General features: G+C 66.0%; 205 protein-coding genes, 3 tRNA genes, 2 pseudogenes and 1 riboswitch (2 of these 211 cut by a window edge). Of the genes and pseudogenes, 121 read left to right on the forward strand and 89 right to left on the reverse strand.

Translation table 11 applies throughout. The features are described from left to right. The 4 genes from V5G24_RS11180 to V5G24_RS11195 all read left to right on the forward strand — a co-directional run. On the forward strand, positions 1–372 hold the 3' end of the coding sequence (locus tag V5G24_RS11180; RefSeq protein ID WP_394082686.1) for an amino acid ABC transporter permease. The gene continues 1,020 nt to the left of window position 1, outside the view; 372 of the gene's 1,392 nt are visible here — the last part of the coding sequence; the start codon falls outside the window, past its left edge; it ends in the stop codon at positions 370–372. Positions 373–383: 11 nt separating this feature from the next. Next, on the forward strand, positions 384–1,175 hold the full coding sequence (locus V5G24_RS11185) for an amino acid ABC transporter ATP-binding protein (RefSeq protein ID WP_394082684.1): 792 nt from the start codon (positions 384–386) through the stop codon (positions 1,173–1,175). Between the two features lie 70 nt (positions 1,176–1,245). Further along, positions 1,246–1,440 carry a hypothetical protein gene (locus tag V5G24_RS11190; protein ID WP_394082682.1) on the forward strand — a complete coding sequence of 65 codons (195 nt, stop codon included), beginning with the start codon at positions 1,246–1,248 and terminating at the stop codon, positions 1,438–1,440. A 58-nt stretch (positions 1,441–1,498) separates the two neighbouring features. After that, positions 1,499–2,092 (forward strand): nucleoside 2-deoxyribosyltransferase, encoded by a 594-nt coding sequence (locus V5G24_RS11195; RefSeq protein WP_394082680.1) that lies wholly within the window; start codon positions 1,499–1,501, stop codon positions 2,090–2,092. A 37-nt stretch (positions 2,093–2,129) separates the two neighbouring features. Here V5G24_RS11195 and V5G24_RS11200 read toward each other — a convergent pair whose 3' ends face one another. Continuing rightward, complete coding sequence (locus tag V5G24_RS11200) at positions 2,130–2,906, reverse strand: VOC family protein (protein WP_394082678.1); 777 nt, start codon at positions 2,904–2,906, stop codon at positions 2,130–2,132. A 97-nt stretch (positions 2,907–3,003) separates the two neighbouring features. Next, the gene (locus V5G24_RS11205) at positions 3,004–3,669 is read right to left on the reverse strand and encodes a class I SAM-dependent methyltransferase (protein WP_394082676.1); all 666 of its coding nucleotides are present in this window, start codon (positions 3,667–3,669) and stop codon (positions 3,004–3,006) included. 153 nt (positions 3,670–3,822) lie between these two features. On the opposite strand from V5G24_RS11205, the gene V5G24_RS11210 reads away from it, so the two are divergent. From V5G24_RS11210 to V5G24_RS11225, 4 genes are all read left to right on the forward strand, one after another. After that, positions 3,823–3,912, forward strand: a tRNA-Ser gene (locus V5G24_RS11210). A gap of 120 nt (positions 3,913–4,032) precedes the next feature. After that, entirely contained in the window at positions 4,033–4,374 is a 342-nt protein-coding gene (locus V5G24_RS11215) for an ArsR/SmtB family transcription factor (protein WP_394082674.1), read from the forward strand. Then, complete coding sequence (locus V5G24_RS11220; protein ID WP_394082672.1) at positions 4,371–5,294, forward strand: SRPBCC family protein; 924 nt, start codon at positions 4,371–4,373, stop codon at positions 5,292–5,294. Before V5G24_RS11215 ends, V5G24_RS11220 begins: the two co-directional genes overlap by 4 nt. Positions 5,295–5,646: 352 nt before the next feature. Continuing rightward, a complete protein-coding gene (locus tag V5G24_RS11225; protein WP_394082670.1) occupies positions 5,647–7,182 on the forward strand; it encodes a helicase HerA domain-containing protein in 1,536 nt (511 codons plus the stop codon). A gap of 46 nt (positions 7,183–7,228) precedes the next feature. Here the strand turns inward: V5G24_RS11225 and V5G24_RS11230 are convergent, their stop codons facing one another. Together V5G24_RS11230 and V5G24_RS11235 are read right to left on the reverse strand one after the other, a co-directional pair. Continuing rightward, complete coding sequence (locus V5G24_RS11230) at positions 7,229–7,456, reverse strand: FmdB family zinc ribbon protein (RefSeq protein WP_394082668.1); 228 nt, start codon at positions 7,454–7,456, stop codon at positions 7,229–7,231. A gap of 288 nt (positions 7,457–7,744) precedes the next feature. Then, positions 7,745–14,782 carry a tandem-95 repeat protein gene (locus V5G24_RS11235; protein ID WP_394082666.1) on the reverse strand — a complete coding sequence of 2,346 codons (7,038 nt, stop codon included), beginning with the start codon at positions 14,780–14,782 and terminating at the stop codon, positions 7,745–7,747. Positions 14,783–15,047: 265 nt separating this feature from the next. On the opposite strand from V5G24_RS11235, the gene V5G24_RS11240 reads away from it, so the two are divergent. The 8 genes from V5G24_RS11240 to V5G24_RS11275 all read left to right on the forward strand — a co-directional run bounded on the left by V5G24_RS11240 (position 15,048) and on the right by V5G24_RS11275 (position 25,311). Continuing rightward, a complete protein-coding gene (locus V5G24_RS11240; protein ID WP_394082664.1) occupies positions 15,048–15,218 on the forward strand; it encodes a hypothetical protein in 171 nt (56 codons plus the stop codon). A 254-nt stretch (positions 15,219–15,472) separates the two neighbouring features. Then, positions 15,473–17,569: a methyl-accepting chemotaxis protein gene (locus tag V5G24_RS11245; RefSeq protein ID WP_394082662.1), complete on the forward strand. Its 2,097-nt coding sequence runs from the start codon at positions 15,473–15,475 to the stop codon at positions 17,567–17,569. A 329-nt stretch (positions 17,570–17,898) separates the two neighbouring features. Continuing rightward, the gene (locus V5G24_RS11250) at positions 17,899–18,915 is read left to right on the forward strand and encodes a septal ring lytic transglycosylase RlpA family protein (RefSeq protein WP_394082660.1); all 1,017 of its coding nucleotides are present in this window, start codon (positions 17,899–17,901) and stop codon (positions 18,913–18,915) included. Continuing rightward, complete coding sequence (locus tag V5G24_RS11255) at positions 18,899–20,194, forward strand: D-alanyl-D-alanine carboxypeptidase family protein (protein WP_394082658.1); 1,296 nt, start codon at positions 18,899–18,901, stop codon at positions 20,192–20,194. Before V5G24_RS11250 ends, V5G24_RS11255 begins: the two co-directional genes overlap by 17 nt. Further along, the gene (gene tmk, locus V5G24_RS11260; RefSeq protein WP_394082656.1) at positions 20,191–20,859 is read left to right on the forward strand and encodes a dTMP kinase; all 669 of its coding nucleotides are present in this window, start codon (positions 20,191–20,193) and stop codon (positions 20,857–20,859) included. Before V5G24_RS11255 ends, tmk begins: the two co-directional genes overlap by 4 nt. Beyond that, positions 20,856–21,893 (forward strand): DNA polymerase III subunit delta', encoded by a 1,038-nt coding sequence (locus V5G24_RS11265; RefSeq protein WP_394082654.1) that lies wholly within the window; start codon positions 20,856–20,858, stop codon positions 21,891–21,893. Before tmk ends, V5G24_RS11265 begins: the two co-directional genes overlap by 4 nt. A 44-nt stretch (positions 21,894–21,937) precedes the next feature. After that, positions 21,938–23,506 (forward strand): methionine--tRNA ligase, encoded by a 1,569-nt coding sequence (gene metG, locus V5G24_RS11270; protein ID WP_394082652.1) that lies wholly within the window; start codon positions 21,938–21,940, stop codon positions 23,504–23,506. 143 nt (positions 23,507–23,649) lie between these two features. Beyond that, a complete protein-coding gene (locus V5G24_RS11275; RefSeq protein ID WP_394082650.1) occupies positions 23,650–25,311 on the forward strand; it encodes a Na/Pi cotransporter family protein in 1,662 nt (553 codons plus the stop codon). A 7-nt stretch (positions 25,312–25,318) separates the two neighbouring features. On the opposite strand, the gene V5G24_RS11280 is transcribed toward V5G24_RS11275, so the two are convergent. Then, on the reverse strand, positions 25,319–26,710 hold the full coding sequence (locus V5G24_RS11280) for a GntP family permease (RefSeq protein ID WP_394082648.1): 1,392 nt from the start codon (positions 26,708–26,710) through the stop codon (positions 25,319–25,321). 270 nt (positions 26,711–26,980) lie between these two features. Further along, positions 26,981–28,789 carry a class I poly(R)-hydroxyalkanoic acid synthase gene (gene phaC, locus V5G24_RS11285; RefSeq protein WP_394082646.1) on the reverse strand — a complete coding sequence of 603 codons (1,809 nt, stop codon included), beginning with the start codon at positions 28,787–28,789 and terminating at the stop codon, positions 26,981–26,983. A 167-nt stretch (positions 28,790–28,956) separates the two neighbouring features. Between phaC and V5G24_RS11290 the strand changes: the two genes are divergently transcribed. From V5G24_RS11290 to recJ, 7 genes are all read left to right on the forward strand, one after another. After that, a complete protein-coding gene (locus V5G24_RS11290; protein ID WP_509292310.1) occupies positions 28,957–29,292 on the forward strand; it encodes a hypothetical protein in 336 nt (111 codons plus the stop codon). Then, positions 29,289–30,377: a lipopolysaccharide heptosyltransferase II gene (gene waaF / locus V5G24_RS11295; RefSeq protein ID WP_394082642.1), complete on the forward strand. Its 1,089-nt coding sequence runs from the start codon at positions 29,289–29,291 to the stop codon at positions 30,375–30,377. The genes V5G24_RS11290 and waaF (V5G24_RS11295) overlap by 4 nt, the downstream gene beginning before the upstream one ends. A 56-nt stretch (positions 30,378–30,433) precedes the next feature. Beyond that, positions 30,434–31,651, forward strand: coding sequence for an LL-diaminopimelate aminotransferase (locus V5G24_RS11300; protein WP_394082640.1), 1,218 nt, complete (start codon positions 30,434–30,436; stop codon positions 31,649–31,651). 23 nt (positions 31,652–31,674) lie between these two features. After that, positions 31,675–32,970 carry a homoserine dehydrogenase gene (locus tag V5G24_RS11305; RefSeq protein ID WP_394082638.1) on the forward strand — a complete coding sequence of 432 codons (1,296 nt, stop codon included), beginning with the start codon at positions 31,675–31,677 and terminating at the stop codon, positions 32,968–32,970. Between the two features lie 3 nt (positions 32,971–32,973). After that, on the forward strand, positions 32,974–33,957 hold the full coding sequence (glpX, locus tag V5G24_RS11310; protein WP_394082636.1) for a class II fructose-bisphosphatase: 984 nt from the start codon (positions 32,974–32,976) through the stop codon (positions 33,955–33,957). 154 nt (positions 33,958–34,111) lie between these two features. Next, positions 34,112–35,356 (forward strand): MgtC/SapB family protein, encoded by a 1,245-nt coding sequence (locus tag V5G24_RS11315; RefSeq protein ID WP_394082634.1) that lies wholly within the window; start codon positions 34,112–34,114, stop codon positions 35,354–35,356. Positions 35,357–35,375: 19 nt separating this feature from the next. Beyond that, complete coding sequence (recJ, locus tag V5G24_RS11320; protein WP_394082632.1) at positions 35,376–37,208, forward strand: single-stranded-DNA-specific exonuclease RecJ; 1,833 nt, start codon at positions 35,376–35,378, stop codon at positions 37,206–37,208. A gap of 148 nt (positions 37,209–37,356) precedes the next feature. On the opposite strand, the gene V5G24_RS11325 is transcribed toward recJ, so the two are convergent. From V5G24_RS11325 to V5G24_RS11335, 3 genes are read right to left on the reverse strand one after another with little or no spacing between them, the layout of a single operon-like run. Continuing rightward, entirely contained in the window at positions 37,357–37,908 is a 552-nt protein-coding gene (locus V5G24_RS11325; RefSeq protein ID WP_394082630.1) for a hypothetical protein, read from the reverse strand. Beyond that, positions 37,892–38,797, reverse strand: a complete 906-nt coding sequence (locus V5G24_RS11330) for a ParA family protein (RefSeq protein ID WP_394082628.1) — start codon at positions 38,795–38,797, stop codon at positions 37,892–37,894. Before V5G24_RS11330 ends, V5G24_RS11325 begins: the two co-directional genes overlap by 17 nt. Next, entirely contained in the window at positions 38,797–39,609 is an 813-nt protein-coding gene (locus V5G24_RS11335) for a hypothetical protein (RefSeq protein WP_394082626.1), read from the reverse strand. Before V5G24_RS11335 ends, V5G24_RS11330 begins: the two co-directional genes overlap by 1 nt. Positions 39,610–39,965: 356 nt before the next feature. Here V5G24_RS11335 and V5G24_RS11340 point away from each other — a divergent pair, with 356 nt between their 5' ends. After that, a complete protein-coding gene (locus tag V5G24_RS11340; RefSeq protein WP_394082624.1) occupies positions 39,966–40,904 on the forward strand; it encodes an AEC family transporter in 939 nt (312 codons plus the stop codon). A 108-nt stretch (positions 40,905–41,012) separates the two neighbouring features. Here V5G24_RS11340 and V5G24_RS11345 read toward each other — a convergent pair whose 3' ends face one another. Beyond that, positions 41,013–41,453, reverse strand: coding sequence for a hypothetical protein (locus V5G24_RS11345; protein WP_394012302.1), 441 nt, complete (start codon positions 41,451–41,453; stop codon positions 41,013–41,015). A gap of 295 nt (positions 41,454–41,748) precedes the next feature. On the opposite strand from V5G24_RS11345, the gene V5G24_RS11350 reads away from it, so the two are divergent. The 4 genes from V5G24_RS11350 to dprA are packed head-to-tail and all read left to right on the forward strand — an operon-like array spanning position 41,749 to position 45,761. Beyond that, positions 41,749–42,696, forward strand: a complete 948-nt coding sequence (locus V5G24_RS11350) for an aspartate carbamoyltransferase catalytic subunit (RefSeq protein ID WP_394082622.1) — start codon at positions 41,749–41,751, stop codon at positions 42,694–42,696. After that, a complete protein-coding gene (locus V5G24_RS11355; RefSeq protein ID WP_394082620.1) occupies positions 42,689–44,002 on the forward strand; it encodes a dihydroorotase in 1,314 nt (437 codons plus the stop codon). Before V5G24_RS11350 ends, V5G24_RS11355 begins: the two co-directional genes overlap by 8 nt. Positions 44,003–44,035: 33 nt before the next feature. After that, entirely contained in the window at positions 44,036–44,647 is a 612-nt protein-coding gene (gene plsY, locus V5G24_RS11360; RefSeq protein WP_394082618.1) for a glycerol-3-phosphate 1-O-acyltransferase PlsY, read from the forward strand. Positions 44,648–44,651: 4 nt separating this feature from the next. Continuing rightward, positions 44,652–45,761 (forward strand): DNA-processing protein DprA, encoded by a 1,110-nt coding sequence (gene dprA, locus V5G24_RS11365; protein ID WP_394082616.1) that lies wholly within the window; start codon positions 44,652–44,654, stop codon positions 45,759–45,761. Here the strand turns inward: dprA and V5G24_RS11370 are convergent, their stop codons facing one another. Continuing rightward, positions 45,762–45,965, reverse strand: a complete 204-nt coding sequence (locus tag V5G24_RS11370; RefSeq protein ID WP_394082614.1) for a hypothetical protein — start codon at positions 45,963–45,965, stop codon at positions 45,762–45,764. 196 nt (positions 45,966–46,161) lie between these two features. Between V5G24_RS11370 and topA the strand changes: the two genes are divergently transcribed. Further along, positions 46,162–48,852 carry a type I DNA topoisomerase gene (gene topA, locus V5G24_RS11375; RefSeq protein WP_394082612.1) on the forward strand — a complete coding sequence of 897 codons (2,691 nt, stop codon included), beginning with the start codon at positions 46,162–46,164 and terminating at the stop codon, positions 48,850–48,852. A gap of 68 nt (positions 48,853–48,920) precedes the next feature. On the opposite strand, the gene V5G24_RS11380 is transcribed toward topA, so the two are convergent. Then, the gene (locus tag V5G24_RS11380; RefSeq protein WP_394082610.1) at positions 48,921–50,426 is read right to left on the reverse strand and encodes an MDR family MFS transporter; all 1,506 of its coding nucleotides are present in this window, start codon (positions 50,424–50,426) and stop codon (positions 48,921–48,923) included. 409 nt (positions 50,427–50,835) lie between these two features. Here V5G24_RS11380 and rnr point away from each other — a divergent pair, with 409 nt between their 5' ends. The 5 genes from rnr (at position 50,836) to rpmG (ending at position 55,938) form a co-directional block, all read left to right on the forward strand. After that, entirely contained in the window at positions 50,836–53,229 is a 2,394-nt protein-coding gene (gene rnr, locus V5G24_RS11385) for a ribonuclease R (RefSeq protein ID WP_394083088.1), read from the forward strand. Then, positions 53,226–53,699 (forward strand): DUF983 domain-containing protein, encoded by a 474-nt coding sequence (locus V5G24_RS11390; protein WP_394082608.1) that lies wholly within the window; start codon positions 53,226–53,228, stop codon positions 53,697–53,699. Before rnr ends, V5G24_RS11390 begins: the two co-directional genes overlap by 4 nt. Beyond that, on the forward strand, positions 53,696–54,430 hold the full coding sequence (locus tag V5G24_RS11395; protein ID WP_394082606.1) for an NUDIX hydrolase: 735 nt from the start codon (positions 53,696–53,698) through the stop codon (positions 54,428–54,430). Before V5G24_RS11390 ends, V5G24_RS11395 begins: the two co-directional genes overlap by 4 nt. 75 nt (positions 54,431–54,505) lie before the next feature. Then, positions 54,506–55,651 (forward strand): MFS transporter, encoded by a 1,146-nt coding sequence (locus tag V5G24_RS11400; RefSeq protein WP_394082604.1) that lies wholly within the window; start codon positions 54,506–54,508, stop codon positions 55,649–55,651. Positions 55,652–55,770: 119 nt separating this feature from the next. After that, positions 55,771–55,938, forward strand: coding sequence for a 50S ribosomal protein L33 (gene rpmG / locus V5G24_RS11405; RefSeq protein WP_132033308.1), 168 nt, complete (start codon positions 55,771–55,773; stop codon positions 55,936–55,938). A 176-nt stretch (positions 55,939–56,114) separates the two neighbouring features. On the opposite strand, the gene V5G24_RS11410 is transcribed toward rpmG, so the two are convergent. Beyond that, positions 56,115–56,867, reverse strand: a complete 753-nt coding sequence (locus V5G24_RS11410; protein WP_509292311.1) for a DUF6925 family protein — start codon at positions 56,865–56,867, stop codon at positions 56,115–56,117. A gap of 625 nt (positions 56,868–57,492) precedes the next feature. Here V5G24_RS11410 and V5G24_RS11415 point away from each other — a divergent pair. Together V5G24_RS11415 and V5G24_RS11420 are read left to right on the forward strand one after the other, a co-directional pair. Beyond that, positions 57,493–60,372 carry a fibronectin type III domain-containing protein gene (locus V5G24_RS11415; protein WP_394082600.1) on the forward strand — a complete coding sequence of 960 codons (2,880 nt, stop codon included), beginning with the start codon at positions 57,493–57,495 and terminating at the stop codon, positions 60,370–60,372. A gap of 96 nt (positions 60,373–60,468) precedes the next feature. After that, a complete protein-coding gene (locus tag V5G24_RS11420) occupies positions 60,469–61,302 on the forward strand; it encodes an aldo/keto reductase (RefSeq protein WP_394082598.1) in 834 nt (277 codons plus the stop codon). 10 nt (positions 61,303–61,312) lie between these two features. On the opposite strand, the gene V5G24_RS11425 is transcribed toward V5G24_RS11420, so the two are convergent. From V5G24_RS11425 to cobS, 4 genes are read right to left on the reverse strand one after another with little or no spacing between them, the layout of a single operon-like run. After that, positions 61,313–62,224 (reverse strand): cation diffusion facilitator family transporter, encoded by a 912-nt coding sequence (locus V5G24_RS11425; protein ID WP_394082596.1) that lies wholly within the window; start codon positions 62,222–62,224, stop codon positions 61,313–61,315. Further along, entirely contained in the window at positions 62,224–62,946 is a 723-nt protein-coding gene (locus tag V5G24_RS11430) for a TIGR02281 family clan AA aspartic protease (RefSeq protein ID WP_394082594.1), read from the reverse strand. Before V5G24_RS11430 ends, V5G24_RS11425 begins: the two co-directional genes overlap by 1 nt. A 3-nt stretch (positions 62,947–62,949) precedes the next feature. Then, a complete protein-coding gene (locus V5G24_RS11435) occupies positions 62,950–63,207 on the reverse strand; it encodes a DUF1289 domain-containing protein (RefSeq protein ID WP_394082592.1) in 258 nt (85 codons plus the stop codon). Positions 63,208–63,256: 49 nt separating this feature from the next. After that, complete coding sequence (gene cobS / locus V5G24_RS11440; RefSeq protein ID WP_394082590.1) at positions 63,257–64,057, reverse strand: adenosylcobinamide-GDP ribazoletransferase; 801 nt, start codon at positions 64,055–64,057, stop codon at positions 63,257–63,259. A 198-nt stretch (positions 64,058–64,255) separates the two neighbouring features. On the opposite strand from cobS, the gene yajC reads away from it, so the two are divergent. Genes yajC through V5G24_RS11465 form a run of 5 tightly spaced genes read left to right on the forward strand, consistent with a single transcriptional unit; the run spans position 64,256 to position 68,639 of the window. Continuing rightward, complete coding sequence (gene yajC / locus V5G24_RS11445; protein WP_394043474.1) at positions 64,256–64,600, forward strand: preprotein translocase subunit YajC; 345 nt, start codon at positions 64,256–64,258, stop codon at positions 64,598–64,600. Positions 64,601–64,620: 20 nt separating this feature from the next. Continuing rightward, complete coding sequence (gene secD / locus V5G24_RS11450; RefSeq protein WP_394082588.1) at positions 64,621–66,228, forward strand: protein translocase subunit SecD; 1,608 nt, start codon at positions 64,621–64,623, stop codon at positions 66,226–66,228. Between the two features lie 13 nt (positions 66,229–66,241). Then, positions 66,242–67,303 (forward strand): protein translocase subunit SecF, encoded by a 1,062-nt coding sequence (gene secF / locus V5G24_RS11455; protein ID WP_394082586.1) that lies wholly within the window; start codon positions 66,242–66,244, stop codon positions 67,301–67,303. Positions 67,304–67,321: 18 nt separating this feature from the next. Continuing rightward, positions 67,322–67,702, forward strand: a complete 381-nt coding sequence (locus tag V5G24_RS11460; RefSeq protein ID WP_394082584.1) for an Mth938-like domain-containing protein — start codon at positions 67,322–67,324, stop codon at positions 67,700–67,702. 16 nt (positions 67,703–67,718) lie between these two features. After that, positions 67,719–68,639 (forward strand): phytoene/squalene synthase family protein, encoded by a 921-nt coding sequence (locus tag V5G24_RS11465; RefSeq protein WP_394082582.1) that lies wholly within the window; start codon positions 67,719–67,721, stop codon positions 68,637–68,639. Here the strand turns inward: V5G24_RS11465 and V5G24_RS11470 are convergent. The 4 genes from V5G24_RS11470 to uvrA form a co-directional block, all read right to left on the reverse strand. After that, on the reverse strand, positions 68,608–69,711 hold the full coding sequence (locus V5G24_RS11470) for a serine/threonine protein kinase (protein WP_394082580.1): 1,104 nt from the start codon (positions 69,709–69,711) through the stop codon (positions 68,608–68,610). The two genes, V5G24_RS11465 and V5G24_RS11470, sit on opposite strands and share 32 nt — an antisense overlap. Positions 69,712–69,720: 9 nt before the next feature. Continuing rightward, entirely contained in the window at positions 69,721–71,130 is a 1,410-nt protein-coding gene (gene trmFO, locus V5G24_RS11475; RefSeq protein ID WP_394082578.1) for a methylenetetrahydrofolate--tRNA-(uracil(54)-C(5))-methyltransferase (FADH(2)-oxidizing) TrmFO, read from the reverse strand. Between the two features lie 213 nt (positions 71,131–71,343). After that, the gene (locus V5G24_RS11480) at positions 71,344–71,505 is read right to left on the reverse strand and encodes a DUF1127 domain-containing protein (RefSeq protein ID WP_394071474.1); all 162 of its coding nucleotides are present in this window, start codon (positions 71,503–71,505) and stop codon (positions 71,344–71,346) included. Positions 71,506–71,839: 334 nt separating this feature from the next. After that, positions 71,840–74,782, reverse strand: a complete 2,943-nt coding sequence (gene uvrA, locus V5G24_RS11485; protein WP_394083086.1) for an excinuclease ABC subunit UvrA — start codon at positions 74,780–74,782, stop codon at positions 71,840–71,842. Between the two features lie 382 nt (positions 74,783–75,164). Between uvrA and ssb the strand changes: the two genes are divergently transcribed. From ssb to V5G24_RS11500, 3 genes are all read left to right on the forward strand, one after another. Next, on the forward strand, positions 75,165–75,734 hold the full coding sequence (gene ssb, locus V5G24_RS11490; RefSeq protein WP_394082576.1) for a single-stranded DNA-binding protein: 570 nt from the start codon (positions 75,165–75,167) through the stop codon (positions 75,732–75,734). 282 nt (positions 75,735–76,016) lie between these two features. After that, complete coding sequence (gene gyrA, locus V5G24_RS11495; protein WP_394082574.1) at positions 76,017–78,836, forward strand: DNA gyrase subunit A; 2,820 nt, start codon at positions 76,017–76,019, stop codon at positions 78,834–78,836. Continuing rightward, positions 78,836–79,462: a LysE family translocator gene (locus tag V5G24_RS11500; RefSeq protein ID WP_394082572.1), complete on the forward strand. Its 627-nt coding sequence runs from the start codon at positions 78,836–78,838 to the stop codon at positions 79,460–79,462. Before gyrA ends, V5G24_RS11500 begins: the two co-directional genes overlap by 1 nt. Here the strand turns inward: V5G24_RS11500 and V5G24_RS11505 are convergent. Further along, positions 79,371–80,336, reverse strand: coding sequence for an AraC family transcriptional regulator (locus V5G24_RS11505; protein WP_394082570.1), 966 nt, complete (start codon positions 80,334–80,336; stop codon positions 79,371–79,373). The genes V5G24_RS11500 and V5G24_RS11505 overlap by 92 nt on opposite strands. A 199-nt stretch (positions 80,337–80,535) precedes the next feature. Here V5G24_RS11505 and V5G24_RS11510 point away from each other — a divergent pair, with 199 nt between their 5' ends. From V5G24_RS11510 to V5G24_RS11525, 4 genes are all read left to right on the forward strand, one after another. Further along, positions 80,536–81,312, forward strand: coding sequence for an SDR family NAD(P)-dependent oxidoreductase (locus tag V5G24_RS11510; protein WP_394082569.1), 777 nt, complete (start codon positions 80,536–80,538; stop codon positions 81,310–81,312). Between the two features lie 87 nt (positions 81,313–81,399). Further along, a complete protein-coding gene (gene coaD, locus V5G24_RS11515; RefSeq protein WP_394082567.1) occupies positions 81,400–81,921 on the forward strand; it encodes a pantetheine-phosphate adenylyltransferase in 522 nt (173 codons plus the stop codon). A gap of 34 nt (positions 81,922–81,955) precedes the next feature. Then, positions 81,956–82,519 carry a peptidylprolyl isomerase gene (locus tag V5G24_RS11520; protein ID WP_394082565.1) on the forward strand — a complete coding sequence of 188 codons (564 nt, stop codon included), beginning with the start codon at positions 81,956–81,958 and terminating at the stop codon, positions 82,517–82,519. Between the two features lie 80 nt (positions 82,520–82,599). Next, complete coding sequence (locus tag V5G24_RS11525) at positions 82,600–83,058, forward strand: peptidylprolyl isomerase (RefSeq protein WP_394082563.1); 459 nt, start codon at positions 82,600–82,602, stop codon at positions 83,056–83,058. Positions 83,059–83,156: 98 nt separating this feature from the next. Here the strand turns inward: V5G24_RS11525 and V5G24_RS11530 are convergent, their stop codons facing one another. From V5G24_RS11530 to V5G24_RS11550, 5 genes are all read right to left on the reverse strand, one after another. Continuing rightward, positions 83,157–83,927: a proteasome-type protease gene (locus V5G24_RS11530; protein ID WP_394082561.1), complete on the reverse strand. Its 771-nt coding sequence runs from the start codon at positions 83,925–83,927 to the stop codon at positions 83,157–83,159. Between the two features lie 118 nt (positions 83,928–84,045). Then, positions 84,046–85,221: a GNAT family N-acetyltransferase gene (locus V5G24_RS11535; RefSeq protein WP_394082559.1), complete on the reverse strand. Its 1,176-nt coding sequence runs from the start codon at positions 85,219–85,221 to the stop codon at positions 84,046–84,048. A gap of 45 nt (positions 85,222–85,266) precedes the next feature. Next, complete coding sequence (locus V5G24_RS11540) at positions 85,267–86,301, reverse strand: DUF4424 domain-containing protein (RefSeq protein WP_394082557.1); 1,035 nt, start codon at positions 86,299–86,301, stop codon at positions 85,267–85,269. Between the two features lie 128 nt (positions 86,302–86,429). Beyond that, a complete protein-coding gene (locus V5G24_RS11545) occupies positions 86,430–87,173 on the reverse strand; it encodes a glycerophosphodiester phosphodiesterase family protein (RefSeq protein ID WP_394082555.1) in 744 nt (247 codons plus the stop codon). A 13-nt stretch (positions 87,174–87,186) separates the two neighbouring features. Next, complete coding sequence (locus V5G24_RS11550; RefSeq protein WP_394082553.1) at positions 87,187–87,651, reverse strand: RidA family protein; 465 nt, start codon at positions 87,649–87,651, stop codon at positions 87,187–87,189. Positions 87,652–87,747: 96 nt separating this feature from the next. On the opposite strand from V5G24_RS11550, the gene V5G24_RS11555 reads away from it, so the two are divergent. The 3 genes from V5G24_RS11555 to V5G24_RS11565 all read left to right on the forward strand — a co-directional run bounded on the left by V5G24_RS11555 (position 87,748) and on the right by V5G24_RS11565 (position 90,576). After that, positions 87,748–88,575: a cell envelope integrity EipB family protein gene (locus V5G24_RS11555; RefSeq protein WP_394082551.1), complete on the forward strand. Its 828-nt coding sequence runs from the start codon at positions 87,748–87,750 to the stop codon at positions 88,573–88,575. Positions 88,576–88,609: 34 nt separating this feature from the next. After that, positions 88,610–88,906 carry an acylphosphatase gene (locus V5G24_RS11560; protein WP_394082549.1) on the forward strand — a complete coding sequence of 99 codons (297 nt, stop codon included), beginning with the start codon at positions 88,610–88,612 and terminating at the stop codon, positions 88,904–88,906. Between the two features lie 110 nt (positions 88,907–89,016). Next, positions 89,017–90,576 (forward strand): ArnT family glycosyltransferase, encoded by a 1,560-nt coding sequence (locus V5G24_RS11565; RefSeq protein ID WP_394082547.1) that lies wholly within the window; start codon positions 89,017–89,019, stop codon positions 90,574–90,576. Between the two features lie 182 nt (positions 90,577–90,758). Here the strand turns inward: V5G24_RS11565 and V5G24_RS11570 are convergent, their stop codons facing one another. Beyond that, a complete protein-coding gene (locus tag V5G24_RS11570; RefSeq protein ID WP_394082545.1) occupies positions 90,759–91,529 on the reverse strand; it encodes an MBL fold metallo-hydrolase in 771 nt (256 codons plus the stop codon). 119 nt (positions 91,530–91,648) lie between these two features. Here V5G24_RS11570 and V5G24_RS11575 point away from each other — a divergent pair, with 119 nt between their 5' ends. The 4 genes from V5G24_RS11575 (at position 91,649) to V5G24_RS11590 (ending at position 95,646) form a co-directional block, all read left to right on the forward strand. After that, on the forward strand, positions 91,649–92,542 hold the full coding sequence (locus V5G24_RS11575; RefSeq protein ID WP_394082543.1) for a LysR family transcriptional regulator: 894 nt from the start codon (positions 91,649–91,651) through the stop codon (positions 92,540–92,542). 326 nt (positions 92,543–92,868) lie between these two features. Further along, complete coding sequence (locus V5G24_RS11580; protein WP_394082541.1) at positions 92,869–93,648, forward strand: TatD family hydrolase; 780 nt, start codon at positions 92,869–92,871, stop codon at positions 93,646–93,648. Between the two features lie 52 nt (positions 93,649–93,700). Continuing rightward, the gene (locus V5G24_RS11585) at positions 93,701–94,249 is read left to right on the forward strand and encodes a CoA-binding protein (RefSeq protein WP_394082539.1); all 549 of its coding nucleotides are present in this window, start codon (positions 93,701–93,703) and stop codon (positions 94,247–94,249) included. A gap of 113 nt (positions 94,250–94,362) precedes the next feature. Then, positions 94,363–95,646 (forward strand): O-acetylhomoserine aminocarboxypropyltransferase, encoded by a 1,284-nt coding sequence (locus tag V5G24_RS11590; protein ID WP_394082537.1) that lies wholly within the window; start codon positions 94,363–94,365, stop codon positions 95,644–95,646. Here the strand turns inward: V5G24_RS11590 and V5G24_RS11595 are convergent. Further along, entirely contained in the window at positions 95,609–96,541 is a 933-nt protein-coding gene (locus tag V5G24_RS11595; protein ID WP_394082535.1) for a LysR family transcriptional regulator, read from the reverse strand. The two genes, V5G24_RS11590 and V5G24_RS11595, sit on opposite strands and share 38 nt — an antisense overlap. A 113-nt stretch (positions 96,542–96,654) precedes the next feature. On the opposite strand from V5G24_RS11595, the gene V5G24_RS11600 reads away from it, so the two are divergent. Continuing rightward, positions 96,655–97,080: a CidA/LrgA family protein gene (locus V5G24_RS11600; protein ID WP_394082533.1), complete on the forward strand. Its 426-nt coding sequence runs from the start codon at positions 96,655–96,657 to the stop codon at positions 97,078–97,080. Continuing rightward, the gene (locus V5G24_RS11605) at positions 97,073–97,771 is read left to right on the forward strand and encodes an LrgB family protein (protein ID WP_394082531.1); all 699 of its coding nucleotides are present in this window, start codon (positions 97,073–97,075) and stop codon (positions 97,769–97,771) included. The genes V5G24_RS11600 and V5G24_RS11605 overlap by 8 nt, the downstream gene beginning before the upstream one ends. 97 nt (positions 97,772–97,868) lie before the next feature. Here the strand turns inward: V5G24_RS11605 and V5G24_RS11610 are convergent, their stop codons facing one another. Continuing rightward, the gene (locus tag V5G24_RS11610; RefSeq protein ID WP_394082529.1) at positions 97,869–98,981 is read right to left on the reverse strand and encodes a COX15/CtaA family protein; all 1,113 of its coding nucleotides are present in this window, start codon (positions 98,979–98,981) and stop codon (positions 97,869–97,871) included. Positions 98,982–99,129: 148 nt separating this feature from the next. On the opposite strand from V5G24_RS11610, the gene V5G24_RS11615 reads away from it, so the two are divergent. Continuing rightward, positions 99,130–99,342: a DUF2842 domain-containing protein gene (locus tag V5G24_RS11615; RefSeq protein WP_394082527.1), complete on the forward strand. Its 213-nt coding sequence runs from the start codon at positions 99,130–99,132 to the stop codon at positions 99,340–99,342. A gap of 111 nt (positions 99,343–99,453) precedes the next feature. Here V5G24_RS11615 and V5G24_RS11620 read toward each other — a convergent pair whose 3' ends face one another. Together V5G24_RS11620 and V5G24_RS11625 are read right to left on the reverse strand one after the other, a co-directional pair. Continuing rightward, complete coding sequence (locus V5G24_RS11620; RefSeq protein ID WP_394082525.1) at positions 99,454–100,914, reverse strand: hypothetical protein; 1,461 nt, start codon at positions 100,912–100,914, stop codon at positions 99,454–99,456. 93 nt (positions 100,915–101,007) lie between these two features. After that, positions 101,008–101,844 carry an enoyl-CoA hydratase gene (locus tag V5G24_RS11625; RefSeq protein ID WP_394082523.1) on the reverse strand — a complete coding sequence of 279 codons (837 nt, stop codon included), beginning with the start codon at positions 101,842–101,844 and terminating at the stop codon, positions 101,008–101,010. 92 nt (positions 101,845–101,936) lie between these two features. Here V5G24_RS11625 and V5G24_RS11630 point away from each other — a divergent pair, with 92 nt between their 5' ends. From V5G24_RS11630 to rpsI, 4 genes are all read left to right on the forward strand, one after another. Beyond that, complete coding sequence (locus V5G24_RS11630) at positions 101,937–102,371, forward strand: PaaI family thioesterase (protein WP_394082521.1); 435 nt, start codon at positions 101,937–101,939, stop codon at positions 102,369–102,371. Positions 102,372–102,482: 111 nt separating this feature from the next. Next, the gene (locus tag V5G24_RS11635) at positions 102,483–103,067 is read left to right on the forward strand and encodes an NAD(P)H-dependent oxidoreductase (protein ID WP_394082519.1); all 585 of its coding nucleotides are present in this window, start codon (positions 102,483–102,485) and stop codon (positions 103,065–103,067) included. A gap of 205 nt (positions 103,068–103,272) precedes the next feature. Next, positions 103,273–103,734, forward strand: a complete 462-nt coding sequence (rplM, locus tag V5G24_RS11640) for a 50S ribosomal protein L13 (protein ID WP_394082517.1) — start codon at positions 103,273–103,275, stop codon at positions 103,732–103,734. 2 nt (positions 103,735–103,736) lie between these two features. After that, positions 103,737–104,213: a 30S ribosomal protein S9 gene (rpsI, locus tag V5G24_RS11645; protein ID WP_394082515.1), complete on the forward strand. Its 477-nt coding sequence runs from the start codon at positions 103,737–103,739 to the stop codon at positions 104,211–104,213. Between the two features lie 126 nt (positions 104,214–104,339). Here the strand turns inward: rpsI and V5G24_RS11650 are convergent, their stop codons facing one another. Next, entirely contained in the window at positions 104,340–104,690 is a 351-nt protein-coding gene (locus V5G24_RS11650; protein ID WP_394082513.1) for a hypothetical protein, read from the reverse strand. Between the two features lie 127 nt (positions 104,691–104,817). Between V5G24_RS11650 and V5G24_RS11655 the strand changes: the two genes are divergently transcribed. Next, positions 104,818–105,687 (forward strand): histidine phosphatase family protein, encoded by an 870-nt coding sequence (locus tag V5G24_RS11655; RefSeq protein WP_394082511.1) that lies wholly within the window; start codon positions 104,818–104,820, stop codon positions 105,685–105,687. Between the two features lie 12 nt (positions 105,688–105,699). On the opposite strand, the gene V5G24_RS11660 is transcribed toward V5G24_RS11655, so the two are convergent. Next, on the reverse strand, positions 105,700–106,128 hold the full coding sequence (locus V5G24_RS11660) for a cupin domain-containing protein (RefSeq protein ID WP_394082509.1): 429 nt from the start codon (positions 106,126–106,128) through the stop codon (positions 105,700–105,702). A gap of 69 nt (positions 106,129–106,197) precedes the next feature. Between V5G24_RS11660 and V5G24_RS11665 the strand changes: the two genes are divergently transcribed. Both V5G24_RS11665 and V5G24_RS11670 read left to right on the forward strand, forming a co-directional pair. Beyond that, positions 106,198–107,898: a methyl-accepting chemotaxis protein gene (locus V5G24_RS11665; protein WP_394082507.1), complete on the forward strand. Its 1,701-nt coding sequence runs from the start codon at positions 106,198–106,200 to the stop codon at positions 107,896–107,898. A gap of 254 nt (positions 107,899–108,152) precedes the next feature. Beyond that, on the forward strand, positions 108,153–109,424 hold the full coding sequence (locus V5G24_RS11670; RefSeq protein WP_394082505.1) for a sensor domain-containing diguanylate cyclase: 1,272 nt from the start codon (positions 108,153–108,155) through the stop codon (positions 109,422–109,424). A gap of 83 nt (positions 109,425–109,507) precedes the next feature. On the opposite strand, the gene V5G24_RS11675 is transcribed toward V5G24_RS11670, so the two are convergent. Beyond that, positions 109,508–109,583: transfer RNA gene (locus tag V5G24_RS11675), tRNA-Lys, on the reverse strand. A gap of 156 nt (positions 109,584–109,739) precedes the next feature. On the opposite strand from V5G24_RS11675, the gene V5G24_RS11680 reads away from it, so the two are divergent. Next, entirely contained in the window at positions 109,740–110,906 is a 1,167-nt protein-coding gene (locus V5G24_RS11680; protein ID WP_394082503.1) for a M20 aminoacylase family protein, read from the forward strand. A 72-nt stretch (positions 110,907–110,978) separates the two neighbouring features. On the opposite strand, the gene V5G24_RS11685 is transcribed toward V5G24_RS11680, so the two are convergent. Together V5G24_RS11685 and gltX are read right to left on the reverse strand one after the other, a co-directional pair. After that, entirely contained in the window at positions 110,979–111,257 is a 279-nt protein-coding gene (locus V5G24_RS11685; protein ID WP_394082501.1) for a sulfurtransferase TusA family protein, read from the reverse strand. Beyond that, complete coding sequence (gene gltX / locus V5G24_RS11690; RefSeq protein WP_394082499.1) at positions 111,254–112,669, reverse strand: glutamate--tRNA ligase; 1,416 nt, start codon at positions 112,667–112,669, stop codon at positions 111,254–111,256. The genes V5G24_RS11685 and gltX overlap by 4 nt, the downstream gene beginning before the upstream one ends. 127 nt (positions 112,670–112,796) lie before the next feature. Between gltX and V5G24_RS11695 the strand changes: the two genes are divergently transcribed. Further along, positions 112,797–115,079 (forward strand): ComEC/Rec2 family competence protein, encoded by a 2,283-nt coding sequence (locus tag V5G24_RS11695; RefSeq protein WP_394082497.1) that lies wholly within the window; start codon positions 112,797–112,799, stop codon positions 115,077–115,079. 42 nt (positions 115,080–115,121) lie between these two features. Here V5G24_RS11695 and lexA read toward each other — a convergent pair whose 3' ends face one another. The 9 genes from lexA to V5G24_RS11740 form a co-directional block, all read right to left on the reverse strand. Next, the gene (lexA, locus tag V5G24_RS11700; protein ID WP_394083084.1) at positions 115,122–115,841 is read right to left on the reverse strand and encodes a transcriptional repressor LexA; all 720 of its coding nucleotides are present in this window, start codon (positions 115,839–115,841) and stop codon (positions 115,122–115,124) included. Between the two features lie 137 nt (positions 115,842–115,978). After that, positions 115,979–117,193, reverse strand: coding sequence for a molybdopterin molybdotransferase MoeA (locus tag V5G24_RS11705; protein ID WP_394082495.1), 1,215 nt, complete (start codon positions 117,191–117,193; stop codon positions 115,979–115,981). Between the two features lie 38 nt (positions 117,194–117,231). Beyond that, entirely contained in the window at positions 117,232–117,714 is a 483-nt protein-coding gene (gene moaC / locus V5G24_RS11710) for a cyclic pyranopterin monophosphate synthase MoaC (RefSeq protein ID WP_394082493.1), read from the reverse strand. A 4-nt stretch (positions 117,715–117,718) separates the two neighbouring features. Further along, complete coding sequence (locus V5G24_RS11715; RefSeq protein WP_394082491.1) at positions 117,719–118,132, reverse strand: DUF2147 domain-containing protein; 414 nt, start codon at positions 118,130–118,132, stop codon at positions 117,719–117,721. 90 nt (positions 118,133–118,222) lie between these two features. After that, positions 118,223–119,014 (reverse strand): indole-3-glycerol phosphate synthase TrpC, encoded by a 792-nt coding sequence (trpC, locus tag V5G24_RS11720; RefSeq protein ID WP_394082489.1) that lies wholly within the window; start codon positions 119,012–119,014, stop codon positions 118,223–118,225. Beyond that, the gene (trpD, locus tag V5G24_RS11725) at positions 119,011–120,045 is read right to left on the reverse strand and encodes an anthranilate phosphoribosyltransferase (protein WP_394082487.1); all 1,035 of its coding nucleotides are present in this window, start codon (positions 120,043–120,045) and stop codon (positions 119,011–119,013) included. The genes trpC and trpD overlap by 4 nt, the downstream gene beginning before the upstream one ends. Positions 120,046–120,049: 4 nt before the next feature. Then, positions 120,050–120,655 carry an anthranilate synthase component II gene (locus V5G24_RS11730; RefSeq protein ID WP_394082485.1) on the reverse strand — a complete coding sequence of 202 codons (606 nt, stop codon included), beginning with the start codon at positions 120,653–120,655 and terminating at the stop codon, positions 120,050–120,052. A 140-nt stretch (positions 120,656–120,795) separates the two neighbouring features. Continuing rightward, complete coding sequence (trpE, locus tag V5G24_RS11735) at positions 120,796–122,307, reverse strand: anthranilate synthase component I (RefSeq protein ID WP_394083082.1); 1,512 nt, start codon at positions 122,305–122,307, stop codon at positions 120,796–120,798. An 11-nt stretch (positions 122,308–122,318) separates the two neighbouring features. Further along, positions 122,319–124,214, reverse strand: coding sequence for a peptidylprolyl isomerase (locus tag V5G24_RS11740; protein WP_394082483.1), 1,896 nt, complete (start codon positions 124,212–124,214; stop codon positions 122,319–122,321). Between the two features lie 169 nt (positions 124,215–124,383). On the opposite strand from V5G24_RS11740, the gene tpiA reads away from it, so the two are divergent. Then, the gene (gene tpiA / locus V5G24_RS11745; protein WP_394082481.1) at positions 124,384–125,142 is read left to right on the forward strand and encodes a triose-phosphate isomerase; all 759 of its coding nucleotides are present in this window, start codon (positions 124,384–124,386) and stop codon (positions 125,140–125,142) included. A 75-nt stretch (positions 125,143–125,217) separates the two neighbouring features. Here the strand turns inward: tpiA and V5G24_RS11750 are convergent, their stop codons facing one another. Next, positions 125,218–125,712 (reverse strand): outer membrane protein assembly factor BamE, encoded by a 495-nt coding sequence (locus V5G24_RS11750; RefSeq protein WP_394082479.1) that lies wholly within the window; start codon positions 125,710–125,712, stop codon positions 125,218–125,220. 173 nt (positions 125,713–125,885) lie between these two features. Between V5G24_RS11750 and V5G24_RS11755 the strand changes: the two genes are divergently transcribed. The 7 genes and pseudogenes from V5G24_RS11755 (at position 125,886) to V5G24_RS11785 (ending at position 131,303) form a co-directional block, all read left to right on the forward strand. Then, positions 125,886–126,446 (forward strand): ubiquinol-cytochrome C chaperone family protein, encoded by a 561-nt coding sequence (locus tag V5G24_RS11755; RefSeq protein WP_394082477.1) that lies wholly within the window; start codon positions 125,886–125,888, stop codon positions 126,444–126,446. Further along, a complete protein-coding gene (locus V5G24_RS11760; RefSeq protein ID WP_394082475.1) occupies positions 126,439–126,954 on the forward strand; it encodes a YceD family protein in 516 nt (171 codons plus the stop codon). Before V5G24_RS11755 ends, V5G24_RS11760 begins: the two co-directional genes overlap by 8 nt. Before the next feature lie 100 nt (positions 126,955–127,054). Next, the gene (plsX, locus tag V5G24_RS11765) at positions 127,055–128,128 is read left to right on the forward strand and encodes a phosphate acyltransferase PlsX (protein ID WP_394082473.1); all 1,074 of its coding nucleotides are present in this window, start codon (positions 127,055–127,057) and stop codon (positions 128,126–128,128) included. Beyond that, on the forward strand, positions 128,125–129,099 hold the full coding sequence (locus tag V5G24_RS11770; protein ID WP_394082471.1) for a beta-ketoacyl-ACP synthase III: 975 nt from the start codon (positions 128,125–128,127) through the stop codon (positions 129,097–129,099). The genes plsX and V5G24_RS11770 overlap by 4 nt, the downstream gene beginning before the upstream one ends. Positions 129,100–129,185: 86 nt before the next feature. Further along, the gene (locus tag V5G24_RS11775; RefSeq protein ID WP_348845236.1) at positions 129,186–129,503 is read left to right on the forward strand and encodes an integration host factor subunit alpha; all 318 of its coding nucleotides are present in this window, start codon (positions 129,186–129,188) and stop codon (positions 129,501–129,503) included. A 48-nt stretch (positions 129,504–129,551) separates the two neighbouring features. After that, positions 129,552–129,831 (forward strand): annotated as a pseudogene (locus tag V5G24_RS11780) (MerR family transcriptional regulator); the annotation flags it as partial. Between the two features lie 473 nt (positions 129,832–130,304). Beyond that, complete coding sequence (locus V5G24_RS11785) at positions 130,305–131,303, forward strand: hypothetical protein (protein WP_394083098.1); 999 nt, start codon at positions 130,305–130,307, stop codon at positions 131,301–131,303. Between the two features lie 199 nt (positions 131,304–131,502). On the opposite strand, the pseudogene V5G24_RS11790 reads toward V5G24_RS11785, so the two are convergent. Beyond that, positions 131,503–131,856 (reverse strand): annotated as a pseudogene (locus V5G24_RS11790) (septal ring lytic transglycosylase RlpA family protein); the annotation flags it as partial. A gap of 444 nt (positions 131,857–132,300) precedes the next feature. Between V5G24_RS11790 and V5G24_RS11795 the strand changes: the two are divergent. Beyond that, positions 132,301–132,378, forward strand: a tRNA-Pro gene (locus tag V5G24_RS11795). Positions 132,379–132,578: 200 nt separating this feature from the next. After that, positions 132,579–133,307, forward strand: a complete 729-nt coding sequence (locus tag V5G24_RS11800) for a ZIP family metal transporter (protein ID WP_394082467.1) — start codon at positions 132,579–132,581, stop codon at positions 133,305–133,307. Between the two features lie 9 nt (positions 133,308–133,316). Here V5G24_RS11800 and V5G24_RS11805 read toward each other — a convergent pair whose 3' ends face one another. Together V5G24_RS11805 and glgX are read right to left on the reverse strand one after the other, a co-directional pair. Next, entirely contained in the window at positions 133,317–135,350 is a 2,034-nt protein-coding gene (locus tag V5G24_RS11805) for an AI-2E family transporter (RefSeq protein WP_394082465.1), read from the reverse strand. Continuing rightward, positions 135,347–137,497, reverse strand: a complete 2,151-nt coding sequence (gene glgX, locus V5G24_RS11810; protein ID WP_394082463.1) for a glycogen debranching protein GlgX — start codon at positions 137,495–137,497, stop codon at positions 135,347–135,349. The genes V5G24_RS11805 and glgX overlap by 4 nt, the downstream gene beginning before the upstream one ends. A 203-nt stretch (positions 137,498–137,700) precedes the next feature. Between glgX and V5G24_RS11815 the strand changes: the two genes are divergently transcribed. From V5G24_RS11815 to V5G24_RS11915, 21 genes are all read left to right on the forward strand, one after another. Continuing rightward, on the forward strand, positions 137,701–138,495 hold the full coding sequence (locus V5G24_RS11815; RefSeq protein WP_394082461.1) for an MBL fold metallo-hydrolase: 795 nt from the start codon (positions 137,701–137,703) through the stop codon (positions 138,493–138,495). Positions 138,496–138,639: 144 nt separating this feature from the next. Beyond that, positions 138,640–140,049: a sensor histidine kinase gene (locus tag V5G24_RS11820; RefSeq protein ID WP_394082459.1), complete on the forward strand. Its 1,410-nt coding sequence runs from the start codon at positions 138,640–138,642 to the stop codon at positions 140,047–140,049. After that, on the forward strand, positions 140,046–141,053 hold the full coding sequence (locus tag V5G24_RS11825; protein ID WP_394082457.1) for an NADH-quinone oxidoreductase subunit B family protein: 1,008 nt from the start codon (positions 140,046–140,048) through the stop codon (positions 141,051–141,053). Before V5G24_RS11820 ends, V5G24_RS11825 begins: the two co-directional genes overlap by 4 nt. After that, a complete protein-coding gene (locus V5G24_RS11830) occupies positions 141,050–142,528 on the forward strand; it encodes a nickel-dependent hydrogenase large subunit (RefSeq protein WP_394082455.1) in 1,479 nt (492 codons plus the stop codon). Before V5G24_RS11825 ends, V5G24_RS11830 begins: the two co-directional genes overlap by 4 nt. Before the next feature lie 7 nt (positions 142,529–142,535). Continuing rightward, positions 142,536–144,899, forward strand: a complete 2,364-nt coding sequence (hypF, locus tag V5G24_RS11835) for a carbamoyltransferase HypF (RefSeq protein ID WP_394082453.1) — start codon at positions 142,536–142,538, stop codon at positions 144,897–144,899. 146 nt (positions 144,900–145,045) lie between these two features. Then, on the forward strand, positions 145,046–146,128 hold the full coding sequence (locus V5G24_RS11840; protein ID WP_394082451.1) for a hydrogenase small subunit: 1,083 nt from the start codon (positions 145,046–145,048) through the stop codon (positions 146,126–146,128). After that, entirely contained in the window at positions 146,125–147,939 is a 1,815-nt protein-coding gene (locus V5G24_RS11845) for a nickel-dependent hydrogenase large subunit (protein WP_394082449.1), read from the forward strand. Before V5G24_RS11840 ends, V5G24_RS11845 begins: the two co-directional genes overlap by 4 nt. Before the next feature lie 11 nt (positions 147,940–147,950). Further along, positions 147,951–148,718 carry a Ni/Fe-hydrogenase, b-type cytochrome subunit gene (gene cybH, locus V5G24_RS11850; protein WP_394082447.1) on the forward strand — a complete coding sequence of 256 codons (768 nt, stop codon included), beginning with the start codon at positions 147,951–147,953 and terminating at the stop codon, positions 148,716–148,718. A gap of 259 nt (positions 148,719–148,977) precedes the next feature. Continuing rightward, complete coding sequence (locus tag V5G24_RS11855) at positions 148,978–149,601, forward strand: HyaD/HybD family hydrogenase maturation endopeptidase (RefSeq protein ID WP_394082445.1); 624 nt, start codon at positions 148,978–148,980, stop codon at positions 149,599–149,601. 2 nt (positions 149,602–149,603) lie between these two features. After that, entirely contained in the window at positions 149,604–149,933 is a 330-nt protein-coding gene (locus V5G24_RS11860; RefSeq protein ID WP_394082443.1) for a HypC/HybG/HupF family hydrogenase formation chaperone, read from the forward strand. Next, the gene (locus V5G24_RS11865) at positions 149,933–150,352 is read left to right on the forward strand and encodes a thioredoxin domain-containing protein (RefSeq protein ID WP_394082441.1); all 420 of its coding nucleotides are present in this window, start codon (positions 149,933–149,935) and stop codon (positions 150,350–150,352) included. The genes V5G24_RS11860 and V5G24_RS11865 overlap by 1 nt, the downstream gene beginning before the upstream one ends. A gap of 10 nt (positions 150,353–150,362) precedes the next feature. Next, positions 150,363–151,208 (forward strand): hydrogenase expression/formation protein, encoded by an 846-nt coding sequence (locus V5G24_RS11870; RefSeq protein WP_394082439.1) that lies wholly within the window; start codon positions 150,363–150,365, stop codon positions 151,206–151,208. Positions 151,209–151,217: 9 nt separating this feature from the next. Continuing rightward, on the forward strand, positions 151,218–152,087 hold the full coding sequence (gene hybE, locus V5G24_RS11875) for a [NiFe]-hydrogenase assembly chaperone HybE (protein ID WP_394082437.1): 870 nt from the start codon (positions 151,218–151,220) through the stop codon (positions 152,085–152,087). After that, a complete protein-coding gene (locus V5G24_RS11880) occupies positions 152,084–153,034 on the forward strand; it encodes a nickel-dependent hydrogenase large subunit (RefSeq protein ID WP_394082435.1) in 951 nt (316 codons plus the stop codon). Before hybE ends, V5G24_RS11880 begins: the two co-directional genes overlap by 4 nt. A gap of 1 nt (position 153,035) precedes the next feature. Further along, the gene (gene hypA, locus V5G24_RS11885; protein ID WP_394082433.1) at positions 153,036–153,377 is read left to right on the forward strand and encodes a hydrogenase maturation nickel metallochaperone HypA; all 342 of its coding nucleotides are present in this window, start codon (positions 153,036–153,038) and stop codon (positions 153,375–153,377) included. Further along, positions 153,377–154,312 (forward strand): hydrogenase nickel incorporation protein HypB, encoded by a 936-nt coding sequence (gene hypB, locus V5G24_RS11890; RefSeq protein WP_394082431.1) that lies wholly within the window; start codon positions 153,377–153,379, stop codon positions 154,310–154,312. The genes hypA and hypB overlap by 1 nt, the downstream gene beginning before the upstream one ends. 4 nt (positions 154,313–154,316) lie before the next feature. After that, positions 154,317–155,777: a sigma-54-dependent transcriptional regulator gene (locus V5G24_RS11895; protein WP_394082429.1), complete on the forward strand. Its 1,461-nt coding sequence runs from the start codon at positions 154,317–154,319 to the stop codon at positions 155,775–155,777. Positions 155,778–155,789: 12 nt separating this feature from the next. Beyond that, entirely contained in the window at positions 155,790–156,116 is a 327-nt protein-coding gene (locus V5G24_RS11900; RefSeq protein ID WP_394082427.1) for a HypC/HybG/HupF family hydrogenase formation chaperone, read from the forward strand. Continuing rightward, positions 156,100–157,221, forward strand: a complete 1,122-nt coding sequence (gene hypD / locus V5G24_RS11905; protein ID WP_394082425.1) for a hydrogenase formation protein HypD — start codon at positions 156,100–156,102, stop codon at positions 157,219–157,221. Before V5G24_RS11900 ends, hypD begins: the two co-directional genes overlap by 17 nt. Next, positions 157,218–158,285, forward strand: a complete 1,068-nt coding sequence (hypE, locus tag V5G24_RS11910; protein WP_394082423.1) for a hydrogenase expression/formation protein HypE — start codon at positions 157,218–157,220, stop codon at positions 158,283–158,285. The genes hypD and hypE overlap by 4 nt, the downstream gene beginning before the upstream one ends. 66 nt (positions 158,286–158,351) lie before the next feature. After that, positions 158,352–158,954, forward strand: a complete 603-nt coding sequence (locus V5G24_RS11915) for a HupE/UreJ family protein (RefSeq protein WP_394082422.1) — start codon at positions 158,352–158,354, stop codon at positions 158,952–158,954. Positions 158,955–159,323: 369 nt separating this feature from the next. On the opposite strand, the gene V5G24_RS11920 is transcribed toward V5G24_RS11915, so the two are convergent. Further along, positions 159,324–160,670, reverse strand: a complete 1,347-nt coding sequence (locus V5G24_RS11920) for a UDP-glucose dehydrogenase family protein (RefSeq protein WP_394082420.1) — start codon at positions 160,668–160,670, stop codon at positions 159,324–159,326. A gap of 165 nt (positions 160,671–160,835) precedes the next feature. Next, positions 160,836–161,684 (reverse strand): 3-deoxy-8-phosphooctulonate synthase, encoded by an 849-nt coding sequence (gene kdsA / locus V5G24_RS11925; protein WP_394083080.1) that lies wholly within the window; start codon positions 161,682–161,684, stop codon positions 160,836–160,838. Between the two features lie 261 nt (positions 161,685–161,945). Between kdsA and cysQ the strand changes: the two genes are divergently transcribed. Genes cysQ through cysN form a run of 3 tightly spaced genes read left to right on the forward strand, consistent with a single transcriptional unit; the run spans position 161,946 to position 165,649 of the window. Next, positions 161,946–162,782, forward strand: coding sequence for a 3'(2'),5'-bisphosphate nucleotidase CysQ (cysQ, locus tag V5G24_RS11930; protein ID WP_394082418.1), 837 nt, complete (start codon positions 161,946–161,948; stop codon positions 162,780–162,782). Positions 162,783–162,821: 39 nt separating this feature from the next. Continuing rightward, entirely contained in the window at positions 162,822–163,739 is a 918-nt protein-coding gene (cysD, locus tag V5G24_RS11935; protein ID WP_394082416.1) for a sulfate adenylyltransferase subunit CysD, read from the forward strand. Beyond that, positions 163,739–165,649: a sulfate adenylyltransferase subunit CysN gene (gene cysN, locus V5G24_RS11940; RefSeq protein WP_394082414.1), complete on the forward strand. Its 1,911-nt coding sequence runs from the start codon at positions 163,739–163,741 to the stop codon at positions 165,647–165,649. The genes cysD and cysN overlap by 1 nt, the downstream gene beginning before the upstream one ends. A gap of 6 nt (positions 165,650–165,655) precedes the next feature. Here the strand turns inward: cysN and V5G24_RS11945 are convergent, their stop codons facing one another. Next, a complete protein-coding gene (locus tag V5G24_RS11945) occupies positions 165,656–165,850 on the reverse strand; it encodes a hypothetical protein (protein WP_394082412.1) in 195 nt (64 codons plus the stop codon). A gap of 114 nt (positions 165,851–165,964) precedes the next feature. Here V5G24_RS11945 and cbiB point away from each other — a divergent pair, with 114 nt between their 5' ends. After that, positions 165,965–166,936 carry an adenosylcobinamide-phosphate synthase CbiB gene (gene cbiB, locus V5G24_RS11950; protein ID WP_394083078.1) on the forward strand — a complete coding sequence of 324 codons (972 nt, stop codon included), beginning with the start codon at positions 165,965–165,967 and terminating at the stop codon, positions 166,934–166,936. Here cbiB and V5G24_RS11955 read toward each other — a convergent pair. The 9 genes from V5G24_RS11955 to V5G24_RS11995 form a co-directional block, all read right to left on the reverse strand. Then, the gene (locus V5G24_RS11955; protein WP_394082410.1) at positions 166,920–168,380 is read right to left on the reverse strand and encodes a cobyric acid synthase; all 1,461 of its coding nucleotides are present in this window, start codon (positions 168,378–168,380) and stop codon (positions 166,920–166,922) included. The two genes, cbiB and V5G24_RS11955, sit on opposite strands and share 17 nt — an antisense overlap. Beyond that, the gene (cobO, locus tag V5G24_RS11960) at positions 168,380–169,006 is read right to left on the reverse strand and encodes a cob(I)yrinic acid a,c-diamide adenosyltransferase (protein ID WP_394082408.1); all 627 of its coding nucleotides are present in this window, start codon (positions 169,004–169,006) and stop codon (positions 168,380–168,382) included. Before cobO ends, V5G24_RS11955 begins: the two co-directional genes overlap by 1 nt. Beyond that, positions 169,003–169,545 (reverse strand): bifunctional adenosylcobinamide kinase/adenosylcobinamide-phosphate guanylyltransferase, encoded by a 543-nt coding sequence (gene cobU / locus V5G24_RS11965; protein WP_394082406.1) that lies wholly within the window; start codon positions 169,543–169,545, stop codon positions 169,003–169,005. The genes cobO and cobU overlap by 4 nt, the downstream gene beginning before the upstream one ends. 120 nt (positions 169,546–169,665) lie before the next feature. Further along, a riboswitch (cobalamin riboswitch) is annotated at positions 169,666–169,896 on the reverse strand. Positions 169,897–169,940: 44 nt separating this feature from the next. Further along, a complete protein-coding gene (rfaE1, locus tag V5G24_RS11970) occupies positions 169,941–171,380 on the reverse strand; it encodes a D-glycero-beta-D-manno-heptose-7-phosphate kinase (protein ID WP_394082404.1) in 1,440 nt (479 codons plus the stop codon). A 51-nt stretch (positions 171,381–171,431) separates the two neighbouring features. Then, entirely contained in the window at positions 171,432–172,445 is a 1,014-nt protein-coding gene (gene rfaD / locus V5G24_RS11975) for an ADP-glyceromanno-heptose 6-epimerase (RefSeq protein ID WP_394082402.1), read from the reverse strand. Between the two features lie 12 nt (positions 172,446–172,457). Then, on the reverse strand, positions 172,458–173,537 hold the full coding sequence (gene waaC / locus V5G24_RS11980; protein WP_394082400.1) for a lipopolysaccharide heptosyltransferase I: 1,080 nt from the start codon (positions 173,535–173,537) through the stop codon (positions 172,458–172,460). An 8-nt stretch (positions 173,538–173,545) separates the two neighbouring features. Next, positions 173,546–174,568, reverse strand: coding sequence for a lipopolysaccharide heptosyltransferase II (gene waaF, locus V5G24_RS11985; RefSeq protein ID WP_394082398.1), 1,023 nt, complete (start codon positions 174,566–174,568; stop codon positions 173,546–173,548). A gap of 250 nt (positions 174,569–174,818) precedes the next feature. Beyond that, the gene (locus V5G24_RS11990; protein ID WP_394082396.1) at positions 174,819–175,277 is read right to left on the reverse strand and encodes a phasin; all 459 of its coding nucleotides are present in this window, start codon (positions 175,275–175,277) and stop codon (positions 174,819–174,821) included. A 176-nt stretch (positions 175,278–175,453) separates the two neighbouring features. Next, positions 175,454–176,017, reverse strand: coding sequence for a phasin family protein (locus V5G24_RS11995; RefSeq protein WP_394082394.1), 564 nt, complete (start codon positions 176,015–176,017; stop codon positions 175,454–175,456). 219 nt (positions 176,018–176,236) lie between these two features. On the opposite strand from V5G24_RS11995, the gene V5G24_RS12000 reads away from it, so the two are divergent. The 5 genes from V5G24_RS12000 (at position 176,237) to V5G24_RS12020 (ending at position 182,880) form a co-directional block, all read left to right on the forward strand. Beyond that, positions 176,237–178,843 (forward strand): hypothetical protein, encoded by a 2,607-nt coding sequence (locus V5G24_RS12000; protein ID WP_394082392.1) that lies wholly within the window; start codon positions 176,237–176,239, stop codon positions 178,841–178,843. 206 nt (positions 178,844–179,049) lie between these two features. After that, on the forward strand, positions 179,050–179,286 hold the full coding sequence (locus V5G24_RS12005; RefSeq protein WP_348848116.1) for a (2Fe-2S)-binding protein: 237 nt from the start codon (positions 179,050–179,052) through the stop codon (positions 179,284–179,286). 104 nt (positions 179,287–179,390) lie between these two features. After that, positions 179,391–179,873 carry a bacterioferritin gene (bfr, locus tag V5G24_RS12010; RefSeq protein ID WP_348848115.1) on the forward strand — a complete coding sequence of 161 codons (483 nt, stop codon included), beginning with the start codon at positions 179,391–179,393 and terminating at the stop codon, positions 179,871–179,873. A 201-nt stretch (positions 179,874–180,074) separates the two neighbouring features. Beyond that, on the forward strand, positions 180,075–181,118 hold the full coding sequence (locus V5G24_RS12015) for an extracellular solute-binding protein (protein WP_394082390.1): 1,044 nt from the start codon (positions 180,075–180,077) through the stop codon (positions 181,116–181,118). A 91-nt stretch (positions 181,119–181,209) separates the two neighbouring features. Then, positions 181,210–182,880: an ABC transporter permease gene (locus V5G24_RS12020; RefSeq protein WP_394083076.1), complete on the forward strand. Its 1,671-nt coding sequence runs from the start codon at positions 181,210–181,212 to the stop codon at positions 182,878–182,880. A gap of 104 nt (positions 182,881–182,984) precedes the next feature. Here the strand turns inward: V5G24_RS12020 and V5G24_RS12025 are convergent, their stop codons facing one another. Continuing rightward, a complete protein-coding gene (locus tag V5G24_RS12025) occupies positions 182,985–184,946 on the reverse strand; it encodes an acetoacetate--CoA ligase (protein WP_394082388.1) in 1,962 nt (653 codons plus the stop codon). A gap of 221 nt (positions 184,947–185,167) precedes the next feature. Between V5G24_RS12025 and V5G24_RS12030 the strand changes: the two genes are divergently transcribed. Beyond that, positions 185,168–187,087: an AsmA family protein gene (locus V5G24_RS12030; protein WP_394082386.1), complete on the forward strand. Its 1,920-nt coding sequence runs from the start codon at positions 185,168–185,170 to the stop codon at positions 187,085–187,087. Between the two features lie 2 nt (positions 187,088–187,089). Here V5G24_RS12030 and V5G24_RS12035 read toward each other — a convergent pair whose 3' ends face one another. The 3 genes from V5G24_RS12035 to thrC are packed head-to-tail and all read right to left on the reverse strand — an operon-like array spanning position 187,090 to position 190,481. Then, positions 187,090–187,773, reverse strand: coding sequence for a GNAT family N-acetyltransferase (locus tag V5G24_RS12035; RefSeq protein ID WP_394082384.1), 684 nt, complete (start codon positions 187,771–187,773; stop codon positions 187,090–187,092). Positions 187,774–187,806: 33 nt separating this feature from the next. Next, positions 187,807–189,072: a M16 family metallopeptidase gene (locus tag V5G24_RS12040; protein ID WP_394082382.1), complete on the reverse strand. Its 1,266-nt coding sequence runs from the start codon at positions 189,070–189,072 to the stop codon at positions 187,807–187,809. Then, positions 189,069–190,481 (reverse strand): threonine synthase, encoded by a 1,413-nt coding sequence (thrC, locus tag V5G24_RS12045; RefSeq protein WP_394082380.1) that lies wholly within the window; start codon positions 190,479–190,481, stop codon positions 189,069–189,071. The genes V5G24_RS12040 and thrC overlap by 4 nt, the downstream gene beginning before the upstream one ends. 247 nt (positions 190,482–190,728) lie before the next feature. On the opposite strand from thrC, the gene purB reads away from it, so the two are divergent. After that, positions 190,729–192,036: an adenylosuccinate lyase gene (gene purB / locus V5G24_RS12050; protein WP_394082378.1), complete on the forward strand. Its 1,308-nt coding sequence runs from the start codon at positions 190,729–190,731 to the stop codon at positions 192,034–192,036. Between the two features lie 96 nt (positions 192,037–192,132). Here purB and grxD read toward each other — a convergent pair whose 3' ends face one another. The 6 genes from grxD to purC form a co-directional block, all read right to left on the reverse strand. Beyond that, positions 192,133–192,471 carry a Grx4 family monothiol glutaredoxin gene (gene grxD, locus V5G24_RS12055; protein ID WP_394082376.1) on the reverse strand — a complete coding sequence of 113 codons (339 nt, stop codon included), beginning with the start codon at positions 192,469–192,471 and terminating at the stop codon, positions 192,133–192,135. Positions 192,472–192,591: 120 nt separating this feature from the next. Beyond that, on the reverse strand, positions 192,592–192,831 hold the full coding sequence (locus V5G24_RS12060) for a BolA family protein (RefSeq protein ID WP_394043363.1): 240 nt from the start codon (positions 192,829–192,831) through the stop codon (positions 192,592–192,594). Positions 192,832–192,877: 46 nt separating this feature from the next. Next, entirely contained in the window at positions 192,878–195,085 is a 2,208-nt protein-coding gene (gene purL, locus V5G24_RS12065; RefSeq protein ID WP_394083074.1) for a phosphoribosylformylglycinamidine synthase subunit PurL, read from the reverse strand. A 37-nt stretch (positions 195,086–195,122) separates the two neighbouring features. Further along, complete coding sequence (gene purQ / locus V5G24_RS12070) at positions 195,123–195,824, reverse strand: phosphoribosylformylglycinamidine synthase subunit PurQ (RefSeq protein WP_394082374.1); 702 nt, start codon at positions 195,822–195,824, stop codon at positions 195,123–195,125. Positions 195,825–196,080: 256 nt separating this feature from the next. Beyond that, entirely contained in the window at positions 196,081–196,323 is a 243-nt protein-coding gene (purS, locus tag V5G24_RS12075; RefSeq protein ID WP_394043361.1) for a phosphoribosylformylglycinamidine synthase subunit PurS, read from the reverse strand. A 71-nt stretch (positions 196,324–196,394) separates the two neighbouring features. Then, on the reverse strand, positions 196,395–197,189 hold the full coding sequence (gene purC, locus V5G24_RS12080; RefSeq protein WP_348848140.1) for a phosphoribosylaminoimidazolesuccinocarboxamide synthase: 795 nt from the start codon (positions 197,187–197,189) through the stop codon (positions 196,395–196,397). Between the two features lie 260 nt (positions 197,190–197,449). On the opposite strand from purC, the gene V5G24_RS12085 reads away from it, so the two are divergent. The 3 genes from V5G24_RS12085 to V5G24_RS12095 all read left to right on the forward strand — a co-directional run bounded on the left by V5G24_RS12085 (position 197,450) and on the right by V5G24_RS12095 (position 199,145). Next, positions 197,450–197,773 (forward strand): DUF1476 domain-containing protein, encoded by a 324-nt coding sequence (locus tag V5G24_RS12085; RefSeq protein ID WP_348848101.1) that lies wholly within the window; start codon positions 197,450–197,452, stop codon positions 197,771–197,773. Positions 197,774–197,936: 163 nt separating this feature from the next. Next, entirely contained in the window at positions 197,937–198,395 is a 459-nt protein-coding gene (locus tag V5G24_RS12090; protein WP_394082372.1) for an SH3 domain-containing protein, read from the forward strand. A gap of 57 nt (positions 198,396–198,452) precedes the next feature. After that, a complete protein-coding gene (locus tag V5G24_RS12095; RefSeq protein WP_394082370.1) occupies positions 198,453–199,145 on the forward strand; it encodes an MgtC/SapB family protein in 693 nt (230 codons plus the stop codon). A 117-nt stretch (positions 199,146–199,262) separates the two neighbouring features. Here V5G24_RS12095 and rpsD read toward each other — a convergent pair whose 3' ends face one another. Further along, positions 199,263–199,880: a 30S ribosomal protein S4 gene (rpsD, locus tag V5G24_RS12100; RefSeq protein WP_394012340.1), complete on the reverse strand. Its 618-nt coding sequence runs from the start codon at positions 199,878–199,880 to the stop codon at positions 199,263–199,265. 281 nt (positions 199,881–200,161) lie between these two features. Between rpsD and V5G24_RS12105 the strand changes: the two genes are divergently transcribed. Continuing rightward, positions 200,162–200,917, forward strand: coding sequence for a type 1 glutamine amidotransferase (locus V5G24_RS12105; RefSeq protein ID WP_394082368.1), 756 nt, complete (start codon positions 200,162–200,164; stop codon positions 200,915–200,917). On the opposite strand, the gene V5G24_RS12110 is transcribed toward V5G24_RS12105, so the two are convergent. The 3 genes from V5G24_RS12110 to V5G24_RS12120 form a co-directional block, all read right to left on the reverse strand. Continuing rightward, positions 200,872–202,116: a lytic murein transglycosylase gene (locus tag V5G24_RS12110; protein ID WP_394082366.1), complete on the reverse strand. Its 1,245-nt coding sequence runs from the start codon at positions 202,114–202,116 to the stop codon at positions 200,872–200,874. The genes V5G24_RS12105 and V5G24_RS12110 overlap by 46 nt on opposite strands. 21 nt (positions 202,117–202,137) lie before the next feature. Next, positions 202,138–203,007, reverse strand: a complete 870-nt coding sequence (gene murI / locus V5G24_RS12115; RefSeq protein WP_394082364.1) for a glutamate racemase — start codon at positions 203,005–203,007, stop codon at positions 202,138–202,140. 121 nt (positions 203,008–203,128) lie between these two features. Beyond that, on the reverse strand, positions 203,129–203,449 hold the full coding sequence (locus V5G24_RS12120) for a 2Fe-2S iron-sulfur cluster-binding protein (RefSeq protein ID WP_394071801.1): 321 nt from the start codon (positions 203,447–203,449) through the stop codon (positions 203,129–203,131). A 294-nt stretch (positions 203,450–203,743) separates the two neighbouring features. Between V5G24_RS12120 and V5G24_RS12125 the strand changes: the two genes are divergently transcribed. Then, complete coding sequence (locus V5G24_RS12125; protein WP_394082362.1) at positions 203,744–209,065, forward strand: apolipoprotein A-IV repeat region-like domain-containing protein; 5,322 nt, start codon at positions 203,744–203,746, stop codon at positions 209,063–209,065. Between the two features lie 191 nt (positions 209,066–209,256). Here the strand turns inward: V5G24_RS12125 and V5G24_RS12130 are convergent, their stop codons facing one another. Genes V5G24_RS12130 through V5G24_RS12145 form a run of 4 tightly spaced genes read right to left on the reverse strand, consistent with a single transcriptional unit; the run spans position 209,257 to position 212,727 of the window. Next, positions 209,257–209,862: an ABC-type transport auxiliary lipoprotein family protein gene (locus V5G24_RS12130; protein WP_394082360.1), complete on the reverse strand. Its 606-nt coding sequence runs from the start codon at positions 209,860–209,862 to the stop codon at positions 209,257–209,259. Positions 209,863–209,886: 24 nt separating this feature from the next. Further along, a complete protein-coding gene (locus V5G24_RS12135; protein WP_394082358.1) occupies positions 209,887–210,807 on the reverse strand; it encodes an MlaD family protein in 921 nt (306 codons plus the stop codon). Positions 210,808–210,822: 15 nt separating this feature from the next. After that, positions 210,823–211,641, reverse strand: a complete 819-nt coding sequence (locus V5G24_RS12140) for an ABC transporter ATP-binding protein (protein ID WP_394082356.1) — start codon at positions 211,639–211,641, stop codon at positions 210,823–210,825. 6 nt (positions 211,642–211,647) lie between these two features. Continuing rightward, entirely contained in the window at positions 211,648–212,727 is a 1,080-nt protein-coding gene (locus tag V5G24_RS12145; protein WP_394083072.1) for an ABC transporter permease, read from the reverse strand. A gap of 195 nt (positions 212,728–212,922) precedes the next feature. Between V5G24_RS12145 and dgcA the strand changes: the two genes are divergently transcribed. Next, positions 212,923–213,900, forward strand: a complete 978-nt coding sequence (dgcA, locus tag V5G24_RS12150) for an N-acetyl-D-Glu racemase DgcA (RefSeq protein WP_394082354.1) — start codon at positions 212,923–212,925, stop codon at positions 213,898–213,900. Here dgcA and V5G24_RS12155 read toward each other — a convergent pair. The 4 genes from V5G24_RS12155 to V5G24_RS12170 form a co-directional block, all read right to left on the reverse strand. Beyond that, complete coding sequence (locus V5G24_RS12155; protein WP_394082352.1) at positions 213,852–215,039, reverse strand: MFS transporter; 1,188 nt, start codon at positions 215,037–215,039, stop codon at positions 213,852–213,854. The genes dgcA and V5G24_RS12155 overlap by 49 nt on opposite strands. Positions 215,040–215,125: 86 nt before the next feature. Next, complete coding sequence (locus V5G24_RS12160) at positions 215,126–216,112, reverse strand: threonine ammonia-lyase (RefSeq protein ID WP_394082350.1); 987 nt, start codon at positions 216,110–216,112, stop codon at positions 215,126–215,128. Next, positions 216,109–217,176: a glycosyltransferase family 4 protein gene (locus V5G24_RS12165; protein WP_394082348.1), complete on the reverse strand. Its 1,068-nt coding sequence runs from the start codon at positions 217,174–217,176 to the stop codon at positions 216,109–216,111. The genes V5G24_RS12160 and V5G24_RS12165 overlap by 4 nt, the downstream gene beginning before the upstream one ends. Next, positions 217,176–217,976, reverse strand: coding sequence for a UDP-2,3-diacylglucosamine diphosphatase (locus V5G24_RS12170; protein WP_394071792.1), 801 nt, complete (start codon positions 217,974–217,976; stop codon positions 217,176–217,178). Before V5G24_RS12170 ends, V5G24_RS12165 begins: the two co-directional genes overlap by 1 nt. A gap of 284 nt (positions 217,977–218,260) precedes the next feature. On the opposite strand from V5G24_RS12170, the gene V5G24_RS12175 reads away from it, so the two are divergent. Then, positions 218,261–219,109 (forward strand): fumarylacetoacetate hydrolase family protein, encoded by an 849-nt coding sequence (locus V5G24_RS12175; protein ID WP_394082346.1) that lies wholly within the window; start codon positions 218,261–218,263, stop codon positions 219,107–219,109. Positions 219,110–219,152: 43 nt separating this feature from the next. On the opposite strand, the gene V5G24_RS12180 is transcribed toward V5G24_RS12175, so the two are convergent. From V5G24_RS12180 to V5G24_RS12190, 3 genes are all read right to left on the reverse strand, one after another. Beyond that, positions 219,153–220,274 carry a carboxylate-amine ligase gene (locus V5G24_RS12180; protein WP_394082344.1) on the reverse strand — a complete coding sequence of 374 codons (1,122 nt, stop codon included), beginning with the start codon at positions 220,272–220,274 and terminating at the stop codon, positions 219,153–219,155. A gap of 276 nt (positions 220,275–220,550) precedes the next feature. Continuing rightward, complete coding sequence (locus V5G24_RS12185; protein WP_394082343.1) at positions 220,551–221,306, reverse strand: 16S rRNA (uracil(1498)-N(3))-methyltransferase; 756 nt, start codon at positions 221,304–221,306, stop codon at positions 220,551–220,553. Positions 221,307–221,373: 67 nt separating this feature from the next. Further along, the gene (locus V5G24_RS12190) at positions 221,374–221,772 is read right to left on the reverse strand and encodes a c-type cytochrome (protein WP_394082341.1); all 399 of its coding nucleotides are present in this window, start codon (positions 221,770–221,772) and stop codon (positions 221,374–221,376) included. 224 nt (positions 221,773–221,996) lie between these two features. Between V5G24_RS12190 and V5G24_RS12195 the strand changes: the two genes are divergently transcribed. Genes V5G24_RS12195 through V5G24_RS12215 form a run of 5 tightly spaced genes read left to right on the forward strand, consistent with a single transcriptional unit; the run spans position 221,997 to position 225,955 of the window. Then, positions 221,997–222,605 carry an aspartate kinase gene (locus tag V5G24_RS12195; RefSeq protein WP_394082339.1) on the forward strand — a complete coding sequence of 203 codons (609 nt, stop codon included), beginning with the start codon at positions 221,997–221,999 and terminating at the stop codon, positions 222,603–222,605. Next, positions 222,602–223,171, forward strand: a complete 570-nt coding sequence (locus tag V5G24_RS12200; protein ID WP_394082337.1) for a flavoprotein — start codon at positions 222,602–222,604, stop codon at positions 223,169–223,171. Before V5G24_RS12195 ends, V5G24_RS12200 begins: the two co-directional genes overlap by 4 nt. 2 nt (positions 223,172–223,173) lie before the next feature. Then, complete coding sequence (locus tag V5G24_RS12205; protein ID WP_394082336.1) at positions 223,174–224,598, forward strand: DUF6513 domain-containing protein; 1,425 nt, start codon at positions 223,174–223,176, stop codon at positions 224,596–224,598. Then, on the forward strand, positions 224,595–225,176 hold the full coding sequence (locus V5G24_RS12210; protein ID WP_394082335.1) for a DUF447 domain-containing protein: 582 nt from the start codon (positions 224,595–224,597) through the stop codon (positions 225,174–225,176). The genes V5G24_RS12205 and V5G24_RS12210 overlap by 4 nt, the downstream gene beginning before the upstream one ends. Continuing rightward, positions 225,173–225,955 carry a (5-formylfuran-3-yl)methyl phosphate synthase gene (locus tag V5G24_RS12215; RefSeq protein ID WP_394082333.1) on the forward strand — a complete coding sequence of 261 codons (783 nt, stop codon included), beginning with the start codon at positions 225,173–225,175 and terminating at the stop codon, positions 225,953–225,955. The genes V5G24_RS12210 and V5G24_RS12215 overlap by 4 nt, the downstream gene beginning before the upstream one ends. Before the next feature lie 99 nt (positions 225,956–226,054). On the opposite strand, the gene tgt is transcribed toward V5G24_RS12215, so the two are convergent. Together tgt and queA are read right to left on the reverse strand one after the other, a co-directional pair. Further along, a complete protein-coding gene (tgt, locus tag V5G24_RS12220; protein WP_394082331.1) occupies positions 226,055–227,191 on the reverse strand; it encodes a tRNA guanosine(34) transglycosylase Tgt in 1,137 nt (378 codons plus the stop codon). Next, a protein-coding gene (gene queA, locus V5G24_RS12225) for a tRNA preQ1(34) S-adenosylmethionine ribosyltransferase-isomerase QueA (RefSeq protein WP_394082329.1) crosses the window boundary here: on the reverse strand, positions 227,188–227,392 show its 3' end. The gene runs 887 nt beyond the window's last position; only the last 205 of its 1,092 coding nucleotides appear in the window; its start codon lies beyond the right edge, outside the window; it ends in the stop codon at positions 227,188–227,190. The genes tgt and queA overlap by 4 nt, the downstream gene beginning before the upstream one ends.

The following is a 227,392-nucleotide window of genomic DNA, read 5'->3' on the forward strand; positions in this document are numbered from 1 at the left end:
ATGGCCGAGGTGGTGCGCGGCGGGCTCCAGGCTATACCCAAGGGCCAATATGAGGGCGCGCAGGCGATGGGCCTGCGGTCCGGGCTGATGATGCGGCTCGTCATTCTGCCCCAGGCGCTGAAACTAGTGATTCCTGGAATCGTCAATAATTTCATCGGCCTGTTCAAGGATACGACCCTGGTTCTGATCGTCTCCATCTTCGATCTGCTGGGCATTCTGCGCGCCTCCTTCACCGATCCGTCCTGGGCGACGCCGACCACGCTGTTCACCGGCTTCGGCTTCGCCGGGCTCGTCTATTTCGTCTTCTGCTACGGCATGTCCCGGTATTCGATGGCGCTGGAAAAGCGGCTCGACCGGTCCAACCGTCATTGAGGGAGCGTGCCATGTCTTCAGTCTCTCATACCCAAGATCCGCTCATCGCCGAAGTCGAGGCGAATGCGCCCACCATCGCGGTGGAACTGGTCGCCGTCAACAAATGGTACGGCGATTTCCATGTGCTGCGGGATATCAACCTCACGGTGAAGCGCGGCGAGCGCATCGTCATCTGCGGACCCTCCGGCTCCGGCAAATCGACCATGATCCGCTGCATCAACCGCCTGGAAGAGCACCAGAAGGGCAGCATCGTCGTCGACGGGATCGAACTCACCAATGATCTCAAGCGCATCGACGAGGTGCGCCGCGAAGTTGGCATGGTGTTCCAGCATTTCAACCTGTTTCCGCACCTCACCATATTGGAGAATTGCACGCTCGCCCCCATGTGGGTGCGCAAAATGCCCAAGAAAGAGGCGGATGAGGTGGCGATGCACTTCCTCACCAAGGTGAAGATCCCCGAGCAGGCGAACAAATATCCCGGCCAGCTTTCCGGCGGTCAGCAGCAGCGCGTCGCCATCGCGCGGGCGCTGTGCATGCGCCCCCGCATCATGCTCTTCGACGAGCCCACCTCCGCCCTCGACCCGGAAATGGTGAAGGAGGTTCTCGACACCATGGTGAGCCTCGCCGAGGAAGGCATGACCATGCTGTGCGTGACCCACGAAATGGGGTTTGCCCGGCAGGTGGCGGACCGGGTGATCTTCATGGACGCCGGCCAGATCATCGAGATGAACGAGCCCAACGCCTTCTTCTCCAATCCCCAGCATGAGCGCACCAAGCTCTTCCTCTCGCAGATCCTGCACTGAGGGATGCCGGGCGCGGCGAACCGAAACCCGCGTCCGGCGTTACATCTCCAAGACGAATGGGAGGTGTGACATGGAAGACCAGACCGAACGCCGCGAGGAAGCCGCCTTCCGCGTGGCCGACCAGCGCGGGGCCGAGGGGGAAGTGGTGAAGCCGGCCCCGAAGGCCAGGCAAGGCCTCACCTCGGGGCGCATCGTCACCATTCTCGCGGTGGGGTTGGTGCTCGTGATCATCGGCTTTGCCGCGAGCTATATGACGTCTGTATAAGGGAGCTGGCACGCCCCGCCCCCGGCGCGCCATCAGCAGGCAAGGCACGCAAACGACCATGGTACGCGTCTATCTCGCAGGACCGGACGTGTTCCGGGCCGATGCTGCCCAGCATTATGACGCGCTGGTCGCCCTGTGCGCCCGGCACGGCTTGAAGGCGCTCCATCCGTTCGAAGGCGGCGACCAGGACAATGCCGTGACGTCCGCCGAGATCCGCGCGCGCTGCATTTCCCAGCTGGATCGCGCCGATGGCATCATCGCCAACATCACGCCCTTCCGTGGCGCCCATATGGACCCGGGCACGGCGTGGGAATTGGGGTATGGCGAGGCGCGCGGCCTGCCGGTGTTCCTCTGGACGAACGATCCCCGCCCCATGGTGGCGCGGATCGACGCGCTGGCTGGCGAATCTGGTCTGCGTGATTCAGGCGGGCACCTGGTGGAAGATTTCGGCCATGTGGAAAACCTGATGATCGCCCATCCCGGCGCACCCGTCGCGACCACCGCCGAGGAAGCGGTCGCGGCGGCGGCCGATCATCTTCACCGCATCGCGCGGGCGGGCGCGCTGAATCTCGGCCTCGTGCCGAAGATCGCCATCGCGCTCGTTGCGTCCTTCGTCCTCAGCTTCATCGTCAACCGCATCGTCGGGTGGTAGGCCTCCGCCGCCGATTGGGCCGCGGAGGCGATTTTCTTCAGCCTTCGCGCGAGCCCACCAGGGCGAACATGGTGCCCTGCGGGTCCAGCGCCTGGAGGATGAACGCGCCACCGGGAACAGGCATGGGCCCGTTGATCACCTGTCCGCCGCCCGCCGTCACGCGTCCGCCGGCGGCATCGATATCGCCAACGACGAAATAATACAGCCAGAACGGCATCGGAACCGCCTCGGGCTTCGTGAACATGCCGCCGAACGCATTGCCGCCCAGGCCGAACAATTGATAGGTGCCCATGGGCCCCATATCCACGGCCTGATCCTTCTTCCAGCCGAACAGCTCGGCATAGAAGGGCAGGGCGGCCTCCCAATCGACGGCCATCAGCTCGTGCCAGCCGATATTGCCCTTGGCCATCTGGTCGGGGAGCGGATGGGCGCTTTCGTCTTCCCACTTGAACAGGGAGATCACCGCGCCCTGCGGGTCGCCGATCACCGCGAAGCGGCCGACACCGGGGATATCCCGCGGTTCGATATGAAGCGCGCCGCCAAGCGCCTTTGCCTTGGCGACGGTCGCGTCAACGTCGTCCACATGCACATACCCGGTCCAATGGGGCGGCACACCCTGGTCGCGCAGGTCCTGCGGCAGCGTCATGAGCCCGGCGATGGGACCCGCGTCGGTGGTGAAAAGCGTATAGGGCATTTCCGGCATGTCGAGCTTCTGCGCGCCCCAGCCCACGACATCGCCATAGAAGGCGACGGCGGCGTCCATGTCGGGGATCATCAGTTCATACCAGACAAAGCGGCCGTGAGACGAAGCCATGGGGTTCCTCCTGTTGGGCATTTCGGCGCGGCGGCGCCGCATTCATCTTCATACGCCCACGGAGCGGTGCCTTTGTGACCATCCTTCGGGCCAAGGGTCACGGTTTGCGGATGCGGCACTTGGTGGGCGAATGCTCCAGCTCCAGGCGGGTAACCGCCGCCAGTTCATCGAACGCGCGCCGCACACCGGGAAAATGGCCGTCCACGCGATAATCATCGCCGACGAGGATGCCCCCGGAGTCCAGCAGCGGCCACCATTGCAAGATATCGGTGGCGACCGATCGGTAATCATGGCCGCCGTCGATATGTATCATTTGCGGGCGGATCTTGTGGGCGCGCATCAGGATGCTGGCGTTCACGCTGTCCAGCGGCAGCGGCAGCACCAGGTCCTGCAAGCCGTCCTGAACGATATTGGCCATGAATGTGTGATAGAGGCTCGGATATCCCTGTTTCAGATGCAAATCGGCGAACATGTGCGGAATGGCCCAGTGTTCGGAGCTTCCAAGCCAGGTGTCCACCGCCAGCACCAGGCCGGGAATGCCGAGCGCGCGCAGCGCCTTCGCCATGGTGATGACGGATCTACCCTTCCACACGCCGATCTCGACGATGAGAATGGGGCGTATCTCATATATGCTTGTGACAAGGTAGGGATGGGTGGAGCCCCAGCCCTGCTTGTCCACCTTGATTCCCGTGGGATCGAAGCCATCAAACGGGTCGTTGCCGTGCCATAGCTTGCGCACCAGCTCGGCTCGCATTTCGGTCATTGTGGCTCAGATCTCCCTGGTGAGGAGCCAACCTATCGCCGATCGGGGCGGTGGGAAATCGGGGATGGCACATGAGCACCGTGCGGCCGCCCTCGACGCCGGCTGCCGGCTTGAGGTATGAGGCTGAATGGCACTGCGCGAAACAACGCGTCGGGAAGGGTGGCCGAGTGGTTTAAGGCAGCGGTCTTGAAAACCGCCGTGGGTGCAAGCCCACCGTGGGTTCGAATCCCACCCCTTCCGCCAACCGAATCCCGTCTTGCGCCCCGCCGGAGCGGTCTCGCGTGCGGGGTGGCGGCGCTGAAAACTTAGCTGGTTGACGAAGTTTTTCTTGCATGGATCGCACTTGAGATATTAGTTAGCAACATGACTAAGCATCATCCCGAGCTCTCGCTGCTGTTCCATGCGCTGGCGGATCCGACCCGTCGATCGATCCTGACGCGGCTGGCGGAAGGGCCCATGCGGGTCACGGACCTGTCGGACCCCACAGGCCTGCGCTTGCCCACGGTAATGCGGCATATTTCGGTCCTGGTGGAGGCGGGGCTGATTGCCACCTCCAAGGATGGGCGGGTCCGCACCTGCGCCATCGTACCCGAGGCCCTGGAGCCGGTACGGACATGGCTCGATGAACAGCGCGCCAGATGGGAATCCCGCCTCGACCGGCTGGAGGCATTCGCGTTGAAGGCGATGAAGGAGCGCACGGAATGACATCGAACTCCAATCCCGACGGGACGCCTGTGGCGCGCGATCACGCGAAGAGCCGGTTTGCGACGCTGACGTTCGAGAGGGACGTGGGCGTGCCGTTGTCGGTGCTGTGGCAAGTATGGACAGATCCGGCTGCACGGGCGGTCTGGGCAGCGCCCACGCCGTCGGTCACGGTGGAGTTTCTGGAGGCCGACACCCGGGTGGGCGGACGCGAAGTCTCGCTCTGCAAGGTCGAGGGGCAGCCGAATATCCGCTGCGAGTGTGGCTGGCTCGAGGTGCAGCCGGCGCTGCGCAGCGTGAATTACGAAGTGGTCTCGGCCGGGGGCGTGATTCAATCGGCCGCGCTGGTGACGGCTGATTTCTCCGGCACGGACGAGCGCGGCCGGCTGGTCGTGACGGTGCAGCTTTCCTCGCTGGCCGAGGATATGGCGGCCGGCTACCGACAGGGCTTCGGCGCTGGACTGGACAATCTCGCCGGAGCAGCCAAGCGAACCATGGTGCTGCAACGCCTGATACAGGCACCGCGCAGCCTCGTCTGGGGTACCTGGATGAACCCCGAGACGCTGCCGCAATGGTGGGGGCCGGACGGGTTTTCCTGTCGCACGGCGAGGATAGACCTGCGAAGCGGCGGGGAATGGGTTTTCGACATGATCGCGCCGGACGGAACCGTGTTCCCGAACCATCATGTCTATACCGAGGTCCGGCCCGAGGAGCGGATCGCCTATACGCTGCTCTGGGGCGAAAACGGACCGAAGCACGCCGATGCCTGGGCTTCATTCGAGGATCAGGACGGAGCAACGAAAGTGACGCTTGGCATGGTGTTCAGCGCCGAGGCCGAATTCCAAGAGGCGAAAGGTTTCGGCGCCGAGGAACTGGGGCAGCAAACGCTGGGCAAACTGGAACGTTTCGTCAAATCCCGTTGAGATACTGCCGCTTGGCAAGGGATCGGACGCTTCCTTGCTGCTTCAGGAGGGAAGGGCTTTCAGCCCGCCGACCTGGGCGGCGAAACGGGTGATGTGAAATCGACCGTTCGGGAGATCAAGGACCAAGAACAACGCCAGCACGCGATCGCAGATCCTTGAGCGAGACAACGGCGCATTCCCATGCTGAGGTCCGCGTTTACATCTCGGCCTCAACGCTCACCCGGTGCATGAAGCGGCGGGGCATTTCGAGGAGATTGCCTGTTCGGTCCTGCGGCGCGGTTGAATACGCCGCGGGAATCGATAGGAGTCGCGCCATGAAATTTTCCCCGCTCACAGCCGGGCGGTCGCCACGATGACGGCGCCCGCCAAGGTGGCCATCGACCTCGGCACCCGCGCAGGCGGGGGCACGGCCGTGCTCGACCTCGAGGAATTGCTTGCGACACGCCTTCTGGTGCAGGGGAATTCCGGCTCCGGAAAATCTCACCTTCTGCGCCGGCTTCTGGAGCAGAGCGCGCCCTGGGTGCAGCAGGCGGTGATAGATCCCGAAGGCGAGTTTACCGCGCTGGCGGAGCGTTTCGGCCACGTGGTGGTGGATGCCCAGCGCGGCGAGGCGGATCTCCAGCGCATCGCGGCGCGGGTGCGCCAGCATCGCGTTTCCGTGGTGCTCAATCTGGAGGGGCTGGACAGCGACCAGCAGATGCGCGCCGCCGCCGCATTCCTCGGCGGGTTGTTCGATGCCGATCGGGACGTGTGGTATCCCATGCTGGTGGTGGTGGATGAGGCGCAGGTGTTCGCGCCTGCCGCTGCGGGCGAGGTCTCGGACGAGGCGCGCAGGGTGTCGCTCGCCGCCATGACCAATCTCATGTGCCGCGGGCGCAAGCGCGGGCTCGCCGGCGTCATCGCCACCCAGCGCCTCGCCAAGCTGGCCAAGAACGTCGCCGCCGAGGCCTCCAATTTTCTCATGGGCCGCACCTTTCTGGATATCGACATGGCCCGCGCGGCGGATCTGCTGGGCATGGAGCGGCGGCAGGCTGAGACGTTCCGCGACCTGGAAAGCGGCAATTTCATCGCCCTCGGCCCGGCCTTGGCGCGCCGGCCCCTGCCGGTGCGGATTGGTTCCGTGGAGACGGCGGCGCATACCACCAGCCCCAAGCTTGTGCCGTTGCCGGACCCCGCCGCGGCCGAGGATGCCCATGATTTGATCTTCACCCCCGGAGCCGACGAAGCGCGGCCGCTGGTGCCGCGCCGGCCGCCGGCGGTGGCGCCCACGGCCGATGTGCTGGCGCAGCTTTCCCGAAGCGTGCCCGCATCCGCCCCTGCGGCCACCGAGCCGGCGCCGAGCATCTCACCCGAGCAGCGCCAGGCGGCCATCGACATGGCGTTGCGGGAAATCCTCGGCGAAAGCGATGCCGGCTTTCGCACGATCGCCGTGCTGTATCAGGATTTCCTCGTGCGGTGCCGGATTCGACGGGTGGGCGGCGAGCCGCTCAGTCTCTCGGCTTTTCGCCGCCGGCTCGCCGTGGCCCATGCCGGCATCGACATGGCCGAGGCGGAAGCTGAAGATTCGCCCTGGGCGGAAGTCCTCACCATGGCCGGGGCTCTGCCGGAGGATATGCAGGGGGTCTTCCTCTCCTTGGCGCGCGCGGCCTTCGATCGGCGTCCATGCCCGTCTGATGCCGATGTCGCCCACGCCTATGGCAGCCGCTCGCCCGGCCGCGCCCGGCGCCTTCTGGCCTATATGGAGGAGCAGCGGGTGATCGTGTGCCGTCTCGATGGTCGCGGACGGCGCATCGTGGCCATTCCCGGCCTTGCCTGGGAAACCGCGCCCGGCGATCCGAATGCGGCCGCCGGATCGACCACGCTGCGGGAGGCGACCTCCGCGGACTGAGCCGCGCGCCCGCGCTGATCCTTGCCGGCGCGCGCCGCGCGCAAGTTCAGCCGCGCCGTTCCGAGCGGCTGAAATTGCTCAGGTGCCCCTCGCGCGCCGCTTGCGCCCGCGCCGACTTGACGATGCCGGCACTCTTGCCGTCCGGCGCCACGCGCGACATCAGCCGCTGCATGTCGGCCGCGCCGCATGCGGGGCAAGTCGGCTTCTCCGAGTAGCCGATCAGCAATTCGACATCCTTGTCGCATTGCGCACAATGGAAGCTGTAAAGCGGCATATCCGCGCCTCTGCGTGTCGGTCGGCGACAGGGCGCCGCCGATGATCCCTTGCGCGGACAGGCGTCGTCGCGGACAGATCCGCTCAAGGCGCATGGCCGCGGGCCCGGACCATTCCGGGCCACAGCCACGTTGCAGAAAGTGCGCCAAGTGACGTGCCAAGTGTCGTGCCAAGTCCGGGGCGCCAAAGCCTGCCTTGGAAGCAACAGAGGCAGGCACCGTCAGCGGGCAGGCGGTTCACACCCGTTCCGGGCGTTCGGAGAAGCTCTCCGAACGCCCGGACATCGGCATCACAGGATCTGGTCCTGGCTCGTCTTAACGGCGAGGAAATCCAGTTGAACGACCATATCGTTGAAGTCGGAGTCGCCGCCGCCGTAGAGATCCTCCCACCCCCATGTGTTGAGACCATAGCTCCACAGATGGGCGACATGCTGCCCGCCCACGATCTCATTGGCATCGGCGAACGCGTAGAAAGTCGATCCGCCTGAGGACAACTTCATGGCGATGAGATCATTGGCATTGATGTGGGTGAGGGTGGCTTCGGAATATTTGCCATAGCCGCTGCCGGATACCCAGGTACTTCCGGTGTCGGTCTGGTAGGCGTGAGCGTTGGTGGCGGCGTCATAGCCGGCGTCTCCCGGCTTCAGGCCGTTCACCGTCCCGGCAAAATCATCGACCTTGTAGAACATCACGGAGGAGTCGTTGGCGCCAACCTGGCGCATCCGAACCACCGCATTCTGGTCGTCGGCCGCGCCCGCCGTTTCCGCCACCGCCACCGGGCGGGCGATTTCCACGGCGCTGGCGCCGTCGTCGGAAACGAACTCCGCCGCCTTCGAATCAATGGCGGCCTTGGAGGCAATGGTCGCGACGCCATCCAGCTTAACGGTGAGCGCGGCGTCCCTTTCCACTATTGTCTGATGCAGTTTTGCCTGGGATTGATGATCGTACTTCGTCACCTGGTCGGCGGCGAAGCCAGCGCTCAAGACCGATTGGGCGAAGGCCTTCGACCAGGCATGTTCGGCCGAGGCGATTGCTGCGAAATTCTGTACGCCGCTCCCATCATCGACCTGCACCTCGGCGCTGCTTTTCAGATAGCTTTGGAACAGCAGGCTTTGATCGACCGCGCTTGTCACGGCGCCTTTCTCGTCCATCTTCGCGACCGAAGGCGTGTTGAAATAAGTCTGCCCGTTGATCAGCGCCGCCAAGGCCTTGGACAAGGCGCCCGCGTCCGGAGTCGCGGTATTGAGGTCGAGATCATATCCGGCCGCAGCATGATAACCGCCCATGGGGACCTGGCCGGCGCCCGCACCGGCGGTGGCGAAAGCGGCCGGAGCCAGATAGGTCGCCTTTGCGAGAAGATCGTTCAAATTGCTGGGTTTCGAAAGGCCAAGGTCGCCGAGCACGAGATCCAGCTGGGTGCCGAAGCTGGCCCAGCTTTCAACCGCCTGTACCTCTCCGGTGACCTGCGCACTGTGCGTGCCGCCCTGGTTGTCGGTAAGCGTATAAGCGAAGCTGGCGGTGCCGGAGAATGTGGCCAGCGGGCTGAAGATCAGATTGCCGTCCGCCGCAAGCGATACCATGCCGCTGGCGAGCGCGACCGGAGCGCTGGCGGTGATCACCTTGCCGTCCACCGCGAGGACGCGAACCAGATCGCCATCGATATCCTTGGTGCCGGCGCCGACGTCGATGCGCTGGGATTTGATGCCGGTGGCAACCGCAAACGACACGTCGGAGGCAGTGGGAGCATCGTTCACCGGCGTGACGGTGCCCGAAACGCGCCCGGTGGCGCGCGTGCCGTGGCTGTCGACGATCCCATAGGTGAAGGCGACGTCGCCGGAGAAGTTCGCGGTAGCCTGGAATTGCAAGGCACCGTTGGTGCTGCGGCTCACGATGCCACCGGCAAGCGCCGCCTGCGCCCCCTCCTTCCAGGCGATGCCATTGATCTCCACGAGGGAGAGCGCTCCATCGCCCGTGTCGTTGGAGAGAAGATCAAGGACCACTACGCCATCCTCGGCGACGGTGAAGGTGTCAACGGTCGCGACCGGGGTAGCGATGGCGGGAGCGACATCTATCACGGCGGTGGCGGTGGACGTGCCGTTGTGGCCGTCCGACACCGTGTAGGTGAAGCTGGTTTTGCCGCTGAAATGGGCGTTTGGCGTGAACAGAACCGTGCCATCGGCATTGAGGACGAGCGTGCCGTCGGCGATTTTGATGGTGGTCGCCTGCGTTGAACTGACCGGCGTCGTCGTGGTCGGCGTCGAAGCCGAGCCGGTGGAGGCGGTGTCGTCAGCCGATGTGGACGTGGAGGCCACCGCTTCCCTCGACTTGGCTTTTACCGCGGCCTCGCCCTGATCGGGATTGATCTGGACGCCGTTGATGGCGACGATCCGAAGCGTGTCGCCGTCAATATCGCTGTCGTTGGCGAGAAGGTTCAGCGTGGTGCCCACATCCGCGGCCACGGTGAAGCTGTCGTTCGCCGCGGCTGGGGCATCGTTCATTGGTATGACGTTCAGATTGACCGTGGCGGTATCGGTGCCGCCCTGGCCGTCCGAGACCGTATAGGTGAAGCTGGTCGCGCCATTGAAATTGGGCTTTGGCGTAAAGACCACAGAGCCGTTACCGTTCACCACCACGGAACCATTGGCCACATTGACCGGGGTCGTTGACACGATCCCGTTGCTTCCCACTGTGGTCGTGAGTGGCTGGCCATCGATGGCCACCACCCGCAGCACGTCGCCGTCGACGTCCTTGTCGTTCGAAAGGACCGGGAGGGTGGAGATACCATCCTCGGCGACGCTGAAGGTGTCGTTGCCGGCGTCCGGCGCCTCATTGACCGAAACCACAGTGCCGGTGACGGTGCCGGTGCTCGTGCCACGACCGTCCGAGACGGTGTAAGTGAACGCTACGTTACCACCGTAATTGGCGGCGGCGGTGAAGGTGAGTTTGCCGTCGTTTCCGAGGCTGATCGAGCCGCCGACTACCGCCATATTGAAGCTCGCGGTTGTCCCGGCCGCCGCCACCGGCTTTCCGTTGATGCTCGTGATCTTCAGGGCGTCATTTTCCGGGTCGCTGTCATTTGCGAGCAGGTTGAGGACGACCGTTTCGCGTTCGGTTACGGTGAACTTGTCGGCACCGATGATGGGGAGATCGTTGACCGGCTGCACGGTGATGTCGACCCGGCCGTCGCCGAGGCCGCCATTTCCGTCGCTGAGGGTGTAGGTGAAGTTGACTGGACCGTTATAATTCGCGGTCGGCGTGAAGAGCAGGGCACCCTGGTCGTTTAGTGTCACGAGCCCGCCGGTCACCTGGACGCCATCCGCCGTCAGGATCTTGCCGTCCACCGCGGAGATCTGGAGCGCGTCGCCATCCGCATCCGTGCTCTGCGCGACCACATCGAGGACCAGCGCCTCGTCTTCCTGTGCCGCATATTCATAGTTTCCCGCTACCGGGGCGTCATTGACGGGAAGGACGTTCACCGTGACAGTTGCGGTCTGTGCGCCGCCACGTTCATCGGACACCGTATAGGTGAACGACGTGGTTCCGGTGAAATCGGAATCTGGCGTGAATTTCAGTCCGCCATCAGAGTTAATTTGAACGGTCCCATGATCGACAGAGAATATCTGAGCCGCGCTTGCGGAGGTGCTTGCCTCGGCAACTGCTTCAGCGAATCTCTTTTCTTCCTTGGCCTCTGCCTTGACGGCCACGCCGTTGATGGCGCGAATGGTCAAGCGGGTTCCATCCACGTCGCTGTCGTTAACGAGGACATCGAACGTCGTGGCTGTGTCCTCATCGATTGAGAAGCTGTCGTTTCCGGCCACCGGGAGATCGTTGACGGCGTGGACATCGATTTGGCGAACGAGGGCGCTGCTCTCGTGGGTCCCGTCGCTCACAACCAGGGAAAGCGTTCGCTGCGTGACGTCGGGGTTATCCGAGCTGTTCTCGAACGCGATGGAGCGAAGCGCCGTCTGCCATTCGGCCAGTGAGGCGCTGGATCCCTCCGATGTGAGCGTGAGCTTGCCCGTGGCGGCATCGAAGCTGCTTGCGATATTGCCGATGCCGCTACTGGCTGCCAACGCGAGGGTGTCCTCGCCGACCTGGAAATTGGCGAAGAGGATGGTCGCGGAAGCGAGCGAAGTACCATCCCCATCGCTCAGATCGAGGCCTCCGAACACCGAAACGGCATCGGCTTGTTCATCATAGTCGATGGCGCCGGCGCTGGCGTCGGGCAGTGTGACGACCGGCACAGGATCGGGGCCGAGAGCAATATCGCTGCTCGCCGAGAGAGACCCGGTTGCGCCGGGAACAGGAAGCACGACTGTGACGTCAGTGCCGGTGGTCACGCTGACGATGCGCGCACCATTCAGGTCCAGAGCATTCGGTCCCGCATAGCTCAGATCCGCGGAAACGTCGCCTGAGACGACCGTATAAGTAAAAATCAGGCTCGCAGTGCCAGAGCCCGAGGTATAAGTGGCGTAATGGTCACTTTCTCCCGTTTCCAACAGTATGCGGGGGCCGCCGGTGGCGTTGATATGTATTATATCCACCGGATTCGCGAATGTGACGATAATCGAGATGGTGGCGCCGACGTCATAGCGGCCGTTGGCGGCGGTTGAGGAGACGGATACGATGTCCGGGCTGCCGCTGGTGGCGCCGCCATAGACGACATAGGCCGCGCCCGTGTCGGTTTTGCCCGCGGTGTCCGCGCCATAGGCGCCGACGATCACGTCTGCGAAGCCGTCGCCGTTCACATCCCCGGCGGCGCTGACGGCATATCCACTCTGATCGCCCGGCTGAGCACCATTGATCTTGAAGCCCTGGGAGCGATTCAAGGCAGCAAGATCGATATTGCCTGGACCGTCCGCCTTGCCAAAGACGACATAGCTCGCGCCCGCCTGAGTACCGCCAGTGCCTTCATAGAAGGCGCCGACGATGACGTCGTCGTAGCCATCTCCGTTCACATCCCCCGCATCACTGACGGAGACACCGGTAAAAGCCTGCGCTGCTGCGCCTGAGATGGTGAAGCCCTGATTGAGAGAGAGGCCACTAAGGTCAATGTTTCCGACCCCGCCGACTTTGCCGTAGATCACATAGGCTGTGCCAGATTGAGCGCGCCCAAGTGCACTCGCCCAGTTTGATCCCACGATCAGGTCGGCGACGCCGTCACCATTCACATCGCCGGCGCCGCTGACGCTGTAACCAGAAAAGCTAAAGGCCTCGCCGCCGGAGATCTTGAATCCAGGATCATTGGTGAGGTCATCGTCGTCGAACGCCGAGAGTTCGATGCTGGCGAGGCCGCCATCCGCCACCTTCTTCCCGTAGATCAGATAGCTCGCGCCGGCGTAGCCGTTCGTACCGATGGTCGCTTGTGGCGCGCCGAGAATCAGGTCGTCGACACCGTCGCCGTTCACATCGCCCGCTGCGCTCACGGTATAGCCGCTGAAATTGTCAGCACCCGCACCGGAGATTTTGATCCCGGGATCGTTTGAGGAATCCTCGTCTTCGAACATCGCGAGGTCGATGTTGCCGAGGCCGCCGGCCTCCTGCGTGGTGCCGAAAATTACGTAGGTGTTTCCGGCATTACTATTGTCGTTCGGATCGGAATTGTTGGCGCCCACGAGGAGGTCGTCGACTCCGTCGCCATTGACATCACCGGCATTGCTAACGGACACGCCGGCGAGGCTGCCGGAAACACCGGAGATCTTGATTCCAGTAGAGTTTACTGGCGTATCGCCGTCGAACACCGACAGATCAATCGGGCCGAGGCCGCCGGCTGCATCGGTCTTGCCGAAGATCACATAGGCATTCCCACCATTGTCGTCGGCCGCCGTTCCGACATCGGAATAGGGAACACCGACGATAAAGTCCGCGACACCGTCGCCATTGACGTCACCCGCCTTGCTGACCGACCAGCCGGCGAAGTCGGCGTTGTGGGCGCCGGTGATCTTGATGCCGGGATCGTTCGAGGCGTCGTCATCGTCAAACGCCGCGAGATCAATCGTTCCGAGCCCGCCTTCGCGACCGAAGATGACGTAGGCATTCCCGGGGTCGCTCGAACCGTTCTCGCTGGCGTGATTGTTGGGCGCACCCACCAGGATGTCATCGATGCCGTCGCCATTCACATCTCCGGCGCTGCTCACCGAATAACCGGCATAATCGCCAGCCGCCGCGCCAGTTATCGTCGCGCCTTCCTCTGGCGCGAGGGTGCCGAGGTCGATCGTCCGCGTCGGGATCACCGCCAGCGTCGTGGTCGCCACATTCCCATGGATGGTGCCATCGGAAAGCGAGATGTCGATCAGGCGCGGTTCGGTATTGGGTTCATCTGCGCTATTGGCGAAGGTGATGCCGAGGAGCAGCGAACGATAGGTTTCCGCACTGCCGGTTCCCGAAAGGGTCAAGACGATCTTGTCAGAACTGCTGGTGTCCGTGGTCGCTGAGAAGCCTGCCGGCAAAGTCGGAAGGTTCAGTCTGTCGCCAGGCATGCGATTAGTTAACGTGATGCTTGCCGAAGTGAAGGAGGAAGGGCCGGCGAGGCTTGCGTCGGCGTCTAGAATGGCTACTCCTGCACTCCCTTGCGCATAATGCGTCGCAAAGGCGTTTTCGGTCGCTCCGCTCGAATTGTCAGCATCCAGGTCGATGCGCGGCGTATAAGTGGTCTTCGGATCACTAATGGTGATATCGAAATCGCCGTCGTGAGAAAAAAGAGCTTGGGAAGTAAAGGAATTCGCCGCGAGGCTGTAAGTCAGAACAAATGAGTTTGCGCTCGAAAAATTAAACCCGACATACGAGCTGGCGGGGGCGGTGGGCTCATTATTATCCTGAGTACCCGATGCATCCACACTATTGTTCGACGTATCTATCTGAATCGACGTAGTATTATTGGTGACGAAGGATGTCAAAGAGTCCTGAGATGCGGACACGGTTTCGCGTGTGTGCGCCTGTCCGTCTAAACCGTCGATGTCGCCGATCTGAAGGCCGACGTCCCCGGAAATGACCTTCTGTGTCGCGGTATCAATAATTTCCCATTTTATCGTAGCACTTGAATTTTGATTGGAAGCGAGAGACTGTGACTTTATCAAAATATTAAAATCATCTCCGCTCGTACCAAATGTGACAATATCGTTCGGTTCGCCAATCGAAAGAACAGTTGCTCGAAGGCTTATTTGTTTTCCTTCGTAGACTCCCGCATTCTCCCAGAGGGCGGTAATTCCAATATTGTTGTTAGACGTCCCAAAGTATTGGACATTATTTGACGTTGAATGGAGGCCGACTATAACGCCATCTGAGGTCCGGACGACCGGGGAGCCGGATACGGAGAGGTTAATGGACATGGGTGCCCCCTGATGACTCAATTGAGATTGAGTGGATCCGTCCGCCCCGCTGGCGGATGCAAACTGGCCGGGGTGCATGCCGAACAGCGTACGCTCACGCTCTTCGATCCATCATCAACGCACGTTATGCGTGTCATGGAGTGCCCCCTTACGCTGCGTACTGATTGCAGTGCAGCAGGGAGGTAAGCAAGTCCTGAAAAAGAGGTAGAAACACGAATCTGCAATCGTAGAACGCAAATTTTTCTCGGAAAAAGGGTATTCTAATATGTCGTATTCACGTGTTGCCGATGTATTCTGCAATCTGCTTTTGCTGCACTGCGCCTGCGGCGTGCATATGGCACCGGCTCAAGGAATTGTCTTTAAATTGTCGCGGGAAGTGAAAGTCGATGGGGCAGCGTGGGAAATTGCGCCAGTCGACATCGCAATGACAGGATGATGATAAAGAATGCAATTATTGAGAGTATTTTATTCATAATCCCGTTTTGATTGCGGAGCTCATGAGAGCTGACTCGACGCCGGCTCCCTCTGCGGGAAATATATTTCCAAAATTTGCAATTTACGCCCGGCACGGACTGCCAACACGCCCTCGCGCGGGCAGAGGGGCGACCGTCTGGGACCTTCTGCCTCAAGGTCCAGGCAAGCTTGCGGACCCAATCTGCCTCAGAGCTCATACATCAGGCAGGAAGACCCATGCGCATCTCCATCAAGACCACCTTGGTCTCCCTTTTCTGCCTGATGAGCCTGATGGTGGCCGTGCTGTGCAGCGGTGCCTTGATCAACGCCTATCGCAGCTTTACGGCCGCTCAGAGTGTTTCGCTGTATGCGAGCATCGAGCGAAATCTCTTCCAGGCATTGTCGGTGTTTCGGTACGAGCGCGGTGGGAGCGTGAGCGCCTTGTCGCTGCCCAACGGCGACAATCCCGCGGGCCTGAAGCAGTTGGCCGAGCGGCGGGAGCGGGTTACCCTGGCGCTGAACGCCGCCCTGGCCGGGGCCGACGCCGACATCGACCCCGCGCTGAAGCCGTTGTTCGAACAGCTCAGGCGCGGCTACGAGCAGCTCAAGATCCTTCGCCAGCAGATCGACGAACAGCTTGCCCGTCCGCGGGAGCAGCGCGACACGCGCATCGCCCAGCGCATGCTGACCGAAGGCGCCGGGCTGCTCGCGACCCTCGAGGAAGCATCCACCGCCGTGGAAGCGCAGATCCGCAGCATCGATCCGGCGCTGTCGCAGCTCATTCTTGCCCGTGCGATGGCATGGGCGACGCGCGCCGAGGTCGGCTCGGGAAACCTGATGCTGAACGAGGTGGTCGGTGAAGGACGCCCCTTGAATGAGCAGGAATGGAAGACGCTTCTCATCAATAATGGGCGGTTCACCTTCTCCTGGGCGACGGTCCGCGAGATCGGCCTTGCCCCGAACGCTCCGCCGGCCTTGAAGGCCGCGGTCGACGCGGCGCAGAATGCCTTCTTCTCGGGTCCCTACAAGACCTTGCGCGATGAGGTCATCGCCAATGTCAGCAATGGCCGGCCGGCGGGCATCGCGCTCCAGGCGTGGCGGGATCGCTCGGAGCCGGGGCAGACGGCAATCGCGAATGTCGCGGCAGCTGCCGTTGACGCGATCGCGGTCCGGGCGACGCTCGCGGAAGCCGAGGCAGAGCGCCAATTGGCGGGCTATGGCCTCGTTCTTCTCGCCGCAGTTGCGCTGGCCGTTGCCGGCCTCGTGGTGGTGGTCCGTCGCGTCACCGGGCCGCTCAGCCGGTTGACCGGCGTAATGACCCAGGTTTCCGGTGGGGACTTGACCATCAATGTCCCGTATATCGCGCGGACCGACGAGGTCGGCGCCATCGCGAAAGCCTTGATGGTCTTCAGGGAAAGCCTCACCCGCACCCGTGCACTGGAAGAAGCCGCCGAGCACAATCGCCAGGTGGCAGATGAGGAGCGGCGGCGTGCCATGAACGATCTGGCAGCGCGGTTCGAAAATGCGGTCGGCGGCATTATCGGCAATGTGTCCTCGGCGTCGGCCGAATTGCATCAGACCGCACAGCAGATGACGGTTGCGGCCGACAAGACCTCCTCGCGCTCCACCGCGGTTGCAGCCGCCGCGGAAGAAGCCTCGACGAATGTCGTGATGGTAGCCTCTTCCGCTGAAGAGCTCGGCTCCTCCGTGGACGAGATCGCCCGACGGGTGGAATATTCCGCCCAGATGTCGGCCTCCGCCGTCGACGAGGCCGCCAAGACCGGCGATGTCATCCGCGAGCTGTCGCAGGCGGCATCCCGCATCGGCGATTTCATCGTGCTGATTTCCAATATCGCCTCGCAGACCAATCTTCTGGCCCTGAACGCCACCATCGAAGCGGCGCGCGCCGGCGATGCGGGCAAGGGGTTTGCGGTCGTCGCCTCGGAGGTGAAGGCCCTGGCGACCCAGACCGCGAAAGCCACGGAGGAGATCGAAGCCCAGATCACCGCGATCCAGGACAGTACCCAGGAGGCGGTCAAGGTGATCGAGCGCGTGGGGACTCAGATCCGCAAGATGAGCGATGTCGCCAATGAGATTTCCGCGGCCGTGGAGGAGCAGGGCATGGCGACGAAGGAGATCGTGCGCAATGTGGATCAGGCGGCGACCGGCACCAATTCGGTGACCTCCCACATTTCCGACGTCGCCAAGACGGCGGATGAGACCGGATCCGCCGCCGTGCTCGTGCTCAGTGCTTCCGCTGCATTGACCGATCAGGCCGCGCGCCTTGAAGGGGAGATGCAACGCTTCCTAGGTACCATTCGCGCCGCGGCGTGAGGCAGGGCCGATCCGGAGGCCGGCAGGGATCAAGGGCGGCCGGCGTGTGCCGCCCTTCTTGCGTCCCGATGTGTGGCGGCGCATGCCGTAAGGGGATCGGCGAAAAATGGCGACGTCTTCGCCGTTTGCCGCTAAGGAAGCTTGTGCTTTCAAACCCTTGGCAGATAACGTTTCATTACAGAACATTAACCATAGCCGTAGCTGCGCCGCATTTTCGCCGTGTTCTCCAGTCCAATTCTGTCTTATCGAAGCCTGCCGTGACATAGTGACGGCGATCCATGGGGCGGACGACGAGTCGGGTTTCGGCACGTCGGTGAGACAGGGCGCACATGACGACAGAGCAGACGATCGCATCGCGGCTCCGCATCTGGCGCGGCACTTTGAGCCTTGGCGCGGTCTGCCTTGTTCTTGCCGGTTGCAGCAGTGCAAACAAGCTCGGCTCCACGGTCGATCCGAAATACGGTGTTTCGGCCAGCCCGCGCGTGGTGGCGGATGGCCAGTCCGTGCCCAAGGGTGGCGGCGCCTATCGTATCGGCAAGCCCTATGTGATTGCCGGGCGCACCTATGTGCCGGCGGAAAACCCTCATTATAAGGCCGAGGGCATCGCCTCTTGGTATGGCGACGATTTCCACGGGCGCCTCACCGCCAATGGCGAAGTGTTCGACCGCGAATCCATTTCCGCCGCCCATCCCACGCTGCCCATGCCGTGCTATGTGCGCGTCACCAATCTTAACAACAATCATTCGATCATCGTGCGCGTGAATGACCGCGGGCCGTTCCATCGTGACCGGGTGATCGACGTTTCACATCGCACCGCCGATCTGCTGGGCTTCAGCAGCAAGGGCGTCGCGAAGGTGAAGGTGGAATATGTGGCGCGTGCGCCGATCGATGGCTCCGATGACCGGCGCCTGTCGGCCTCGCTCAGCATCAACGAGCCGGCGCAGGTGCCGAGCGGATCGGCTGTCATGGTGGCGTCCGCGACCCCGTTCGTGCCCGCCCTGCCGCGCGCCGTGCCGGAAACAACCAGTTCCGGCGCCATTCCCGAGCCGCTCCAGCGCCCGTTCGATCTTGGGCACGAGGATGGCGAGGAGACCGCCGCACCCGTCGTGCGCCAGGCCGAAGCCGCGCCGGCGCCCGCTCCGGTCCGCACCGCATCCGCCACGGTTCCGGCTCGTGCGGCTTTCCCCGCTCCGGCGCCCGCACCCGTGGCCGCTCAGCAACGTGTTGCCTTCCAGGCGCAGCCTGTGGCACGCAATACAGCTCCTTCTTCCGGCTGGAGCGTGGGCGCGGCGCCCGTGAGCGGCCTCAGCTACGCAGGTGTGGCAACCGATGGCTCTGGGCGATAATTTCGGCGGGCGCGACCGTCGCATCCTCACACGCGCAATCGGCACCCTCGCTCGTCTGAGCCGTTCCCTGACATCCATTGCTTCCAAGCCTGCCGCCCTGGCGGCAGGTTTTGCGATTCTGGGCGCGGCGACGAGTGTCGGCCCTGTCCACGCGCAATCCACGTTCCAGACCGTGGTGCCGAGCGCGATCCTGGTGGATTTCTCCACCGGCGCCATCTTGTTCGACAAGGACTCGGAAAAGCGCGTCGCGCCCGGCGGCATAGTCAAGATCATGACGGGCGCGATCGTATTCGATGAAATCCGCTCCGGCCGGATCACGCAGGACACGCTGTTCACAGTAAGTGAGAATGCTTGGCGGCGCGGTGGCGGTCCCTCGGGCGGCGCGGCCATGTTCGCGGCGGTGAAGAGCAATGTGCGCGTCGGCGATCTGCTGATCGGCGCGCTCGCCATCTCGGGCAATGACGCGGCCATCGCGCTGGCCGAGGGCGTGGCGGGAACCGAAGGCGAATTCACCGTGAAGATGAACGCCAAGGCCGAGGAACTCGGCCTTACGGGCACATCCTTCCGCAATTCCACGGGCTTTTCCGATCCCGGGCAAGTGACCACCGCGCGCGACATGGCGCAGCTCTCGCGTTATATCATCCGCACCTTCCCGAACCTCTATCCGATTTTCGCGGTGCCCGGCATCGAGTGGAGCAAGATCAAGCAGCGCAACCGCAATCCCTTGCTAGATGCGGGCGTCGGCGCCGATGGGCTGCATGCGTCCTGGGTGAAGGACGTGGGCTATCATCTCGTGGGCTCGGCGGTGCAGAACAACCAGCGCCTGATCGCCGTGGTGATGGGGGCGTCCTCGGAGAAGGTGCGCCTGGAAGAGATGCGCCGCCTGCTGGACTGGGGGTTCCATTCGTTCGAGCATCGCGCCTTGTTCGCGGCCGATGCGGAACTTGCCCGCGCGGCGGTGTTCGGCGGCGAGACCGGTTCCGTCGGCCTTGCGGCGCGCGAACCCATCTCCCTGCTCATGCCGCGCAACAGCCAGGACAAGTTGGTGGCGCGCATCACCTATCACGGGCCGCTGCGGGCGCCGGTCGCGAAGGGCACCGAGGTGGCGCAGATGGAGATCACGCGCGGCCAGCTCAAGGTGCTGGACGTGCCGCTGGTTACGACGGCGGACGTACCCGTCGGCACCATGTGGCAGCGTGCCTTTGATGGTGCCGGCGTGCTGGTCGGCGACACGGCCCGCGACCTGGGCGCCAAGCTGCTGGCCAAGATCCAGAAATGACCGCCGCGCGCGGCCGTTTCATCTCGCTGGAAGGCGGCGAGGGCACGGGAAAGTCCACCCAAGCTCGCATCCTCGCCGCGGCGCTCGAAACGCGCGGGGTCTCTGTCCGCGTGACGCGTGAGCCCGGCGGCTCGCCCTTTGCGGAGAAAGTGCGCGAGGTCCTGCTGTCCGGCCTCGCCCAGCCCCTCGGCCCGCAAGGCGAGGCGGCCTTGTTTGCGGCCGCCCGCGCCGACCATGTGCGCGAGACCATCGCTCCGGCGCTGGAGGCGGGCACATGGGTGATCTGCGATCGCTTCACGGATTCCACCCGGGTCTATCAAGGCGCCGTCGGCAAGGCGGATCCGCGCCTGCTGCGCGCCCTTGACCGCGTCAGCGTGGGGGCGCGCGTGCCGGACCTGACCCTGGTACTCGATGTGCCGCCGGAGATCGGCCTTGCCCGCGCCGTCGCACGCGGAAAAGGCGCGGCGGTGGACCGTTTCGAGCGCGAGGGCGCGGATTATCATGCCGCCATTCGCGCCGCTTTCCTGGCGCTTTCCGGCGCCGAGCCGGAGCGATGCGTGGTGATCGACGCCCGGGGCGACGTGGAAAGCGTCGCCGCGCAGATTCTGTCGGCCGTGAGCGCGCGCCTCGCCTTGCCCGCCGTCGCCGAAAGTGCGCCGGCATGACCGCCCCGGTGGAGGGTGATCGCTTGGCGGGTGCGCTGCATCCGCGCGAACAATCGCTCCTGTTCGGCCATGAGGCGGTGGAGGCGGACCTTCTCGGCGATTGGCGCTCCGGGCGGTTTCCCCATGCCCTGCTGATCGGCGGCGCCGAAGGCATCGGCAAAGCGACGCTCGCCTATCGCATCGCCCGCTTCGTGCTGTCCGGGGCGCAGGCGGGACCGGACCGGCACGATTTCGCCGTCGATCCGCACCATCCGGTGGCCCGGCAAGTGGCGGCCTTGACCCATCCGGATCTGCTCGCCATCCGCCGCGTGCCGGAAGCGGGCGAAGACAAGATCCCCACCATGATTCCCGCGGAGATGGTGCGGCGGGTGCGCACTTTTTTCGGCGCCACGGCGTCATCCGGTGGCTGGCGGGTGTGCATCGTGGATGCGGTGGACGACCTCAATGCCGCCGGCGCCAACGCCTTGCTGAAGACGCTGGAGGAGCCGCCGCCACGCTCGCTGTTCCTGCTGGTGTCGCATGCGCCGGGGCGGGTGCTGCCGACGATCCGTTCGCGCACGCGGCTGGTGCGGCTGCGGGCGCTCGGGCCGCAGGATGTGCTGGTCGCGCTCGATCATCTCAAGGATGAGATTCCCGAGCTTGAGGCCGCGCGCCTGCCGCAGGCGGCGGAAGCGAGCGGCGGCAGCGTGCGGCGTGCTTTGATCCTGGCGCGCGGGGAGGGCATGGAGGTGCGCGCCGCCACCTTGCGGCTGCTGGACCAATTGCCGAAAGCCCGGCCCGAGGAAATGCACGCGCTCGGCGCCCGGCTCCAGGGAGACCGGGGTGACGGCTTCGACCTGTTCGTCGAGGCGGTCAGCGACTGGATCGCGCAAACCGCGACCGGCGGGCAATGGGAGCGCGGGCGCCTTGTCCGCTTGGGTGAGGTGTGGGAGAAGGTTCGGCGCGCGGCGGGCGAGGCGGACACGTTCAATCTCGACCGCAAGGCGTTGGTCTTTCGCATTTTCACCGAGCTGGCCGAGGCCGCGCGCGCCTGAGCGCGAACCAAGGCGAGCCTCCTCGCGCATCCAAGCGGGCCGCCATGTCGTCGAAGCCGAAGTTCTACATCACCACCGCCATCGCCTATCCCAACGGCGTGCCCCATATGGGCCATGCCTATGAGGCGATCGCCACTGATTGCATCGCCCGCTTCAAGCGGCTCGATGGCTACGACGTGCGCTTTCTCACCGGCACCGACGAGCATGGCATCAAGATGTTGCAGACCGCCCAGAAGGCGGGTTTGACGCCGCGCGAGCTGCTCGCGCGCAACGTGCCGCGCTTCGAGGCCATGGTAGCGGCGTTCGGCCTCTCCATCGACGATTTCATCCACACCACGGAAGAGCGCCACAAGAAATCCTGCCAGGCGATCTGGGAGAAAATGGCGGCGAACGGGGACATCTATAAGTCCACCTATGCCGGCTGGTATTCGGTGCGCGACGAGGCCTATTACGCCGAGGATGAGACCCAGCTGAATGCCGATGGCGTGCGCCTCGGCCCGCAGGGCACGCCGGTGGAATGGGTGGAGGAGGAGAGCTATTTCTTCCGTCTCTCGGCCTATCAGCAGAAACTTTTGGACCATTACGCCGCGAATCCCGACTTCATCGCCCCGGATGCGCGCCGCAACGAAGTGGTGAGCTTCGTGTCGGGCGGGCTTCAGGATCTTTCCATCTCGCGCACCACGTTCGACTGGGGCATTCCCGTGCCCAGCGATCCCAAGCACATCATGTATGTGTGGGTGGACGCGCTGACGAACTACATCACCGCGCTCGGATACCCCGACGTCCAGGGCGAGTTGTTCGCGAAATACTGGCCGGCGGACGTGCATGTGATCGGCAAGGACATCACGCGCTTCCATGCGGTCTATTGGCCGGCTTTCCTGTGGTCGGCGGGGCTCGCCGCGCCGCAGCGCGTGTTCGGCCACGGCTTCCTGTTCAATCGCGGGGAGAAAATGTCCAAGTCGGTGGGCAATGTGGTCGATCCGTTTGACCTCGTGAAAGCCTATGGCGTGGACGCGGTGCGCTATTTCTTCCTGCGCGAGGTCTCGTTCGGCCAGGACGGCTCCTACAGCCATGAGTCCATCGTCACCCGCATGAATGCCGATCTTGCCAACGATCTCGGCAACCTTGCCCAGCGCTCCCTGTCCATGATCTCGAAGAATCTGGACGGCGTGGTGCCCGCGCCCGGTCCGCTCTCGCCGGAAGACGAGGCCATCCTCGCGGCGGCCGACGACATGCTCGCCAAGGCGCGCGAGGCGATGGATGTGCAGGCGATCCATCATTATCTGGCGGCGGTGTGGGCGGTTGTGGCCGACGCCAATCGCTATTTCGCCGCCGCCGCCCCCTGGGCGCTGCGAAAGACCGATCCCGAGCGCATGAAGACCGTGCTCTGGACCACCGCCGAGGTGATCCGGCAAGTGGCGATCCTCGCTCAACCCGTGATGCCGGAGAGTGCCGGCCGGATGCTGGACCTGCTGGTGCTGCCGCCGGACGAGCGCGATTTCTCCCGCCTCGGCGGCGCGCACCGCCTTGCCGGCGGTATCGTCATTCCCCCGCCCGTCGGCATTTTTCCGCGCTATGTGGAGCCGGAGGGCGAGGCCGCTCCGTCCGCCTGAGGCGCGCCTATCGAAATGGTACGGTCGCCGCTTGATCGCGGCGGCTGCGGGTGAAACGCTCCGGACGCGGGCGGCATGTCGTGGAGACAGCTGGTGCCGGGCCGGCGCGGGTGCCTGTGAACCGAACAAGGCGACCATCCAGGATGAACATTTCGGTCACCCTTCTGAACCTCGCCGGCGCCATCGCATTGCTCCTGTGGGGCACGCACATGGTGCAATCGGGCATCCAGCGCACCTTCGGTCCGAAGCTGCGCAGCGTGCTGGGCAATGCGCTGAAGAGCCAGCCGCGTGCCTTTCTCGCCGGCCTCGGCGTGACCGCCGTGCTCCAATCCAGCACCGCTACCGGCCTGATGGTCTCGGGCTTTGCCGCCGCCGGCCTTGTGGACCTCGTGCCGGCGCTCGCGGTGATGCTGGGCGCGAACGTGGGCACGACGCTGATCGTCCAGGTGCTCTCCTTCGACGGCGCGGCCTTTTCCCCGGCCCTGATCCTGGTGGGCGTCATGATGTTCCGGCGCGGCAGCGTCGAGCGCACGCGGGACATCGGCCGGGTGTTCATCGGCCTTGGCCTGATGCTCCTGGCGCTGCATCAATTGCTGGAACTGATGACGCCGTACGAGGATGCGCCGAGCCTGCGCATGTTCCTCGGCGCGGTCGCCACCATACCGCTGATCGATGTGCTGCTCGCGGCCGTGGTGACCTGGGCCGCCCATTCCAGCGTCGCGGTGATCCTGCTCATCATGTCGTTCGCCAGCAAGGGCGTGGTACCGCCAGAAGCGGCCTTCGCCTTGGTGCTCGGGGCAAACATCGGCTCGGCCATTAATCCGGTTCTGGAAGGTGCGTCCGGAGGCGGGGCGGCGGCGCGCCGCCTTCCAGTGGGCAATTTGCTCAACCGCATCTTCGGCACGGTCATCGCCTTGGCCTTTCTCGGCCCGATCGGCGAACTGATGGTCGTGCTTCAGCCGGATAACGGCCGGGCCGTCGCGGATTTCCACACCTTGTTCAACCTGGCGCTGGCGCTGCTGTTCTTCCCGGTCCTGGGCCCATTCGCCAAGCTGCTGGAAAAGCTGATGCCGGCCCATGTGGATCTGGCCGATCCCGCGCGCCCGCTCTATCTCGATCCGGCCGCCCGGGAGGTGCCGGTGGTGGCGCTGGGCGCCGCCGCGCGCGAAGCCATGCGCCTCGCCGACCTGCTGGACGCCATGCTGAAGGATGCGCAGGCGGCCGTGGTCAACGGCGATCTGAGCCATGTGGCGCAGGTGAAGCGCAACGAAGACATCATCGACAGCCTGAACTCGGCGATCCGCAGCTATCTCACCGGGCTCGATCCGCACGATTTGTCCGAGGCCGATCAGGCCCGGCTTCAGCGGGTGCTCACCTTCTCCACCCAGATGGAGCAGGCCGGCGACATGGTGGAGAGCAATCTTCTGATCCATGCCGACAAACGGGTGAAGCGCGGGCTCGCCTTCTCACCCCAGAGCGAGGCGGACGTGCGCGCGCTCATGGAGCGGCTGAGCACCAATCTGCGCCTGGCCTCCTCCTTGTTCATGACCGAGGACCCGCGCGCCGCGCGCATGCTGGCCGAGGAAAAATCGGTATTCCGCAATGCCGAGGCGGAGGGCACGAAATCCCATCTGGAGCGCATGCGGGACGGCCAGACGGATTCCATCGAGACTTCCTCGCTGCATCTCGACCTGCTGAGCGACATGAAGCAGATCAACAGCCACATCGTGGCGGCCGCCGCCTATCCCGTGCTGGAACAGAGCGGCGACCTGCTGCCGAGCCGGATCGCGTCCGACTCGGCCTGACCGAGCCTCAGTACAGGCCGGTCAGGTAGTAGAAGCCGATCACGAAGAACACCGCGGCGGTCTTCACCAGGGTAATGGCGAAGATGTCGCCATAGGACTGGCGATGCGTGAGGCCGCACACCGCGAGCAGGGTGATCACCGCGCCGTTGTGGGGCAGGGTGTCCATGCCGCCGGACGCCATGGCGGCAACGCGGTGCATCACTTCCATGGGAATGCCGGCGGCATTGGCTGCGGCGATGAACTGCTCCGACATGGCCGCCAGCGCGATGGAGAGGCCGCCGGATGCGGAGCCGGTAATGCCCGCCAGCGCCGTGATCGAGATTGCCTCGTTGACCAGCGGGTTCGGGATCGCGGTGAGCGCGCTCTTGATCACGAGGAAGCCGGGCAGGGCGGCGATCACCGCGCCGAAGCCGTATTCCGACGCCGTATTGAGGCCGGCGAGAAGCGCGCCGGCGACCGCCGCCTTCGAACCGTCCGCAAACTGCGCCGCCACGCGGCGGAACGAGAAGACGAATACGGTGAGAATGCCCAGCAGCAGCGCGCCGGCCACCGACCAGATCGCCACGACGGAATTCACCGCAAGGCTGATTTCCGGGGTGCCCGGCGTCAGCGCCGCGCGGGCCGTGTCGCCATAGGCCAGCGGGATCGCCCAGCCGATCAACAGGTTGGAGACGCCAACCACCACCAGCGGCGAGATGGCGATGAAGGGGTTCACCAGAGGCTCGTCGGCGCGCACCGTGGGTTCGTTGGAATGATTGTCGCCATAGGTCTCGCCCGCCTTCGCCGCCTGCCGGCGCCGGAAATCGAGATAGGCAAGGCCCACCACCAGCATGAACACCGCGCCCACGAGGCCGAGGATCGGCGCCGCATAGGCCGTGGTGTGGAAGAAGGTGGTCGGGATGATGTTCTGGATTTGCGGCGTGCCCGGCAGCGTATCCATGGTGAAGCCGAAGGCGCCGAGCGCGATGGCCGCGGGCAGCAGCCGCTTCGGGATCCCCACCTGGCGGAACAGTTCCGCGCCGAACGGATAGACCGCGAATACCACCACGAACAGCGAGACGCCGCCATAGGTGAGCACCGCGCCGACCAGCACGATGGCGAGCATGGCCTGGCCCGCGCCGAGAATGCCGATGATGGCCGAGACGATGGCGCGGGAGAAGCCGGACAGCTCGATCACCTTGCCGAACACGGCGCCGAGCAGGAACAGGGGGAAGTAGAGCTTTATGAAGCCCACCATCTTATCCATGAACAGGCCGGAATAGATGATGGGGACGGCGGCGGGATCGGTGAGCAGCACCGCGCCGAGCGCGGCGACGGGCGCAAACAGGATCACGCTGAAGCCGCGATACGCGACGAACATCAAAAACGCGAGCGCGCCCAGGCAGATGAGGAAACTCATCGTCTATCCCTTAAGCCCTGAGGACAATGGCCGGCCGCCAGCCCCCCGGCGCGCCGTCGACGGTGTGCAGATGCGAACGTTCGCACCTGCACACCCGTCACTAGCGGGCTAACCTGACCGGCGTGCGACATATGTGCAAGCCGATCTACAGGATGCCGAACGACGCCATCCCGGTTGACGCAAGGATAGACGCCAAGGAGGGCCACGCATTTTGCCGCTTGCTGTCAAGCTTCAGCGTTGCGGCGGTTTTATTACGTTAGGATAAGAAGTTCAGGAGCGCGCGCGCACGTATCGGCCCGGAGCGTCCTCGATGGGTTGTAGAAGGCCGCCGCCCGGTTCGCGGGCCGGAACCTCTTCATTGTGCATGGCGCTGAACCATTGCACCCAGTCCGGCCACCAGGACCCGGGATGCTCCTGCGCTGCGCCGAGCCACTCTTCATAAGCGCCGCCTACCGCGCCGCCGGTCCAGTGCTGGTACTTCACCTTGGCCGGCGGATTTACAACCCCGGCGATGTGCCCCGAGCCCGCCAGCACGAAACGCACCGGGCCGCTCAGCAGTCCCGCGCCGATGAAGGCGGATTTCGGCGGGGCGATGTGATCCTCGCGGGTGGCGAGCGCATAGACCGGAATATTCACCTTGTGCATGTCGATGGGCACGCCGGCGATCCGCGCGAGGCCCTTGGCGATGTTGTTTTCAAGGTAGCAATTGCGCAGGTAATAGGAATGATTGGCCGCCGGCATGCGGGTGGAATCCGCGTTCCAATAAAGCAGGTCGAACGGGAAGGGCTGCTGGCCCTTCATGTAATTGTTCACCACATAGGGCCAGATCAGATCGTTTGAGCGCAGCATGTTGAAGGCGGACGCCATCTTGCGGCCTTCAAGATAGCCGGTCTCCTGCATCTTGCGCTCGATCACCGCAAGCTGCTCTTCATCCACGAATACCTTCAGATCGCCGGCATGGGTAAAGTCGATCTGGGTGGTGAGGAAGGTCGCGCTCGGAATGCGGGTATCGCCGGCGGCGGCCATATAGGCCAGAGTCACCGCGAGCAGCGTGCCGCCGACACAATAGCCGATCGTGTGCGCCTGCTTCTCGCCGGTCGCCTTCTCGATCGCATCGAGGGCGGCCAGGATGCCCTCGCGCATATAATCGTCGAACCCCTTTGCGGCGAGGCGCGCGTCGGGATTGACCCAGGAGACGACGAACACCGTCAAGCCCTGGTCCACCAGCCATTTGATGAAGGATTTTTCCGGGTTCAGGTCGAGGATGTAGAATTTATTGATCCACGGCGGCACCAGCAGCACCGGCAGCTTTTTGACGCTCGGCGTGGTGGGTGCATATTGGATGAGCTGCATCAGCTCGGTTTCGAATACGACCTTGCCGGGCGTGGTGGCAAGGTTGCGGCCAACCTCGAAGGCGGAGAGGTCGGTCTGGCGGATGCGCAGGTCGCCCTTCCCCTCGATCAAATCCTCGGTGAAGTGCTTCATGCCCCGCACCAGATTTTCGCCGTTGGAGTTCAGCGTCTCGCGCAGCAGCTCTGGATTGGTCAGGATGAAATTGGATGGGGAAATGGCGTTCGTGAGTTGGCGGACCAGGAATTCAGCCTTGTGCTTCACATGGGGGTCGAGGCCGTCCGCCTCTTTCACCATGGCGTCGGCCCAGTGGGTGGTGACCAGATAGGTCTGCTTCAGCGCGTCGAAGAACGGATTGGAATTCCATTCCGGATCCTTGAAGCGCGCGTCCTTGGGGTCGGGGGTGGTCACCGTCTCGGCGGGTTCGCCGGACATTTTCTTGAGCGCCGCCGACCAGACGGAAATGTAATTGGTCATCAGGCGGGATTGCGCCTCGGCCGTGCGCTGGGGGTCGGCCATCCAATATTCCGCAACCTGGCCGAATGTCTTGAAGGCGTCGGCGATGTCGTCCGCCATGTCGTCCTTCTTGGTGCCGGCCTCGCGCGGTCGGATATAAGCCGCCATCGCCTTGCCGCCTTCCTCGATCAATTGAGCAAGGTTGCGCGCGAAGGCGTCCATATCGAGCCGGCCGGCGCGGGGTGCGGGTGTGAGGTCCTTTGGCGCGGACATGGTCAATCCTTGGGCGGCGCCCCGCCAAATGTCGGATCTTTTTCAGAGATCGTGACGGGGCCTGTTTCGCGTTTCCTGCTTCGGGCATATTAGCGGGCCGCATGGCGAGGGGCGAGGTGCTTCGTCTGCGGCGGATGAGCGGTATGGAAGATTTATGCGGGGAAAAGATGAATAGCGCCGGGCGCCAGACATTTTCGGCCATGCGGGCACGCGCGGCCTCCTCCCTGCGCGTCTGCGCGGCCATGTCCGGCCTGCTCCTGGGGCTTGCCCTCGCGGGGTGCGCCGGCGAATCGGGCATTCCGTTCCTGGAACCCAAGGTGCCGGATGTGCCGAAGGTGGAAGCCGGGAATTTCCCCAATTTCAGCGTTCCGCCCACCCCCCGCCCGCCGGCCATGTCGCCGGAAGAACTGGCGAAGGTTCAGGCCGAACTGGAGAATGCCGCGAATGACGCCCAGCGCCGGCTTCAGCAGGCCGATGCGGACGCCCAGAAAGATCAGCCGTGAGCCTTGCCGCCCGCACGTCCCCGGCTGAAGGCGAAGGTGGCGGCGCGCCGGGATCCGAGATCGCCGCAAGGGCACGGGGGAGTGGCGAGGCGTTCCTGATCGCGGGCTTCGGCGGGATCGGCGATCATGTCCGCTGTTTCGCGCTGGCCCGTCATGTGGCGCGCCGGTTTCCCGGGGTGGCGATCGATTTCCTGTGCCGCAGCCCCACGGACCGGCTGGTGCGCTTCGTTCCGGAACTGCGCAAGGCGTGGGTCGACAACACGCCCCATCGCGCGCTCGGCCTGCGGCAGAAGCTCGATCTCGCCCAAAGGCTGCGCAGCGAACGCTATCGCCGGGTCTATGTGGTGAGCCGCACCTATAAGGCCGCCATCGTGCCTTTCCTCGCCGGCATTCCCGAGCGGGTCGGCTGGTTCGGCGAGGGGCGCTTGTTCCTCATCAATCAGGTGCGCTGGGGCGAGGGGCAGATCCATGGCGAAACCGAGAAGGTCTGCGCCCTGGCGCGCGAGCCCGGCGAGGTGATGGAAGCCATTCTTCCGCCACGCCTCAAGGTCGAGCCGACCGATCTTTATGCTTGGCAGAAAAGCGCCCAGGCCGTCCCCGACGGCCGGCCGGTGATCGCTCTTGCGCCCGGCGCCTATAATGTGAAGCGGCTTTGGCCGGCGCAGCGCTTTGCCGAGATCGCCGCGGCCTTCGCCGCGCGGGGCTTCGCGGTGTGGGTGCTGGGCGGGCCGGCGGAGGCGGAGGCCGCCCGCATCATCGCCGCCGCGGCCCCGGTGCGTGATTTTACCGCGACGCCCCTGGAGGAGGCGGTGTTTCAGGCTGCGAGCGCAAACGTGCTGCTGGGAAACGATTCGGGCATATTGCACATGACGGCGGCGCTGGATGTACCCTGCGTCGGCCTGTTCGGCCCAACCGTCTGCGCCATCACAGGCCCGAGCAACGCTTGCGTGCGAGAGGTGCGTCCACCGCAGGGCAGCCTTGACCTCTCGCAAATCTCAATGCGGACGGTGGAAGATGCGCTTTTGATGCAAATCTCGCACTTGCAGCATTCGATGAGCACTTTTTCCTTCACCGAACAGTGGTAGAACGCTCGTTCGCCGCGCCGGGAGAGAAGGGCGCGCGGCTTGGGAGCTTGACTGAGATGACCGATTTCCACCGCATTCGCCGGCTGCCGCCTTACGTGTTCGAGCAGGTGAATCGTGTGAAGGCCGCCGCCCGCAACAATGGCGCCGATATCGTCGACCTCGGCATGGGAAATCCGGATCTCGACGCGCCGGCCCATGTGATCGAGAAGCTGAAGGAAACCATCGGCAAGCCGCGCACCGATCGTTACTCCGCTTCCAAGGGCATTCCCGGTCTGCGCCGCGCCCAGGCCGCCTATTATGCCCGCAGGTTCGGCGTGAAGCTTGACCCGGACCGTCAGGTGGTCGCCACCCTCGGCTCGAAGGAAGGCTTCGCCAATATGGCGCAGGCCATCACCGCGCCGGGCGATGTGATCCTGACGCCAAATCCGAGCTATCCGATCCACGCCTTCGGCTTCCTCATGGCGGGCGGCGTGATCCGCTCGGTGCCGGTGGAGCCGGACGCCGGCTTTTTTCATGCCATGGAACGGGCGGTGCAGCATTCCATCCCGAAGCCGATTGCGGTGGTTCTGTGTTACCCTTCCAACCCCACCGCGACGGTGGCGAGCCTCGATTTCTACAAGGACGTGGTCGCCTTCGCGAAGAAGAACGACCTCATCATCCTGTCCGACCTCGCCTATGCGGAGCTCTATTACGGCGATAATCCGCCGCCGTCCGTGTTGCAGGTGCCGGGCGCCATGGATGTGACGGTGGAATTCACCTCCATGTCCAAGACCTATTCCATGGCCGGCTGGCGCATGGGCTTCGCGGTGGGCAACGAGCGGCTGATCGCCGCGCTTTCGCGCGTGAAATCCTATCTCGACTACGGCGCCTATACCCCGATCCAGGTCGCGGCAACGGCTGCGCTGAACGGTCCGCAGGATTGTGTCGCGGAGATGCGCGAGACCTATAAGCGCCGCCGCGACGCTTTGGTGGAGAGCTTCGGCCGCTCCGGCTGGACCATACCGGTACCGGAGGCCTCCATGTTCGCCTGGGCCCCGATCCCCGAGCCGTTCCGGGCCATGGGCAGCGTGGAGTTCGCCAAGCTCCTAATCGAAAAGGCAGAGGTCGCGGTCGCGCCGGGCGTGGGCTTCGGCGAACACGGCGATGATTTCGTCCGCATCGCGGTGGTGGAGAATGAGCAGCGCATCCGCCAGGCGGCCCGCAATGTGCGCCGCTTCTTTGAGACTGCCGGCACCACATTGCATAATGTCGTGCCGTTGAGCGCCGCCCGCTGATCAAACAGGAAGCCCGATTTCCCATGAGTGACTTGAACGTGGGGCTGGCTGGCCTCGGCACCGTCGGCGTCGGCGTCGTGAAGATGCTGGAGCGTCAGTCGGCAGAGATAGCGGCCCGCACCGGCCGTACCGTGAAAGTGGTGGCGGTGGCCGCGCGCGACCGGGCCAAGGATCGCGGCATCGATCTGTCGGCCGTGCGCTGGCACGACGATCCGGTTTCGCTCGCGAACGATTCCGGCATCGACGTGTTCGTGGAACTCATGGGCGGCGAAGGCGATCCGGCCAAGGCGGCGGTCGCCGCCGCTTTGGCGGCCGGCAAGCCGGTGGTGACGGCCAACAAGGCGCTGCTCGCGAAGCACGGCATGGCGCTCGCCGCTGGCGCCGAGGCCTCCGGCGTGGCGCTCAATTTCGAAGCGGCGGTGGCCGGCGGCATTCCCATCGTGAAGACCCTGCGCGAGGCGCTGGTGGGCAATCGCATCGCCCGCGTCTCCGGCATTCTCAATGGCACCTGCAATTACATCCTCACCCGCATGGCGGACGAGGGGCTGTCGTTTGAAACCTGCCTCGCGGAGGCCCAGCGCCTCGGCTATGCGGAAGCGGACCCGACCTTCGACATCGACGGCTATGACACGGCCCACAAGCTGGCCCTTCTCACCTCGCTGGCGTTCGGCACGCAGGTGGATGCGGACGCGATCTATGTGGAAGGCATTCGTTCGCTGACCCTGGCCGATCTCCAGGCGGCGGATGAACTCGGCTACAAGGTGAAGCTGCTGGGTGTCGCCGTGCGCACCGACGATGGAATCGAGCAGCGCGTTCATCCCACCATGGTGCCGAAGCACTGGCCCATCGCCCAGGTTTCCGGCGTTACCAATGCCGTGGCCGTGGACGGCGATGCGGTTGCGCTCACCCTGGTCGGCCCCGGCGCGGGCGGCGCTGCGACGGCGTCCGCCGTGGTGGCGGACCTGGTCGATCTGGCGCGGGGCACGCAGGGCTATCCGTTCGGCCTGCCGACCGCGGCGCTCCAGGTACCGCGCCGCGCGCCGATGCAATTGCACGAGGGCGGCTATTACATCCGCCTTGCTGCGGTCAATAAGCCGGGCACCGCCGCCACGATCGCCGGCCGCATGGCGGACGAGGGCATCTCGCTGGAATCCATCGTGCAACACCGCCCCACCCGCAAGGGCGATGGCGAGCAGGCGACGGTTATCCTCATCACCTATGCCACGACGGAAGAGGCCGTGCGGCGCGCCGTGGCGGCCATCGAGGCGGAAGGCGTCATCGCCAATCCGCCCCAGGTGATCCGCATCGAGAAGGACTGATCCATGCCCGAAACGCGCGCGGCCCAGGTGCTGGATCGCCGTTTTGCCCTGGAGCTCGCACGTGTGACCGAACGCGCCGCGGTGGCGGCGGCGCGGCTGCGGGGGCGCGGCGACGAGCAGGCCGCCGATGAAGCGGCGAGCGCCGCCGCCTATCGCGAGCTGTCGAAAATGCCGCTGAGCGGCCGGGTGGTGATCGGCGAGGGATTGGAAGGCGAAGTGCCCCATCTGTTCCTCGGCGAGGAGGTGGGCGAGGGCGGGGATGCAGTGGACATCGCCGTCGATCCGCTCGAAGGTACCACTTTGTGCGCCAAGAACATGCCCGGCTCTATTTCGGTGATCGTCATCGCCGAGACCGGCTCGCTCCTCGCCGCGCCGCCGGTCTATATGGAAAAGATCGCCATTGGCCCGGGGTATCCCGAGGGCATCGTCTCGCTGGCCGCGACGCCGCAGGAAAACATTCAGGCACTCGCCAAGGCGCGCGGCATCTCGCCCTCCGAAATCACTGCCCTGGTGCTCGACCGTCCGCGCCATGCCGGGCTGATCGAGGCCGTGCACGCGGTCGGGGCCTCGGTGAAACTGATCACCGATGGCGATGTGGCGGGCATCATCCACACCACCAATCCGCAGGACAGCGGCGTGGATATCTATCTCGGCAGCGGTGGCGCCGCCGAAGGTGTTCTGGCGGCGGCCGCGCTCAGCTGCATCGGCGGCCAGATGGAAGGTCGCCTGGTGCTCGACACCGAGGCCAAGCGCACCAAGGCCAAGCAGATGGGCATTCGCGATTTTTCCCGCATCTACAAGCTCTCGGACCTGGTGCGCGGGGATTGCCTGGTGTCGGCCACCGGCGTGACCAACGGCGCGCTGCTTCAGGGGGTGCGGTTCGGCCGCGAGGTGATCGAGACCGACACGGTGCTCATGCGCTCCTCAACCGGAACCGTGCGGCGCGTGAAGACCGAGCACCGGGATTTTTCCAAGTTCGTATTCTAGAGCATTTCATCGTTTCACGGGAAACGACGAAATGCTCTAACTCATTGCGGTGTCGCTTTTTCTTCACGCGAACCGGTGTCCACTTCGCTCGAAAATGCTCTAAAGGCGCGTTCCGGTCCCAAGGCGGGCGGTTCCGCGACAGGGAGAGGGCGCGATGCAGGATCTGCTGTTGCGGCTTGCCACGGCGCTCGCCATCGGCCTCATCGTCGGTATCGAGCGCGGCTGGCAGGCCCGCGAGCGGCCGGCCGGCAGCCGCACCGCCGGCGTGCGCACCTTTTCCCTCGCCGGGCTGCTGGGCGGCGTGTTCGCGGTGCTTGCGCAGGCCCTGGAAAGCCCGCTGATTCTGGCCACCGGCTTTTTCGTGTTCGCCCTCGCGTTCGGCGCTTTCACCTGGCGGGAGCTGGAGCGTCAGCGCACGTTCTCGATGACCGGGCTGGTGGCCGGCCTGCTGGTGTTCGCGCTCGGCGCATTCGCCGTGGTGGGCGATCCGCGGCTCGCCGGAGGGGCGGCCATCGCCAGCGCCGGCCTGCTTGCGGGCCGAGGCATGCTGCACGGCATGGTGCAGCGGCTGACCTGGGTGGAATTGCGCTCGGCACTCGTGCTGCTGGCCATGACGGTGATCGTGCTGCCGCTGCTGCCCGACCGCACCATCGACCCGTTCCACAGCCTCAATCCGCGCGAAATCTGGCTGTTCACCGTCCTCACCGCCGCCATCTCCTATGCTGGCTATCTCGCGGTGAAGGTGGCGGGGCCGCAGCGGGGCATCCTGTTCAGCGCACTTGCCGGGGCGTTGGTCTCGTCCACCGCCGTCACCGTGGTGTTCGCGCGGCGCGCGGCGGGCGGCGAGCCGCCGGCGCTGCTGGCCGGCGGGGCATGCCTTGCCGGCATGGTCTCCATTCTGCGGGTGCTGACCTTGCTTGCCCTTCTCGCCCCAGCCGTCCTGGCGCAGATGGCCGCATCCGCCGGCGCCGCGGCCCTGGTCCTCGCGCTCTCCGGCTTCTGGCTGATGCGGCAGGCGGGAGGGAGGATGCAGAAGGGCACACGGCTGGGCAATCCGTTCGATCTCAAGCCGCTTCTGATCTTCGCGGCAGGGTTTGCGGGAGTGGCCGTGCTCAGCGCATGGCTGTTGCAGGCGAGCGGCGCCGGCAGCCTGCTGCTGGTCAGCGCCTTTGCCGGCCTTGCCGATGTGGATGTTGCGACGCTGAATGCCGCGCGTCTCGCCGGCCACGGCATTTCGGTGAGCGAAGCCGCGCACGCCGTGCTCGCGGCGCTGGGCGTGAACGCATTGGCCCGCGCGGCCTATGGTGCCGGCGCCGGCCCGCCCGCCTTCGCGCTGCGCCTCGCCGTGCCCACCGGCATCGCGGTGGCGATAGGCGGCGCGCTGGCGCTGCTGGCATGAGCGCTCTCGACGCCGGGGCATGGCTCTGGCTTCATGGGGCGTGAGCGTGCATCCAACGAATCGCCCCTTTCTCGGCGTCACCACCTCCGCCACCGGGCGGACGTGGCGCGACCGGCTGGACCTGCGCGCCGCCCAGAGCGCGCTCGCCATCACCCAGCGCTATGATCTGCCGGAGCTTTTGGCGCGTATCCTGGCCGGGCGTGGCGTCGCCATCGAGGAGGTGCCGGCCTATCTCGACCCCGCCATTCGTACGCTGCTTCCCGATCCCAACACGCTGACCGACATGGAAGGGGCGGTGGAGCGTCTTGCCGCCGCCGTCTGCACCGGGGAGACGGTGGCGGTGTTCGGCGATTATGATGTGGACGGCGCCACCTCCACCGCCTTGCTGGTGAGCGTGCTGCGCGCCGGCGGGCTGGATCCGCTGTTTCATATTCCCGACCGTATCTTCGAAGGCTATGGCCCGAACGTCGGCGCCATCGAGCAATTGGCGGCGCGCGGCGTCACGCTGCTGGTGACGGTGGATTGCGGCACCACGAGCCTCGAACCGCTTGCCGCCGCGCGGCGCCTTGGGCTCGATGTGGTGGTGATCGACCATCACCAGGCTGGCGAAACGCTTCCCGAGGCGGATGCCATCGTGAACCCGAACCGGGAGGACGATCTGTCCGGCCTCGGTCATTTGTGCGCGGTGGGCCTGGTGTTCATCACCATGGTGGGTCTCGTGCGCCGGCTGCGCGAGGAAGGCCACTGGACCGCGGAGCAGCCGGCGCCCGATCTGCTGGCCGCGCTCGACCTCGTGGCGCTCGGCACGGTGGCGGACGTGGTGCCGCTCATCGGCCTCAACCGCGCCTATGTGACAAAAGGGCTGATCGCCCTGCGCCGACGCCAGCGGCCGGGCCTGACCGCGCTGATGGACGTGGCGCGGCTCGACGGACCGCCGCGTCCCTGGCATCTCGGCTTCCTGCTCGGCCCGCGCATCAATGCCGGCGGACGGATCGGCGATGCCACGCTCGGCACGCGCCTGCTGCTGGAGCAGGATCCCATGGAAGCCAAGATCATGGCGGCCGAACTCGACCGCCTCAATACCGAGCGGCAGGAGGTGGAGCGCGCCATCCTCGCCAGCGCTGAGGCCGAGGCTTTCGCGGCCCATGGCGACGAGGCGGGGGCCGCCGTGGTGGTGAGCGGCGACGGCTGGCATCCCGGCGTGGTGGGGCTGGTGGCCTCGCGCCTGAAGGAGCGGTTCAACCGCCCGGCGCTGGCGATCGCGTTCCTCGGCGACACCGGCACCGGCTCGGCCCGCTCGATTCCCGGCGTCGATCTCGGCCGCGCGGTGCGGGGCGCGGTGGAGGCCGGATTGCTGGTGAAAGGCGGCGGCCATGCCATGGCGGCGGGCCTCACGGTGGAGCGCAAGCAGCTCGGCGATCTGCGCGCCTATCTGGAGCGCGAGCTTGGCGAAGCGGTGGAGCGTGCGCGCTCGGAAGGCGCGCTGACCATCGATGCCGCTTTGACGGCGTCCGGCGCAACGCCGGCTCTGGTGGATCTGGTGGCCAAGGCGGGACCCTACGGCGCCGGCAATCCCGAGCCGGTGTTCGCCTTTCCCTCCCATCGCCTTTCCTATGTGGAGACGTTCGGCGCCGGCCACATGCGCGCCCGCCTCACCGCGCGCGACGGCACGACCTTGCGCGCCGTCGCCTTCCGCTGCGCGGAGGAGCCCCTCGGCCGGGCGCTGACGGAGCTGCGTGGACGCACGGTGCACGTGGCCGGATCCTTGGATCTCGACCATTGGCAAGGCGAAGCCCGCGTGACCCTGCGCCTGCGCGATATCGCGCAGGCCGGGCCGGACGGGCAGGGGTGAGCGGGCGGGGGCGCTGCAATTTCCGTCAAGCGCCGTTTCCGCTTTCCCTCACGCCGTCGCCCCGCTGCCCCTCATTTTTCGCCAAAGCGGCAGGCGACAAGGCCCAAGGTCTCGGTGCCTGAATCCACCGGCTTGCAAAATCCCCGGGCTACGCCTTCTTCGCCCGCCCCCCCCGGCCGCTCGGCTTTGGTGCCGGCGTCTGCGCCGGCGTCTCGGCCGGTACCTCGGCCTGCGGCTTGGCGGAACTCTTCGGTAGGGGCGATCGCTCTCTCAAATGTGCCACTTCAAAGGCATCTGTGATCTTCATAAGACCTTCTAGTGCCGGCTTTTTCTTTGCCGGGGCCTTCGTCTTCGCCTTGCTCTTGGGTGCGTCCGCTTCTGGCTCCTTTATGCCAAAGCCAAGCTCATAGAGGAGAACTCGAGCTGGTGATGCTTCCAAGCCAGCGCGGTTTTTATCCAGCTTTTTCACCAGAGCCGCAACTTCAGTATCCTTCAGCGTATCGAGAAGCACGGTCGCGAGATCGCTGCCGATGGCCTTGAACAGCGCGCGCAGGCCGTCGAGCGTCAGCCCCTTGGCCTTGATTTGTTTAACCAGCAGCTTCTCGGCAGCGACCGCGACATCGGTTGAGAGGTCCGGGAAAGCTGCCGGATGGGCGCCGATCGCCGCGAAGACGGCATGCCCGTCAAGATGGATGGCCATCGAGAATGTCCTTCATTTCGCCGAGAAGTTGGTTAAGCGCTGTGGTGATCACCGGTCCATATTTGGCCTGAAAGGTCCGTCCCGGCTGGTCGGTGCAGACGTCGGCCAGGATTGCAGCCTGAGGAATAACTGTTTTGAAAAGATAATATGGTGGATCCATCGATGCCGCTTCCAAGCGCATTCGCTCGCGTGTGAGATTGTGGATGCGAATGTTCTGGCACCGCGAAAAAAGGACATACGGCAACCGTCGGGGCATCGGGAGCGAGGTGCTTTGGGCAAGTGGCCCGCGCCAAAAACTATTGGAGAACGCCGATAAGCCGAGCGTTGACATTGAATCGGGAATGGTCGGAAGCAGAACCATGTCGGCACCGCGGATGGCGACCTCGGTTAAAAGAGAGATGCCCGGTGCGCAGTCGAAGAAAATATAATCATACTCTTGTTGCAGTGGCGGAATTTCCCGTTCCATTCGGGTCCAAATACGTTTTGACAGAGCGTCGATGTCAAACCCTTTTTTAATCAGAGCACTTAATAGATATCGCTCAACATATCTAAGCGTTGGATCGGCAGCAATTAAAGAGACACTTAACAAATTAGCCTTATATGTAGTTGTTGTTACCTGATTTCTAATAAACTGAGTGATTTTTCTTTGTTTTCCATCAACAAATACATCCTCTAAAAAGTAGCTAATTGTACGTTCTTCTAAAAATAATTGGCGTAGAAGGGCGTTTCCCCCCAAAGAATACGAAACGCTCGCCTGTGCATCGAGGTCGATGACGAGCACCCGATTTCCGTCCGCCGCCAAGGCTTCCGCTAGCATCACCACCGTGGTGGTCTTGCCGACGCCGCCTTTCATGTTGGCGACGGCGATCACGCGTCCAGGCCGGGGCATCAGGCGTCCTCCTTCAGGGCTTTCTTGAGCGCGGCGCGGTTGTGCGGGTTCAGGCGGCTTTCCAGAAACCCGTCCACCGTCTTCGGCGGCGTCGCCTTGCGCTTGGGGTCGAGCAGGATTTCATAGCTTTCGAGGTCCTGCGGGCGCACCGAGAGGATCAGGCCGATGCCGTGCTCCTCGCATTGCTTCTGCACGTCCGGCAGGCGCGCCCGCGCCCGGGACTCCTCCGGCAAGTGCCAGATGAGATGGCCGAAATGGGTAAAGTGTGTCTGCGCCAGCGCCTCATGCACGGCCTGAATCGAGCCGCCAGCTTCGGTCTTCAGCTCGAAGGCGTGCACATCGAGCTGCGATCCGGGCATGAAGGTGAAGCGCATCAGACTCACCAGCATGAAATCCGGCTGCGCCCATTGGCCGGAGCTAGGGCCGATGGCGGAAATGTCTTGCATGAGGGCGAGCGCGCCCTTCGGCAGATCGAGATTGCGCACGAAGATGGTGGAGAGATAGCGCGCCACGGGCGCCATCAATTCCGCTTCCAGCGGCGCCGTCGGCGACGCCAGAGCCACTGCGGGAGCCACCGGCACGGCGGGCGGAGTCTTCAGAAGGAAGATCTTGCCGCCCTGGCCCCGCTCGCGGCCCACTCGGCCGCGTTTCAGCAGCAGGTCGCGGGCGAAGAAGAAATCCTCGGTGGAGACCGGCTGGGCGAGGTGCTGGGACAGCATGGCCCGCAGCACCCGGTTCAGCACGGGCGCGCCATCCGGAGGCAAAAGATCAAGCATCTGCTCGGCGATGCCGGCAGCCGTACGATCTGACATGCGGCCCCGTTCCCCGAACCCGGTGCACCCATAAGTTTCAGGAGTTCAACAATATACCGTCGTCAAATGCAAGCATCCTCGCGCGTCTGCGAGAGTTGAAAAGGCTTGCCGGCGAAAATGTCTCAGGGGCCATGGCTCCGCTTTCCGGACCCGGCGCAACGATACGCCAATGGCATGCGCAGATTGCATGTTGAATTGCATGCGCGCCGCCACGAACCGTCGCGCGGGCCGGCTTGAGTCCGAAGGCCGGCGGGCGCATGGATGGGGCGCCGCGCGACGCAAGTGCTTCGAGATTCGCCTCGCGCGCCTCCCAGCCGCGCCGACCGGCGCACTCCTCCTTGCCTCACCGGTCGCCCATGGAAACGATTCTCTCAGCGCTGCTTCCCGTCTTCTGCGTGGTCGCCCTCGGGACGGGCCTGCGGCGCTGGGTTCTGCCGGATCCCGCCCATTGGGTCGGCCTGGAGCAGATCACGTACTATGTGCTGTTTCCCGCCCTGTTGCTGGTTTCGGCGATCCGGGTGGACATGTCGCGCGTGAGCGTGATCGGCACGGTTGGAGCCATGGGCCTCTCGCTCGCTGTGCTGTGCGCCGGATTGCTGGTGGCCCGCGCCCGTTTGATGCGGCTGCACGGCATCGATGGACCGGCGTTCACTTCCGTGTTCCAGGGCACGGTGCGCTGGAACACCTATGTGGCGCTGGCGCTTGCGGATGGGCTCTATGGCACGCCGGGGGTGGCCGTCGCGGCGGTGATGCTGGTGTGCCTGATCCCTGCGATCAATGTCGTGGTGGTGGCGGTCCTGGCCCGCTACGCCGGTGCCGAGGCGCCCACCGCCGGGCGCATCGTCCGCCAGCTCATCCGCAATCCGCTGATCGTGTCCTGCCTCGCGGGCGCGGCGATCAACATCTCCCATGTGCCGGTGCCGCATATGGCGCTGGAGGTTGCCGACATCCTCGGCCGCGCATCGCTGGCCGTGGGATTAGTGGTGGTGGGGGCGGGTGTCAGCGTGCGGCATCTGGTGCGGCCGGCTGCCGGCGCGCTTTATTCCATTGGGCTGTGTCTGCTTGTGAAGCCGGCGCTGGCGCTGGCCTTCGGTCTGGCGCTGGGGCTCAAGGGCATGGAGCTGGTGGTGGTCACGGTCATCTGTGCCGTGCCCTCGGCGCCGGCCGGCTACGTCCTGGCCCGCCAGATGGGCGGCGATGCCCCTCTCCTGGCGCAGATCCTGACGCTGCAACTGGTGGTCGCCGCGCTGACATTGCCGCTCGTAGTCGCCGCGGCACTCGTCATTGGCGGATGAAACATGCCGCGCCCGATGTTCGGGCGAAATCGCGGTTTCATGCGGAGAGAACAACGGAAAAGGGCGGCCGAAGCCGCCCTGATTGCATGTTCGTCCGTGTCGCAAGCCTCAGCAGGCGCCCCAATAGCCGTTGCCGTGGGTGTCGGTCGGGAACCAGCATCCGCCACGGGCCTGCGGGGCATAAACCACGGGCGGGGCGGGGGCATAGAGGGCCGGCGGGGGCGGAGCGTAATAGACCGGCGGTGGCGGAGGCGGAGCGCTGGCCGCGCCGGCGATCGCCGCCGCGCCGAGAATGCCGAGCGCAATGCCCGCCCCGACCGCCGCGCCATTGTTGTTATTGTTGTAATAGCGGCCGCAATTCCAGCAGCCGCCACGACCATAGCCGTAGCGCGGACCCCAATATTGAACCTGGGTCACGCCATTCGGTACGGCTGCGGAGAGGCTCGCCGCGCCGGTGCCGATCGCCCCGGCCATGGCCGGTGTCAGCGAGATCACGCCAAGGGCCGCCACCAGCCCCAGTGCCGCGACCTGCTTGGTGAGAATGGACATGGTGAACATCTCCTGAACGTTGCGACGTCCCGCGCTCGAAACTTGAGGCGCGAGAACCGTTTCGATTGGTATCGGCCACGATCTAAGCCGAATTGTGTCTGCGCTTTCGAGCCTCAATACTGCGCCGCACGCTGTGAATGCGTTGTGAATGAACAATGGCACGGAAACGTCAAATTTCTGTTCTCCCGGCGAACATGGGACCGCCCACGGTCACGGGCATCGCCGAATGGCCTGTGGCCCGCGCACGTTCTACCCTTGCGGCTGGGGCCGAGTGTGGTTAAGCCTGCCGCCTGCCATGCAATCTTCTCCCGCCTTCACCCTTGATCGCCGCGACCTAATCGGCATCGAAGGTCTTTCAGCCGGCGAGATCGTCGGCCTGCTGGATCTTGCCGAGGAATTCGTCGATCTCAACCGGCAGATCGAGAAGAAGCGCACCACTTTGCGCGGGCGCACGCAGATCAATCTGTTCTTCGAGGCTTCCACCCGCACGCAATCTTCTTTCGAGATCGCCGGCAAGCGCCTGGGTGCCGACGTGATGAACATGTCGGTGGGAACTTCGTCGGTGAAGAAGGGCGAAAGCCTCATCGACACCGCGATGACGCTGAATGCCATGCATCCCGATATATTGGTGGTCCGCCACCATGCCTCCGGTGCCGTGGCGCTGCTGGCGCGCAAGGTGGATTGCTGCGTTGTGAATGCCGGCGACGGCGCCCATGAGCACCCCACCCAGGCGCTGCTGGATGCGCTGACCATCCGCCGCAACAAGGGGCGCATCCAGGGGCTGACCGTTGCGATCTGCGGCGATGTGCTGCATTCGCGAGTGGCGCGCTCAAACATTCATTTGCTGTCCGCGCTTGGCGCGAAAGTGCGGGTGATCGCGCCCTCCACCCTGCTGCCGAGCGGCATTGAGCAGTTCGGCATCGAGGTCCACCGCTCCATGGACAGCGGACTGGAGGGGGCGGACATCGTGATGATGCTGCGCCTGCAACGCGAGCGCATGGCCGGCTCGTTCATTCCTTCGGTGAAGGAATATTTCCATTATTTCGGCCTCGACCAAGCCAAGCTCCGGTGCGCCAAGCCCGATGCCCTGGTGATGCATCCCGGTCCCATGAATCGGGGCGTCGAGATCGATTCCAGCGTCGCCGACGGGCCGCAATCCCTGATCCGGGAACAGGTGGAAATGGGCGTCGCGGTCCGCATGGCGGTGCTCGATGCCCTGGCGCGGAAACTGCCCAATGCGTGAGACCGTCCGCCCGTCCGATATCCGCCCGGTGGTTCTCGCGAACGCGCGGGTCATCGACCCCTCGCGAGGTTCGGATTTCCACGGCGACGTCCTGATCATCGAGGGGCGCATCGAGGACAGCGCCTTTGGTATCGCCGCCGCCGGCGTTCCGGATGGGGCGGAAGTGGTGGATTGCCGGGGCGCCATCGTCGCGCCGGGCCTCGTCGACATGCGCGCCTTTGTCGGCGAGCCGGGCGCGGAACATCGTGAGACCCTGGCCACGGCGAGCCGTGCGGCGGCGGCGGGCGGCGTCACCACCATCGTCTGCCAGCCGGAGACCGACCCGGTGGTGGATGATCCCGCGATCGTCGACTTCATCCTGCGCCGGGCCCGCGATACAGCAATCGTGCGCGTGCACCCCATGGCCGCCCTCACCAAAGGGCTCAAGGGTGAGGAAATGACCGAAATCGGCCTGCTTCAGGCGGCCGGCGCGGTGGCCTTTACCGATGGGCCGCATTCGCTGAAGAGCGCGCAGGTGCTGCGCCGCTGCCTGACTTACGCCCGTGATTTCGATGCCCTGATCGTCCATCACACCGAAGATGCCTCGATGTCGCAGGGCACGATGAACGAAGGGGCCTTCGCCACCCGCCTCGGCCTGCCGGGCAATCCGAAATCCGCCGAAGCCATCGTGCTGGAACGCGACCTGCGACTCGTGGATGGGGCGCGCGGGCGATATCACGCCGCGGCTCTCACATGCGCCGAATCGCTGGAAGTGCTGGCGCGGGCAAAGCATGCCGGGCTGCCAGTCACCGCCTCGGCGAGCATCAACCATCTCAGCTTCAACGAGTTGGATATCGGCCAGTACCGCACCTATTTCAAATTGAACCCGCCGCTGCGGAGTGAGGAGGATCGGCAGGCGCTGATCCATGCGCTCGCGTCCGGCCTCATTGACGTCGTGGTGTCTGACCACATCCCGCAGGACGTGGAGATGAAGCGTCTCCCCTTCTCGGAGGCGGAGCCCGGCGCCATCGGCATGGAAACCCTGCTTTCGGCGGCATTGCGGCTGGTGCATTCCGACCAGGTCGACATCGTGAACGTGCTGCGCGCGCTGTCCACCCGGCCGGCGGAATTGCTCGGCCTGCCCACGGGAACCCTGCGCCCCGGTGCGCCGGCGGATCTCGTGGTGTTCGATCCGGACATGCCGTGGCTGGTGGATCCCGCCCAGCTGAACTCACGCTCGCGCAACACGCCGTTCGATGAAGCCCGCATGAGCGGGCGCGTGCTGCGAACACTTGTTGCCGGGCGCACGGTATACGAATACGTTTGATTGGCCGGCCGGGCCGGCACGTGGGGCTTGTGCATGCAGCTTTCCTGGACTCTCGCCTTGCCCTGGACCCTGGCGGCGCTGGCCCTCGGCTATGTCCTGGGCTCGATCCCCTTCGGCATCATCATCACGCGCCTTGCCGGCACCCGCGACATCCGCACCATTGGTTCGGGAAATATCGGCGCAACCAATGTCTTGCGCACCGGCCGCAAGGATCTTGCCGCGCTTACTTTGCTGGGCGACGCGCTGAAGGGCACGGCGGCGGTGCTCGTCGCGCGTGCGTGGCTGGGGCAGGACGCCGCGCTCGTCGCAGGCCTCGGGGCATTTCTCGGCCACCTGTTCCCGGTGTGGCTCGGATTCAAAGGAGGAAAGGGAGTTGCGACCTTCCTCGGCGTGGCGCTCGGGCTCGCCTGGGCATCTGCCCTGGTGTTCGCGCTGGCATGGCTCGGCATTGCTGCGCTGACGCGCTATTCCTCACTCTCCGCGCTGATCGCCTCGGCGGCGACTGCGCTATCCGCCTATTTCGTGGGCGGGCTCGAGATGGGCCTGCTGATGGCGGGCCTCGCCGTGCTGCTCTGGGCCAAGCATCACGCCAATATCGCCCGCCTGCTGTCCGGCACCGAAGGCCGTATCGGCCAGAAGGATTAAGGGAATGGCACGACGGGGCGTCACCCTTTCGCCCCGGCAGCGCGCCGACTGGCTTCGGCTGATTCGCACCGAACAGGTGGGGCCACGCACGTTCCGAGCCCTCATCAACCAATTCGGCGGGGCCGCCGCCGCGCTTGAGGCCCTGCCGACCCTTGCGCGCAAAGGCGGACGACTCATTCCTCCCCGCGTTCCGACGCTGGCTGAGGCCGAGGACGAAATCGCGGCCCTTGCGCGCATCGGCGGCCGGCTGGTCGCCATGGGCGAGGCGGATTATCCCCATCCCCTCCAGGAAATCGACGATGCGCCGCCGCTCCTGTGTGTGCGCGGCACGGGCGATACATTGCGGTTGCCGAAGATCGCCATCGTCGGCGCCCGCAATGCCTCGGCCGCCGGGCGAACGCTGGCCGGCCGCTTTGCCCGCGATCTCGGGGCGGCGGGCTATGCGATCGTGTCGGGCCTCGCGCGCGGCATAGACGCGGCCGCCCATGAAGCCAGTCTCGCAAGCGGTACCATCGGCGTGTTTGCCGGCGGGTTGGCGCGGCCCTATCCGCCGGAAAACCTCAAATTAATTGAGGCGGTCGCCGAGCAGGGCGCGCTGGTGTCAGAAATGCCACTCAACTGGGAGCCGCGCGCACGGGACTTTCCGCGCCGCAACCGCCTCGTCTCCGGCATGGCGCTGGGGGTCGTGGTGGTGGAGGCAGCGGAACGCTCCGGCTCGCTCATCACCGCGCGCCTTGCCGCCGAACAGGGGCGAGAGGTGTTCGCGATTCCCGGTTCTCCCCTGGATCCGCGCGCCGGCGGCACCAATGCACTGCTGAAGCGGGGGGCAACCCTCGTGACGTGCGCCGGCGACGTGGTGGAAGCGCTGACTCCCCTGTTCGCGCATCTGCCCGCACAGGATCTCGAAGCGCCCACCGCTCCAACCGAGCCTTCCCCTCCCGACGACTCGGTGCGCGCACGTATCGCAGAACTGCTCGGGCCGGTGCCGACTCCCATGGACGATCTGGTACGGTTCTCCGGTGCGAGCGTCAGCGATGTGCAATGGGTGCTTCTGGAACTGGATCTGGCGGGACGGCTTGAGCGGCATGGCGGGGGATTGGTGAGCCTGCGTTAGCTATTCGCTCGCCTCCTGGGTCTTGCCCAACGGCCGTGGCTGGGCGATGCCGCGCGCTTCCATTCTAGACATTTCCAGCAGATAGGCGAGAGTGGACAGCCGGTGCAGGCGTGCCAGGCGCGATAATTCGGCTGTCAACGACGCCACATAGGCCGCGAACTCGGCAGCCTGATCCTCGTTAAAGTCTTCACGCGCCCCAGACATCCCGACATCCTCTTGCCCCGTCCACAGTCGCGCATCCTGCGAGTTGGGAGTGGTTAAACAAGCTACTCAGGGTTGTATTCACGAAAGGATGGCTTGGAAGGCAGGTCGCGGTCTGCGGATTTGACAGGCCGTGCGCCGCACCCCATGTTGCCGCCGCCGCCAGGGGCCGCGGCGATTTCAAGAGACAGCAGCCGTCATGCAGGTCGTCATCGTCGAATCGCCCGCAAAGGCGAAGACGATCAACAAATATCTTGGTCCGGATTATGAGGTCATCGCCTCCTACGGACATGTCCGCGATCTCCCATCGAAGGACGGCTCGGTTGATCCCGAGGCCGACTTCCGCATGCTTTGGGAGGTCGACCCGAAATCGCAGAAGCGCCTGAGCGACATCGCCAAGGCGGTGAAGGCGGCCGATGGGCTGATCCTCGCCACCGATCCGGATCGTGAAGGCGAGGCGATTTCCTGGCACGTGCTCGAGGTGCTGCGCGAGAAGAAGGCGCTCAAGGGCCAGAAGGTCGAGCGCGTGGTGTTCAACGCCATCACCAAGCAGGCGGTGCTGGAAGCGATGAAGCAGCCGCGCGCGGTCGATATCGCGCTTGTGGACGCCTATCTCGCGCGACGCGCCCTGGATTACTTGGTGGGCTTCACCCTTTCGCCGGTGCTGTGGCGCAAGCTTCCGGGCGCCCGCTCGGCGGGCCGCGTCCAGTCCGTGGCTCTGCGTCTGGTCTGCGACCGCGAGCGCGAGATCGAGACCTTCGTCGCTCGCGAATATTGGTCGATCGCCGCCCAGCTCGCGACCCCGCGCGGCGAAACGTTCGAAGCGCGCCTCTCGGGCGCCGACGGCAAGAAAATCACGCGCCTGTCGGTCGGCACCGCCGAGGAGGCCGCCGCCTTCCGCGCGGCGCTGGAGAGCGCCGCCTTCTCGGTGCGCAATGTTGAGGCGAAGCCGCTCAAGCGGCATCCCCAGCCACCCTTCACCACGTCGACGCTCCAGCAGGAAGCGAGCCGCAAGCTCGGCCTCGCGCCGGCCCGCACCATGCAGATCGCCCAGCGCCTGTATGAGGGCGTGGACATCGGCGGCGAGACCGTGGGTCTCATCACTTATATGCGAACCGATGGTGTGGACATGGCGCCGGAAGCCGTGGCGGCGACACGCAGTGCCATCGGCAAGCAGTTCGGCGACCGCTATCTGCCGGCCGTTCCGCGCAAATACACCACCAAGGCCAAGAATGCCCAGGAGGCCCACGAGGCCATCCGCCCCACCGATTCCCATCGCAGCCCGCGCGAGGTGGCGCGCCATCTCGATGCCGACCAGGCTCGGCTCTATGAGTTGATCTGGACCCGCACGGTAGCGAGCCAGATGGAATCTGCGGCGCTGGAGCGCACCACGGCCGACATCATCGCCCAGGCCGGCGCGCGTACGCTGGATCTCACCGCCACCGGAACCGTGGTCAAGTTCGACGGGTTCCTCGCGCTTTATCGCGAAGGCAAGGACGACGACGACGAGGACGAGGAGAGCCGCCGGCTCCCCGCCATGTCGGCTGGGGAAAAGCTGGACAAGCGCGAGATCGTGACCGCCCAGCATTTCACCGAGCCGCCGCCGCGCTTCTCTGAAGCTTCGCTGGTGAAGCGCATGGAGGAGCTCGGCATCGGCCGTCCCTCCACCTATGCGGCGGTGCTCGCGGTCTTGCAGGACCGCGAATATGTGAAGCTTGAGAAGAAGCGCCTCGTCGCCGAGGACAAGGGGCGGCTCGTGACAGCCTTCCTGGAGAGCTTCTTCAAAAAGTACGTGGAATACGACTTCACCGCCGACCTGGAAGAGAAGCTGGATCGCGTCTCCGCCGACGAGGTGGACTGGAAGCAGGTGTTGCGCGAATTCTGGGCGGACTTTTCGCTGGCGGTCGATGCCACCAAGGACCTGCGCGTCTCGCAGGTGCTCGATGCGCTCGACGAGATGCTCACCGCGCACATCTTCCCGCCGAAGGCGGACGGCACGGATCCGCGCCTGTGTCCCACCTGTGGCAGTGGCCGGCTCTCGCTGAAGATGGGCAAGTTCGGCGCCTTCATCGGCTGCTCCAATTATCCCGAATGCCGCCATACCCAGCCCCTCAGCGGGGAAGCGCCGCAGGAAGGCGAGGGCACCCGCAAGCTCGGCGCCGATCCCGAGACTGGGCTCGAAGTCACGATCCGCGACGGGCGCTTCGGCACCTATCTGCAATTGGGGGAGGGCGTGGACGGCGCCAAGCCCAAGCGCTCCAGCCTGCCCAAGGGCCTGAAGCCTGCCGATGTGGACCTTGAGACAGCGCTTGCGCTGCTCGCGCTGCCGCGCCCCATCGGGGTGCATCCGGAGGATGGCGAACCCATTCTCGCCGGCATCGGCCGGTTCGGGCCCTATATCCAGCACGGCAAGGTGTATGCGAACATTGAGGACGGCGACGATATTCTCGCCATCGGACTCAATCGCGCGATCACCCTCCTGGCCGAGAAACAATCGAAGGGCAGGGGCGCGCGCGGTGGCGCCACGGCCGGCCGCAATCTCGGCGATCATCCGAGCGGTGGGGCGATTACCGTTCGGCCGGGCCGGTTCGGGCCTTATGTCAATCACGGCAAGATCAACGCCACCTTGCCCAAGGCGCTCGATCCCGACCAGCTCACGCTGGCGGAGGCGATCGCGCTGATCGATGCAAAGGCCGCGACCGCGCCCGCCGGCAAGATGGCGCGCAAGGCTCCGGCAAAGAAGGCGGCGGCACCCAAGGCCAAGGCAGCGACTGTCAAGGATGGGGACGAGTCGGCTGCGGCAAAGCCCAAGGCTGCGGCGAAAAAGCCCGCGGCCAAAAAGGCCACGAGCCCCAAGACCACCGCGAAGGCCAAGTCGAAAGCCTCCTGACCGGTAGTCTCCTGACCGCCCAGTCAGGAGCCTCGTTCTTCTGAAGATGCCGGCTCAGCGCCGGCGCCTCACTCGGCGAGGGCGGGCACCTCTTCTGCGTCGCGGACGGTGCGGCGCAGCGGTCGTTCTTCCATGGCGATCAGGAAGCCGAGGCCGCACAGCATCGCCACCGCCGCCGCTCCGAACACCAAATGGAAGGCGTGGCTCAGCACGGCCGGATCGGAATCGTGCACCAGCATCGCGATATCGCCCTGCTGGGACACGCCCAGCGCCCCGAGTAGAACCGCGCCAAGCATTGCCACGAAGATGGCCGCGCCGAGGGCGCGGAAGAAATTCGACGTGCCGGTGGCGGTGCCCAATTGGTGCGGCAAAACGGCGTTCTGGATCGCGACCGTGGACACCGGCAGCACGGTCCCGATGCCGATGCCCATGAGCCCGAGCATCACCAGCAGCAGCGCCGTGGGCACGTGGTCCGGCAGCAGGGCGAACGCCACCAGGCACGCGCACGAGATGGACAGCCCGATCATCGCCGGCAGTTTGTAATGGGTCAGCCGTGCCATCGCCCGGCCGGAGATGGTCGCGCCCAGCACCACGCCCGCCGATTGCGGAATGAGGGCGAGGCCCGACTGGCTGGGCGTGAACAGGCGCACGGTTTCGAAATAAAGCGGCACATTGATCGACAGCGCGATCATGATGCCGGCCACGAAGAACACCGAGCTGACGCTCATGCTGACCACGCGGTTGGCGAGGATCGAGAGCGGCAGAAACGGTTCCGGCGCGGTCCTCATGCGCCATACGAAGGCGATGGAAAGCACCAGCGCGGCCGCGAACAGGCCGAGGATGGGCGCGGAGTCCCAGGGATAGTGCACGCCGCCCCAGGTGAGGGCGAGCAGCAAGGTGGTGGCCGCGGCGATCATGAGCGCGCCGCCCAGCACGTCGACCTTGTGGCGCCGTTCGTGGCGCGGCAGGCGGCGCAGGGTCCGTTCGGTCATCAGGAAAGCGGCAAGGCCGAGCGGCAGGTTGATCCAGAAGATCAGCGACCAGTGGAGGTGATCGGCGATCACGCCGCCCAGCACCGGACCGGCGATGCTGCTGGCCGCGAACACGCTGGCGATATAGCCCTGATACCGTCCCCGCTCGCGGGGCGAGACGACGTCGGCGATGATGGTCTGCGCCAGCGAAATCAAGCCGCCGCCGCCCAATCCCTGAAGGCCGCGCGCCAGAATCAGCGCGAGCATGCTCGGCGCCAGGGCGCAGGCCAGCGAGCCCAGCATGAACACGCCGATGGCGAACAGCAGCACCACGCGCCGCCCGAACACGTCGCTCAGCTTGCCATAGAGCGGCGTCACTGCGGTTGAGCTCAGCAGATAGGCCGTGACGACCCAGGACAGATTGGCGAAATCGTTCAGGTCCGAGCCGATGGTGGGAAGGGCGGTCGCAACGATGGTCTGGTCCAGCGCGGCCAGCAGCATCGCCAGCGTAATGCCGATGATGATGGTCAGGATCTCCGCATGGCTCAGGGACGCGGCGGAGGGGGACGGGGCGGGACTGGACGGTTCGGTCGGTGCGCTCATGAAACACTCATCGCAAAGCGGCTGAGCCGCGAGCCCGGATAATGCAGGCGGGCGGGAAAGCGCCGCACTCTCGGCCTGCTGCGCCTTTCGTTCAACGCCCGAAGCGGCTTTTAGGTACGAAAGTTTTCGAACTCGCCGTTTCGTGACAGCTTTCGGCGCCTACGGAATGTGGGTTGATGGCGTTGTGTCCGAAAAATCGGCTGGGCGTGCAGGGCCGCGCGGCACGCATGGGCAAACGCTGGCAGAAGGCGGTCCGCTCAGGTAGGTTCGGCCCGATCATTGGACCCTTGCCTTGCCGAAATCCTCAACTCCCGCCGGCCGTTCCCCCCGTCCCCGCCCAAAGGCCGGGGGCAAGACGCGCGCCGGCCGCCGACTCGCGGCGGTCGAGGCGGAGGCGCGCGCGGCCTTCGTGCCGCCGGCCCGTCAGGGCGAGGTACCCACCAAAGCGGAGCTGACGGCCTTCATCGCGGCGCGCGGCGGCGAAGTGGACAAGCGGGAGATTGCCCGCGCCTATGGGCTCGATTCCGCGCAGAAGATCGAACTGAAGGCGCTGCTGCGCGATCTCGCCGAAGATGGAGCGGTGGAGCGCCGCCGCCGCAAGGTTCATGTGCCCGGTGCACTTGGGGGCGTGCTGCTGGCGGATATCGCAAGCCGCGACGCCGACGGCGATCTGATTGCCGTTCCGGTGGAATGGGACGAGGAGCAGCACGGCGAGCCGCCGCGCATCCGCGTCGTCATGGCCCGGCGCGGGCAGGGGCCGGCGCCCGGCCTCTCCGATCGCGTGCTGCTGCGCATTTTCGATGACCGCGCGCAGGAAGGTCTGCCCACCGGCCGGGTCATCAAGGTGCTGGAGAAGGCGCGAAAGCAGACCATCGGCATCTTCCGCGCCGCACCGCACGGCGGCGGCGGGCGCATCATCCCGGTGGACAAGAAAAATCTCGGCCGTGAATTGCAGGTGCCGCCCGGCGCCGAGCAGGAGGCGCAGGACGGCGATTTGGTCTCGGTCGAACTCATGCGCCAGCGTGTGTTCGGCCTGCCCACGGCGCGGGTGAAGGAGCGGCTCGGCTCGCTGGCGACCGAAAAGGCGATCTCGCTGGTCGCCATCCACGCCCACGGCATTCCCCATGTCTTCCCGCCAGCGGTGCTTGAGGAAGCCGCCGCCGCCAAGCCGGTAAAGCTTGCCGGACGGGAGGACTGGCGCAAGCTGCCCCTCCTCACCATCGACCCGCCGGACGCCAAGGACCATGACGACGCGGTCCATGCCGAGGCGGACGAAGACCCCGCCAATAAGGGCGGCTTTATTCTCACGGTCGCCATTGCCGACGTGGCGGCCTATATCCCGCCCGGCTCCGCGCTGGACCGCGAGGCGCTGCTGCGGGGCAACTCGGTCTATTTCCCCGACCGGGTCGTGCCCATGCTGCCGGAGCGCATTTCCAACGATCTGTGCTCGCTGCGCCCGCACGAGGACCGTCCGGCACTGGCGGTCCGCATGGTCATCGGCGCCGACGGGCGCAAGCGCGGCCACACCTTCCATCGCGTCCTGATGCGCTCGGCGGCGAAACTGGCTTATGCGCAGGCCCAGGCGGCCATCGACGGGCAGGCGGACGATGTCACCGCCCCGCTGCTGGAAGGCGTCCTGCGGCCACTTTATGCCGCCTATGCCTGCCTGAAGATCGCCCGCGAGGCCCGTCAGCCGCTCGATCTGGATCTGCCCGAGCGCAAGATCGTGCTGAAGGAAGACGGCACCGTAGACCGGGTGATCGTGCCGCAGCGCCTGGACGCCCATCGCCTGATCGAGGAGTTCATGATCCTCGCCAATGTGGCGGCGGCGGAGACGCTGGAGGAGAAGCGCACGCCGCTGGTCTATCGCGTGCACGACGGCCCGACACTGGAGAAACTCTCGATCCTGCGGGAGTTCTTGGCGACGCTGGACATCAAGCTGCCCAAGAGCGACCAGGTCCGGCCCTCCAATTTCAACCATATCCTGGCGCAGGTGGTGGGCAGCGATATCGCGCCCATGGTCAATCAGGTGGTGCTGCGCAGCCAGTCCCAGGCGGAATATTCGCCCGAGAATTACGGGCATTTCGGCCTCAACCTGCGGCGCTACGCGCATTTCACCTCGCCGATCCGCCGCTATTCGGACCTGATTGTTCATCGCGGTCTGGTGCGTGCGCACCATTTCGGCAAGGACGGCCTTCCGGAAGGCACCACGCCCGAGCAATTGGCCGAGGTGGCCACCGCCATTTCCGGCACCGAGCGCCGCGCCATGGCGGCGGAGCGCGAGACGGTGGATCGCCTGATCGCCCATCATCTCGCCGACCAGATCGGCGCGACTTTTTCCGCCCGCGTCACCGGGGCCACCAAAGCGGGACTGTTCGTCGCACTCGATGAGACCGGAGCGGACGGATTCATCCCCGCTTCAACGCTGGGCGCCGATTATTATCGGTTCGACGAGACGCGGCAGGCGCTGGTGGGCGATCGCACGGGGGAAATGCACCGCATTGGCGACCGGGTCGAGGTCAAGCTGGTGGAAGCGGCTCCCGTCGCTGGCGCGTTGCGATTTGAGCTTCTGTCGGAGGGCGCCTATGTAAGAGGCGCGCGCGCCGGGGTTCGTTCCGGCCGGCGGCCTGGTCCGGGCAAGGCGCGCAGCTTGAAGCCGGCGGGCGACGCCACCGGCCCGGCGCGCAGAGGCGAGGGGACGCCAGGGCGGGGCAAGCCAGGAACGGGTAAAACCGGATCTGGTAAGCTTGGACCATCCAAGTCGGGCCCGTCGGGGGCGGGCGGGGGACGCAAACGACCATGAGTGCCATTGATCCGACCGGCCCATCCTATGCTTATGGGAAGGTGGCTCCAGTGCCCGGCGGCGAGCGTCCGCTCGGCCGTGCCCTGGCGCGCGGCGCGCTCGGCCGCTGTCCCCAATGCGGCACCGGCCGCATGTTCAGCTCGTATCTCAAAGTGCACGAGGCGTGCCCGGTCTGCGATGAGGAGTTCCACCATCACCGCGCCGACGACGCGCCACCCTATGCTGTGATTTTCGTGGTGGGGCATATCGTCGTACCATTGCTGGTCCTGGTCGAGGAAGTGTTCCGCCCGGAGGTCTGGGTCCACCTCGTCACCTTTCTTCCCCTCACTCTGGTCTTGAGCTTGCTGCTGCTCCCGGTATTGAAGGGGGCTCTCATAGCGTTGCAATGGTCGCGGCGCATGCATGGCTTCGACCCGAACAGTCCCGAACGCGAACCGCGTCCCTCCGCTCTTCCAACGGCCACACAATGACTGATCTTGCTGCACGCCTTTCCGCTGTCGAACGCCAGCAGACCAGCCCGAACGTGCGGCCGCGCGACGCGGCCTCGCTGATCCTGCTCGATCGCAGCCGCAAGGAACCGCGCGTGCTGATGGGGCTGCGCCATCCCGGCCACCGCTTCATGCCCAATGTGTTCGTGTTTCCCGGCGGCAGCCTTGAGGCGAGCGATCGCGCCATGCCGGTGTTTGGCATGCTGGATAATGAAAGCGAGCGCCGCCTTCAGGACCAGACGCCTCGCGCGAGCGCCCAGCGCAGCCGGGCGCTCGCCGCCGCCGCCATCCGAGAGATGTATGAGGAAACCGGCATTCTCGTCGGCACCACCGAGGCCGGCGCGCCGGAAAGCCCGGCCGAGGGTTGGGACGCCTTCCGCGAGCACGGCGTGTTCCCCAATCTGGAATCGCTGACCTTCGTGCTACGCGCCATCACCCCGCCGCGCCGCCCCAAGCGCTTCGACACGCGCTTCTTCGCGGCCGATGTCAGCGCCATCGCGAAGAAGGTGGACGGCATGGTGGGACCGGATTCCGAACTCATCGAAACCCGCTGGCTGACCTTCAAGGAAACCGAGAAGGCGGAACTTCCCGCCATCACCCGCGTCATCCTGGAAGAGGTGCAGGCACGGCTGGACGCCGGCTTCCGGCGCGAAACACCGGTGCCGTTCTACAGCGTGCGCTACGGCAAATTCGTACGCACCCTGCTCGATTAAGCCGCCGGCGGCGGGACACTCTTCAGGAACGTCTCAGGAATTCTCATGCATGCCCCCCAGCAGTCCGGCGCTCCCATGAGCCGGTCTGCCTCAATTACCGCAGCGATCTCCGCCATATCGGTGGTCGGCATCGGTATCAGCCTGTCGATTCCGCTCCTGGCGCTCGAATTGGAATCGCGTGGCATCTCGAACACCTGGATCGGCATCAACACGGCGGTCGCCGGGGTGGCGACGGTCGCCACTGCGCCGTTCGTGCCGCTGATGGTGCGCAAGCTCGGCGTTCGGGCGCTGCTGACGCTTGCGATCGCGGTGACCGCCGTGAGCCTGCTGGCGTTCAAGCTCGTGCCGTCGTTCGTGCTATGGTTTCCGCTGCGCTTCGCCTTCGGTGCCGCGCTCTGCATCCTGTTCGCGGTGAGTGAATATTGGATCAATGCGGTGGCCCCGCCGCACCGGCGCGGGCTGATCATGGGGATTTATGCCACCGGTCTTTCCGTGGGTGCGGCCATCGGGCCGGCGATTCTCGGCCTGCTCGGCACGCGCGGCTGGCCGCCTTATGTGGCGGGGGCGATCATGCTCGCGGCGGGTGCGATCCCCATTCTCATGGCGCGCGGCATGACGCCCAAGATTGCAGACGGCGACCATCATGGCGTGCTGATGTTCATCCGCCTGTCGCCCGTGGCGACGCTCGCGGCCCTGGTGTTTGGCGCCATCGAAACCGCGGTCATGAGCTTTCTGCCGCTCTATGGCGTGCGACTCGGCCTACCGGAGAGCGGTGCCTCGCTGCTGCTGACCATTGCGGTCCTGGGCAATGTGTTATTCCAGATCCCGCTAGGCCTCGTCAGCGACCGAATCGACCGCCGCATCCTGCTGCTCGGCTGCGCACTGTTCGGCACCATCGGGGCGCTGGTGATGGTGCAGATCGCGGTGGATACGCTGGCCTTCAAGATTGCAGTGTTTCTGGCCACAGGGGTCGTGGGCAGCCTCTATACGGTAGGGCTTGCCCATCTCGGGGCGCGATTCCATGGCGCCGATCTTGCCGCCGCCAATGCTGCGTTCGTGATGCTCTATTCGCTCGGGCTCATCATCGGCCCTCCACTGGTCGGGCTCGGCATGGACATCTACAATCCGTATGGTTTTGCTTATGTGATGGCCGGCATGCTGGGCATGTATGTGCTGGTGGTGGCAAGCCACCTGATGGTGGAAAAGCGTGCCCACGCTTGACATTTGGGGCGGGATGAGTGAATTTCCGCGCCCACGTGCCGCCAAAGCGGTGGCGCGAGCGTATTTCTTTTCCGCGACCGCTTTCGGTTCGCGCGCCGTAGCGGCATCAAGGATAGACCATGGCCAAGGCTGCAACCATTAAGATCAAGCTTCTGTCCAGCGCGGACACGGGCGTGTTCTATGTCACCAAGAAGAACTCCCGCACCAAGACCGACAAGCTGGTGCTGAAGAAGTATGACCCGGTGGCGAAGAAGCACGTCGAGTTCCGCGAGACGAAGATCAAGTGATCTGACCTGTTCATCGTGACTGACCAGGGCGCCTCTCGGGGCGCCCTTTTCTTTTGAAGAATCTCATGACGAACAGCAGCGGCCCCGCGTGCCGCCGCGGGATCGCCGAAGCCGCTCATCCGCTCCCAGGCACAACGCGGGAGCCAATGCCCGCGTCCGCCTCTGCCGGAGCGCCCTTAATGATCCGGCGTCTCTGCGTGCGGGTGGATCGATAGGCAAACCGCGAGTCCGTCCGGAATCGGCAGGTTGGCGGCATGGCCGAGCTTGTGGGCCAGGAGCTTCGGCAACAGGTGGGTATGCGGGCCTTTGGGACTGGTGCCATCGGGCGGCGGGATCGGCTGGAACACCTCGATGCGGCCGAGGGCCGATAGGAAGACACGATGTGACTCACTGGCGGCGATTTGCCCCAGCAGGTCAGGGCGCGCGAACAACGTCGCGCCTTCGGCCGCGCGCAAGGCGGCGATGAGATCGGCGTCCGTGATGCGGATCAGGGCATCCAGCGTTGGCGTGCCGAGTCCGAGATCGAACAATTCGCCGGCGCGCTCTTCCGGGCGGATCGCCTGCGCGTCCGGACCGAGCGCGGTGAGGACTGCACGGGTGGCAAGTTGCGCTCGATCTTGGGGCAGGCAGAGCGCAACGCCCGGCCGGCGCCGCTCCGCGTGCCTGGAGGGCGTCTCATAGGTGATCACCTGCATGGCGGGATGGGCATCAAGGCGCAGGGCGCCGCGCGCGGTGGAGAGTTCAAGCCGACTCGGCTGGCGATCAATGGCGGTGGCTTCATCCGCGTCGCGCATGAACTCGGCCACGGCACCGAATACGCCGAGGCTCCAGCCGCAGGTCGCGTCGCGCGCGTGCCGCTCCGCAAGGTCAAGCGCTTCAATCGTCACGGGCAGGGCTCCCTTTGTCGGTCCGGAATGGATCAAGGCCACGCCGCCGCCCTTGCCGCCGCCCTCGACGACGCCTGAGACTTCAGCGCGGCGGGAGGTCCGACGGCGAGAGATGCCACTTGAAGACCATTGCGATGCGGGTCAAGGGGCATGCTTAAGGGCCCGGCCGAGAGCCTGCGGCAGCGATACCGTTCTGCGCCCCGCGTTCAAATTGTGCCGGCCTATTCCGGGATCGGCAGCCCGCGGGCAATGGGGAACGATCGCTCTGGGCTTTCGCCAGGTCGCAGCGTGATAGGGATGCCGAAGATAATATGCCGGCAAACCAATAGAAGTACATCGACCTTGTACTTTGCGCCTCAACTGGTGCATTCATGTGCGATACCGACGGTATATTTATGTATTTACAAAAAAAGGATGAAATGATTCGGTCACTACTTCATATATTATCATGGTAAAATGTCGCAAATGGCCGACAAATCGCGATCCTTAAAGGGCGTTTTCTCCACATGAGCGTGCCGATTGAGGGATCTATCGAGGACCATCATAAATTCGGCCATTGTGAACTAAGTTCAGCTTGAACATGACAGGCAGATGAGAAAGCCTGACCTGCGAAATACCCTGGGTCTCGCGGGGCGCGAGGGACCGTGGGCGTGAAGAAGGATGTGTGATGACAACGGGAACGACGACCGCGATCAATTGGGCCTGGGGCACGAACACCGTTCTGGCCTTCAATCCCGCCACCGACGTGCTGGATTTCGGCTGGTTTCAGGCCGATCAGTTCACGGTGACGGAGGTGAACGGTTCCGTCGTCATTTCCATTCCTTCGAATAACGAGACCTACACGCTGGAAGGCGTTCAGCTGTCTCAGCTGACGATGGCGAACATCACCGCCAAGGATTCCACCGCGCTCGCGGAATGGACCACGGCCCTCGCGACCACGGGCACCGGCGGTGGTACCGAGACGGGCGGTGGAACGGGCGAGGGTGGTGGCACCGGAACCGGAGGAGGTACTGGCGGGAGCGCGGAAGGCACCGTGTACGCCGTCTCGCTCGGCGGGGCGGACATCACTGGCTTCGACATCACCAAGGACAAGATCGACACGGGTGCGAAAACGATCCACGCCTTCATCATCGTGGACACGCCTGATGGCGTCGGGTTCATGAACCCCTGGAACGGCGATATGCAGATCATCAAGGGCGTCGCCCTCGCCGATCTGACCATCGACAATTTCAGCTATATCGAGAACGCCCATCTGCGCGAGGCGGTGAGCGGCGCGCTGGCCTGGGAACAGGGGATCACGCCGGAGCCGCATACGGTCTATGCGCGCTCCCATGAAGTCGGGCAGGTGGACAAGGTCGCCTTCGATCCCGCGACCGACGTGGTGAGCTTCAAATATTTCGCGAGCCGCGAGCGGCTCTCCATGACCGACAGCAGCGAAGGCGTGGTGATCGCCGATGGCGCGACCGGCGAAAAGCTTGTGCTCCTCGGCGTGACCATCGCCGAACTCTCGTCCAAGAATTTTGAATTCACCTTCACCGAGGTCCGCGAGGACCATCTGGACAATCAACTCGGCATCACTGTGCCGGATTCCCAGATCATCGATTTCGACATCGCGATCGCCGGTGGCGGTACGGTCACGGGCGGAAGTGGCTCCACAGCAGGTGGCGGCACCGGCGGCACGGGTGGGGACTCGGGTGGCGGCACCGGCACCGGCGGCGAAACTGGCACGGGCGGGGAGACCGGCTCCGGCCATGTTGGCGACGGCGCGGCCACGGTCACCACCATCACCTGGGCCTGGGGCACCAACACGGTGCTGAATTTCGACACGGCCTTGGACAAGCTGGATTTCGGCTGGTTCTCCGCCGACAATTTCACCGTCGCCGAAGTCGCGGGGTCGGTGGTCATCTCCATTCCGAGCAATAACCAGACCTATACCCTCACGGGCGTTACGCTCGCCGACCTGAGCCTGGCCAACATCGTCGCCAAGGACGCTTCGGCCGTCAGCGAGTGGACCGATGCGCTGTCCGGCACCACCGGATCCGGCGGCACCGGAACGGGTGGAACAGGTGGAACAGGGACCGGCGGCACCGGTTCTGGAGGCACGGGAAATTCCGGCACCGGCGATTCTGGCACCGGCGGCACGGGTTCGGGCGATACCGGATCTGGCGGCACCGGTACCGGCGGCGACACCACCATCTATGCCGACCCCTGGTCCGCCACCAAGGTCTATAATGGCGGCGATCTCGCGAGCGAGAACGGCATCGTCTACAAGGCCAGCTGGTGGACACAGGGCAGCGATCCCGCCACCAACCACGGCACCGAAGGCAGCGGCGAAGTGTGGACCTTCGTCGGCTATCTGGACAGCACACCCGTGGTTCCGAACGCACCCGAGGACCTGTTCGCGGCAAGCACCACCGACACCTCGACCGTGCTGGTTTGGGACGCGGCAACTGTCTCCGGCGTCGGAACGGTGACGGGCTACAGCATCTACATGAACGGGGTGCTCATCGCGACCACCGCGGACACCCATTACAAGGTCGCCGACCTGGACGCCTCCACCAGCTATGACTTCACCGTGGTGGCGATCGACGAGGCTGGAACCTCGTCCGCGACAAGCCCGCTCCATGTGACGACCGGGCTGGCCGGCAGCTCCGACGCTCTCGACCAGGATTTCTCGCCCTATGTGGACATGTCCCTGAGCACCAGCCAGGATCTGCTCGCCATTGCCAAGAATTCCGGCGTGCTCGATTTCACGCTGGCCTTCATGCTCAGCTCCGGCACCGACCAGATCGGCTGGCAGGGCACTGGGACCATTGAGAACGATACGCTCTGGAATGGCTCCACCATGCTCGCGCAGATCGAGTCGATCCAGGCGGCCGGCGGGAACATCACCGTCTCGTTCGGCGGCGCCAACGGCCAGGAAGCTGCGCTCACCGCCACCAGCGCGGCCAAGCTGACGGCGGAATATCAGTCCGTCATCGACCGCTATCATGTGAACTCCCTCGATTTCGATATCGAGGGCGCGGCTGTCACCAATACGGCCGCCAATCATCTGCGCGACCAGGCGCTGGTGGCGCTCGACCAGGCGAACCCGGATCTCACGATCTCCTTCACCTTGCCGGTGCTGCCCACCGGCCTCACGCAGGATGGAATCAACCTGCTGAAGCAGGCCGCCGCCGACGGTGTGCACATCGACGTGGTGAACATCATGGCGATGGATTACGGCGCTTCGGTCGACAGCGGGGACATGGGCAAGGATGCGATTTCCGCCGCGATTGCCACGCTCGCCCAGTTGAAGGAAATCGGCATCGACGCCAAGCTCGGCATCACGCCGATGATCGGCATCAATGACGTGAGCAGCGAGGTGTTCACGCTCCAGGATGCGCAGGAATTGCTGGATTATGCGGACGGCAATCCGGATATCGCCCGCCTCGCCATGTGGTCGCTCGGCCGCGACAATGGCAGCACGGTCGGCGTGGTCTCTCCGCTCGGCAGCGGCGTGGAGCAGACCGCTTATGAATTCAGCCACATCTTCGGCAATTTCTGAGCCGGTATAGTGCCCCGCACCCGCTGCCATGCCGCAGCGGGTGCCTTTTCACCCCGTGGCATGTCGGCTAGATTTCGGCCCAAACGGGGATACAAAATGCCGAAAACTGTAAAGCTTCCGGGTGGTGAGACCGTCCCGGCCATCGGACAGGGCACCTGGTTCATGGGCGAGCAGGCAGCCCGGCGCGCGCAGGAGATCGAATCCCTGCGCCTTGGCGTCGACCTCGGCGCAACTCTCATCGACACCGCGGAAATGTATGGCGACGGCCGCACCGAGGACATGCTCGGCGAGGCGCTTCAAGGCTACCGGGACAAGGTGTTCCTGGTGTCCAAGGTCTATCCCCACAATGCCAGCCGGCGCGGCGCGGTCGAGGCGTGCGAACGCAGCCTCAAGCGCATGCGCACGGATCGCATCGATCTCTATCTGTTGCACTGGCGCGGCAGCCATCCCTTTGAGGACACTGTCGCCGCGTTCGAGGCGCTCCAGGCGGCGGGCAAAGTCCGCCATTGGGGGGTGAGCAATCTCGATACCGACGACATGGAGGAGTTGCTCGAACAGGGCGGCGGTGCCTGCGCGGTGGATCAGGTGCTCTACAACCCCACGCGCCGTGGTGCGGAATATGATCTGTTTCCATATCTGGCAGAGCACAAAATCCCGATCATGGCCTATAGCCCCATCGAGCAGGCGCGGCTGCCTCGCTCGGGCGCGCTCGGTGTGGTGGCGCGCAAGCATGGGGTCGATCCCTACCAGATCGCGCTCGCCTGGGTGATCCGCCGCCCGGATGTAATCGCCATTCCCAAGGCCGGAACGCCGGATCATGTGCGGGCCAATATCGCTTCCGCCGACATCGTGCTGGATGCCGAGGATCTGGCCGCCATCGACGCGGAATTCCGCCCGCCCACCCGCAAGCGCGGCCTGGAAATGCTCTGAGGCGCGGGCGTTACGGCAGAGCGCGGGCGATCAGGACCGCGTCGATGTCGGGAATATCGCGCTTGAGCTGGCCTTCCATCCGGGCCAGCACCTGGGAGACTTCGCCCATGCTCCGCTCTGGCGCGAACCCGACGGTGATCTCCACATGAGCGATGCGCCCGGAGCGGCGCGTTCGAACACCCAGCAGGGCATCGTAATCGTCGAAGAAAAGCGCGAGTGCCCGGTTCACCTTGTGCTGGATCGGCTCGGCGAGTGAACGGTCCAGCAGATCGGGCAGGGCGTCGCGCACCATGGACGCCCCCACCACAGCCATGAAGCCGGCACCGATCAGCCCGCCGATAAGATCCGCCGTGCGCGCGATGGCGGGATCGGATGAGAGCGCGTCGATGACGACGCACACCACCACCGGGGAAGAGGCCACGGCCTTGGCGACATGGGCGCGCAACTGGGCCTGCACGATCATCGACCCGCCAGCCCGGCTGGCCTTCCACAAAGGCACGATGGGTCCCGCGTTCACCAGAAAATTATAGCCTACGAGCACGATGGCGGCGCCCGCCCAAAAATCGTCCTTGGGCTCTCCGCCGCCTTCACCGAAGGCCCGGCTGACGATGAAGCCGGCTGCCAGCACCAGCAGGACGCCGATCAAGAAGCCGAGGCCGCGCTCCACTTTTCCGATGCCGTATTCATAGCTTGAAACCCGGCCGCGATGCAGGTTGCGCAGGGTCTGGAGCGAGGCCGTGGCGACTACCAGCAGCAGCGTGCCGCGCAGCATCTCCGACAGCATGGACAGCGAGCCGATGACCAGCGCGGCGATTCCATAGGGAACCGCAAGGCTCAGATCGAGCAGGATGGCGATGAGGATCGCGCGCTCGGCGTCGCGCTCGTTCGCGCTGGGCAGGCGAAGGAGGGAGAGCGTTTCCATCAGCGAACCGCCAGCGGCCCGCGCATCACGAGCTTCTCGCCGCGAATCTCGAAACTGTCGAGCCGTTGGAGAAAGCTCATGCCCAGCAGGCTGGTGCGCAGGACCCCGGCGGGCGAGACGAGGGCCGGCACCCGCCGTTCCACGATGGTGCCGATGGTGATCTTGTCGAGAACCACCGAGGCTGCCTTGGTGCGCCCGTTCGCGGTGTCCACCGGCACGTCATATTTCAGGAAATCCACCGGAAGGCCGGCGGAACGCGCCGCTTCCAGCGTGAGCACCACGGAGGAGGCTCCGGTATCCACCAGCATATGCACCGGCGAATCGTTGATCGCGGCCCGGACAGCGAAATCCCCGTCGGCGCCGCGCGCGATCTCCACTGTCGCGGTCGGGCCGTTGCCAGCGCCCACATAGCCCGGAATGAGCTGCACCAGCACTTTGTCGGCCACCTGCCGCAGCGGGTCGCGATAGGTGTAGCCCATGGCCAGAACCACAGCGACGATCACCCAGAACAGAGCCGCCATCAGCGCTTCGCCGATGCGGCCGCGGAACATCGACCACGCGACCGCGCCGACGAAGATGAGAATCGCGAATTTCGAAATCAGGCTCGCGAACTGGCTCAGGTCGAGCCCCGCCACCTCGCCCTGCTCATGATGGACGGCAAGCACGATCACGCCGCCGAACAGGCCCAGCAGCAGAATCCACAGAAGACGGTCGCCGCGCATGTCTCAATCCGCAAAGGCTTCGGGGCGTTGCTGGCGCAGGCGTTCAAGCCGGGCCGGCAATTGATCCATCACGGCGGCGCGCCGTTCGGCCGACATGGAGATCCAGGCGCCGATCTCCTGCGTCGTCCGCCCGCATCCCAGGCACAGGCTGGACAAGGGATCGACTTGGCAGATTTTCACGCACGGCGTCGCGATGGCCTGCGATGCGGCGGCAGGTCCGCCAGGGAAGGGGGAGGGGAAAACGGATTTGGCGTCGCTCATCTGCGCTCTTCGGGCCGTCGCGGGCCGCTCAACCGGGGTGGCGGATGCCTCAAACGGCCTTCGCGAACATAAGCACCGCCAGCAGGAAGGCAATCTCCGCCACTTGCTGCGTGGCACCCGCGACATCGCCCGTCTGGCCGCCGATCAGGCGCGCTGAAAGCCGTGCCATCGCAAATCCGGCCAGGGCCGGGGCGATCAGACCCGCAAAGGTGGCGCTCACGCCGAAGCTCGGCACCAGCAGGACGGCCACGACGAGCGCGGCCATGAGCGCACAAGCCATTGCGGCATCGGCGCCGGGCTGTCCCGCACCCGCAGAAGCGCCATCCACACGCGCGGGCGGCAAAACCTGAAGCAGAACAATTCCCGCCGCCCGCGAGGCCGCGCCGGCCGCGACCAGCGCAAGCACAGCGCGCACCGGCCCGCCGAGCACCAGCAGCGCCTCGAGACTTGCAACCCTGATCAAAAGTGAGAGAGCAAGCGCACACGCGCCATAGGTGCCGATGCGGCTGTCGCGCATGATCTCAAGCCGCCGGTCCCTGTCACGGCCTCCGCCGAAGCCGTCCGCCGTATCGGCGAGACCATCCTCATGGAAGGCACCGGTGGCCAGCACCAACGTGGCGATGGAGAGGCATGCGGCGAGAAAGGGCGGGAAGCCGAGGGCCGACGCCAGAAGCAGCACCGCGGCGCCAAACAGGCTGATGGCGGCACCGGCCAAGGGAATCGCATAGGCGATGCGCGCGAGAGGCGGCGCGCCGAAAGGCATGTCCTCCCCGTTCCGGGCCGGCACAGGCAGCCGCGAGAAGAAGCGCAGAGCGACGAACAGGTCCTCGACGAGGCGATTGCGGGTCATGCGCCGGATCCGGTACGGCCGCGCAGTTCGGCGGCGGCTCTTTGGGACCCTTATTTGCGCCTTGGGTCAAGCAGGTGCGCACAAGCTGGCGCGTCGCGTTTGCATTCGGCTGCTCGGCCGGTATAGTCCCGCCGCTTCGCCCGGCCTTGTGCCACCTGCGCGCGGCCTGGCCTTTCTTCAGATAGAACGAGGATGCACATGTTCATTACGCCCGCTTTCGCCCAGGGCGCCACGGCCGCCGGCGGCGGGACCGACATGCTCATTCAGCTTGCCCCGTTCCTCTTGATCTTCGTGGTCATGTATTTCCTGATCCTGCGTCCCCAGCAGAAGCGCGCCAAGGCGCATCAGGAAATGGTGAACTCCCTGCGCCGCGGCGACGTGGTGGTCACGGCAGGTGGTTTGGTTGGCAAGGTTGCGCGTGTGGTCGACGAGGCCGAGGTCGAGTTGCAGATCGCCGACAATGTGAAGGTGCGCCAGCTGCGCTCGCAGATCACAGTCGTACGGTCCAAGGCCGAACCCGCTAAGGATGAGGCGGCCTCCTGAGGCCGTAGAATCGCAAGACGATGCTGCACTTTTCCCGGCTAAAGACGACGGCGATTCTCGTCATCACGGCGATCGGTATTCTGTTCGCCCTTCCCAATCTGCTTCCGCCAGCCGCCTTGGCGGTGCTGCCGTCGTGGCTCGCGTCAAGCCGCGTGACGCTCGGCCTTGACCTTCAGGGCGGCTCGCACATCCTCCTGGAGGTGGACGGCGCGGCCCTGCGCAAGGAGCGGGCCGAGCAGATCCGGGACGAGGTTCGCAATGTGCTGCGCGAGCAGCGCATCGGCTATAGCGGGCTGACGATTCGCGACACCGCGATCCAGCTTCGTCTGCGCGATCCAAACGACACGACCAAGGCGGTGGCGGAGCTGCGCAAGCTCGCGGCGCCCATCACCAATACCCTGCTCGGCGGTAGCACCGGCGAAATGGACCTCACGGTCTCCAGCGCGAGCGAGGGGGCAGTTACCGTCACCCTGACGGATGCGGGGCTCACCGCCCGCATCCGCTCGGCGGTCGATCAGTCGATCGAGATCATCCGCCGCCGTATCGACCAACTCGGCACTGTGGAACCAAACATCCAGCGCCAGGGCGCGGACCGCATTCTGGTGCAGGTCCCCGGCCTTCAGGACCCGCAACGCCTGAAGGCCCTGCTGGGCCAGACCGCCAAGCTGTCGTTCCGCATGGTGGACCAATCCATGTCGCCCCAGCAGGCGCTGGAAGGCCGCGCGCCGCCGGATTCCGAAGTGCTCCAGGGCCAGGACGGCATTCCTTACCTGGTGGAGAAGCAGGTTCGCGTTTCGGGTGAGGATCTGGTGGATGCCCAGCCCGGCTTCGACCAGAACACGCGTCAGCCCATCGTCACCTTCCGCTTCAATTCCAACGGCGCCCGCCGCTTCGCCGCGACCACGCAGGCGGCGGTCGGCCAGCCATTCGCGATCGTGCTCGACAATCAGGTGATCTCAGCGCCGCGTATCAACGAGCCGATTCTTGGTGGATCGGGCCAGATCTCCGGTTCCTTCACCGTGCAGCAGGCCAACGACCTCGCCATCCTGCTGCGGGCCGGCGCGCTGCCGGCACCGCTGAAGGTGGTGGAGGAGCGCACCGTCGGCCCCAGCCTCGGGCAGGATTCCATCGAGGCCGGAAAGCTTGCCGCGTTTGTGGCCGCCGGGCTGGTCGCGGTATTCATGGTTGCCGTCTACGGCCTGTTCGGCCTTTTCGCGCTGGTCGCCCTGGCGGTGCACGTCACCTTGATGTTCGCCCTGCAATCGGTACTCGGCGCGACGTTGACGCTTCCCGGCATCGCCGGCGTGGTGCTCACCATCGGCATGGCGGTGGATTCCAACGTCGTGATCTTCGAGCGTATCCGCGACGAGGCCCGCGAGGGCCGCTCCGCCATCGCCGCCATCGACAAGGGCTTCACCCACGCGCTCGGCACCATCATGGACGCCAACGTGACCTCCCTTGCCACGGGCTCCATTCTGTTCCTGCTGGGCGGCTCGGGCCCGGTGCGCGGCTTCGCCGTCACCTATATCCTTGGCCTTCTGACCACCGTGTTCACTGCTTACACCCTCACCCGGCTCATGATCGCATGGTGGGTGAAATGGCAGCGCCCGGCGAAGCTGCCCATCTGAAGGTGCGCCGTAAATGCCTTTGATCGATTATATCCCGGCGCAGACCCACTTCGGTTTCATGCGCCTGCGCCATGTCACCTTTCCGCTTTCGGCGGCGGCGATGGTGCTGGCTCTCGTGTGCTTCGCCACCTTCGGCTTCAACCTCGGCATTGATTTCCGGGGCGGCACGCTGGTGGAGGCGCAGACCAGCCAGGCGGCGGCCGACATTTCCGGCCTGCGCGAACATCTCGGCGACCTCGAGCTGGGCGATGTCCAGATCCAGGAATTCGGTTCCCCCCGCGACGTGCTGATCCGCGTCGGCGAGGCCGGCACCTCTGATGCCGCCCAGCAGGCGATCGTCGGCAAGATCTCCTCCGCCCTGGGCACGGACTACACCATCCGCCGGGTGGAGACGGTGGGCCCGAGCGTGTCGGCGGAGCTGGTGCGCCAGTCCATCATCGCCCTGCTGCTGGGCGCGGTGGCGGTGCTGGTCTATCTGTGGTTCCGCTTCGAATGGCAGTTCGCGGTGGGCGCTATTGCCACCACGGCGCACGATATCTTCGTGACGCTGGCGATCTATTCGATTCTCGGGATCGATTTCGATCTGACCTCGATCGCCGCCATCCTCACCATCATGGGCTATTCGCTCAACGATACGGTCGTGGTGTATGATCGTATCCGCGAGATGCTGCGCCGCTATAAGCGCATCCCCCTGCCGGAGATGCTCGACCTCTCGGTGAACGCGACCTTCTCGCGGACTATCATCGTCTCCCTCACCACCTTCCTGGCGACGCTGGCGCTTTATTTCTTCGGCGGGGAAGTGCTGCGCGGCTTCTCCCTCGCCATGGCAGTGGGCATCATCGTTGGCACCTATTCCACCATCTTCGTCGCGGCGCCGATGCTGATTCACCTTGGCCTACGCCCCAGCGCGGTGGAGGGCGAGAAGAAGCCGCAGGGCATCGCCGCGCGGGTCGATGAAGTGATGGCGCCCTTGACGGAGGAGGCGGAAATCCTGCCAGCCACCCCCGATGCGCCGAAGCCCGCACCCGTTCCCTCGGCGAGTCGCGCACGCTCGCGCGGCAAGCCGCGCAAATAGCAGGCGAGGCGGCCCAAGATGGCGGAGCAGAAAACCGAGGCGTTCCTGCCCCGCCAGGTTCCCATCGACGGCTATGGGGACCGTTTCTTTCATTTTTCCGGCATGTCCCATTCAGGGTCGATCCTGGCACTGCCGTCCGGGATCCGGCCCTGGGCGGTCGAGACCTTCTCCTCCCTCGATGCGGCGGCACTCGCGCCGATCATCGCGGAAGCCAAGGCGTTCGAGCTGCTGTTCCTGGGCACGGGCCGCGATCCGGCGCATCTGCCGGAGCGGCTGAAGGAGCGGTTGCGCGCAGCGCACCTGCGCTTTGAACTTATGCCGACGCCGGCCGCCGCCTCCACCTATAATGTGCTGCTGGCCGAAGGCCGGCGCGTGGGCGCGGCGTTGATCGCATTCTGAGACCTTGAGGCGCGTCATGAGCGAAGATTCCGGCGCATTCGCTGCGCCTGATCTGGAAACCGCCTATTCCCATTGCGCCGATCTCATTCGCGCTCACGACCGCGACCGATTTCTCGCCGCTTTGTTCGCCGCCTCGGCGCCCCGCCGCCACCTTATGGCGCTCTATGCCTTCAACCTGGAAGTGGCGCGGGTCCGCGAGGTGGTGCGCGAGGCGCTGCCCGGTGAAATGCGCCTGCAATGGTGGCGCGAAATCATCGAGGGGCTGGGACGTGGCGATGTTTCCGGCCATCCGGTCGCGGCAGCCATGCTCGACACCATCGCCGTCTGCGACCTGCCGCGCGGCGCTCTGCTGAACCTGATCGATGCCCGCACCTTCGATCTTTATGACGATGCCATGCCCACGCTCCACGACCTGGAGGGCTATGCGGGTGAAACCTCGTCGGTGCTGATCCAGCTCGGCGCGACGATCCTTCTGGGCCGCGCCGATCCCGCCCTCGCCGATGCGGCCGGCCATGCGGGGGTGGCGATCGCGCTCACCGGCCTGATGCGGGCGCTGCCGCTGCATGCGGCGCGCGGCCAGTGCTTTCTGCCGCTCGACGTGCTCCAGCGCCATGGCCTCACACGCGAGGATGTGGTGAGGCGAAAAGCGGGTCCCGGCATTGCCGCTGTGCTCGCCGAATTGCGCGCGCGGGTGGCCCATCACTTGAAGGCGGCGCACGCCGCTTTGCCGCGCGTGCCAGCGCAGGCGGTACCCGCCTTTTTGCCGCTGGCGTTGGTCGCCGGTGACATGAAGGCGCTGGCGCGGGCCGGCGATCCGTTCACCCGCATCGTCGGTCTTCCGCCCTTTGTGCGGGCCTGGACGCTGTGGCGCGCGGCCGCGAAGGCGCGCGCCGGCCGCGACTGGATCAAGCCGCCGGCCGCGTTATCCGGTCGGTAAGGTTGAGCCTGCCGCGCGCGATCTGATCCACCAGCTCGCGGGTGACCTGCGAGCCGGAGAGGCTTTCCAGCATCTCGATCTGGTTACGCGCCACCAGCAGCAGCAAATCGTCCCGCACCACGCCATTATTATCGCGCGGCAGCAACGGCACGAGTTGCAAATGGTCGAGATGCGAGCGGTCGGGCAAGGCCGTGGCCAAATGGGCGCGCAGCGCCTCGGCGGTCAGATCGCCGCTCGCCTCGACGAAGGCATAGAGGCCGACCTTGCCGCCAAGCGTCTGGAAATCCGCCATGTGCACGTCGCTCACCGCCGGATGGGCCAGCAGCGCCTCCGCGATGCGCGGCCCCACCTGCGTCACGCGCGGCCCGCGTCCTTCGGTATCCGAATAGGACATGAGCCGGCGGGTCACGAAGCGGTAGACCCGCTTGCCGGTGGCCATCCACACGCGGGCAAAGCCGCTCTTCGTCGCCAGCATCTTGCGTTCGCGCGCGGTCAGCGCGTTGGGGCAATAGGTGCGCTTGTGCTTGAGCAGATGGCGCACGTCCTCATAGGCGAGGATGCGGCCCAGCCGCGAGCGGCGCGATATCGGCAGCGCCAGCTGGAAATCCATCAGCCAAGCCTCGCCATCCGCGCCGCGCAGCCAATTCTGCTGCTTGGCGAGGTCGTTATGGGCGAAACCCGCAGCATGCAGCGTGCGCAGCGCCGCCTTGGCGGACCGGAAGAATCCGAGATCGCCATAGGGCCGCGCGATTTGCAGCGGCGCCCCCTCGATCCACCCGCGCACCAGGAAGCGACGCCCCACCGCCAGAAGGGGCGTGGTGACGCCCGTGGCGCTGACGCGTTCCAGGGCCTTCACCTCGCCGGCGGCGAGACGCGCGGCGATCGGAAAGAACCAGGGCGAGACTGCATTCCACCGACGCAGAACGGCGGGATGTTCCGCGCCTGACTGGTCGATCCAGGTGCCGCGCTCGACGGTCGAGAATACGTCGCGCTTGAGCACGGTATCCACGGTGAAGCGGGCGAGGTCGGCCTTGTGCTCGACCGGGGTGAAAGGGCGCAGGTGCCTGGGCATGTGCGCCTCTTAAGCCGCCTCGGCCGGGCTGTCGAGCCAGGCATCCAGGTCCGCGAGCGCGCGCGCGGCGATGGCGTGCTTTTTCGCCAGGGTCTTTTCCGTGCCGCGCAGACGCTTTCCGTCCTCCCCCTTGGGATTGATTTCAAGCGGAGGGAACAGGCCGAAATTGATGTTCATGGGCTGGAACGAGCGTGGGCCGGAGTCGATGGTCTCGATATGGCCGCCGGTAATATGGGCGAGCAGCGCCCCATGGGCCGTGGTCAGTGGCGGCAGGCTCAGTTCCTCCCCCCGCCGCTCAGCTGCGGCAAAGCGTCCAGCCAGCAGGCCGACGGCCGCGCTTTCCACATAGCCTTCGCAGCCGGTGATCTGGCCGGCGAAGCGCAAGCGCGGATCGGCCTTCAGGCGCAGCGTGCCGTCCAGCAGGCGCGGCGAATTGAGATAAGTGTTGCGGTGCAGGCCGCCGAGGCGGGCGAACTCGGCATTCTCCAGTCCGGGAATGGTGCGGAACACCCGCACCTGCTCGCCGTACTTCAGCTTGGTCTGGAAGCCCACCATATTATAGAGCGTGCCGAGCTTGTTATCCTGGCGCAGTTGGATGATGGCGTGGGCCTTCACGTCCGGCGCATTGGGATTGGTCAGGCCGACCGGCTTCATCGGGCCGAAGCGTAGGGTCTCGCGCCCGCGTTCTGCCATCACCTCGATGGGCAAGCAGCCGTCGAAATAGGGCGTCTTGGCTTCGAAATCGCGGAGCGGTGCCTTCTCTCCGGCCAGCAGGGCGTCGATGAAGGCCTCGTACTGGTCCTTGTCGAGCGGGCAATTGATATAGTCGGCGCCCGTGCCGCCGGGGCCAACCTTGTCGTATCGCGACTGGAACCAGGCCTTGCTCATGTCGATGCTGTCGAAATGAACGATCGGCGCGATGGCGTCGAAGAAGGCGAGGGCGGTCTCGCCCGTCAGCTCCAGCACCGATTGCGCCAGAGCCGGCGAGGTGAGGGGGCCGGTGGCGATGATCACCTTGTCCCACTCCGAGGGCGGCAGGCCGGCGATTTCCTCGCGGCGGATTTCCACCAGCGGATGGGATTCGAGCGCCGCCGTCACCGCTTCCGCAAAACCCACACGGTCCACGGCGAGCGCGCCGCCCGCCGGCACCTGATTGGCGTCCGCGCATTTCAGGATCAGCGAGCCGGCGCGGCGCATCTCCGCATGGAGGACGCCCACGGCATTGCCCTTGGGATCGTCCGAGCGAAAGGAATTGGAGCACACCAATTCCGCCAAGGCCTGCGTGTGATGCGCTTCCGTGGTGCGCACCGGGCGCATTTCGTGCAGCACCACCGGCACCCCGCGCGTCGCCAGTTGCCACGCCGCTTCCGAGCCGGCGAGGCCGCCACCGATCACATGCACCACGCGTTGTTCCGTCATGAGCCGTCCTGAAACCGGGCAAAGCATCCCGGTGCGGGGCCGCCTGAAGCGCGCCCGAAAAGCCGATCTGGCTCAATGCCCGAACATGGCGGCAGCTTCAAGATGCGCGCACGCGTCATCCCTCCGCGACATCGCCGGAATGGGGGAAAAACGCCCCTCAAACGAAAAAGGCCCCCGAATCGGGGGCCCTTGTCGTCCGTCTAGGCGGACGGATCAGGCGGCGAGGGACGCCTGACGCGCGATAGAACGGATTTCCGAGCGGCTGACATTTATATCGCCAAGCGCGCGGTCATCGAGCTGGGACAGTTCGGCAACCGTACGATTATAAGCCTGCCAACGGCGAACCTGGCGGGCAAGAAGACCCCAAAGCAACATGATTTCTCTCCTTTGTGCGGCCGGCACTTTCGTGCTCCGCATCGTTGGGGAAGAGATAAGCCTGTTCGGAGCCATAGCCAATGCATGTTGCCGCAACGCAGCATTGCGGCAATCGCATATAATTTATACCAGCTGATAACTTTTGTGGCAGGCGCATGGCTAGAAATGCCCAACTCCAAGGCTTTTCGCGGGGGCCGCCAATCGACGATCGCGTGCACCCGCCGGTTCGCCCGGAGGGTAAAGCGCGCCCAACCGCCCACCGCCGTTGCACTGCATCATTGTGCCGGCGGGATGAAGCCCGACCTTGATCTTAGCTGGGAAAACCGGTGGCGGCTTACTCCGCCGCCGCCTGCCGCCGGCCGCGCCTGACCTTCGGCGGCAGCGCCGGAACCTTGGATTTCATGGGGCGCCGCGCCAGAACCTCCGCCAGGAAGGCGCCCGTGTGGGACCGTTTCGAGCGGGCGATTTCCTCGGGCGGACCCACCGCCACGATTTCACCGCCGCCGTCTCCGCCCTCCGGGCCGATGTCGATCACCCAGTCGGCGGTCTTGATGACCTCGAGATTGTGCTCGATCACTGCCACGGTGTTGCCCTGCTCCACCAGTTCGTGGAGCACCTCCAGCAACTTCGCCACATCATGGAAATGCAGGCCGGTGGTGGGCTCGTCCAGGATATAGAGAGTGCGCCCCGTGGCGCGCTTGGACAATTCCTTGGCCAGCTTCACCCGCTGCGCCTCGCCGCCCGAAAGCGTATTGGCCTGCTGGCCGACCTTGATATAGCCGAGCCCGACCCGCGAGAGCGTCTCCAGCTTCTCGCGCACGCTCGGCACCGCCTTGAAGAAATCGGCGCCCTCGTCCACCGTCATATCGAGCACGTCGGCGATGGATTTGTCCTTGAAGGTGACTTCCAGCGTCTCGCGATTGTAGCGCTTGCCCTTGCAGACGTCGCAGGTCACGTACACGTCGGGCAGAAAATGCATCTCGATCTTGATGACGCCGTCGCCCTGGCAGGCCTCGCAGCGCCCGCCCTTGACGTTGAAGGAGAAGCGGCCCGGTCCATAGCCGCGCGCCTTGGCCTCCGGCAGGCCGGAAAACCATTCGCGCATGGGCGTGAAGGCGCCGGTATAGGTGGCCGGATTGGATCGCGGCGTGCGGCCGATGGGCGACTGATCGATGTCGATGACCTTGTCGAGATGCTCCAGCCCCTCCAGCTTGTCGAACGGGGCCGGCGCTTCGCTCGCATTGTTCAGCCGCCGCGCCACGGCCTTGTATAAGGTGTCAATGAGCAGCGTGGATTTGCCCCCGCCCGAAACACCGGTCACGCACGTGAACAGGCCGAGCGGGATCTCCGCCCGCACATTCTTCAGATTGTTGCCGCGCGCGCCGACCACCGCGAGCATCTTGCGCGGGTTCGGCTGGCGGCGCGTCGGGACGCCCACGGACAGGGCGCCGGTGAGATATTGTCCGGTCAGCGAATTGGGGTCAGCCATGACCTGCGCCGGCGTGCCCTGGGAGACGATGCGCCCGCCATGCACCCCAGCGCCGGGGCCGACGTCCACCACATAATCGGCGGCAAGGATGGCGTCCTCGTCATGCTCGACCACGATCACGGTATTGCCCAGCTCCCGCAGGCGCTTCAGCGTCTCGAGCAGGCGCGCGTTGTCGCGCTGGTGCAGGCCGATGGACGGCTCGTCCAGCACATAGAGCACGCCGGAGAGGCCGGAACCGATCTGGGACGCAAGGCGGATGCGCTGGCTCTCACCGCCGGACAGCGTGCCGGAGGAGCGGGCGAGGGTGAGATATTCCAGCCCCACGTCCATCAGGAAGCGCAGCCGGTCGCGGATCTCCTTGAGGATACGCACCGCGATCTCGTTCTGCTTCGCGCTCAGCAACGCGGGCAGCGCCTCGAACCATGCGCTCGCGGCGCGCACGGACAGCGCGCCAGCCTCGCCGGCATGCATGCCGCCGACCTTCACCGCCAAAGCCTCCGGCTTCAGGCGATAGCCGTGGCAGACCGCGCAGGGCACGGTGGAGAAATATTTCGAAATCTCCTCGCGCGCCCAGTCGCTTTCGGTTTCCTTCCAGCGCCGGTCGAGATTGCGCACGATGCCTTCGAAGGTCTTGTGGGTCTCGTAGGCGCGCAGGCCGTCGTCATAGGCGAAGGCGATCTGCTCCTCGCCGGAGCCGTAGAGAATCACGTCCCGCGCCTTTTCCGGCAGGTCGGCGAACGGCACCGTGAGCTTGAATTTGTAATGCTTGGCGAGCGCGTCCAGCGTCTGCCCATAATAAGGCGAGGTGGATTTCGCCCAAGGGGCGATGGCGCCCTGCTTCAGGGTGCGGGATTTGTCCGGCACCACGAGATCGGGATCAATGGTCTGCTCGACGCCGAGCCCGTCGCAGGCCGGGCAGGCGCCGAACGGATTGTTAAACGAGAACAGCCGCGGCTCGATTTCCGAAATGGTGAAGCCGGAGACCGGGCAGGCGAACTTTTCCGAGAACATGATGCGCTTGGGCGCGCCGTCCTCGTCCTTCTCGTCGGCGAATTCGACCACGGCGATGCCGTCGGCGAGCCCAAGCGCGGTTTCGAAACTGTCGGCGAGGCGGGTCGCGATATCGCCCCGCACCACTAGGCGATCTACCACCACATCGATGTCGTGCTTGAACTTCTTGTCCAGCGCGGGCGCCTCGGCGATCTCGTGGAACGTGCCATCGAGCTTCACGCGCTGGAAGCCCTTCTTCAGGAACTCCGCCAGTTCCTTGCGATATTCGCCCTTGCGCCCGCGCACCACCGGCGCCAGCAGATAAAGCCGGGAGCCTTCGGGCAGGGCCAGCACACGATCCACCATCTGGGATACGGTCTGGCTCTCGATGGGCAGGCCGGTGGCGGGCGAATAGGGGATGCCGACCCGCGCCCAGAGCAGGCGCATATAGTCGTAGATCTCGGTCACCGTGCCCACGGTGGAGCGCGGGTTCTTCGAGGTGGTCTTCTGCTCGATGGAAATTGCGGGCGAGAGGCCGTCGATCTGGTCGACGTCCGGCTTCTGCATCATCTCCAAGAACTGGCGGGCATAGGCCGAGAGGCTTTCCACATAGCGCCGCTGGCCCTCAGCATAGATCGTGTCGAAGGCAAGCGAGGATTTTCCAGAGCCGGACAGGCCCGTGAAAACGACGAGGCTATCGCGGGGGATATCCAGGTCGACGTTCTTCAAATTGTGCTCGCGCGCGCCGCGTACGGAAAGCAGACGGGCATCTCGGCGCTCGGACGGCGAAGAGGGCATGCGGGGAGGGGGCGCGCGATCAGTCATGAGGCTCGGGCTTAGGGTAAGCGGGGCAGTGAGGGCGAAAGCGTCCGGCAAGCGGAGCGCGGCGTCTTCCGGCCCGCCACCTTGGTTAATTTAGGACACGGTGTGCGCTGCGGTAGGGAACGTAAGCCGAACATAGGTATCAAAACCGAAAAAAGGAATGCACAGGCTTCAGACTCATCTTGCGGCCAGTGTGCGCGATTGCTAGAACAGATCAAGAACATTTGCATTCAGGCTTCGGCCTTAGGGACCTTTTGGTGGAAAAGGCACGGGCGCCCCTCGCTTCGCACAAGGGGGGCGCTAGGGTGCAGCTTCGGTTCAGCCGGCATCGCCCGGCACGCAAGACAGGGAGCGGGCGATGGCCGGCAGCGTCAATAAGGTGATCCTGATCGGCAATCTGGGCCGCGACCCGGAAATCCGTTCCTTCCAGAACGGCGGGCGGGTGGCGAGCTTCTCCATCGCCACGTCCGAGACTTGGCGCGACAAGGCCTCGGGCGAGCGCAAGGAGCGCACCGAATGGCACCGCATTTCAGTGCTTAACGAAAATCTGGTTGGCGTGGTGGAGCGCTTCGTGAAGAAGGGCTCCAAGGTCTATATCGAGGGCCAGCTCGAGACCCGCAAATATGAGAAGGATGGCCGCGAGCAATATACCACCGAAGTGGTGCTGCGCCCCTATCGCGGCGAGCTCACCCTTCTGGATGGGCGTAGCGGCGGCGGTTCGAGCGAGGGCGGCGGCGACGAATATGCCGGCGGCTCCGATTTCGGCTCATCAAGCCCGATGGGTGCAGGCGGCGGTTCGTTCGGAGGTGGCGGCGGCAGCTATGGGGGCGGTTCCGGGGGGCGCCGGTCCGGTGGTGGTGCAGGCTCGAGTTCGGGTTCGGGCGGCAGCCGCCCCTCCGACGACATGGATGACGAAATCCCATTCTGACCGGGATCTGTGGCTTCCCGGGTTTTTAATTCTCCGGATTTCCAAGAGGTTCCGAACTGGCGGGGAGGCGATGGCGCGCCCGCCAGCTCGGGCATTTCCCCCCGTTTGGAGGTGCTGTGGCGGTACAAGAGGGGGCACGGCGGTGCAGAACTTGAGACCACCGCTATAAGGCATTGTAAAATCGAGGATATTTATACCCGCGCCGACGGTCTTTCGCTGGCGTGACAGCTGTGAATCGGCTAAAAGACAGGGCTTACAAGCTCATTATGAGAGACCCGTCTTTTGGCTGACAACGAGACGCCGCGACAGGGAGGCGACCTGCCTTCCGACATCCGGCCCGTATCCATCACCGAAGAATTGTCCCGCTCCTATCTCGACTACGCCATGAGCGTGATCGTCGCGCGGGCGCTGCCGGACGTGCGCGACGGGCTCAAGCCGGTGCATCGGCGCATTTTGTTCTCCATGCACGAGAACGGCTACGAGTGGAACAAATCCTATCGCAAGTCGGCTCGCGTGGTTGGCGACGTGATCGGTAAGTACCATCCCCATGGCGACCAGTCGGTCTATGACGCCCTGGTGCGCATGGCCCAGCGCTTCTCCATGCGGCTTCCCCTGGTGGACGGCCAGGGCAATTTCGGCTCCGTGGACGGCGATCCGCCAGCCGCTATGCGTTACACCGAGGTGCGGCTGGAGAAGGTCGCCAACGCGCTGCTGGACGATCTCGACAAGGACACTGTCGACTATCAGGAAAACTACGACAACAGCGAGCGCGAACCCTCGGTCCTTCCGGCCAAGTTCCCGAACCTGCTGGTCAACGGCGCCGGCGGCATCGCGGTCGGCATGGCGACCAATATCCCGCCGCATAATCTTGGCGAAATCATCGACGCCGCGCTGGCTCTGATCGACGATCCTTTGCTGGATCCCGAGGCTTTGCTGGATGTCGTGCCCGGTCCGGATTTCCCCACCGGCGCCCTCATTCTCGGCCGTTCCGGAATCCGTCAGGCCTATTTGACGGGGCGCGGCTCGATCATGATGCGGGCCAAGGTCTCCATCGAGACCGTCCGCAAGGACCGCGAAGCGATCATCATCACCGAGATCCCCTATCAGGTGAACAAGGCGACGATGATCGAAAAGATCGCGGAGTTGGTGCGCGAGAAGCGCCTCGAAGGCATCGCCGAAATCCGCGACGAATCCGATCGCGAGGGAATGCGCGTCTACATTGAAATCAAACGCGATTCCCAAGCCGATGTGGTATTGAACAACCTTTACCGCATGACGCCGCTGCAAACCTCGTTCGGCGTCAACATGGTGGCGCTGTCCGGCGGTCGCCCCTCCGTCATGACGCTTCATGACATGCTCACAGCCTTCATTTCCTTCCGGGAAGAGGTGGTGAGCCGGCGTACGAAATTCCTGCTCCGCAAGGCGCGCGATCGCGCCCATGTGTTGGTGGGCCTGGCCATCGCCGTCGCCAATATCGATGAAGTTATTCGCTTAATTCGGGCCGCGCCCGATCCTGCAAGTGCGCGCGAAGCCCTCATGGGGCGCGATTGGCCGGCTAAGGATATGGCCCCACTGATCGAGCTGATCGCCGATCCGCGCCACACGCTCGCTGCCGACGGCACCTATCGGCTTTCGTTCGAACAGGCGCGCGCCATCCTCGATCTGCGCTTGCAGCGCCTGACCGCCCTAGGGCGTGACGAGGTCGCGGACGAACTCAACAAACTTGCCGTCGAAATTGCCGATTACCTCGAAATTCTGGCTAGTAGAGCGCGAATTCAGCAGATTGTTCGCGACGAGCTGAATGCCATCAAGGCCGAATTCGGCACGCCGCGCCGCACCGAGATCGTCGAGGGTTTCGGCGACCTTGACGACGAGGATTTGATCCAGCGCGAGGAGATGGTCGTCACCGTCTCACACGCTGGCTATGTGAAGCGCGTGCCGCTTTCCACCTATCGCGCCCAGCGGCGCGGCGGGAAGGGGCGGTCGGCCATGCAGACGCGGGACGAGGATTTCGTCACCCGCCTGTTCGTCGCCTCCACCCATGCCCCGGTGCTGTTCTTCTCCTCCAAGGGGCAGGTCTACAAGCTCAAGGTGTGGCGCCTGCCGGCAGCTGCACCCCAGGCGCGCGGCAAGGCCCTCATCAACATCTTGCCGCTGGATCCCGACGAGCGGATCACCTCCATCGTGCCGCTGCCGGAGGAGAGCGAGGAGCATGGCCGCTGGCAGATCATGTTCGCCACCACCGGCGGTACGGTGCGGCGCAATGAGCTGGCGGATTTCAGCCAGGTCAACCGCAACGGCAAGATCGCGATGAAGCTGGAGGAAGGCGAGTCCATCGCCTCGGTCCAGCTTTGCACGGAGCAGGACGATGTGCTCCTCACCACCGCGAACGGCGCCTGCATCCGCTTCCCGGTCACCGATGTGCGGGTGTTCAAGGGGCGTGATTCGGTGGGCGTGCGCGGTATCCGGCTGGAGGGAGAGGATCGGATCATCTCCATGGCGATCATCTTCCATTCGGATGCGACGCCGGAGCAACGGGCCACCTATCTGCGCATGGCCAATGCCGAACGGCGCGCGCTGGGTGGCGCCGCCGGCACCGCAGCCGAGGAGCCGGCAGCGATCGAGGCCGATGCCGAAGAGGGGGTGACCGAGGGCGCGCAGAGCGAAGGCGCGCTGGACGAAGCCAAGCGCATCCAGATGGCGGCGCTGGAGCAGTTCATCCTGACCCTGTCCGAGAACGGCTACGGCAAGCGGACCTCGTCCTACGAGTATCGCGTGACCGGCCGCGGCGGCAAAGGCATCGTCGCCATGGCGGTGAACGAACGCAACGGCAAGCTCGTCGCCTCCTTCCCGGTGAAGGATCCAGACCAGATCATGTTGGTGACCAATGGCGGCCAGCTGATCCGCTGCCCGGTGGAAGGCATCCGCATCGTCGGCCGTTCCAGCCAGGGCGTCATCGTGTTCAACACGGCGGACGACGAGCACGTCGTTTCGGTCGAGCACATCAGCGAGGACGAGGAGGCAACCGGCCTCTCCGCCGAGCCGGGTGAAGACAACGGCCCGTCCGACGACGCCGGCCCGGCGGAGGGCGGTGAAGCCTGATGTCGGGCGGGGGCCTCATCTCGGCTGAAAACCTGGCCCTGTTCGCGCTCGCCTGCGTGGCGCTCGCCGCGACGCCCGGGCCCAACGTGGCCCTGATTGTCGCCACGGCGCTCAAGCACGGGCGCCGCGCCGGCATGCTCTCCGCCGCCGGGGTCAATGTGGGGCTGGTGCTTCAGCTCACGGTCGTCGCGGCGGGGCTCGCCTGGCTGGTGGAGATTTTCGCCCGTCATTTCGATCTCGTGCGCTATGTCGGTGCCGCCTATCTCGTGTGGCTCGCGGTGCGCCAATGGCGGCAGGCTGGCGCGGGAACGCAGGAAGCCGCGCCCTCCGGCCGGGCCGCCTTCGCGCGCGGCTTGGCTGTGGCCTTCGCCAATCCCAAGACCTTGCTGTTCCACGCGGCTTTCCTGCCGCAGTTCGTGACCGACCCGGCCCATCCGGTGCCGCAGATCGCGCTGCTGGCGGGGATTTTCGCAATGATCGCGCTGGTCGGCGACATGCTCTGGGCAATCGCCGCCGATCACGCGCGCACCGCGCTCAAGGGCCGGTTCGCGCGTGTGGCGGATCGAGTGTCCGCCGTGATCCTGGCGGGGGGCGCCGCGATCCTCTTGGCGGCGGGCCGTCGCTGAGGGAGAGGGCCTCCAGGTCCCGGCGGGGCGGGGCGCCGAACAGGCGGGCATAGTCGCGGGTGAAGTGGGACACGCTCTCATAGCCCACGTCGAACGCCGCCTCGGAAATGGCCACCCTTTCCCCATGCAGCCGCCGCCGCGCCTCTACAAGGCGTAGCCGCTTCTGGAACTGGAGCGGTGAGAGGGACGTCACCGCCTTGAAATGCGCGTGGAAGGACGAGACGCTCATGCCCGCCGCCTCGGCGAGCCGCCCCACCGGGAGCGGGCGGGCATAGTCCGCGCGCAGCAGCGCCACGGCCCGGGAAATCCGTGCCGCATGGCTGTCCGGCAGGCTGAGTTGCCGCAGCATGGGGCCGTGGGGGCCGCGCAGTAGCCAGTAATGCATTTCGCGCAGGATGGAGGGGCGCAGCACCGCGAGTGCGTCGGGCGTGTCCACGAGCCGCACCAGCCGGGCGACGCAGTCCTGCACCGCGACCTGCGTCTCAGCAACGGCAACCCGGGCCACCGGCTGAGGCGGGGACCTCGCAGCGATCTCGCTCATCAACTCCCGCAGCAGTTGCAGGTCGATGTCGAGGGCCACCGCCAGATAGGGTGCCGTGGGGCTCGCCTGCCGCACCCGGCCGGACACGGCGAGGTCCGTGCCCACGATCAGCGTCTCCCCCGCCTTGAACGACCAGGTTTGCATTCCGGAGGTCACGTCCTTCGCCCCTTGGAGAACCAGGCAAAGCAGGGGTCGGTAGAGGGCATGCACATAAGGCGTGGGCGCGCGGGCGCAGGCAAAGCCGATGCCTCCGGCCTCCGCCAGAAGCAGGCCCTCGGGCGCTTGCAGTCCCGCCGTGTGGCGTGTGGCGGCGGCGCGCAGATCCTCGGTCATGGCGGGTTCTTCCCTGGCCCGTGGGGCGGCATGGCGCGGCGCCGCGCCGCGTCACGCGAAGCCGGGCAGGGGGAAGCATAGTCTATTGGCGGCAGGGGAGAAGCGGGTTTGGAGAAATTGGCAAGCCTTCGGCAGCATCCGGCAAGAGGTGCGGAAGGCCGGGCTCTACAAGTCTCCCATCGCTGATGGAGATCGTGTCATGACCCATACCCCCGCTTCTTTCCCTTCCATCGCTCTCGTCACCGGCGGCAGCCGGGGCCTCGGGCGCAGCACCGTGCTGGCCCTGGCGCGCCGAGGCATGGATGTAATCTTCACCTATCATTCCCGCGCCGAGGAGGCCGAGGCGGTGCGCGCCGAGATCGCGGCGCTGGGCCGTACCGGCCTTGCCCTCCAGCTCGATACGGCGCGCTCGGCCACCTTCCCGGCCTTCGCCCAGACCGTGCAGTCGGCGCTCAAGGAGACGTTCGGCGGCGAACGGTTCGACGTCCTCGTCAACAATGCGGGCATCGGGATCCATGCCGCTTTCATGGAGACCACGGAAGAGATGTTCGACCAGCTGGCGAACATCCACCTGAAGGGCACCTTCTTCCTCTCCCAGGCCCTGCTGCCGTTGATGGCCGACGGTGGGCGCATCATTAATTTGTCCAGCGGACTTGCCCGCTTCACCATGCCGGGCTTTGCCGCCTATGCGGCCATGAAGGGCGGCATCGAGGTGCTCACCCGCTACATGGCCGAGGAACTGGGTCCGCGCGGCATCCGCGTCAACACCATCGCTCCCGGTGCCATCGAGACCGATTTCGGCGGTGGACTGGTGCGCGATAATGCGCAGGTCAACGCGATCATCGCCGGCGAGACGGCGCTCGGCCGTGTCGGCGTGGCCGAGGATATCGGCCCCATGATCGCGACCTTCCTGGCGGAAGAGAATCGCTGGGTGAACGGCCAGCGCATCGAGGTGTCGGGTGGCATCCATCTGTGAGGATGCCTGCGCTGTGACCCTAAGGGCGGTGCCGTGTGGCGCCGCCCCATTGCGCGTGGGCGCGGGGCGCGATAACGCTTGCGCCCTATGAGCGCCCAGCAAGCCCACACCACCCGCGCCGCCATTTATGCCGGCTCGTTCGATCCGCCCACCAACGGGCATCTGGACGTGGTGCGCTCCGCGTGCCGCCTGGCCGATCGGCTGGTGCTCGCGGTCGGCATCCATCCCGGCAAGACGCCGCTGTTCACGGCGGCCGAGCGGCTCGACATGCTGCGCGAGGTCTGCGGGCCGGTGGCGGCCGAGGAGGGGGCGGTTCTCGAAGTGGTCACCTTCGACAAGCTGGTGGTGAGCGTGGCGCAGGAGACCGGAGCCGGCCTGCTGATCCGCGGCCTGCGCGACGGCACGGACCTCGACTATGAAATGCAGATGGCGGGCATGAACGGCACGCTCGCGCCGGACATCCAGACCGTGTTCCTGCCGGCGTCCCCGCGGGTGCGCCCCATCACCGCCACCTTGGTGCGGCAGATCGCGTCCATGGGCGGGGACGTGTCCGCCTTCGTGCCGCCGGTCGTGCTTGCGCGGCTGCACGCGAAGTTTCCCAAACGCTGATGTCCAACAGCTGATCGGTTCCAAGGAGAAACCCATGCCCCGCATTCTCGGCCGCGTCCTGGCCGGCCTTGCCGTCGCGCTGATGTTCGTGCTGCCCGCCGCCGCGCAGAGCAAGATCGACCCCCAGAACACCCTTTATCTCGACACGACCTATGGCCGTGTGGTGATCGCGCTGCGCCCGGACATCGCGCCCAAGCATGCGGAGCGGCTGAAGCTGCTCGCCCGCGAAGGCTTCTATAACGGCGTTCCCTTCCACCGCGTCATCGACGGCTTCATGGCGCAGACCGGCGACGGCCAGTATGGCAACGGCACCGGCGGCTCCAAATATCCCAACCTGCCGGCGGAGTTCTCCAAGGTCCCGTTCGAGCGCGGCACCGTGGGCATGGCCCGCTCGTCCTCGCCGGACAGCGCCAATTCGCAATTCTTCATCAATTTCGACGCCACCCCCTCCCTGAACGGCCAATATACCGTGGTCGGCAAGGTGGTGTCGGGCATGGAGTTCGTGGACAAGATCAAGAAGGGTCCCGCGAGCCAGAATGGCGCCGTCGCGAACCCCGACAAGATCATCAAGATGCAAGTGGCTGCGGACGCCAAGTAAGGGCGCCCTCTCACGCAACCGCTCTGTAGAGCGCGGCACCAAAACGCCGCGACACCATCGACCAACCAAGGAGACTGGCCATGGCCGACGAGGTTATCGTTCTCGAAACCACCAAGGGCGAGGTGGTCATTGCCCTGCGTCCCGATCTGGCCCCCGGCCATGTTGCGCGCATCAAGGAACTGGTGGCGGAAGGCTTTTATAACGGTACGCCGTTCCACCGCGTCATCGACGGCTTCATGGCGCAGACCGGCGATCCCACCGGCACCGGCATGGGCGGCTCCGGCAAGAAGCTGAAGGCCGAGTTCAACGCCGAGCCGCACAAGCGCGGCACGGTTTCCATGGCCCGCGCGCAGAGCCCGGATTCGGGTGACAGCCAGTTCTTCATCTGCTTCGGCGATGCCGGCTTCCTCGACCGCCAGTATACGGTGTGGGGCCAGGTGATCTCCGGCATGGAGAATGTGGACAAGATCAAGCGCGGCGAGCCCGTGAAGGATCCCGACAAGATTGTCTCCGCCAAGCTCCAGCCCGCGGCGGCCTGAGCTTCACGCCCAGATGCGGAAACGCCGGCAGCGATGCCGGCGTTTTTGTTTCTGGTCCCCTTGCGGGGAGGGAGATACATCGCAGGCCGATGCAGGCGTCAGCCCTGGCCGTTTTCGCCGCGCCGGCCGTGCTTGAGATAAGGCGGGCGCGGGATCGAGGTGTGCGCCGAGCGCAGCGCCGCCGACCAGCGCTCCCGCAGGTCGTGGAAATAGGGCTCGCCTGGCTCAATGCGATAGCTCAGCTCGGATTCCAGCGTATCGGGGCACAGCACCAGCACATCGATCGGCAGGCCGACGCCGAGATTCGAGCGCATGGTGGAATCCATGGAAATCAGGCTGGTTTTCAGCGCGTCGGCGATTTCCATGTCGAAGGTCACGGCGCGGTCGAGCACCGGCTTGCCATATTTGTGTTCGCCGATCTGAAGGAACGGCGTGTCGGTGGTGCATTCGATGAAATTTCCAGCCGAATAGATCATGAACAGGCGCAGCGGCCCGCCGATGATCTGGCCGCCCAGCAGGAACGACACGTCGAAGCTGACATTGCTCTGTTCCAGCGCATTGCCGTCCACCGTGTGGACCTGCCGGATCGCGCGGCCGACCAATTGGGCGGCCTGGAACATGGTGCGAGCGTCGCGCAATTGCTGACGCTCGCCGGCCTCATGGTCCTCAACACCCTCGTGCAGAAGGCTCAGCACCGACTGGGAAACAGACAGGTTTCCGGCCGAAGCGATGGCGATAACATGGTGGCCGGGCTCCTCGAACACATGGAGCTTTCGGAAGGTGGAGATGTTGTCGAGGCCGGCGTTGGTGCGCGTGTCCGCGATCATCACCAGACCGTCCCGCACCAGCACGCCGCAACAATACGTCATCACCTTCCCCCACCGCAGGCCGGGAGTTATAGCGAGCCTACCCCGCGTGCCGCAATCAGCGTTATGCCCCCCTGGGCAATTCTGTCCGCCTTTTGGCGCAGGCGCGGCAGGAATGCCGCTAATCGCCTTCCGGGACACCGCCGCGACGGAACGGGCCGAGCTCCATCAGTTCCTCCCCCATCTCCGCCACATGGGCGCGTTCGCGCTCCAGATAATGCGCGACGCCGCGCCGCAGACCAGAATCGGCGATCCAATGGGCGGAATAGGTCGGGGTCGGGAGATAGCCGCGCGCCAGCTTGTGTTCCCCTTGCGCGCCTGCCTCCACCACCTTGAGCTTATGGGCGATGGCATAGTCCACCGCCTGATGATAGCAGACCTCGAAATGCAGGAACGGATGTTCCTCGATCGCGCCCCAATAGCGGCCATAGAGGGTTTCGGCGCCAATCATGTTGAGGGCGCCGGCGATGTAGCGCCCCTCCCGCTTCGCCATCACCAGCAGCACCTGATCGGATAGCCGCTCGCCGAGCAGCGAGAAGAATTGGCGATTGAGATAGGGCCGGCCCCATTTGCGCGAGCCGGTATCCATGTAGAAGGCGAAGAAGGCATCCCACGCCGCTTCGGTGAGGTCACTGCCGGTCAGCCATTCGATCTCGATGCCGCCTGAGAGCGCCTCGCGCCGCTCGCGCCGCAGCGCCTTGCGTTTGCGGGAGGCCAACGCCTCCAGGAAATCCTCATAGTTAGCATAGCCCGCATTGCGCCAATGGAACTGCTGGTCCGTGCGCTGGAGAAAGCCGAGCGCGGCCAGCCGTTCCCATTCCGCCTCGGAGGAAAAGGTAACATGGATCGAGGAGGTCTTATGCAGGCGCGCGAGTTGCACCAGCCCGGCGCCCAGGAGATCCGCATGGCCGGCCGCGTCCGGGCCCGGCCGGGTCAGCAGGCGGCGGCCGGTGACGGGCGAGAACGGCACGCTGACCTGGAGCTTGGGATAATAGCGCCCGCCGGCCTGCTCATAGGCATCAGCCCAGCCCTGGTCGAAAACATATTCGCCACGCGAATGGGACTTGAGATAGGCGGGCACGACGCCAGCCGCCGAGCCATCCGGCCCCTCAAGCAGGAGGTGTTGCGGCAGCCAGCCGGTGCGTGCGCCGACGCAGCCGGATTCCTCCAGCGCCTGGAGGAAGGCGTGGGAGACGAAGGGTTCCGGCCGCGCCGCCTCACCGGCCGCGCAGGCATCCCATTCGCTGGCGGTGATCTCCGTCAAGGCGGAGAGGACGCGGACGCAGGCCTCGGTCATGCAATATCGCCCATGCCCTCAACTTGGCGGCATGGTGCGGTGCAATCAAGGGGTGGGACTGGGCTTCAGGATCAAAATCGAGAGGTCTTCCGTAGGGTAAAAGTCGGTCGCGTTCATCTCGAACGTGGTGGGGCCGGTCTTCTTGACCCCGGTGCCGCAGAAACTGACGAGATTGTTCGGCGCGCCCTTGTCCACGGTGAGCTTGAACTTGCCGATGGGGCCGGACCAATTGGCCCCGGTGGTGAGGACGTAGCCGATGCGCTCCTCGGAAAAGGCGATGCCGTCTTTCCGCTTCTTCACACCGGCCTGGACGGTGGAGAGGAAGGCACGATCCATGCAGAATTTCTGCTCATAGCTGCGCTGCTCGCGCTGGAGAAAAGCGTTGTCGCCCGTCGCCATCCCGATCGCCGTGCCCACCGAGGCGCCGACGCTCGGCTTATAGGCATGCTCGATGATGGTGTCGGCCTTCGGCGGGAAGGTCTGCATCCAGTAGAAGGTGGTCTTGAGTGTCCATTGCGGCTCCAGATGTTCCTTCATGCCTTGGCCGACATCATATTCGTCCACGCGGGCAAGGCCGATCTTCGCCCACTCGTCCCAGAGCGGACGCGGCAGGGCGTCCAGCACCTTGCGGGTGGATTGCAGGTGCGGGGCGAGCGGCACCTTCTGATCCAGAAGCATGGCGGTGCGGTCGATGCCGAGCACGAACACCTTCTGCTCCACATCGGTGCGCACCGGCGTGCCGTTCACGCGGGTCTTGAAATCGAGAATATTGACCGGGTCTTCGGTCGGGATCGAAATATTCGCTTCGCTTGCCGTGATGTCCGGCATGGGGAAGGCGATGAGGCCGGTCACCGGCTTGTCGCTGGCGTTGTGAAACACATAGCGCACCCGCACTTCGCCGGTGGAGATGAACAGATCCTCCGAGCGCATCTCAACATCGAGATTGCGGATAAGAACCAGACCACCGGCCGAGAGCTCCGCGGAAGAATCATTGGCGCGCGCGGGCCCGGCGCAGAAGAACGCGGACGCGCAGGCGAAGGTCAGAGAAGCGATGGACAGGGCTGAGCGAAGCGTCGGCACGGTGCGATCCTCCGGGGCGAAGCTCTGTCGGCCGTCAGAAGCCGGCCGGCGCCCGTTCCTCCGAGCTCTTAGCCCATCCCCTTGGGGGACGCATCAGCGAATGCACCGCCCGGACCGGGCGTCTCGCCTCAGGGGCGGAAACCTTCGAAAATCATCTGGTCGGCGAATTTCTTCGCTGCCTCCCGGTCGGCCTGCCGGCGCACGGTCCAGGCCAGCACGGGTAAGCCAAGGGCATGGGCGAGGCGGGTCGCGGGGGCGGGAAGGTCGGCCACGCGGTAGGCAACGAATTGAAACCGGGTCTTGGGCCAATGCAGGAGATGCCGCAGCATGTGCTTCGTGCCCGCCGAGAGATCGTTCCATTCGGAATCAGCGTAGCGCCATTCCGCGACGACGCCGCGCGCTATGTCGGGGGCCGCTTCGCGGACCGCCGAGATCATCTCGGGGTCGAACGACATCAGCGCCACCGGACCGCGATAGCCTGCCAGAAGGTTCGCAGCACGCAGCGCCAGCCGGACGTCGCCGGTGAATGCGCTCTTGATCTCGATCAGCAGCGGTGCCCGGCCGTCCACCCGAGCCAGAAGGTCCGGCAGGCTCATCATGCGATCGTCGGTGGCGCGGAAGCGAACCTGCCCCAATTGCGCGCTCGGCTGGTCCGCGAGCAGGCCGGACCCCTGCGTCAGGCGATCCAGGGCGAAATCGTGATACACCATGGCCTCGCCGTCGCGGGCCAATTGGATGTCCACCTCAACCGAGAACCCGCCGGCGATCGCGGCTTCCACCGCGCTCGGCGAATTCTCGATCACCCCGCATGACGCATCATGCAGGCCGCGATGGGCGACGGGTCGTTGGATCAGCCAGGACAGATCGCCCATCTTGGTGCGGGGATCAGGCCACTTCGACCACGGCTTCGACCTCGACCGCCGCGTCGAACGGCAGGGCGGCGATGCCGACCGCGGAGCGGGCATGGCGGCCCTTGTCGCCCAGCACTTCCACCAGGAGATCGGAACAGCCGTTCATCACCTTGGGTTGATCCACGAAGTCCGGCGTGGAGTTCACGAAGCCGACCAGCTTCACCACCCGCACGACCTTTTCCAGATCGCCGATGGCGGCCTTCACCTGGGCGAGGATGTTGATGGCGCACTGGCGCGCGGCGGCGCGGCCGGTCTCGATTTCAACGCCGCCGCCGAGCTTTCCGGTGGTGATCTTGCCGGCGCCGTCGATCGACACCTGGCCGGACACGAACAGGAGGTTGCCGGTGCGCACGACGGGCACATAATTGGCGAGCGGGGCGGTGGGGGTGGGAAGCGTGATTCCCAGATCCGCGAGTTTCTGCTCGATGGTTTGCGACATTCTCGTCTCCTGCCACACCTTGCGCGTAAATGTGCGCCTTCTTCGCCGAACCAGGGGCGGGGCGCAAGTCGTCCGGACGACGATAAGGAGACAGGAATGGTGGATCGCTCGCGGATGCTCGCAAGGCTCGCCCTGGCTGCGGGGCTGGCGGCCGTGCCTCTCGGCCTCGCGCATGCCGATCCGCTGCTCGCGCATCGCACGAGCTATGTGCTCTCGCTTGACGGAACCCGTCCCTCGCAGAAGCTGGAAGGCGCCGACGGGCGGATTGATTACGAGATGCGCGGCGACGCCTGCGAGGGCTATACGGTGAAGCTGCGCCAGACCAACCAGCTCGATACCGGCGAGGGCCCTTCCGTCAGCAGCGAGATGCTCTCCACCAGCTGGGAGGGCGGCTCGGCCGCCGCCTATCGCTTCAAGACCTTGAGTCGCCAGCGGGACGAGGTGAAGTCGGATGTCGACGCCACCGCCACCCGCACCGATACCGGGCTCAGCGTGAAGATCACCAAGCCCCGCAAGGCGACCGTGGAACTGACCGGCAAGATCCTGCTGCCCACCGAGCATCTGCAAAGGGTGATCGCCGCCGCGAAGGCCGGCGAAACGGTGCTGGAGGCGCGCGTGTTCGACGGTTCGGACGATGGGGTGAAGGTGTTCGATACCCTCGCCGTGATCGGCCGCGCCGCCAAGGACGAGCCCGGCTTGCCCGAAGCCGCCAAGGTGGCGCTGGCCGGCCACACCTATCATCAGACCAGCGTCAGCTATTTCGAGCCGGGCGGCTCGGACCAGACCCCGGATTATGTCATGAGCTTCTCGCTCTATGACAATGGCGTCATCGGCGCGCTGTCGATCGATTATAACGACTTCGTCCTGCGCGGACGGATGGAGCAATTCGAGCCGCTGAAGGCGAGCGCACCATGCGACAAGTGAGGCGCGGGCCGTCGCGCGCCGCCGGGAGGGTGCCGTGAAAGTGGTGCATCTCATTGTGGAAGGCCGGGTTCAGGGCGTGGGATATCGCGCCTGGTGCGCCCATGGCGCCAAGGCGCGCGGCCTTTCGGGATGGGTGCGCAATCGCACCAATGGCAGCGTCGAAGCCGTGCTGGCGGGCGCGGATGACGCCGCCGTGGACGAGATGGTGCAGGCATGCGGCGCCGGCCCTGCCGGGGCGCGGGTGGATGCGCTGCGGCGCTACGACGCCGCCGACACCGCGCTCGCGGCCAGCGGCGGCTGGGGCCGCTTCGCGGTGCTGCCCACCCTGTAACATTCCCGCTACAGCGCCGCGCGCAAATGCACCGAGGCGGGTCGGCGCGATGGTCATGGGCTGGATCGGCGCGTATAGAAAAGGTCCTGATCCGACTGCGGAGTACCCCTGTGTCCGCGACTGTTTCGGCGGACCCGAGTGCCGGCCGCCCCGCCAACACGCCGTCCAAATTTGGCCCCTACGATCCGGTTGAGTCGGCGCCCTGGTGGGCGCGGCCCAGCGGCATCGCCCTCATCGTCGCGCTTTGGGCGGTTCTGCATGCCCTGATCGCCGTGGTGTTCGAGAGCGCCATCAATGTGGACGACGCGATCGAGAGCTATCTCGTTCAGTCGTTCGAGATCAGCTATGTGGCGCGCAATCCGCCGGTGTTCGACTGGCTGCTCTACGGCATCCAGAAGATCACCGGGCCGGGGGCGCTGAGCTTCGCGATCCTGCGCTATTCGCTTCTGTTCGCCTGCGCCATGCTTGTCTATCGCGTGGCGGTGCGGGCCATCGCCGATCCGCGCCTCCAGGCGCTCGCGGTGTTCTCGCTCTCGGCGCTGTGGGTGATCGGCTATCACAGCCACCGCATCCTGACCCATTCCAACGCCATGATCGTCGCCATCGCCGGCACGATGGTGACGCTGATCGCGCTGCGCGCTGCGCCGTCGCGCTGGCTGTATGCGGCGCTTGGCGGCTGGATCGCGCTCGGCCTGCTCAGCAAGTTCGGCTATGTCGCCTTCTTCGGCGCGATCCTGATCTCCTGCCTGCTGGAGCCAAGCTTTCGCCGGGTGTGGCTGGACCGGCGCATCGCCATCACGCTCGGCGTCGCGGCGGTGCCGATCATCCTGTTTTCCATCGTCCTCGTGGTGATGAAGCAGGACGTGTTCTTCGCAACCGCCGACGTGATCGCCGCCAATGCGAAGTCCAAATGGTCGAATGTCCTCGACGTCTTCGCCGGCGCCTGGATCGGCTACCTGCTGCCGCTGATCGGCATCGTCGCCCTGGTCTTCCTGCCGCTCAACCGGGGCGAGGGCGGGCGCGCGAGCACACAGGAACGCGCTGCGATCCGCCATCTGCTGCGGTCCATGATCCTCATCGGCACGGTGGTCACCCTGGTCGGTGTGCTGGCGATGGGATCGATCAGCCTGCGCGACCGCTATTTCCACGTCTTCTTCCTGATGGCCCCGGTCTATGTGTTCGCCGAGTTGGAACGGCTGGGCGGGTGGCAGCGGCGGGTGAAGCTCTATCTCGGCCTGCTGGCCGCCCTGGCGATCGGGGTCATGGCGGTGCGCATCGCGGTCACCGTCTATCCCGATCCGCGCCTGTGCGGGCGCTGCGTCTCGGCCGAGCCCTTGGCCAAGCTGCGGCCGGTGGTGCTGGCGCAATTGGGTTCGGCGCCGACGCTGATCGCCGCCGACCGCATGTCCGCCGGCCGCATCCGCGCGGCGGTGCCGGAAGCGCGGGTGGTGATCGTGCGGGAGTTCGGCTATCGCCCGCCGGCGCGGCCGTCCACCGGTTGCGGGCAGGTGACCGGCGTCGCCAACGGTTTCGGCGTCTATGCCCCGGCGCGCATGGAAGGCACGGCCATCGACATTTTTGCCAAATGGTGGTCTCCCTGGCTGAAGCCGCGGCGCGAAAGCTTCTGGCAGATCACGCCGCTTCCGGCCGACAGCGAATTGTGCCGCTGAGCCTCTCCGGCCCAGCGTTTTTCGAAAATGTTTCACGTGAAACAATGACTTGGCGCGGACGAACAGTGGTTTCCTGGCTGTTCGCCGCGCCTCTGCGGCGGAATAAACCGCCAATTCGGGCGAATGTTCGCCGCGCATGAATCCGGCGGCCTCTTCGCGCGGGTGACGGGTGACGGGGCGCCCTAAAGCGACAGCGCCTCGCCCCTTTGCGGACGGGCGAGCCGGTCGCCGAGACCGAGCGCCGTGAAGGCGTGGGCCAACTCGTCCTCCGCCTCGCTGAAGTGACCCCAGCCCTCGTTATGCACCGCGACGATGCGCGCGCCGGAAAAGGCATGTGCCGTCTCCAGCGCGTCATTGGCATCCATGGTCAGGTGGAACGCCCCGCGCGGCTTGGCGGCGCCGGTGAACAGCACGGCGATGCGGGGGGAGAAGCGCCGCGCGATCTCGGCCACGCCCTCGTACCAGACCGTGTCGCCGGAGATATAGAGCGCATCCCCCGGCGCATCCACGCCCAGGGCGAAGCCGATCACCTCGCCGGCGATGGGTTCGATGCCTGGAGGCCCGTGGCGTGCGGGAACGGCGGTCACGAACAGGCGCGCGCCGTCCGGTCCCTTCAATTCGCGCGTGTCCCAGGGCGCCAGGCCCTCGCCGAGGCCGAGCCGCTCGGCGCCGATGTGGGTGGTGAAGGTGGTGCCCGCCTTTGGCAGGAAAGCGCGCCCCGTGCGATCGAGATTGTCCGCATGCTGGTCGTGGCTGAGCAGCACTGCGTCGATGGCGCCGATCTCCTCCACCGCGATCGCGGGGCCGGTGAGCTTGTGCAGGGTGATGGTGCCGGAGGCATAATCGCCGGGCATGTCGAAGGTGGGATCGGTCAGCAGCCGAAAGCCGGCGATTTCGATCAGTAGCGTCGGGCCGCCGACGAGGGTGAGGCGGATGGGGGCGGGCGAAGGCATGGGATCAGCTCTCCAAAGGGGGGCATCGCGGGAGGTGCGCCGGGGGCGCCTGAGGACGCACGGTTCGCCGCACGCATTAGGCGCTGGCCATCGGCGCGAAAATTCCCGAAAACTGCGCAATGGCCGCTCATTTTCGCACAGACCTCGATTGGGACCAGCTCCGCGTTTTCGCCGCGCTCGCGCGGCACGGCAGCCTTTCGGCGGCGGCGCGGGTGCTGGGGGTCAATCACAGCACGGTGTCGCGCAATGTGGCAGGGCTGGAGGCGGCCATCGGCGCGCCGCTTCTGGTGCGCAATGCCGCCGGTTATGATTTGACCGATGCGGGCCGGCACACACTCGACGTCGCGATGGCGATGGAGCGTGCCGCCCAGGCCTTGCAGGAGCAGGCGCCGCGCGATGCCTATGCCGGCCGTGTGCGCGTGACCGCGACGGCGAGCCTCGCGGATGTGTTCCTGCTGCCGCATCTGGCAGCGCTCCAGAGGCGGCATCCCGCGCTCGATCTGGAACTGATCGCCGACCGGCGCGCGGTGAGCCTGCAACGCCACGAGGCCGACATCGCGCTGCGCCTCGCCCGGCCGCAGGATGGCGACCTTCTGGCGCGTCGGGCGTGCGGCGTCGGGTTGGCCTTCTATGGAACGGCGGAATGGCAGGCGAGGATCACGCAAGGCGAGGCGCCGCATTTCGTCGGCTTCGACGAGGCGGCGGGGCATTTGCCGGAAGCGCTCTGGCTTACGCGCCAATTTCCCCGCGCGCGATTCTCTTTCCGCACCAACAGCCAGGCGGGACAGGCGCAGGCGGCCGCTGCTGGGTGCGGCATCGCCTTGCTGCCGCATTTCCTCGCCGCCGGCCATCCAGCCCTTTGCGTTCTCGATCTGACGCACCGCCCGCCGGCGCGCGAATTGTGGCTGCTCACACGCGCCGACGCCCGCACCGACGCCCGCTTCCGCCTGGTGTCCGACGCGCTGCTGGATCTGTTCCGGCGCGAGCGGGCCCTGTTCGAGGAAGTGGGTTAGGGGGAATCGACCGTCCGGGTCCGGCGCGTTTGCCTTTGCAGCAGAGCATCGTCATGCACGGGCTTGTCCCGTGCATCCACGCGGCACCGCTGGCACCGGCTGGTCAAGGCCCGCGCGGTCGGCGCGGCATAGATGGCCGGGACGAGCCCGGCCATGACGGGTGGGAGGCAAAGGCAGGCTCCTGCTTCTGCTTCCAGATGCACCCCGCCGGCTGAACCCGCGCACGTCGAGTCAATGCAATGGCTCAACGCGAAGGCTCAACGTAGCGGCTCGACGTGGTGGCGCCGAATGCCTATGTGAGGGGCCTGTTGTGAAGGCCCTCATTCATGCTCGTCGATAGCCACTGCCACCTGGATTTCCCCGATTTCGCCGAGGAATTGCCCGCAATCGTCGCGCGGGCGCGCGAAGCCGGCGTTTCCCATCTCGTGACCATCTCAACCCGCGTGAAGCGCTTCGACCAGATCCGCGCCATCGCCGAGCGGTTCGAGAATGTGTTCTGCTCGGTGGGCACCCATCCCCACCAGGCGGCGGAAGAGCCGGACGTGACGACGGCGGAGCTGGTGGCGTTCGCGGCCCATCCCAAGGTGGTGGCGATCGGCGAAGTGGGGCTCGATTATCATTATGACAACAGCCCGCGCGAAGCGCAGGCCCACGGCTTCCACACCCATATCGCCGCCGCGCGCGAAACCGGCCTGCCGCTGGTGATCCACGCCCGCGAGGCGGACGAGGATGTCGCCGCGATCCTGAAGGCGGAGAGCGCGAAGGGCGCGTTTCCCTTCCTGCTGCATTGCTACACCGGCGGCGCAGACCTCGCGCACCGGGCGGTGGCGCTCGGCGGCTATGTCTCCTTTTCCGGCGTCATCACCTTCAAGAACAGCGCCGCCCTGCGCGAGCTTGCCGCCGCGCTCCCGGCCGAGCGCCTGCTGGTGGAGACCGATGCGCCGTTCCTCGCGCCGACGCCCCATCGCGGCAAGCGCAACGAGCCCTCCTTCGTGCGCGAGACCGCGACGGTTCTCGCCGCCGCGCGCGGCACCTCGCTGGAAGAGATCGCCGCGCGCACCACGCAGAATTTCTTCACCTTGTTCTCGAAGGCGCGGCGCGCCTGAGCCATTCTGCCTTTAAGCAAGGCGTGCGGAACGCGCGGCAGGGATCCTCCTCATGAATCACGATCGCTATGATGACGCCTATATCCGCGACATCCTGAGCCGCTGCCGCACCATCGCCATCGTCGGAGCGAGCCCCAATCCGGCGCGCCCGTCCTTCTTCGTTACCAAATATCTCGCCGAGCGCGGGTTCGAGGTCTATCCCATCAATCCCGGCCAAATCGGCAAGGAGATCGCTGGCCGCGCCTTCTATGGCCGGCTCGCGGACGTGCCGGTGCCCATCGACATGGTGGATGTGTTCCGCGCCCCGGCCTTCGTGCCCGCGGTGCTGGACGAGGTGCTCGCGCTGTCGCCGCTGCCCAAGGTGCTCTGGCTCCAGCTGGGCGTGCGCCATGACGAAGTCGCCGCGCGGGCCGAAGCGGCCGGCCTCCAGGTGGTGATGGATCGCTGCCCGAAGATCGAATACGGCCGGCTCTCCGGCGAGATCGGCTGGACCGGCGTCAACAGCCGTACCATTTCCTCAAAGCGCCCCCAGCGCCTGGGCAGCGGGGTGCAGCGCCTGTCGCTGTCGCGCACGCCGAAGCCGCCGGCCGACGTGCAATAGCTATTTGTACACGCAAAAAATGGTAAAAATTAAAAAGACATTTTTTCGATGGATGAACTAGAAAACAACATCAACACCACGGCATAATGCCGGGGACTCGGAGGAGACCAGCCATGACCGATCGCGAACCCGGCTTCGCCACCCTCGCCATTCATGCGGGCGCCCAGCCCGACCCGACCACGGGCGCGCGGGCGACGCCGATCTACCAGACCACTTCGTTCGTGTTCGATGACGTGGATCACGCGGCGGCGCTGTTCGGCCTCCAGACCTTCGGCAATATCTATACCCGCATCGGCAATCCCACGAACGCCGTGCTGGAAGAGCGCGTCGCGGCGCTGGAGGGCGGCACGGCCGCGCTCGCGGTGGCGTCCGGCCACGCGGCACAGCTGCTGGTGTTCCAGACCATGCTCTCGCCGGGGGATGAATTTGTCGCCTCACGTAAACTGTACGGTGGCTCCATCAACCAATTCACCCATGCCTTCAAAAGCTTCGGCTGGAATGTTGCGTGGGCGGATCCGGACGATATTTCCTCGTTCGAGCGCGCGATTACGCCCAAGACCAAGGCCATCTTTACCGAATCCATCGCCAATCCCGGCGGCGTGGTGACCGACATCGCGGCCATTTCGCAGATCGCCAAGGCCGCCGGCCTGCCGCTGATCGTCGATAATACGCTGGCCACGCCCTATCTGTGGCGCCCGATCGAGCATGGCGCGGACATCGTCATCCATTCCGCCACCAAGTTCCTGGGCGGGCACGGCAATTCCATCGGCGGTGTGATCGTGGACGCAGGGACCTTCAATTGGTCGGCGACCGACCGCTATCCCTTCCTTTCCAAGCCCCGGCCGGAATATCAGGGCATCGTGCTGCACGAAACGTTCGGCAATTTCGCCTTCGCCATCGCCGCGCGCGTGCTTGGCCTGCGCGATCTCGGCCCGGCGCTCTCGCCGTTCAACGCCTTCCTCATCCTCACCGGCATCGAGACGCTCACCCTGCGCATGAAGCAGCACAGCGAGAACGCTCTTGCCGTGGCGAAATTCCTCGCCGCTCATCCGGCTGTGGAATGGGTGAGCTATCCCGGCCTGCCTGAGGACAAATATCACGCGCTCGCCCGCAAATATCTGCCCAAGGGCGCCGGCGCCGTGTTCACCTTCGGCCTGAAAGGCGGCTATGAGGCGGGCGTGAAACTGGTGTCCCACGTGGAGCTGTTCTCGCACCTGGCGAACATCGGCGACACGCGCTCGCTGATCATCCATCCCGCCTCCACCACCCATCGCCAGCTCTCCGACGAGGCCAAGGTCGCGGCCGGCGCCGGGCCCGAGGTGGTGCGGCTCTCCGTCGGGATCGAGGACGTGGCCGACATCATCGCCGATCTTCAGCAGGCGCTGGCGATCGCCTGACCGTCGGCTCCCCCGCGTCGCCATAATATTCCCGCGCCAGCGCAAGCCAGGCGCGGGCGGCGTGGGAGAGATAGGCCCGGCGGCGCCAGATCAGCGCCATGTGCCAATCGGTGCTGGGCTCGTCCAGGGGTACCAGCGCCACCGAGGGATGGTGGCGCTGCTCGGCGATGGCGCGCGGCAGGAACCCGATGCCGAGCCCCGCGCCCACCAGCGCCACGATGAAATCTATCTGCCCCGAGCGGGCGATGATGGTGGGCGAGACGCCCGCCCGCTCGCAGGCATCGAGAATCACCTGGTTGAGCGCGAACCCGCTCTCGAACAGGATGAAGGGCAGGGCCGAAAGCTCCGGAAACGTGAGGCGCGGCGCCTGCGCCAAAGGATGGCTCTCGGGCATCAGCACCACCAGACGCTCCATATGCACCGGCTGGGCGGCAAACGCCTCCGCCACCGGAAGAAGTGAGCCCGCAAGCTCCACTTCGCCTGCCAGCAGAATCTCTTCCAGCCGTTTGCTGCCCTGTTCCACGAGGCGGATCTCGATGCCGGGATAGCGGCTGCGATATTGCGCGAACAAAGGCGCGAACAGCGTTGAACTGCCGAGCGGCGGCAGGCCGAGCCGCAGGATGCCGATCTTCAGCCCGCGCAATTCATCCAGCTCGGTGGTGAGGTCCTCGCGCTCCGCCAGCATGGTGAGCGCCCGGCGATAGACGATCTCGCCGGCGGCGGTCAGCTCGCTGCGATGGCCGAACCGATCCAGCAAGGTGACGCCCAGTTCCTCTTCCAGATGCTTCACCGCCTTGCTGACGGTGGACTGGGTCGCGAACACGGTCTTCGCCGCCTGGGAGAAGCCGCCCTGGCGGACCACCTCGACGAAGGCACGCAGGGTGCGAAGCTCCATGACCACCATTCCAATTTGGACTGAACATTATTCATTCAATTCATTTTACGAATATCGCACTGCACCCTAAGCTTCAATCCACTTCCTGCCGCTTCTGTTTGTGGATCGTTCCCATGTCCGGGATTCTCACCCGCCTCCGCCTCATGCTGCGCCGCACGCGTGTGCTCCAGATTTTGGTCCTGCTCGGCTTCTGGCTGGCGGGCGATACGCTGGTGCGCTGGCTGCATCTGCCGCTGCCGGGCGGGGTGGTGGGCATGGGGCTGCTGCTGGTGCTTCTCGCCACCGGCGTCCTGCGGGCGGCGAACGTGCGGCTCGGTGCCTATTGGCTGCTGGCGGAGATGCTGTTGTTCTTCGTGCCTGCGGTCATGGCGGTGATGGAGCATGGCGAATTCGTCGGCACGCTGGGGCTCAAGATCGGCGCAGTGATCCTCATCGGCACCGTGGCCGTCATGGGCACCACGGCGCTGATCGTGGATTTCGCCTATCGCTTCAGCCTGCGCCATAGCCCGCGCCATGCGGGGGAGGCGGGACATGCCTGAGCCCGGCCCCTTGTTCTGGCTGGTGTTCTGGCCCGTTGCCACCATCGGCCTCTATGCGCTGGCGCGGGTGCTGAACCGCAGGTTCGCCCGCTGGTTCACCGCGCCGCTGCTGCTGACGCCGGTGCTGATTCTCGGCCTCACAGCTTTGCTGCACACCACTTATGCCGATTACCTGCGGGGCACCCATTGGCTGGTGCTGATGCTCGGGCCGGCGACGGTGGCGTTCGCCATCCCCATCCATGAGCAGCGCGCCACCATTCGCCGCCATTGGCCGGTGCTGCTGGTGGGCGTGCTTGCGGGCAGCACGATCGCCCTCGGCACCGCCTGGGGCCTCGCCAATCTGCTGGGATTGCCGGACGTGCTCGGCCGCAGCCTGATGCCGCGCTCCACCACCACCCCGTTCGCCATGAGCATGTCGGGCGAGATCGGCGGTATTCCCGATCTGACCGCCATGTTCGTGGTGGTCACCGGCATCTGCGGGGCGACGCTCGGCGAAGTGATGCTGAAATGGCTGCCGCTGCGCTCCACCTTGGCGCGCGGCGCCCTGTTCGGCATGGGCGCCCATGGGGCGGGCGTTGCCAAGGCGCACCAGATCGGGCGCGAGGAAGGCTCCATCGCCGGCCTGGTGATGATCCTGGCCGGTTTCGTGAACCTGCTGCTCGGGCCGCTGGTCACGATCGCGCTGCGCTGAGCCTCAGGCCCGCGCGGGCCGCGCGGGCAGGGCGGCGGAGCATGTTCCGATCCGGCTGCGCAGCAATCAGATTGGTAAAACGTTCTCCATCAGAGGTTTAGGCACTAATCCGATCCGCTTGATTCAATCTGACAGGATCAGGGTCTAGTGCATGGCCGCTGCGCGCCACATCGCTGGCGTGCACGCTCGCCGCGATCAGCACCAATGCGGCGCCGAACTGGTGGGTGAGCGCGAGATCCATCGGCACCACGAACACCAGGGTGAGAATGCCCAGCAGCGCCTGGCAGCAGACAAGCGCGAACACCCCCCAAGCCTCGCGCGCCACCCAGCCGCCGAACCGGCGGGCGTTGAGCGCATGCGCCAGCGCCGCCGCGAGGAGCGTATAGGCGATCATGCGGTGGACGAACTGCACCGTCAGCACATTCTCGAACAGATTGCGCCAGGCGGGATCGAGCGCGCCGAGCTGCGCGGCGGCGGGAATGAAATGTCCGTCGATCAGCGGCCAGGTGTTGAAGGTCATGCCGGCATCCAGCCCCGCCACCAGCCCGCCGGCGAAGATTTGCAGCAGCACCAGCGCGAGCAGAAGGAGCGATCCGGTCCGCAGCGGCGCCGGCACCTTCTCCTTCCCCGCGCCCGTGAGGCTGCGCGCCACCGCGACGATGGCGGAAAGGATGAAGCAGGCGAGGGTGAGATGCACCGCCAGCCGGTATTGACTCACCGAGGTACGGGCGGAAAGGCCGGAGGCCACCATCCACCAACCCACCGCGCCCTGGAGGCCGCCGAGCACGAACAGGCCGAGGCATTTGGCGAGCAGCGGGCCGCGCAGCACGCCGCGAACGGCGAAATAAAGGAACGGGAGCAGGAAGGCGAAGCCGATCAGGCGGCCCAGCAGGCGATGGCCCCATTCCCACCAGAAGATCCGCTTGAAGCCCTCCAGCCCCATGCCCTTGTTGAGGATCTCATATTGGGGGATGGCCTTGTACTTCTCGAACTCCGCCTGCCAGTCGGCTTGCGAGAGCGGGGGCAGGGCGCCGGTGACCGGCTTCCATTCGGTGATCGAGAGGCCGGATTCGGTGAGGCGGGTCGCGCCGCCCACGACGATCATCAGGACGATCAGCGCGGCGACCGCATAAAGCCACAGGCGAACCGCCCGATATCCATGGCTGGCCGAGGCATCGGCGGAAACGATCGCGCTGCGACCCTGCGGCATCTGAACCTGCTCCAGAATATGGCCCTCCCCGAGGATCCGATATACAGCGGCTTACACGGGTGCAAGACGGCGCGGCGTCGCTGCCGCTACGGAGCCGGGCGGCGTGCCTGATGCGGGCGGCCCGCGCGGGACAATAGAGGAGGGCGCGATGCCCATGCGTTTGCGCAAGTTCATCGGCACCATTCTGATGCTGATCCTGGTGGTGGTGTGGGCGCTCGGGGCCATGGCGATCGCGCAAGGCCGCGTCACCGAGCTGCCCTGGGCGTGGCAGACCGTGTCCTACGTGCTGCTGGGATCGCTCTGGATCGTGCCCGCTGCCTTCCTCATTCGCTGGATGGAGCGGCCCGACACGAAGACATGATGCCGGCTAAACACTTGCGATTCGCGTAATGTCTGACTTTTAAATATCGCGATAACTTATTGTTTTTAATCACGATATTCTACTTGTCAGAAGTCAGATTCCACTGGAACTTCAAGCGGCGGGTGCGAGGTGGCGCGGAGCCGGCTCACGTCTCAGTCGCACCGGCTCCGCCTCCAGTGCCGGCAGCGCGGACGCCGAGGCCGGGGCGTCGCTGTCCGCAAGGCGCAGCATCACCACGTCGTTGAAGCCGGTGGCCGCGAGTGCGGCATAGGCCTCCACGCCCGAGCCGACGGGCGCGCCCATGTCCTCGATGCACACCAGCAGCGGCTGAAGCGCGGCGAGGCCGGACGCGGCCACCAGATGGGGCGCGGCGGGGGCGGCGACGATCACGCAATCATAGGTCTGGCGCAGCGCGCGCAGGATAAGCGCCAGGCGATCAGCGGTCGCGACGCCGGCACCGCCCCGCGCGCCGCGACCGGGCGGGATGATATGGGCGCGCGACACCAAATCGCGGTGGATGGTTTCGCCGAAGCCGGCGACGCCGAACAGCATCTCGTCCACGCCGGCCGCCCAGGGATCGGCAACCAGGCCCCTCAGTTCCGGCGCGTCGCCGTCGAGAGCGACCAGCGCCACCCGCGCGTCGCCCAGCGAGAGCGCGCGCGCCAAGGCCACCGCGCACGCGGCAGACCGAGCGAACGGCGTATCGGCGGTGAGCACCACGAGGTGCCCGGCATCGGCGGGCCGCGCGCACAATTCCTCCAGCACCTGGAGCAGCCGCGCCAGCGCCTCGTCCTGGCTCATGCCCCGGCCGTGGCCGGCATCCATCCAGGCGACGCTGCGCCCGTCTGTGAGCTGGACCGGAAGACGCGCGCTCTCCTCGTCATCGATCACCAGCCGGGCCGGCCGGCCGAACCGCAGCACGATGAAGCCGAGGGCAAAGGTCGCCAGCGCCAGCAGGATCAGGCGCAGGGGCGCGGGAACATCGGGCATCACCGGGGCCATTGCGGCGGCGGCGATGCGCATCGGCGGCGTCGCCGCGTGGGCCGCTGCCGGGCCGTCCGGGTCGGCGCGCACTTCGGCATCGAGCGCGAGGAAGGCGTCGGCATAGGCCTGGACCACCCGCGCAGCGAGCATCGGCCGCGTGGCGGTGAAGGATAGCTCCAGCACCCGCCCGCCGAAGCGCGGGGTAACGGCGAGGCCGGAGACCAGCGTCGCACCACCGATATCGGCGGGCGCGCGCGGCGTATCGGCGGCCAGCCAGCGTGACAGCGAGAAGTTGCGATTCGCGCCCGCGAGCGCGGCGCGGTCCGCCGGATCGAGACGCGCGAACACATCCTGCGCCATCTCGCGGGCGCCGAGCACCTGCGCCACCCCGCGGACGCTGGCGGTCGGCGGCTGGGAGGCGACATCGAACGACAAGGAAGCGATGGCGGTATAACGCAAGGGCAGAAGCAGGAGCGCCGCCGCGAGGAGCAAGGCAAGTGCGGCGCACACCCGCACGCGACGCATTCGAACCCGCAGCCCTTCGGCGTGCGGATCAAAGAGCGTTTCGCGGCCCAGGCTGTCGGTCATCGCGCCGTCCCTCGCCGCCGGCATCATGCCGGCCAGGACAATAGGAAAGCCCTTTATGGTTTAGGGAACGTAAAGGACGCGATCAATTCGCCCTCAACGGTCCTCCCACTGGGGCGCGCGCTTGTCGAGCACGGCCGAAATGCCCTCGTCCGCGTCGCGCGCGAGCATGTTGGTGGTCATCACCTGCGAGGCGAAGGCATAGGCATTGTCCAGGGTCATTTCCGACTGGGCATAGAAGGCGGCCTTGCCCAGTTTCACCGGCACCTGCGATTTCGCGGCGATACGCAGGGCAAGGTCGCGCGCGGCGGGCACCGCCTCGCCATCGGCCACCACCCGGTTCACCAGGCCCATGCGATGGGCGTCCTCCGCCTCCACCCACTCGCCCAGCAGCAGCATTTCGAGCGCGTGCTTGCGCGACACCGTGCGCGACAGGGCAACCATGGGGGTGTGGCAGAACAGGCCGATGTTGACGCCCGGCGTGCAGAAGCGCGCCTTGGCGCCGGCCACCGCGAGATCGCAGCTCGCGACCAATTGGCATCCGGCCGCGGTCGCCATGCTATCCACAGCCGCGATCACCGGCTGGGGCAGGCGGACGATGGCGGTCATCAGGGCGGCGCAGCGGCGCATCACCATGTCGTAATAATGCCGGCCGCGATCCTCGTCCCCGCGATGGGCCTGAAGCTCCTTGAGGTCGTGCCCGGCGGAGAACACCGGGCCGTTCGCGCTCAGCACCACGGCGCGCACCGCCGGATCCACCGAAATGTCGGTCAGCGTCTCGGACAGCGCCGTCATCATGGCTTCGGAAAGGCTGTTGCGGCGCGCGGGGCGGTTGAGCGTGACCAGCGCAACGCCGTCCGCATCGCTGCGCAGCACCGCCGGTTCGGCCGGAGTCTCGACAGCGGCGGCAACGGGGGATGCGGCAGAAGACATGGGATCTCCCTCGCGCGCGTCGCGCGCTTTGTTGTTGGCGCACCCTACTCTATGCAGGTTGCGGGTGTGAAGCGCGATGCGGGGAGAAGACCATGGGGGACGGGCAGGTGCAGATGTCGCCGCAGGAGCTGGAAGCGTTTCTGCATGAGGAATTCCCCCAGGCGTTCGGCCCCGGCAAGGCGCACAAGGTGATCTCCACCGGCATCATGACGGCGACGGTGCAGCTCGATGCCGGGGACGATCATCTGCGTCCCGGCGGCACGGTTTCCGGCCCGTCCCTGATGGCGCTGTCCGATGTCGCGGTCTATGCCGCGCTGCTGGCGCAGATCGGCCCGGTGGCGCTTGCGGTGACCACAAACCTCTCCATCAATTTCCTGCGCAAGCCGGCGCCGGGGCCGATTCTCGCCGATGCGCGCATCATCAAGCTGGGCAAGCGCCTGGCGGTGGGCGATGTCGCCCTCCACAGCCCCGGCAGCGCGGACCTGGTCGCCCATTGCGTGGCGACTTATTCCATTCCGGCGAAATAAGCCCGGCAAACGCCCGCCCGCCGGAAAGGCCGCTTCCGCAACGTCGCGCCCTGATCCGGATCAATGCGCTTTCCCCCTCCGCCCCGCACGGTGCGCACGAGGGGGAACGCCATGGGAAAATCCATCCTCATCATACAGGGGCATCCCGATCCGCACGGCGGACACCTGTGCCATGCGCTCGCGGAGGCCTATGCGTGCGGCGCGCGCGCCGGCGGCCATAGCGTCGAGCGGGTGGAGGTGGCGACGCTCGATTTCACGCTGATGCGCACCCAGGCGGATTTCGAGACCGGCACCATGCCGCACGACCTGCTGCCCGCCCGCGACGCCTTGCTGGCGGCGAACCACGTGGTGTTGCTGTTTCCCCTCTGGCTCGGGACCATGCCGGCCTTGCTGAAGGCGTTCCTGGAGCAATTGATGCGCCCCGGCTTCGCCTTCATCCAGGCCGGGCCGGGCTTTCCCCACAAGTTGCTCGGCGGGCGCTCGGCGCGGGTGATCGTGACCATGGGCATGCCGGCGCTGATCTATCGCTGGTATTTCTTCGCCCATGGCGTGCTCGGGCTGGAACGCAACATCCTGGATTTCGTCGGCATCACCCCGGTGCGCCACAGCCTCTTCGGCTTGGTGGATGCGGCAACTCCGAAAGAGCGCGCCCGCTGGCTGCGCCAGGTCGAGGCGCTCGGACGGGATGCGCGCTGAACGAAGGGAGCGGGCTTTATCGCGCCGGAAAAGAGGCTTGAAATGTGGTGCTATGACACCATTTTAATAAGCAATTGAAACATATGGATAAATTGGCAGCCCGCCGCGTTGACGATGCGCCGGCTCTGGGTTACAAGCCCCGTCCATTGCCGGAGGCCTTGCGATCTTTTCGTGGGGACCGGCTTTCTCATTCGGAAACCGATCCATGAAGACGTATTCGGCCAAGCCTGCCGAAATCGAAAAGAAATGGGTGGTGATCGACGCGACCGGGCTCGTCGTGGGCCGTCTCGCCACCATCATCGCCATGCGCCTGAAGGGCAAGCACCTTCCGCTGTACACCCCGCACGTGGATTGCGGCGACAATGTCGTCGTGGTCAATGCCGAGAAGGCGGTTCTGACCGGTCGCAAGCGCGAGCAGAAGGTCTATTACCACCACACCGGCTTCCCGGGTGGCATCAAGGAACGCACCGCCAAGTTCCTGCTGGAAGGCCGCTTCCCCGAGCGCGTCATCGAGAAGGCCGTGGAACGCATGCTCGCTCGTGGCCCGCTCGGCCGCAAGATCATGGGCAATCTGCGCGTCTACAAGGGCGGCACCCATCCCCATGAGGCGCAGCAGCCCGTGGCGCTGGATGTGGCCAGCCTCAACCGCAAGAATGTGAGGAACTGATCATGGCTGAGGTTCTTCAGTCCCTCGACGCGCTCGATTCTCACCAGAGCAGCATCGTGGAGGCCCCCGTCCACGTCCAGAAGCTGGACAAGTTCGGCCGCGCCTATGCCACCGGCAAGCGCAAGGACGCGGTCGCCCGCGTCTGGATCCGCCCCGGCACCGGCAAGATCACGGTCAACGACCGCGACGTGGTGGTCTATTTCGCCCGTCCCGTTCTGCGCCTCATGATCAACCAGCCCTTCCAGGCCGCGGCCCGTGAAGAGCAGTATGACGTGGTCTGCACCGTTTCCGGCGGCGGCCTCTCCGGCCAGGCCGGCGCGCTGCGCCACGGCATCTCCCGCGCGCTCACCTATTACGAGCCCGAGCTGCGCGGCCCGCTCAAGAAGGGCGGCTTCCTGACCCGCGACAGCCGCGTGGTCGAGCGCAAGAAGTACGGCCGTGCCAAGGCTCGCCGCAGCTTCCAGTTCTCGAAGCGCTGATTTTTCCCTTCGGGGATCAAACAAAAAAGGCGGCGGGGTTTTCCCCGCCGCCTTTTTTGTGTCCCGCGCCCAAAAGCCGCGCGGATCGCGACCCGAAACCGGCGCCCCGTCACCGGGGCGCGCGTCTCAGAAGCTCGGCGTATCGCCGGGCAGGGGGCTCCACTGGCCGTTGTCGGTCGGATCGCCCGGAGGCGAGGAGCCCATATAGCCGTCGATATTCGGCGGGAAGACATAATCCTCGTTGCGATCGTCGCCGAGCCCCACGTCGGGCTTGATCGCCGCGCCGGGGCCGGGGTCCAGATAGCTGCCCTGCGGAATGACCGGCAGGTGGATCACATTGGGATTGTGCGGCTGGATGGTGATGTGCGGCGGGTTCGCGGAGCTTTGCGCCGCGGCGGGATCGGCCACCGCCGCGACCATCGCCACGCCGAGCGTGCAGATGGCGACGCCTCCGACCCAAGACCAGACCTTCTGCATGGAACCCCCCGACAATGGCGTCGCTTCGCATAGGCGAGGGCGGGGACATTGGCAAGCTATGGCAGGAGCATGGCGGATGCCGCGACTTTTGGTAAGGTCCGGCGGGACCGTTACCGGGGGATGTTTCATGGCCGCGTTTTGCTTCTCGCGCCTCGCTTTTCGCAGCCTGCTGACCCTCGTCCTCACCGGCGCGGGATTTTTCGCGGCCCTGCCGGCGAGCGCTGCGCCCGCGCGCATCATCATCCTGCGCCATGGCGAGAAGCAGGATGCCTATCGGCTGTGCCCGGTGGGCAATGAACGCGCCCAGGCGCTCGCGGCGCAGTATCTCGGCAAGGGCGCGAAGGACAGCCTGTTTCCCGCCGGCACGGCGCCCGCCGCCATCCTTGCCGTGACGCTGCACACCATGGAGCTCGCCGCGCCCGCCGCCGCCACCTGGGCTTTGCCGGTGGTGATGTATACCGCCCTTCCCGAGGCCCCCACCAGCCCGCGCAAGAAGCGCGCGAAGGCGGCGGCCGCCACAATCGCCCCGCCGGCGCCGCCCCCCTCCGCGCCCGCCGCCGCGTCCACGGAGCAGAAGCCGAAGACGGGCGGGCGCGATCCGGGGAAGCGCGCCCGCAAGGCGGATTTCACCCAGCTTGTCACCTCGCGCACCCAGCAGGCCGTGCACGATGTGTTGACCGATCCGCGCTTCACCGGCCAGACGGTCGTGATGGTGTGGGAGCACGATCACATCGCCGACGCGGCCCTGGAAGCGGCCAACCCCGGCCAGGAGGTGACGCTGCGCCAGCTGCTGCACCTTGGCGCGCTGCCGGATGTTCCGGCCAGTTGGCCTTCGGCGACCTATGATTATTTCTGGATCGTGGACCTCGACCCCGACGGCAAGCCGGTGCGCTTCACCATGCAGCGGCAGGTGTTCGACGGCGCCTTCGCCACCCTGCCGTCCAACGAATGGGGCGCGCCCAACGGCTTGACAGCGCAGACCCGCTGCGCCCTCTAGCCTGCGTGTCGGCTATTGCTTGATGATCGTGCTCGCGGCGCCGTCGGGCAAGGTGTCCACCACCAGCAGGCGGACCGCCTCCGGCCCGTCATTGACCGCGAAATGCCATTGGTCGATCACTTCGATGATGGCGTCGCCGGGCTTATAGGTGAAGGTCTGCGCCGTGGCTTCCACGGTCACCGACAACGTGCCGGCCAGGACATAGGCGAAGCGCGGATAGGGGTGCTTGTGCGCCGGAAGCCGCGCCCCCGGCGCAATCACATATTCCGAGAAGGTGACACGCGCGTCGCCGGGCGGAAAATGGATCGGCTGGCCCGACGCGGTCGTGGTCGAGGATGCGATCGGCTTCACCACGACCGGTGATTCGCCTTGCGCGAAGGCGGCACCCGAAGCGAACAGCGCGGCGATGCCGAGAGATATGGCGAATTGCCGATGTGACATGCCCATTCCTTGCCGTCCCATTCCTTGCGGTGCCGATCTGAGCGCACCGTTTCTTTTAGCCTCAAAAATTTGAGCAAGATCAATAAAATCAGTTTTATGAAGAAGGTGGCGCACCTCGTGTCCACCGGATCGCAGGTTTTCCGCGCGCGCGTCGGTAAAGTCAGCCAGACACAAGCTTTCAAAGGGATTTTGCGGCTGCGCGGTCTTACTTCGCCCGGCATGGCAAATTGGTCATGGCCTGTGCTTGGGGGGACCAAGGCAGAAGGAAACGCAATGTCCAAAGCTCAAGTTATCGCCATGCCACGCACGACAGGCTCCAACTTTGCGGGCATGGAATTTCTCGACCATCTGCCCTTCGCCATCATGCTGTGCGATCCGACCAGCTGCATCATTCAATATGCCAACCATAAGTCTCGTGAATTGCTGCGGGAAATCGAGCACGTGCTGCATGTTTCGCCCGATTCGGTGGTCGGATCTTCGCTGGATGTCTTTCACGCGCAGCCCGCGCACGCCCGCCGGATCGTCCAGGATCCCAGCAAGCTGCCGTACCAGACAGTCATCCGCGCCGGCAACGAGACGCTCGATCTCAACATCAACGCGATCCTGGATGCACGCGGAAGATATCGTTTCGCGCAACTCACCTGGAACCGCGTCACGAAGATTCTGGATCAAAAACAGAAGGCCGAGCATCTGCTCAATATGATCGACGAACTGCCGATCAATGTGATGACGTGCGAAAAAGAAGATCTCAAGATCAATTACGCCAACAAGGCAAGCCTCGAGACGCTGCGGCGCATCGAGAAATATTTGCCGATCAAGGCGGATGATCTGGTCGGCACCTCGATCGACATTTTCCACAAGCATCCCGAGCATCAGCGCGCGATGCTCGCGGATCCGAAGAACCTGCCCCATTCGGCGAAGATTCGCGTGGGCCCGGAGACGCTGCAATTGCGGGTGTCGGCGGCACACGATTCGCACGGCGCCTATCTCGGCCCGATCCTGACCTGGTCGGTCATCACCAAGAGCATCGAAGTCGCGGCAGGGGTGACCGAGGTGGTCGACGGCCTGCGGCAGACCGCCACCAGCATGAGCGCGGAGAGCGACACGCTGCTGGAGCTGAGCGAGGGCTCGGAGAGCGCGGCCTCCTCCGTCAGCGCCGCGGCCGTGGAAATGGCCGCCTCATTCGACGAAATTTCGAAGCAGATCCACCACGCGGCGACTATGGCGCAGGACGCGGCCGACCGGTCCACATCCGCCGACACCCTGGTGCGCGGACTGGCCGACAGCGTGGGGCGCATCGGCGCTGTGACCGCGCTGATCGAGAAGATCGCCGCCCAGACCAATTTGCTCGCCTTGAATGCGACCATCGAGGCGGCGCGCGTGGGAGAAGCCGGGCGGGGATTTGCGATCGTGGCGCAGGAGGTCAAGGCGCTTGCCGTGCAGACCGCCAATGCCACGAAGGAGATCCGGACACAGGTGGAAGCGGTCCAAGCCACAAGCACCGAAGCCGCGACCGCCGTCAGCGATATTTCCGGCAATGTCGGGCAGGTGAGCCAAGTGTTTGTCGCCCTGTCCGCCGGCGTTCAACAGCAGGTGGCAACGACTCATTCCGTGAGCCAGATGATCACCCAGGTTTCCGGCAAGACGAAAGAGATTCGCTCGGGCGCGATGCAGGCGCGCAGCGTCGCCACGGAGGTTTCCCATTTCGCCGAGCGGTTGAACGGAGAAATGGCCGCCCTCCTGGCAGACGCTTCGGAATCGACGCGTTAATACTTTGTCACAAACCGGAGTTATTTTGAAAAAGCAGGCAAGCATAATGTCCTTATGGCATTTTCTTGCCTGAGTTTCACCGAGAATGCTTCAAATGGAAAGGACATATTTGCGGGGATTGCGAAGAAATATCTTCTAAAAATCGTAAAAGTGATAGCGCGTCAATACCATAATACCGCGACGAAAGAAGCGCTTGTTACCACCATACGGGATGACCTAATATTGGACGCAGCGAAAACTTTTAGAGCATACCCGTGTCTGAACAAAGTGGTTATTTCTTTATATCAACATTGCTGGACACTATAGATATAGCTGTATGTCTTTTTGACTCAGAAGACCGCACTATTTTTTGGAATCCTGCATTCACACGGTTTTTTCCCGAGCATCATGGGCAGGTCTATTCTGGCGAGCCCTATAGGGAAAACTTGCGTCGATTTTATGCTGGCAGATTGTCTGAAGAAGAGATGTTGAACATAGAGCGCTATATTGACGAGGGCGTGGATCGGCATCGCAATCAGACACGGCCCTTCGTTTTCACGCACAATGGTCGTCGTCTGCGCGTGGCATCTCTTCAGACTCCGGATGGCGGCCGCATCCGAATCTGGCATGAACTTTCCGATGACAACAACCACGCACCGGATCCGGCCGTTTGGAACGAATTTCCCATCGATCTACTCGATTACATCGCCGACGGTGCGATGGTGCTCGACCAGAACGACAAGATCATCGCCGTCAACAGTGAGTTCCGGGCGCTCTACGACATCGCGCCCGGCGAACCGATCATCGGGCTGACACTGGTTGATATCGTCAAGCGCGCGTGGGCGAAGGCGGGGAGTTTGAGCCGCGTCGTCGATGCGTCCGTGCTCGACAATATCCGCTTCGCCGGCGCGCCGTTCGAGGTCGAGCTGCCGGGCGGGCGTTGGCGCCGCGTGATCGCGCGCCGCACCGCGAGCGGCATCGGCTATTTCACCCATTCCGACATCTCGGTGCTGAAACGCGCACTGGCTGATCTCGCCGCGATGGCCGCCACCGACGGCCTGACCGGCCTTCCCAACCGTCGCAGGTTCGACGCCGGGCTTGAGGAAGCCTGGCAACGCTGCCGCCGCGAGGGGGGGGCGATTTCGCTGCTGCTTATCGATATCGATCATTTCAAATCGGTCAATGATCGCTTCGGCCATGTGGTCGGCGACAATTGCCTGCGACGCACGGCCACGATCGTCCACGAGGCGGTGCGCCAGTCGATCGATCTCGCCGCCCGCTTCGGCGGCGAGGAATTCGCGGTGCTGCTGCCGGATGCCACCGCCGAGGGCGCCGTCGCGGTCGGCCGGCGCATCCGCGCGTCCATGGCCCGCGAGCCCTGGAGCGAAATCCATCCCTATCTGACGTCCGTCAGCGCGAGCATCGGCATCTGCGCCGCGAGGAACGCGACTGATCTCACCGTCGTGGACTTCATGCGCCATGCCGACGAAGCGCTCTATCGCGCCAAGAACAGCGGCCGCGACCGGCTCGAACTCCACGTCGCCTAGGCGCTGTCAGGCCACGCGTGCGGCGCGGGGCGAAACCAGGCTGCTGAAACCTAGCTGCTTGTGTGTCAGGCCGCTGGTCTGAATGGTGAGCCCGTCGGGATTCGAACCCGAGACCCCATGATTAAAAGTCACGTGCTCTACCGGCTGAGCTACGGGCTCACTGGGCATGGGTGTTAGGCCGCGCGGGCCGCAGGGTCAAGGTGGCTAAGGGAAACTGCCTGTGCGCAGCCCCCGTGTGCGCCCGATTACCGGCCTGGGCGGTATTGACCGCATCCCGCGCCCGCGCGCACCATCCGCCCGAGAAGGAGGCCCTTCATGCCCGTCATCAACCGTCTCGCCGATGCGGCGGACGAACTCACCGCCTGGCGCCAGCAGCTCCACCAAACCCCGGAGCTGCAATATGATCTGCCCGTCACCTCGGGCTTTGTCGCCGAGCAATTGCGCGCGTTCGGCTGCGACGAGGTGGTCACGGGCATCGGGCGCACCGGCGTCGTGGGCGTGATCCGCGGCACGGGCGGGGCGGGGCGCACCATTGCGCTGCGGGCCGACATGGACGCCTTGCCGATCCTCGAGCGCACCGGCGCGCTCTATGCCTCGAAGACCCCCGGCAAGATGCACGCCTGCGGCCATGACGGGCACACCTCCATGCTGCTGGGTGCCGCGCGGCACCTCGCCGAGACGCGCAATTTCGCCGGCACGGCGATCATGGTGTTCCAGCCGGCGGAGGAAGGCGGCGCGGGCGGCCGCGCCATGGTGCAGGACGGGCTGATGGAGCGCTTCGGCATCGACGAAGTCTACGGCATGCACAATCTGCCGGGCCTGCCGGTGGGCTGTTTCGGCATCCGCGAGGGCGCCATCATGGCGTCCGCCGATCATCTCGAAATCACCATCGAAGGCAAGGGCTCCCACGCCGCCAAGCCCCATGAGGGCGTGGATGTCGTGCTGACCGGCGCCGCCATCGTCACCGCCTTGCAGCAGGTGGTCGCGCGCAATGTGGACCCGCTGGACTCGGGCGTGGTGTCCATCGCCATGTTCCACGCCGGCGAGGCGGACAATGTGCTGCCGCCGAGCGCGAAACTCACCGGCACGCTGCGCAGCCTCTCTCCCGCCGTGCGCCTGCAATTGCGCGAACGGGTGAAGCAGATCGCGGAAGGGGTGGCCGGTGCGTTCGGCGCGCAAGCCGAAGTGCGGTTCGTCGAGGGCTATCCCGTCACCGTGAACCATCCGGCTCAGACCGCCTTCGCCCAGCGCGTTGCGGAGGACGTCGCCGGCGCGCCGCAGGTGGACGGGACCGCGCCACCCCTGATGGCAGCCGAGGATTTCGCCTATATGCTGGAAGCCCGCCCCGGCGCTTATATCTTCGTGGGCAACGGCCCGAGCGCCGGCCTGCACCATCCCGCCTATGATTTCGCCGATGCGGCGATCCCGTTCGGGGCGTCCTATTGGGTGCGCCTGGTGGAAACCGCGCTGCAACCGGCCTGAGCCGCGGCGGCGCCCTGCGTCGAGCGGTTCCGCGATGATTCGCGGACCGCGATCACACCTTGCTTTCCGCGATTACTTGGCCTTACGCAGGCGGAATTCAAGCACCCCGGCTTCCACCTTATGCCCCTCGAACACATCGCCCGTCTGCTGGGCGATGTGGGGAATGTCGATGACCGACATGGGGTCGGTGCAGGTCACGATCAGCAGCGTTCCCGGCGCGAGGGTCGCCAGCGCCTTGCGGGTGCGCAAAGCGGGCAGGGGGCATTTCAGCCCCTTGAGGTCGAGATGCACGTCGCACGGGCCGGCCTGCGGCCCATCCGACGGCGCCTTGCGCGGAAACGGGCCGATCACGCGGCCTGCTCCTTGAGCCGAGCAAGGCTTTCCTCGCGCCCGAGCACCGACAACACATCGAAGATCGGCGGCGAGGTGGTGCGCCCGGTGAGGGCGGCGCGCAGCGGCTGGGCGACCGCGCCGAGCTTGATGCCCGCTGTCTCCGCATAGGCCCGCACCGCCGCTTCGGTGGCCGGCACGGTCCATTCGGCGGCGGCAAGCGCGGGCAGGAGCGCGCCGAGATGGGCGCGCGCTTCGCCGGTGAGCAGCGCGCTCGCCTTCTCCTCCAGCGGCAGGGGCCGTTCGGCGAAGATGAAGCCGGCATTGTCGAGCAATTCCACCAGCGTCTTCGCCCGCTCCTTCAGCCCGGGCATGGCGGCGCGCAGCTGCGCCTTGTGCTCGGTCGTCATCTTGGCGAGCCGCGCGGCGCCATCCGGCAGATAGGGGATGAGCGCCATGACCGCTTCGAACAATTCATCATCGGTGCTCGCGCGGATGTAATGCCCGTTGATGTTTTCCAGCTTCTGGAAATCGAACCGCGCGGCCGAGCGGCCCACATGGTCGAGATCGAACAAGGCGATCATCTCCTCGGTGGAGAACATCTCCTGGTCGCCATGGCTCCAGCCGAGGCGCACCAGATAATTGCGCAGCGCCGCCGGCAGATATCCCATCGCGCGATAGGCATCGACGCCGAGCGCGCCATGCCGCTTGGAGAGCTTGGCGCCGTCCGGCCCGTGGATCAGGGGGATATGGGCCATCTCCGGCACCGGCCAGCCGAGCGCGCGATAGATCTGGGTCTGGCGCGCGGCATTGGTGAGATGGTCGTCGCCGCGGATGATGTGGGTGACACCCATGTCATGGTCGTCCACCACCACGGCCAGCATATAGGTGGGCGTGCCGTCGGAGCGCAGCAGGACGAGGTCGTCCAGATCCTTGTTCGGGAACGTGACGGTGCCCTGCACCAGATCGTGGATCACGGTCTCGCCCTCCTGCGGGGCGCGCAGGCGGATCACTGGCTTGCGGTCTTGCGGCGCCTCGGCGGGATCGCGATCGCGCCAGCGGCCATCATAGCGCGGCGGGCGGCCCTCCTTGCGCGCGGTCTCGCGCATCTCCTCCAGCTCTTCCGCGCTGGCATAGCAGGGATAGGCATTGCCCAGCGCCAGCATCTGCGCCACCGCTTCCTGATGCCGCGCGACGCGGGCGAACTGATAGACCGTGTCACCGTCCCATTCGATGCCGAGCCAGGTCAGGCCGTCGAGGATCGCGTCGATGGCTTCCTTCGTCGAGCGCTGGCGGTCCGTGTCCTCGATGCGCAGCAGCATCTTGCCGCCCTTCGCCCTGGCATAGAGCCAGTTGAACAAGGCGGTGCGGGCGCCGCCGATGTGCAGGAAGCCGGTGGGAGAAGGAGCAAAGCGCGTAACGATCTCTGACATGAAGGTCCGCCGAAAAGGGGGCTGGAGCGGGGCGGGCGCGCCGCCGGGATGCTGTGTGCACCGCCGGCATATGGCGCGCGGGCGGCGCCCGTGTAGCATAGGCGCGCGCGTTGGGGAACGCGGGGGCATGGCGGGAACATCAAACACCGGCGAGGACGAACCACCGCGCGCAGAGATGCGCGGCGCGCGGGCGGCTGTCTGGGGCGCGGGGCAGGCCGCGCCGCGCCCGTTCGGTGCCCTGGAGGCACTGCGGGCCCGCCTGTTCACCGGCATCGCCGCCGATATCCGCGCCGAGGCGGAGGCGGGGCGGCTGGTGCTCTGGCTGCCGGTGCTGTTCGCCGCCGGCATCCTGCTCTATTTCGGTGCCGACCAGGAACCCTCGCTCGTCGCATGTCTCCTGCTGACGGCGGTGATGCTGACCGCAACCCTGGCGGCGCGGGCGCGCGCCTCTTCCTTCGCGGTGCTCGCGGGCGCGACGGCGCTCGCCTGCGGCTTCACGCTCGCCTGCCTGCAGACCGCCCGCATCACCCGGCCGATCCTGATTCCGCCGGCGGGCAGCGTGCGGCTGACCGGATTCGTCGAGCATCTGGAAAAACGCGCCACCGCCGACCGCATCCTGCTGCGGGTGGAGACCGCGCAGGCTAAGGGGCTGGATTTCAAGCCCGAGCGGGTGCGCCTCTCCCTCCCGCGCGGATCGGCGCCCAGTGTCGGCGCTGGGATCAGCGTTTCCGCGCGCCTGCTGCCGCCCCTCGGGCCGGCCATGGCGGGGGCGCATGATTTCGGCCGGGCGCCCTGGTTCGCCGGCATCGATGCGGTGGGCTTCGCCCTCGGTCCGCCGAAAGCAACGCCGCTCGCGCAAGCGCCGCCGACAGCGGTGCGCATCGCAGCCCTGGTTCATGGCGTGCGGGTCGCGCTCGCCGCCCGCATCCGCCTGGTGCTGAGCGGTGCCGCCGCCGACATCGCCGTGGCGCTGGTGACTGGCGATCGCTCCTCCATCGCGCCGGCGGTGGAAGAAAGCATGCGCCTGTCCGGCCTCACCCATGTGCTGTCGATTTCCGGCCTCCATATGGCGCTGGTGGCGGGCACGCTGTTCGCGCTGGTGCGCGGGCTGCTGGCGCTGTTCCCGCCCTTGGCGCTCGGGGCGCCGGTCAAATCGCTCGCGGCGCTCTGTGCGCTGACCGGAAGCGCGCTTTATCTCGTGCTGTCGGGCAATGATGTCGCCGCGCAGCGCTCGTTCCTCATGCTCGGCCTGGTGCTGCTGGGGGTGATCGTGGGGCGCGCCGCGCTGACCTTGCGCAGCGTCGCGGTGGCGGCGGTGCTGGTGTTGGCGGCGGCGCCGGTTTCGGTGCTCGATCCCGGCATGCAGATGTCCTTTGCCGCGACGCTCGCGCTGGTGGCGGCGTTCGAGCGGCTGCGCCCGCTGCGCCTGGGATGGACGGCCGAAGGGCCGGTGGCGCGCATCGCGCTGAAGATCGCCCTGTTCGTGGGCGGCCTTGCGCTGACCTCCCTGGTCGCGGGCCTCGCGACGGCGCCTTATGGCGCCCTGCATTTCCAGCGCATCGGCGCCTATGGCCTGCTCTCGAATCTCGCCGCCATGCCGGCGGTGAGCTTCCTGGTGATGCCGTTCGGCCTGCTCGGCGTGCTGCTGCTGCCGTTCGGACTGGATTCGCTGGCCTGGCCGATCATGGGGCTCGGCATCGACATCATGGTGGGCGTGTCGGACAAGGTGGCCGCGCTGCCGGGCGCCGGGTTGCGGACCGATTGGTTCAACCCGCCTTCGGTGCTCGCCGCGAGCCTCGCCCTGCTGTGCCTGTGCCTGCTGCGGGGACGGCTCGCGGCGATCGCGCTTGTTCCGGCGCTCGTGGCCCTCGGCCTCGGCGGCGCGCCGCCGCGACCGGACATTCTGATCGCGCCGAACGGGCGCACGGTGGCGGTGCGCGCGGGCGATGGGCGGCTTTCCATCCTCGGGGCGACTTCCAATCGGATGGTGGCGGACCAATGGCTGAGCCGGGAGAGCGATAGCCGCACCGCGCAGTCCGAGGGCCTTGCCGACGCGTTTCGCTGCGACCGGCTGGGATGCACGGCCACCACCTCGGGCGGCGTGCTCGCCGTCTCCCGTCGGCCGGAGGGGCTTGAGGCGGACTGCCTGAACGCGGCGCTGATCGTGAGCCCCCACCCGGCGCCGAAAAAATGCCCGGCGAGGGTCGTCACGCCCACAGACATGGCCAATACCGGCACGCTGGCCTTGTTTCGTGCGCCCGAGGGGCAGGCATCGCTTGAGGGATGGCGCATCGTCCCGGCGCGGTCCGCACGTCAGCAGCGCCCGTGGATGCCACTTCTTCCGCCGGTCACCGAGGGGGAAAGAGAAGCGGGGTCCGCTTCACAGATCGAGGACGATGCCGCCCGCTGACGCCGCCAAGTGAGGACCGAAATCAGGTTGAACCCGGAAAACTCAATAGCGGCGCATCAGGCCGACCAAACGCCCCTGCACACGGATACGGTCCGGGCCGAAGATCCGGGTCTCATAGGCCGGATTGGCGGCTTCCAGCGCAATGGATGCGCCCTTCTTGCGCAGGCGCTTCAATGTGGCTTCCTCATCGTCCACAAGGGCGACGATGATGTCCCCGGTCTCGGCGCTGTCGCATTTGCGGATCAGCACCGTGTCGCCATCCAGGATGCCGGCCTCGATCATGCTGTCGCCGCGCACCTCCAGGGCGAAATGCTCGCCGGTGCCCAGCATTTCGGGCGGCACGTTCAAGGTGTGGCTGCGGGTTTGGATAGCCGAGATGGGCGATCCGGCGGCGATCCGGCCCATGACCGGCACGGTCACCGTCGGCGCGGTTTCCTCATCCTCCGACGGCGGGCGCACACGGCCGAGGCTGCCCTCGATCACGCTCGGGGAGAAGCCGCGCCCGCCGGCGGTGGCCGCACGGCTCGCGGCAAGGCCGGGGGCTGCGCTGTCCGGCAGGCGGACCACTTCCAGCGCCCGGGCGCGATTGGGCAGGCGGCGAATGAAGCCGCGCTCTTCCAGGGCGGTAATCAGCCGATGAATGCCGGACTTTGAGCGAAGGTCGAGTGCTTCCTTCATCTCGTCGAAGGAGGGCGGGACGCCGGTTTCCTTCAGGCGTTCATGGATGAAACGCAACAGATCATATTGCTTGCGCGTCAGCATGGTCTCACCCGTCCCCATCCCGCTTCCGTCTCGGCAGCGATGTCCCGCAAGAGATCATTGAAACCGAAACAAATCATGAACAAGCATTAGCTGTTCCTTTTGTGTTCCGCAAGGGTGAACATCGCGTTAACGGTATTTCAGGAGGGCAGCTGAAGCACGGAACAGGCATCGCCGGTCTCTCCGGCGGGTGCGAAAGCGGGCCGGATCAACAGGCAATCGGCCATGGCGAGCGTGGTGAGCATCGAGCTGTCCTGGATCGGCAGCGGCGTCGCGACCAAGGCTCCGTCGTCGGCGAACGAGAGGGTCGCGCGCATATAATCCACCCGGGAATCATTGGCTCTCACCGGGCAGCCGAGGCGCGCCGCGCGCAGGTGCGGGCCCTGAGTGGCGGCTCCCTGGAGCGCGTTCAACAGCGGAACCAGGAACAACACGGCGCCGACATAAGCCGACACCGGATTTCCCGGCAGGCCCAGCACGCGCATGGCGCCGCGCGCGCCGAACATCAGCGGCTTTCCCGGCCGCAAGGCGATCTTGTGGACGGTCAGCGTCACCCCCTCGCTGCGCAGGGCGGGCGCGATCAGATCGTGCTCACCCACCGAGGCGCCGCCGGAGGTGATCAGCACGTCTATTCCCGATTCGGCCGCGGCGCGGATGGCGGCGCGGGTCGAATCAAGGGAATCGCCCACAAGGCCGAGGTCCACCGCATCCGCCCCATGGGCGCGCGCCAGCGCCGCGAGGCCATAGACATTCGACACCACGACGTCGGAGAGCGCGCCGCGGCCTTCTCCGGGGCGAACCAGTTCATCGCCGGTTTGCAGAATGCCCACCTTCGGCCGCGCGATAACGTCGAGCGTGGCATGGTCGGCCGCCGCCGCCAGCATCACGTCACGACCGGTGAGGCGGCGCCCGGCGGGAAGAATCAGGCTGCCGGCGGGAAAATCGAACCCGGCCTTGCGCACGTTGCGCAGCGGCGCGGTGGCGGCGGTGGTGGTGATGAGATCCCCCTCGCGCGCGATATTTTCCTGAATCACCACCGTGTCCGCCCCCGTGGGCAGGAGCGCGCCGGTGAAGATGCGGACCGCTTCCCCCGGCGCGACTGTGCCCGCAAACGGACGCCCGGCGGCGGATTCGCCGATCACGCGCAAGGTGGCGGGAACCTGCGCGATATCGGCGGCGGCCACCGCATATCCGTCCATGGCCGACATGTCGGCGGCCGGCTGGCTTCGCCGCGCCCAAAGATCGGCGGCGAGCACGCGGCCCGTGGCTTCGGCAACCGGCACGGATTGCACGGACAATCGCACAACGCCGGCCACCACAAGCGCGAGGGCCTCATCCACTGGCATCAATGCCATGTCGCCCTGCTCCCGATTTAGTTTTTAGCTCAGGCGCCTTAGGCGTCGTCGGCGCGCCATTCGCCGGAGCGGCCGCCAGCTTTCTCCAGCAGGCGAATCCCCTCGATGCGCATGCCGCGGTCGGCGGCCTTGGCCATGTCATAGATGGTCAGGCAAGCGAGGGAAACCGCCGTCAGCGCCTCCATCTCCACCCCAGTCTGCCCGCTAGTCTTGACGCGGGCGCGCACGACGAGGCCGGGGAGGGTGGCATCGGGCTCGATCTCCACTTCCACCTTGGAAATCATCAGCGGGTGGCACAGGGGAATGAGCTCATGGGTGCGCTTGGAGGCCATGATCCCGGCGATGCGGGCGACGCCGAGCACGTCGCCCTTCTTCGCATTGCCCGACAGGATCAGCTCCAGCGTCGGCGCCGCCATCACGACCCGCCCTTCCGCCAATGCCTCGCGCGTGGTGACCGCCTTCTGCGAGACGTCGACCATGCGCGCGGCGCCCTGGGCATCCAGATGGGTCAGTTCGGTCATGGCGTCAGCGGCTCCTGGTCCAGGTCTGTGTCTTGCAGAACGGCACGATCACGCAGCCGCGTACCTTGAGGGTATTGTCCCCGTCCAGGGTCAATGTGGCGCTATAGGTCTTGCCGTCCTCGGCATTATAGATCTCGCCGCCCGTCCATTCGGCCGGGCCGCCCGAGAAGCCCTGGAGAATCTGCAGGCCCTTGAGCGGGCGGCTGCGCAGCGACGCGTTGGAATTATTGACATCCTTCAGCGCCGGATCGGCCTTGATGCCGTCGGAAGACACCAGCCGGCCGCAGACGGAATTGCCGCATTTGTTGATTTCGACGATGCCATTCTTCGTGGGCGTGGCCCAGCTGCCGGTCACATCGGCGGCGAAGGCGGGCACGGCGGCGATCGACAGCGCAGCCGCCAGAAGCAGCGTCCTCATGAGCATTCTCCCTTGATCGTTTCCTCGCATCCGCCTCGTTTCTGGGCCGATGCGCGGCCATTAGACCTCAGGGTGACGTATACGGCAAGCTTACGCCGCAAGAAGCGTGCGCGTCGCGGATGCGACATCGCTTTGCCGCATCAGGCTCTCGCCGACCAGGATCGTGCCGATGCCGATGCCCGCGAGGCGCGCCACGTCCTGCGGAGTGAAGATGCCGCTCTCGCCGATGCAGATCCGGTCCTTCGGCACGCGCGGGGCGAGGCGCGCGCTGGTGTCCAGTGTGGTCTCGAAGGTGCGCAGATTGCGATTGTTGATGCCGACCAGGGTGCAGGGCAAAGCGAGCGCGCGGTCCAGCTCCTCCCCGTCATGAACCTCGACGATGGCGTCCATGCCATAGGCGGTCGCGGCGTCCAGCAGGTCGCGGGCGAGCGCATCGTCCACGCCGGCCATGATGATGAGGATGCAATCGGCGCCCCAGGCCCGCGCTTCCGCCACCTGATAGGTGTCGTACATGAAATCCTTCCGCAGCACCGGCAGCGAGACCGCCGCGCGGGCCGCAATCAGGAAGTCCGGCGCGCCCTGGAACGAAGGGGTGTCGGTGAGCACGGAGAGGCACGTGGCGCCGCCCGCCTCATAGGCGCGGGCGAGCGCGGGAGGATCGAAATCGGCGCGGATCAGGCCCTTGGAGGGGCTGGCCTTCTTGATTTCGGCGATCAAAGCGGTACGCCCCGCGTCCAGCGCCGCGCGCAGGGCACCGGCGAACGGGCGCACCGGGCTCGCCGCGCGGGCCGCCGCTTCCACCTCGGCGAGCGGACGGGCGGCCTTGGCGGCGGCGATCTCCTCGCGCTTATAGGCTTCGATACGGGTGAGAATATCGCTCATGACTTCACCGGGGGCGCGACTTTTTCAGAAACCATGACCAGCTGTTCCAGCCGCGCGCGCGCCGAGCCGGTGTCGAGGGAGGTCTGGGCCATGGCCACGCCCTCGGTCAGATCGGCCGCACGGCCGGCGATCAGCAATGCTGCCGCCGCATTCATCACGGCCACGTCGCGATAGGCGCCGGCTTCGCCATCCAGCACCGCGCGCAAAGCGATGGCATTGTGCGCGGCATCGCCACCCTTGAGGGCCTCGGGCGCGGCGCAGCGCAGGCCCACATCCTCGGGCGCGATCTCGAACGTGTGGATGCGATCGTCCTCCAGCGAGGCGACATGGGTGACGCCGCACAAGGTGATCTCGTCCAGCCCGTCGGAGCCGTTGACCACCCAGGCGCGTTGCGATCCGAGCGTGCGCAGCACTTCGGCCAGCGGCACGATCCAGGATTTGGCGAACACGCCCACCATCTGGCGCTTCACGCCGGCCGGATTGGAGAGCGGGCCGAGCAGGTTGAAGATGGTGCGCGTGCCCATTTCCACCCGCGTCGGCCCCACATGCTTCATGGCCGGATGATGGGAGGGCGCAAACATGAAGCCGATGCCGGCTTCCGCGATGCAGCGCGAGATACCTTCCGGCGTCAGGTCCAGCCGCACGCCCAGCGCTGCGAGCACATCGGCGGCGCCGGACTTGGAGGAGAGCGCGCGATTGCCGTGCTTGGCCACCGGCACGCCGGCGCCCGCCACGATAAAGGAAGCGCAGGTGGAAATATTGTAGGAGCCGGAGGCATCGCCCCCGGTGCCGACCACATCCACCGCTTCGTCGGGCGCTTCCACCGGCAGCATCTTGGCGCGCATGACGCTGACCGCGCCGGCGATCTCCTCCACGGTCTCGCCGCGCACGCGCAGGCCCATGAGCAGCGCGCCCATCTGCGAGGGGGTGGCATCGCCCGACATCATCTTGTCGAAGACATAGGCGGCTTCCTCGCGCGTCAGCGCCGCGCCGGTCGCGACCTTGCCGAGCAGGGGGCGGAACTGTTCCATCGCGTCAGCTCCGTGCCTGCCGGCCTTCATTGAAGGCGCGGGCGATCTCAAGGAAATTGCGCAGCAGCGCGTGGCCGTTTTCCGAGGCGATGCTCTCGGGATGGAACTGCACGCCGTGGACAGGGAGGGTGCGGTGGGCAAGGCCCATGATGAGGCCGTCCTCGGTGCGCGCGGTGACTTCCAGCGCGTCGGGCAAGGTGTTCTGCTCGACAATCAAGGAGTGATAGCGGGTGGCGAGGAAGGAATGGTTGAGGCCGCGGAACACCGAGCGGCCTTCATGATGGATCTGCGACATCTTCCCATGCATGGGAATGGGCGCGCGCACCACATCGCCGCCGAACACCTGGCCGATCGCCTGATGGCCGAGGCACACGCCGAACAGCGGCACTTCGGTGCTGGCGCGGGCGATCAGATCACAGCAGATGCCGGCTTCCGTGGGCGTGCACGGGCCGGGGGAAATGACGATGGCATCGGGCTTTTCCGCCAGAATCTCATCGACGCTCAGCGCATCGTTGCGGTGAACGGTGACGTTTGCGCCCAGCTCGCCGAGATAATGGACGAGGTTATAAGTGAAGCTGTCGTAATTATCGATCAGCGTAACGGCGGTCATCGTGGCTCCAGGCCCGGCGGATCCGGGCAGGCGCGCTCCTCGCGGAAGATGTGGGAGCTGCCCCTGAGTTAAAGCGCGGGGGTGACGGAAGGGTCAAGCCTCACGCCATCGCTCGTGGAGGCACGCGGGACGCGCCATGGTCACTGGCCCCTCTTGGCATGGGCGGCGAAGCGTACCGCTTCCTCGCCGGCGCGAAACAAGGCCTTGGCTTTGTTGATGCATTCCTGATGCTCGCTCAGCGGCACGGAATCATACACCAGCCCGGCGCCGGCCTGCACATACATGCGCCCGTCCTTCACCACGGCGGTGCGCAGCACGATGCAGGTATCCATCTCGCCATTGGCGCTGAAATAGCCGATGGCGCCGGCATAGATGCCGCGCTTGTCCTTTTCCAGCTCGTCAATGATCTCCATCGCCCGCACCTTGGGCGCGCCGGAGACCGTGCCGGCGGGAAAGCCCGCCGCCAGCGCATCGAGAGCGTCGAAGCGCGGATCGACCTTGCCCTCGACGTTGGAGACGATGTGCATCACCTGGCTGTAGCGCTCGATGAAGAAGCTGTCGGTGACTTCCACGCTGCCGATCTGCGAGACCCGGCCGGCATCATTGCGGCCGAGGTCCAGCAACATGAGATGCTCGGCGCGCTCCTTGGGATCGGCCAGCAATTCCTGGGCGAGCGCCTCGTCCTCGGCATGGGTCGCGCCGCGCTTGCGGGTGCCGGCGATGGGGCGGATGGTGACCTTGCCGTCCCGCAGCCGCACCAGGATTTCCGGGCTGGAGCAGACGACGGAAAAGCCCTCGAAGTTCAGATACACCAGGAACGGCGCCGGATTGACCCGCCGCAGCGCGCGATAGAGCGCGAACGGCGGCAGGGCAAACGGGCTCTCGAAGCGCTGGGAAAGCACCACCTGGAAGATGTCGCCGGCGCGGATATAGTCCTTCGCCTTTTCCACCATGGCGCAGAATTCGGCCTCGGTGGTGTTGGAGACCGGCTCCACATGGGCGTGGAACGGCTCCGGCGCAGGATGGGCCATGGGCCGGTCGAGCCCCGCCACCACGCTGTCGAGCCGCGCCAGCGCCGCCTCGAACGCCGCGCGGGCAGAAACGCCCTCCTGCGGGCGCACCGGGGTCACGGCGGTAAGCTCGTCCTTCACCGCGTCGAATACCACCATCAACGTCGGGCGGATCAGCAGGGCTTCGGGGACGCCGATGGGATCGGGCTTGGCCGGCGCGAGGCGCTCCATCTGGCGCACCATGTCATAGCCGAGATAGCCGAACACGCCGGCCGCCATGGGCGGGGCGCCGGGCGGCAGGTCGATCGCCGATTCGGCAAGCAGGCTGCGCAGCGCCGCGAGCGGCGGCTCGGCACACGGCTCGAAGGCACGGGTGTCGATGAGCGCCGAACGGTTGATTTCCGCCGCATCGCCATTGGCGCGCCAGATCACGTCGGGGTCGAGGCCGATCATGGAATAGCGGCCGCGCGTCTGGCCGCCCTCCACCGATTCCAGCAGGAACGCATTGGGCTTCTCGCCCGCGATTCTGAGGAAGGCGGAGACCGGCGTCTCAAGGTCCGCGATCAGGGTGGTGGTCACCACCTGCGCCTCGCCGCGCGCATAGCGCTGGGCGAAGGCGTCGAAATCCGTGGGAGCGTTCATCATCTTCGGGTTCAGTTCGTGCCGGCGCCGATCGCCTGCTGAAGCAGGCGTTCGTTCACCGAGACGCCAATCTGGCTGCGCAACTGGGCGAGATATTGCAGCAGCAGGTCGGTTTCGATCTGCTGGCCGATGCGCGCGGCGGCCTGCTGTTCGGCCGGCGTCACCTGCGGCACCGTGATGCCGGTGACCTGGAACACGATGCGCTCGGCAGGCACCGTGCCCGACGCGAGGCCGAAGCCATTCAGCGGCACATCGAAGATCTTGGCGACGGCGTCAGCCGAGAAATCCGAGGTGGCACGGCCTCTTTGCAGGTTCTGTGCGGTTTTCACTTCAAGTCCGGCACTGGTGGCGACCTGCACCAGGGGCTGGCCGGCCTGGAGCTCCGCCAGCAATTGCTTGGCCTTGGCATCCACCGCCTTGACGGTTTCGTCCTCGGTCCAGCGGGCCAGCACCTGATCGCGCACCTCGTCGAACGGACGTTCGCGGGCGGGCGTCACCTCATTGAGGTCGTACCAGACATAACCGCCGTTCTGGGGCAGTTGCACCGGCTCGGTCTCGACGCCGGGCCGCGTGGCGAAGGCGCCAGCCACCACATCGGCGACGCCCGGAAGGTCGCGGATTTCGGCGCCGGTGGGATCGCGGCCGGAGCGGTCCACCGCATCGATGGTCTCGGTCTGGAGGCCGAGCTTCTGCGCGATCTCGGCGAGCGTGGCGCCGGAGCCGCGCTCGTCCTCGATGGAATCATGCTTGTCGAGCAATTCGCGGCGCGCCCGATCGAGCGCGAGTTCCTTGCGCAACACGTCCTGCACCTGCTCGAACGGCTGGATCTGGGCGGGGTCGATCTTGGTCACATGCACCAATACCGAACCGAACGCGCCGGGAATGGGCGCGCTGGTGCCGTCCAGCGGCAGGGAGAAGGCCGCTTCCGCGATCTTCGGGTCGATCAGGTCGGAGCGCACGACCGTGCCGAGGTCGATGTCCTTGGGGCTGAGGCCGCGCGCGGCGGCGATCTGGTCGAAGGTCTCTCCGGCCTTGATCTTGTCCGCCGCCTGCTGCGCCTCGTCCGCGTTGGAGAACACGATCTGCTGCACCGCGCGGCGCTCGGGCGTGCCGAAGCGGGCGGTGTTGCGGTCATAGGCCGCCTTCACGTCCGCGTCCGCCACCTGCACCCAGGGCGCAAGGGCGGCGGGGGTGAGGGCGAGGGCGGTGATCTTGCGATATTCCGGCGCCCGGAACGTGATCTTGTGGGCGTTGAAGAAGGCCTGCAACTGTTCGTCGGTCGGCGACGGCACGGCACCGGCGGCGGTCGCGCCGACGGCGATATAGGCCACCGCGCGCTGCTCGCTTTCATAGCGATGGGCCGCATCCAGCAGGACCGCCGGCGGGGCAACATCGCCGCCGAGGGCGGAGGCGATCTGCTGGCGCAGCATGCGCTGCTTCTCCGCCGCGAGGAAACGCGGCTCGGTGAGATTGTTGGCGCGCAGGAGCTGCTGGAAATACGCGGGATCGAATTCGGTCGCGCCGGGCCGGCGCAGGGCCGGATTGGCGCGCACGGCGCGCGCGACCTCTTCCTCGGATATCGCCAGGCCGAGCGCCTTGGCGGTATCGTCGAGGGTCGCCTCGGCCACCATCTGGTTCAGGACCTGCCGGTCGAGGCCGAACGCGCGGGCCTGCTCGGGCGTGAACGGGCGCCCGGTGCGGCGGCCGATCTGCTGGATCTGGTCCAGATACTGCTGGCGGAATGCGTCGGCCGAAATCTCGGTGTCCCCGACTTTCGCGACAGCGCGGGCGCTTTGGCCCCGAAACACGTCTGCGATGCCCCAAACGAGAAAGCTGACGGTGAGCAGGAGAAGGAAAGCCTTGGCGATGAAGCCGGAGGCGCCTTTACGGAGAGTCTGAAGTACCATTGCTCAGTCTGGTTTGAGGAGGGGCGCGGCCCCGACGCAGAAGGCGCGCATCATAGGGAGCGGCACCCCGCGCCGCAACGGCGCAGGCGGTGCTGTTTGCCGTGTTGCGCGCCCTCTGATAACCGGTCGGAAAGTTCCCTGTCCATCCGCGTCTGTCCTGGAGGATTTCATGCCCGTTGCCCGCCGCCCGCTCGTTGCCGGAAACTGGAAGATGAACGGGTTGCGGCATTCGGGGGCGGAACTGCTGGCCATGGTCGATGGCTATGACGCCGCCTTGCAGGCCCGCGTCGACCTTCTGATCTGCCCGCCGGTCACCTTGATCGCCGGATTGGCGGGCGAGATCGCCGGCGCCGCCATCGCGATCGGCGCGCAGGATTGCCACGCCAAGCCCTGCGGCGCCCATACCGGGGATATCTCGGCGGAAATGATCGCGGATGCCGGGGGCACCTTCGTCATCGTCGGCCACAGCGAACGGCGCACCGACCATGGCGAGAGCGACGACATGGTCCGCGCCAAGGCCGCCGCCACCCTGCGGGCCGGCCTCGTGCCGGTGGTCTGTGTCGGCGAGACGCAGGCGGAGCGCGATGCGGGCGCCTGCCTCCAGGTGGTGGCGCGGCAAGTGCGCGGCTCGGTGCCGGCGGAGGCTCCGGCGGATCGGCTCGTGATCGCCTATGAGCCGGTGTGGGCGATCGGCTCCGGCCGCGTCCCGACGGTCGAGGAAGTCGAGGAGGTGCACACCGAGATTCGCACCGTCCTGCGGGAGCGGTTCGGTGGAGACGCGGAAAGGGTGCGCATCCTCTATGGCGGCTCGGTGAAGCCGGAAAATGCAGCTGTCCTGCTCCACGCCGCGCATGTGGACGGCGCCCTGGTGGGCGGGGCGAGCCTGAAGGCCGCCGATTTCCTGGCGATCGCCCGCGCCTATCTCTAGGGCGCCACCGCAACGCGGCTGGTTCGAGAGGCAGGTTTGAGGGGCTGGACGCCCCTCAAACCCGCGCCCACTCTCTTAAAGCGAGAAGTTCGTCGCGCTCAGCAATTGCTTGATGACGCTCAGCTCTTCGCCGCTGGTCGGGGTCTTCTGCGAGACGAAGTCAAACACCTTGCCGTCCTGCAGGCCGTAATTCGCGATGCGGGTAACGCGGCGATTCTTGTCGAAATAGATCGCGAGCACCTTCTGCTCGGTGATCTCCGGCTTCAAGAAGGCGACCCGCTTCTCCACCTGGGAGATGTAATAGAAGACGTCGCCCTGCACGGTGGAGACGGTGGAGGGCGTGCCGAGCACCAGCAGCACCTGCTCCTGGCTCGAGCCCACCGGCACCTGTTCCAGGGCGCCCTCGCTCAGAACATAGCCGCGCTGGTAGGTGCGCACCACGCCGCTGATGGACGTGCCGGTGCCGCCAACGAAGTTCGCGCAGCCGGACAATGTGCCGGCAATCACCACCAGTCCGAGCGCTGCGCAGACCGGTCTGCGGGCGTAGCTGCGCGAAACGGAACTTCTCACTTGCGATGACGCCACGCCGATTCCCTCGATTTCAGCCCGTGCGGCACATGCCGCCTGATCCCTGAACGATGCCCCTGCAGATGCCACTGCCCTTGCCACGACGCCTCCAGCGCGCTACGCCCCATGCTCATCCGCGTCTTGCCAACGAGCGACGCACAGACCCGCAAAAAGTGATGCTGAATCTGTTTCGTCGACCCGAGCGCCGAGCGACCATCCAGCGCCTCTATGGCGTGATCGTGGCGCAGGCGCGGCAGCCCGCCTTCTATACCGACTTTGCCGTGCCCGATACCATAGAGGGGCGGTTCGAATTGGTGTTGCTGCATACATTTCTGGTTTGCCATCGCCTCAAGAGCGGGGACGAGGCCAGCCGCGACATGTCGCAAATGGTGTTCGACGCGTTTCTCGACGACATGGACCGCACCTTGCGCGAAATGGGCGTCGGCGATCTTTCCGTGCCCAAGCGCATGAAGAAGATCGGCCAGGCCTTCTATGGCCGCGCCGGCGTGTTCGATGCCGCCTTGCAGGCGGATGCCGCGCCCGACGCTCTGGACGAGGCGGTCGCCCGCAACGTGTATGAGGTCGAGCCGGCCGCGCTCGGCGCGCCGGGCCGGGCGCTTGCCGCCTATGTGCGACAGGCCGTCGCGGGGCTCGCCGCGACACCGGCCGAGGTGTTCGCGCGCGGCGAGGTTCATTTTCCCGCCCCGAATGCAGGCGAGGGTGCCGTCCATGACTGATCTTCCTTATATCCATCGCGTGTCCCTGGACGACGTGCCGGCCCACGGCCTCGCCGTGGCCCTCGTGCCCGACGAAGCCCAGAGGGCGGCGCTGGCGCGGTTCGTGGACATTCCCGCCGTCCACAGCCTGACCGCCGACCTGCGGATCTCCCCGGTGGGGGCGGGCGCCCATGTGACCGGGCGCCTGAAGGCGCAGGTGCGCCAAATCTCCGTGGTCTCCCTGGAGCCGTTCGACACCGACCTCGACGAGGAGATCGACGTCCATTTCGCGCCCGAGGAAGCCATTGCGGCGCGCGCCGTCGATGTGGATGACCCGGAAGCCGAGCTGGACCAGCCCGATGCCATCGTCGACGGCGGTATCGACCTCGGCCATCTCGTAACGGAATTCCTCTCGCTCGCGCTGGATCCCTATCCGCGCATGCCAGGCGAGGAATTCGAAACCGTAGCCGAGGCGCCGGAAGCGCTCTCTCCCTTTGCCGAACTCGCCCGCCTGAAAGACAAATCTTGATTGCCTGCGTCAAATATTGCGGTGTGCGCCCGAGTGGTTATTGTCCGGCCGCTCTGAAGCGGGTGCCTCGTCCGCGGAACAAACTGGAACGTTTGCCTCGATGACCGTGCCCGTTCGCATCGCCGTTGACGCCATGGGCGGAGACCATGGCCCCGAGACCGTTCTCGCCGGTGCCGCGATCGCGCTTGAGCGGCACCCGGACCTGCACTTCATCCTGTTCGGGAACGAAGAACGCTTGCAGTCCGTGCTGGCAGCGCATCCGCGCCTCGCCGCCGCTTCGCGCGTCGTCCACACCGAGATCGTCGTCGGCATGGACGACAAGCCCAGCCAGGCGCTGCGCAACGGTCGATACAAATCCTCCATGTGGCGCGCCATCGACGCGGTGAAGACGCACGATGCCGATGCGGCGGTCTCCGCCGGCAATACCGGCGCGCTGATGGCCATGGCCAAGTTCAACCTGCGCACCATGCCGGGCATCGGCCGGCCGGCGATCGCCGCCATCTGGCCGACCCTGCGCGGGGAAAGCATCGTGCTTGATGTCGGCGCGTCGATCGGCGCCACAGCGCAAAGCCTCGTCGAAATGGCCATCATGGGATCCGCCATGGCGCGGTCCGTGCTGGCCGTCGAGCGCCCCACCATCGGCCTGCTGAACGTGGGCGTGGAAGAGATCAAGGGCGTCGAGGAAGTCAAGGAAGCCGGCCGCCTGCTGCGCGAGGATACCGCCACCGACCTGCTCTACCACGGCTTCGTGGAAGGCAATGATATCGGCGCGGGCACGGTGGACGTGGTTGTGACCGAAGGGTTTTCCGGCAACATCGCGCTGAAGACCGCCGAAGGCACCGCCAAGCAGCTGGCGAGCTATCTGCGCGCCGCCATGGGGCGGACCTGGCGTACCAAGCTCGGCTATCTGCTGGCGCGCGACGCGTTTCGCGTCCTGCGGGAAAAGATGGACCCGCGCCGCTCGAACGGTGGGGTTTTCCTCGGCCTCAACGGCGTTGTGATCAAAAGCCACGGCGGCGCCGATGCTGAGGGCTTCGCCGCGGCCGTGGATCTTGGCTACGACATGGTGCGGCATCAATTGCTGTCGCGCATCAAAACCAGTCTCCTCGCGCGCGTGCCTTCGTCCGACGGGACGGGCGCGACGCTACCGGCAGAAGCGGAAGGTCAATCGTGAGCTTAATTAAGTCCGTGGTCCGGGGCGTGGGGTCCTATCTGCCGGAACGGGTCCTCACCAATAGCGAACTTGCCCGCTCGGTTGACACTTCGGACGAATGGATCGTGCAGCGGACCGGCATCCGCGAGCGTCATATCGCCGCGACCGGCGAGCTGACGTCGGATCTCGCGCGCCACGCGGCGACCCGCGCGCTGGCCGACGCCGGGCTCGTGGCCGGCGACATCGACCTGATCATCCTCGCCACCTCGACCCCGGACCAGACTTTTCCGGCCACGGCTGCAACCGTACAGGCGGAACTCGGTATCCTCCACGGCGCGGCATTCGACCTGCAGGCGGTGTGCTCGGGCTTCGTGTTCGCCCTCGCCACGGCCGATGCTCATTTGCGGACCGGCAGCTTCAAGCGGGCGCTTGTGATCGGCGCCGAGACCTTCTCGCGCATCCTCGATTGGGAGGATCGCGGCACCTGCGTGCTGTTCGGCGACGGCGCCGGCGCCGTGGTGCTTGAGGCGCGCGATGCGGCCGAAGCAGGCGACCGGGGCATTCTGACCACGCATCTGCGCTCGGATGGCCGCCACAGAAGCAAATTGTTTGTGGATGGCGGGCCGTCCTCGACCCAGACCGTCGGGCATTTGCGCATGGAAGGCCGTGAGGTTTTCAAGCATGCGGTCGGCATGATCACCGATGTGATCGAGGATGCGTTCGCCGCAACCGGCGCTTCGGCGGACACGATCGACTGGTTCGTCCCACATCAGGCCAATCGCCGAATCATCGATGCGAGTGCGCAGAAGCTTGGAATCGCACCCTCCAAGGTTGTGACCACCGTGGACCTCCACGGGAATACCTCTGCGGCTTCGATCCCCCTCGCGCTGGACACGGCGCATAAGGATGGCCGCATCAAATCCGGTGACCTGGTTTTGCTGGAGGCCATGGGCGGTGGCTTTACCTGGGGTTCCGCTCTAATCCGATGGTAGGTAAATCATTAATGACGTTGACCAGCCTCGCCCTGAGTGGATAGGGTCACGGCGGCTGACCCTCTCTGTTGGGGCCGGGGAGACATATGGCTGGTAAGACCATAACGCGTGCCGATCTCTGTGAGGCGGTCTACCAACAGGTGGGCCTGTCGCGGACGGAATCCGCAGCGCTTGTTGAGCTCGTGCTGAGCGAAATCGCCGACTGCCTCGCCAAAGGCGAGACGGTGAAGTTGTCGTCTTTCGGTTCGTTCGTCGTGCGCTCCAAAGGGCAGCGCATCGGCCGCAATCCGAAGACCGGGGAAGAAGTGCCCATCGAGCCTCGCCGCGTCATGGTCTTCAAGCCGTCCAGCATCTTGAAGAATCGCATAAACGGGCGCACAGAAAACGGCCTGGATCGCGACTGATCCGCTGGTGTGGGCAAAATTGCCCGCAGTGCATGGAGGCAAGCGCACGTGTCCGGAGCGAGGCAAACGGACAAGTCACCGGACGCCTTTCGCACCATCAGCGAGGTGGCCGAGGATCTCGAGCTGCCCCAGCACGTCCTGCGCTTCTGGGAAACCCGCTTCACGCAGATCAAGCCCATCAAACGGGCCGGAGGCCGCAGGTTCTACCGGCCCGAGGATGTCGATCTGCTGCGGGGCGTGCGGCATCTGCTCTACGGCGAAGGCTACACCATCAAGGGTGTGCAGCGAATCCTGAAAGAGCAGGGGATTCACTACGTCCAGGATCTCGCCATAGAGGAAGAGGCGGCCGGCTTTCAGCCGATGCCGCCGCCTGTCGCGCCGCGCGCGGAAGCGCAGCGCCGGCAAGCGGCCGCGCCGGAGCCCCATGACGAAGCGCCGTACGAAAGCGACATGGATCAGGAGCCGCGCCGGCGGTCCGGCGTGCGGGGGCAGGGCGAAGGCGGCCAGAGCGGCTTTGGCGGCTTCCTTGGCCTGTTGCCGCGCCGTGGCAAGGCGCGCGCCGAATCGCCCGTCGAGGAATCGCCGGTCATCGCGGAATTGCCGTTCCCCGAATTTTCCCAGCATACCCGCCGCCATGAAGGGCCTGTCGAGCCGCGCCTCGAGCCGCTGCCAGCGCCCGCCCGGCCGGCGCCTGTGCATTCTGCATCTGTCCGCCCGGCGGCAGCGCAGCGCCGCACCGGCGCGCCTGTGGCACCGGTTGAGCCACGGCTGGTCCGGGACGACGAAAGCTTCTATCGCCGGATGCCTGAGCCCGCCTATGAGGACGAGGACGAAGAGGACGACGACCCGGCGGAACCCTATGCGCCGCCCCGTCCCGCGCCCTCGTTCGCGCCCGAGCCCCGTCGCGCGGCCGAAGCGGTTCACAGGCCCGTCGTGCCACAGCGTCGGCCGACGCGCGGACCGGCCTCGCGTCTGCCCGAACCGCCGCCGGTTCCCGAACTGGAAGATCCCCTGCTGCCCTTCTTCGACGATGATGCCTTTGGTCCCGACAGCCCGCAGATTTCCGAGCCCCTGGACGCCCGCATCCGCCGCCTGAAGGAGCATGCGCCCGGACCGCCGGAAGACTATATCCCGGCACGCGCGCGCCGAACGGAGGCGTCGCGTGGTGAAGAAACCCGCGCCGAAGTCTCGCGCGCTGAAATCCCGCGCGAGGACGACCGCGAGGTGACGTTCCGGGCGGACATGCGCGATGGCGAGCGCCGGCCGCCGCCCGGCCCAGCGCGCGGGATCGCCCCACCGGCGGACGATTGGCCTAGGGAATGGCGCGAGGAGGAGCCGCGATTCGCGGCGGACCTGAGTGCCGAGCCGCGCTCTGCGCACCCCGGCACCCCGCCTTTGCGCGCGGATGATCGGCGTGACGCCCGCCGGGCCGAGGCCTACACGCCGTCACGGCCCCCAGCGGCGTCTGCCGCCGAGCCGATCGGTAAATTGCGGCTGGGGCCATTGACCGGCCCGGTGGAGGAATTCGAATTGGAGGATCCGGAGCCGTTGCGGTGGGATCATCATCAGGGCTTCCGGCCGGAATCCGCACCGCGCGAGCCGCATCGGCCGGGTCCGCCCGAGCAATATCTGCCGCCGCATCTGCGTTCCGACCCGCGCCTGGTGGGCGCGCCGCCGGTGCCGATCCCGGTTTTATCCCGCGACGACGTGCATCGCCTTCAGGCGACGCTCTATGAATTGGGCGAATGCCGCCGCCTGCTGGGCGGAGCGGTGGAACGGCCGGACGATTCGTCCCAATAAGCTGCCCGTGCGCCGTTGGCGCGGCATTTCCCGCACGTCTGGAAGAGGGTGCCGTACGAACGGCGACGGCACCCCGTGTCGCTCAGTTCGCGGGTTCGTCCGCCTGAGACTGCTGGAGCCACGCGAACAGATTGATCGGTGCGGGAGCGGCCGCGGCCTTGTCCTGGGCCGGGGCGGCTTCGGCCACCTGTTCGCGTCCCAGCACGGCGACGGAGACGCGCGTCAGGCCGTGGCTGGTGAATCCGAGTTCTGACGCCGCGGCGCGCGAGACGTCGATGATGCGACCCCGGACGAACGGTCCACGGTCGTTAATGCGGACCACCACTGTGCGGCCATTGCGCAGGTTGGTCACGCGAACCTTCGTTCCGAAGGGGAGCGAGCGATGGGCCGCAGTCAGGGCATTGGGATTAAAACGTTCGCCGCTTGCGGTGCCCCGTCCCTGCCAATAATAAGAAGCAACACCGGTCTGTCCGGCATCGGCTTTGGCTGGTGTACAGAACGCGCCGAGCGTCAGCGCAAATGTTCCAATCAGAAACCCCTTCTGGATCTCCATTCCCTCGACCTCCATTGTTGTTGATGGGAGATCGGCGAATGACGTTCTATTGGGGCGACAATGTCACTGTTCCGCGGCGAAATCATGATATCTTACTGCTAAGCTTGAAAAATGTATCAGATTGGAACAATATATATCAAAGTTAACGCAAAGTTTCCATCAAGATAACGTCGCTATTCGACCGCACTTGTTGTTTGCGGCAACCTTTTACTGATAAATAAAAATGTCATATGCCAAAGTCGCGAAACCGTGTTCGGCTCCGCGCCCGATTTCCGCCCCATAGCACCAAAGTACCGTCCTCTGTCATTTTGGAGCGTCGGCCGGACAGGCCGGCACGTCAGGCCCGCAACGCGGGTTTTCATTGAGGGTCGCGAAGGGCGGTGGATAGCGCCGCATTTCACTCTTGTAGCCGCCAACGCGATGGTCTAAGCCTCCCCTCCACGTCGGAGCGTAGCGCAGCCCGGTTAGCGCACTAGTCTGGGGGACTAGGGGTCGGAGGTTCAAATCCTCTCGCTCCGACCATTCACATCCCAAGAAATAGCCCCATGGTTCGGCCCGCCTGAAAGCGGGGAGGCACGTCCAATGGGCGCGCAGACCATGGACGCGCGGGCGCCAGGACCGGCGCATCGGCCCGACACGCATCCCGAATCTCAAAAGCCCGCGCTTCGTCGCTCTGTCACGGTGAAGCCCTAGACGATGGCTGTCTGAGCGGGGCGCCGAGCATGCTGAACGCGGTTCTTTTGACCTTGATCCCCGCCGGGGCCGTCATCGCCGGCGCCTTGCTGGGTTTTGTCTGGCGTCCCGGCGCGACGATCCGTGGCGCCGTGCAGCATTTCACCGCCGGCGTGGTGATGGCGGCCGTGGGCGCGGAATTGCTGCCGGAGCTCGGAAGCGCCCATCCCCTCGGCATCGCCATCGGCTTCACGCTCGGCGGCGCGCTCATGCTGGCCATCAAGCGGTGGATTGGCGAGGCGGACGAGAAGGAAGAGGAGGCGCCTGGCGAAAAGCCGGGCGGAAACAATACCGGCCTGCTGGTGACGGTCGGCGTCGATCTGTTCATCGACGGCCTGTTGTGCGCGGTCGCGCTCGCGGCGGCGCCGGAAAGCGGACTGGTGATCGTCGCGGCCCTGACGCTGGAGGTCTTCTTCCTCGGCCTCGCCACGAGCGTCTCCCTCAGCCGACCGGGCGCCGGGGCAGGGGGTGTGATGAAGGCGTGCGCGCTCGCCGCGCTGGTGCCGATCGGCGGAGCGAGCGGCGCGCTCGCGTTCCTCTCCCTCCCGGACCTCTGGCAGGTGGGCATCCTCGCATTCGCCACCGCCGCCCTGATCTATCTGGTGACCGAGGAATTGCTGGCGGAAGCCCACGCCGACGGCGAGGACACGACCTTCGTTGCGGCCACCTTTTTCCTCGGCTTCCTCGCAGTGCTGATGCTGAAGGCGCTTGGGGGCTAGGCCCGCATTCTAGGCGCTCGCCCTTGCCGGCCTGGGTTGTGCGGGAACCGCAGAGCTTTCGGGCACGGGGTGGGCGGTATCGTCGGCGTCGGAGGATTCGGGGCGCCCCGCCGCGATCAGGCAGGCCGCCAACGCCTCTTCGAGGCTTGTCGCGACCGCATTGCTGCCGGATTGGCTTTCGAGGGCGGCGCGCATGGCGCCATCGTCATGGGCGCCAAACGCCGCGAGAAGGATTTCGCTCTGCGGCAATCGCCGGCGCAGCCGCCGGCTGGAATAGCGCATGTGCGCCGTGCCTGCGTTTTCAAGCGACGACAGGATGGTCAGCGCCAGATCGGACCCGCTGAGATTGGCGAGATTGGCGATGGTCAGCGTTTCTGGACCGCAGACGCGCGCCGCCAGCCCATGGCGCTTCAGCAGATGCGCCAACAGGTCCGCCGCCGCGAGATCGAGGCCGGACCGCGCCGCGATGCAGAGAATGGGAGCCTCGCCCCGCCAGCGCTGCGGCAGCGTCTCGGCATCGACCACGGGATAGGCGCCGCCCGCCGGGCTTGCGGCAACGGCGGCCTCGGCTTCGCGCTCATCGGTTTCGCCCTTGGGGATGCCGTCTGGAATATCGGACAGATTCTCCAGCAATTCCCCGAGACTGAGGCGCAGCCGCGCGATCCGCGCGTCGTCCAGGGTGCCGCGGGAAAGATCCTGCTGCGCGAGCCGCAGGCCGGGCAGGGCGACATTGTCGAGATAGGCCAGGAAGCTACGTTCCTTCAGGAATTCCTCGGCCTTGCTGGTGGCCTCGGTCGGGTCGCCCGCCAGCATGCGCTGGTAAAACAGCTCCGGCGCACTGAGCGGCGGCCGGTCGCCGAGCATCACGTCGAGAAATTCCAGCTGGTCCACATGGCGGCCGAGCACCACGGCGCAGAGCGTGAGCGGGGTCGCGAGCACCAGCCCGATTGGTCCCCACAGCCAGGTCCAGAAGGTGGCCGATGCCACCACCGCGACCGGGGAAAGCCCGGTGCTCCGCCCGTAGACCAGCGGCTCGATGATGTGGCCGACGAGGGGCTCCACGAGGGCGAACAGGGCGATTGTGGATAACACGATGCTCCAGCCGGGATCGACGGCGAGCGCGAGCGCGATCGGCAGCAAAGCGGCGATGATCGCGCCGATATAAGGAACGAAGCGTAGCACCGCCGCCATCAGCCCCCACAGCAGCGGGCTCGGCACACCGATCACCCACAGGCCGAGGCCGATCACGGTGCCGAAGCCGGCGTTCAGCATCACCTGCATCAAGAAAAAGCGGGACAGGCGGCGGGCCGCATCGTCGAGCGCGGCGGTGGTGCGCTGGATGTCGCTCGCCCCCGCAAGGCGGATGAAGCGATTGCGCAGGTCCTCCCGCTGCAACAGGATGAAGATGAGAAAGATGAAGATGATGCCGGTGGTGGCGAGCGGGTGAACCAGCGGTGTCATCACCGCGCCGAGCATGCCCAAGGTGCCGGGATTGGGCTGGCGGATCTCCACCGGCAGGGGCGGTTGCTCGGCGGTGCCCGCATTCGGGCTTCCAGTCCGGCTTTCGGGTGCCGGCCGGTCAAGCTCGTTGCCGAGGTCCTGAAGCATCTGCGCCGCGCGCTCCAGCGTGCCGGACCCCTCGGTCGCACCTCGCAGCGAGCGGATCTTGTCGCGGATATTCACCTGATATTGCGGCAGATCGCCCGCGAGCTCCGCAACCTGGCTCGCCACCACCGCCCCCAGCGAGATGAGGCCGAGGAAGGTGAGCACGACGACGCTGGTGACGGCCAGCGTGCGCGGAATTTTCAACCGTCGCAGCACCACAATCACCGGCGCGAGCACAAAGCTGAGCAGCATGGCGAGCGCCACCGGCACCAGCACTTCGCGGGCGAAATACAGCATCGCGATGATGGCGCTCGTCGCCAGCAGCGTGCCGACGGCGCCCGAACCCAGCGGAATGACGGCGGCGCGCGGCGGCACCACCTGTTGCTGAAGGATGGGATGGGCCGTGCGGTCCGGCCCACTGCCCTCCGCCTCGCTCATGATGCCACTTCGAGCAGCAGGAGCGAACGGCCTGTCACTTCATAGACATGGGCGAACGGAAAGGTGGGCTGCGCCGCCGGGGCGGGGGCGTTGGTATCGACGACGAGGCGCCATCCCTTGCCGCCCACAACCTCGGGAAGGGTGAAATTCACCACGTCGAAATGCGCGTTCACGATCAGCAGCAAAGTGGTGTCGGTCCCCTTGCGGCGGATGCCGGTGGGCTGCGCGCGCCCGTCCATCAACACGCCCATGCACCGGCTCAGGCCATCCTGCCACTGCTCCTCGCCCATTTCGGTCCCGTCCGGGGCGAGCCAGCACACGTCCTTGACGTCGAGCTCCTTGTTATAGGCGCCGCTGAGGAAACGGCTTCGACGCAGCAAAGGGTGAGATTGGCGCACGGCGATCAATTTGCGCACGAAGGCGTGGAGTTCGCGCCCGGCCGGGGTGAAATCCCACTCGATCCAGCCGATTTCATTGTCCTGGCAATAGGCATTGTTGTTGCCCCCCTGGGTGCGCGCGAATTCATCGCCACCCAGGATCATCGGCGTCCCTTGGGAAAACAGCAGCGTCGCCAGCATGTTGCGCATCTGGCGGGCGCGCAGGGCGCAGATCTCCGGATCCTCGCTCGGGCCCTCGACGCCATGATTCCATGAGAGATTGTGGGAATGGCCGTCGCGATTGTCCTCGCCGTTCGCCTCATTGTGCTTGTCGTTATAGGAGACCAGATCCGCGAGGGTGAAGCCGTCGTGGGCGGAAATGAAATTCACCGAAGACCACGGCTTGCGGCCGCGCCGGTTGAAGAAATCGCCCGAGGCCGTGAGGCGGGTGGCGAGTTCCGCGATCTGGCCGTCATCGCCCTTCCAATAGGCGCGCACCGTGTCGCGATAGCGGTCGTTCCATTCCGCCCAGCCCGGCGAGAAGCCGCCGACCTGATATCCGCCCGGACCGCAATCCCAAGGTTCGGCAATCAGCTTCACCTGCGAGAGAATGGGATCCTGGCGGCAGGAATCGAGGAACCCGCCGCCCTCGTCGAAGCCATGGGCTTCGCGGCCGAGGATGGTGGCAAGATCGAAGCGGAACCCATCGACCTGCATCTCGGTGGCCCAATAGCGCAGGCTGTCCGTAACCATCTGCAGGACGCGCGGATGGGAGAGGTTCACCGTGTTTCCGGTGCCGGTATCGTTGATATAAAAGCGCTTGTCCTCGGGCAGACGGTAGTATGAGGCGTTGTCGATGCCCTTGAACGAGAGCGTCGGGCCAAGCTCGTTGCCCTCGGCGGTGTGGTTATAGACCACGTCCTGGATGATCTCGATGCCCGCCGCGTGGTAACGCGCGACCATCTCCTTGAACTCATTGACGTTCGGGCTCGCGAGATAGAGCGGATGCGGGGCGAAGAAGGAGATGGTGTTGTAGCCCCAATAATTCCGCAGATCCTTTTCCACCAGATAGCTGTCGTCCACGAAGCCGTGCACCGGCAACAGCTCCAGGGCGGTGATGCCGAGGTCTCTCAGATAGTCGATCACTTCCGGCGCCATGAGACCGGCGAACGTGCCGCGCAAATCCTCCCGCACCTGGGGGTGGCGCATGGTGTAGCCGCGGGCGTGGGCCTCATAGAGAATGGTGCGGTCCCATGGCACCAGGGGGCGGCGCGTCATGCCCCAGGTGAAGGCCGGATCGATCACCCGGCATTTCGGCATGAAAGTGGCGCTATCGCGGGTGTCGAAGGTGAGATCCTTGTCCTTGTCCTTGCTCTCCATCTGGTAGCCGAACAGGGCCGGGTTCCAGGTCAATCCCCCCACCAATTGCTTGCCATAGGGATCAAGAAGCAGCTTGTTGGGATTGAAACGATGGCCGGACGCGGGCTCGTAGGGGCCATGGACGCGATAGGCATAGACGAGGCCGGGCCGGGCATCGGGCAAATAGCCGTGCCACACCTCGTCGGTATATTCGGGCAGCTCGATGCGCTCCACCTCGCGCTCGCCGTCAGGATCGAAGAGGCACAGCTCCACCTTGGTGGCATTGGCGGAGAACAGGGCGAAGTTCACGCCGAGCCCATCCCAGGTGGCGCCCAGAGGAAACGGGTTTCCCTCCCGGACCCGCGACGCCTTCATCACCTGAGGAGCCGCGTCCGATACCAGCATATCCATATCCCTTGCCCCCATGATGCGCCCGGCCCGCCAGCCGACCTGTGAGTGCACAACGCCGCACGGCAATCTTGGTTGCGTCGCACGGGGCCGGTGCGGAAGCGGGCGCCGCGGCTGGGGAGAATCGGGCCCGTCCGGCGCGAGAGCCTTGGTGATCCGCGCCGGCGGCGGTAAGGCTCCTGGGTGACAGCGTGCGGAAGCTTCCCATGGGCCTGACCTTCACCATACTCGGCTGCGGTTCCTCGGGCGGCGTCCCCCGCGTGGCGCAGGGGTGGGGCGCGTGCGATCCCACCAATCCGCGCAACCGGCGGCGACGCTGCTCGCTGCTGGTGCGCCGGCACGGGCCGGACGGCGTGACGACGGTGCTGGTGGACACATCGCCCGACCTGCGCGAGCAATTGCTGGATGCCCAGGTGGACCGGCTGGACGGCGTGCTCTTCACCCATTCCCATGCCGACCATACCCACGGCATCGACGATGTGCGCCCGCTGGCGATCCAGCAGCGCCAGCGCATCGACGCCTATATCGATGAGGACACCTCGGCGGCCCTGCACTTGCGGTTCGGCTATTGCTTCCGCACGCCGCCCGGCGGCGTCTATCCGCCGATCCTGACCGAGCACCGGTTCCACGAGGGCCGGGCGGTGCAGGTCGATGGGCCGGGCGGGCCCATTGTCGCGCTGCCGTTTCGCCAGCATCATGGCGAAATCGACTCGTTCGGCTTCCGATTCGAGGGCGTCGCTTATTCAAGCGATGTCAGCGCATTTCCAGATAACTCATTGCAATATCTAGAAAATCTAGATATTTGGATTCTTGATGCTTTGCGTGAAGCGCCACATCCCTCCCATCTCAGCCTAAGCGAGGCGCTGGCCCACATCGAACGGATGAAGCCGGGCCGCAGCATTTTGACCAATCTCCATACGGATCTGGATTATGGACGCCTTGTGGACATCCTGCCGGAAGGCATCATCCCGGCGTTCGACGGCATGACCTTCGAGGGGTGAGGCGGCCGATCTGATTCATGAAGTCGGTTCACGCCATCAACTTATTGAATTCAGGGTGTTAATTTGTGAATTAAAGACGATTCTTGCCGCTCGCGCCGCGCGCGGCGGATCCTCTGTTGTGATCCGGGCCACGGCGGGCTTAGCATGCCCGTTCATTCGTCCAGCCTGGTTCCCGTCTCCATGTCCGCATCCGGTAGCAAAGGCCGTGCGCACGATCCCGCCGCCGGCGGGCTTGGGATCGATGCGGCCGCCGCGCTCAGCGCCGACGCGGAACAGGCCTGGATCGCCGTCATCCGCAAGATGGACGAGACCTACGCCGAGCTGGTGACCCAGCAGGTGGAGCTGGAGAACAAGAACGCCGCCCTGGAGGAAGCCCAGGCCTTCATCGCCGGGGTGATGGCCTCCATGACCGACGCCTTGATCGCCTGCGACCTCACCGGCCGCATCGAGCAGGTCAACGTTGCCGCCGAGCGGCTGCTCGGCCGGTCGGGATCGGACCTTCTAGAGCTGCGACTCGCCGATCTCCTGGCGCCGGAAACGCCGACCGGCTTCGCCGACGTGCTGGCCATCGTCGCCAAGCGCCAGCGCATCGTGGACCGCGACTTTGCTTTCGCCACGCCGGAAGGTCCGCTTCCGGTTTCGGTGAACGGCGCGATCCGGTTCGATTCGCGGGGCCGCGCGGTGGGCATCGTCCTCATGGGCCGCCCGATCGGCGAATTGCGCAAAGCCTATAGCGACCTCGCCGCCGCCCACGAGCGGCTGAAGCAGGCCCAGCAGCAATTGGTGCATGCGGAGAAGATGGCCTCGCTCGGCCGCCTGGTCGCCGGCGTCGCGCACGAATTGAACAATCCCATCTCCTTCGTCTATGGCAACGCCCACGCCTTGAAACGCTATGGCGAGCGGCTCGTGAGCTATGTGGACGCGCTTCACGGCCCGGCACCGGCGCGTGCCGACCTGCGGGCGGAGCTGAAGATCGACCGCACATTGCGGGAGATGGCCCCGACCATCGCCGGCATGCTGGAAGGGGCCGAGCGCGTGCGCGACATCGTCGCCGACCTGCGGCGCTTCTCGTCCGACCGGCGGCAGGCGTCCGAGCCGGTCGACATGGCGGCCCTGGTGCGCTCATCCCTGGAATGGGTGGCGAAAGCCCAGAGCCCGGCGGTGGACACCACCTTTCAGCTGGTGGGGCCGCTCGACGTGATTGGCCATCCCGGCCAGTTGCACCAGATGATGATGAACCTCATCCAGAATGCGGTGGATGCAATGGAAGGCGCCGGCGACCGCCGGCTGCTGATCGCCGGCGAGCGGCGCGGCGACCGCGTGGTGATCAGCGTTCAGGACAGCGGGCCCGGCATCTCGGCGGAGATTGCCTCGCGGATCTTCGATCCCTTCTTCACCACCAAGCCGGTCGGCAAGGGCACGGGTCTCGGCCTTTCCATCAGCTATCGCATCGTGCAGGAGCACGACGGCCTGCTGGAGGCCGGCAATCATCCCGGAGGCGGCGCCGTCATGCGCGTGACCTTGCCGGCGGCTCCAATGGAGAAGCAGCCTTGAGCGCCCCGTTCAACATTCTCTGGCTGCAATCCGGCGGCTGCGGCGGCTGCACCATGTCCCTGCTCTGCGCCGAGGGGCCGGACCTCATCACCACCTTCGACAGCGCCGGCATCCGCATGCTCTGGCATCCGGGGCTCTCAGAGGAAACCGGAAGCGAGGCCCTGGCGGTGTTCGAGCGCGTGCGATCGGGCGCGCTGCGCCTCGATGCGCTGTGCGTCGAAGGCTCGCTCCTGCGCGGGCCGAACGGAACCGGCCGCTTCCATGTGCTCGCCGGCACGGGCCGGCCTACGATCGAATGGGTGCGGGAGCTTTCGGGGCTCGCCGAGCATGTGGTCGCGGTGGGCACCTGCGCCGCCTATGGCGGCGTAACCGCCGCCGGCATCAATCCCGCCGATGCCTGCGGCCTGCAATATGACGGACGGCGCGAGGGCGGGGCGCTGGGCGCCCAATTCCGCTCCCGCTCGGGCCTGCCCGTGATCAATGTGGCGGGCTGCCCGACGCATCCCAATTGGGTCACCGAGACCTTGATGCTGCTCGCCGCCGGCCTGCTCGGCGCGCAGGATCTCGACGCCTATCGCCGGCCGCGCTTCTATGCCGACCATCTCGTGCACCACGGCTGCCCGCGCAACGAATATTACGAGTTCAAGGCCAGCGCGGAGAAGCTCTCCGACCTCGGCTGCATGATGGAGCATCTCGGCTGCCTCGGCACCCAGGCCCATGCGGATTGCAATACGCGATCCTGGAACGGCGAAGGCTCCTGCACCCGCGGCGGCTATGCCTGCATCAATTGCACGGCCCCCGAATTCGAGGAGCCCGGCCACGCCTTCCTGGAAACCCCGAAAGTTGCCGGAATTCCCGTGGGCCTGCCGACCGACATGCCGAAGGCTTGGTTCATCGCCTTGTCCTCCCTCGCCAAGGCGGCGACGCCGGAACGGCTGCGGCGCAATGCGGTGAGCGATCATCTGGTGGTGCCGCCCACGGTGCGGGACATCAAGCGGCGATGAGCGAAGCGCAAGGTTCAGCGGGCGATGGCATCACGCGGCTCATAGTCGGGCCGTTCAATCGCGTCGAAGGCGATCTCGAGGTGCGTCTCGACATCGCCAATGGCGCGGTGGCGCAGGCCCATGTCTCTTCGCCGCTGTTTCGCGGCTTCGAGCGCATCCTGGAAGGGCGGGACCCGATGGATGCGCTGGTGATCGCGCCGCGCATCTGCGGCATCTGCTCGGTTTCCCAGTCGCAAGCCGCAGCGCTGGCGCTCGCCGGGTTGCAGGGGCTGGAGCCGACGCGCAACGGGCGGATCGCCACCAATCTCATCGTCGCCACCGAGAATGTGGCCGACCATCTCACCCATTTCCATCTCTTCTTCATGCCGGATTTCGCCCGCGCGGCCTATGCGGGGCGCCCGTGGTTCGCGAAGGCGGAAGCCCGCTTCAAGGCCGGGCGCGGCACCAGCGCGCGGCGCTTGCTGCAGGCACGGGCGACCTTGCTCCATGTCCTCGGCCTGCTCGCCGGCCGCTGGCCGCACACTTTGGCGATCCAGCCGGGCGGCGTGACCAAGCGCGCGGAATCCCGCGACAAGGTCCGCCTCCTGGCGACGCTGGGCGCGGTGCGCGCGGTGCTGGAAGATCAACTCTTCGGCGCGAAGCTGGAACAGGTGGCCGCGCTTGCCGGCCGCGCCGAGCTGGACGCCTGGCGCGCCCGTGGCCCGGACGGCGATTTCCGCCTGTTCCTGGAAATCGCGGCCGATCTCGATCTGGCGCATCAGGGGCGCGCCTATGATCGGTTTCTCTCCTATGGCGCGTATCCCGCGCAGGAGGGCGCGCTTTATCCCGCCGGCGTTCATGTCGCGGGAGAAACGGGTGTCTTCGATCCGGCGGATATCGCGGAGGATCATACCTTCTCTCGCATGGAGGAGCGCGCGCATCCGCATCATCCATTCCAAGGCTCGACCGTGCCCGATGGGGCGGACGAGACCGGGTACACATGGTGCAAGGCGCCGCGCCTGAACGGCCTGCCGTTCGAAACCGGCGCTCTCGCGCGTCAGGTCATCGACGGCCAGCCCCTCATCCGCGATCTCGTGGCATCGGGCGGAGGCAATGTGTTGTCCCGCGTCATCGCACGGCTGGTGGAGAGCGCCCGCACCCTCATCGCCATGGAAAGCTGGGTGCGGACGCTGGAGCCGGAGGGCTCCTGGTGCGCCCAGGGGCAAATGCCCGCCCGAGGCCGGTTCGCCGGACTGACCGAGGCTGCGCGCGGCGCGCTCGGCCATTGGGTGGAAGTGGAGGGCGGCCGCATCTCGCGCTACCAGATCATCGCCCCGACCACTTGGAATTTCTCGCCGCGCGATGCCGCCGGGGTGCCTGGCCCGCTGGAAGCCGCCCTGGTGGGTGCCCTCGTGCATCGCGACGAGACGACCCCGCTGAGCGTGCAGCATATCGTGCGCTCGTTCGATCCCTGCATGGTGTGCACGGTGCACTGAGGCGCCCATGTCCGACATCCAGGGCGCTGAAATCATCGTGCGCGGGATCGTGCAGGGGGTGGGATTTAGGCCCTTCGTGTGGCGCCTCGCCCAGCGGCTCGGCCTTTCCGGGGAAGTCCGCAATACCGGCGATGCGGTGTTCATCCATGCGGGAGGCGCGCGGGAGGCGCTGGCAGACTTCGTCTTGGCGCTGCGCGATGAGGCGCCCATCCTGTCCCGGGTGGAGGCGATCACATCGCATCCCACGGCGCCGCCGGAGGGGGGCGGGTTCCACATCGTGGCGAGCGGGGCAGGGGCGGTTTCGGTCGGCATCGTGCCGGATATCGCCACCTGCCCGGTCTGCCGGGCCGAAATCGCCGATCCCGCCGCGCGCCGGTTCGGCTATGCCTTCACTAATTGCACCGAATGCGGTCCGCGCTTTTCCATCGTCCGGGGCCTGCCCTATGATCGCGCCCGCACCACCATGCAGGACTTTCCCCTGTGCGATGCGTGCCGGGCCGAATATGAGGACCCGCAAGACCGGCGCTTCCACGCCCAGCCCATCGCATGCCCCACCTGCGGGCCGCGCCTGAGCTGGACGTCCTTGTTGGCGCCGCTGCCGGACGCGGCACGCGGCGATGGCGATGCCCTGACCCAGGCGGCGGCCGCCTTGAGCGCCGGCGGCATCATCGCGGTGAAGGGGATCGGCGGCTTCCATATCGCATGCGACGCCACAGACGGCACGGCAGTGAGCGAACTGCGGCGGCGCAAGCACCGGCCGTCCAAGCCCTTGGCAATCATGGTGGCGGATCTCGACGCCGCCGCTGCGCTCTGTCATCTCGCCCCCGGTGAGGCGGCAGCTCTCGGCGACCCGGCGGCACCCATCGTGCTGCTGGAGCGACGGCAGGACGGTCCGTTGGCGGCAGGACTTGCCCCGGCGCCGGGCCGGATCGGCCTCATGCTCGCTTATGCGCCCCTGCATCATCTGCTGCTGAACCGCGTGGGGCGGCCGCTGGTGATGACCAGCGCCAATCGCGCGAATGCACCTCAGGTGTTTCGTGACGACGAGGCCGCGCCGATACTCGCCGGCATCGTCGACGGCATTCTCGGCCACGACCGGCCGATCGCCCGCCGCCTGGAGGATGGCGTCGTCCGCATCGTTGGAGGACGGGCGCGCGTGATGCGGCGCGGACGCGGGCAGGCGCCGCGCCCGTTCGATCTGCCGGAGGATTTCGCCGGGGCGCCGCCGGTGCTCGCAATCGGCGGCGATCTGAAAAGCGCGGCCTGCCTCACCCATGGCCGCAAGGCGCTGCTCACCCATCATCTCGGCGAACTGGACGCGCCGGCGGTCGAGGATGAGTTCGCCGACGCGATCGCCGATTATGAAAGCGTCTTCTCCCACGTCCCGGTGGCCGTCGCGCTGGACCTTCATCCCGATTATCGCGCCACCCGGTTCGGGACCCGATATGCCGAAGCCCGTGGCCTGCCGGTGGTCGGCGTGCAGCATCACCATGCCCATATCGCCGCCGCCATGGCCGAAAACGGCTGGCGCCGCGATGCCGGGCCGGTGGTCGGCATCGCTTTGGATGGGCTCGGGCTTGGGGCCGACGGCACCGCGTGGGGCGCCGAAATCCTGCTGTGCGACTATCTCACGTTCCGACGGCGGGGCCGGCTGCGTCCGATCCCGCTCGCCGGCGGCGACAGCGCGAGCCGGGAACCCTGGCGCGTCTTGCTGGCCCATCTCGATGCGGCCGTGGGCGCAAATGCCGTTCCGCAAGAGCTGTTTGCGGGCAAGCCCATCGCCACCCTGCGGGCGATGATCGCGCGGCAGGTGAATGCGCCGCTTGCCAGTTCCGCCGGCCGGCTGTTCGACGCCATGGCCGCGCTGCTGGGTCTGGCGCCGGATCGCCTGAGCTTCGAGGGCGAAGCTGCCATGGCGCTGGAAGCCCGCGCCGAAGGGCGGGAGGCGCCAGCGCCCTATCCCTTCGCCATGTCGGACTGCGGCGACCTGCTGGAGCTCGACCCCAGCCCGCTCTGGCGCGCCGCGCTGGTGGATCGCGCGGCCAAGGTCGGCATTGAGACCTGCGCGGCAAATTTCCACGCCGGCGTCGCGATCGCCTTCGCGGATGCGGCGGCGCACGTCGCCCGCACCGAAGGCCTGCGCCATGTGGCTCTCTCGGGAGGGGTGTTCCAGAATGGCGTGCTGCTGGAAGCGGTCACCGCACGCTTGGTCTCTGACGGCTACACGGTGATGGCGCCCGCCGACGTGCCAGCCAATGATGGCGGACTGGCCTTCGGGCAGGCGGCGGTGGCGGCGGCCCGGATTCTGGCAGACGTGGAATCGGCGCACGTGGAAACCGGTCACGCGCTTTCCGCCTCAGCTGGAAAGTGAGGTGTCACTTTCCGCCCCGGATGCCCACGCATTCGCCCAACACTTTGATATTCTTAAAAATAAAAACTGGCACGCGGGTTGCTGATGGAGCCTGAGCGCATCGCCTCGACGCGACGGCGTGAGAGCACCACCAGGAGGGACGCCGCATGGTCGGCCTCGAAACCTTTTATGATGTCATGCGGCGGCAGGGCATCACCCGCCGCTCGTTCTTGAAATATTGCTCGCTCACCGCCGCCGCGCTCGGCCTCGGCCCGGAACTCGCGCCGCAGATCGCCTATGCGATGGAGACCAAGCCGCGCCTTCCGGTGCTGTGGCTGCATGGGCTGGAATGTACCTGCTGCTCGGAGAGCTTCATCCGTTCCGCCCATCCTTTGGTGAAGGATGTGGTGCTCTCCATGATCTCGCTGGACTATGACGACACGCTCATGGCGTCGGCGGGCCATCAGGCGGAAGCCATCCTCGACGAGGTGATGACCAAATATAAGGGCAATTACATCCTCGCGGTGGAAGGCAATCCGCCGCTCAATGAAGACGGCATGTATTGCATCATCGGCGGCAAGCCGTTCGTGGACCAGTTGAAGAAGGTGGCCAAGGACGCGAAGGCCATCATCTCCTGGGGCTCCTGCGCCTCCTATGGCTGCGTGCAGGCCGCGCGCCCGAATCCCACCCGCGCCACGCCGGTGCATGAAGTGATTTTCGACAAGCCCATCATCAAGGTGCCGGGCTGCCCGCCCATCGCCGAGGTGATGACCGGCGTCATCACCTATATGCTCACCTTCGACCGCATTCCCGAGCTGGACCGCCAGGGCCGGCCGAAGATGTTCTATTCCCAGCGCATCCACGACAAATGCTACCGGCGCCCGCATTTCGACGCCGGCCAATATGTCGAGAAGTTCGACGATGAGGGCGCCCGCAAGGGCTATTGCCTCTACAAGATGGGCTGCAAGGGCCCGACCACCTACAACGCCTGCTCCACCGTGCGCTGGAACGATGGCGTCTCCTTCCCGATCCAGGCCGGCCACGGCTGCATCGGCTGCTCCGAGGACGGCTTCTGGGACAAGGGGTCCTGGTATGCGCGCCTCGCGGACATCAACGGCAAGGGCTTCGGTGTGGAAGCCAATGCGGATCAGATCGGGCTCGCGGCTGCGGGCGTCGTGGGCGGCGCCGTGGCGCTGCATGCGGCGGTCAGCGCCTTGAAGCGCGCCCAGCATAAGGGAGACGCCAAGTGACCATCCTGACCCCCAACGGCTTCAGCCTGGACACCGCCGGGCGCCGCATCGTCGTCGATCCGGTCACCCGCATCGAAGGCCACATGCGCTGCGAAGTGAATGTGGACGCCAACAATGTGATCCGCAATGCGGTCTCCACCGGCACCATGTGGCGCGGGCTTGAGGTCATTCTCAAGGGCCGCGATCCGCGCGACGCCTGGGCGTTCGTGGAGCGCATCTGCGGCGTGTGCACGGGCTGCCATGCGCTCACCTCGGTGCGCGCGGTGGAAGATGCGTTGCAGATCAAGATCCCCAACAACGCCTTCCTGATCCGCGAGATCATGGCCAAGGTGCTGCAGTGGCACGACCACGTGGTCCATTTCTACCATCTGCATGCGCTCGACTGGGTGAATCCGGTCAATGCCTTGAAGGCGGACCCGAAGGCGACGTCGGCGCTCCAGCAGGCGATTTCCGACCATTCCAAATCCTCCCCCGGCTATTTCCGCGACGTGCAGAACCGGCTGAAGAAATTCGTCGAGAGCGGGCAGCTCGGTATTTTCAAGAACGGCTATTGGGACAACCCGGCCTATCTGCTGCCGCCCGAGGCGGATCTGCTGGCGGTGACGCATTATCTCGAGGCGCTCGATTTCCAGCGCGAGATCGTCAAGGTCCACACCATCTTCGGCGGCAAGAACCCGCATCCGAACTACATGGTGGGCGGCGTGCCCTGCGCCATCAACATGGAAGGCGACATGTCGGCCGGCGCGCCGCTGAACATGGAGCGCCTGAACTTCGTGAAGCTGAAGCTTCAGGAAGCCTATGAATTCTCCAAGAACGTCTATGTGCCGGATGTCATCGCCATCGCCAGCTATTACAAGGGCTGGCTCTATGGCGGCGGGCTCTCGGCCACGAACGTCATGGATTATGGCGATTACGAAGCCATCCAGGGCCAGAAATCCACCGATCGCCTGCCGGGCGGCGTGATCCTGAACGGCAATTGGAACGAGATCCACCCCATCGACCCGCGCGACCCCGAGCAGGTGCAGGAGTTCGTCACCCATTCCTGGTACACCTACGGCGCCGGCAAGAACGACGTCGGCCTGCATCCCTGGGACGGCGTCACGGAGCCGAACTACCAGCTCGGCCCGGCGGCCAAGGGCACCAAGACCAATATCGAAGCCGTGGATGAGGCGGCGAAATATTCCTGGATCAAGGCCCCGCGCTGGAAGGGCAATGCGTGCGAGGTCGGCCCGCTCGCCCGCTACACCCTCGCCTATGCCCATGGGGTGGATTATGTGAAGGGGCAGGTGGATGAGGCGCTCGGCCGCTTCAACACGCTGGCCGGCACGAACCTGACGCCGAAGCAGGCGCTTCCCACCACCATCGGCCGCACGCTCGCGCGCGCGCTTGAGGCGCATTATTGCGCCGAGATGATGCTGACCGATTTCGACAATCTGATCGCCAACATCAAGGCCGGCGACAGCACCACCGCCAATGTGGAGAAATGGGACCCCTCAACTTGGCCGAAGGAGGCGAAGGGCGTCGGCACGGTCGCCGCGCCGCGCGGCGGGCTCGGCCATTGGATCAAGATCAAGGACGGGCGGATCGAGAATTACCAGTGCGTCGTCCCGACCACCTGGAACGGCGGTCCGCGCGATCCGAAGGGCAATATCGGCGCGTTCGAGGCCTCGCTTCTGAACACGCCCATGGAGCGGCCGGACGAGCCGGTGGAGATCCTGCGGACGCTCCATTCGTTCGATCCGTGCCTGGCCTGTTCCACCCATGTGCTGGCGCCGGGCGGCGAGGAACTCGCCCGCGTCACCGTCCGCTAGGGGAGGGGGCAATGACCGACACGTCCCTCGGCGCCGGAGCGCCCTCCCATGCCGCCCCGGCGGGTGCATCCCCGGCGGGTGCCCCCCCGCCGATCAGCGGAGCGCGGAAGCTGACCACCGTCTATGTCTATGAGGCGCCGGTACGCCTCTGGCATTGGGTCAATGCCCTCTCGATCCTGGTGCTGTGCGTCACCGGCTATCTCATCGGCTCGCCGCTGCCGACGCTGTCGGGCGAGGCCAGCGCCCATTACATGATGGGCACCATCCGCTTCCTGCATTTTTCGGCCGGCTATATCTTTGCCATCGGCTTTATCGGCCGGGCCTTGTGGGCGCTGGTGGGCAACCAATATGCGCGCGAGCTTTTCACCTTTCCGTTCTGGAAGGCGAGCTTCTGGCGCGGCTTGTTCATCGAGGTGAAATGGTATGCCTTTCTCAAGCCGCGCCCGCTGAAGTTCGTCGGCCATAACCCGCTCGCCCAGGTGTTCATGTTCTGGGTGATGGTGGTGGGCGGCCTGTTCATGATCGGAACGGGGTTCGCGCTCTATTCCGAGGGCGAGGGGCTCGGCAGCTGGCAGGACCGGCTGTTCGGCTGGATCATCCCCGCGTTGGGCGGAAGCATGAATGTGCACACCTTCCATCACCTCGGCATGTGGGTGTTCATCGTGTTCGTGATCATCCACGTCTATTCGGTGATCCGTGAGGACATCATGTCCCGCCAGAGCATGGTCTCAGCCATCACCAATGGCTACCGCACGTTCCGGGACGACGACCCTGAATAGCGGCAGCTCAGAACCCATCTTGAAAGGCGCGGCTTTTGTCGCGCCTTTTTCATTTGGAAGCACTCCTTCCAACTTCCAACATTTCTGGAAGGATTTCAGCCAATTGGTGGCAAAGTGGTGACCGGGAGCCGGAAGCTGAGCCTTGCCGGCGCTCGATTTGCGATCCGACCCCACGCTGGCACGTCTCTTGTATTGGTTTAATTCGAAAAAGCCGCGGCGTCAGACCGCATCGGGAGCATCCCAGGGAGAAAGGCGTCGCATGGCCGACGATCGCATCCTCGTGCTTGGAATTGGCAACATCCTGTGGGCGGATGAAGGGTTTGGCGTGCGGGTCGTCGAGGCGATCGATCGCGATTTCGTCATGCCCGACACTGTCACACTGCTGGATGGTGGCACCCAGGGCCTCTATCTGCTCCCACATCTGGAAGACGCCGACATCGTGGTGATCGTCGATGCGGTCGATTACGGCCTGCCGCCGGGCACCTTGCATCTGCTCAGCGATGACGAAGTTCCCGCAGTGCTCGGCGCGCGCAAGGTGAGCCTGCACCAGACCGGCTTCCAGGAAGTCCTGGCCTTGCTTCAATTGCGCGGCTGCGCGCCCCGTGTCCTGCGTCTGGTGGGGGTGCAGCCCCACACGCTGGATGATTACGGCGGTGGCCTGACCGAAGTGGTGGCGGCGCAGGTGGCGCCCGCTGCCGCGCACGTAGTGGCATTGCTGCGCGACGCATTCGGCGTCACGCTCCTGCCGCGCACCCAGACCGACGACGCGGTGCTCACCCCGGCGATCGCCCGACAAGCCTATGAAGCCGGTCGCCCCAGCGCGGCGGACGCCTGCCGCATCGGCGATGCGCGCGTCCTGGCGCTCAGAAGCGACGGGGCCTGAGCATGTGCGTCGGCATTCCCATGCGCATCCTTGAACGCTCCGGTGACTTTGCCCGATGCGAAAGCGATGCGGGGCCGGAGCGGGTCGACCTGTCCCTGGTGCCGGAAGCCGGGGTCGGCGACCATGTCCTCGTCTTTCTGGGGGCGGGCCGGCGCGTCCTGGATGCGCGCGAGGCGGGCCTGATCGCCGATGCGCTCGCCGCCCTTTCCGCTGTCATCACCGGCGCCGGCCCGGCCTCGGCGCTGGATGCGGCATTCGCCGATCTCGACCGCGAGCCGCAATTGCCGCCGCATCTCGCCGCCGCCCTTGCCGCCGGCCGAAAGGAAGCCTGATGCCTGAAATCGCATCCCTTGTCCCTCCCGCCGCGGCGGCGCTCCATCCCCTGGTTCAGCGGCTCATAACCACCCATGGCTATGCCTATGTGGACACGCCCGAGGATCTCGGCACCGATCCGCGCGACCGGCTGCTGTTCCTGCCGGCGCACGGAAAATCCCACATGGAGACGCCCGACATCGCGGTGGTGCTGCCCGAGCTGGTCCGGGTGCTGGATCACGGGCGTCGCCCCCTGACCGGCGCGGTGGCCGGCCCCGCCATCGAACGGATCCTGCGCGAGGCCATGGCCCTCGCATTGCCGGCCATCGTCGTGCTGCGCGACGGGGAGCCCATCGGGTCCATCGCCCGCATGCGCGATTGGGACGAATATCTCGCCCGGCTCGGCACGGTGCTGGCCGATGCCTGCGTGACCCATTGAGGATTGAGGAATGGCATCGCTTCCCATCGCCACCCAGCCGCCCATCGGCTTTGGTCCCGGCAGCCAGACCGAGGGCGCCGACGGCCTCGCCTATCTGCCGATGCCCTCAGGGATGCGCGTCTATGAACCCCATCTGCCCGAGGTCGACGACAAGGCGCGCCACGCGCCGGCCTTCGCCGCCCTCGAGGAGGTCCAGCGCGCGTTGGAGACCTGGAAGCCGGGCGATCATGCGAGCGTCTCGCTCGCCGGCTTCGACGCGGCGAACCGTCGGCTGATCGACGAGGCGCTGGGCGAGGGCGAAGTTGCCGTGCGCGTCAGCGGCGGCGGTGCACCCCTGGAAATCCAGGAGGCGACCTTCGCCGGGGTCTGGCGGGTGCGCGGCGCGGAGGGAGTGGACCGGATCGAGGTCGGGGCGTTTCCGCGCGGCGCTCTTCTGCGTGCCTTTCCCGCACAGTGGAAGATCGATCTTGCGGACACCGCGCGGCCGCGAACCGGCGTCGTCAATGCGCCGCCGATCATCGCCGAGATTGCCCATCGCACCGAACAGCGCGCGCCGGGAACGCCGGCCCATGTCATCAATTTCTCCCTTCTGCCGCACACGCCCGAGGATCTCGCGCTCATCGATGCCGCGGTCGGCATCGGCGGGCTGACCATCCTCTCGCGCGGCTATGGAAATTGCCGGATCGATGCGACCGCGCGGCGCGATGTCTGGCGCGTGCGCTATTACAACTCCACCGACATGCTGATCCTCGACACGCTCGAAATCACCGATCTGCCGGAGGTGGCCTGTGCCGCGCCGGAAGACATCGCCGATTCCGCCGAACGGCTGACCGAAGTGCTCGGGGCCATGCGATGAGGACCGATCATGCGGTTTGAAGGCTCCTTTCGCGGCGCGAACGGCGGGCTCGATCCGAAGACCCGCCTCGAATGCAAGGTGTGCTGGCACGTCTATGATCCCGCCGAGGGGTGCGAGACTTGGCAGGTGCCCGCCGGCACCGCGTTCGTGGACCTGCCCGACCATTGGCGCTGCCCGGTGTGCGATGGCGACAGCGAGCAATTCATGGTGCTCGACCAGGGCGAGGGGATCGCCGCCGCGCCCGCGCCGGCGGTCGATCCGCGCCTGGATGAGATCGTCCGCACCGTGCCGCTGCGCCTGGAAGCCGCGTTCCGCGAGATTCACGCGGGGCAGATGCGGGGCGTGCCGATCGTCAACGAGACGCTGTCGGTGAAGGCCGTTGGGTTCCGCGTCCACGAGGGACGGGTATTCGGCATGCTGGTCACGCCCTGGTTCATGAACCTCGTCCTGCTGCCCGGCCCCGACGACGACTGGACGCGCCTTGCCACCGGAACGAAGGAACTGATCGCCTTCCCCTCGGGCTGGTACGAATTTCTCGGCGCGAACCGCCCGGAAACCGGCCCCTATAAGGCCTGCTCGCTGTTTTCGCCCATGTTCGACTTCACCTCGATGCTCCAGGCCACGGAAACCGCGAAGGCGGCATTGATCGCCTTGCTCGATCCCGCGCATCGGGAAGAAGGCGCGCCGACGGCCGAGATTCGCCGCCGCCGCACCGAGGAACTGGCGTCGCTTGAGGCTGCGGAAGCCGTGGCCTTAGGCGATGACGCTGCACCGCCGGACGGGGCGGAGCAACGGCCTGTGCTTTCGCCCCAGCCCACGCGCCGCGAGCTGATCTTCGGCCCCACCGCCGGCGCGCGTCCGGCATCGGAGCCGGCATGAGCGAAGCCTTGACCATCGCGCGGCCCGGTGTCGCGGCAAGCTGGCACTTCACTAGCGCGCCAATGCTCGATCCCGAGCCGCTGCTGGTGGGCCGGCGCGTGGAAGAGGCGCTGGAGTTGTTGCCGCGCCTGTTCAATCTCTGTGGGGCCGCCCATCGCGCAGCCGCAAGCCATGCACTTGGATTGCCGGACACGGAAAACGCAGCCGCGATGCGGGCCGAAACCGTGCGCGACCATGGGGTGGCGCTGTTTCATCTATGGCCGGGCGTGCTCGGCACTGCGTCCGACCGTACCGGCCTTGCTTTGCTCGGACGCGGCACGCCGGCGGAGATTGCCCGGCATGTGTGCGGCGGGGACAATCTGCCGGAATTCTCCGTGCCCGATCTGGCCTCCTGGCTGGACCGCGGAGCGACGCCGGCCGCAGGCTTGCTGCGCGAATTGCGTGATCGTCTGGATCCCGCATGGGGGCGGGCCACCCTTCCAGCCCTAGATGTGGACGCCCTCGGTGCAGACCTGATGGAACACGCGCCTTCGCCCCGGTGCGAAGCCACAGTCCTTGCACGCGTGCGCGCCGCGCCGGTGATCCGCGCGATGCTCATCGAGCAAGGGGCAAGCCTGTTCGTGCGCCTGCTCGCGCGGATCGTGGATCTGCTCTGGATGGCGGATGGCGGCCACGACGCGCGGCTTCAAGGGCAAGCCGGGGCAGGGGTCGGCTATGCGCAGGCGGCACGAGGGATCCTCGTGCACCGGGCGAAGGTGAAGGACGGTCATGTCCTCGCCTATCGGATCCGCACCCCCAGCACCTGGAACCTGGCGCCGGGTGGCCTGTTCGCCCAGATGCTCGTGGCCTTGCCGGCGCGGCGCGAGGCGCAGATGCTGGCGCGGATTGCCGAATGCGCGGTCAATCCCTGCGTCCCGCTGGCCCTCCACTTTGCACCGGAGGCATGACATGCACGAGATGGCGCTCTGCGAAAGCCTGCGGGCCGCGATGGAAGAGGCGGCGCAGGCACAGAATTTTTCACGCGTCACGCGGGTGCGCCTGGCGATCGGCGCGTTTGCCGGCGTCGAGCCGGAGGCCTTGCGTTTCGGCTTCGACGTCGTGATGCGCGGGTCGCTCGCCGAAGGCGCCGAACTGGTGATGATCACCGAGGGCGGAACCGCCTGGTGCTTCGCCTGCGGAACCACCGTGCCGCTTGCCGACCGGCTCGATCCCTGCCCGGTTTGCGGCGGCGAACGGCTGGTGCCCAACGGTGGCACCGAGATGAAAATCAAAGACCTGGAGGTCGTGTGATGTGCGTCGCCTGCGGTTGTGGATCCGATGCCGTCACCCTGTCCGGTCCCGATGCCGCACAGGCGGGGCAGGGCGCCCATTCCCATTCACATGAGAGAGCGCCGGACGACGGGGCGCACCAGCATGGGCACGCGCACGGGCACTCCCATTCCCACGATCCTGGCGAACCGGCGCAGCCGCAGCACAGCCACGCGCCCGGCCTCGATGCGCGCCGCATGGTGGAGATCGAGCAGAACATCCTGGCCAAGAACGACGGCTTCGCGGCACAAAACCGCGTCCGGCTCGCGGCGGACGGCGTCTTCGCCCTGAACCTGCTGGCGGGTCCGGGGGCCGGCAAGACGACGCTGCTGGTCGAGACATTGAAAGCGCTCGTCGGCCGCGTTTCGGCGGCCGTCATCGAAGGCGACCAGCAGACCGCGAACGATGCCGACCGCATCCGCGCGGTCGGCTTTCCCGCCGTCCAGATCAATACCGGCAAGGGCTGCCACCTGGACGCACACATGGTGGGCCACGCCATGGACCGGCTGCCACTTCCGGCCGGCGGGGTCTTGTTCATCGAGAATGTCGGCAACCTGGTCTGCCCGGCGGCCTTCGATCTTGGCGAGGACAAGCGCATCACCCTCCTCTCCGTGACGGAGGGCGAGGACAAGCCGCTGAAATATCCCGATATCTTCCAGGGCGCCGATCTGGTCCTGCTGACCAAGGCCGACCTGCTGCCGCATCTGGACGTTGATTTCGACGCCATCGCCGGGAATGTCGCGCGCATCAATCCCATGGCGCGCGTAATCACCGTGTCCGCCCGGTCGGGCGCCGGATTTGCGGAATGGCTGGCATGGCTGGAAAGCGCGCGGCGCATGCGGCTCGAAGAGCTGGCAGGGGTCGCCGAACAGCGGGCACAGGCGCTGCGCGGCGCCGTCCATACGGCGGCGGAGTAGGGTGGTGAGCACCCGCCCCGCCCTTCTTCTGGTGGACGACGAGCCCCGCTCGGTGGAAGTGATGGCGCGCGTGCTCGGCGAGGAATTCGAGGTCTTCACCGCCCTCGGCGCAGCGGAGGCGCGGCGCATTCTGGAAAGCGAGTGGGTCCAGGCGGTGTTCTGCGATCAGCGCATGCCGGAAGTCTCGGGCGTCGCCTTCCTCACCGAAGTGCGCGAGCGCTGGCCGGAAATCGTGCGGGTGATCGTCACCGGCTATACCGAGCCGGAAGACATGATCGGCGCCATCAACGGTGCCGGCATCTATCAATACATCACCAAGCCCTGGCATCCGGATCAATTGCTGCTGGTGGCGCGCAATGCGGCTCATTTGTTCGCCCTGCAACGCGATCATCATCGCCTCTCGCTGGAATTGAAGCTCGCCGCCCCGGTGGCGCAGGCCCGCCTTGCCGCCCAGCACGAGCGCGTGGCGCGGAATTTCCATTTCGACACCTTGATCCGCAGTCCCGAGAGCCCGTTGAACGAAACCTGCCGGCGCGCGGCCCAGGTGGCCGTGTTCGACGTTCCGGTGCTGATCCAAGGGGAGACCGGCACTGGCAAGGAATTGCTCGCGCGGGCGATCCATTATTCCAGCCTGCGTTCGGAGCGCCCGTTCTTCGCGGTCAATTGCGGGGCAATTCCCGACGAATTGCTGGAATCCGAATTGTTCGGGCACAAGAAGGGGGCCTTCACCGGCGCTCACACCACCCGCATCGGCCTGCTGGACGAAGCGGACGGCGGCACGGTTCTTCTAGATGAGATCGGCGATGTTTCGCCCGCCTTTCAAGTGAAGCTCCTGCGTTTCCTCCAGGAGGGGGAGATCAGGCCCGTTGGCTCCAACGAATCCAAGCGCGTCAATGTCCGGGTGCTGGCCGCGACCCATCGCGACCTCACGCAGGAGATCACGGGCGGCCGGTTCCGCGAGGATCTTTATTACCGCCTGTCGGCGATGGTGCTGATAATGCCGGCCCTGCGCGCGCGGCGCGATGATCTTCGGGTGCTCGCCACCGCCATTCTGGATGGGCTGTGCAACCTCCACGGCAAGCTGGTGAAGGGCTTCACCGACGAAGCGCTTGCCTGCATGGAGGCTTATGACTGGCCCGGCAATGTGCGCGAGATGCAGAATGAGGTGCTGCGCATGCTGGTTCTGTCCACCGGACCCCAGCTCGGCGCCGATCTCCTCTCGCCCCATGTGGTGCGTGCCGCCGCCGCGCCGGAAGGCGCGTCCCAGCCGATCGCCTTGCCCGACGGGGGCCTGCTGAAGGACCGCATCGAGCGCATCGAGGCGTCCATCCTCATGGAAACGCTCGTGCGCTGCCGCTGGAACAAGAGCCGGGCGGCCGAGGAACTCGGCCTGTCCCGGGTTGGCCTGCGGGCCAAGATCGACCGCTACGGGATCGCCCGCGGTCGCACCTTCGCGCGCCATTGAGGAGACGAACCCATGTGCCTCGGGATTCCCGGTCGGATCGTCGCCATTGCGGACGCGGACGCGATGCTGGCGATCGTGGATGTTTCCGGCGTCCGCCGCAGCGTCGACGTCGTGTGCGTGGCCGAGCCGGGTGCGCCGCTGGAGGCGCTGATCGGCGTCTGGGTGCTGGTGCATGTGGGCTTCGCCATGAGCCGCATCGACGAGGCGGAAGCCGCAGCCACGCTAAAGGTGCTCGCCGAGATCGGCGAGATGGACGCGGAGATGGACGCGATGCGCACCGGCAGCGTCGAGCCCGCAGGCACGGGCCGGGCAGGGGGCGATCATGCGTTTCGTCAGTGAATTCCGCGATCCGGCCCTCGCAACCGGACTGATCCGGGAAATCGGCGCGCTCGCGGTCCGGCTGGAGCGGGGGCGCACCAATCCGGTGGCGGTCATGGAGGTGTGCGGCGGGCACACCCACGCCATCTTCCGCTATGGCTTGGAAGGGTTGCTGCCCGATATCATCGAATTCGTGCACGGGCCGGGATGCCCGGTCTGCGTCCTGCCCATGGGGCGGGTGGATGATTGCGTCGCCATCGCCGAGCGGCCGGAAGTGATCTTCGCCACCTTCGGCGATGCCATGCGCGTGCCGGGCTCGCGCAAGAGCCTGCTCCAGGCAAAGGCCGACGGCGCGGACGTGCGCATGGTCTATTCGCCGCTCGATGCGCTGGAGCTGGCGCGGCGCAATCCTGGTCGCGAGGTGGTGTTCTTCGGCCTTGGGTTCGAGACAACCATGCCTTCAACGGCGCTGACCGTGCTGCGCGCCGCGCGCGAGGGAATCTCAAATTTCTTCCTGTTCTGCAACCACATCACCATCATCCCGACCCTGCGGGCCTTGCTGGAGCAGCCGGACTTCGGCATCGACGGCTTCATTGGGCCGGGCCATGTCTCCATGGTCATCGGCACGGCGCCCTATCGCTTCATCGCCGAGGAGTTCCACCGGCCGCTGGTGGTGGCCGGGTTCGAGCCCATCGACCTGCTGCAATCCCTGCTGATGGTGCTGCGCCAGCTCGCGGTGGGCGAAGCGCGGATCGAGAATCAATATGCCCGCGTGGTGCCGGATGCCGGCAATCCGGCCGCCCTCGCCGCTGTGGCGCAGGTGTATGAAACCCGCCCCACGTTCGAATGGCGCGGGCTCGGCTCCATTGCCGAATCGGGCGTGCGGCTGCGTGAACCCTATGCCCGGTTCGATGCCGAACGCCGCTTCGCCGTTCCGGATGTGAAGGTCGCCGACCCCGACGCCTGCCGCTGTGGCGAGGTGCTCACCGGCGCCGTAAAGCCCTGGGCCTGCCCGGTCTTCGGCACCGGCTGCACGCCCGAAATGCCGCTCGGCGCGCTGATGGTTTCCTCCGAAGGCGCATGCGCTGCTTATTATCAATATGGCGGCATGAAGGGGGCGGCATGAACATTCCTTTTGATCGGCCCGTGCGCCGGCCCCGCCGGGTGACGCAAGCCACCGTGACGTTGGCCCATGGGGGCGGCGGCACGGCCATGCGCGATCTGATCGAGGACGTGTTCCTGGAGACCTTCGCCGGGGCAGGGCACCCCGCCCCGGAGGATCAGGCGCGGTTCGATCTTGCGGCGCTGGCGGCGCTCGGCGATCGGCTGGCGTTCACGACCGATTCGTTCGTGGTCGACCCGCTGTTCTTCCCCGGCGGCGACATCGGCACCCTCGCCGTCTGCGGCACCGTGAACGATCTCGCCGTTGGCGGAGCGCGGCCGGTGGCGCTGTCGTGCGCGGTGATCATCGAGGAAGGATTGCCGGTCGAGACCCTGCGCGCGGTGGTCGCCTCCATGGCGCGCGCGGCGGCCGAGGCCGGCGTCTCCATCGTCACCGGCGACACGAAGGTGGTCGCGCGCGGAGCCTGCGACAAGCTCTTCATCACCACCACCGGCATCGGCGTGGTGCGGGCCGGCCTCCATGTGGGCATAGACCGTGCGCGGCCGGGCGACGTGGTGCTGGTGAACGGCCTGCTCGGCGACCACGGGGCGGCCATCCTGAACGCCCGCGGCGATCTCGCGCTCGAAACCACGATCGCCAGCGATTGCGCGCCGTTGCACGAGCTTGTGGATGTTCTAATCACGGCGGCGCCGGGCGTTCGAATGATGCGGGACGCCACGCGCGGCGGCGCGGCGGCGGTGCTCAACGAACTGGCCGAGGCGAGCGCGGTGGGCGTGCGGGTGCGCGAAATGGATCTGCCGATCCGCCCCGAAGTGAACGGCTTCTGCGAAATTCTCGGCCTCGACCCGCTCTATCTCGCCAATGAGGGCAAGCTGATCGCGGTGGTCCCGGCCGAGGAGGCCACGGCCGCGCTTTCGGCATGGCATCTGCATCCCCTGGGGCAGGGGGCTGTCGCCATCGGCACCGTGGTGGCGGAACGGCCCGGCCGCGTCGTGATGGAAACGCGCTTCGGCGGCGAGCGCATCGTGGACATGCTGGTGGGCGATCAATTGCCCCGGATCTGTTGAGCTTGATGACTTGTGCGTTGCGACCCATCCACCAAAGATGAACCCGTCCTTCAGGAGAGTGGCTTTATGACCCGTCCCGCCTTTCGTGTCCTCGCAATCGCCGGCGCCCTGGCCCTGGCGCCTTCTTTGGCCTTCGCCCATACCGGCGTTGGAGCCACGCACGGCTTCGTGCACGGCTTCATGCACCCCGTGACCGGCCTGGACCACGTGCTGGCCATGGTCACGGTCGGCATTCTTGCCTGGCAGATGGGCGGGCGCGCCATCTGGTTGCTGCCCGCCAGCTTCGTGACCTTGATGGCGGTGGGCGGCGCGCTCGGCATGAGCGGCTTCGACCTGCCTTATGTGGAGACGGGCATCGCCTTGTCGGTGGTCGTTCTGGGAGCCGCGGTGGCGATGGGCGTGAAGGCGCCGCTGGCCTTCGCCATGGGCCTTGTTGGCATGTTCGCGGTCTTCCACGGCCACGCCCACGGCGCCGAAATGCCCGAGACCGCCGGCGGCCTGTCCTATGGCCTCGGCTTCATGCTCGCCACCGCATTGCTGCATCTCGCCGGCCTCGGCCTTGGCTTTGCCATTGGCCGGCTCGGTGAAACCTCGGGCCAAGCCTGGGTGCGCGGCGCGGGTGCCGCCATTTCACTTGCGGGCGTGGCGCTATTGACCGGCGCTCTCTGACCCAGGGCCGGAAGATCAAGGCCGGTGCCGCCAGCGGTACCGGCTTTCTTGTGTGGATCATCCACGGGGACCGGGTTAGCCAACCTCAAATTGTCAGCTTGTCAGCCTCAAGCCCCATTCCCACCATTGAAGATAGTTCCATAATATCTCTTCTGCGATTTATATATTGCCGTATTGCACCGGATGGCGCGTCTCCCGGCCTGACGGCACCAGTCCAAGCACCGGTCGGGCGCCGAGCCAAAGAGCGCGCCAACGAGCCCTGCCCCGCGTTTCGATTTTCATTTTCAGAAGAATCCACGGGCGTCGATCGTCCGCCCGCAGAACGGGGGCGGACCGCCGGCGCTCATATCCTTGGCCGCAAAGCGCTGTTCATTCCGCGGCGTTGGCGGCCCCTGCGCCCACATGCTTGCCCGGGCGCCCGACGCTGTCATAGGTGAAGCCGAGGTCGGCCATCTCGTCGGGACGGTAGATGTTGCGCAGGTCCACTAGCACAGGTTGCGCCATGATCGCCTTCAGCTTGGCGAAGTCCAGCGCACGGAACGCGTCCCATTCCGTCACGATCACGATCGCGTCCGCCCCCGCCGCGATCTCATATGGACCCGTGCCGTAGTGCACGCCCGCGGGAAGCACCTTCTTGGCTTCCTCCATCCCCTCCGGGTCATAGGCCCGCACCTTCACACCCCGGTCCAGAAGCGTGTTCACGATCGCGATCGCAGGGCTCTCCCGCATATCGTCGGTATTCGGCTTGAACGTCAGCCCAAGTACCGCCACCGTCTTGCCGCGCGGGTCGGAGCCCAGCGCCCGGATCACCTTCTTACCCACCGCAAGCTTGCGCACATCATTCACCGCGACCACCGTCTCGATGATCCGCAGCGGCGTGCCCGCCTGCTGCGCGGTGCGCGTCAGTGCCAGCGTATCCTTCGGAAAGCACGACCCGCCGTAGCCCGGCCCCGCATGCAGGAACTTCCCGCCGATGCGATTGTCGAGCCCGATCCCGCGCGCCACTTCCTGCACGTTCGCCCCGACCTCCTCGCACAGGTCCGCGATCTCGTTGATGAAGGTGATCTTCATCGCCAAAAACGCGTTGCCGGCATATTTGATCAGCTCCGACGTGCGCCGGCTGGTGAACAGAAGCGGCAGATTGTTCAACGACAGCGGACGATACACCTGCGCCATCACCTCGCGCGCCCGCGGCTCCTCGCTCCCCACCACAACCCGGTCCGGCCGCTTGAAATCCTCGATCGCCGCGCCCTCGCGCAAGAATTCCGGGTTCGACACGACCGAGATGTCCGCATCGGGGCGGGCCTCCCGGATCACCCGTTCCACCTCGTCGCCCGTGCCCACCGGCACCGTGGATTTCGTCACCACCACGGTATAGCCGTCCGCCGCTGCCGCAATCTCCCGCGCCGCCGCATAGACATAGGACAGGTCCGCATGTCCGTCGCCGCGCCGAGAGGGCGTGCCGACGGCGATGAACACCGCATTCGCCTCTTTCACAGCCTCCGTCAGGTCGGTGGCGAAATCCAGCCGGCCCGCGGCCACATTGCGGTGCACAAGCTCGTCCAGCCCGGGCTCGAAGATCGGGATTTCGCCCTTCTCCAGCATCGCGATCTTGGTGGCATCCTTGTCGATGCACGTCACACGGTGCCCAAAGTCCGCAAAACAGGCTCCGGAGACCAGCCCAACGTAGCCCGTTCCAATCATCGCAATGCGCATGTGCGCCAATGTCCCAGTTTCGCCGAATGGAGCCGAGATCTTACAACATCGCGCCAGCTCGCGCTGTGATGCGGCAAGGAAACAGCGCCTTTCCTTAAACGATCCCGGCACGCAGGCAATCGTGCCGGTGACGGATTTCGATCCCGCGTTCGCGTGCCGCGGCCCTCAGGCGATGGCGGACACGAGCGGCCCCTTGGCGAGAACGTCGAACGCCTGGAGGGCGCGCAGCAACGGTTCCATATGCCGCAGCGCGATCATGTTCGGGCCGTCCGATGGCGCATGGTCGGGGTCGGGATGGGTCTCGATGAACACCGCCGCCACGCCCACCGCGACCGCCGCGCGGGCAAGAACGGGCACGAATTCGCGCTGTCCGCCCGAGGAGGCGCCCTGCCCTCCGGGCTGCTGCACCGAATGGGTGGCATCGAACACCACCGGAGCGCCGGTCGCCGCCAGTTCGGGCAAGGCGCGCATGTCGGACACCAAAGTGTTGTAGCCGAACGAAACGCCGCGCTCCGTCACCAGCACATTGGGATTGCCGGACTGGGTCAGCTTGGCCACCACATTCTTCATGTCCCAGGGCGCCAGGAACTGGCCCTTCTTGACGTTCACCACCCGGCCGGTCTGCGCGGCGGCAATGAGAAGATCCGTCTGGCGGCACAGAAAGGCGGGTATCTGGAGAATATCCACCACTTCGGCCAGCGGGGCGCATTGGTTGATTTCGTGGACGTCGGTCAGGACCGGGGCACCGATGGTTTCGCGAATCTCCGCGAAAATGGGCAGCGCCGCCTTCAGCCCGATGCCGCGGGCGCCCGAAATCGAGGTCCGGTTGGCTTTGTCGAACGAGGATTTGAACACTAGCCCCATGCCGAGACGCGTGGTGATCGCTGAAAGCTCCTTCGCCACATCCAGCACATGGTCGCGGCTTTCGATCTGGCACGGCCCCGCGATGAGCGTGAGCGGCGTCCGGTTCGAAATCTTCAGGCCGCCAACCTCAACGACCGCGTTCGGGACCATGTCATTGCTCACGCGCGTGTCTCCTGTACGTGCTCTATCCGCCACTTGCTCAGACCGCCACTTGTTCGGTCCGCCCGTCCCGCGGCGGCGTTATGGCATGGTCTGCGGCGCAGAACGAGGCCCCGGCCCTCTTGAAATCGCGGTTCGAATTTCACAATAAACATGAAAAATATGTTATATATTTAATTTCCCACATCCACATTGCAAAGATGGAAAGGGACGATTAGTTTGCGGGCATCAGGATTGGTTTCAGCGCGCACCATGGCTCAGGTATCTCCCGTTCCCGAACTTGTCTCGGGGCTTGTCTCGCTGGCCCTGCGCGCCGGCCGTGTCATCCTCGATATCTATGCCACCGATTTCGCCGTGCACCAAAAGGCCGACGCCTCGCAGGTGACGCAGGCCGACCATGATGCCGAGGCCGTGATCCTCGACGGGTTGGCGCGCCTCCATCCCGATATTCCCGTGGTCGCCGAGGAAGAAGCGGCAGCCGGCCGCATTCCGGATGCGGGAAAGCGCTTCTTCCTCGTCGATCCCCTTGATGGAACGAAAGAGTTCATCTCACGGAACGGCGAATTCACGGTCAATATCGCCCTCATTGAGCAGGGTGCGCCGAGGGCGGGGGTGGTGTATGCCCCGGCTCTGGGCGTGGTCTATGCCGGTGCGGTCGGCTCCGGCGCCTGGAAGGGCGAGGTGCGCGACGACCATCTGACCTCATTGGTGCCGATCAAGGTGCGCGAGGCCCCTGCCCGGCTCGCCGCCATTGGCAGCCGCTCCCACGCGACTGCCGAAACCAGCGATTGGCTCGGCCAATTTCCGGTGGAATCATTCGTCGCCGCAGGCTCTTCGCTGAAATTCTGCCTGCTCGCGGAAGGCACGGCGGATCTCTATCCCCGCCTCGGCCGCACAATGGAATGGGACACCGCCGCCGGCGACGCCGTGCTGCGCGCGGCCGGGGGTGTGGTCACCACCCTGGACGGCCGCCCGCTGACCTATGGGCGGTGCGTTCAGGAGGGGGATGCGCCCTTCGCCAATCCCCATTTCGTCGCCTATGGCGACCGCAATCTGGTGCGGCTTACGCCGGCCCGTGCTGGCGGCTGAGCCGTCATTAAGCCCGGACGGCGGCCGAGACAACAAGGAATGCCGAACGTGTCGTCCAATCGACTGACGCATCTCCAGCGTCTTGAATCGGAATCGATCTTCATCCTGCGTGAGGTCGCGGCCGAATTCCGCAATCCGATCATGCTGTATTCGATCGGGAAGGATTCGGCGGTGATGCTTCATCTTGCGATGAAGGCCTTCTATCCTTCCAAGCCGCCCTTCCCTCTGCTTCACGTCGATACCACCTGGAAATTCCGCGAGATGATCGCCTTCCGGGATGAAATGGCGAAGACGCTTGGATTCGATCTTCTGGTCCATACCAACCAGGAAGGCCTGGCGCAGGGCATCAATCCCTTTGATCACGGCTCTTCTCTCTACACCAACGTCATGAAAACCGACGCGCTGAAGGAAGCACTGACGCGGCATGGCTTCGACGCGGCCTTCGGTGGGGCGCGGCGCGACGAGGAGAAAAGCCGCGCCAAGGAGCGCGTGTTCTCGTTTCGCACTGCCAATCACGGCTGGGATCCGAAGAATCAGCGACCGGAATTGTGGAACCTCTACAATGCTCGCGTAAAGCCGGGCGAGTCCATCCGCGTATTTCCGCTCTCCAATTGGACCGAGCTGGATATCTGGCAATATATATTGGCGGAACGCATTCCCATCGTACCGCTCTATTTCGCCGCAGAGCGCCCGATTGTCTGGCGCGACGGGCAGATGATCATGGTGGACGATACGCGCATGCCGCTTTTACCCGGCGAGGCGCCGGAACAGCGCATGATCCGCTTTCGCACACTCGGCTGCTATCCGCTGACCGCCGCCATCGACAGCACTGCGGCCACTTTGGAAGATATCGTGCAGGAAATGCTGGTGGCGCGGACCTCGGAACGATCCGGCCGCCTGATCGACCATGACGATGCCGCCTCGATGGAAAAGAAGAAGCGCGAGGGCTATTTCTGATGAACGTCGCTCCGCTCACCGAACTGTTCGCAACCGAAAGCAAGAGCCTGCTGCGTTTCCTCACCTGCGGCAGCGTGGATGATGGAAAATCCACGCTCATCGGTCGTCTGCTTTACGATACCAAGCTGCTGTTCGACGACCAGATCGCGACTCTTACCAAGGATTCACGCAAGCATGGCACAGCAGGCGACGAACTCGACTTCGCTCTGCTTGTGGACGGTCTCGCGGCGGAGCGCGAACAGGGCATCACAATAGATGTCGCTTATCGCTTCTTCAATACGGAGCGGCGCAAGTTCATTGTCGCCGATACGCCCGGGCATGAACAATATACCCGCAACATGGCAACCGGCGCCTCGAATTCGGATCTGGCGGTCATTCTGGTGGATGCGCGGCAAGGTCTGCTGACCCAGACCTGCCGCCATTCCTTCATCGTCTCGCTTTTGGGCATCCGCCATGTGGTCCTGGCGGTGAACAAGATCGATCTGGTGGAGTTTTCGCAGAGCCGGTTCGAGGACATCGTCGCGGACTATACCAAGCTGATCGCGCCCCTCGGTTTCGAGACCTTCCAGGCGGTGCCTCTTTCTGCCCGCTATGGCGACAATATCATGGCCCGCAGCGCCAGAACGCCCTGGTACCAGGGGCCAGCCTTGGTCGAATATCTGGAAAATGTAGATGTCGCCGAGAAGGCTGTCGCGCGCCCATTCCGCATGCCGGTGCAATGGGTTAACCGGCCTAATCTGGATTTTCGGGGCTTTGCCGGCACTATCGTGAGCGGCTCGGTGCGCCCGGGCGATAGCGTTGTTGTCGCCGGTTCGGGCCGCACAACACATGTCAAATCCATCGTCACACGTGACGGAGATCTTGCGGAAGCTGTTGCGGGGCAAGCGGTTACGGTGACATTGGAAGATGAAGTGGATGTTTCGCGCGGGGATATTCTCGCCGACGCGGTCCACCGGCCGGAGCGGGCGGACCAGTTCGCGGCCCAGATCATCTGGATGCATGACGAACCACTGCTGCCGGGCCGGCCTTATCTGATCAAGGTGGGTACCCGCACCGTCGGCGCGACCTTCACGGAAATAAAGCACAAGGTCGATGTCAACACATTCCAGAAACTCGCGGCTAAGACGCTCACGCTGAACGAGGTCGGCGTGGTGAATGTGGCCAGTCGCGACGCGGTTTCTTTCGATGCCTTCGCGGATGTGCCGGAGACCGGTGCTTTCATTGTAATCGACCGGCTCAGCAACCAGACGGTCGGTGCCGGCATGGTGCAATTCGCATTGCGGCGGGCCACTAATGTGCATTGGCAGGCGCTCGACGTCTCCAAGGAAGCAAGAGCGGCCCTGAAGCATCAGAGGCCGGCGGTATTGTGGTTCACCGGACTGTCGGGCTCCGGTAAATCCACCATCGCGTCCCTGGTGGAAAAGAAGCTTTATGCGGCCGGGCGCCACACATACATGCTTGATGGCGACAATGTCCGCCACGGGCTCAACAAGGATCTTGGATTTACGGACGCAGATCGGGTGGAAAACATCCGCCGGGTGGCTGAGGTGGCGCGTTTGTTCGTGGATGCTGGGCTTGTGGTTCTGGTTTCCTTCATCTCTCCGTTCAAGGCGGACCGGCAGATGGCCCGCGAGCTTCTGAGTGCGGGCGAGTTTATCGAGGTATTCGTCGATACGCCGATTGAAATCGCCGAGAAACGCGATCCGAAGGGATTGTACAAAAAGGCACGGCAGGGACTTCTCGCGAATTTTACTGGCATCGATAGCCCGTACGAGGCGCCTGAAAACCCGGAAATTCTCCTTTCCGGCGGCGAGAAATCGGCGGAGGAATTGGCGGAACAGGTGTTCAACTATCTCTCCGAGCGCAATTATCTGCATAGCGACGAGGATGCTGGGGACTGGACCATCTAAAGTATATCATACCGCCGAAGCGCGGCCTGCCCCGTTTATTCCTGGCAGCGCTATAAAATCCGCGTCGACAAACAGGGGTTTCCTGCCGCCTTTCCGCGCCTCTTCGGCCGATGACACCGTCATTTCGACCGATTTTCCGGCGAGCCTCCCCAATAAGCGCGATTTCGGGTGATTTCGGCGAAGTTCGTCGGCTTCGCCCACTTTAGGACGCTCCCTCGTCCATGCACCGGCGAGGGGCTTTCCTCGCCCGCCGGCCTTGGTCTAAACCAGACCTGGGCGGCGCGCATGCGGCCCGCTACCAACGGGCTTGATCGCTTGACCTTCCTGCTGACTTTCCTGGCCCTCGCCATCGAGGCGTGGTTCGGCTATCCGGTCCGCCTGCTGAACCTGATCGGCCATCCGGTGATCTGGATCGGCCGGCTGATTTCCGCCCTCGACCTCGCCTGGAACCGGGCCGAGCTGAGTTTTGCCAAAAGGCGCATGCGGGGCGTGCTGGCGCTGGCGGTGCTGATCGCGAGCGCCGCCATTCCGGCCGCCCTCATCGCGGATGTGCTCGACCTGTTTCCCGGCGGCCTCATCCTCACCGCCATTGTCGGTTCTTCGCTGCTCGCCCGCCGCTCGCTCCATGAGCATGTGGCTGCGGTGGCGGAGGCGCTGGAGGTCCACGGGCTCGAAGCCGGACGCGCCACGGTCTCGCGCATTGTCGGCCGCGACCCGGCCCAGCTCGATGAAGCGGGCGTCACCCGCGCGGCCATCGAGAGCCTGGCGGAGAATTTTTCCGACGGCGTCGTGGCGCCGGCGTTCTGGATGGCGATGGCCGGCCTGCCCGGCATCGCCGCTTATAAGGCGATCAATACCGCCGACAGCATGATCGGCCATCGCACGGCGCGCCACGAGGCGTTCGGCTGGGCTTCGGCGCGGCTCGATGATCTGGTGAACCTGCCCGCCTCGCGCTTGTCCGGCCTGCTGATCATCGCCGCCGCAGCCTTCATGCAGGGGGCATCGCCCATGGGAGCATGGCGCGCGGTGCGGCGTGATTCGGGCAAGCACCGTTCCCCCAATGCCGGATGGCCGGAAGCGGCGATGGCGGGCGCCCTCGGCATCGCCATCGCCGGGCCGCGCACCTATGCGGGCGTGCCCGCCGACCTGCCCTTCATGGGCGACGGCCGGCGCGAGATCGGCGCCGCCGACATTCGCTCCGCGTTATATCTCTATCGGATCGCGAGCCGCCTGCTCATGGGCCTTGCCCTGTTCTGCGCGGTGCTGGTGGTCATCGCGCGAGGCTGAGCAGGAGGTCGAGGTCGAGATGGGCTTCCAGATGCGCGGCGAGCGCATCCAGGGTCTCGTCCACCTGCGCCTCGTAGGAGATTTGCGGCGCGCCGGCCCCCAGCGCAGCGAGCCAGGCGGCGCGCTGGGCATCGTCCGCGAACAGCCCGTGCACATAGCTGCCCATGATGCGCCCATCCGGCGAGGTGGCGCCATCCGCATCGCCGGTGGCGAGGCGCGCGAAGGGGCGGGTCGTGTCCGCGCCCGTGGTCTGCCCCATGTGCATCTCATAGCCCGCGAACGGGGCCTGAAGGCACGATTGCCCGGCCACGGCGACCAGGCGCTTCTCGCCCGAGAGAATGGTTTCCACATCCAGCAGGCCGAGCCCCTCGGCCTGGCCCGGTGGGCCCTCGATGCCGTCGGGATCGTCCACCCAGCGCCCGAGCATCTGATAGCCGCCGCACAGGCCGAGCACCCGCCCGCCGCGCCGGGCATGGGCGATGATGTCGTGGTGCAGCCCGCCTGATTTTAGCGCCGCGAGATCGGAAACCGTGGCCTTGGAGCCGATCAGCAGGACGAGGCTGATATCCACCGGCAGGCTCTCGCCCGGCCGCAGGCGCACCACCTCCACCGCCGGCTCGGCATCCAGCGGGTCGAGATCGTCGAAATTGGACACATGGGGCAGGATCGGCACGGCGATCCGCACCTTGGCGTGCGGCTTTGCCGGCGGCGGCCCCTGGAGCGCCAGCGCGTCTTCCGCCGGCAGGCGGGCGGCGGCGGGGAAATGCGGGATCAGGCCGAGCGCCGCCCAGCCGGTGTGCTGCGCCACCAGCGCCATGCCGTCGGCGAACAAGGCGGGATCGCCCCGGAACTTGTTCACCACGAAGCCGGCGATCAGCGCGGCATCCTCGATAGCCAGCACCGTCTTGGTGCCGACGAGGCTCGCGATGACGCCGCCCCGGTCGATGTCGCCGATCAGCACCACCGGCACGTCGGCGGCGCGGGCGAAGCCCATGTTGGCGATGTCGTTGCGGCGCAGATTGACTTCCGAGGCGCTCCCCGCCCCTTCCACCAACACGAGGTCGGCCTCGCCCTTCAGCCGCGCGAAGCTCTCCAGCACGGCGGGCATGAGGCTTTGCTTCAGGCCCTGGTAGGCGCTGGCCTTGGCGTTGGTGAGCACCCGGCCCTGCACCACCACCTGCGCGCCCACATCGCTCTGCGGCTTCAGCAGCACCGGGTTCATGTGCACGCTCAAGGGCACCCGCGCCGCGCGGGCCTGAAGCGCCTGCGCGCGGCCGATCTCGCCGCCATCTTCGGTGACGGCGGCATTGTTCGACATGTTCTGCGGCTTGAACGGCCGCACGCGCAGCCCGCGATTGGCGAACGCGCGGGCAAGGCCGGCGACCAGCAGGCTCTTGCCCACGTCGGAGCCGGTGCCCTGGAACATCAGCGCGCGGGCGGCCATCAGAATTCGATGCCGGCCTGCGCCTTCACGCCGGCGGAAAAGTGATGCTTCACCAATCCCATCTCGGTCACGAGGTCGGCGGCCTCCAGAAGCTCCGGCTTGGCGTTGCGGCCGGTGACCACCACGTGCAGGTCCGGCCGGCGCGCCTTCAGTGTCGCCACCACGTCGGCGAGATCGAGATAGCCGTAGCGCAAGGCGATGTTGAGTTCGTCCAGCACGATCAGGGACAGGCTCTCGTCCGCCAGCAATTCGCGCGCCTTGTCGAAGGCCCGCGCGGCGGCGGCGGTGTCGCGGGCGAGATCCTGGGTCTCCCAGGTGAAGCCTTCGCCCATGGTGTGCCAGCGCACGCGATCGCCGAACGCCGCGAAGGCGTCCTTCTCGCCGGTGTGCCAGGCGCCCTTGATGAATTGCACCACGCCCACCTTCCGCCCATAGCCGAGCATGCGCAGCGCCAGCCCGAAGGCGGCCGTGCTCTTGCCCTTGCCGGGGCCGGTGTGGACGATCAGCAATCCCTTCTCCAGGGTCTTTTCCGCCACCTCGGCATCCTGCACCGCCTTGCGCTTGGCCATCTTCTCGCGATGGCGGGCGGCCTGCGCGTCGAGGCCGGTTTCGGTTTCATCGCTCATCGGGGCGTGTCCTTCACGATCATGGGCAGTCCGGCGACCATGAAGATCACTTCATGGGCCATGGCGGCCATGCGTTGGTTGAGCCGGCCGGCGGCGTCGCGAAACCGGCGGGCGAGGGCATTGTCGGGCACGATGCCGAGCCCCACTTCGTTCGCCACCAGCACGCTCAGCCCGGTGCGGGCGGTGATGGCTTCCACGAGGCGATCTTCCTCCGCCGCGAGATCGTGTTCGGCCAGCATGTGGTTGGTGAGCCACAAGGTGAGGCAATCCAGCAGCAGCGGCGTGTCGGGCGGCAGGGCGCGCACGCGGTCGGCGGCGTCGAACGGCGCGTCGTGGGAGATCCAGCGCACATCGCGCCGCGCCTGGTGCAGGCGGATGCGCTCGCTCATTTCGGCATCGAAGGCCTGTGCCGTCGCCACATAAGCGAAGGGCGGCGTGGCGGCTTCCACCCGCTGTTCGGCATGATGGCTCTTGCCGGAGCGCGCGCCGCCGAGCACCAGCACGATCCGGCCCCGCGCGCCGGCCGCGATCGCGCTCAAGCGGGCACCTCGGATCCCCGAAGGCGATGAAAATGCAGGGCATTGGCCGCAGTGCGCGGACCGAACATCAAACCCTCTCCCTGGCCCTCCCTCCGAGAGCCGGCATGTGGCGCCCGCGAAACGGGCTGTGCGTCCTCGGCAGGTCTCCTGGCTTGCGGATAGGTCTGCTGGCTCGCGGATAGCGCCCCTGGCTCGCAGACCCGTGCGCCCCCACCCTTCCCGAGGCTGGCCCCAGTGGTTCGTGGGTTTGCTCTCCGCCGACAGTTGCGGGGGCAGCCGCGGCATAAGGAGAAACCCTCCCGCACCGCGTTCCCTTTTGATCCCGAAGGAACCGACGACGCGCCGACTATAAGCCCGCAGCCCCGCGCCGCAACCGCCCACGGCTGCGCGCGATGTCAGCTCCGGGCTTTCGCCACCAGCGTCGAGGTGGATTGGCCCGGCGTCAGATCGGCGAGCACCAGCTTTCCGCCATTGGCGATGACGATGTCGGCGCCGACCACATCCTCGGGCTTGTAATCCGCCCCCTTCACCAGCACGTCCGGCAACAGGGCCGTGATGATCTCCAGCGGGGTGTCCTCCTCGAACAGGACCACCAGATCCACGCAGCGCATGGCGCCGATGACCCGCGCGCGGGCCGTCTCGTCCTGAAGCGGGCGCGTCGGGCCCTTGAGGCGGCGCACCGAGGCGTCGGTGTTGAGCCCCACGACCAGGCGGTCGCCCTGGGCGGCCGCCGCTTCCAGCATGCCCACATGGCCGGGATGCAGCAGATCGAAACAGCCATTGGTGAAGACGATGCGCGCGCCGCTGGCCCGCCAGCGATCGATGATGGTGCGCGCCTTGTCCCGCGCCACCAGCGCGCCGGCCGGCTCCAGCTGGGGAACCGAGCGATGCAGCGCGGCGGTGAGTTCCGCGCGCGTCACCACCGCCGTTCCGAGCTTGGCCACGGCAATGGCGGCGGCCGCATTGGCGACCGGCACGCTCGCTTCCAGGGCGAGCCCGCAGGCCAGCGACAAAGCGAGCGCCGCCAGCGCCGTATCGCCGGCGCCGGACACATCGAACACCTCGCGCGCCTCGGCCGGCACATGGAGCACGGTGCCGTTGCGGCGCCAGAGCGTCATGCCCTTTTCCGCCCGGGTGACCAGCACATCGCCGCCGAACTGGGCGCTCGCCGCCTGCGCGGCACGCTCGGCGTCGGCATCGGTCTCGTCCGGCAGGCCGGTGGCCTCGCTCAATTCGCGCCGGTTGGGCGTCACCAAAGTCGCGCCGCGATAGGCCTCGAAGGTGCGGCGCTTGGGATCGACGATCACCGGCACGCCGAGCGTCCGCGCCTCGGCCAGCACGGCGGCGACCACACGGTCGCCGAGCACGCCCTTGGCATAATCGGAGAGCACCACCACCGAACAGCTGGCCATGGCGCGGCTTGCGGCCGCGATCAGAGCGTCCTCGACGGCGGCGGACGGCGGGGAAGACATTTCGGCATCAATGCGGACGATCTGCTGGCGCCCGCTCATCACCCGCGTCTTGGTGACCGTGGGGCGGGTGGCGTCCACCACCAGGCCGGACAGGTCGATCAGCGCATAAGGGGCGAGCGCGGAGCGCAGTTGGTCGGCTTCCCCATCGGCCCCGACCAGCCCCACGAGGCGGATCGGCGCGCCCATGGCGGCGGCGTTCGCCGCGACGTTCGCCGCCCCGCCGGGCACGATGCGTTCCGCGCCATGCAGCAGCACCGGCACCGGCGCCTCGGGCGAGATGCGCGAAACCGAGCCGAGGATGTAGCGATCCACCATGACATCGCCGATGACGGCGACGGGACCGGGCTTGGTATCAGGAAGCATGGTGCCGGTATCCTGGGGCAAGATCAGCCGTTGCGATGGAAAGCGTCCCGCTCACGACGCGGAATTGCGGCCGCGCAGATGCTCGGTGACATAGATCCGCACGCCCTCCTCCAGCGCGGTGAACGGGCGGGTAAAGCCCGCGGCCCGCAGTTTCGAGACGTCCGCCTGGGTGAAATATTGATACGCGTCGCGGATGGAAACCGGCATATCGACATAGGTGATGCGCGGATCCTTGCCGGCCGCCGTGAACACCGCCTTGGCGAGATCCGCGAAGCTGCGCGCTTGCCCGGTGCCGACATTGAAGATGCCGCTCGCCGTGGGCGTCTCCACCAGCCAGCGCACCACCGCGACGCAATCGCCCACATAGACGAAATCCCGCAGCTGCCCGCCGTCCTCATAGCCCGGATCATGGGATTTGAAGAGCGTCACCGGCTCGCCCGCGGCGGCGGTCGGATAGATCTTGTGGATCACCGAGCGCATGTCCGCTTTATGGGCTTCGCCCGGACCATAGACATTGAAGAAGCGCAGGCCCGCCCATTGCGGCGGCACCGGCCGGCCGGCGGCGACGTCCGCCGCGAACCGGCGGTCCGCCATCAGCTTGCTCCAGCCATAGGCGTTCAGCGGCGACAGGCGGTCGAGCGCGGCCGCGCCCTCCTCGTCCCTGAAACCGTCCGTGCCGTCGCCATAGGTGGCGGCGGACGAGGCATAGAGGAAGCGGATGCCCTTGCGCGCGCACTGGTCCCACAGATCCAGCGTCGGGCGGATGTTGCGGGCGACGATCTTGTCGCCGTCCCGCTCCGTGGTCGCGGAGATGGCGCCCATATGGACGATCGCGCCAAGCCGGCCGCCCTCGCGCTCCACGAAGGCGGGCACCGCCTCCGGCCGGATCACGTCATCCAGCAGGATGTCGCGCAGATTGAGCCATTTCGGCCCGTCCTCCAGCCAATCGGCCACCACCACCCGCCAGCCGTCGGCGGCAAACGCGCGGGCGATGTTCGAGCCGATGAAGCCGGCGCCCCCGGTGACAAGGATGGTATCGCGGGCGGAACGGGCGGTGCGGATCATTCAGGCTACCATTCAGGGCGAAGGCGGTGATGTGCCCCCGTGTGCCACGGTGCTTCCGGTCTTGTCCATCGCATCGGCATGGCCGAAGCGCAGGACATTGAGCGCGCGCCAGACATCCCGCGCGCTGAAATCCGTGAGGCAGGGCGGGCCTTCCACCAGATCGGGCGCGATCCGGCAATGGGCGCGCTCGCACGGCGCGCACGGACGGAGCGATTTCAATTCCAGCGCCTTGGGCCCGAAAAGGCCGGTGAGGCGCGGATTTGTCGGGCCATAAAGCCCGATCGTGGGCACCGCGAGCGCTGCCGCGAGATGGCCGAGGCCGGAATCCACACTCACCACCGCCTGCGCCCGCGCAATCACCGGCGCGAGCGCGGTGATGGGGCCGGGCGGCACGATCCGCACTGATGGGATCTGGGCCGCGATGGCGGTGGCGCGCGCGGTCTCTTCCGGACCCTGGGCGAAGATGCGGGTTTCATAGCCGCGCTCGGCCGCCGTCAGGGCGAGATCGCGCCAGTGCTTCACGGGCCAGGTCTTGGTGCGCCAGGTGGTGCCGTGCAGCAGGACGATATAAGGCGGCTCGTCCGCCTGCCCTTCCGCCTCGACCGGCGCGGCGAGCCCGGCATCGGCGGCGAGCCCCTGGAGCGAATAGCCGAGGCTTGCGGCGAACAGCTTGCGCAGCCGCACCGCCATGTGCTCGGTTTCCGGCACCACGTGTGTGGTGTGATAGGCGAAGGTCGCGAGACCCTCGCGGGCGCTGCCCCGGGCAAAGCCATGGCGCCGCCCGCGCGCGAACAGGGCGACGGCGGCGCTCTTCATCAGGCCCTGGGCGTCGATCACCACATCATAGGGTTCCGCGCGCAAGGCGGCACGGATCGCCGCGGCGGCCCCGCTGCGCAGCGCTTCGCCGGGCGCTTTCCGCAAGCGCCGCAGCGGCACCGCGATGGCGCGCCGCACGGCGGGGTGGGTCTCCACCAGGGGAACGAACGCCTCCTCGACCGCCCAATCGAGTGTGAGGCCGGGCACTGCGCGCATGGCGTCCGTCACCGCCGGGAACGTGTGCACCACGTCTCCGAGGGAGGACAGCTTGACCACCAGAACCTTCATACCCGCACGGCCCGTGCCGCCGCCAGAACCTCTTCGGGGGCGATCACTTCCAGGCAGGCCAGGGTGCCGAGCGGGCATTCGCGCTTGTGGCAGGGGCGGCAGGGCAGCTCGCGCGCCACCACGCGGGCTCGGGGGCCGGTGGGCGGCGTCATCTTTTCCGAGCTGGAGCCGTAGATCACCACCAAAGGCCGGTCGAGCGCGCCGGCCACGTGCATGAGGCCGGAATCATTGGAGACCACCACATCCGCCAGGCCCAGCAGGGCGGCGGCATCCATCAGCGTGGTCTTGCCGGCGATATTGTCCACCGGCACGCCGCTCTGCTTCACGATCTGCGCCGCGATGGAGACATCCTTCGGCCCGCCGAGGATGCGCACGCGATAGCCCGCTTCCACCGCGCGGGCGGCGAGGCGGGCGAACTTGGTGGCCGGCCATTGCTTGGCCGGGCCATATTCCGCGCCCGGGCAGAGCGCCATCACCGGCCCCTCCCCCGCGAGCGGAAACCGCCCGGCCGCCGCCTCGCGCGCGCCGTCGGGCAGGAACAGGGTGGGACGGGGCGCGGCCAGTTGGTCGCCGCGCGGGGCGCCGAGGGCGACGAAACGGTCGATTGTGCGCGCGGTCTTGCGATCCCGGTCGGGGCGCGAATCCGTCAGCAGCAGGCTGCGGCCCTCGGCGGCATAGCCGATGCGCTCGGGAATGCCGGCGGCGAAGGGCACGATGGCGGCCTTGAAGGCGCGGGGCAGGATGATGGCCTTGCCATAGCCTTCCTTGCGCAGCGCGCGCCCGGCCTTCCAGCGCTCCATGAGGCCGAACTCGCCATGACCGAGGCCGAGGGGAATGGTTCTGCGCACGCCCCGGATCAGCCGCGCGATCGGCAGCGACGCCGGTGGCGCGATGACGTCGATGGGGCGGCCGGGATCGCGGATGCGCAGGCTTTCGATCAGGCTCGCCGCCATCACCATGTCCCCGACCCAGGACGGGCCGACAAGCAGGATGGGCGAATAGGAACCGATGGCGCGCATTTTGTGCTCACTTGGACCCGCGCGTCTTGGCAAGACGCGCGGTGCCCGTCAAGGCGCGATCCCGTGACGATAGGCAAAGCCGCCGGATACGGCGTGCGGGCGGCGGCACGATCGGACCGTCGGCGCGCAGGCGGGGCGCGGATGAAGCCGGAGTGCGCGGCAGCAAAAAAAATCCGCGATAAGAAAGGCTCTAATAAAAAGGCGCCGGCAGACCGGCGCCTCTTCGAAGCATTCAAACGAAGACGTGCGATCAGGCCGCCTTGTTGAGGGTCTTTTCCACGCCGGCCTTGATGGGCTCGGAGGATTCAGTCGCGATCTTCTGCGCGAGGGCCGACAATTCCTTCGCTTGGCCGGAAAGCGCGTCGAACTGGTGGCGCAGATGCGAGGTGGAAAGCTCCACCGCCTCGGCCGCCGACTTCGCGGAAACCACCGACGCGAAGAAATCGAACGCGGCATTCACGTTCGAGCGCAGGATTTCGAGCGACTTGAGATTGTATTCGGAGACACCCTTGCTCGCGGTCGAATAGCTGTCTTCGAGGATGTCGCTGGTCTGCGTTGCGGCAGCCTTGAGCTTTTCGTAATTGTCGCGATAGCTCTCGACGCTCTTTTCCGCCATTTCGCGGAAAGCGGCCGGAACTTCCATCTTGGAGAACGCGCCGTTGGCGGCGTTCATTTGGTCCTGGAAGGCTTTGGCAAAGGTGTCGTTCATAGTTCCCTCGGTGCGGTGGCTTGGCTTCAATTCAGGCCCGCGCAGGCCGAAAAGCGCGCTCGAACACTGCCAAAGCGACTTTCCTGCCCTCAGCCTCGACCCCGCGACACTATAGCTCAAAAGTGTGCGGCACAAAAATTGTTTTTGCGCCGCACAACGACTTCGGCCGAATTTCTTCAGTAGGTCCGGTTCGGATCGTTGGGCTGCTCGAACTGGCTGGCGGCCTGCTGGGTCGCGGTCTGCGCATCATGGGCGGCGGCGGTGCCGGCCGCCTGGGCGGATTCGGCGCCGGACTTGGCATGCTGCGCCGCAGCGGCGCCGAGGGCCTGGACCCGTTCCGCCAGCGCGCGGGCGTGCTCGTCGAGCGAGCGCACGGTGGATTCGCCGAGGTTGCGCGCGTCCGACCCGAGAGCCGCCGCCTGGCTGGCCACGGCCTGAACCTGCGCGGTGACGAATTCGGCTTGCAAGGCAAGGACTTCCTGCGGGTTCTTGGCGCGCACCAGCTTGTTCAGGAAGTCGAAGCTGGCATTCACGTTGGATTCGACGAGGCCGAGGGTTTTCTGACGCAATTCCCGCATGCCGGAACGTACTTCCTCGATCCGCCCTTCCGACTCGTTCACGGCGCTGCGGGCCGTATCGAACAGGGTATCGAAGGCCTGGCGCGCCTGCGTGACGTTCTTTTCGGCAATGGCCCTCAATTCCGCGGGCAGCTCAAGATCGGGACCCAGTTTCGTGGTCATCGTCGTCACTCCTCGGGCTTTTGGGGAGATCAGCCAACGGCGCCGGCCGCTCCAACCGCATCTTAGTCTATCTCAGCCTATGCACCGCAATATGAAACATTAATGCGACGGCTACGGGTTTGCGGTACTGTTAAGGTTTATCTGCCAGCATAGAATGCAGGTTGCTGGGATCCAGGTCGAGATGGTACGGCCGAAAAACAAGGGGTGTCATTCGCGGTGATGAGCGAACACACGTCGCGCCTCTTGGCATTGAACGAACCGGCGTTCGCTCCCCTGCGACGCGGCGATCTTCCCTCGTTCCTGGTGTCGATCCGGGACGGCAAGATCATCGCCGCCACGGCCGCCTGCGCAAAGCTTGGGCTTCGCGAAGATCAGCCGGCGCCGAAATCCGTGCTCGACATCATGCGGCAGGTCGCCGCCGACCCGAACGGCGTGCGACATCTGGAACGGGTCCGTCTGCCGGCGCAACTCACCGCGCGCATGTTCTCCTGCGCCTGCCTCTCCTCGCCCCTCGGACGGCTGGTGCTGTTTGTCGATCCCGAAGCCCTCGCGCCGCAGACCACCCCGCCCACGCACGAGACGCCCGCAGCGGAGGCGCGCGACATGACGCAGGAGCCGCGCCCGGTGCGCTTCACATGGGAAGCGGACGGTGCCGGGGTGATCCGCTTTCTTTCGGAATCCGCCGTCGACGGGCTGGGCCTGCGGCTGGGCGGGTGGCTCGGGCGCAGCTTCCGGCAATTGGCGGACGCCGGCCTGCTGCGCGACAGCGCCGCCATCGACGCGGCGATCGAGGCTGGCGCGAGCTTCGCCGATGTGCTGGTCCACACGCAGGAGCCGTATCCGCGCCGGATCGTGCTCGGCGGCATGCCGCTGCTGGATGGGACGCGCCGCCGCATCGGCGTGCGCGGCTTTGGAATCCTGTGGCCGCGCACCGCCTTCGATGATACGCCCGCCGGCATGGGCAAGGGTGGTGAGCGCGACGATGCGCCGGTGAATGTCGTGCCGCTGCGGGGCGGTCCGCTCACGCAGCGGGAGCGCTCCGCGTTTCACGAGATCGCCCGCACCCTCCACGAGGCGGTGAACGGCTGGAACGCGCCGCAGCCGGCGCGCGATGGCCGCACGATATACCCTCGGGACGACGACGAGGACGGCCCCGCGCCGGACGTCGCCCGCGAGGGAAACGCCCACGAAGAGATCGCCAGCCAACACGGCGGCGCCCGCGCGGACGACCCGGATACCGCCGGGGACGCGCCATCGCGAATGGATGCCGCGGATCGGCATGCTTCGCCGTCCGAGGTGGCGCCCGACGCGGTCCTTGCTCCCCCTCCCCTTTCGCCGAATTACCTTGGTCCGCCTGTCGTGGGTCCGGCGCTCCCTGGTTCGGCCCCGGATGAGATCGCCAGCATTGCCGTGGGCCGGGGTGGCGTTGAATCCGCCGACAGCCTGCTGGACCGGCTGCCGCTCGGCATCGCCGTTCAGCAGCAGGGCCGCTTCGTGCGGGTCAATCGCACCATCCTCGCCTGGGCGGGCGTGCCGGATGTGCAGGAGTTCCAACGCACCGGCGGCGTCGCCGCGCGCCTGTGGCGCGAGGGCACCGACGGCCAGCTGCATTTCGCGCGCGCCGAGGGCGAGGCGCTGCCGGTGGACGTGCGCCTGGTCTCCGCGCCCTGGAACGGCGAGACGGCCCTCGTGCACCTGGTGCGGGCGATCGAAGCCGCGGCGCCGGACGGGCCGGCCGCCCGCGCGCTGGCGCGGCATCGGGTGCGCCATGAGGCGCTGGACCTCATTCCCGTGCCGGTCGCCTTGCTGGATGCCTCGGGCATTGTGGACCATCTGAACCGGGCCGCGCTCCGCATGGGCGGCCTCGACCGCGACGCGCGCGTCGGCACCGCCTTCGCCACCCTTTTCCACACCGACGACCGGCCTCTGGTGGAGGCCCTGTTCGCCTCCGCCGCAGGCGCGCAGGATGGACGCGTCAGCGCGTCCGGCGTTCGGCTTGAGGATGGCGCGGGCCGTCCGGCGCTCGACGTGACGATCGCGCGGACCGAGCGTTCTCCCGACGACCTGCCGGTTTATTGCGCCGTCTTCCGCGAGAGCGCGGCCCCCCAGGATGCCAGGGCGGCGCAGCCCTTGCAGGATACCGACGCGCTGCTGCGCCGGCTCTCCCACGGGGTGCGCGAGCCCTTGAACGTGATGTTCGGGTTCGTGGAAGCGGTCCGCTCCGGTGCGTTCGGCGCCGTCGGCACGCGCCGCTACAGCAAGCTCGCGGAAGGCGCCGTGCTCGCCGGACGGCAGCTGATGGCCACACTCGAGGACATCGAGGGCCTGATCGCGCCCCCCGGCGAACCCATCCGCACGGTGCTGGACGTCAATGCGCTGGTGGACGAGGCGGTCGCCCATCTGGCGGGAACCGCGCAGCGCCGGCGCATCCTGATCCGGCGCGATTTCAACCCGCAAGCCACCATCCGCTGCGATGGCGCCCGCACCGCGCAGATGCTGCGCCTGCTGCTGGAAGAAGCCCTGCGCGGCACGCCGGAAGGGCAATATGTCCTCATCTCGACCCTCGCGGAGCCGAGCGAGACGGAAGGAGCCATGACCTCCGTGGCGGTGCTGATCCGCGACGAGGGGGCCAGCCTCTCGGAAGAGGAAATCGCCCAGGCGCTCGACGTGACCCGCCATGCCGCCGTCGCGGACCGCTTCGGAACCGCCGGCCTGCCGTTCCGCATGGCGCGGATTGCCACACTGGCGCGCAGCGTCGGCGGAACGCTGAACCTGCGGCGCGGTATCGAGGGCGGGATGCTCAGCGAGCTGCGCCTGCCGAAGTGAATGCCGGCCGCCATTTCCGCTGCGTAGTCCTCGTGCACGCAAAATAGAACTATTCGAAGGTTTAGTTTTAAAGCCTTCCAATGTCGCATGCCGATCCCACATTGGAGGGGTAATGGCATTGACGAGGCGCGCAGGCGTCTGCCAGAAATAACACAGTTACGGTGTTGTTTAGAGTCCCTCTAAGCAACGGAGATCTTGGTCGAGCCATGATCGTTTGTTCGTGCAACGTGTTTTCTGATCATCAGGTCCGCGACGCCCTGGCGTCCTCGGGCGGCGCCCGTTCGCCCGGCGAGGTGTATCGCTGCCTGGGCTGTTCGCCGCAGTGCGGACGCTGTGCGCGTACTATTCGCGCCATCATGGATCAGGTACAAAGCTCCTGCTCTTCTTGCCCCGCCGAATGCCCGGCGGCTGCACTCACCGGCCGGCTTATCGCAGCGGAATGAGGGAAAACCCGGAGTAGCCGTGGGCTTGCTCTTAGTTTAGAACTTCTCTAACTATATTTCCAGTGAGACGGAGCCACGCGGCGCCGCTTTAAGGAGTTGTGGACATGAAGGGTGACGCCAAGGTCATCGAGTATCTGAACCGGGGCCTTCGTTCGGAGCTCACCGCGATCAACCAATACTGGTTGCATTACCGCATGCTCGACAATTGGGGCTACAAGGCCCTGGCCAAGAAGTGGCGCGCCGAATCCATCGAGGAGATGGTGCACGCCGACAAGTTCGTGGACCGCATCCTGTTCCTCGACGGCTTCCCGAACCTGCAGGTGCTCGACCCGCTGCGCATCGGCCAGGACGTGAAGGAAATTCTCGACGCCGATCTGGCCGCCGAGCAGGAAGCCCGCGCCCTGTATCAGGAAGCGGCGGCTTATTGCCATTCCGTAAAGGATTTCCCGAGCCGCGACCTGTTCGAAGAGCTGATGACGGACGAGGAAGGCCATATCGACTTCCTCGAAACCCAGCTCGACCTCGTCGCGAAGCTCGGCCTGCCGCTCTATGCGCAGCATCACATTGGCGAGCTCGACGAGCACTGAGCCTTTTTGCTTCCCATGTTCTGAAAGCCCGGTGGAAACACCGGGCTTTTTCTTTTTGGGCTCCGCAACATCTTGTTTAGACATACTCTAACCTTTTGTCTTCACACGCTCTTTCGTTGACGCTGCGTAGGGTGACGCGTTAGCGATCAAGCTGAGATTGGCAGCGCGTGCCGCTGTCGCATCGCTTGATGAGGCGTGTTCATGTCCGGAAAAACTCGGTCCAAGAAATCTTGGTCCCCTCTTCTTCTCGCCGCCTGCAGCTGGGCGATGCTATCCGCCGCGCCGGCGACGGCCGAAGAGGTGGTCAATGTCTACACGACCCGCGAGCCCGGCCTTTCGGCGCCGCTGTTCGAGGCCTTCACCAAGGCCACCGGCATCACGGTCAACAGCGTGTTCGTGAAGGACGGGCTGGCCGAGCGCGTGAAGGCGGAGGGCGCCGCCTCCCCCGCCGACGTGCTGATGACCGTGGACGTGGGCAATCTGCTGGACGTGGTGGACGCCGGCGTGACCCAGCCGGTGGAAACCGCGACCCTCACCGCCGCCGTGCCGGCGAACCTGCGCGATCCGGCGGGAAACTGGTACGCCCTCTCCATGCGCGCGCGCCTGGTCTATGAGGCCAAGGACGTGAAGCTGGCCAATTTCCATTATGAGGACCTCGCCGATCCCAAATGGAAGGGCAAGATCTGCATCCGCTCGGGCCAGCACCCCTATAATGTCGCGCTGACCGCCGCTTATATCGTCCATCACGGCGAGGCGAAGACCGAGGACTGGCTGCGCGGCCTGAAGGCCAATCTCGCCCGCAAGGCCACCGGCGGTGACCGCGAAGGCGCCCGCGACATCCTCGGCGGCATCTGCGACATCGCGGTCGGCAATTCCTATTATGTCGGGCTCATGCGCTCGGGCAAGGGCGGCCCGGACCAGAAAAAGTGGGGCGACGGCATCGACGTGGTGCTGCCCACCTTCGAGGGCGGCGGCACCCATGTGAACGTCTCCGGCGCGGCGGTCGCGAAGAATGCGCCCAACAAGGCCAATGCCATCAAGCTGCTGGAATTCGCCGTCTCGCCCGACATGCAGCACATCTATGCGCAGCAGAACATGGAATATCCGATCCGCGCCGGCGCCAAGGTGGACCCCATCATCGGCGAGCTCGGCCCGCTGAAGGTGGATCCCATCTCGCTGGTGGACATCGCCAAGGCGCGCAAGAAGGCCAGCGAGCTGATCGACAAGGTCGGCTTCGACAATTGATCGACGCACCATCGTGAGCGACGCGACCTTCGAGCAGAATCCAGGGACCCTGCCCGGGCACAAATCCCTTCAGCTGCCGGGCACCGCAAAGGTGTCCCGGCTTCTGCTCGGGGCTGGGGCGGTGGCCGGCTTCGTGCTGCTGCCTGTGGTCGCGCTGGTCGAAATCGCGTTGCAGGGGTCCGGCGATCTGTGGCCGCACCTCGTCGAATCGGTGCTGCCGGTCGCCCTCGGGCAAACCCTGACCCTGCTGGTAGGGGTGGGCATCGCGACCGTCTTCATGGCGGTCCCGTGCGCCTGGCTGGTGGCGACCTGCGATTTTCCCGGCCGCAAGCTGCTCGACTGGGCGCTGCTGCTGCCCCTCGCGGTGCCGAGCTATATCGTCGCCTATTCCTATCTCGACGTGCTGCACCCCCTCGGCCCGGTGCAGAGCGCGATTCGCTGGGCGCTCGGCATTTCCAGCCCGCGCGGCCTGCATCTGCCGGATGTGCGCTCGGTGGGCGGCTGCATCTTCGTGCTGAGCTGCGTGCTGTATCCCTATGTCTATTTCTCCGCCCGCGCGAGCTTCATCGTGCAGTCGGCGGCGGCGCTGGAAGTGGCGCGCACGCTCGGGGCGAGCCGCATGCGCACCATTTTGCGCATCGCCCTGCCGCTGGCGCGCCCGGCCATCGTCGCCGGCGTCACGCTGGTGCTGCTGGAGGCGCTGGGCGATATCGGCGCCTCCGAATTCCTCGGCATGCGCACCCTGACGGTGTCCATCTACACCACCTGGGTGAACCGGGCGAACCTGCCCGGCGCGGCGCAGATCGCCTTGGTGATGCTGGTGCTGGTGCTCGCGGTGATCCTGACGGAGCGCTGGGCGCGCCATGGGGCGCGCTATGTGGCCACCGGCTCGACGCGCCCGCAGGCGCCGCTGCGGCTGAACGGGGGCACAGGGATCGCCGCCACCGCGTTCTGCTGCCTGCCGATCCTGCTGGGGTTCGTGGTGCCGGTGCTCCATCTGGCGACCGCCGCGGCGCAGCGCATCGAGTTCAGCGGATTTTCAAGCGGCATTCTGGTTGAAACGCGCAACAGCGCCCTGCTCGCCCTTTCGGGCACGCTGGTGGCGCTGGCGCTCGGATCGGTGGTCGCCATGGCCCAGCGGCTGACGCGCTCGCCGCTGGCGGTGTGGTTCGCGCGCATCGGCGGCCTCGGCTATGCGGTGCCGGGAACGGTGCTCGCCATCGGCCTGCTGACGCCGCTCGCCGCCTTCGACAATGCGGTGAACCGGGCGATGATCTCCCTGTTCGGCGTGTCCACCGGCCTGCTGCTCTCGGGTTCCGGCGCGGCGCTGGTGATCGCTTATGCCATCCGCTTCCTCACCATCCCCATCGGCGGGCTGGAGGCGGGCTATTCCAAGCTTTCGCTGCATCTGGACATGGCGGCGCGCAGCCTCGGCTGCTCGCAGCGGGCGATCGTGCGGCGCATCCATCTGCCGCTGCTGCGCCCGGCGCTCGCAACCGCCGCCCTCATGGTGTTTGTGGACGGCATGAAGGAATTGCCGGCGACGCTGCTGCTGCGCCCGCTCGGGGTCGAGACGCTGGCGACCCACATCTATGCGGAAGCCGCCCGCAGCACCTATGAGGACGGGGCGCTGGCGGCCCTGCTGATCGTGCTGGTGGGACTGGCGCCGGTGATCCTGCTGGCGCGGGTCTCGCGGGCCGGCGTCCCCACCTCCAGCAGCCGCAGCCCCGTGAGCCCAAGCCCGGCCCCCGATCCGCGCTGACGGACGTGCGGCGCGGCCCACTCTCTCAAACGCAAAGGCGTGCCGCAGGGATCACCCGCGACACGCCCTTTCTCACCTTGCGCGCTCTCTCAGCTTAAAGGCGCTCAGCTGCGCAGGCTCTGCAGGTCCTGATACTGGAACAGGGCCTCGGGGTTGGCGAGCGCGTCGGTGTTCTTCACCGGCCGCCCGTGGACGATCTCGCGCACCGCAAGCTCGGTGATCTTGCCCGAGCGCGTGCGGGGAATGTCGTCCACCTGCACCACCTTGGCGGGCACATGGCGCGGGCTGGCGCCGGTGCGGATCTGGCCCTTGATGCGGGCGATCAGGGCATCGTCCAGCGTGACGCCCTCGCGCAGCCGCACGAACAGGACCACGCGCACGTCATTGTCCCAATCCTGGCCGATGGCGACCGATTCCATCACCTCGGGGATCTGCTCCACCTGGGCGTAGATTTCCGCCGTGCCGATGCGCACGCCCTGCGGGTTCAGCGTGGCGTCGGAGCGGCCGAGGATGATGATGCCGCCGTGCTCGGTCCACATGGCAAAATCGCCATGGCACCAGATGTTCGGGAAGCGCTCGAAATAGGCGGCGTGATACTTCGCGCCTTCCGGATCGTTCCAGAATTTCACGGGCATGGAGGGGAAGGGCTTGGTGCAGACCAGCTCACCGCGCTCCTGGCGCACCGGCACGCCCTCTTCCGACCACACGTCCACCGCCATGCCGAGGCCCGCAGCCTGGATCTCGCCCGCCCACACCGGCGCGGTCGGGTCGCCGAGCACGAAGCAGGAGATGATGTCCGTGCCGCCGGAGATGGAGGCGAGATGCACGTCCTTCTTGATGGCGTCGTACACGTATTCGAAGCCCTCGGGGGCCAGCGGCGAGCCCGTGGAGGTGATCAGCTTCACCGACGACAGATCATGGGTGTCGCAGGGCCGCACGCCTTCCTTGTGCAGCGAATCGATATATTTGGCCGAGGTGCCGAACAAGGTGAACTTCTCGTCCTGGGCGTAATCGAACAGCACCTGCGGGTTCGGGGCGAAGGGCGAGCCGTCGAACAGGCATAGGGTAGCGCCGATGCCGAGCCCGGACACCAGCCAGTTCCACATCATCCAGCCGCAGGTGCTGAAATAGAACAGCCGGTCGCCGGCGTTCAGATCGCACTGATAGCGATGCTCCTTCAGATGCTGGAGCAAGGTGCCGCCGACACCATGCACGATGCACTTGGGCACGCCCGTCGTGCCGGAGGAGAAGGCGATATAGAGCGGCTGGTTGAACGGCACCCGCTCGAACGTGACCGCAGCGGCCGTGAACGGCGCGATGAAGGCGGGGAAGCTGGAGGCGCGCGGCAGCTTGGCGGCCACCTCGTCGGCGCAATCCAGATAAGGCACGATGACGACCTTCTGGGCGGTGGGCAGCCCGGCCGCCACCTGCACCAGCTTGTCGCCGATATCGACCCGCTTGCCATTGTACCAATAGCCGTCGCAGGCGAAGAACACCTTGGGCTCGATCTGGCCGAACCGGTCCAATACGCCGCGCTCGCCGAAATCGGGAGAACACGACGAGAAGATCGCACCGAGCGAGGTGACGGCGAGCATGATGGCGACGGTTTCCGGCATGTTCGGCATCATCGCCGCGACCCGGTCGCCCACGCCGACCCCTTCCGCCTTCAGCGCCTGCTGGATGCGGGAGGTCAAGGCGTGCAATTCATCGAAGGACAGGCGCTTCTTCACCTTGTCCTCGCCGCGGAATACGATCGCGGTTTCGTCGCCGCGCTTGCGCAGCAGGTTTTCGGCGAAATTCAGCTTGGCATCGGGAAAGAATTGCGCGCCCGGCATCTTGTCGCCGTCGACAAGGTGCTGGACACCCTTTTCGCCGATGACGGCGCAGTCATCCCACACCATGTCCCAGAAATCGGCCGGGTTGGCGATGGTCCAGGCATGCAGGTCGGCATAGGACGCAAGAGACTGGCCGTGCTTGCTGTTGACCGCGCCGATCAGCGCCGTGACATGGGTGCGAGCGATGCGCTCGGCATCCGGTTTCCACAGCAGGTGTTCCCGTTGAGTCACGATGCCCTCCCTGAATTTGTCGCCGCGTGCCACGGCGGTTGGATGCTGCCTAAGACATAGCCCCTGGATAAGCCATCTGCTAGCGGATCCATCGGGCGGCGCAGCCATCAAACCGACACAGACCCCGAAGAATGTCCCCGCTCCCAGGAAGAAGTGATAGAAGCATGCGGCTCGGTGCGGCACGAGCCCAGTTCCAAACCCGAAGACCGGATGAATACGTGGTGAATTTCGCTGCAACGGCCCGGCGGGTGATGTTGATTCTGGCCGCGACCGCATGTGTGCTCGCCGCCGTCTGCATCGCCGCGATGGTCCTCGTTCCCGCACTGGTGCCGGCCCAAGAAGTGCGGCGCCTTGCGGATGAAGCCCTGTTGCGCGCGACCGGAGGAGTCGCCCGGATCGCCGATGCGGACGCGAATGTGGATACGGAGGCGCCTGGAGTTGCCCTGCTGCCGTCGCCACGCCTGATCCTCGGCAAGTTCGCGGTGTCACTCGGCGATGGCGCCGTGTTCGATGCCGAAGGCGCGGTGGCGCGGCTGCGCCTGCTGCCGCTGCTGCTCGGCCAGATGGAAGTGGCGGATATCACGCTGCTGCGCCCCACCCTTCTCATGACCGGCAAGCACCTGCCCCGCGCCCTGCGCCTCGGCCCGCTGGTGGGAGACATGGACGTTCCCGAATTGCGCTTGCGCGGCGGCACCATCGCGATGCGCAGCCCTGAGGGCCTCACCCAGGAATTGATCAGCGACATCGATGCCTCGCTCGACCGCTCGTCCGGCTCGGCGCTCGCGCTGACGCTGGATTTCACGTGGCGGGACCGGGAGGTCGAAGGCCGCATCGCCATCGCCGACGCCGCGGCCTTTCTCGCCGGCCGGGCGAGCGAAAGCCGGGTCGATCTTTCCACCGGAACCTCCTGGGTGCGATTCCGCGGGCTGGCCGCGGGCGGGGCATCGCCAAGCCTGCTCGGCGACGCCTCCGGGGAGACAAGCGCGCTGCGCGGCCTGCTCGACTGGGTCGAGCTGCCGACGCCCACCTCGGGCGGGTTCGGGCGTTTTTCCTTCTCCGGCAAGGTGTCCGCGAACCCGCGCGAAATCTCCCTGACACCCGCAAATGCGGAGCTGGACGGCAATCGCAGCGAGGGCGCGCTCTCGGTCAAGCTCGATGGTCCGCGCCCCTCCGTGCAGGGCACGTTCGCCGCCGACAGCCTGAACGTGACGCCGTACGGGCGGCTGGTCCTGACCGACGAGAGCGGCACCAATTGGGATCGCGGCCCGCTCTCCACCAACGGCCTCAAGGCGGTGGACGTGGACCTGCGGCTCTCCGCCGGAACCGTGCGCGCCGAGGACCGGACGTTCGAGCGCGTCGCCACCAGCGCCACCTTGCGCGCCGGCCGGCTGGTTCTCGCGCTGGGCAATGTGCAGGCCTGGGGCGGCGCGGTGCGCGCTTCCCTCACCCTCGCCCCGCGCCCCGATGCCGCCGAGGGCATCCTGGTCCATCTGGAAGGCGACGCCATGGATGTCGCGCTGGACCAGGCGCTCGACGATCTGGCCGGCCTGCGCAGGCTGGAAGGCAAGGGTGACCTTCAACTGCTGCTGGAAGGATCCGGCGAGAGCGTCTTCGAGATCGCCCAAAGCCTGCATGGCCGCGTGGCGCTTTCGGGCAAGGCCGGCGCAGTGGTGGGGCTGGATGTGGCGCAGGTGCTCAAGCGCATCGAGCAGCGCCCGCTTTCGGCCGGCGGCGACCTGCGCGGCGGCCGCACCGCCTATGACGCGCTGGCGGCGAAGCTGACGATCGCCAAGGGCATGGCCAATGTGGACGAAGGCCGGCTGGAGGCCAAGCAGGTGCGGATCAATGTCAGCGGCACCGTCTCGGTCATTCTGCGCGACCTGGATCTGCACGGCCAGGCGGGCCTGATTCCCGCGGCGGGTGCGAGCGGCGACAAGCTGGCGTTCGATCTGCCGTTCCTGGTTCAAGGTCCCTGGACCAGCCCCAATGTGATGATCGACCCGCAGAGCCTCATTCGCCGCTCAGGTGCGGCCCAGCCCCTGCTCGATGCGGTGCGCGCGCGCGGCTCCGGCGAAGCCGCCGTGCGCTCGGTGATCGAGCAATTGGCGAAGCCCTCGTCCGTCACCCTCCCCGCGAACTGAACTCACCCCTCGGCGGGGACGTCGGGCGCCGGCCGGCTGGAGGGTTCGCGGCGCGGCGCGAACGGCGCATCCTGGGACGGCGCCTCCCGGGACGGCCGGAGCTCCGCACCATCGCTTCGCAAACGTGCGAACAGGAAATGATCTTCCCAAGTGCCGTTGATGCAGAGATACTCGCGCGCTAGGCCTTCGGAGACGAACCCCAGTTTTCGCAGCAGCTTGATCGAGGCGACATTGTTGGTCATGCACGCCGCCTCGATGCGGCGCAAGTGCAGCACGTCGAACGCAACGGGGATCAGGGCGGCGACGGCCGCCGTCATATAGCCCTGTCCCGCGTGGCGCGCGCCCATCCAATAGCCGAGGCTCGCGGCCTGGCACACACCGCGCCGCACATTCGACAAGGTGAGCCCGCCGACGAGGCAATCGTCCGCCGCGCGGAAAATGAAAAGCGGATAGGCTTCGTCGCGCTGCATATCGCGCGCATAATGCCGCAGACGGCGGCGAAAGGCGCCCTTCGTCAGGTCGTCCACGGGCCAGAGCGGCTCCCACGGGGAGAGAAAGTCACGGCTTTCTTCCCGCAGAGCCTGCCAGCTCGCAAAGTCCTTCATCTGCGGCACACGCAGATAGACGCCCTCGCCCATGATCGCATGCAACACGCTTTGCTCGAAGACAGAACTGAACAACCACATGCGCGAGTCCGCCACAGCGAGGACTGATGTGCGTCACCGCAACGTCAAACGTTCCACAACCCGCGCGGCCGGTTCAAGCCCCTTTCCCGGGCCGATCGCCGATAAGGTGGGACGCGCATGGGCCAGCAGGTCCCGCGCGCTGGCGCGCACGCTCTCCACCGTGACGGCTTCGACCTTCGCGACGATCTCCTCCACCGGAATGATCCGGTCGAACCCGAGGATCTGCCGCGCCGCCTGATCGGCCCGCGCGCCGGAGCTTTCCTGCGCGGTCAGGACGCCGACCTTCATCTGCGCCTTGGCGCGATTCACTTCCACTTCGCTGGCGCCGTCCACCAAGGCGAGCAATTGGTCGATGACCACATCGGTCAATTCGCCCACATCGCCCTGGTCGGTGCCCGCATAGATGCCGAACAGGCCGGTGTCCGCATAGGCCCAGTGAAACGCGTAGATCGAATAGCACAGGCCCCGCGTCTCGCGCACTTCCTGGAACAGGCGCGAGGACATGCCGCCGCCGAGCACATTCGTCAGCACTTGCAGCGCGTGATAGCCGGGGTCGGTATAGGACCGCCCCGCGAGCCCCAGCACGATGTGGACCTGCTCCAGATCGCGCGGTGTCAGCACCGTGCCGCCGCCATAGGCCGCAAGCGGCGTTGCCGGCTTCTGCCCCGGGCCGATGGCGCGCAGCCGCTCGGTGGCCTCGCGCACCAGATGGTCGTGATCCACGGCGCCGGCAGCCGACACCACCATGCGCGGCCCGCGATAGCTGCGCTCCAGATAGGCGCCGAGCCCGGCCGGATTGAAGCCGCGCACCGTCTCCGGCGTGCCCAGGATGGACCGCCCGATGGCCTGGTCCGGGAACGCGCGCTCCTGGAACAGGTCGAACACGAGATCGTCGGGGGTATCCTGCACCGCGCCGATTTCCTGCACGATCACATTCTGCTCGCGCACCAATTCGTCCGGCGCGAAGGCGGGCTCGGTGAGGATGTCGGCCAGGATATCGAGCCCGAGCCCGAGATCCTCGCCCAGCACGCGCACATTATAGGAGGTGTGCTCGACGGAGGTTGCGGCATTGATATCGCCGCCCACCTGCTCGATTTCCTCGGCGATGCGCCGGGCGGAGCGCCGCCGCGTGCCCTTGAACGCCATGTGCTCCAGCAGATGGGAGATGCCGTGCTCGTTCTCCTGCTCGTCCCGCGCGCCGGCCCCGACCCAGATGCCGAGCGAGACCGTGCCGAGATGCGGCATGGGATCGGAAAGAACGGTGATGCCGTTGTCCAGGGTGGTCCGCATCACGCTCATGCCGCGGCGCCCGATGTGATGCGGGAATGGGCGGAGATGAAGCTTTCGATGGCCGCGAGATCATTGGGCAAGATGGTGGTCTTCTCCTTGCGGGTCATCAGGTCCGCCATGTGGGCGGGCAGCGCGGGGCGCTTGCCGGTGGCAGCTTCCACCACATCCGGGAATTTGGCGGGATGGGCGGTGGACAGGATCACCTGCGGAATGCGGGAATTGTGCTCCACCTTGCCGGCCACGGCGAGCGCGACGGCGGTGTGGGGATCGATCACATAGCCCGCTTCGCGATAGGTGCGGGTGATGGTGGCGAGCGTCTCCGGCTCGTCCGCCCGGCCGGCGGAGAATTCGCCGCAGATGGTGGCCATCGCCTCGCGCGGCAAGGTGAATGCGCCGGACTGGGCCAGCGAGGCCATCAGCTGGCGCAGGGCGGCGGAATCGCGGTTGAGCGCCTCGAACAGGACGCGCTCGAAATTCGACGAGACCTGGATGTCCATCGACGGCGAGTACGAGGGCAGCACCCCGCGCACCTCATAGCGCCCGCTCTCCAGCGTGCGGACGAGGATGTCATTCACATTGGTCGCGATGGTGAGATCGTGGATCGGCAATCCCATGCGCTTGGCGACCCAGCCGGCCAGGATGTCGCCGAAATTGCCGGTGGGCACGACGAACGACACCTCCCGCGCCGGGGCGCCGAGGGCGGTGGCGGCATAGAAATAATAGACCACCTGGGCGACGATGCGCGCCCAATTGATGGAATTCACCCCCGCCAGCGCCATGCGGTCGCGGAAGCCGTGGTGGTTGAACATGCCCTTCACCAGGGCCTGGCAATCGTCAAACGTGCCTTCCACCGCGATCGCATGGACATTGTGCGCGCCCACGCCGGTCATCTGCCGGCGCTGCACCTCCGATACGCGGCCATGGGGATAGAGGATGAACACGTCCACCGCATCGGAATGGCGGAACGCCTCGATGGCGGCGCTGCCCGTGTCACCCGAGGTGGCGCCGACGATGGTCGCCCGCGCGCCGCGGGCGGAGAGCACATGGTCCATCAGCCGCGACAGCAGCTGCATGGCCACGTCCTTGAACGCCAGGGTCGGGCCGTGGAACAGCTCCAGCACGAAGCGGTTGGGGCCGAGCTGAACCAGGGGCGTGGTGGCCGGGTGGCGGAAATTGCGGTACGCGTCCTCGATCATCAGATCGAGCGCGGGCTGGGGGATAGCCCCGGCCACGAAGGGAGAGATGATCTTGCGGGCCACTTCGGCATAGGGTCGGCCCGCCAGCGCCGCGATTTCGTCGGCCGTGAGGGTCGGCCAGCTTTCCGGCACATAAAGACCGCCGTCACGGGCAAGGCCCGCCAGCAGGGCATCGGCGAAGGACAAAGGCGGCGCCTCGCCGCGCGTGGACACGTACAGCACTCATGTTCTCCGGGCATCGGCGTCCTCGGACGCCCCCAACCTAACCCCGCGAAGCCGTTGCGGGAAGGCGCGGCCTCAACGATGCCCCGCCTGTGCGCCGCGTCTTATCCGGCATTGCGCCGTGAAGCCAGCCCGCCGCGCCCGCCGCCATGCAAATGCGCACATGGACACAGCGTCCGCGACGCTACCGAAAGCGGCGTCGATCTGATACAGGGCTCGCCTTGCCGATAATGAAAAGAGCGCCGCGATGATCCCCCGCTATAGCCGCCCGGAAATGGCCAGCCTCTGGTCCCCCGAAGCGCGTTTCCGCATCTGGTTCGAGATCGAGGCCCATGCCGCCGACGCCATGGCCGAGCTTGGCATCGTGCCCAAGGACGCCGCCGCCAAGATCTGGGAACTCGGCCGGGACGCCGAATTCGACGTGGACCGCATCGACGCCATCGAGCGCGACGTGAAGCATGACGTCATCGCCTTCCTCACCCATCTGTCCGAGATCGTCGGGTCCGAGGCGCGGTTCGTGCACCAGGGCATGACCTCGTCCGACGTGCTGGATACCTGCCTCGCGGTGCAGCTCGCGCGCGCCTCGGACCTGCTGATCGCCGACATCGACCATTTGCTGGCGGTGCTGGAGCGGCGCGCGTTCGAGCACAAGCTGACCCCCACCGTCGGCCGCTCGCACGGCATCCATGCCGAGCCGACCACCTTCGGCATTAAGCTCGCCATCGCCCATGCCGAATTCCAGCGCGCCCGCGTGCGCCTTGTGGCGGCGCGGGCGGAAATCGCGACCTGCGCCATTTCCGGAGCCGTGGGCACCTTCGCCCATATCGACCCGCGCGTGGAAGAGCATGTCGCCGCCAAGATGGGCCTGAGCGTGGAGACGGTCTCCACCCAGGTGATCCCGCGCGACCGGCACGCCATGTTCTTCGCCACGCTCGGCGTGATCGCCTCTTCGGTCGAGCGGCTCGCCACCGAAATCCGCCATCTTCAGCGCACCGAGGTGCTGGAGGCGGAAGAATATTTCTCCGAGGCCCAGAAGGGCTCCTCGGCCATGCCGCACAAGCGCAACCCGGTGCTCACCGAAAATCTCACCGGCCTCGCCCGCATGGTGCGCGCCTATGCGCTGCCGGCCATGGAGAATGTGGCGCTGTGGCACGAGCGCGATATCTCCCACTCCTCGGTCGAGCGCATGATCGGCCCGGATGCCACCGTGACGCTGGACTTCGCCCTCGCCCGGCTCGCCGGCGTGATGGACAAGCTGGTGGTCCATGCCGACAACATGCAGAAGAACATGGATAAGCTCGGCGGGCTGATCCACTCACAGCGCGTTCTGCTGGCGCTGACCCAGAAGGGCGCGAGCCGCGAGGACAGCTATCGGCTGGTCCAGCGCAACGCCATGCGCGTGTGGCGCGGCGAAGGCGATTTCCGCACCTTCCTGCTGAACGACGCGGATGTGCGCGCCTATCTGAGCGAAGACGACATCAACGAGAAGTTCGACCTCGGCTATCACCTTAAGCACGCCGATACGATCTTCAAGCGCGTGTTCGGGCGCGCCTGACGGGCGGGTCGGGATCTTTCTGGCGTCAGGCCGAACAACAAAAATGCCCGGGTCCAGCCCGGGCATTTTCATTTTCACAAGCGGGGAAGCGGGCAATCAGCCGATGGCGCGGTCGCGCACCGGCACGCCCTTTTCCTCGAACAGGGGGATCAGCTCGCCGGCCTGGAACATCTCGCGGACGATGTCGCAGCCGCCGAGGAATTCACCCTTCACATAGATCTGGGGAATGGTCGGCCAGCTGGCATATTCCTTGATGCCCTGGCGCAGCTCGTCGGATTCCAGGACGTTGATGCCCTTATAGGCGACGCCCACATGGTCGAGGATCTGCACGACCTGGCCGGAAAAGCCGCACTGGGGAAACTGCGGCGTGCCCTTCATGAACACGACCACGTCATTGTCCTTGACCTCACGGTCGATGAATTCGCGAATGCTCATGGATCAATTCCACACTGGTGGCGGCGTGATGACCGTCCTGCCTGAGAAGATCGGTGGTCGCCGCGCAAAGCGCAAGATGCCACCGGATTTAGTCCTTTGCGCCCGCGCCCACAGATCGCCTCAGGCGGTCGCCGGCGCCGAGGTCTTCAGCGCCAGGGCATGGAGCACGCCGCCCATGTTGCCCTGGAGCGCGGCATAGACCATCTGGTGCTGCTGCACGCGGCTCTTGCCGCGAAACGCCTCCGACACGATGGTCGCCGCATAATGATCACCGTCGCCGGCAAGATCCTCGATGGAGATCTGGGCGTCGGGCAGCGCGCTCTTGATGAGCCGCTCGATGTCGCGAGAATCCATGGCCATGGGTTTATTCCTTAACTGGAAGCGCCGCTCTCGAAGCCGTCGGCCTTCAGGACATGGAGCTCATGTAAATGGGCAGCCAAGTTTCGTGTCGATCGCGCAAGGCTTCCACGAATATCGAGCGGTCGCCCGGCAGGATCAAGCGGTCGCCGCCGGTCTTGCCGATCTTGGTGACGGGCACGCCCGCCGCCTCCGCCCGCCGCACGATCTCGCTGCCCTGGCCGTGGGCGGCCGTGACTACATAGCGCGCCTGATCTTCACCGAACCAGAAGGCATGGGGGGCCATGTTGCAATGGCTGTCCACGGCGGCACCGAGATTGCCCGCCATGGCCATTTCCGCGACCGCCACCAGAAGCCCGCCGTCGGAGACGTCATGGGCGGCGCTGACCAGACCGTCCAGAATCAGCGCGCGCACCAAATCGCCGTTGCGCTTCTCCGCGACGAGGTCGACCGGGGGCGGTGCCCCCTCCTCGCGCTCGCAAATCAGGCCGAGATAGATCGAGGCGCCGAGCCAGCCCTCGGTCTTGCCGATCACATAGATCGGCTCGCCGGCGGCCTTGAAGGCGAGGGTCATGGTCTTGGACAAATCGTCGATCAGACCGACGCCGCCAATGGTGGGGGTCGGCAGGATGCCCTTGCCGTTGGTCTCGTTGTAGAGGCTGACATTGCCCGAGACGACCGGGAAATCCAGCGCCTCGCAGGCCGCGCCGATGCCCTTCACGCAGCCGACGAACTGGCCCATCGTGTCCGGCTTCTCGGGATTGCCGAAATTGAGATTGTCGGTGACGGCGATCGGGGTCGCGCCGACGGCGGTGAGATTGCGCCACGCCTCGGCCACCGCCTGCTTGCCGCCCTCGAAGGGATCGGCCTCGCAATAGCGCGGCGTGACGTCCGTGGTGAGGGCAAGCGCCTTCGGCCCCTCCTCGACCCGCACCACGGCTGCGTCGCCGCCGGGCTTCTGCACCGTATTGCCGAGAATGAGATGGTCATATTGCTCCCACACCCAGCGCTTCGAGCACAAATCGGGCGAGGAAAGCATCTGCTCCAGCGCGTCCGCGAGGGTCACGCTGGTCGGCACGTCCGCCGGGGTCAGGACGGGGCGTTCCGGGGTCTCGTTGAACGGGCGATAATATTCGGGAGCCTCGTCGCCGAGTTCCTTGATGGGAAGATCGGCTTCCACTACGCCCTTGTGCTTCACCACGAAGCGCAAGGTGTCGGTGGTCTTGCCCACCACGGCGAAGTCCAGGCCCCATTTCTTGAAGATGGCCTCGGCCTCGGCCTCCTTGCCGTCCGCAATCACCATGAGCATGCGCTCCTGGCTCTCGGACAGCATCATTTCATACGCGCTCATGCCGGTTTCCCGGCAGGGCACGGCATCGAGGTTCAATTCCACGCCGAGGTCGCCCTTGGCGCCCATCTCGACGGCCGAGCAGGTGAGGCCGGCGGCGCCCATGTCCTGGATCGCCACGACACAGCCGGCCTTCATGATTTCCAGGCAGGCTTCCAGCAGCAGCTTTTCCGCGAATGGGTCACCGACCTGCACGGTGGGGCGCTTCTCCTCGGCATCGGCGCCGAATTCGGCCGAGGCCATGGTCGCGCCGTGGATGCCGTCGCGCCCGGTCTTCGAGCCCAGATAGACGATGGAGCGGCCCACGCCGGCCGCGGCCGCGTAGAAAATTTCATCGGTCTTGGCGAGGCCCACCGCCATGGCATTGACCAGGATGTTGCCATTGTAGCGGCCGTGGAAGCCGATGGAGCCGCCCACGGTCGGCACGCCGAACGAATTGCCATAGCCGCCAATGCCCGCGACCACGCCCGCCAGCAGCTGGCGGGTGCGCGGATGGTGACAATTGCCGAAGCGCAGGGCGTTCAGCGCGGCGATCGGCCGGGCGCCCATGGTGAAGACATCGCGCAGGATGCCGCCGACACCCGTTCCCGCACCCTGGTAGGGCTCGATGAAGGAGGGGTGGTTGTGGCTCTCCATCTTGAACACCACGGCGAGCCCGTCGCCGATGTCCACCACGCCGGCATTCTCGCCGGGTCCCTGGATCACGCGCGGCCCGCTCGTGGGCAGGGTGCGCAGCCAGACTTTCGAGGATTTATAGGAGCAATGCTCGTTCCACATCGCGGAAACGATGCCGAGCTCGGTGATCGTGGGTTCGCGCCCGATCAATTCGAGGAAGCGCTGATACTCGTCCGCCTTGAGGCCATGCTCGGCCACCAGTTCGGGCGTGATGCGCGGGGTATTCGGGATCATGTTCACGGGTGCGATCCAATCCGAGGGCGCGGGGCGGCTATGCCGCCGCTTTCAGCGCAGCGGCGAGACTTTCAAACAGGCCCCGACCGTCGGTCCGCCCGATCTGAGCCTCGATGTTGTTTTCCGGGTGCGGCATCATGCCGAGAACATTCAGCTTCTCGGAATAGATGCCGGCGATGCCATTGATCGCGCCATTCGGGCCGTCGGCCTGGTCGATCTGGCCGTCGGCGCGGGCATAGCGGAAGGCAACGCGCCCTTCCGCTTCCAATTGCTTGATGGTGGTTTCGTCGGCGGTATAATTGCCTTCCCCATGGGCGATGGGGATGCGCAGCAATTCATTCTTGCGATAGGCGCGTGTGAAGGCCGTATCGGCCCGTTCCACCCGCAGGAACACTTCGCGGCAGACAAAGCGCAGCTTGGCATTACGCACTAGCACGCCCGGCAGCAGACCGGCTTCGCACAGGATCTGGAAGCCGTTGCAGATGCCGAGCACCAGCCCGCCCTTCTCCGCATGGGCGCGCACCGCCCCCATGATGTTGGCGCGCGCGGCGATCGCGCCGCAGCGCAGATAATCGCCATAGGAGAAGCCGCCAGGCAGGACGACAAGGTCCGTGTGCTTGGGCAGTTCGCTTTCCCCATGCCAGACGATGTTGACATTGGAGCCGGCGACCAGCTTCAGCGCGCGGGCGGCGTCGTGCTCGCGGTTCGATCCAGGGAAGAGAATAACTGCTGATTTCATGGGATCAGTGCATATCCGCGCGTTCAAACCGGCAGGGGGCACAAGCGGCCATGCTGGCTGAAATGGGGCCGGAGACTATAATAAATTCAATATGGGGACACGAAACCAAGCCCGCCAGAGCCGCCGCTGGGCCGGTCGGCACGCGCTGGCATTCGCGGCGGCGGGCGATGGGAAGATCGGCCATGAATCCCCCGTTGGGTCCCCTGTTGAGTCCTGCACTCGCGTCCAAGGCGAGCGATGACGACAACAAACGCTCTCACTCTGCGAACTCGACCTTATAGGTCTCGATCACGGTGTTGGCGAGCAGGCGGTCGCACGCCTCCTTCAAGGCCCCTTCGGCGGAGGTCCGGTCGTTGCCGGCCAGTTCCACGTCGAAAACCTTGCCCTGCCGCACGCTCTGCACACCGGAGACGCCGAGCGAACGCAACGCGCCCTCGATGGCCTTTCCCTGGGGATCGAGCACTGCGGATTTCAGCGTGACGATAACGCGCGCCTTCATGGAACATCACTCACAACAGAAGCGGGGGCCTTTCGGCCCCCGCGTAGCAGCTAGGGTCAAAGGTCACAAGCTCACTTGACGAGGACCGGTCCAGTTCCCTGGATCGGCTCGTTCTCGGCGATGATGCCGAGCCGGCGCGCGACCTCGGTATAGGCTTCCACCAGCCCGCCCATGTCGCGGCGGAACCGGTCCTTGTCGAGCTTGTCGCTCGACTTCACATCCCACAGACGGCAGGAATCGGGGCTGATCTCGTCAGCAACGACAATGCGCATCATGTCGTTTTCCCACAGCCGGCCGCATTCCATCTTGAAATCGACCAGGCGAATCCCGACCCCGAGGAACAGGCCGGAGAGGAAATCGTTCACGCGGATCGCTAGAGCGATGATGTCGTCGATCTCCTGGGTGGTCGCCCACCCGAAAGCCGTGACATGCTCCTCGGAAACCAGCGGATCGTTCAGCGCGTCGTTCTTGTAGTAGAATTCGATGATCGAACGCGGCAGCGCGGTGCCTTCCTCGATGCCCAGGCGGGTGGACAGCGAGCCGGCGGCGACGTTGCGCACAACGATCTCCAGCGGGATGATCTCCACCTCGCGGATGAGCTGCTCACGCATGTTCAAACGGCGAATGAAGTGCGTGGGCACGCCGATGTCGTTCAACCGCGAGAAGATATACTCGGAGATGCGGTTGTTCAGCACACCCTTGCCGTCAATCACTTCGTGCTTTTTAGCGTTGAAGGCGGTGGCATCATCCTTAAAGTGCTGGATGAGTGTTCCAGGCTCGGGGCCTTCATAGAGGACCTTCGCCTTGCCTTCGTAAATGCGGCGGCGGCGGCTCATGGGTGTATACCGTCGATTGAGGAAATCCATGGGTTTGCCAAGGCTCCGTTTTCGGTGACGCTCCTTGGCGGGGCGCGCTGGGGCTGTTTCGCAGCACAGAACGCGCCTGATCGAACACTAGCCGATTGGCGCGCCAGATACAACGTATTGGGTCTGCAAGGCTCAATGAGCCGTCCCGGTCCGTTGCGTCACATTGATCTGGGAAGGCAGCGCCTATATTCAAGGGCCGCGACGGTGACGTTCGGATATGAGCGATCCCCGGTCACGGAAACGTCAAGATGAGGGCTGCCATGACGACGTTCGACAAGCGCGAGGAGGGGTTCGAAAAGCGATTCGCGCTCGACGAAGAGATCCGCTTCAAGGCGGTGGCGCGGCGCAACAAGCTGCTCGGCCTATGGGCCGCGGAAAAGCTCGGCCTGTCCGAGGAAGACGCGCAGGCCTATGCCAAGGAAGTGGTCGTCGCCGATCTCGAAGAGCATGGCGACGAAGACGTCTATCGCAAGCTGCGGACCGATTTCGATGCCAAGGGCGTCGAGGTCTCCGAGCACCAGATTCGCAGGAACATGGACGAGTTCCTTGCCCAGGCCGTACTGGAAGTGCGTTCGGAAGGCTAAGCCTTCCCTCTTTGCGCTTCCAGCTGAGGTGCAAGCTTCACGCAGTGTTCCCGATGCAAATGGGGAGCAGCCCGTCCCAACGGACCGGATGCTCCCCGGCTGTCGGCCAACCGCCGTCTCGGCGGAGCAAGGTGCCGCGGCGCGCAATGTTGGAGCGTGAATCATGAAGGCGTGGATTTCCATCCTGGTCGCCGTGCTCGGTGTCGCCGCGCCGGTTTCCATCGCGCGGGCCGATTCGGCGATGGTGCTGGGCGATCTGAACGTCCGCGCCGGCCCGGGCACGAATTATGCGGTCATCGGCAGCCTGGTGCGCGGCATGAACGTGCAGGTCCTCAGCTGCACACCGGCCTGGTGCAACATCAGCTGGCGCGGTCCGGCCTATGTGTCGGCGGCCTATCTCGGCTTCGACGGCCCCCCGCCTTATATCCAGCCCGGTCCCGTTGTGGTGGTTCCCGGCCCGTCCCCGGTGCCGGTCGCGCCGGCCATCGTGATCGCGCCGCCCACGGCGCCGCTGGTCTATGCCGCGCCGCCGCCGGTGCTGTTCTACCCTCCCCCGCCCCGCTTCTACGGGCCGCCCCCGGCGCCCGGCCCCTATATCGGCTTCGGCGTCTGGTCCTGGTAGGCGGTTCGGACGCAGCGGGATGGGCTTATGATGGTCCCGTTATCACGGGAGACCGTCATGCCGTTGCACCCGGACTGGATGGATATCGCCCTGCGGCTCGCCTGCACCTTTGTCGCCTGCGGGCTGATTGGGCTTGATCGCAGTTCACCGAAACGCGCCGCGGGACTGCGCACCAATATCATGGTCGGGCTTGCGGCCTGCATCGCCATGATCAGCGCAAACCTCATGCTGACCCTCGACGGCAAGTCCCCCGATTCCTTCGTGCAGACCGATGTCATGCGCCTGCCGCTTGGAATCCTCACCGGCGTCGGCTTCATCGGCGCAGGGGCGGTGCTGCGCCGCGGCGGCCTCACCCTCGGCGTGACGACAGCCGCGAGCCTCTGGTACGTGACCGTCTTGGGGCTGTGCTTCGGTGCCGGTCAATTCGAGCTCGGCGCCCTGGGGCTCGCCCTCGGGCTCCTCACCTTGCTGGGCCTGAAATATCTCGAAGACGCGATGCGCCGCGAGCACCCGGTGAAACTCGGCCTCGTGCTCGGCCGCGACGGGCCCTCGGAAGCCAGCGTGCGCGCCTTGCTGGCGAAGGACGCCATGCGCGTGCGTCAGTATTCCCTACGAATCGAACCCGTCAGCGGACAGCGAGAACTGCATTATCGATTGTGGTGGAGCGCGCGCAGCGTCCACGACCTGCCGCCCATGCTGGAGGTCTTGAGCGCCAAGCCCGGCGTGCTCCAGCTGGACTGGGAAGCCTGAGGGCGCGCGGCGCCCCGCTGGAACCTGAGGCGCGCGCGGCGCCCCCTGGAAGGGGAACTCAAAACAGAAAAGGCCGCCCGAGGGCGGCCTTTCCCAAAATCTCGCGATCGGTTTCGATCAGCGCGAATAGAATTCGACGACCAGATTGGGCTCCATCTGCACCGGGTACGGCACTTCATTGAGCTCGGGGATGCGCACGAAGGTGGCAGCCATCTTGTTGTGGTCGACTTCCAGGAAGTCCGGCACGTCGCGCTCGGCGAGCTGGGAAGCTTCCAGCACCAGAGCGAGCTGCTTGGAGGAATCCTTCACCTCGATCACGTCGCCGACCTTCACCAGGTAGGACGGGATGTTGACGCGGCGGCCGTTCACCTTGACGTGGCCGTGGCTCACGAACTGGCGGGCGGCGAACACGGTGGGGACGAACTTCGCGCGATAGACCACCGCATCGAGGCGACGCTCGAGCAGGCCGATCAGATTGGCGCCGGTGTCGCCCTTGAGGCGGGAGGCTTCCACATACACGGCGTAGAATTGCTTCTCACCGATGGAGCCATAATAGCCCTTCAGCTTCTGCTTGGCGCGCAGCTGCACGCCGAAGTCCGAAAGCTTGCCCTTGCGGCGCTGGCCGTGCTGGCCGGGGCCGTATTCGCGGCGATTCACGGGGCTCTTCGGGCGGCCCCAAATGTTTTCACCCATACGGCGATCGATCTTATGCTTCGCCGCAATGCGCTTGCTCATGTAACGCGGATCCTTAGTTTCGTTTTCATTGGGTTTGGATCGCGACCCCTCCTCTGCGGCTTTCGAACAGGTTCGAAATCCACTGACAGGTCCTGCGGCGCGCTGCCGAAGGTCCACGGGTGCGTGAAACGCCAAATAGCCTTCCCGCCGGGGGATTGCTCACCCAGCGAGAACGGGGCTTCTAGTCGCAGATGGGGGCGTTGTCAACGCATGGTGCTTTGCCGGCGCCCGCACCCATCATATTTTGCAACGCAGCAACACCGCCACGGGAATGCGCCGACATGAAGATCCTGGTCTTTCAGCACGCCGCCGCCGAGCACCCTGGCAGTTTTCGCGAGTTCATGGATGCCGACGGTGTTCAATGGGACGCGGTCGAGCTGGACGCAGGGGAAGCCGTTCCCGATCTCGCGCCCTATGACGCGCTCATGGTGCTCGGCGGCCCCATGGACGTGTGGCAGGAACAGGAACATCCCTGGCTCATCGCCGAAAAACAGGCGATCCGCGACTGGGTGCGCGCGGGCCGCCCCTATCTCGGCATCTGTTTCGGCCATCAATTGCTGGCGGATGCCCTGGGCGGCACCGTGGACCTGATGGTCACGCCGGAAGTCGGGGTTCGCGACGTGGCGCTCACGCCGGCCGGCGCGGCCTCGCCTTTGTTCGCGGGCATGGCGGTGCGCTTTCCAACCCTGCAATGGCACGGCGCCGCCGTCACCGCGCCGCCCGAAGGGGCGATCGTGCTCGCCAACAATGCTCATTGCCCCATTCAGGCCCTGCAAGTGGGGGCAACCGCCTTCGGCATCCAGTATCACGTGGAACTGACGGAAGAGACGGTCCCCGAATGGGGCGTTATCGACGAATATCGCTGTGCGCTCGAAAGCCTCACCGGCGAAGGTGGGCAGGCGATCCTGGAGCAGGATGTCGCGCACCTCCTGCCACTCTTCAAGGCGGAGGCCGAACGGCTATATCGCAATTTCCGCGCGGTGGTGGAAGCTCACCGCGCCCTGCGCAGCGCCTCCAGCACGGCGATCCCCGGATAGCCGTCCGCCGGCGAGAGGCCGACCTTCTGCTGGAAACCGCGCACCGCGCGCATGGTGTCCTGCCCCACCCGTCCGTCGGTGCCGCCGGTGTTGAAGCCGATCGCGGTGAGGCGCTGCTGGGTCTCCTGGATCTCCGGCAAGGTCAAAGGACGCTCCCCGCCGGGCCAGAGGGTTTCGAAAGGCCCCTCCCCCATCACCCGGTCGCCGAGATGCACCACTGCGAGGGCATAATTGGACGAGGGGTTATAGGAGCGCACGGCATAGAAATTATGCAGCAGCAGCAGCGCCGGCCCGCCGGGGCCGCCGGGCAGCCAGAGCCGCGCCTTGTCGTCATAGCCGGCGAGCGACTGGCCATCGATGGTGGTGGCGCCGAGCCCGCCCCAGCCGGCAAGGGTGCGCGTGGTCTTGCCGTCGGCCTGCGCCATGGCGAAGCCGGCCGGAAGACGCGCCTCGAAGCCCCACGGCTCCCCACGCCGGTATTTGCCACGCTTCAGGATATAATTGGCGGTGCCGGCCAAGGCATCGTCGGGCTTGCCGAACGGCGAGATGCGGCCGTTGCCGTCATAATCCACGCCCATGTTCAGCCAGACTTCCGGCATCCACTGGGTATGTCCCATGGCGCCGGCCCAGGAGCCGACCATTTCGCTCGGCGTGCCCCAGCCGCGCTGGACGATCACCAGCGCGTTCAGAAGCTCGGTCTCCCAATATTTGCGCCGGCGCGGTTCGCCCCAGGCCAGGGCCGAGAGCGAATTGAACACCGGCTTCATGTGCTTGGGATTTTCGACCACGTCGCCGAACGCCGATTCCATGCCCCAATAGCCGAGCATGATGCGGCGATCGACCCCGAAATCGGCCTCGATCCGCCCGAGCAGCGCCGCATATTCCGCCGCCCGCTTCTTGCCGGTGGCGATGCGCCAGTCGGAGACACGGCGGTTGAGATATTGCCAGGTTTCCTCCTGGAATTCCGGCTGCGAGCGATCCTGGGCGTAGACGCTCTTGTCCGGCACCACCTCGGCGAACACGCGGTCATAGACCTGGTCGGAAATGCCGCGCGCCTGGGCGCGGGCGCGAAATTTCTGCACCCAGACGGCAAACGGCTGGGCCGCGCTTTGCGCCAGCGAAGGTGACGCAAGGACACCTGCGAGACCTGCGCCGATCAGGCCCGTCGTAAAGGTGCGGCGGTCCAGCTTGAGGCTCACAATGGTGTTCCTGATTGACGGCTAGGATGCCACAGCCAGCCGCGTGGGCAAAATCTCCGGCATCTCGACCCGGCGCTGAACGAGCGCGCCGACCAGCGTCGCATCCAGCGCGCGGCCCGTGGAGATGAGGCGAACCGGGCTTGGACTGCTGGCAAAGGCCGTGGGGCCGAGCAGCGATACGACCCGCCGCGCGATCGCTTCCGCGGGATCGACCCAGGCGACGGGCCAGGGCGCGAGCCGGCGCAGCTGGTCGAGGATCAGCGGATAATGGGTGCAGGCCAGAACCACGGTGTCGGTGCGCCCACCCGCGTCACGCACGAAGCAGGGCGCGATCTCCGCGCGGATGTCGGCGTCGTCCACCGGAATGCCCTGGATGAGGGATTCGGCGAGGCCGGCCAGCCGCTCGCTCGGCACCAGGGCTACCTGGCAGGAACTGGCGAATTCGCGGATCAGGGCGCTCGTATAGTCGCGCCGCACGGTGCCGGGCGTCGCGAGCACGCTCACCCGCCGCGACACGGAGGCGGCGCAGGCCGGCTTGATGGCGGGCACGGTGCCGACAAAGGGCACGCCATAGCGCGCCCGCAGAACCGGCAAGGCCAAGGTGGAGGCGGTGTTGCACGCGACCACCACGATATCGGGGCGCACCGCCGGCAACAGGTCGTCCATCACGTCGCAGACTCGGCCCGAAAGGGCTGAATCGCTGAGGGCGCCATATGGGAACCCGGCATCGTCCGCCGCATACACATAATGGGCGTCCGGCCGCAGCCGGGTGATCTCACGGAACACGGACAGGCCACCAAGCCCGGAATCGAACACCAGGATAGTCGGCGGATGAAAACTCAAGGACGGCACGGCAGCATATCTCTCGGCCGAAGCGGTGACTTTTGCCATGGTGTATCCTCGTCGCCCCGGGCGATATTGTGGCCTTGAGACGTAAAAGAAGGATGAGCGGCGCGCGCACCGGCGCCGTCAGTCCACCATGGCGCGGGCCCACAAAGCCGCCGGGGCCACGTCAGCCCTGGAATTCGGGGGTGTGCAGGACCAGCCCGTCGAGCTTCGCATCCAGCACGATCTGGCAGGACAGGCGTGAGGTCGGGCGCACGTCGCGGGCAAAATCGAGCATGTCCTCTTCCATGCCCTGCGGCTCCCCCACCGCCGCGCGCCATGCTTCGTCCACATAGACATGGCAGGTGGCACAGGAACAGGCGCCGCCGCACTCCGCGTCGATGCCGGGCACGAGATGCCGGACAGCCACCTCCATGGCGGTACTGCCTTCCGGCGCAGTGAAGGTGCGGGCGACACCATCGAAGGAAACGAATGTAATGCGCGGCATGTCTCGCTCAGTCTCACAGGTTCCGCAGCAGGCCGCGGCGTGCACGCCCGCTGGGGCGGCTATAACCGCCGCCGATCTGCAAGGCCAGACCTAAGACGGCGCGCTTGTTAACGATATCTTCATATGTGTGGCCGGGCATGGTTCCAATCACCACCCGGTCATAGTTAAGATAAGGTAAGGTAAACCGTCTGGTTCTGGAAAGCGCTTGCTGACCGCGACCCGACGATTTCGAGCGAAGTTCGGACGATGGACGTGCGTGCGCATCCATCCCCGCGACAGAGGCGAACGGCCACCATGAAGACCCCGAAGAAGATCCAGGATCCCACGGAGGCCGCCCTCTCGGCGATCCAGGAGGCGTTGACCCTGCCCCTCGACGAGACGGAGGTTGCCCCTCCCACGGACGAGCGGCCGGCCCCGCCAGCGCGGGACGGAAGGTCGCCCGGACGTCGTCCAAGGGTCGATGTCGCCGGCCGGCGCGCCGCCAACGATGATCGTCAGACGGTGGGTCAATTGCTCAGCCAGTTGCAGCGCCGCTCCTCGGCTGCGCCGCTCTGGTGGGCGCTTGCGGCCTCGGTGGTGTGGATCGTCTTCGGCATCGCCTATGCCTTCGCCTCCCATTCCACCGCCTTCGCCGAGGCGAGCGGCATCAACGCCATTCTCGCGTCTCCCGCGCTCCTGACGATCCTCGCGGGCGTGATCCTCCCGCCCCTCGCCTTCTTCGCCATGGCCGCGATGGTGCGCCGCTCGCGCGACCTGCAGTTGATCGCCCGTTCGATGACGGAAGTAGCCCTGCGCCTCGCGCAGCCGGAATCGCTCGGCACCGACGCAGTGGTGTCGGTCGGCCAGGCGGTGCGCCGCGAAGTCGCGGCCATGGGCGAGGGTCTCGACCGCGCGGTGGCCCGCGCCGCCGAGCTGGAAGCCGTGGTCCGCAACGAGGTTTCGATCCTGGAGCGGGCCTATGAAGGCAATGAGATCCGGATCCGCAACCTGATCGAGGAGCTTCAGGCCGAGCGGCAGAACATCCTGATCCACACCGACCGGCTGCGCGAAGGCATCATGGATGCCGACAGCCTGCTGTCCACCGACATCAAGGACATCGCCGACCGGGTGGAAAGCGGCGTGCTCACCGCCGCCGAGCGCGTCACCGACGTGTTCAGCCAGCGCGGCGGGGAAATCCTCGACAACCTCACCCGGTCCAGCGAAAAGCTGGAAGGCGCGCTCAAGAGCCGCACCGAGGAATTGAACGCGAGCCTTCTCAGCTCCAGCGGCGAACTCGCCAGCATGATTTCCCGCTGGAGCGAGGACGTCAGCACCAATGTCGAGAACACGCGGACCGTGATCGCCGACACGCTCGCGGCCAACAGCGCCCGCCTCAACGCCGACATGGCGGCGCGCGTGGCGGACATGAACGATACCGCCGACCGCATGCAGGAGAACATCTTCGCGGCCGCCGACCGCACCAGCGAGATGTTCGCCGAAAAGGGCGAGCAGATGGTCGACACCCTCACCCGTGTCGGCGACACGGTGGCCGACGGCATCCATGCCAAGAGCAACGAGGTGATCGACCGCCTCCAGATGACCGGCACGGAATTGCGCGCCGACCTGACCCAGGCCAGCGAGAAGCTCGAAACCACGCTCAAGACGCGGACCGACGATCTCAGCGCCTCGCTGATGTCGGCGACCACGGAAGTCTCCCTTCTGGTCTCCCGCTGGAGCGACGAGGTCTATTCCGGCGTCGAATCCACCCGCACCGTGATCGCCGAGACCCTCACCGCCAACAGCGCCCAGATCACCGAGGACATCGCCCAGCGCGTCGGCGACGTGACGGAGACGCTGCGGCGTACCGGCGACACCATGGCACTTGAATTCTCCACCCGCGGCGGCGACATCGTGCGCAAGCTCGAAGAGACCGGCGCCCGCGTGGCCGAGACCATCTCGCTCCACGGCGGCGATTTCGCCGACCGCATCGAGACCACCGGCAACCGCATCCACGAAACCATCGCCACCCAGAGCGACGCGCTGCAGGATCGCCTTGCCGACACCGGCGACCGGCTGGCCCAGGCCCTGGAGCGGAGCGGAGTCCAAGTGACCGCATCGCTGGTGCAGAAGGGCGACGAGATCGCCGAATCCCTCACCCGCGCCGGAACCGACATGACCGACCGCCTCGGCGCCGTCGGCACCGAGGTCACCGAGGCCATCGGCGCGCGCGGCAGCAAGGTGACGCAGGCCTTCGGCGAAACCGCCGATCTGCTGGTCACCACCATCACCGCCAAGAGCGAAGCCATCGAGGACATGCTCGACGGACGCCTGAAGGCGCTGGACGAAACCATCACGGTGCGCGGCGGCGAGCTCGCCGAGCGCATCGGGCGCGACAGCACGCTGATGGCCCGGGCCGTGCGGGATGGCGTCAGCACCTTCGACAGCGCGCTCCGTGAACATGCGCCGGCGCTGGTGGACGGCATCGCCAATCAGGTGGACGCCCTCAATGTGACCCTGCGCGGCACGCTCGACACCATGGACGAGCGCTTCGGCGCGGCCGCCCAGACGGCAACGGCAAGCCTGGATGAGCGCGTGGCCCGCATCACCCAGACCATCGACGCGCGCGCCGAAAGCCTGACCGACGCCCTTGCCGACCGGACCGCCGAGATCACCAAGCTGCTCGCGGACGGCACGCGCTCCAGCCAGGTCGCGCTCGACGGCACCCTGTCGACCCTCGATACCTTCTTCACCGAGCGCACCCAGGCGCTCAGCGAGGAACTGGCGAACCGGACCAGCGAGATCAGCGGCACCATCGCGGAAAGCGCCCGCTCGACCCACGCGGAGGTGGAACGCTCGCTCGAAACGCTGAACGACATGCTCGCCCAGCGCGGCCAGAGCCTGACCGACGCGCTGGACAACCGCACCAGCGAGATCGACCGCCTGATCGCCGAGGGCACTCGCTCGACCCACGCGGCGGTGGAACGCTCGCTCGAGACGCTCAACGGCCTGTTCGCCGAGCGCGGCCAGAGCCTCACCGATGCATTGGACAGCCGCGCCAGCCAGATCGACCGTGCGATCGCCGAGGGCACGCGCACCACCAAGGCGGCGGTCGAACAATCGCTGGAGACGCTCAACGGCCTGTTCGCCCAGGGCAGCCAGACCCTCACCGGGGAATTGGCGAGCCGCACCACGGAAATCACCCGCGCCTTGAGCGAGGGCACCCGCGCCACCCACGCGGCTGTGGAACAGTCGCTCGATACACTGGAAGTCTTCTTCAACCAGCGCTCGGAGACTCTGAGCGACACGCTGACGACACGCACCGCGGAGATCGCCCGCACGCTCACCGAAGGCACCCGCTCCACCAGCGCGGCGCTCGACCAGTCGCTCGAATCCCTGGATGCCTTCTTCGGCGAACGGGCCGACAGCATCGCCGAGAAGGTGGCCGCGCGCACCGCCCATATCACCCAGGCTCTCGCCGAAGGCACGGACGCCACCAATGCGGCGCTCGACCAGTCGCTCAACCAGCTCGACTCCTTCTTCGCGACGCGCAGCCGCGCCCTCAGCGACATGGTGGGCGAGCGCGCGAACTTTGCGAGCCGCACCATCGGCACGCGGGCGGATGAAATCGCCGCCATGCTCGACGGCCGTGTGGCGCGCATTGAGGATTTGGTGACCGGCCGCCTGGCCGAGGTGACCGAGGGGCTGGAACAGCGCGGCCTCGCCGTCGCGGAAAGCCTCGCCAGCCGCGTGGAGGCCGTCACCAGCCAGATGTCGAGCGAAGCCGGTACGGTGGAGCGCAATCTGGTGCAGTTGGCGGACAATGTCGGGCGGGGCCTTTCGCTCCAGGCCGACAGCGTTTCGGCCATTCTCGGCGCACGCCTCAACGAGATCGGCGATCTCATCGACTCCAAGAGCGACAGCTTCGTCACCGCGCTGCGGACCACCGGCGAGAGCGCGGTCGCGCAGATTTCCTCCACCCACGGCACGCTCCAGGCCGACGTGGAAGGCATCGTGGAGCGGCTCAACACCGCCAACGGCACCTTCCAGCAGGCCATGGGCAATGTGGTGGCCTCGCTGACCCAGTTCGAGGGCGGCTTTGCCGATCAGGTGAAGGCGCTCGAAAGCTCCGTGGGGCTGATGGGCGATGCGGCGAGCGCGACGCTGGGGCAGATGGATGCGCAGGTTCAGACCCTGCGGACCCTCACCCAGGGCGCCTTGAAGGATATCGCCGGCCTCACCACCCGCTTCGAGGAACAGGGCCGCCTGGTGCGCGCCGCGTCCGAGACGCTGGGGCAGAGCCACGAACAGGTGGACCAGACCCTCACCAACCGGCGCGTGGCCATCGAGCAGCTGGCCGCCTCCCTCACCGAGCGCGTGCAGGATCTCGACGACCGGCTTCAGGGCTTCCACGGCACGCTGGAACAATCGCTCCAGACCGCACAGAAGCGGGCCCGGGAAATCGCCGCCATCGTCGCGGATTCGGCCAGCAGTTCCTCCAAGGCGTTGGAAAGCCAGATGGAGCGCATGCGCACCAGTTCGGATGCCGAGCGCGAGCGCATGATGCAGGCGCTGACCAGCACCTACCAATCCGCGCTGACCGACGTGAACGGCCTGTTCGAGGATACCGGCCGCCGCTTCAACGATGTCGCCCGCGAACTCAAGGGTGCGGCGCAGGAAGTTCAACAGTCCATCGAGCTGGCGCGCGAGGAAATGAAGCGCGGCATTCTCGAACTGCCGGCCGAGACCGAGGCCAGCGCCGCCACCATGCGGCGCGCCGTGGCCGAGCAGATCAAGGCGCTGGCGGAGCTGAACGAAATCGTGGCGCGGCAGGGCCAGTCCGCCGATGTGGCCGCGCCCGCCGGCCGCGTCATCGCCCGGGAGAATGCACCCGTTGGCGCCTCGCGCGATCCCATCGGCCGCGACACCACCGTGCGCGACACCGCCGTGCGCGAAGCGCGCCGCGAGCCGGTCCGCGAGGCCCCGCGCGAGGCACGCCCCGAGCCCGTGCCGCCGGCCCGCACGCGCTCCGAGCCGCCAAGTGTCCCGGTCGGTCCGTTCGAGCCGAACCGCCGCCCGGCATCCCGCCGGCCGGAACCCGCACCCGAGCGGGCGCAGGACCCCCGCCCCGCCACCCGCGCGCCGCAACAGCGCGAGAACGAGGACACGACCCGCGAAGGCTGGCTCTCCGAGCTTCTGGCGCGCGCGTCCGGAGATCTGGCGGAAGCCAAGCTGGACCCGAAGCCGGAGCCGGTGCGTCCCGCCCCGCGCCCAGCCCGTGACCGGCCCCACCATCACACCATCGAGTCGCTGGATTCGCTCTCGGTCGATATCGCCCGCATGATCGATCACCAGGCGGCGGTGGAGCTGTGGGAACGCTACAAGCGCGGCGAGCGCAACGTGTTCACGCGCAAGCTCTATACGATGCAGGGTCAGCAGACTTTCGAGGAACTGCGCCGCAAATATCGCTCCGACGCCGAATTCCACGAGATCGTGGACCGCTATGTGGCCGAATTCGAGCGCCTGCTCGATCAGGTGGCGGCAGACGACCGGGGCAATGTCCTCACCAAGACCTATCTCACCTCGGATACCGGCAAGGTCTACACCATGCTGGCCCATGCCGCGGGGCGCTTCGACTGACGCCAGCCGAACCCAGATGAAGACATCAAAGGGCGGGAGCGATTCCGCCCTTTTTCATGTCGGGTACGGCGGGGGCGAGGTCTGTGGGGGGCGCGTCCTAAGGGACGGGGCGGCGCCGCGCGCGGCCTATCCCGCCGGGGCGGATCGGTCCGGCGGGATGACGGCAAAGAGAGAAAAGTGAAAGCGTGCGCTCAGAAGCGCACGGAGGCCCAGCGGACGATCTCGACCAGAACCTGGTTGGATGCGGCATCCAACGCTGCCGCCACGGTGGCGCCATTGACGGTCGCGACCGGCACGCGGGCCGAGAACACCTGCGCCGCGAGGATGCGGCCGGCGGCATTGCCGATGATCTTCGCGGACAGCTCCACGACCGCGGTGGAGGTGCCGTTCTCCACCCGCACGCCAAAGGTGCGGATGTCGATATTGAGCTGATATTCCGCCGTGATCCCGTCCCCCGGACGCGCGACGCGGCGCAGCTTGCTGCCGTTCTCGAACGCCTGGATCATCCGGGCCTGGAGCAGCGCCGGCAGGCGATCGCCCCATTGTGCATCGGCGAGATAGGTGATCTGGCCCGGTGCCGGTTCCACCAGGATCTTTTCGGTGTCGAGCGCGGCCAGGGCCGTGGGGATCGGGACCACCATCTGCCCGCTGCCCGCGCCCCGCGCGGTGAAATTGCCGGGGGCGGAGAGATCGAATGTCGGAACCGGGGCGGACGCACAGGCCGCCAGCGCCAGCGCTGCCATCAAGGCCAGCAGCGGCCGCACGGGGAGGCGCGGAGAAAGGGACAATTTACTCACCCTTGGCTCGCGGATCATCACGGCTCACCGCCTGTATTCTGGAACGGAACTGCCGCCGAAGATGAACTGGCGGGGATTGCGCTCCAGATTCTTGAAGACGCGCTCGATTTCCGAAAGCGTGCGACGCCCGTCCGTGGCCAGCGCCTCATATTGGCGCAGGCCAGGCCCGGTGAATTTCTCGATCTGGCCGGCCAGATCGGCGGTGCGCTTATCCAGATTGTCGGAAAGGCGGCGGACCGAGGCGGCGGCGTCGGACACCTGCTGCACCATCCCGTCCTTGTCACCGGTGGCGCGCTTGAGATTGTCGAGCACGCTGTCGGCCTTGTTGGCGAGATCGTTCAACTGGCCGGACAGATCGTTCACGCGCTTCAGCAACGAGCCCACATCCTCGGACTTGTCCGAAACCGCCTTGGTGAAGGTGTCCACATTGGCGACGATGGCCGCCACTTTCTGCGGGTCGATGGCTTCCAGCACCGCGTTCACGCGCCGCGCCACGCCTTGCACGGTCTCGATCAGGCTGGCCATGCCGCTGCCGCCTTCGGCCTCGATGCGGGGGAAACCGTTGGGGCCGATGGGAAGCGGCGCCGCATTGGCCTCACCGCCGCGAATGCTCACCGCCACGATGCCGGTGAGGCCCTGCGATTCGAGGGTGGCGCGCGCATCCGCCAGGATCGGCACATTGGGCTGAACACCGACACGCACCAGAACCTCGTCGGGGGCTCCGGGCACCAGTCCCAATTGCAGCACCTGTCCGACGGGGATGCCGTTGAACAGCACATTATTGCCCTGCCGCAACCCGCTCACGGTGCCGGAATAGACGATCTCATAGGTCTTGCGCCCTTCGGAATCCTGCGGGCGCGCAAACCAATAGACGAAGGCGAACGCGGCAACGATCACGATCAGGGTAAACGCGCCTATGGTGGTGTAGTTGGCACGGGTTTCCATCCTTACCTTCCCACCTCACCGTTTCGCCTGAACCGCGCGGGCGCGCGTTCCGTGAAAATACGCCCGCAGCCACGGATGCTGCGCTTCCATCATCGTCTCGATCGTGCCCTGGGCGATAACTTTGCCATCCGCGAGGGCTGCGATGCGATCGCAGACCGTGTGCAGACTGTCCAGATCGTGCGTTACCATGAAAACGGTCAGGCCCAAAGTCTGCTGAAGGGTTTGGATGAGCTCGTCGAAGTCGCCGGCCCCGATCGGATCGAGGCCGGACGTGGGTTCGTCGAGGAACAGGATTTCCGGATCCAGCGCAAGCGAGCGCGCAAGCGCCGCACGCTTGATCATGCCGCCGGAAAGCTCCGACGGCAATTTCTCCCCCACATCGCACTTCAGACCGACCATCTCGATCTTCGCATAGGCGATGTCGTCCATCATGCGCTGGGAAAGCTTGAGATTCTCCCGCAGCGGAAACTGGATGTTCTGCTTCACCGTCAGCGAGGAAAACAGCGCCCCCTGCTGGAACAGCACGCCCCAGCGCCGCTCCATGGCGGAACGTTCGGCTTCGCTCAATGTGTCGATGTCGTGCCCGAACACCTCCACATGGCCGGAGCGCTTCGGCACCAGGCCGAGAATGGTGCGCGTGAGCACCGATTTGCCGCCGCCGGAGGTGCCGACGAAGCCGAGAATCTCGCCGCGCAGGATGTCGAGGCTGAGGTGATCGAGAATGATTCGGTCGCCGAAGCCCACCACGAGGTCGCGCACTCGGATGATGGGTTCGCGATAGCCCTCCATCTCCTGAAGGCCGCTGCGCCGCATTTCAAGCGTGGTGGTGTTCATCGGGCCTCACATGTCGATCGAGGCGAAGAACATCGCGAACACGCCGTCCATGACGATCACGAGGAAGATCGACTGCACCACGGACTTGGTGGTGTGATTGCCGAGCGATTCGGCGCTGCCGCCCACGCTCAGCCCTTCCAGGCACGCCACAAGGCCGATCACCGCGGCCATGAACGGCGCCTTGATCATGCCCACAAGGAAATGATCAATGGAGATCGCGTCCTTCAGGCGGTCGATGAACACGTCCGGCGCGATGCCGCCGTAGGTCCACGCCACCAGCCCGCCTCCGACGAGCGCCGACATGGAACCAATGAAGGTGAGCAGCGGCAAGGCGATGATCAGGGCCAGGATGCGGGGCACCACCAGGATTTCGACCGGGTCGAAGCCCATCACGCGCAGGGCGTCCACCTCCTCGCGCATGCGCATGGAGCCGAGTTCGGCGGTATAGGCGCTGCCGGAACGCCCGGCGATCATGATGGACACGATCAGCACGCCAAGTTCGCGCAGCACCAGCACGCCCACCATGTCGACCACATAGATGTCGGCGCCGAACCGGCGAAAATGGAAGATACCCTGCTGGGCGAGAATGCAGCCGATCAGGAAGGTGATGAGGATGATGATCGGCACCGCGCGGAAGCCCACGCGATCGACCTGATTGACCATGGAGGTGAAGCGAAACGTGCGCGGACGGCCCGTCATGCGCACCCCGGCTGCGATGGAGGCGCCGATAAAATTCAGCAAGGCCATGGCATCGATGGAGATCGACACCACTTCGCGGCCAATTCGCTCGAGGATCGAATCGTGCGGCCGCACCGGCGGCTGGGGCTCGAGCCCGGTGCGTTTCATCTCTTCGAGCAGCACCCGGTACCGGCGCTTCAGGCCGCGCACCTCGGGCTCCACACCATCCACCGCCCAGGCGCGGCGCAGGCGCTCCAGCAGCAGGGCACCGAACGTGTCCATGCGCTCGATGCCGGAAAGGTCGATGTCCACATTGCCGGCGCGAGGATGCGCGCTGGTGGCCTCGTCCACGAGATGTTCGAGATCGTCCGCCCGGTCCGATGTCCAGAGGCCGCGCCCCACCACCATCAGGCGGCCATCGGCGGGCGTGACATCGAGGAGCGAGGCGTTGGCCACTCAGGTCTCCGGAAAACGAGCGCGCTTGAGTGTGCGCAGCACCATGGTCATACTCGGCCCGCCGAACCGCGTCGAGGGTGCAAAATCGCCGACCCTTCGGCCGGTGGTCCGGCCGTTCCTTCAACAGGCCCACAGCGTTAACGAAATATGCCATCCCTCACGGTCGAGATCGAGCGCTTTCCCATCGCGGGAACCTTCACCATTTCCCGCGGCTCGAAGACCGAAGCGGTTGTGGTGGCCGCGCAGCTGCGGCATGGGGGCCATGTGGGGCGCGGGGAATGCGTGCCCTATGCGCGTTATGGCGAAACCGTCGAGGGCGTCGCGAATGCCCTGCGGGCCCTGGCGCCGGAGCTTGACGCGGGGCTGGATCGCACCGGCCTGCAGACTCGCCTGCCCGCCGGTGCGGCGCGCAATGCGCTCGATTGCGCGTTCTGGGACCTGGAAGCGAAGCAGGCGGGCGTTCCGGCGCATATCCTCGCCGGCCTCCCCTCGCCCGCGCCTTTGACGACGGCTTTTACGCTGAGCCTCGACACGCCCGCCGCCATGGCCAAAGCGGCGGCGGCGGCCGGGCGGCCCCTGCTCAAGCTGAAGTTCGGCGGCGCCGGCGATGTGGAACGGATCGCCGCCGTCCGGGCGGCGGTGCCCGGCGCCCGGCTGATCGTCGATGCCAACGAGAGCTGGAGCACGGACGACCTCGTCACGAATCTCGAGGCCTGCGCGCGGGCGGGGGTGGAATTGATCGAGCAACCCCTTCCGGCGGACGATGACGCAGCCCTGGCCCGCGTCGCCCATGTCGTGCCGATCTGCGCCGATGAGAGCGTGCATGACCGCGCCGGGCTGGCGGAGCTGCGCACGCGCTATGATGCGGTAAACATCAAGCTCGACAAGACCGGCGGCCTCACCGAGGCGCTTGCGCTCGCCGGGGCCGCGAAGGCGCAGGGCTTCACCCTGATGGTCGGCTGCATGCTCGCCTCCTCGCTCGCCATGGCGCCGGCCATGCTGGTGGCGCAGCTGGCGCAGGTGGTGGATCTGGACGGGCCGCTGCTGCTGGCACGCGATCGCGAACCGGGCTTGCGCTATGAGGGCGCCCGCGCCTTTCCGCCCGCCCCCGCGCTCTGGGGCTGAAGCCAGAGGGTGCCGAGGGCAAGCACGCCGCCGAGGCCGCCCAGCACCGCGGACGCCAGGAAGCAGAGCGCGCCATATTCGGTCCAGAACGCGCCCGCCGCCGCGCTCGCCCCGGACAAGGTGAGGCTGACCGCCCAGGCCGCGATGGATTGGGTGCCTGCCGCCCGGTGCTCCGGCGTCGTGCGGGCCACAAGCTCCACCATGCCGAGATAGGTCGCGCCGAACGTCGCGCCGTGCAGCAATTGCAGCACCACCAGCATCGGCAGCGGCGGATTGTACGCATAGGACGCAAAGCGGATCACCGCCGCCAGCCCGCCGAGCGCGATCAGGTTCAAGGGCCCGAGGCGGGAGACCGCCCGCGTTCCAAACCGGAAGAACACGATTTCCGCCCCGACGCCGATCGCCCACAGAGCGCCAATGGTGGTGAGCGAAATGCCGGTCGCCGCCCAATGTAGCGAGCCGAAGGCATAAAGCGTCGCATGGCTCGCCTGAACCAGCGCGGCGGCGGCGATGCCGGCGATCAGGACCGGCGGCACCCGCAAGCGCGGAAGGCCCAAGGCCGCCGCTTCGGGTGGACGCTTCAATTCCGGCAGCGCCAAAGTGCCGGCGAACAAGGCGACCTGCCCGGCGATCATGAGCACCACCACGATGCCCGCACCGGCCTGCGCCACCAGCAGCCCGCCCAGCAGATTGGCGCAAACGAAGGCCGCCGAGCCCCAGAGGCGGCTGCGGCCGTAATCCACCGCCCCGCGCCGGGCCTGCCGGGTCGCATAGGCATCCAGCAACGAGAAGGACGGGTTCCAGGCCATGGCCGTGATGCCAAGCACCACGTAAATGGCCAAGGTGCCGTGACTGAAGGCGAGCGCACCCATCATGAGGCTCGAAGCAAGGGCGAGCCACATCAGGATCGCCTTGGGCCGCCCGATCCGGTCCGAGAGCAGGCCGAGAATGGGCGTCGCGATCAGGCGGGTGACCAGCGGCACGGCAAGCGCCACGCCGATTTCATCGGGATCGAGCCCGCGAGCGATGAGCCAGAGCGAAAAAAACGGCATGTAGATGCCGAGGGAAAAATAGAGGGCGCCGAAGGCGCAGGCCAAGGTCAGCTGAACCGGCCGCGCGTCCTCCTCGCCTTTTCTCATCCGGATCTCCCACGGGCGTCGTCGTGCTGGGTGCGGGATGGCCGGCGGGGCACGCCGGCTCGCGCCGGGAACGCTCTCTGTCCGGATCAGGCTTGCAGGCAGGCCTGGAACGTCGCCACGTCTACATTGCCGCCCGACAGCACGATGGCGACCACCTTGCCGCGTGCGTCATAGCGGCCTTCCAGCAACGCGGCGAGCGCGACCGCACCACCGGGTTCCACCACCAGCTTCAGCTCGCGGAACGCGAAGGCAACCGCCCGCGCGACTTCCGCATCGGTGGCCGAGACCGCTTCCCCGGACAGCGTGCGGGTAATCTCGAACGTGAGCGCGCCGGGGGTGGGCGCGAGCAGCGCGTCGCAGAAGGAGCCGGTGGCGCTCGCATTGCGCTCCCGGACACCGGACTTGAACGAGCGCGCATGGTCGTCGAACAAGGCCGGCTCGGCGACAATGATGCGGGCATCAGGCACCCGCGCCTTCACCGCGAGCGCGATGCCCGCCATCAGCCCGCCACCGGAGGCATTGGCGCTGACGATATCCGGCGCCAGGCCCTGGGCCGCAAGGTCCGCAACGATTTCGAGGCCGGTCGTGCCCTGGCCGGCGATGATGTCGGGATCGTCATAGGGCGGCACGAAGATCGCGCCGCGTTCGGCGGCGATCGCATTGGCGATGGCGTCCCGATCGTCGGTGGTGCGATCGTAATCCACCACCTGCGCCCCGAGCGCGATCGTGCGTTCGCGCTTGAGAGACGGCGCGTCCGTCGGCATGACGATCACAGCCGGCATGCCGAGCAGCTTCGCCGCGGCAGCGACACCCTGGGCATGATTGCCGGAGGAGCAGGCCACCACCCCGGCCGCCCGCAGCTCCACCGGAATCTGCGACATGCGGTTATAGGCGCCGCGGAACTTGAAGGAGCCGGTGCGCTGGAGCGTCTCGGGCTTCACGAAGATGCGCCCGCCGGTCAGCTCGCTGAGCACCGGGGAAAACACCAGCGGCGTGCGCACGGCAACGCCGGCCAAGCGAACGGCCGCGGCATCGACATCCGCAGCGGTGGGGAGATGGGGAATCATATTCATGCGGAGGAGACGATACGCGTCCTGCGCAGCAAGCGGAAGCGCCGGGCCACCGGCCCAAAATCGTGCGCAATCAGCACATTGTCGAGAAACTGGCGGGCGCATTCGCGCCAGGTATGGCGCAGCGCGAATTCCCGTGCGGCGACCGGCGATAGCTCCAGCGCCTTCAGGCACGCGTTGCGCAGATCCTCGTCCAGCACGCCGACAGGCTCGGTCGCGTCTTCCAGCACATCCTTCGGCCCGGTCACGGGATAGGCGGCGACCGGCAGACCGCTCGCCAGGGCCTCCAGCAACACGATGCCGAACGTGTCGGTGCGGCTCGGGAAGACGAAGACATCGCTGCCGGAATAGACCCGCGCGAGATCCTCGCCTTCCAGGGGGCCGAGGAAATGGCTGTCGGGATAGCGCTCGCGCAGGCTGTTCAGCGCCGGCCCGCCGCCCACCACCACCTTGGAGCCGGGCAGGTCCAGGGCGAGAAAGGCCTCGATATTCTTTTCCACCGCCACCCGGCCGACGAACAGGAAGATCGGCTTCGGCAGATTGAGATCCACTTCCGGGCGCGGCCGGAACATCTCCGCATCCACGCCCCGCGACCAGCGCATCAGGCGCTTGAAGCCGCGCGCATCCAGTTCGCGTTCCAGGGTCGCCGTGGAGACCATGACGCCGCCGCCGGCATTGTGGAAGCTGCGCAGCCAGGCATAGGTCAGGCGTTCCGGCACCGGCGCGCGGGCGGAGAGATATTCGGGAAACTTGGTGTGATAGCTGGTGGTGAAGGTGCGCTTGCTGGCGATGCAGGCGCGCCGCACCAGCATGCCGATCGGCCCTTCGGTCGCCACATGGACGAAGTCCGGCCGCATCGCCTCGATCCGCCGCATGATCATGCGCGGCGTTGCGAGCGCCAGGCGAATTTCCTGATAGGTGGGGAGAGGAACGGTTTTGAACCCCTGGGGGCTCAGGAACATCATCTCCGCACCGAGCGCCTCGGCCTCTCGGGCGGTGTGTTCAAGCGAACGGACAACCCCGTTGATCTGGGGGTGCCAGGCATCCGTGGCGACAAGTACCCGCATCAGGCCGCCGCGCGCGCCCCCTCGACTTCGGATTCAGGTTCCGCCTCAAGGCGACGTGTCCAGGAAATGATTTCCATCCGCCCGTCTTCATGCTCCGCGATCGCAGTGCAGCTTTCGACCCAGTCCCCGCAATTCACGTACCGCACGCCGAACTGGTCATGAATGACCGCATGGTGGATATGGCCGCAGATCACGCCGTCCACCTTATGCCGCTTGGCCTCGTCGGCAACCGCTTCTTCGAACTTGCCGATGTAATTCACCGCATTCTTCACCTTCAGCTTCGCCCATTGGCTGAGCGACCAATAGGTGAGGCCGAGCTTGCGGCGGGCGAGATTCACATAGGTGTTGATCGCGAGCGCGAGCGTGTAGGCGCCGTCGCCCAGGAAGGCGAGCCATTTGGCGTGGCGGACCACCACGTCGAACACGTCCCCGTGGATCACCAGATAGCGCTTGCCGTCCGCCGCCTCGTGGATGGCGGTTTCCACGACTTCGATGCCGCCGAAATGGGTGCCGTAGTAATCGCGCAGGAATTCGTCATGATTCCCGGGCAGGTACACCATGCGCGTGCCCTTGCGGCCCTTGCGCAGCAGCTTCTGCACCACGTCGTTGTGCTTCTGCGGCCAATACCAGGAGCTGCGCAGGCGCCAGCCATCGACGATGTCGCCGACCAGGTAAACCGTATCGGCGTCATGAAATTTCAGGAAGTCGAGAAGAAGGTCGGCCTGGCATCCCTTGGTCCCGAGGTGGACGTCGGAGATGAACAGAGCTCTGTACCTGCGTGCTTCAGGGCTGTCGCTCACGGCATGGCCTCTGCGGAAAATTGCTCCCTGAGAGCAGTGTGACGGACTTAGCCGGAGTCGTGTATCCCTTTTATGACGCCACTGCGAACAACTTCTCGGATTTTACTGCACAGCAACATAATCAGCCGACCACCTTTCCCTACCCCCTTACGGAAAGGGGGCCGGAGTGCGAATCGGCACGATCCAGCATCCGAAGCATTGACCAAATGGCTTCCGCGCGCCAGCTTGCGCGGCAGTGGATCGGTTCCGTATCCGCATCATCACTCAGCTCAGGGAGAGGTCCGATGAAGCTCGTTCGCTTCGGGGAAAAAGGGCGAGAAAAGCCTGGTTTAATCGATTCAACCGGCAAAATTCGGGACATTTCGTCCCTGGTTCAGGATATTTCGGGCGACGTTCTCACACCCGAGGGACTGGCCCGGATTCGCGCCGCCGACCCCCAGGCCTTCCCCCTCGCGCCCGAAGGCGTGCGTCTCGGATCCTGCGTCGCGCGGCCGGGAAACTTTGTCGCGGTCGGGCTTAATTTCGCCGACCATGCGGAAGAGACCGGCAACCCGATTCCCGAGGAGCCGGTGCTGTTCAACAAGGCGCCGAATTGCGTCGTCGGCCCGAATGACGACGTGATGATTCCCAAGGGCTCCACCAAGCTGGACTGGGAAGTGGAGCTGCTGATCGTCATCGGCGCCCGCGCGCGCTATGTGGAGAAGCAGGACGCTTTGAAGCATGTGGCCGGCTATGCCGTGTGCAACGACGTGTCCGAGCGTGCGTTCCAGATCGAGCGCGGCGGCCAATGGACCAAGGGCAAGGGAAGCGAGACCTTCGGACCGATCGGCCCCTGGCTCGTCACCTCGGATGAAATGAGCGACACGTCCGATCTCGCCATGTGGCTGGAAGTGAACGGCGAGAAGGTCCAGAACGGCTCCACCCGCACCATGATCTTCGATCCGGCCTATCTGGTGTCCTACATCAGCCAGTTCATGGTGCTGGACCCCGGCGACATCATCACCACCGGTACGCCGCCCGGCGTCGGCCTCGGCATGAAGCCGCCACGTTATCTCAAGGCCGGCGACGTGATGAAGGTTGGCATCGCGGGCCTGGGCGAACAGCAGCAGACGGTGGTTCCCTTCGCGGGCTAAGTCCAAGAGGGCCCCTCCGCAGGGGCCCTTTTCTCGCCGACGCTCACTGCAGGGTCGCGTGGGCGAGCCAGGTCTTCACGGCATTCAGGGCCTCGCCGCGATTTCCGGTGCGATGGTGCGCTTCCTGGAACACCGCCAGCTGCATGTCCGCGCTGGTGCCGGCGAGGGAAATGGCCCGCAGGTGCAGGAGCGCATCAAGCGCTCCGAGGGCGTCCGCATCGTCCCCGACCATGGCGATCAGCGATTCCACCGCATCCGTGACCGGCACGGCGCGACGTTCCGCGAGATTCACGAACGAGCCGTGGATGCCGTAGCGCTGGGCGCGCCATTTGTTCTCATTGGCGATCGCCCGGTCCACCGCGCCGATCTTCGCATTATGCTCGGGATGGCGCACGAGATAGCGTACCAGGGAGCGGTAAAGCGCTGCAATCGCGACCGTATCCTGAATGCGCGTGCAGCTGTCCGGCGCCCGCAATTCCAGGGTCGGATGCTTTGAGGAGGGGCGGATCGCCCACCACACATAGCTGGAATCGGTGATCGCGCGCGCTTCCACCATGGCGTCCACATAGGCTTGGTAATCGGCGCTGTCCTCGAACAGCTCGGGCAGCCCCGTACGCGGCAATTCATCATAGGCGGCAAGGCGATAGCCCATCAGCCCGGTCTGCTTCGAGCCCCAGAAGGGCGACGAGGTGGCGAGCGCGATGAAATGCGGGATATAGGGCAGGATGCGGCGCATGACGTCGACCCGCTGGTCGGTATGCGGCAGTTCCACATGCACGTGCAGTCCGCAGACCATGTTGCGCTCCCCCAGCATTTGCAGATCGTGCATCATGCCGTTGTAGCGATTGGCCTCGGTATGGCGCACGCCCTCCCAGGTGGCGGTGGGATGGGTGCCGGCGGCGATGAAGCACAGCCCGTGCTCGCCGGCGACCTGCGCCGCCTTTCCCCGCAATTCCCGGAGCTCATCGAGGGCGCTGCCAGCCTGCGTGGCAGGGCTGGTGGCCATCTCCAGCTGCGATTGCAGCAGTTCCACCGTCACGGCACTGCCCAGATGGTGCGAGAGATCGTCGAAGAATCGCGATGGCATGCGCCTTTGTATGGCCTTGGATTCGGCATCGACCACGAAGAACTCTTCCTCGATTCCGAATCTATATTCTTCCGACATTGATCTTCCCTCCGCACCTCACCCCAACGTGAGCCTATAACGCAACAATGGGGGTTCGGTTGCCGAGAGAGTGAAGAAAATTGGGACGTAAATGCGACGGATGGAGCGTGTCGAATAATTCCCCTTATTTGTGAATATTTCTAAATAAAATTAAGCCGCATCCTGAATGCGTTACGCCGGGAGAAATTAAAAGGGCGAGACACCAGGAACAAAATCCGCGCCGGTGCGTTTCACGCCTCTTTTCAACGGTAGCGCGGCTGTTCTGCCGTGCGCGCGTCAGGCAGGGCCGGCCCCCGCAAGGTCTCCCCGCGCCGCCTGAGCGAGGGTGAGCGCGGCCACGGCGGCCGTGTCGGCGCGCAGGATGCGCGGGCCGAGCGAGAGCACCACCACGCCGGGATGGGCATGCAGCATGCGCCGCTCCTCGGAGGCGAATCCCCCTTCCGGGCCGATCAGCACGCTCATCGGACCGGGCGCGGCCGTCTTCAGGGTGGCGATGGGATCGCTGAGGGCCGCGCTTTCATCGCAGAACACCAGCACCCGCTCAGCTGGCAGCGTGGCGAGCCATTTGTTGAGGGCAAGCGGTTCGCGCACCGCTGGCAGGGCGAGGATGCCGCATTGCTCGGCCGCTTCCACCGCATTGGCCCGCATGCGCTCGGTATTGACCCGCGTCACCTGAGTATAGCGGGTAATCACCGGAGTCAGTTGCCCGGCGCCCATCTCCACCGCCTTCTGGATCATATAATCCAGCCGCGCGTGTTTCAGCGGGGCGAAGGCATATTCCAGGTCGGTTGCGGGCGGCTGGGGTCGCAGCTGGCGCTCGGCGGCGAAGCGCACCTCGCGCTTGTGCCCCTCGATGCGGTGCGCCAGCCATTCGCCGTCCCGCCCGTTGAACAGCAGCAGGCTGCCGCCCACCTGCATGCGCAGCACATTGGCCACATAATGGGCCTGCTCCACCGCCAGCAGGATCTGCGCGCCGTCGCTCAGATCCTCGTCGACGAACACGCGCTGGAGGCGCGAAGGATGATCGGACATGAAGGTCCCTCCCGCCCAAGCCACACCATGGCCCGGGCGAGAACACAAGCCGGTCGGCGCAAGGGAATTATTGCTTGGCGCCTTCCGCGTTGAACTGCTTGAGATAGGCGATCAGGTCGGCGCGCTCGCCTTCCGGCTTGATGCCGAAGAAGGCCATCTTGCCCTTGGGGGCGACCGCCTTGGGATTGGCGAGATATGCATTGAGCGTGGCTTCGTCCCAGACCTTACCGGCGGCAGCGCCCGCCTTGATGTCGTCGGAATAGGCATAGTCCGGATAGGCGCCCCATTTGCGGCCGACGATGCCGTTCAGCGGCGGGCCGACCTTCACCTTGGCGTCCGGCCCGATCATGTGGCAGGCCATGCATTTGCGGAACGATTGCTCACCCTTGGCGAGGTCCGGATCGGCATGAGCCAGCGTGCTGGAAACGGCCAGAGCGGCCAGGGCCGAAAGCAAAAGACGAGGCATGACGTTTTCCCTGAGGCATATTCGAACAGAAGCGGCACCGGCGCCGGACCGCACTCCGCGCGGCGACATAAGAACCGCACTGGAGACATTCCAATTGGCCATTTGCGCGCGGGTGACCGTTGGTCAGTCAATGCTGCAACGCAACCCGAGCCCCTTGGAGGGGACAATCGGCTCGGCTAACATCATGGTTTGAAGGATTCTCGGGGAAGGCGCAGAGGTTCGCCATGGCGTTTCACGTGGTCAAGCTTGGCGGCAGCCTGGAGCGCTGTGGCGACATCAGGTCGCTGGCGGGCCGGCTCGCCGAGAGGCCCGGCGTGGTGATCGTGCCCGGCGGCGGGCGCTTCGCCGACGCGGTCCGCACGGCGCAAGATCCCCTCGGCCTCTCCGATCGCGCCTGCCATGCCATGGCGATCCTGGCCATGGAGCAGATGGCCCATGCCCTCGCCGATTGCGCCCCCGCCTTGGTGCCCTGCCGTGCCCTGGACGATTTTGAGACGGCGTCCGGCCGTGCCGCGCTTTGGTTTCCCGCGACCCTGCTGCTCGGCGCCGCCGACATCACCGAGAGTTGGGATGTCACCTCGGACAGCCTGGCCTGCTGGCTTGCGACCCGTCTCGCCGCGCCAAGTCTCACCCTCGTGAAGGCCGCCGGCGCGCCGGTTCGCACGCATGTGCGGGGCGACAGCCTCGCCGACTGGAGCGCGCGCGGGGTGGTGGATCGCGCCTTTCCCGCCTTTGCCGCACGCTTTCGCGGTATTATTCGCCTCGTGGCCGCCGACGATGCGCCGGCTCTCGACCAGCTCTTTCCCTCCCCTCGAACCGCGAGCGCTGCATGAGCAAGGGTGCTTATCCCCGCTGGGCCTGGGCGCTCTCCGGCTCCGGGCATTTCTTCACCGAGAGCCTGGAGCTGATCCACACGCTCGGCGATGTGGATCTGTTCGTCTCGGCGGCGGCGGAAGAGGTGCTGCGCATGTACAAGCAGGACAAGAGCCCCCTGCCCGCCAACACCCACGTGTTCCGCGACACCACCGCGAGCGCCGCGCCCGTGGGCATGTTCTACGAGGGCAAATATCACACGCTGGTGGTGGCGCCGGCCTCGTCCAACACGGTGGCGAAATGCGTCTACGGCATTTCCGACACGCTGGTGACCAATTGCTTCGCCCAGGCCGGCAAGTGCCGGGTGCCGGGCATCGTGTTTGCCTGCGATACCGCCCCGGAGCTGATCACCATGGCACCCAGCGGGCCGGTGCCGGTCTTTCCGCGCAAGATCGACCTTGAAAACACCCGCAAGCTGAAGGACTTCGAGGCCACCACGGTGGCCGAATCCCTCACCGAGCTGAAGGCCGCCATCGCCGCCCGCAAGGCCGAGCTGGACGCGCGCGTCTCCGAGCCGGCCCGCTAGGGATGGCGGAGCGCGTGGTCCTCCTCACCGGCTCGCTGGCGCAGCCGCGCGTCGCCAAGGCGGCGGAGGAGATTGCCGACGCGTTTCTGGAGCCTTTGGTGGTCAATATCGGGGTGAAGGTGGCTGCCCTGATGACAGCGGACATCGTCGAGCGCCGGCTCGTGCTGCCCGAGGGCGCGGATCGGGTGGTGATGCCCGGCCGGTTCCGGGGCGATCTGGACCGGCTCACCTCCAAGTTCGGCGTGCCCTTCCTGCGCGGGCCGGACGAGGCGGCGGACATTCCCGATTTCTTCGGCAAGGGCGGCGGGCCGGCAGATCTGACCCGGCACGACGTCACCATTTTCGCCGAGATCGTGGATGCCACCCGCCTCACCCTCGATGAGGTTCTGGCGCGGGCGCGGGCGCTGACGGCCGACGGGGCCGATGTGATCGACCTCGGCAGCCTGCCGGACCAGGCCTTCCCCCATCTCGAAGCCTTCATCGCCGCCCTGCACGGGGAAGGCATGAAGGTGAGCGTGGATTCCTTCGATCCGCAGGAACTGTCCCGCGCCACCCGTGCCGGCGCCGATTATCTGCTGAGCCTGAACGAGGAGACACTCGCGATCCTCGACGAAGGCCCGGCGGTTCCGGTGCTGGTGCCCGCCAAGCCCGGCGACCTCGAATCGCTCATCCGCGCCATCGAAGCCTGCCGCGCCAAGGGGCGGGACTTTCTCGCCGATCCCATCCTCGACCCTATCCATTTCGGCTTCACCGCTTCCCTGGTGCGCTATGCCGAATTGCGCCGCCGCATGCCGGAGGTGCCGATCCTCATGGGCATCGGCAATCTCACCGAGCTGACCGACGCCGACACCACCGGCATCAATGCCATGCTCATGGGCGTGATTTCCGAGCTGCATATCGGCGCGGTGCTGGCGGTTCAGGTGAGCCCCCATTGCCGCACGGCGGTGCGCGAGTTCGACCGGGCGCGGCGGGAATTCTTCGCCGCCCGCAGGGCCGGTGCCCTGCCCCAAGGGTTCGGCGGTGGGCTGATGGCGCTGCGCGACCGCAAGCCTTTCAGCGCCTCGCCCGAGGAAGTGGAACGGCTTGCGGGCGAGGTGCGCGACCGCAATTTCCGCATCGCCGTCACGGATCAGGGCATCCACGCCTATAATCGGGACGGCCACCATGTGGCTGGTGATCCCTATGGCCTGTTTCCCCATCTCAAGGTGGAGGATGATGGCGCACACGCCTTCTATCTCGGCGTCGAGACGGCGCGAGCTGAGATCGCCTTGATGCTCGGGAAGCGCTATGCCCAGGACGAGGCGCTGAGATGGGGCGTCATCGGCGAGACCGCCGCCAGCGCGGAAGAGGCGCACCGCCTCGCCTTCAAGGAGCGCGGTGCGACGCTTGGCGGTAAGGCCCGGCCGGTCCGGGACGACGAGGCATGATCCGCGAAACCATCCTCACCACCCTGTCGGCGGAAGGCGAACCGCATGTGGCGCCCATGGGGGCGACATTGATCGAAGGTGGCTATCTGCTGCTGCCGTTTCGCCCCTCGCGCACGCTGGACAATCTGCTGGCGCGCCGCGCGGGGGTGATCAATCTCACGGATGAAGCACGGATTTTCGCCGGCTGCGTCACCGGGCGCAAGCGCGATTGGCCGATTGTCCCGGCGGACGTGATTTCCGGCGTGCGGCTGGCGCAGACCCTTGCTTATGAGGAATTCGAGGTGACCGAGGTGGTTGACGATCCCCAGCGCCCGCGCCTCACCTGCCGGGTGGTGCATCGCGCCGCCGCCGGCACCTTTTGCGGCCTCAACCGCGCGGTGGCGGCGGTGGTGGAAGGGGCGGTCCTGGTCTCGCGCCTCGCCTTGCTGGAGGCCGAGAAGGTGGACCGGGACATGGCCTATCTGTCCATCGCGATTGAGAAAACCGGCGGGCCGCAGGAGCGCGAGGCGTGGCAATGGCTGTGCGAGGCGGTGGCCGAGTTTCGTGCCGCGATACCGGGGCGCGAGGCGGCGCGATGACGGCCCTTTCCGCTGCTGCTCCTCCTGTTCCCGGCCTGCTGGCGAGTGTCGCCACCCTTGCCGAGATGGATTGCGCGCTGGCTGGGGGCGCCGATATCGTGGACCTGAAGGACCCCGCGCGCGGCGCCCTTGGGGCTTGGGCGGTCCCCGATCTTCAGGCGGCGATGGTGCGCTGGCAGGCCATGCCGCCGGGTCGCCCGCTCTTGAGCGCCACCGTGGGCGACCATCCACCGATGCCGGAGGTGCTGGCGCAGGCGGTGCGGAGCGTTGGCGCGACCGGGGTGCCGCTGGTGAAGATCGGATTCTTCCCGCAACCCGGCGCCAGCCTGTCCAATTGCCTCGACGCCCTCGCCCCGCTGGCGCGGGAGTATCGGCTGATCGCGGTTCTGTTCGCTGACCGGGCGCCGGATTTTTCCGCTCTGCCGGCGCTGAAAGCCGCCGGCTTTCATGGGGTTATGCTGGATACGGCGGACAAGGGCGCGGGCCGCCTTACCGACCATCTGCCCCTGCCCCGCCTGCGGGATTTCGTGGCGCGGGCCCGCGCGCTCGGCCTTCTCACCGGGCTTGCGGGATCGCTGCGGCTTGGCGATATCGTCGCGCTCAAGGCGCTTTGCCCGGATTATCTCGGCTTTCGCGGCGCGCTCTGCGGCGGGGCGCGGACCGATGCGCTTGATCCCGTAGCCTTGGCGCGGGTGCGACAGGCGATGGATACAGGCCAGCCGGACCGGCGCTCCGGGGCCGGTCTTTCGCAAAATGTTTCACGTGAAACAATAGCTTAGCGCGGACGAACAGCGGTTTACTGGCCCTTCTCCGTGCTTCTCCGGCCGATGGCACCGCCTTTTCGGCCGAATGTTCGGCGCGGATGAATCCGCCGACCCTCAGCCCCGCTCGGGAATATCGCCCGCCGCCCAGCCGGCCTTGGTCTGCGCCCGAAAATCCTCGAACCGCCCGGCGGCGATCGCTTGGCGCATGCCCGCCATCAAATCCTGATAATAATGCAGGTTCGCCCAGGACAGCAGCATGGGGCCCAGCATCTCGCCGCAGCGGATGAGGTGGTGGAGATAGGCGCGCGAATAATCCCGCAGGGCCGGGCAGTCGCTCTCCTCGTCCAGCGGACGGGGATCTTCCGCGTGGCGGGCATTCTTCAGATTGATCTTGCCGAAGCGGGTGAAGGCGAGCGCATGCCGGCCCGAGCGGGTGGGCATGACGCAATCGAACATGTCGATGCCGCGCGCCACCGCCTCCAGCAGATCGTCGGGGGTGCCGACGCCCATGAGATAGCGCGGCTTGGTGGACGGCAAATGCGGCTCCACCGTCTCGATCATGCGCAGCATGACCTCCTGCGGCTCGCCCACCGCGAGGCCGCCGATGGAATAGCCGGGGAAATCCATGTCCGCCAAGGCGCGGGCGGATTCGATGCGCAGGCGCTCGACCGCCCCGCCCTGGACGATGCCGAACAGCGCACGCCCTTTCGGCTGTGCTTCGAACGCGCGCTTGGAGCGCTCCGCCCAGCGCAGGGAGAGGCGCATGGCGCGCTCGGCCTCGGCATCCTCGCACGGCAGGCGCACGCATTCGTCCAGCTGCATCTGGATGTCGGAGCCCAGCAGGCCCTGGATCTCCACCGCTCGTTCCGGCGTCAGCTCGTGGACCTCCCCGTCGATATGGGAGCGGAAGGTGACGCCGTCTTCGCTCAATTTGCGCAAGGCGGAGAGCGACATGACCTGGAAGCCACCGGAATCGGTGAGGATCGGCCGCTCCCAGCGCATGAAATGGTGCAGCCCGCCGAGCCGGGCGATCCGCTCGGCGCCGGGGCGCAGCATGAGGTGATAGGTGTTGCCCAAAAGGATATCGGCGCCGGTGGCGCGCACCTGCTCGGGATAGACCCCCTTCACGGTCGCCGCCGTGCCCACCGGCATGAAGGCGGGCGTGCGGATGTTTCCGCGCGGGGTCGAGATTTCGCCCGTGCGCGCGGCGCCGTCGGTGGCGTGGAGGGCGAAGGAAAAGGCGTCGGTCATGTGTGCGGGCGCTCGGGCAGAAGCAGGCAGGCGTCGCCATAGGAATAGAAGCGATAGCCGGCCGCGATGGCATGGGCATAGGCGCGCTTCTGGAGATCGTGGCCGACCAAGGCGGCCACCAGCATCACCAGGGTTGAGCGCGGCAGATGGAAATTGGTCAGCATCGAGTCCACGGCGCGGAAGGCATAGCCGGGCGTGATG

The sequence above is a fragment of the Roseixanthobacter finlandensis genome (genome assembly GCF_043195105.2).
GTDB lineage: Bacteria > Pseudomonadota > Alphaproteobacteria > Rhizobiales > Xanthobacteraceae > NCEH01.

Excerpts from the sequence above, each read along its gene's own strand:
- V5G24_RS11185 (WP_394082684.1), top strand. The coding sequence starts at position 384 with ATGTCTTCAGTCTCTCATACCCAAGATCCGCTCATCGCCGAAGTCGAG.
- V5G24_RS11190 (WP_394082682.1), top strand. The coding sequence starts at position 1,246 with ATGGAAGACCAGACCGAACGCCGCGAGGAAGCCGCCTTCCGCGTGGCC.
- V5G24_RS11195 (WP_394082680.1), top strand. The coding sequence starts at position 1,499 with ATGGTACGCGTCTATCTCGCAGGACCGGACGTGTTCCGGGCCGATGCT.
- V5G24_RS11200 (WP_394082678.1), bottom strand. The coding sequence starts at position 2,906 with ATGGCTTCGTCTCACGGCCGCTTTGTCTGGTATGAACTGATGATCCCC.
- V5G24_RS11205 (WP_394082676.1), bottom strand. The coding sequence starts at position 3,669 with ATGACCGAAATGCGAGCCGAGCTGGTGCGCAAGCTATGGCACGGCAAC.
- V5G24_RS11215 (WP_394082674.1), top strand. The coding sequence starts at position 4,033 with ATGACTAAGCATCATCCCGAGCTCTCGCTGCTGTTCCATGCGCTGGCG.
- V5G24_RS11220 (WP_394082672.1), top strand. The coding sequence starts at position 4,371 with ATGACATCGAACTCCAATCCCGACGGGACGCCTGTGGCGCGCGATCAC.
- V5G24_RS11225 (WP_394082670.1), top strand. The coding sequence starts at position 5,647 with ATGACGGCGCCCGCCAAGGTGGCCATCGACCTCGGCACCCGCGCAGGC.
- V5G24_RS11230 (WP_394082668.1), bottom strand. The coding sequence starts at position 7,456 with ATGCCGCTTTACAGCTTCCATTGTGCGCAATGCGACAAGGATGTCGAA.
- V5G24_RS11235 (WP_394082666.1), bottom strand. The coding sequence starts at position 14,782 with ATGTCCATTAACCTCTCCGTATCCGGCTCCCCGGTCGTCCGGACCTCA.
- V5G24_RS11240 (WP_394082664.1), top strand. The coding sequence starts at position 15,048 with ATGTCGTATTCACGTGTTGCCGATGTATTCTGCAATCTGCTTTTGCTG.
- V5G24_RS11245 (WP_394082662.1), top strand. The coding sequence starts at position 15,473 with ATGCGCATCTCCATCAAGACCACCTTGGTCTCCCTTTTCTGCCTGATG.
- V5G24_RS11250 (WP_394082660.1), top strand. The coding sequence starts at position 17,899 with ATGACGACAGAGCAGACGATCGCATCGCGGCTCCGCATCTGGCGCGGC.
- V5G24_RS11255 (WP_394082658.1), top strand. The coding sequence starts at position 18,899 with ATGGCTCTGGGCGATAATTTCGGCGGGCGCGACCGTCGCATCCTCACA.
- tmk (WP_394082656.1), top strand. The coding sequence starts at position 20,191 with ATGACCGCCGCGCGCGGCCGTTTCATCTCGCTGGAAGGCGGCGAGGGC.
- V5G24_RS11265 (WP_394082654.1), top strand. The coding sequence starts at position 20,856 with ATGACCGCCCCGGTGGAGGGTGATCGCTTGGCGGGTGCGCTGCATCCG.
- metG (WP_394082652.1), top strand. The coding sequence starts at position 21,938 with ATGTCGTCGAAGCCGAAGTTCTACATCACCACCGCCATCGCCTATCCC.
- V5G24_RS11275 (WP_394082650.1), top strand. The coding sequence starts at position 23,650 with ATGAACATTTCGGTCACCCTTCTGAACCTCGCCGGCGCCATCGCATTG.
- V5G24_RS11280 (WP_394082648.1), bottom strand. The coding sequence starts at position 26,710 with ATGAGTTTCCTCATCTGCCTGGGCGCGCTCGCGTTTTTGATGTTCGTC.
- phaC (WP_394082646.1), bottom strand. The coding sequence starts at position 28,789 with ATGTCCGCGCCAAAGGACCTCACACCCGCACCCCGCGCCGGCCGGCTC.
- V5G24_RS11290 (WP_509292310.1), top strand. The coding sequence starts at position 28,957 with ATGAATAGCGCCGGGCGCCAGACATTTTCGGCCATGCGGGCACGCGCG.
- V5G24_RS11300 (WP_394082640.1), top strand. The coding sequence starts at position 30,434 with ATGACCGATTTCCACCGCATTCGCCGGCTGCCGCCTTACGTGTTCGAG.
- V5G24_RS11305 (WP_394082638.1), top strand. The coding sequence starts at position 31,675 with ATGAGTGACTTGAACGTGGGGCTGGCTGGCCTCGGCACCGTCGGCGTC.
- glpX (WP_394082636.1), top strand. The coding sequence starts at position 32,974 with ATGCCCGAAACGCGCGCGGCCCAGGTGCTGGATCGCCGTTTTGCCCTG.
- V5G24_RS11315 (WP_394082634.1), top strand. The coding sequence starts at position 34,112 with ATGCAGGATCTGCTGTTGCGGCTTGCCACGGCGCTCGCCATCGGCCTC.
- recJ (WP_394082632.1), top strand. The coding sequence starts at position 35,376 with ATGGCTCTGGCTTCATGGGGCGTGAGCGTGCATCCAACGAATCGCCCC.
- V5G24_RS11325 (WP_394082630.1), bottom strand. The coding sequence starts at position 37,908 with ATGGCCATCCATCTTGACGGGCATGCCGTCTTCGCGGCGATCGGCGCC.
- V5G24_RS11330 (WP_394082628.1), bottom strand. The coding sequence starts at position 38,797 with ATGCCCCGGCCTGGACGCGTGATCGCCGTCGCCAACATGAAAGGCGGC.
- V5G24_RS11335 (WP_394082626.1), bottom strand. The coding sequence starts at position 39,609 with ATGTCAGATCGTACGGCTGCCGGCATCGCCGAGCAGATGCTTGATCTT.
- V5G24_RS11340 (WP_394082624.1), top strand. The coding sequence starts at position 39,966 with ATGGAAACGATTCTCTCAGCGCTGCTTCCCGTCTTCTGCGTGGTCGCC.
- V5G24_RS11345 (WP_394012302.1), bottom strand. The coding sequence starts at position 41,453 with ATGTCCATTCTCACCAAGCAGGTCGCGGCACTGGGGCTGGTGGCGGCC.
- V5G24_RS11350 (WP_394082622.1), top strand. The coding sequence starts at position 41,749 with ATGCAATCTTCTCCCGCCTTCACCCTTGATCGCCGCGACCTAATCGGC.
- V5G24_RS11355 (WP_394082620.1), top strand. The coding sequence starts at position 42,689 with ATGCGTGAGACCGTCCGCCCGTCCGATATCCGCCCGGTGGTTCTCGCG.
- plsY (WP_394082618.1), top strand. The coding sequence starts at position 44,036 with ATGCAGCTTTCCTGGACTCTCGCCTTGCCCTGGACCCTGGCGGCGCTG.
- dprA (WP_394082616.1), top strand. The coding sequence starts at position 44,652 with ATGGCACGACGGGGCGTCACCCTTTCGCCCCGGCAGCGCGCCGACTGG.
- V5G24_RS11370 (WP_394082614.1), bottom strand. The coding sequence starts at position 45,965 with ATGTCTGGGGCGCGTGAAGACTTTAACGAGGATCAGGCTGCCGAGTTC.
- topA (WP_394082612.1), top strand. The coding sequence starts at position 46,162 with ATGCAGGTCGTCATCGTCGAATCGCCCGCAAAGGCGAAGACGATCAAC.
- V5G24_RS11380 (WP_394082610.1), bottom strand. The coding sequence starts at position 50,426 with ATGAGCGCACCGACCGAACCGTCCAGTCCCGCCCCGTCCCCCTCCGCC.
- V5G24_RS11390 (WP_394082608.1), top strand. The coding sequence starts at position 53,226 with ATGAGTGCCATTGATCCGACCGGCCCATCCTATGCTTATGGGAAGGTG.
- V5G24_RS11395 (WP_394082606.1), top strand. The coding sequence starts at position 53,696 with ATGACTGATCTTGCTGCACGCCTTTCCGCTGTCGAACGCCAGCAGACC.
- V5G24_RS11400 (WP_394082604.1), top strand. The coding sequence starts at position 54,506 with ATGAGCCGGTCTGCCTCAATTACCGCAGCGATCTCCGCCATATCGGTG.
- rpmG (WP_132033308.1), top strand. The coding sequence starts at position 55,771 with ATGGCCAAGGCTGCAACCATTAAGATCAAGCTTCTGTCCAGCGCGGAC.
- V5G24_RS11415 (WP_394082600.1), top strand. The coding sequence starts at position 57,493 with ATGACAACGGGAACGACGACCGCGATCAATTGGGCCTGGGGCACGAAC.
- V5G24_RS11420 (WP_394082598.1), top strand. The coding sequence starts at position 60,469 with ATGCCGAAAACTGTAAAGCTTCCGGGTGGTGAGACCGTCCCGGCCATC.
- V5G24_RS11425 (WP_394082596.1), bottom strand. The coding sequence starts at position 62,224 with ATGGAAACGCTCTCCCTCCTTCGCCTGCCCAGCGCGAACGAGCGCGAC.
- V5G24_RS11430 (WP_394082594.1), bottom strand. The coding sequence starts at position 62,946 with ATGCGCGGCGACCGTCTTCTGTGGATTCTGCTGCTGGGCCTGTTCGGC.
- V5G24_RS11435 (WP_394082592.1), bottom strand. The coding sequence starts at position 63,207 with ATGAGCGACGCCAAATCCGTTTTCCCCTCCCCCTTCCCTGGCGGACCT.
- cobS (WP_394082590.1), bottom strand. The coding sequence starts at position 64,057 with ATGACCCGCAATCGCCTCGTCGAGGACCTGTTCGTCGCTCTGCGCTTC.
- yajC (WP_394043474.1), top strand. The coding sequence starts at position 64,256 with ATGTTCATTACGCCCGCTTTCGCCCAGGGCGCCACGGCCGCCGGCGGC.
- secD (WP_394082588.1), top strand. The coding sequence starts at position 64,621 with ATGCTGCACTTTTCCCGGCTAAAGACGACGGCGATTCTCGTCATCACG.
- secF (WP_394082586.1), top strand. The coding sequence starts at position 66,242 with ATGCCTTTGATCGATTATATCCCGGCGCAGACCCACTTCGGTTTCATG.
- V5G24_RS11460 (WP_394082584.1), top strand. The coding sequence starts at position 67,322 with ATGGCGGAGCAGAAAACCGAGGCGTTCCTGCCCCGCCAGGTTCCCATC.
- V5G24_RS11465 (WP_394082582.1), top strand. The coding sequence starts at position 67,719 with ATGAGCGAAGATTCCGGCGCATTCGCTGCGCCTGATCTGGAAACCGCC.
- V5G24_RS11470 (WP_394082580.1), bottom strand. The coding sequence starts at position 69,711 with ATGCCCAGGCACCTGCGCCCTTTCACCCCGGTCGAGCACAAGGCCGAC.
- trmFO (WP_394082578.1), bottom strand. The coding sequence starts at position 71,130 with ATGACGGAACAACGCGTGGTGCATGTGATCGGTGGCGGCCTCGCCGGC.
- V5G24_RS11480 (WP_394071474.1), bottom strand. The coding sequence starts at position 71,505 with ATGTTGCTTTGGGGTCTTCTTGCCCGCCAGGTTCGCCGTTGGCAGGCT.
- uvrA (WP_394083086.1), bottom strand. The coding sequence starts at position 74,782 with ATGCCCTCTTCGCCGTCCGAGCGCCGAGATGCCCGTCTGCTTTCCGTA.
- ssb (WP_394082576.1), top strand. The coding sequence starts at position 75,165 with ATGGCCGGCAGCGTCAATAAGGTGATCCTGATCGGCAATCTGGGCCGC.
- V5G24_RS11500 (WP_394082572.1), top strand. The coding sequence starts at position 78,836 with ATGTCGGGCGGGGGCCTCATCTCGGCTGAAAACCTGGCCCTGTTCGCG.
- V5G24_RS11505 (WP_394082570.1), bottom strand. The coding sequence starts at position 80,336 with ATGACCGAGGATCTGCGCGCCGCCGCCACACGCCACACGGCGGGACTG.
- V5G24_RS11510 (WP_394082569.1), top strand. The coding sequence starts at position 80,536 with ATGACCCATACCCCCGCTTCTTTCCCTTCCATCGCTCTCGTCACCGGC.
- coaD (WP_394082567.1), top strand. The coding sequence starts at position 81,400 with ATGAGCGCCCAGCAAGCCCACACCACCCGCGCCGCCATTTATGCCGGC.
- V5G24_RS11520 (WP_394082565.1), top strand. The coding sequence starts at position 81,956 with ATGCCCCGCATTCTCGGCCGCGTCCTGGCCGGCCTTGCCGTCGCGCTG.
- V5G24_RS11525 (WP_394082563.1), top strand. The coding sequence starts at position 82,600 with ATGGCCGACGAGGTTATCGTTCTCGAAACCACCAAGGGCGAGGTGGTC.
- V5G24_RS11530 (WP_394082561.1), bottom strand. The coding sequence starts at position 83,927 with ATGACGTATTGTTGCGGCGTGCTGGTGCGGGACGGTCTGGTGATGATC.
- V5G24_RS11535 (WP_394082559.1), bottom strand. The coding sequence starts at position 85,221 with ATGACCGAGGCCTGCGTCCGCGTCCTCTCCGCCTTGACGGAGATCACC.
- V5G24_RS11545 (WP_394082555.1), bottom strand. The coding sequence starts at position 87,173 with ATGGGCGATCTGTCCTGGCTGATCCAACGACCCGTCGCCCATCGCGGC.
- V5G24_RS11550 (WP_394082553.1), bottom strand. The coding sequence starts at position 87,651 with ATGTCGCAAACCATCGAGCAGAAACTCGCGGATCTGGGAATCACGCTT.
- V5G24_RS11555 (WP_394082551.1), top strand. The coding sequence starts at position 87,748 with ATGGTGGATCGCTCGCGGATGCTCGCAAGGCTCGCCCTGGCTGCGGGG.
- V5G24_RS11570 (WP_394082545.1), bottom strand. The coding sequence starts at position 91,529 with ATGCCTTCGCCCGCCCCCATCCGCCTCACCCTCGTCGGCGGCCCGACG.
- V5G24_RS11575 (WP_394082543.1), top strand. The coding sequence starts at position 91,649 with ATGGCCGCTCATTTTCGCACAGACCTCGATTGGGACCAGCTCCGCGTT.
- V5G24_RS11580 (WP_394082541.1), top strand. The coding sequence starts at position 92,869 with ATGCTCGTCGATAGCCACTGCCACCTGGATTTCCCCGATTTCGCCGAG.
- V5G24_RS11585 (WP_394082539.1), top strand. The coding sequence starts at position 93,701 with ATGAATCACGATCGCTATGATGACGCCTATATCCGCGACATCCTGAGC.
- V5G24_RS11590 (WP_394082537.1), top strand. The coding sequence starts at position 94,363 with ATGACCGATCGCGAACCCGGCTTCGCCACCCTCGCCATTCATGCGGGC.
- V5G24_RS11595 (WP_394082535.1), bottom strand. The coding sequence starts at position 96,541 with ATGGAGCTTCGCACCCTGCGTGCCTTCGTCGAGGTGGTCCGCCAGGGC.
- V5G24_RS11600 (WP_394082533.1), top strand. The coding sequence starts at position 96,655 with ATGTCCGGGATTCTCACCCGCCTCCGCCTCATGCTGCGCCGCACGCGT.
- V5G24_RS11605 (WP_394082531.1), top strand. The coding sequence starts at position 97,073 with ATGCCTGAGCCCGGCCCCTTGTTCTGGCTGGTGTTCTGGCCCGTTGCC.
- V5G24_RS11610 (WP_394082529.1), bottom strand. The coding sequence starts at position 98,981 with ATGCCGCAGGGTCGCAGCGCGATCGTTTCCGCCGATGCCTCGGCCAGC.
- V5G24_RS11615 (WP_394082527.1), top strand. The coding sequence starts at position 99,130 with ATGCCCATGCGTTTGCGCAAGTTCATCGGCACCATTCTGATGCTGATC.
- V5G24_RS11620 (WP_394082525.1), bottom strand. The coding sequence starts at position 100,914 with ATGACCGACAGCCTGGGCCGCGAAACGCTCTTTGATCCGCACGCCGAA.
- V5G24_RS11625 (WP_394082523.1), bottom strand. The coding sequence starts at position 101,844 with ATGTCTTCTGCCGCATCCCCCGTTGCCGCCGCTGTCGAGACTCCGGCC.
- V5G24_RS11630 (WP_394082521.1), top strand. The coding sequence starts at position 101,937 with ATGGGGGACGGGCAGGTGCAGATGTCGCCGCAGGAGCTGGAAGCGTTT.
- V5G24_RS11635 (WP_394082519.1), top strand. The coding sequence starts at position 102,483 with ATGGGAAAATCCATCCTCATCATACAGGGGCATCCCGATCCGCACGGC.
- rplM (WP_394082517.1), top strand. The coding sequence starts at position 103,273 with ATGAAGACGTATTCGGCCAAGCCTGCCGAAATCGAAAAGAAATGGGTG.
- rpsI (WP_394082515.1), top strand. The coding sequence starts at position 103,737 with ATGGCTGAGGTTCTTCAGTCCCTCGACGCGCTCGATTCTCACCAGAGC.
- V5G24_RS11650 (WP_394082513.1), bottom strand. The coding sequence starts at position 104,690 with ATGCAGAAGGTCTGGTCTTGGGTCGGAGGCGTCGCCATCTGCACGCTC.
- V5G24_RS11655 (WP_394082511.1), top strand. The coding sequence starts at position 104,818 with ATGGCCGCGTTTTGCTTCTCGCGCCTCGCTTTTCGCAGCCTGCTGACC.
- V5G24_RS11660 (WP_394082509.1), bottom strand. The coding sequence starts at position 106,128 with ATGTCACATCGGCAATTCGCCATATCTCTCGGCATCGCCGCGCTGTTC.
- V5G24_RS11680 (WP_394082503.1), top strand. The coding sequence starts at position 109,740 with ATGCCCGTCATCAACCGTCTCGCCGATGCGGCGGACGAACTCACCGCC.
- gltX (WP_394082499.1), bottom strand. The coding sequence starts at position 112,669 with ATGTCAGAGATCGTTACGCGCTTTGCTCCTTCTCCCACCGGCTTCCTG.
- V5G24_RS11695 (WP_394082497.1), top strand. The coding sequence starts at position 112,797 with ATGGCGGGAACATCAAACACCGGCGAGGACGAACCACCGCGCGCAGAG.
- lexA (WP_394083084.1), bottom strand. The coding sequence starts at position 115,841 with ATGCTGACGCGCAAGCAATATGATCTGTTGCGTTTCATCCATGAACGC.
- V5G24_RS11705 (WP_394082495.1), bottom strand. The coding sequence starts at position 117,193 with ATGGCATTGATGCCAGTGGATGAGGCCCTCGCGCTTGTGGTGGCCGGC.
- moaC (WP_394082493.1), bottom strand. The coding sequence starts at position 117,714 with ATGACCGAACTGACCCATCTGGATGCCCAGGGCGCCGCGCGCATGGTC.
- V5G24_RS11715 (WP_394082491.1), bottom strand. The coding sequence starts at position 118,132 with ATGAGGACGCTGCTTCTGGCGGCTGCGCTGTCGATCGCCGCCGTGCCC.
- trpC (WP_394082489.1), bottom strand. The coding sequence starts at position 119,014 with ATGAGCGATATTCTCACCCGTATCGAAGCCTATAAGCGCGAGGAGATC.
- trpD (WP_394082487.1), bottom strand. The coding sequence starts at position 120,045 with ATGGAACAGTTCCGCCCCCTGCTCGGCAAGGTCGCGACCGGCGCGGCG.
- V5G24_RS11730 (WP_394082485.1), bottom strand. The coding sequence starts at position 120,655 with ATGACCGCCGTTACGCTGATCGATAATTACGACAGCTTCACTTATAAC.
- trpE (WP_394083082.1), bottom strand. The coding sequence starts at position 122,307 with ATGAACGCTCCCACGGATTTCGACGCCTTCGCCCAGCGCTATGCGCGC.
- V5G24_RS11740 (WP_394082483.1), bottom strand. The coding sequence starts at position 124,214 with ATGGTACTTCAGACTCTCCGTAAAGGCGCCTCCGGCTTCATCGCCAAG.
- tpiA (WP_394082481.1), top strand. The coding sequence starts at position 124,384 with ATGCCCGTTGCCCGCCGCCCGCTCGTTGCCGGAAACTGGAAGATGAAC.
- V5G24_RS11755 (WP_394082477.1), top strand. The coding sequence starts at position 125,886 with ATGCTGAATCTGTTTCGTCGACCCGAGCGCCGAGCGACCATCCAGCGC.
- V5G24_RS11760 (WP_394082475.1), top strand. The coding sequence starts at position 126,439 with ATGACTGATCTTCCTTATATCCATCGCGTGTCCCTGGACGACGTGCCG.
- plsX (WP_394082473.1), top strand. The coding sequence starts at position 127,055 with ATGACCGTGCCCGTTCGCATCGCCGTTGACGCCATGGGCGGAGACCAT.
- V5G24_RS11775 (WP_348845236.1), top strand. The coding sequence starts at position 129,186 with ATGGCTGGTAAGACCATAACGCGTGCCGATCTCTGTGAGGCGGTCTAC.
- V5G24_RS11785 (WP_394083098.1), top strand. The coding sequence starts at position 130,305 with ATGCCTGAGCCCGCCTATGAGGACGAGGACGAAGAGGACGACGACCCG.
- V5G24_RS11800 (WP_394082467.1), top strand. The coding sequence starts at position 132,579 with ATGCTGAACGCGGTTCTTTTGACCTTGATCCCCGCCGGGGCCGTCATC.
- V5G24_RS11805 (WP_394082465.1), bottom strand. The coding sequence starts at position 135,350 with ATGAGCGAGGCGGAGGGCAGTGGGCCGGACCGCACGGCCCATCCCATC.
- glgX (WP_394082463.1), bottom strand. The coding sequence starts at position 137,497 with ATGGATATGCTGGTATCGGACGCGGCTCCTCAGGTGATGAAGGCGTCG.
- V5G24_RS11815 (WP_394082461.1), top strand. The coding sequence starts at position 137,701 with ATGGGCCTGACCTTCACCATACTCGGCTGCGGTTCCTCGGGCGGCGTC.
- V5G24_RS11820 (WP_394082459.1), top strand. The coding sequence starts at position 138,640 with ATGCCCGTTCATTCGTCCAGCCTGGTTCCCGTCTCCATGTCCGCATCC.
- V5G24_RS11830 (WP_394082455.1), top strand. The coding sequence starts at position 141,050 with ATGAGCGAAGCGCAAGGTTCAGCGGGCGATGGCATCACGCGGCTCATA.
- hypF (WP_394082453.1), top strand. The coding sequence starts at position 142,536 with ATGTCCGACATCCAGGGCGCTGAAATCATCGTGCGCGGGATCGTGCAG.
- V5G24_RS11840 (WP_394082451.1), top strand. The coding sequence starts at position 145,046 with ATGGTCGGCCTCGAAACCTTTTATGATGTCATGCGGCGGCAGGGCATC.
- cybH (WP_394082447.1), top strand. The coding sequence starts at position 147,951 with ATGACCGACACGTCCCTCGGCGCCGGAGCGCCCTCCCATGCCGCCCCG.
- V5G24_RS11855 (WP_394082445.1), top strand. The coding sequence starts at position 148,978 with ATGGCCGACGATCGCATCCTCGTGCTTGGAATTGGCAACATCCTGTGG.
- V5G24_RS11860 (WP_394082443.1), top strand. The coding sequence starts at position 149,604 with ATGTGCGTCGGCATTCCCATGCGCATCCTTGAACGCTCCGGTGACTTT.
- V5G24_RS11865 (WP_394082441.1), top strand. The coding sequence starts at position 149,933 with ATGCCTGAAATCGCATCCCTTGTCCCTCCCGCCGCGGCGGCGCTCCAT.
- V5G24_RS11870 (WP_394082439.1), top strand. The coding sequence starts at position 150,363 with ATGGCATCGCTTCCCATCGCCACCCAGCCGCCCATCGGCTTTGGTCCC.
- hybE (WP_394082437.1), top strand. The coding sequence starts at position 151,218 with ATGCGGTTTGAAGGCTCCTTTCGCGGCGCGAACGGCGGGCTCGATCCG.
- V5G24_RS11880 (WP_394082435.1), top strand. The coding sequence starts at position 152,084 with ATGAGCGAAGCCTTGACCATCGCGCGGCCCGGTGTCGCGGCAAGCTGG.
- hypA (WP_394082433.1), top strand. The coding sequence starts at position 153,036 with ATGCACGAGATGGCGCTCTGCGAAAGCCTGCGGGCCGCGATGGAAGAG.
- hypB (WP_394082431.1), top strand. The coding sequence starts at position 153,377 with ATGTGCGTCGCCTGCGGTTGTGGATCCGATGCCGTCACCCTGTCCGGT.
- V5G24_RS11900 (WP_394082427.1), top strand. The coding sequence starts at position 155,790 with ATGTGCCTCGGGATTCCCGGTCGGATCGTCGCCATTGCGGACGCGGAC.
- hypD (WP_394082425.1), top strand. The coding sequence starts at position 156,100 with ATGCGTTTCGTCAGTGAATTCCGCGATCCGGCCCTCGCAACCGGACTG.
- hypE (WP_394082423.1), top strand. The coding sequence starts at position 157,218 with ATGAACATTCCTTTTGATCGGCCCGTGCGCCGGCCCCGCCGGGTGACG.
- V5G24_RS11915 (WP_394082422.1), top strand. The coding sequence starts at position 158,352 with ATGACCCGTCCCGCCTTTCGTGTCCTCGCAATCGCCGGCGCCCTGGCC.
- V5G24_RS11920 (WP_394082420.1), bottom strand. The coding sequence starts at position 160,670 with ATGCGCATTGCGATGATTGGAACGGGCTACGTTGGGCTGGTCTCCGGA.
- kdsA (WP_394083080.1), bottom strand. The coding sequence starts at position 161,684 with ATGGTCCCGAACGCGGTCGTTGAGGTTGGCGGCCTGAAGATTTCGAAC.
- cysQ (WP_394082418.1), top strand. The coding sequence starts at position 161,946 with ATGGCTCAGGTATCTCCCGTTCCCGAACTTGTCTCGGGGCTTGTCTCG.
- cysD (WP_394082416.1), top strand. The coding sequence starts at position 162,822 with ATGCCGAACGTGTCGTCCAATCGACTGACGCATCTCCAGCGTCTTGAA.
- cysN (WP_394082414.1), top strand. The coding sequence starts at position 163,739 with ATGAACGTCGCTCCGCTCACCGAACTGTTCGCAACCGAAAGCAAGAGC.
- V5G24_RS11955 (WP_394082410.1), bottom strand. The coding sequence starts at position 168,380 with ATGGCCGCCCGCGCGCTGATGTTCCAGGGCACCGGCTCCGACGTGGGC.
- cobO (WP_394082408.1), bottom strand. The coding sequence starts at position 169,006 with ATGAGCGATGAAACCGAAACCGGCCTCGACGCGCAGGCCGCCCGCCAT.
- rfaE1 (WP_394082404.1), bottom strand. The coding sequence starts at position 171,380 with ATGCTTCCTGATACCAAGCCCGGTCCCGTCGCCGTCATCGGCGATGTC.
- rfaD (WP_394082402.1), bottom strand. The coding sequence starts at position 172,445 with ATGATCCGCACCGCCCGTTCCGCCCGCGATACCATCCTTGTCACCGGG.
- waaF (WP_394082398.1), bottom strand. The coding sequence starts at position 174,568 with ATGCGCGCCATCGGTTCCTATTCGCCCATCCTGCTTGTCGGCCCGTCC.
- V5G24_RS11990 (WP_394082396.1), bottom strand. The coding sequence starts at position 175,277 with ATGAACGACACCTTTGCCAAAGCCTTCCAGGACCAAATGAACGCCGCC.
- V5G24_RS11995 (WP_394082394.1), bottom strand. The coding sequence starts at position 176,017 with ATGACCACGAAACTGGGTCCCGATCTTGAGCTGCCCGCGGAATTGAGG.
- V5G24_RS12000 (WP_394082392.1), top strand. The coding sequence starts at position 176,237 with ATGAGCGAACACACGTCGCGCCTCTTGGCATTGAACGAACCGGCGTTC.
- V5G24_RS12005 (WP_348848116.1), top strand. The coding sequence starts at position 179,050 with ATGATCGTTTGTTCGTGCAACGTGTTTTCTGATCATCAGGTCCGCGAC.
- bfr (WP_348848115.1), top strand. The coding sequence starts at position 179,391 with ATGAAGGGTGACGCCAAGGTCATCGAGTATCTGAACCGGGGCCTTCGT.
- V5G24_RS12015 (WP_394082390.1), top strand. The coding sequence starts at position 180,075 with ATGTCCGGAAAAACTCGGTCCAAGAAATCTTGGTCCCCTCTTCTTCTC.
- V5G24_RS12035 (WP_394082384.1), bottom strand. The coding sequence starts at position 187,773 with ATGTGGTTGTTCAGTTCTGTCTTCGAGCAAAGCGTGTTGCATGCGATC.
- V5G24_RS12040 (WP_394082382.1), bottom strand. The coding sequence starts at position 189,072 with ATGAGCGTGATGCGGACCACCCTGGACAACGGCATCACCGTTCTTTCC.
- purB (WP_394082378.1), top strand. The coding sequence starts at position 190,729 with ATGATCCCCCGCTATAGCCGCCCGGAAATGGCCAGCCTCTGGTCCCCC.
- grxD (WP_394082376.1), bottom strand. The coding sequence starts at position 192,471 with ATGAGCATTCGCGAATTCATCGACCGTGAGGTCAAGGACAATGACGTG.
- V5G24_RS12060 (WP_394043363.1), bottom strand. The coding sequence starts at position 192,831 with ATGGCCATGGATTCTCGCGACATCGAGCGGCTCATCAAGAGCGCGCTG.
- purL (WP_394083074.1), bottom strand. The coding sequence starts at position 195,085 with ATGATCCCGAATACCCCGCGCATCACGCCCGAACTGGTGGCCGAGCAT.
- purQ (WP_394082374.1), bottom strand. The coding sequence starts at position 195,824 with ATGAAATCAGCAGTTATTCTCTTCCCTGGATCGAACCGCGAGCACGAC.
- purS (WP_394043361.1), bottom strand. The coding sequence starts at position 196,323 with ATGAAGGCGCGCGTTATCGTCACGCTGAAATCCGCAGTGCTCGATCCC.
- purC (WP_348848140.1), bottom strand. The coding sequence starts at position 197,189 with ATGGATTTCCTCAATCGACGGTATACACCCATGAGCCGCCGCCGCCGC.
- V5G24_RS12085 (WP_348848101.1), top strand. The coding sequence starts at position 197,450 with ATGACGACGTTCGACAAGCGCGAGGAGGGGTTCGAAAAGCGATTCGCG.
- V5G24_RS12090 (WP_394082372.1), top strand. The coding sequence starts at position 197,937 with ATGAAGGCGTGGATTTCCATCCTGGTCGCCGTGCTCGGTGTCGCCGCG.
- V5G24_RS12095 (WP_394082370.1), top strand. The coding sequence starts at position 198,453 with ATGCCGTTGCACCCGGACTGGATGGATATCGCCCTGCGGCTCGCCTGC.
- rpsD (WP_394012340.1), bottom strand. The coding sequence starts at position 199,880 with ATGAGCAAGCGCATTGCGGCGAAGCATAAGATCGATCGCCGTATGGGT.
- V5G24_RS12105 (WP_394082368.1), top strand. The coding sequence starts at position 200,162 with ATGAAGATCCTGGTCTTTCAGCACGCCGCCGCCGAGCACCCTGGCAGT.
- murI (WP_394082364.1), bottom strand. The coding sequence starts at position 203,007 with ATGGCAAAAGTCACCGCTTCGGCCGAGAGATATGCTGCCGTGCCGTCC.
- V5G24_RS12120 (WP_394071801.1), bottom strand. The coding sequence starts at position 203,449 with ATGCCGCGCATTACATTCGTTTCCTTCGATGGTGTCGCCCGCACCTTC.
- V5G24_RS12125 (WP_394082362.1), top strand. The coding sequence starts at position 203,744 with ATGAAGACCCCGAAGAAGATCCAGGATCCCACGGAGGCCGCCCTCTCG.
- V5G24_RS12135 (WP_394082358.1), bottom strand. The coding sequence starts at position 210,807 with ATGGAAACCCGTGCCAACTACACCACCATAGGCGCGTTTACCCTGATC.
- V5G24_RS12140 (WP_394082356.1), bottom strand. The coding sequence starts at position 211,641 with ATGAACACCACCACGCTTGAAATGCGGCGCAGCGGCCTTCAGGAGATG.
- V5G24_RS12145 (WP_394083072.1), bottom strand. The coding sequence starts at position 212,727 with ATGGTGGTGGGGCGCGGCCTCTGGACATCGGACCGGGCGGACGATCTC.
- dgcA (WP_394082354.1), top strand. The coding sequence starts at position 212,923 with ATGCCATCCCTCACGGTCGAGATCGAGCGCTTTCCCATCGCGGGAACC.
- V5G24_RS12155 (WP_394082352.1), bottom strand. The coding sequence starts at position 215,039 with ATGAGAAAAGGCGAGGAGGACGCGCGGCCGGTTCAGCTGACCTTGGCC.
- V5G24_RS12160 (WP_394082350.1), bottom strand. The coding sequence starts at position 216,112 with ATGAATATGATTCCCCATCTCCCCACCGCTGCGGATGTCGATGCCGCG.
- V5G24_RS12165 (WP_394082348.1), bottom strand. The coding sequence starts at position 217,176 with ATGCGGGTACTTGTCGCCACGGATGCCTGGCACCCCCAGATCAACGGG.
- V5G24_RS12175 (WP_394082346.1), top strand. The coding sequence starts at position 218,261 with ATGAAGCTCGTTCGCTTCGGGGAAAAAGGGCGAGAAAAGCCTGGTTTA.
- V5G24_RS12180 (WP_394082344.1), bottom strand. The coding sequence starts at position 220,274 with ATGTCGGAAGAATATAGATTCGGAATCGAGGAAGAGTTCTTCGTGGTC.
- V5G24_RS12185 (WP_394082343.1), bottom strand. The coding sequence starts at position 221,306 with ATGTCCGATCATCCTTCGCGCCTCCAGCGCGTGTTCGTCGACGAGGAT.
- V5G24_RS12190 (WP_394082341.1), bottom strand. The coding sequence starts at position 221,772 with ATGCCTCGTCTTTTGCTTTCGGCCCTGGCCGCTCTGGCCGTTTCCAGC.
- V5G24_RS12195 (WP_394082339.1), top strand. The coding sequence starts at position 221,997 with ATGGCGTTTCACGTGGTCAAGCTTGGCGGCAGCCTGGAGCGCTGTGGC.
- V5G24_RS12200 (WP_394082337.1), top strand. The coding sequence starts at position 222,602 with ATGAGCAAGGGTGCTTATCCCCGCTGGGCCTGGGCGCTCTCCGGCTCC.
- V5G24_RS12205 (WP_394082336.1), top strand. The coding sequence starts at position 223,174 with ATGGCGGAGCGCGTGGTCCTCCTCACCGGCTCGCTGGCGCAGCCGCGC.
- V5G24_RS12210 (WP_394082335.1), top strand. The coding sequence starts at position 224,595 with ATGATCCGCGAAACCATCCTCACCACCCTGTCGGCGGAAGGCGAACCG.
- V5G24_RS12215 (WP_394082333.1), top strand. The coding sequence starts at position 225,173 with ATGACGGCCCTTTCCGCTGCTGCTCCTCCTGTTCCCGGCCTGCTGGCG.
- tgt (WP_394082331.1), bottom strand. The coding sequence starts at position 227,191 with ATGACCGACGCCTTTTCCTTCGCCCTCCACGCCACCGACGGCGCCGCG.